The sequence below is a fragment of the Phenylobacterium montanum genome, assembly GCF_018135625.1.
GTDB lineage: Bacteria > Pseudomonadota > Alphaproteobacteria > Caulobacterales > Caulobacteraceae > Poindextera > Poindextera montana.
The window spans coordinates 5,275,264-5,498,910 of sequence record NZ_CP073078.1; the positions used below are offsets into that span (position 1 = coordinate 5,275,264).

At 68.1% G+C, this 223,647-nt stretch carries 205 protein-coding genes (1 of these 205 only partly in view); 113 read left to right on the plus strand and 92 right to left on the minus strand.

All coding sequences use genetic code 11. The features are described 5' to 3' along the window. The first annotated feature begins 153 nt into the window (after window positions 1-153). From KCG34_RS24130 to KCG34_RS24155, 6 genes are all read left to right on the plus strand, one after another. Entirely contained in the window at window positions 154-789 is a 636-nt protein-coding gene (locus KCG34_RS24130) for a fasciclin domain-containing protein (RefSeq protein WP_211938134.1), read from the plus strand. Window positions 790-874: 85 nt separating this feature from the next. Further along, a complete protein-coding gene (locus KCG34_RS24135; protein ID WP_211938135.1) occupies window positions 875-1,777 on the plus strand; it encodes a glycine--tRNA ligase subunit alpha in 903 nt (300 codons plus the stop codon). A gap of 23 nt (window positions 1,778-1,800) precedes the next feature. Next, window positions 1,801-2,040 (plus strand): CDGSH iron-sulfur domain-containing protein, encoded by a 240-nt coding sequence (locus KCG34_RS24140; RefSeq protein ID WP_211940955.1) that lies wholly within the window; start codon window positions 1,801-1,803, stop codon window positions 2,038-2,040. 5 nt (window positions 2,041-2,045) lie between these two features. Continuing rightward, entirely contained in the window at window positions 2,046-4,241 is a 2,196-nt protein-coding gene (gene glyS / locus KCG34_RS24145; protein WP_211938136.1) for a glycine--tRNA ligase subunit beta, read from the plus strand. Between the two features lie 12 nt (window positions 4,242-4,253). Next, window positions 4,254-6,941, plus strand: a complete 2,688-nt coding sequence (gene ppdK, locus KCG34_RS24150) for a pyruvate, phosphate dikinase (RefSeq protein ID WP_211938137.1) — start codon at window positions 4,254-4,256, stop codon at window positions 6,939-6,941. Between the two features lie 64 nt (window positions 6,942-7,005). Then, window positions 7,006-7,569 carry a DUF4337 family protein gene (locus tag KCG34_RS24155; protein ID WP_211938138.1) on the plus strand — a complete coding sequence of 188 codons (564 nt, stop codon included), beginning with the start codon at window positions 7,006-7,008 and terminating at the stop codon, window positions 7,567-7,569. Window positions 7,570-7,578: 9 nt separating this feature from the next. Here KCG34_RS24155 and KCG34_RS24160 read toward each other — a convergent pair whose 3' ends face one another. Continuing rightward, window positions 7,579-8,694, minus strand: coding sequence for a beta-ketoacyl-ACP synthase III (locus KCG34_RS24160; RefSeq protein WP_211938139.1), 1,116 nt, complete (start codon window positions 8,692-8,694; stop codon window positions 7,579-7,581). Between the two features lie 291 nt (window positions 8,695-8,985). On the opposite strand from KCG34_RS24160, the gene KCG34_RS24165 reads away from it, so the two are divergent. The 3 genes from KCG34_RS24165 to KCG34_RS24175 all read left to right on the plus strand — a co-directional run bounded on the left by KCG34_RS24165 (window position 8,986) and on the right by KCG34_RS24175 (window position 10,962). After that, window positions 8,986-9,540, plus strand: a complete 555-nt coding sequence (locus KCG34_RS24165) for an outer membrane beta-barrel protein (protein ID WP_211938140.1) — start codon at window positions 8,986-8,988, stop codon at window positions 9,538-9,540. 109 nt (window positions 9,541-9,649) lie between these two features. Continuing rightward, window positions 9,650-10,051: a hypothetical protein gene (locus KCG34_RS24170; protein WP_211938141.1), complete on the plus strand. Its 402-nt coding sequence runs from the start codon at window positions 9,650-9,652 to the stop codon at window positions 10,049-10,051. Next, entirely contained in the window at window positions 10,048-10,962 is a 915-nt protein-coding gene (locus KCG34_RS24175) for a sterol desaturase family protein (protein WP_211938142.1), read from the plus strand. The genes KCG34_RS24170 and KCG34_RS24175 overlap by 4 nt, the downstream gene beginning before the upstream one ends. Window positions 10,963-10,965: 3 nt before the next feature. Here the strand turns inward: KCG34_RS24175 and KCG34_RS24180 are convergent, their stop codons facing one another. Continuing rightward, window positions 10,966-11,943 (minus strand): NUDIX hydrolase, encoded by a 978-nt coding sequence (locus tag KCG34_RS24180; protein WP_211938143.1) that lies wholly within the window; start codon window positions 11,941-11,943, stop codon window positions 10,966-10,968. A 3-nt stretch (window positions 11,944-11,946) separates the two neighbouring features. After that, window positions 11,947-12,564, minus strand: a complete 618-nt coding sequence (locus KCG34_RS24185) for an HD domain-containing protein (RefSeq protein WP_249138367.1) — start codon at window positions 12,562-12,564, stop codon at window positions 11,947-11,949. A gap of 157 nt (window positions 12,565-12,721) precedes the next feature. Between KCG34_RS24185 and KCG34_RS24190 the strand changes: the two genes are divergently transcribed. Next, window positions 12,722-13,519 carry a universal stress protein gene (locus KCG34_RS24190; protein ID WP_249138143.1) on the plus strand — a complete coding sequence of 266 codons (798 nt, stop codon included), beginning with the start codon at window positions 12,722-12,724 and terminating at the stop codon, window positions 13,517-13,519. A gap of 24 nt (window positions 13,520-13,543) precedes the next feature. Further along, the gene (locus KCG34_RS24195; protein WP_211938144.1) at window positions 13,544-13,912 is read left to right on the plus strand and encodes a hypothetical protein; all 369 of its coding nucleotides are present in this window, start codon (window positions 13,544-13,546) and stop codon (window positions 13,910-13,912) included. A gap of 9 nt (window positions 13,913-13,921) precedes the next feature. Here KCG34_RS24195 and KCG34_RS24200 read toward each other — a convergent pair whose 3' ends face one another. Next, window positions 13,922-14,944, minus strand: coding sequence for an AraC family transcriptional regulator (locus KCG34_RS24200; protein ID WP_211938145.1), 1,023 nt, complete (start codon window positions 14,942-14,944; stop codon window positions 13,922-13,924). A 150-nt stretch (window positions 14,945-15,094) separates the two neighbouring features. On the opposite strand from KCG34_RS24200, the gene KCG34_RS24205 reads away from it, so the two are divergent. After that, complete coding sequence (locus KCG34_RS24205) at window positions 15,095-15,934, plus strand: DUF2306 domain-containing protein (protein ID WP_211938146.1); 840 nt, start codon at window positions 15,095-15,097, stop codon at window positions 15,932-15,934. Here the strand turns inward: KCG34_RS24205 and KCG34_RS24210 are convergent. The 3 genes from KCG34_RS24210 to KCG34_RS24220 all read right to left on the minus strand — a co-directional run bounded on the left by KCG34_RS24210 (window position 15,931) and on the right by KCG34_RS24220 (window position 19,761). Next, window positions 15,931-16,854, minus strand: a complete 924-nt coding sequence (locus tag KCG34_RS24210) for a methyltransferase type 11 (protein WP_211938147.1) — start codon at window positions 16,852-16,854, stop codon at window positions 15,931-15,933. The genes KCG34_RS24205 and KCG34_RS24210 overlap by 4 nt on opposite strands. Before the next feature lie 92 nt (window positions 16,855-16,946). Further along, window positions 16,947-17,819, minus strand: a complete 873-nt coding sequence (locus KCG34_RS24215; protein WP_211938148.1) for an AAA family ATPase — start codon at window positions 17,817-17,819, stop codon at window positions 16,947-16,949. 133 nt (window positions 17,820-17,952) lie between these two features. Further along, complete coding sequence (locus KCG34_RS24220; protein ID WP_211938149.1) at window positions 17,953-19,761, minus strand: tetratricopeptide repeat protein; 1,809 nt, start codon at window positions 19,759-19,761, stop codon at window positions 17,953-17,955. A gap of 402 nt (window positions 19,762-20,163) precedes the next feature. On the opposite strand from KCG34_RS24220, the gene flbT reads away from it, so the two are divergent. From flbT to KCG34_RS24290, 14 genes are all read left to right on the plus strand, one after another. Further along, the gene (gene flbT, locus KCG34_RS24225; RefSeq protein WP_211938150.1) at window positions 20,164-20,577 is read left to right on the plus strand and encodes a flagellar biosynthesis repressor FlbT; all 414 of its coding nucleotides are present in this window, start codon (window positions 20,164-20,166) and stop codon (window positions 20,575-20,577) included. Continuing rightward, complete coding sequence (gene flaF, locus KCG34_RS24230) at window positions 20,549-20,911, plus strand: flagellar biosynthesis regulator FlaF (protein WP_211938151.1); 363 nt, start codon at window positions 20,549-20,551, stop codon at window positions 20,909-20,911. The genes flbT and flaF overlap by 29 nt, the downstream gene beginning before the upstream one ends. A gap of 235 nt (window positions 20,912-21,146) precedes the next feature. Continuing rightward, window positions 21,147-21,974, plus strand: coding sequence for a flagellin (locus tag KCG34_RS24235; RefSeq protein ID WP_211938152.1), 828 nt, complete (start codon window positions 21,147-21,149; stop codon window positions 21,972-21,974). A 249-nt stretch (window positions 21,975-22,223) separates the two neighbouring features. Continuing rightward, a complete protein-coding gene (locus KCG34_RS24240) occupies window positions 22,224-23,102 on the plus strand; it encodes a flagellin (protein WP_305825978.1) in 879 nt (292 codons plus the stop codon). A gap of 80 nt (window positions 23,103-23,182) precedes the next feature. Further along, window positions 23,183-23,533 (plus strand): flagellar protein FlaG, encoded by a 351-nt coding sequence (locus KCG34_RS24245; RefSeq protein WP_211938153.1) that lies wholly within the window; start codon window positions 23,183-23,185, stop codon window positions 23,531-23,533. A 196-nt stretch (window positions 23,534-23,729) separates the two neighbouring features. Further along, window positions 23,730-24,560: a flagellin gene (locus KCG34_RS24250; RefSeq protein WP_211938154.1), complete on the plus strand. Its 831-nt coding sequence runs from the start codon at window positions 23,730-23,732 to the stop codon at window positions 24,558-24,560. Window positions 24,561-24,637: 77 nt separating this feature from the next. Continuing rightward, a complete protein-coding gene (gene pseH, locus KCG34_RS24255; RefSeq protein WP_211938155.1) occupies window positions 24,638-25,192 on the plus strand; it encodes a UDP-4-amino-4,6-dideoxy-N-acetyl-beta-L-altrosamine N-acetyltransferase in 555 nt (184 codons plus the stop codon). Window positions 25,193-25,263: 71 nt separating this feature from the next. Next, complete coding sequence (locus tag KCG34_RS24260) at window positions 25,264-28,200, plus strand: beta strand repeat-containing protein (protein ID WP_211938156.1); 2,937 nt, start codon at window positions 25,264-25,266, stop codon at window positions 28,198-28,200. Window positions 28,201-28,236: 36 nt separating this feature from the next. Further along, window positions 28,237-28,908: a hypothetical protein gene (locus KCG34_RS24265; protein WP_211938157.1), complete on the plus strand. Its 672-nt coding sequence runs from the start codon at window positions 28,237-28,239 to the stop codon at window positions 28,906-28,908. 1 nt (window position 28,909) lies between these two features. Next, on the plus strand, window positions 28,910-29,335 hold the full coding sequence (locus KCG34_RS24270; protein WP_211938158.1) for a GFA family protein: 426 nt from the start codon (window positions 28,910-28,912) through the stop codon (window positions 29,333-29,335). Window positions 29,336-29,395: 60 nt separating this feature from the next. Then, window positions 29,396-29,788, plus strand: coding sequence for a hypothetical protein (locus KCG34_RS24275; RefSeq protein ID WP_211938159.1), 393 nt, complete (start codon window positions 29,396-29,398; stop codon window positions 29,786-29,788). Between the two features lie 98 nt (window positions 29,789-29,886). Then, window positions 29,887-30,384 carry a single-stranded DNA-binding protein gene (gene ssb / locus KCG34_RS24280; protein ID WP_211938160.1) on the plus strand — a complete coding sequence of 166 codons (498 nt, stop codon included), beginning with the start codon at window positions 29,887-29,889 and terminating at the stop codon, window positions 30,382-30,384. Window positions 30,385-30,417: 33 nt separating this feature from the next. After that, on the plus strand, window positions 30,418-31,062 hold the full coding sequence (locus KCG34_RS24285) for a 2-hydroxychromene-2-carboxylate isomerase (protein WP_211938161.1): 645 nt from the start codon (window positions 30,418-30,420) through the stop codon (window positions 31,060-31,062). Between the two features lie 8 nt (window positions 31,063-31,070). Next, a complete protein-coding gene (locus tag KCG34_RS24290; RefSeq protein ID WP_211938162.1) occupies window positions 31,071-31,586 on the plus strand; it encodes a hypothetical protein in 516 nt (171 codons plus the stop codon). A gap of 29 nt (window positions 31,587-31,615) precedes the next feature. Here the strand turns inward: KCG34_RS24290 and mhpA are convergent, their stop codons facing one another. Genes mhpA through KCG34_RS24305 form a run of 3 tightly spaced genes read right to left on the minus strand, consistent with a single transcriptional unit; the run spans window position 31,616 to window position 34,884 of the window. Continuing rightward, window positions 31,616-33,109, minus strand: a complete 1,494-nt coding sequence (gene mhpA / locus KCG34_RS24295) for a bifunctional 3-(3-hydroxy-phenyl)propionate/3-hydroxycinnamic acid hydroxylase MhpA (RefSeq protein ID WP_211938163.1) — start codon at window positions 33,107-33,109, stop codon at window positions 31,616-31,618. Window positions 33,110-33,112: 3 nt separating this feature from the next. Then, window positions 33,113-33,952 carry a fumarylacetoacetate hydrolase family protein gene (locus tag KCG34_RS24300; RefSeq protein ID WP_211938164.1) on the minus strand — a complete coding sequence of 280 codons (840 nt, stop codon included), beginning with the start codon at window positions 33,950-33,952 and terminating at the stop codon, window positions 33,113-33,115. Then, window positions 33,949-34,884 carry a VOC family protein gene (locus tag KCG34_RS24305; RefSeq protein ID WP_211938165.1) on the minus strand — a complete coding sequence of 312 codons (936 nt, stop codon included), beginning with the start codon at window positions 34,882-34,884 and terminating at the stop codon, window positions 33,949-33,951. Before KCG34_RS24305 ends, KCG34_RS24300 begins: the two co-directional genes overlap by 4 nt. Before the next feature lie 94 nt (window positions 34,885-34,978). Here KCG34_RS24305 and KCG34_RS24310 point away from each other — a divergent pair, with 94 nt between their 5' ends. Further along, window positions 34,979-35,620, plus strand: a complete 642-nt coding sequence (locus KCG34_RS24310) for a TetR/AcrR family transcriptional regulator (RefSeq protein ID WP_211938166.1) — start codon at window positions 34,979-34,981, stop codon at window positions 35,618-35,620. Here the strand turns inward: KCG34_RS24310 and KCG34_RS24315 are convergent. Then, complete coding sequence (locus KCG34_RS24315; RefSeq protein WP_211938167.1) at window positions 35,617-36,264, minus strand: GNAT family N-acetyltransferase; 648 nt, start codon at window positions 36,262-36,264, stop codon at window positions 35,617-35,619. The genes KCG34_RS24310 and KCG34_RS24315 overlap by 4 nt on opposite strands. Before the next feature lie 3 nt (window positions 36,265-36,267). Further along, window positions 36,268-36,810, minus strand: a complete 543-nt coding sequence (locus KCG34_RS24320; RefSeq protein ID WP_211938168.1) for a superoxide dismutase family protein — start codon at window positions 36,808-36,810, stop codon at window positions 36,268-36,270. Between the two features lie 289 nt (window positions 36,811-37,099). Here KCG34_RS24320 and gyrA point away from each other — a divergent pair, with 289 nt between their 5' ends. From gyrA to aspS, 4 genes are all read left to right on the plus strand, one after another. Next, window positions 37,100-39,754 (plus strand): DNA gyrase subunit A, encoded by a 2,655-nt coding sequence (gene gyrA / locus KCG34_RS24325; protein ID WP_249138369.1) that lies wholly within the window; start codon window positions 37,100-37,102, stop codon window positions 39,752-39,754. Window positions 39,755-39,824: 70 nt separating this feature from the next. Further along, window positions 39,825-40,319 (plus strand): pantetheine-phosphate adenylyltransferase, encoded by a 495-nt coding sequence (gene coaD, locus KCG34_RS24330; protein ID WP_211938170.1) that lies wholly within the window; start codon window positions 39,825-39,827, stop codon window positions 40,317-40,319. 177 nt (window positions 40,320-40,496) lie between these two features. Continuing rightward, window positions 40,497-41,348 carry a peptidylprolyl isomerase gene (locus tag KCG34_RS24335; protein ID WP_249138144.1) on the plus strand — a complete coding sequence of 284 codons (852 nt, stop codon included), beginning with the start codon at window positions 40,497-40,499 and terminating at the stop codon, window positions 41,346-41,348. Between the two features lie 95 nt (window positions 41,349-41,443). Continuing rightward, entirely contained in the window at window positions 41,444-43,225 is a 1,782-nt protein-coding gene (gene aspS, locus KCG34_RS24340; RefSeq protein WP_211938171.1) for an aspartate--tRNA ligase, read from the plus strand. Between the two features lie 122 nt (window positions 43,226-43,347). Here the strand turns inward: aspS and KCG34_RS24345 are convergent, their stop codons facing one another. Beyond that, window positions 43,348-43,716 (minus strand): YccF domain-containing protein, encoded by a 369-nt coding sequence (locus tag KCG34_RS24345; protein ID WP_211938172.1) that lies wholly within the window; start codon window positions 43,714-43,716, stop codon window positions 43,348-43,350. A 220-nt stretch (window positions 43,717-43,936) separates the two neighbouring features. On the opposite strand from KCG34_RS24345, the gene KCG34_RS24350 reads away from it, so the two are divergent. Further along, on the plus strand, window positions 43,937-44,956 hold the full coding sequence (locus tag KCG34_RS24350; RefSeq protein WP_211938173.1) for a retroviral-like aspartic protease family protein: 1,020 nt from the start codon (window positions 43,937-43,939) through the stop codon (window positions 44,954-44,956). A gap of 36 nt (window positions 44,957-44,992) precedes the next feature. Here KCG34_RS24350 and KCG34_RS24355 read toward each other — a convergent pair whose 3' ends face one another. Beyond that, the gene (locus tag KCG34_RS24355) at window positions 44,993-45,478 is read right to left on the minus strand and encodes a pentapeptide repeat-containing protein (protein ID WP_211938174.1); all 486 of its coding nucleotides are present in this window, start codon (window positions 45,476-45,478) and stop codon (window positions 44,993-44,995) included. Between the two features lie 149 nt (window positions 45,479-45,627). Here KCG34_RS24355 and KCG34_RS24360 point away from each other — a divergent pair, with 149 nt between their 5' ends. Genes KCG34_RS24360 through KCG34_RS24370 form a run of 3 tightly spaced genes read left to right on the plus strand, consistent with a single transcriptional unit; the run spans window position 45,628 to window position 48,141 of the window. Then, entirely contained in the window at window positions 45,628-47,025 is a 1,398-nt protein-coding gene (locus tag KCG34_RS24360; protein ID WP_211938175.1) for a cytochrome ubiquinol oxidase subunit I, read from the plus strand. Then, the gene (cydB, locus tag KCG34_RS24365) at window positions 47,015-48,022 is read left to right on the plus strand and encodes a cytochrome d ubiquinol oxidase subunit II (protein ID WP_211938176.1); all 1,008 of its coding nucleotides are present in this window, start codon (window positions 47,015-47,017) and stop codon (window positions 48,020-48,022) included. The genes KCG34_RS24360 and cydB overlap by 11 nt, the downstream gene beginning before the upstream one ends. Further along, the gene (locus KCG34_RS24370; RefSeq protein ID WP_211938177.1) at window positions 48,022-48,141 is read left to right on the plus strand and encodes a DUF2474 family protein; all 120 of its coding nucleotides are present in this window, start codon (window positions 48,022-48,024) and stop codon (window positions 48,139-48,141) included. The genes cydB and KCG34_RS24370 overlap by 1 nt, the downstream gene beginning before the upstream one ends. A gap of 577 nt (window positions 48,142-48,718) precedes the next feature. On the opposite strand, the gene KCG34_RS24375 is transcribed toward KCG34_RS24370, so the two are convergent. Then, entirely contained in the window at window positions 48,719-51,502 is a 2,784-nt protein-coding gene (locus tag KCG34_RS24375; RefSeq protein ID WP_211938178.1) for a TSCPD domain-containing protein, read from the minus strand. A 209-nt stretch (window positions 51,503-51,711) separates the two neighbouring features. Between KCG34_RS24375 and KCG34_RS24380 the strand changes: the two genes are divergently transcribed. From KCG34_RS24380 to KCG34_RS24390, 3 genes are read left to right on the plus strand one after another with little or no spacing between them, the layout of a single operon-like run. Continuing rightward, window positions 51,712-52,107 carry an NADH:ubiquinone oxidoreductase subunit NDUFA12 gene (locus KCG34_RS24380; protein ID WP_211938179.1) on the plus strand — a complete coding sequence of 132 codons (396 nt, stop codon included), beginning with the start codon at window positions 51,712-51,714 and terminating at the stop codon, window positions 52,105-52,107. Between the two features lie 4 nt (window positions 52,108-52,111). Next, on the plus strand, window positions 52,112-52,651 hold the full coding sequence (mlaD, locus tag KCG34_RS24385) for an outer membrane lipid asymmetry maintenance protein MlaD (protein ID WP_211938180.1): 540 nt from the start codon (window positions 52,112-52,114) through the stop codon (window positions 52,649-52,651). 1 nt (window position 52,652) lies between these two features. Next, complete coding sequence (locus KCG34_RS24390; RefSeq protein WP_211938181.1) at window positions 52,653-53,273, plus strand: DUF2155 domain-containing protein; 621 nt, start codon at window positions 52,653-52,655, stop codon at window positions 53,271-53,273. On the opposite strand, the gene aat is transcribed toward KCG34_RS24390, so the two are convergent. From aat to KCG34_RS24410, 4 genes are read right to left on the minus strand one after another with little or no spacing between them, the layout of a single operon-like run. Beyond that, the gene (gene aat, locus KCG34_RS24395; protein ID WP_512699754.1) at window positions 53,225-53,893 is read right to left on the minus strand and encodes a leucyl/phenylalanyl-tRNA--protein transferase; all 669 of its coding nucleotides are present in this window, start codon (window positions 53,891-53,893) and stop codon (window positions 53,225-53,227) included. The two genes, KCG34_RS24390 and aat, sit on opposite strands and share 49 nt — an antisense overlap. Window positions 53,894-53,897: 4 nt before the next feature. After that, window positions 53,898-55,241, minus strand: coding sequence for an acetyl-CoA carboxylase biotin carboxylase subunit (gene accC, locus KCG34_RS24400; protein ID WP_211938182.1), 1,344 nt, complete (start codon window positions 55,239-55,241; stop codon window positions 53,898-53,900). A 3-nt stretch (window positions 55,242-55,244) separates the two neighbouring features. Then, entirely contained in the window at window positions 55,245-55,745 is a 501-nt protein-coding gene (gene accB, locus KCG34_RS24405; RefSeq protein WP_211938183.1) for an acetyl-CoA carboxylase biotin carboxyl carrier protein, read from the minus strand. Between the two features lie 23 nt (window positions 55,746-55,768). Beyond that, a complete protein-coding gene (locus KCG34_RS24410; RefSeq protein WP_211938184.1) occupies window positions 55,769-56,215 on the minus strand; it encodes a type II 3-dehydroquinate dehydratase in 447 nt (148 codons plus the stop codon). Window positions 56,216-56,311: 96 nt separating this feature from the next. Here KCG34_RS24410 and thiS point away from each other — a divergent pair, with 96 nt between their 5' ends. Together thiS and KCG34_RS24420 are read left to right on the plus strand one after the other, a co-directional pair. Continuing rightward, window positions 56,312-56,512: a sulfur carrier protein ThiS gene (gene thiS / locus KCG34_RS24415; RefSeq protein WP_211938185.1), complete on the plus strand. Its 201-nt coding sequence runs from the start codon at window positions 56,312-56,314 to the stop codon at window positions 56,510-56,512. 3 nt (window positions 56,513-56,515) lie between these two features. Continuing rightward, the gene (locus tag KCG34_RS24420) at window positions 56,516-57,319 is read left to right on the plus strand and encodes a thiazole synthase (protein ID WP_211938186.1); all 804 of its coding nucleotides are present in this window, start codon (window positions 56,516-56,518) and stop codon (window positions 57,317-57,319) included. Window positions 57,320-57,738: 419 nt separating this feature from the next. On the opposite strand, the gene KCG34_RS24425 is transcribed toward KCG34_RS24420, so the two are convergent. Then, complete coding sequence (locus KCG34_RS24425) at window positions 57,739-58,263, minus strand: hypothetical protein (protein WP_211938187.1); 525 nt, start codon at window positions 58,261-58,263, stop codon at window positions 57,739-57,741. 202 nt (window positions 58,264-58,465) lie between these two features. Here KCG34_RS24425 and KCG34_RS24430 point away from each other — a divergent pair, with 202 nt between their 5' ends. Then, the gene (locus KCG34_RS24430; RefSeq protein WP_211938188.1) at window positions 58,466-59,251 is read left to right on the plus strand and encodes a hypothetical protein; all 786 of its coding nucleotides are present in this window, start codon (window positions 58,466-58,468) and stop codon (window positions 59,249-59,251) included. A gap of 158 nt (window positions 59,252-59,409) precedes the next feature. On the opposite strand, the gene KCG34_RS24435 is transcribed toward KCG34_RS24430, so the two are convergent. Both KCG34_RS24435 and KCG34_RS24440 read right to left on the minus strand, forming a co-directional pair. Further along, window positions 59,410-60,021: a hypothetical protein gene (locus KCG34_RS24435; RefSeq protein ID WP_211938189.1), complete on the minus strand. Its 612-nt coding sequence runs from the start codon at window positions 60,019-60,021 to the stop codon at window positions 59,410-59,412. Window positions 60,022-60,422: 401 nt separating this feature from the next. After that, window positions 60,423-61,571, minus strand: coding sequence for a hypothetical protein (locus KCG34_RS24440; protein ID WP_211938190.1), 1,149 nt, complete (start codon window positions 61,569-61,571; stop codon window positions 60,423-60,425). A gap of 383 nt (window positions 61,572-61,954) precedes the next feature. On the opposite strand from KCG34_RS24440, the gene KCG34_RS24445 reads away from it, so the two are divergent. Continuing rightward, window positions 61,955-62,263 (plus strand): hypothetical protein, encoded by a 309-nt coding sequence (locus KCG34_RS24445; protein WP_211938191.1) that lies wholly within the window; start codon window positions 61,955-61,957, stop codon window positions 62,261-62,263. Window positions 62,264-62,371: 108 nt separating this feature from the next. Here the strand turns inward: KCG34_RS24445 and KCG34_RS24450 are convergent, their stop codons facing one another. The 7 genes from KCG34_RS24450 to KCG34_RS24480 all read right to left on the minus strand — a co-directional run bounded on the left by KCG34_RS24450 (window position 62,372) and on the right by KCG34_RS24480 (window position 71,785). Next, window positions 62,372-62,611 carry a hypothetical protein gene (locus KCG34_RS24450; RefSeq protein ID WP_211938192.1) on the minus strand — a complete coding sequence of 80 codons (240 nt, stop codon included), beginning with the start codon at window positions 62,609-62,611 and terminating at the stop codon, window positions 62,372-62,374. Continuing rightward, entirely contained in the window at window positions 62,608-63,396 is a 789-nt protein-coding gene (locus tag KCG34_RS24455; protein ID WP_211938193.1) for a DUF899 domain-containing protein, read from the minus strand. The genes KCG34_RS24450 and KCG34_RS24455 overlap by 4 nt, the downstream gene beginning before the upstream one ends. A gap of 127 nt (window positions 63,397-63,523) precedes the next feature. Next, on the minus strand, window positions 63,524-64,246 hold the full coding sequence (locus KCG34_RS24460; RefSeq protein WP_211938194.1) for a DUF4386 domain-containing protein: 723 nt from the start codon (window positions 64,244-64,246) through the stop codon (window positions 63,524-63,526). Between the two features lie 134 nt (window positions 64,247-64,380). Beyond that, entirely contained in the window at window positions 64,381-66,888 is a 2,508-nt protein-coding gene (gene mgtA / locus KCG34_RS24465) for a magnesium-translocating P-type ATPase (protein ID WP_211938195.1), read from the minus strand. Between the two features lie 85 nt (window positions 66,889-66,973). Next, window positions 66,974-67,687: a DsbA family protein gene (locus KCG34_RS24470; protein ID WP_211938196.1), complete on the minus strand. Its 714-nt coding sequence runs from the start codon at window positions 67,685-67,687 to the stop codon at window positions 66,974-66,976. A 56-nt stretch (window positions 67,688-67,743) separates the two neighbouring features. Further along, window positions 67,744-69,168: a M48 family metalloprotease gene (locus KCG34_RS24475; RefSeq protein ID WP_211938197.1), complete on the minus strand. Its 1,425-nt coding sequence runs from the start codon at window positions 69,166-69,168 to the stop codon at window positions 67,744-67,746. A 76-nt stretch (window positions 69,169-69,244) separates the two neighbouring features. After that, a complete protein-coding gene (locus KCG34_RS24480) occupies window positions 69,245-71,785 on the minus strand; it encodes an Rne/Rng family ribonuclease (RefSeq protein ID WP_211938198.1) in 2,541 nt (846 codons plus the stop codon). Between the two features lie 437 nt (window positions 71,786-72,222). Between KCG34_RS24480 and KCG34_RS24485 the strand changes: the two genes are divergently transcribed. The 3 genes from KCG34_RS24485 (at window position 72,223) to prfB (ending at window position 77,339) form a co-directional block, all read left to right on the plus strand. Next, window positions 72,223-73,467 carry an N-acetylmuramoyl-L-alanine amidase family protein gene (locus KCG34_RS24485; RefSeq protein ID WP_211938199.1) on the plus strand — a complete coding sequence of 415 codons (1,245 nt, stop codon included), beginning with the start codon at window positions 72,223-72,225 and terminating at the stop codon, window positions 73,465-73,467. Window positions 73,468-73,767: 300 nt separating this feature from the next. Then, window positions 73,768-76,164, plus strand: a complete 2,397-nt coding sequence (locus KCG34_RS24490) for a penicillin-binding protein 1A (protein ID WP_249138146.1) — start codon at window positions 73,768-73,770, stop codon at window positions 76,162-76,164. Between the two features lie 49 nt (window positions 76,165-76,213). Beyond that, window positions 76,214-77,339, plus strand: a protein-coding gene (prfB, locus tag KCG34_RS24495; protein WP_211938200.1) for a peptide chain release factor 2 whose coding sequence is annotated in 2 segments (ribosomal slippage) — window positions 76,214-76,282 and window positions 76,284-77,339 — 1,125 coding nt in all. Because the reading frame shifts where the segments join, the coding sequence is not laid out codon by codon here. Window positions 77,340-77,434: 95 nt separating this feature from the next. Here prfB and KCG34_RS24500 read toward each other — a convergent pair. Then, complete coding sequence (locus KCG34_RS24500; protein ID WP_211938201.1) at window positions 77,435-77,902, minus strand: peroxiredoxin; 468 nt, start codon at window positions 77,900-77,902, stop codon at window positions 77,435-77,437. 19 nt (window positions 77,903-77,921) lie between these two features. Further along, the gene (gene tyrS / locus KCG34_RS24505) at window positions 77,922-79,175 is read right to left on the minus strand and encodes a tyrosine--tRNA ligase (RefSeq protein ID WP_211940962.1); all 1,254 of its coding nucleotides are present in this window, start codon (window positions 79,173-79,175) and stop codon (window positions 77,922-77,924) included. A gap of 279 nt (window positions 79,176-79,454) precedes the next feature. Here tyrS and KCG34_RS24510 point away from each other — a divergent pair, with 279 nt between their 5' ends. Further along, entirely contained in the window at window positions 79,455-80,567 is a 1,113-nt protein-coding gene (locus KCG34_RS24510) for an anhydro-N-acetylmuramic acid kinase (RefSeq protein WP_211938202.1), read from the plus strand. Window positions 80,568-80,596: 29 nt separating this feature from the next. Here the strand turns inward: KCG34_RS24510 and KCG34_RS24515 are convergent, their stop codons facing one another. Next, a complete protein-coding gene (locus KCG34_RS24515) occupies window positions 80,597-81,247 on the minus strand; it encodes an alpha/beta hydrolase (RefSeq protein WP_211938203.1) in 651 nt (216 codons plus the stop codon). Window positions 81,248-81,416: 169 nt separating this feature from the next. Between KCG34_RS24515 and KCG34_RS24520 the strand changes: the two genes are divergently transcribed. The 9 genes from KCG34_RS24520 (at window position 81,417) to KCG34_RS24560 (ending at window position 89,083) form a co-directional block, all read left to right on the plus strand. Continuing rightward, window positions 81,417-81,860 (plus strand): Rrf2 family transcriptional regulator, encoded by a 444-nt coding sequence (locus tag KCG34_RS24520; RefSeq protein WP_211938204.1) that lies wholly within the window; start codon window positions 81,417-81,419, stop codon window positions 81,858-81,860. Beyond that, window positions 81,857-83,011, plus strand: a complete 1,155-nt coding sequence (locus tag KCG34_RS24525) for a cysteine desulfurase family protein (RefSeq protein ID WP_211938205.1) — start codon at window positions 81,857-81,859, stop codon at window positions 83,009-83,011. The genes KCG34_RS24520 and KCG34_RS24525 overlap by 4 nt, the downstream gene beginning before the upstream one ends. Before the next feature lie 12 nt (window positions 83,012-83,023). Next, window positions 83,024-84,490: a Fe-S cluster assembly protein SufB gene (sufB, locus tag KCG34_RS24530; RefSeq protein ID WP_211938206.1), complete on the plus strand. Its 1,467-nt coding sequence runs from the start codon at window positions 83,024-83,026 to the stop codon at window positions 84,488-84,490. Next, window positions 84,487-84,861: a VOC family protein gene (locus tag KCG34_RS24535; RefSeq protein ID WP_211938207.1), complete on the plus strand. Its 375-nt coding sequence runs from the start codon at window positions 84,487-84,489 to the stop codon at window positions 84,859-84,861. Before sufB ends, KCG34_RS24535 begins: the two co-directional genes overlap by 4 nt. A 207-nt stretch (window positions 84,862-85,068) precedes the next feature. After that, window positions 85,069-85,818 (plus strand): Fe-S cluster assembly ATPase SufC, encoded by a 750-nt coding sequence (sufC, locus tag KCG34_RS24540; protein ID WP_211938208.1) that lies wholly within the window; start codon window positions 85,069-85,071, stop codon window positions 85,816-85,818. Then, the gene (sufD, locus tag KCG34_RS24545; RefSeq protein WP_211938209.1) at window positions 85,815-86,864 is read left to right on the plus strand and encodes a Fe-S cluster assembly protein SufD; all 1,050 of its coding nucleotides are present in this window, start codon (window positions 85,815-85,817) and stop codon (window positions 86,862-86,864) included. Before sufC ends, sufD begins: the two co-directional genes overlap by 4 nt. A 231-nt stretch (window positions 86,865-87,095) precedes the next feature. After that, on the plus strand, window positions 87,096-88,313 hold the full coding sequence (locus tag KCG34_RS24550) for a cysteine desulfurase (RefSeq protein ID WP_211938210.1): 1,218 nt from the start codon (window positions 87,096-87,098) through the stop codon (window positions 88,311-88,313). Between the two features lie 12 nt (window positions 88,314-88,325). Beyond that, window positions 88,326-88,688, plus strand: a complete 363-nt coding sequence (locus KCG34_RS24555) for an SUF system Fe-S cluster assembly protein (protein ID WP_211938211.1) — start codon at window positions 88,326-88,328, stop codon at window positions 88,686-88,688. Beyond that, on the plus strand, window positions 88,688-89,083 hold the full coding sequence (locus tag KCG34_RS24560; protein ID WP_376788206.1) for a HesB/IscA family protein: 396 nt from the start codon (window positions 88,688-88,690) through the stop codon (window positions 89,081-89,083). Before KCG34_RS24555 ends, KCG34_RS24560 begins: the two co-directional genes overlap by 1 nt. A 128-nt stretch (window positions 89,084-89,211) precedes the next feature. Here KCG34_RS24560 and KCG34_RS24565 read toward each other — a convergent pair whose 3' ends face one another. Beyond that, window positions 89,212-90,267, minus strand: coding sequence for a GGDEF domain-containing protein (locus tag KCG34_RS24565; protein ID WP_211938212.1), 1,056 nt, complete (start codon window positions 90,265-90,267; stop codon window positions 89,212-89,214). A 221-nt stretch (window positions 90,268-90,488) separates the two neighbouring features. Between KCG34_RS24565 and KCG34_RS24570 the strand changes: the two genes are divergently transcribed. After that, complete coding sequence (locus KCG34_RS24570) at window positions 90,489-91,934, plus strand: coniferyl aldehyde dehydrogenase (protein WP_211938213.1); 1,446 nt, start codon at window positions 90,489-90,491, stop codon at window positions 91,932-91,934. A 131-nt stretch (window positions 91,935-92,065) separates the two neighbouring features. Here KCG34_RS24570 and KCG34_RS24575 read toward each other — a convergent pair whose 3' ends face one another. Beyond that, on the minus strand, window positions 92,066-93,586 hold the full coding sequence (locus KCG34_RS24575; RefSeq protein WP_211938214.1) for a DEAD/DEAH box helicase: 1,521 nt from the start codon (window positions 93,584-93,586) through the stop codon (window positions 92,066-92,068). Between the two features lie 171 nt (window positions 93,587-93,757). Further along, entirely contained in the window at window positions 93,758-95,812 is a 2,055-nt protein-coding gene (gene parE / locus KCG34_RS24580; protein ID WP_211938215.1) for a DNA topoisomerase IV subunit B, read from the minus strand. A gap of 291 nt (window positions 95,813-96,103) precedes the next feature. On the opposite strand from parE, the gene KCG34_RS24585 reads away from it, so the two are divergent. Beyond that, window positions 96,104-96,751: an outer membrane protein gene (locus tag KCG34_RS24585; protein WP_211938216.1), complete on the plus strand. Its 648-nt coding sequence runs from the start codon at window positions 96,104-96,106 to the stop codon at window positions 96,749-96,751. Window positions 96,752-96,811: 60 nt separating this feature from the next. Here KCG34_RS24585 and KCG34_RS24590 read toward each other — a convergent pair whose 3' ends face one another. Together KCG34_RS24590 and KCG34_RS24595 are read right to left on the minus strand one after the other, a co-directional pair. After that, a complete protein-coding gene (locus KCG34_RS24590; RefSeq protein ID WP_211938217.1) occupies window positions 96,812-97,288 on the minus strand; it encodes an SRPBCC family protein in 477 nt (158 codons plus the stop codon). Next, a complete protein-coding gene (locus KCG34_RS24595) occupies window positions 97,278-97,646 on the minus strand; it encodes an ArsR/SmtB family transcription factor (protein ID WP_211938218.1) in 369 nt (122 codons plus the stop codon). The genes KCG34_RS24590 and KCG34_RS24595 overlap by 11 nt, the downstream gene beginning before the upstream one ends. 125 nt (window positions 97,647-97,771) lie before the next feature. On the opposite strand from KCG34_RS24595, the gene KCG34_RS24600 reads away from it, so the two are divergent. After that, window positions 97,772-98,047 (plus strand): hypothetical protein, encoded by a 276-nt coding sequence (locus KCG34_RS24600; RefSeq protein ID WP_211938219.1) that lies wholly within the window; start codon window positions 97,772-97,774, stop codon window positions 98,045-98,047. Window positions 98,048-98,101: 54 nt separating this feature from the next. Here KCG34_RS24600 and KCG34_RS24605 read toward each other — a convergent pair whose 3' ends face one another. The 4 genes from KCG34_RS24605 to KCG34_RS24620 form a co-directional block, all read right to left on the minus strand. Beyond that, the gene (locus KCG34_RS24605; RefSeq protein ID WP_211938220.1) at window positions 98,102-98,581 is read right to left on the minus strand and encodes a hypothetical protein; all 480 of its coding nucleotides are present in this window, start codon (window positions 98,579-98,581) and stop codon (window positions 98,102-98,104) included. 103 nt (window positions 98,582-98,684) lie between these two features. After that, a complete protein-coding gene (locus tag KCG34_RS24610) occupies window positions 98,685-99,509 on the minus strand; it encodes a TIGR04222 domain-containing membrane protein (protein ID WP_211938221.1) in 825 nt (274 codons plus the stop codon). A gap of 8 nt (window positions 99,510-99,517) precedes the next feature. Next, window positions 99,518-100,081, minus strand: a complete 564-nt coding sequence (locus tag KCG34_RS24615) for a glycine-rich domain-containing protein (RefSeq protein ID WP_211938222.1) — start codon at window positions 100,079-100,081, stop codon at window positions 99,518-99,520. 65 nt (window positions 100,082-100,146) lie between these two features. After that, entirely contained in the window at window positions 100,147-101,025 is an 879-nt protein-coding gene (locus KCG34_RS24620; protein WP_211938223.1) for a sigma-70 family RNA polymerase sigma factor, read from the minus strand. Between the two features lie 181 nt (window positions 101,026-101,206). On the opposite strand from KCG34_RS24620, the gene KCG34_RS24625 reads away from it, so the two are divergent. Continuing rightward, entirely contained in the window at window positions 101,207-101,530 is a 324-nt protein-coding gene (locus tag KCG34_RS24625; protein ID WP_211938224.1) for a hypothetical protein, read from the plus strand. Window positions 101,531-101,680: 150 nt separating this feature from the next. On the opposite strand, the gene KCG34_RS24630 is transcribed toward KCG34_RS24625, so the two are convergent. The 3 genes from KCG34_RS24630 to KCG34_RS24640 form a co-directional block, all read right to left on the minus strand. After that, a complete protein-coding gene (locus KCG34_RS24630; RefSeq protein ID WP_211938225.1) occupies window positions 101,681-101,956 on the minus strand; it encodes a hypothetical protein in 276 nt (91 codons plus the stop codon). 213 nt (window positions 101,957-102,169) lie between these two features. Beyond that, window positions 102,170-103,579: a type I glutamate--ammonia ligase gene (gene glnA, locus KCG34_RS24635; RefSeq protein WP_211938226.1), complete on the minus strand. Its 1,410-nt coding sequence runs from the start codon at window positions 103,577-103,579 to the stop codon at window positions 102,170-102,172. A gap of 37 nt (window positions 103,580-103,616) precedes the next feature. Continuing rightward, a complete protein-coding gene (locus KCG34_RS24640; RefSeq protein ID WP_211938227.1) occupies window positions 103,617-103,955 on the minus strand; it encodes a P-II family nitrogen regulator in 339 nt (112 codons plus the stop codon). Between the two features lie 382 nt (window positions 103,956-104,337). Between KCG34_RS24640 and KCG34_RS24645 the strand changes: the two genes are divergently transcribed. Continuing rightward, entirely contained in the window at window positions 104,338-104,910 is a 573-nt protein-coding gene (locus KCG34_RS24645) for a histidine phosphatase family protein (protein ID WP_211938228.1), read from the plus strand. Between the two features lie 57 nt (window positions 104,911-104,967). Here KCG34_RS24645 and KCG34_RS24650 read toward each other — a convergent pair whose 3' ends face one another. The 4 genes from KCG34_RS24650 to KCG34_RS24665 form a co-directional block, all read right to left on the minus strand. After that, window positions 104,968-105,369 (minus strand): DUF4279 domain-containing protein, encoded by a 402-nt coding sequence (locus KCG34_RS24650; protein ID WP_211938229.1) that lies wholly within the window; start codon window positions 105,367-105,369, stop codon window positions 104,968-104,970. Between the two features lie 100 nt (window positions 105,370-105,469). Then, the gene (locus KCG34_RS24655) at window positions 105,470-106,723 is read right to left on the minus strand and encodes a DNA polymerase IV (RefSeq protein ID WP_211938230.1); all 1,254 of its coding nucleotides are present in this window, start codon (window positions 106,721-106,723) and stop codon (window positions 105,470-105,472) included. Further along, a complete protein-coding gene (locus tag KCG34_RS24660; protein WP_211938231.1) occupies window positions 106,720-107,631 on the minus strand; it encodes an ROK family protein in 912 nt (303 codons plus the stop codon). Before KCG34_RS24660 ends, KCG34_RS24655 begins: the two co-directional genes overlap by 4 nt. Next, entirely contained in the window at window positions 107,628-108,281 is a 654-nt protein-coding gene (locus tag KCG34_RS24665) for an HAD family hydrolase (RefSeq protein WP_211938232.1), read from the minus strand. The genes KCG34_RS24660 and KCG34_RS24665 overlap by 4 nt, the downstream gene beginning before the upstream one ends. Before the next feature lie 104 nt (window positions 108,282-108,385). Here KCG34_RS24665 and KCG34_RS24670 point away from each other — a divergent pair, with 104 nt between their 5' ends. The 4 genes from KCG34_RS24670 (at window position 108,386) to KCG34_RS24685 (ending at window position 111,763) form a co-directional block, all read left to right on the plus strand. Next, a complete protein-coding gene (locus KCG34_RS24670) occupies window positions 108,386-108,751 on the plus strand; it encodes a response regulator (RefSeq protein WP_211938233.1) in 366 nt (121 codons plus the stop codon). 7 nt (window positions 108,752-108,758) lie between these two features. Further along, window positions 108,759-110,123: a PleD family two-component system response regulator gene (locus KCG34_RS24675; RefSeq protein ID WP_211938234.1), complete on the plus strand. Its 1,365-nt coding sequence runs from the start codon at window positions 108,759-108,761 to the stop codon at window positions 110,121-110,123. A 317-nt stretch (window positions 110,124-110,440) separates the two neighbouring features. Then, complete coding sequence (locus KCG34_RS24680; protein ID WP_211938235.1) at window positions 110,441-111,295, plus strand: sulfotransferase domain-containing protein; 855 nt, start codon at window positions 110,441-110,443, stop codon at window positions 111,293-111,295. A gap of 12 nt (window positions 111,296-111,307) precedes the next feature. Further along, window positions 111,308-111,763 carry a hypothetical protein gene (locus tag KCG34_RS24685; protein ID WP_211938236.1) on the plus strand — a complete coding sequence of 152 codons (456 nt, stop codon included), beginning with the start codon at window positions 111,308-111,310 and terminating at the stop codon, window positions 111,761-111,763. Window positions 111,764-111,775: 12 nt separating this feature from the next. On the opposite strand, the gene KCG34_RS24690 is transcribed toward KCG34_RS24685, so the two are convergent. From KCG34_RS24690 to KCG34_RS24715, 6 genes are all read right to left on the minus strand, one after another. Then, window positions 111,776-114,535 carry a M16 family metallopeptidase gene (locus KCG34_RS24690; RefSeq protein WP_211938237.1) on the minus strand — a complete coding sequence of 920 codons (2,760 nt, stop codon included), beginning with the start codon at window positions 114,533-114,535 and terminating at the stop codon, window positions 111,776-111,778. 120 nt (window positions 114,536-114,655) lie between these two features. Next, entirely contained in the window at window positions 114,656-114,823 is a 168-nt protein-coding gene (gene rpmG, locus KCG34_RS24695; RefSeq protein ID WP_211938238.1) for a 50S ribosomal protein L33, read from the minus strand. A gap of 98 nt (window positions 114,824-114,921) precedes the next feature. Beyond that, window positions 114,922-115,512, minus strand: a complete 591-nt coding sequence (locus tag KCG34_RS24700; protein WP_211938239.1) for an NUDIX domain-containing protein — start codon at window positions 115,510-115,512, stop codon at window positions 114,922-114,924. Next, window positions 115,509-116,228, minus strand: coding sequence for an NUDIX hydrolase (locus KCG34_RS24705; RefSeq protein ID WP_211938240.1), 720 nt, complete (start codon window positions 116,226-116,228; stop codon window positions 115,509-115,511). Before KCG34_RS24705 ends, KCG34_RS24700 begins: the two co-directional genes overlap by 4 nt. A 188-nt stretch (window positions 116,229-116,416) precedes the next feature. Beyond that, window positions 116,417-118,690 carry a ribonuclease R gene (gene rnr / locus KCG34_RS24710; protein ID WP_211938241.1) on the minus strand — a complete coding sequence of 758 codons (2,274 nt, stop codon included), beginning with the start codon at window positions 118,688-118,690 and terminating at the stop codon, window positions 116,417-116,419. A 41-nt stretch (window positions 118,691-118,731) separates the two neighbouring features. Further along, window positions 118,732-119,646, minus strand: coding sequence for an EamA family transporter (locus KCG34_RS24715; protein WP_211938242.1), 915 nt, complete (start codon window positions 119,644-119,646; stop codon window positions 118,732-118,734). A gap of 167 nt (window positions 119,647-119,813) precedes the next feature. On the opposite strand from KCG34_RS24715, the gene KCG34_RS24720 reads away from it, so the two are divergent. After that, on the plus strand, window positions 119,814-120,491 hold the full coding sequence (locus tag KCG34_RS24720; protein WP_211938243.1) for a glutathione S-transferase family protein: 678 nt from the start codon (window positions 119,814-119,816) through the stop codon (window positions 120,489-120,491). Between the two features lie 44 nt (window positions 120,492-120,535). Here the strand turns inward: KCG34_RS24720 and topA are convergent, their stop codons facing one another. The 3 genes from topA to plsY all read right to left on the minus strand — a co-directional run bounded on the left by topA (window position 120,536) and on the right by plsY (window position 125,047). Beyond that, complete coding sequence (gene topA, locus KCG34_RS24725) at window positions 120,536-123,172, minus strand: type I DNA topoisomerase (protein WP_211938244.1); 2,637 nt, start codon at window positions 123,170-123,172, stop codon at window positions 120,536-120,538. A 115-nt stretch (window positions 123,173-123,287) separates the two neighbouring features. After that, a complete protein-coding gene (gene dprA / locus KCG34_RS24730; protein ID WP_211938245.1) occupies window positions 123,288-124,394 on the minus strand; it encodes a DNA-processing protein DprA in 1,107 nt (368 codons plus the stop codon). Then, window positions 124,391-125,047, minus strand: coding sequence for a glycerol-3-phosphate 1-O-acyltransferase PlsY (gene plsY, locus KCG34_RS24735; RefSeq protein ID WP_211938246.1), 657 nt, complete (start codon window positions 125,045-125,047; stop codon window positions 124,391-124,393). The genes dprA and plsY overlap by 4 nt, the downstream gene beginning before the upstream one ends. A gap of 119 nt (window positions 125,048-125,166) precedes the next feature. On the opposite strand from plsY, the gene KCG34_RS24740 reads away from it, so the two are divergent. Together KCG34_RS24740 and KCG34_RS24745 are read left to right on the plus strand one after the other, a co-directional pair. After that, window positions 125,167-126,093 carry a c-type cytochrome gene (locus tag KCG34_RS24740; RefSeq protein WP_211938247.1) on the plus strand — a complete coding sequence of 309 codons (927 nt, stop codon included), beginning with the start codon at window positions 125,167-125,169 and terminating at the stop codon, window positions 126,091-126,093. A 187-nt stretch (window positions 126,094-126,280) separates the two neighbouring features. After that, window positions 126,281-126,535, plus strand: coding sequence for a hypothetical protein (locus KCG34_RS24745; RefSeq protein WP_211938248.1), 255 nt, complete (start codon window positions 126,281-126,283; stop codon window positions 126,533-126,535). A 9-nt stretch (window positions 126,536-126,544) separates the two neighbouring features. Here the strand turns inward: KCG34_RS24745 and KCG34_RS24750 are convergent, their stop codons facing one another. From KCG34_RS24750 to KCG34_RS24800, 11 genes are all read right to left on the minus strand, one after another. After that, window positions 126,545-128,050, minus strand: a complete 1,506-nt coding sequence (locus KCG34_RS24750) for an NAD-dependent succinate-semialdehyde dehydrogenase (RefSeq protein ID WP_211938249.1) — start codon at window positions 128,048-128,050, stop codon at window positions 126,545-126,547. A gap of 55 nt (window positions 128,051-128,105) precedes the next feature. Continuing rightward, window positions 128,106-129,437 (minus strand): NAD(P)/FAD-dependent oxidoreductase, encoded by a 1,332-nt coding sequence (locus tag KCG34_RS24755; protein WP_211938250.1) that lies wholly within the window; start codon window positions 129,435-129,437, stop codon window positions 128,106-128,108. A gap of 4 nt (window positions 129,438-129,441) precedes the next feature. Then, window positions 129,442-129,978, minus strand: a complete 537-nt coding sequence (locus tag KCG34_RS24760; protein ID WP_211938251.1) for a GNAT family N-acetyltransferase — start codon at window positions 129,976-129,978, stop codon at window positions 129,442-129,444. Window positions 129,979-130,037: 59 nt separating this feature from the next. Beyond that, a complete protein-coding gene (locus tag KCG34_RS24765; RefSeq protein WP_211938252.1) occupies window positions 130,038-131,429 on the minus strand; it encodes an aspartate aminotransferase family protein in 1,392 nt (463 codons plus the stop codon). Further along, entirely contained in the window at window positions 131,426-132,199 is a 774-nt protein-coding gene (locus KCG34_RS24770) for a gamma-glutamyl-gamma-aminobutyrate hydrolase family protein (protein WP_211938253.1), read from the minus strand. Before KCG34_RS24770 ends, KCG34_RS24765 begins: the two co-directional genes overlap by 4 nt. Continuing rightward, entirely contained in the window at window positions 132,196-133,323 is a 1,128-nt protein-coding gene (locus KCG34_RS24775; protein WP_211938254.1) for an ABC transporter ATP-binding protein, read from the minus strand. Before KCG34_RS24775 ends, KCG34_RS24770 begins: the two co-directional genes overlap by 4 nt. An 11-nt stretch (window positions 133,324-133,334) precedes the next feature. Further along, a complete protein-coding gene (locus KCG34_RS24780; protein WP_211938255.1) occupies window positions 133,335-134,180 on the minus strand; it encodes an ABC transporter permease in 846 nt (281 codons plus the stop codon). Further along, window positions 134,180-135,088, minus strand: a complete 909-nt coding sequence (locus KCG34_RS24785; protein WP_211938256.1) for an ABC transporter permease — start codon at window positions 135,086-135,088, stop codon at window positions 134,180-134,182. The genes KCG34_RS24780 and KCG34_RS24785 overlap by 1 nt, the downstream gene beginning before the upstream one ends. A 63-nt stretch (window positions 135,089-135,151) precedes the next feature. Next, the gene (locus KCG34_RS24790; RefSeq protein ID WP_211938257.1) at window positions 135,152-136,249 is read right to left on the minus strand and encodes a polyamine ABC transporter substrate-binding protein; all 1,098 of its coding nucleotides are present in this window, start codon (window positions 136,247-136,249) and stop codon (window positions 135,152-135,154) included. Window positions 136,250-136,259: 10 nt separating this feature from the next. Continuing rightward, the gene (locus tag KCG34_RS24795) at window positions 136,260-137,651 is read right to left on the minus strand and encodes a glutamine synthetase family protein (protein ID WP_211938258.1); all 1,392 of its coding nucleotides are present in this window, start codon (window positions 137,649-137,651) and stop codon (window positions 136,260-136,262) included. 6 nt (window positions 137,652-137,657) lie between these two features. Then, window positions 137,658-139,157: an aldehyde dehydrogenase gene (locus KCG34_RS24800; protein ID WP_211938259.1), complete on the minus strand. Its 1,500-nt coding sequence runs from the start codon at window positions 139,155-139,157 to the stop codon at window positions 137,658-137,660. Between the two features lie 333 nt (window positions 139,158-139,490). Between KCG34_RS24800 and KCG34_RS24805 the strand changes: the two genes are divergently transcribed. The 3 genes from KCG34_RS24805 to KCG34_RS24815 all read left to right on the plus strand — a co-directional run bounded on the left by KCG34_RS24805 (window position 139,491) and on the right by KCG34_RS24815 (window position 142,001). Next, window positions 139,491-139,904 carry a rubrerythrin family protein gene (locus KCG34_RS24805; protein ID WP_211938260.1) on the plus strand — a complete coding sequence of 138 codons (414 nt, stop codon included), beginning with the start codon at window positions 139,491-139,493 and terminating at the stop codon, window positions 139,902-139,904. A 140-nt stretch (window positions 139,905-140,044) separates the two neighbouring features. Then, window positions 140,045-141,403, plus strand: coding sequence for a (Fe-S)-binding protein (locus KCG34_RS24810; protein WP_211938261.1), 1,359 nt, complete (start codon window positions 140,045-140,047; stop codon window positions 141,401-141,403). Window positions 141,404-141,407: 4 nt separating this feature from the next. Beyond that, complete coding sequence (locus KCG34_RS24815; RefSeq protein WP_211938262.1) at window positions 141,408-142,001, plus strand: DUF3501 family protein; 594 nt, start codon at window positions 141,408-141,410, stop codon at window positions 141,999-142,001. Here KCG34_RS24815 and KCG34_RS24820 read toward each other — a convergent pair. The 4 genes from KCG34_RS24820 to KCG34_RS24835 form a co-directional block, all read right to left on the minus strand. Beyond that, window positions 141,998-144,394 carry an ATP-binding protein gene (locus tag KCG34_RS24820; protein WP_211938263.1) on the minus strand — a complete coding sequence of 799 codons (2,397 nt, stop codon included), beginning with the start codon at window positions 144,392-144,394 and terminating at the stop codon, window positions 141,998-142,000. The two genes, KCG34_RS24815 and KCG34_RS24820, sit on opposite strands and share 4 nt — an antisense overlap. A gap of 134 nt (window positions 144,395-144,528) precedes the next feature. Then, on the minus strand, window positions 144,529-144,954 hold the full coding sequence (locus tag KCG34_RS24825) for a PaaI family thioesterase (RefSeq protein ID WP_249138147.1): 426 nt from the start codon (window positions 144,952-144,954) through the stop codon (window positions 144,529-144,531). Window positions 144,955-145,049: 95 nt separating this feature from the next. Beyond that, on the minus strand, window positions 145,050-146,057 hold the full coding sequence (metA, locus tag KCG34_RS24830) for a homoserine O-succinyltransferase MetA (protein ID WP_211938265.1): 1,008 nt from the start codon (window positions 146,055-146,057) through the stop codon (window positions 145,050-145,052). Between the two features lie 18 nt (window positions 146,058-146,075). Next, window positions 146,076-147,392 carry an O-acetylhomoserine aminocarboxypropyltransferase/cysteine synthase family protein gene (locus KCG34_RS24835; protein WP_211938266.1) on the minus strand — a complete coding sequence of 439 codons (1,317 nt, stop codon included), beginning with the start codon at window positions 147,390-147,392 and terminating at the stop codon, window positions 146,076-146,078. Window positions 147,393-147,605: 213 nt separating this feature from the next. On the opposite strand from KCG34_RS24835, the gene KCG34_RS24840 reads away from it, so the two are divergent. Further along, window positions 147,606-149,387 (plus strand): long-chain-acyl-CoA synthetase, encoded by a 1,782-nt coding sequence (locus tag KCG34_RS24840; RefSeq protein ID WP_211938267.1) that lies wholly within the window; start codon window positions 147,606-147,608, stop codon window positions 149,385-149,387. Window positions 149,388-149,414: 27 nt separating this feature from the next. Here the strand turns inward: KCG34_RS24840 and KCG34_RS24845 are convergent, their stop codons facing one another. Further along, on the minus strand, window positions 149,415-151,283 hold the full coding sequence (locus KCG34_RS24845) for a TonB-dependent receptor plug domain-containing protein (RefSeq protein ID WP_211938268.1): 1,869 nt from the start codon (window positions 151,281-151,283) through the stop codon (window positions 149,415-149,417). Window positions 151,284-151,723: 440 nt separating this feature from the next. Here KCG34_RS24845 and chrA point away from each other — a divergent pair, with 440 nt between their 5' ends. From chrA to KCG34_RS24865, 4 genes are read left to right on the plus strand one after another with little or no spacing between them, the layout of a single operon-like run. Continuing rightward, complete coding sequence (gene chrA, locus KCG34_RS24850) at window positions 151,724-152,920, plus strand: chromate efflux transporter (RefSeq protein ID WP_211938269.1); 1,197 nt, start codon at window positions 151,724-151,726, stop codon at window positions 152,918-152,920. Window positions 152,921-152,957: 37 nt separating this feature from the next. Continuing rightward, window positions 152,958-153,836 carry a DUF1259 domain-containing protein gene (locus KCG34_RS24855; protein ID WP_211938270.1) on the plus strand — a complete coding sequence of 293 codons (879 nt, stop codon included), beginning with the start codon at window positions 152,958-152,960 and terminating at the stop codon, window positions 153,834-153,836. An 8-nt stretch (window positions 153,837-153,844) separates the two neighbouring features. Next, window positions 153,845-154,921 carry a Cj0069 family protein gene (locus tag KCG34_RS24860; RefSeq protein ID WP_211938271.1) on the plus strand — a complete coding sequence of 359 codons (1,077 nt, stop codon included), beginning with the start codon at window positions 153,845-153,847 and terminating at the stop codon, window positions 154,919-154,921. Between the two features lie 2 nt (window positions 154,922-154,923). Then, window positions 154,924-155,910, plus strand: a complete 987-nt coding sequence (locus tag KCG34_RS24865) for a YncE family protein (protein ID WP_211938272.1) — start codon at window positions 154,924-154,926, stop codon at window positions 155,908-155,910. Here the strand turns inward: KCG34_RS24865 and KCG34_RS24870 are convergent. The 3 genes from KCG34_RS24870 to KCG34_RS24880 are packed head-to-tail and all read right to left on the minus strand — an operon-like array spanning window position 155,905 to window position 157,636. After that, window positions 155,905-156,366, minus strand: coding sequence for a GNAT family N-acetyltransferase (locus KCG34_RS24870; protein ID WP_211938273.1), 462 nt, complete (start codon window positions 156,364-156,366; stop codon window positions 155,905-155,907). The two genes, KCG34_RS24865 and KCG34_RS24870, sit on opposite strands and share 6 nt — an antisense overlap. A 50-nt stretch (window positions 156,367-156,416) precedes the next feature. Further along, the gene (locus KCG34_RS24875) at window positions 156,417-157,349 is read right to left on the minus strand and encodes an alpha/beta hydrolase (protein WP_211938274.1); all 933 of its coding nucleotides are present in this window, start codon (window positions 157,347-157,349) and stop codon (window positions 156,417-156,419) included. Between the two features lie 20 nt (window positions 157,350-157,369). Next, window positions 157,370-157,636: a phosphopantetheine-binding protein gene (locus tag KCG34_RS24880; protein ID WP_211938275.1), complete on the minus strand. Its 267-nt coding sequence runs from the start codon at window positions 157,634-157,636 to the stop codon at window positions 157,370-157,372. A 343-nt stretch (window positions 157,637-157,979) separates the two neighbouring features. On the opposite strand from KCG34_RS24880, the gene KCG34_RS24885 reads away from it, so the two are divergent. Beyond that, entirely contained in the window at window positions 157,980-159,221 is a 1,242-nt protein-coding gene (locus KCG34_RS24885) for an acyl-CoA dehydrogenase family protein (RefSeq protein ID WP_211938276.1), read from the plus strand. Window positions 159,222-159,242: 21 nt separating this feature from the next. Continuing rightward, a complete protein-coding gene (locus KCG34_RS24890) occupies window positions 159,243-160,163 on the plus strand; it encodes an amino acid--[acyl-carrier-protein] ligase (protein WP_211938277.1) in 921 nt (306 codons plus the stop codon). Here the strand turns inward: KCG34_RS24890 and KCG34_RS24895 are convergent. Together KCG34_RS24895 and KCG34_RS24900 are read right to left on the minus strand one after the other, a co-directional pair. Then, window positions 160,160-160,471 carry an NIPSNAP family protein gene (locus KCG34_RS24895; RefSeq protein WP_211938278.1) on the minus strand — a complete coding sequence of 104 codons (312 nt, stop codon included), beginning with the start codon at window positions 160,469-160,471 and terminating at the stop codon, window positions 160,160-160,162. The two genes, KCG34_RS24890 and KCG34_RS24895, sit on opposite strands and share 4 nt — an antisense overlap. Before the next feature lie 72 nt (window positions 160,472-160,543). Continuing rightward, a complete protein-coding gene (locus KCG34_RS24900; RefSeq protein ID WP_211938279.1) occupies window positions 160,544-161,254 on the minus strand; it encodes an ArsR/SmtB family transcription factor in 711 nt (236 codons plus the stop codon). 168 nt (window positions 161,255-161,422) lie between these two features. Here KCG34_RS24900 and KCG34_RS24905 point away from each other — a divergent pair, with 168 nt between their 5' ends. The 5 genes from KCG34_RS24905 (at window position 161,423) to KCG34_RS24925 (ending at window position 166,621) form a co-directional block, all read left to right on the plus strand. Continuing rightward, window positions 161,423-162,667, plus strand: a complete 1,245-nt coding sequence (locus tag KCG34_RS24905) for an LLM class flavin-dependent oxidoreductase (RefSeq protein WP_211938280.1) — start codon at window positions 161,423-161,425, stop codon at window positions 162,665-162,667. A 1-nt stretch (window position 162,668) separates the two neighbouring features. After that, window positions 162,669-163,520, plus strand: a complete 852-nt coding sequence (locus tag KCG34_RS24910) for an alpha/beta fold hydrolase (protein ID WP_211938281.1) — start codon at window positions 162,669-162,671, stop codon at window positions 163,518-163,520. A gap of 120 nt (window positions 163,521-163,640) precedes the next feature. Continuing rightward, window positions 163,641-165,038: a pyridoxal-phosphate dependent enzyme gene (locus KCG34_RS24915; protein WP_211938282.1), complete on the plus strand. Its 1,398-nt coding sequence runs from the start codon at window positions 163,641-163,643 to the stop codon at window positions 165,036-165,038. 40 nt (window positions 165,039-165,078) lie between these two features. After that, the gene (locus KCG34_RS24920) at window positions 165,079-166,251 is read left to right on the plus strand and encodes a cystathionine gamma-synthase (RefSeq protein ID WP_211938283.1); all 1,173 of its coding nucleotides are present in this window, start codon (window positions 165,079-165,081) and stop codon (window positions 166,249-166,251) included. A 4-nt stretch (window positions 166,252-166,255) separates the two neighbouring features. Continuing rightward, window positions 166,256-166,621 (plus strand): VOC family protein, encoded by a 366-nt coding sequence (locus KCG34_RS24925; protein ID WP_211938284.1) that lies wholly within the window; start codon window positions 166,256-166,258, stop codon window positions 166,619-166,621. 40 nt (window positions 166,622-166,661) lie between these two features. Here KCG34_RS24925 and KCG34_RS24930 read toward each other — a convergent pair whose 3' ends face one another. The 3 genes from KCG34_RS24930 to KCG34_RS24940 are packed head-to-tail and all read right to left on the minus strand — an operon-like array spanning window position 166,662 to window position 169,103. Next, entirely contained in the window at window positions 166,662-167,399 is a 738-nt protein-coding gene (locus tag KCG34_RS24930) for an SDR family NAD(P)-dependent oxidoreductase (RefSeq protein ID WP_211938285.1), read from the minus strand. After that, window positions 167,392-168,765 carry an ANL family adenylate-forming protein gene (locus tag KCG34_RS24935; RefSeq protein ID WP_211938286.1) on the minus strand — a complete coding sequence of 458 codons (1,374 nt, stop codon included), beginning with the start codon at window positions 168,763-168,765 and terminating at the stop codon, window positions 167,392-167,394. The genes KCG34_RS24930 and KCG34_RS24935 overlap by 8 nt, the downstream gene beginning before the upstream one ends. A gap of 2 nt (window positions 168,766-168,767) precedes the next feature. Then, window positions 168,768-169,103, minus strand: coding sequence for a hypothetical protein (locus tag KCG34_RS24940; protein WP_211938287.1), 336 nt, complete (start codon window positions 169,101-169,103; stop codon window positions 168,768-168,770). Window positions 169,104-169,115: 12 nt separating this feature from the next. Here KCG34_RS24940 and KCG34_RS24945 point away from each other — a divergent pair, with 12 nt between their 5' ends. Further along, window positions 169,116-169,994, plus strand: coding sequence for a hypothetical protein (locus tag KCG34_RS24945; protein WP_211938288.1), 879 nt, complete (start codon window positions 169,116-169,118; stop codon window positions 169,992-169,994). Between the two features lie 4 nt (window positions 169,995-169,998). Here KCG34_RS24945 and KCG34_RS24950 read toward each other — a convergent pair whose 3' ends face one another. Beyond that, window positions 169,999-170,874, minus strand: coding sequence for a branched-chain amino acid aminotransferase (locus KCG34_RS24950; RefSeq protein ID WP_211938289.1), 876 nt, complete (start codon window positions 170,872-170,874; stop codon window positions 169,999-170,001). An 87-nt stretch (window positions 170,875-170,961) separates the two neighbouring features. Next, on the minus strand, window positions 170,962-171,354 hold the full coding sequence (locus KCG34_RS24955; protein ID WP_211938290.1) for an MAPEG family protein: 393 nt from the start codon (window positions 171,352-171,354) through the stop codon (window positions 170,962-170,964). A gap of 111 nt (window positions 171,355-171,465) precedes the next feature. On the opposite strand from KCG34_RS24955, the gene KCG34_RS24960 reads away from it, so the two are divergent. The 7 genes from KCG34_RS24960 to KCG34_RS24990 all read left to right on the plus strand — a co-directional run bounded on the left by KCG34_RS24960 (window position 171,466) and on the right by KCG34_RS24990 (window position 179,274). Beyond that, a complete protein-coding gene (locus KCG34_RS24960; RefSeq protein ID WP_211938291.1) occupies window positions 171,466-172,863 on the plus strand; it encodes a TadE/TadG family type IV pilus assembly protein in 1,398 nt (465 codons plus the stop codon). A 67-nt stretch (window positions 172,864-172,930) separates the two neighbouring features. After that, window positions 172,931-173,575, plus strand: coding sequence for a DsbA family protein (locus tag KCG34_RS24965; RefSeq protein ID WP_211938292.1), 645 nt, complete (start codon window positions 172,931-172,933; stop codon window positions 173,573-173,575). A gap of 86 nt (window positions 173,576-173,661) precedes the next feature. Further along, window positions 173,662-174,456 carry an SDR family oxidoreductase gene (locus KCG34_RS24970; protein ID WP_211938293.1) on the plus strand — a complete coding sequence of 265 codons (795 nt, stop codon included), beginning with the start codon at window positions 173,662-173,664 and terminating at the stop codon, window positions 174,454-174,456. A gap of 89 nt (window positions 174,457-174,545) precedes the next feature. Then, on the plus strand, window positions 174,546-175,706 hold the full coding sequence (locus tag KCG34_RS24975; protein ID WP_211938294.1) for a pyridoxal phosphate-dependent aminotransferase: 1,161 nt from the start codon (window positions 174,546-174,548) through the stop codon (window positions 175,704-175,706). A 10-nt stretch (window positions 175,707-175,716) separates the two neighbouring features. Beyond that, entirely contained in the window at window positions 175,717-176,325 is a 609-nt protein-coding gene (locus KCG34_RS24980) for a flavin reductase family protein (protein ID WP_249138148.1), read from the plus strand. Window positions 176,326-176,353: 28 nt separating this feature from the next. Beyond that, on the plus strand, window positions 176,354-177,154 hold the full coding sequence (locus KCG34_RS24985; RefSeq protein WP_211938296.1) for an acyl-CoA thioesterase: 801 nt from the start codon (window positions 176,354-176,356) through the stop codon (window positions 177,152-177,154). 71 nt (window positions 177,155-177,225) lie between these two features. Then, window positions 177,226-179,274, plus strand: a complete 2,049-nt coding sequence (locus KCG34_RS24990) for an NAD(+) synthase (protein WP_211938297.1) — start codon at window positions 177,226-177,228, stop codon at window positions 179,272-179,274. Window positions 179,275-179,466: 192 nt separating this feature from the next. Here the strand turns inward: KCG34_RS24990 and KCG34_RS24995 are convergent, their stop codons facing one another. Then, window positions 179,467-179,685 carry a hypothetical protein gene (locus KCG34_RS24995; RefSeq protein ID WP_211938298.1) on the minus strand — a complete coding sequence of 73 codons (219 nt, stop codon included), beginning with the start codon at window positions 179,683-179,685 and terminating at the stop codon, window positions 179,467-179,469. Between the two features lie 207 nt (window positions 179,686-179,892). Then, a complete protein-coding gene (locus KCG34_RS25000; RefSeq protein ID WP_211938299.1) occupies window positions 179,893-181,320 on the minus strand; it encodes a helix-turn-helix domain-containing protein in 1,428 nt (475 codons plus the stop codon). A 165-nt stretch (window positions 181,321-181,485) separates the two neighbouring features. Between KCG34_RS25000 and KCG34_RS25005 the strand changes: the two genes are divergently transcribed. Continuing rightward, window positions 181,486-183,018, plus strand: coding sequence for an acyl-CoA carboxylase subunit beta (locus KCG34_RS25005; RefSeq protein ID WP_211938300.1), 1,533 nt, complete (start codon window positions 181,486-181,488; stop codon window positions 183,016-183,018). Between the two features lie 19 nt (window positions 183,019-183,037). After that, window positions 183,038-183,433, plus strand: a complete 396-nt coding sequence (locus tag KCG34_RS25010) for a MerR family transcriptional regulator (RefSeq protein ID WP_211938301.1) — start codon at window positions 183,038-183,040, stop codon at window positions 183,431-183,433. Window positions 183,434-183,532: 99 nt separating this feature from the next. Here KCG34_RS25010 and KCG34_RS25015 read toward each other — a convergent pair whose 3' ends face one another. Beyond that, window positions 183,533-184,348 carry a Cof-type HAD-IIB family hydrolase gene (locus KCG34_RS25015; protein WP_211938302.1) on the minus strand — a complete coding sequence of 272 codons (816 nt, stop codon included), beginning with the start codon at window positions 184,346-184,348 and terminating at the stop codon, window positions 183,533-183,535. Window positions 184,349-184,480: 132 nt separating this feature from the next. Between KCG34_RS25015 and KCG34_RS25020 the strand changes: the two genes are divergently transcribed. Beyond that, the gene (locus tag KCG34_RS25020; RefSeq protein ID WP_211938303.1) at window positions 184,481-185,341 is read left to right on the plus strand and encodes an SDR family oxidoreductase; all 861 of its coding nucleotides are present in this window, start codon (window positions 184,481-184,483) and stop codon (window positions 185,339-185,341) included. An 18-nt stretch (window positions 185,342-185,359) separates the two neighbouring features. Here the strand turns inward: KCG34_RS25020 and KCG34_RS25025 are convergent, their stop codons facing one another. Continuing rightward, the gene (locus tag KCG34_RS25025) at window positions 185,360-185,572 is read right to left on the minus strand and encodes a hypothetical protein (RefSeq protein ID WP_211938304.1); all 213 of its coding nucleotides are present in this window, start codon (window positions 185,570-185,572) and stop codon (window positions 185,360-185,362) included. A 188-nt stretch (window positions 185,573-185,760) separates the two neighbouring features. Here KCG34_RS25025 and KCG34_RS25030 point away from each other — a divergent pair, with 188 nt between their 5' ends. Further along, window positions 185,761-186,594, plus strand: coding sequence for a CE1 family esterase (locus KCG34_RS25030; RefSeq protein WP_211938305.1), 834 nt, complete (start codon window positions 185,761-185,763; stop codon window positions 186,592-186,594). Window positions 186,595-186,714: 120 nt separating this feature from the next. Then, window positions 186,715-187,404, plus strand: a complete 690-nt coding sequence (locus KCG34_RS25035) for an imm11 family protein (protein WP_211938306.1) — start codon at window positions 186,715-186,717, stop codon at window positions 187,402-187,404. 130 nt (window positions 187,405-187,534) lie between these two features. Here the strand turns inward: KCG34_RS25035 and KCG34_RS25040 are convergent, their stop codons facing one another. Further along, the gene (locus KCG34_RS25040) at window positions 187,535-189,166 is read right to left on the minus strand and encodes an isocitrate lyase (protein ID WP_211938307.1); all 1,632 of its coding nucleotides are present in this window, start codon (window positions 189,164-189,166) and stop codon (window positions 187,535-187,537) included. A 153-nt stretch (window positions 189,167-189,319) separates the two neighbouring features. Here KCG34_RS25040 and KCG34_RS25045 point away from each other — a divergent pair, with 153 nt between their 5' ends. After that, window positions 189,320-190,738: a helix-turn-helix domain-containing protein gene (locus KCG34_RS25045; protein WP_211938308.1), complete on the plus strand. Its 1,419-nt coding sequence runs from the start codon at window positions 189,320-189,322 to the stop codon at window positions 190,736-190,738. Window positions 190,739-190,743: 5 nt separating this feature from the next. On the opposite strand, the gene KCG34_RS25050 is transcribed toward KCG34_RS25045, so the two are convergent. Together KCG34_RS25050 and KCG34_RS25055 are read right to left on the minus strand one after the other, a co-directional pair. Further along, window positions 190,744-193,533 (minus strand): PAS domain S-box protein, encoded by a 2,790-nt coding sequence (locus KCG34_RS25050; protein WP_211938309.1) that lies wholly within the window; start codon window positions 193,531-193,533, stop codon window positions 190,744-190,746. Window positions 193,534-193,778: 245 nt separating this feature from the next. Further along, window positions 193,779-194,414, minus strand: a complete 636-nt coding sequence (locus tag KCG34_RS25055) for a TetR/AcrR family transcriptional regulator (protein ID WP_211938310.1) — start codon at window positions 194,412-194,414, stop codon at window positions 193,779-193,781. Window positions 194,415-194,623: 209 nt separating this feature from the next. Between KCG34_RS25055 and KCG34_RS25060 the strand changes: the two genes are divergently transcribed. The 6 genes from KCG34_RS25060 (at window position 194,624) to xylD (ending at window position 201,790) form a co-directional block, all read left to right on the plus strand. Next, complete coding sequence (locus KCG34_RS25060; RefSeq protein ID WP_249138149.1) at window positions 194,624-195,673, plus strand: LacI family DNA-binding transcriptional regulator; 1,050 nt, start codon at window positions 194,624-194,626, stop codon at window positions 195,671-195,673. 149 nt (window positions 195,674-195,822) lie between these two features. Further along, on the plus strand, window positions 195,823-196,953 hold the full coding sequence (locus KCG34_RS25065; protein ID WP_211938312.1) for a fumarylacetoacetate hydrolase family protein: 1,131 nt from the start codon (window positions 195,823-195,825) through the stop codon (window positions 196,951-196,953). Beyond that, the gene (locus tag KCG34_RS25070) at window positions 196,953-198,389 is read left to right on the plus strand and encodes an aldehyde dehydrogenase family protein (RefSeq protein ID WP_211938313.1); all 1,437 of its coding nucleotides are present in this window, start codon (window positions 196,953-196,955) and stop codon (window positions 198,387-198,389) included. The genes KCG34_RS25065 and KCG34_RS25070 overlap by 1 nt, the downstream gene beginning before the upstream one ends. Before the next feature lie 8 nt (window positions 198,390-198,397). Further along, the gene (xylB, locus tag KCG34_RS25075; RefSeq protein ID WP_211938314.1) at window positions 198,398-199,144 is read left to right on the plus strand and encodes a D-xylose 1-dehydrogenase; all 747 of its coding nucleotides are present in this window, start codon (window positions 198,398-198,400) and stop codon (window positions 199,142-199,144) included. Then, window positions 199,141-200,034 (plus strand): SMP-30/gluconolactonase/LRE family protein, encoded by an 894-nt coding sequence (locus tag KCG34_RS25080; RefSeq protein WP_211938315.1) that lies wholly within the window; start codon window positions 199,141-199,143, stop codon window positions 200,032-200,034. The genes xylB and KCG34_RS25080 overlap by 4 nt, the downstream gene beginning before the upstream one ends. After that, on the plus strand, window positions 200,012-201,790 hold the full coding sequence (xylD, locus tag KCG34_RS25085) for a xylonate dehydratase XylD (protein ID WP_211938316.1): 1,779 nt from the start codon (window positions 200,012-200,014) through the stop codon (window positions 201,788-201,790). The genes KCG34_RS25080 and xylD overlap by 23 nt, the downstream gene beginning before the upstream one ends. A 37-nt stretch (window positions 201,791-201,827) precedes the next feature. On the opposite strand, the gene KCG34_RS25090 is transcribed toward xylD, so the two are convergent. After that, window positions 201,828-202,289 (minus strand): cupin domain-containing protein, encoded by a 462-nt coding sequence (locus KCG34_RS25090; RefSeq protein ID WP_211938317.1) that lies wholly within the window; start codon window positions 202,287-202,289, stop codon window positions 201,828-201,830. Window positions 202,290-202,616: 327 nt separating this feature from the next. On the opposite strand from KCG34_RS25090, the gene xylE reads away from it, so the two are divergent. The 10 genes from xylE to KCG34_RS25140 all read left to right on the plus strand — a co-directional run bounded on the left by xylE (window position 202,617) and on the right by KCG34_RS25140 (window position 220,740). Continuing rightward, window positions 202,617-204,086 (plus strand): D-xylose transporter XylE, encoded by a 1,470-nt coding sequence (gene xylE, locus KCG34_RS25095; RefSeq protein ID WP_249138150.1) that lies wholly within the window; start codon window positions 202,617-202,619, stop codon window positions 204,084-204,086. A gap of 104 nt (window positions 204,087-204,190) precedes the next feature. Continuing rightward, window positions 204,191-204,958, plus strand: coding sequence for an aldose 1-epimerase (locus KCG34_RS25100; RefSeq protein ID WP_249138151.1), 768 nt, complete (start codon window positions 204,191-204,193; stop codon window positions 204,956-204,958). A 115-nt stretch (window positions 204,959-205,073) separates the two neighbouring features. Continuing rightward, window positions 205,074-208,097, plus strand: a complete 3,024-nt coding sequence (locus KCG34_RS25105) for a TonB-dependent receptor (RefSeq protein WP_211938319.1) — start codon at window positions 205,074-205,076, stop codon at window positions 208,095-208,097. 93 nt (window positions 208,098-208,190) lie between these two features. Next, the gene (locus tag KCG34_RS25110; RefSeq protein WP_211938320.1) at window positions 208,191-209,708 is read left to right on the plus strand and encodes a tryptophan halogenase family protein; all 1,518 of its coding nucleotides are present in this window, start codon (window positions 208,191-208,193) and stop codon (window positions 209,706-209,708) included. A gap of 4 nt (window positions 209,709-209,712) precedes the next feature. Next, the gene (locus KCG34_RS25115) at window positions 209,713-210,939 is read left to right on the plus strand and encodes a tetratricopeptide repeat-containing sulfotransferase family protein (RefSeq protein ID WP_211938321.1); all 1,227 of its coding nucleotides are present in this window, start codon (window positions 209,713-209,715) and stop codon (window positions 210,937-210,939) included. Between the two features lie 65 nt (window positions 210,940-211,004). Next, window positions 211,005-212,612, plus strand: coding sequence for a DUF5597 domain-containing protein (locus KCG34_RS25120; RefSeq protein WP_211938322.1), 1,608 nt, complete (start codon window positions 211,005-211,007; stop codon window positions 212,610-212,612). A gap of 149 nt (window positions 212,613-212,761) precedes the next feature. Beyond that, window positions 212,762-215,605, plus strand: a complete 2,844-nt coding sequence (locus tag KCG34_RS25125; protein ID WP_211938323.1) for a TIM-barrel domain-containing protein — start codon at window positions 212,762-212,764, stop codon at window positions 215,603-215,605. Window positions 215,606-215,614: 9 nt separating this feature from the next. Further along, entirely contained in the window at window positions 215,615-218,131 is a 2,517-nt protein-coding gene (locus KCG34_RS25130) for a glycoside hydrolase family 3 protein (RefSeq protein ID WP_211938324.1), read from the plus strand. 14 nt (window positions 218,132-218,145) lie between these two features. Beyond that, a complete protein-coding gene (locus tag KCG34_RS25135) occupies window positions 218,146-220,101 on the plus strand; it encodes a sialate O-acetylesterase (RefSeq protein WP_249138152.1) in 1,956 nt (651 codons plus the stop codon). 120 nt (window positions 220,102-220,221) lie between these two features. Continuing rightward, window positions 220,222-220,740, plus strand: coding sequence for a WapI family immunity protein (locus KCG34_RS25140; RefSeq protein WP_211938325.1), 519 nt, complete (start codon window positions 220,222-220,224; stop codon window positions 220,738-220,740). A 275-nt stretch (window positions 220,741-221,015) separates the two neighbouring features. Here KCG34_RS25140 and KCG34_RS25145 read toward each other — a convergent pair whose 3' ends face one another. Then, a complete protein-coding gene (locus KCG34_RS25145) occupies window positions 221,016-222,617 on the minus strand; it encodes an alpha-L-fucosidase (protein WP_211938326.1) in 1,602 nt (533 codons plus the stop codon). Between the two features lie 38 nt (window positions 222,618-222,655). On the opposite strand from KCG34_RS25145, the gene KCG34_RS25150 reads away from it, so the two are divergent. Next, a protein-coding gene (locus KCG34_RS25150; RefSeq protein ID WP_249138153.1) for a glycoside hydrolase family 27 protein crosses the window boundary here: on the plus strand, window positions 222,656-223,647 show its 5' portion. The gene runs 199 nt beyond the window's last position; the window shows 992 of its 1,191 coding nt (coding positions 1-992); it begins with the start codon at window positions 222,656-222,658; the stop codon falls past the right edge of the window.

The window sequence follows — 223,647 nt, forward strand, 5'->3', positions numbered from 1 at the left end:
CAGCGGCGATTGGCCTCGGCTGTGTGTTTGAGAATTGACAAATCAGCCCCGCCCGTGACTAACGGCTGGCCTCGCAACCTGCGAGGCTCTGGCGCGTATTCGTTGGTCGAGGGGGCGAAACGGACGCGCGAGCCGATCCATGAGGAAACATAGATGCTGATCAAATCGCTGATGACGACGGCCGCCGCCATGGCGCTGCTGGCGGGACCTGTCGCCGCTCAGACCCCTGCGGCTCCCGCGCCAGCCGCGCCCCCCGCCGCTGCGCCGGCCGCCCCCGCCGCGCCGGCGCCCATTCCGGCCGCCTCGCTGCAGCCCGCCGGCGATATTGTCGCCACCCTGAAGGCCTCGCCGGACTTCAGCATCCTGTCCAAGGCCATCGAGGGCTCGGGCCTCTCCGCCGTGCTGACCCGCCCCGGCCCGTTCACCCTGATCGCGCCGAACGACGCCGCCTTCAAGGCGCTGCCGGCCGCCCAGCTGGCCGATCTGCAGAACCCCGACAAGGCCGCCCAACTGCAGCAGCTCCTGATCTACCACCTGATCAACGCCGCCGTGCCGCCGTCCAAGATCGAAGGCTCCAAGGGCCCGATCCCGACCGTGGCGCGCAAGGACGTTCAGGTCGACGGCAGCGGCGCCCCCGCCAAGTTCAACGACGCCAACATCCTCGGCCAGGTCGCCGTGTCCAACGGCGTCATCTATGTGGTCGACAAGGTGCTGGACCCGAACGCTCCGGCGCCGGTGGCCGAGGCCGCGCCGGCCCCCGCCGCCCCTGCCGCGGCGCCGCCGAAGTAGGCGCCCGCTCCACAGACTTGAAGCAACAGCCGGCGGCCCCTATGGTCCGCCGGCCTTTTTTGCCCGCTATGTCAGGCCGCCTTTGATGTCCAAGCCCGCGCCCCTGTCTTTCCAGGGTCTGATCCTCGCGCTCCATGACTACTGGAGCCGCCAGGGCTGCGTGATTCTGCAGTCCTATGACGTCGAGGTCGGCGCCGGCACCCTCAGCCCCTTCACTGTGCTGCGCGCGCTGGGCCCCAAGCCCTGGCGGGTGGCCTATGTGCAGCCTTCGCGCCGCCCGGCGGACGGCCGCTTCGGCGAGAACCCCAACCGCCTGCACCAGCATCACCAGTACCAGGTGATCCTGAAGCCCAATCCGCCGAACATGCAGGAGCTGTATCTCGGCTCGCTGGAAGCGGTGGGGATCGATCCGACCCTGCATGACATCCGCTTCGTCGAGGACGACTGGGAAAACCCCACCGTGGGCGCCTGGGGCCTGGGCTGGGAGGTGTGGTGCGACGGGATGGAAGTGACGCAATACACCTATTTCCAGCAGGTGGGCGGCCTGGACGTCGCGCCGACCGCGGGGGAGTTGACCTACGGCCTGGAGCGGCTGGCGCTCTACGTCCAGGGGGTGGAGAGCGTCTACGACCTGGCGTTCAACGACCCGCAAAGCCCCGACTTCAAGACCTATGGCGATGTCTTCCTGGAGAACGAGCAGCAGTTCTCGGCCTTCGAACAGGACGTGGGCGACGTGGACGTGTTCAAGCGCCAGTTCGAGGAGATGGAGCGTGAGGTGCCCCGGATCCTGAACAGCATCGGCCGCCAGGGCCAGGCGCTGGTGCTGCCGGCCTATGACCACGTCTTGAAGGCCAGTCACCTGTTCAACCTGATGGATGCGCGCGGGGCCATCGCCGTGGCCGAGCGGCAGAGCTATATCGGCCGCATCCGCGACCTCTGCAAAGCCTGCGCCCAGGAGTGGGTGCGCCAGCAGAACCAGGCCGCTTGAGGCTGTCCGAAGGGAACAAGGCCATGGACGAGGCGATCCGAGGCGGCTCAGAGCCGATCGTGGTGGAGGTCACCGCCGGCGAGACCTATTGGTGGTGCCGCTGCGGCCGCTCCAAGGAGCAGCCGTTCTGCGACGGCTCGCACGAGGTGACCTCGCTCGAACCCCTGGAATGGGTCGCGCCCAAGACCCGCAAGGTCATGTTCTGCACCTGCAAACAGACCAAGACCCCGCCGCTCTGCGACGGCACGCATAATACCCTCTAGGTCTCATGCCCCAGCTTCTGCTTGAACTCCTGTCCGAGGAAATCCCTGCGCGCATGCAGGCCCAGGCCGCGCGCGACCTGGAGCGCATGGCGCGCGACAGGCTGGCCGAGGCCGGCTTCATTCCCGAGGCCTTGACCGCCTTCGCCGGGCCGCGGCGCCTGACCCTAGTCGCCCAGGGCCTACCGACCGCGCAGGCCGACCGCAGCGAGGAGCGCAAGGGCCCGCGGGTCGGGGCGCCGGACGCGGCGGTCGACGGCTTCCTGCGCTCGACCGGCCTGACCCGCGAGCAGCTGGTCGAGCGGGACGGGGTCTGGTTCGCGACCCTCTCACGCCAGGGCCGGCCGACGGCCGACATCATCGCCGAGATGGTCGAGGCCATCGTGCGCAACTTCCCCTGGCCCAAGTCGATGAAGTGGGGGACCTCGGCCCTGCGCTGGGTGCGCCCGCTGCGCCGGATCCTCTGCGTGTTCGACGGCGAGGTGGTGCCGTTCGCCATCGAGGGGATCGAGAGCGGCGACCTGACCGAGGGCCACCGCTTCATGGGCGACGGCAAGCCGTTCCGCGCCCGCCATTTCGACGACTACGCCGCGGGGCTGGCGGCCCATTTCGTGGTGCTGGACCCGGCCGAGCGCAAGGCGCGGATCACCCAGGGCGCCAAGACCCTGTGCTTCGCCAGGGGCCTGGAGCTGGTCGAGGACGAGGGCCTCTTGGACGAGGTCTGCGGCCTGGCCGAATGGCCGACCCCGATCCTGGGCGACATGGACCCGGCGTTCCTGGACCTGCCGCCCGAGGTGATCCGCACCTCGATGCGCACCCACCAGAAGTATTTCGCCGTGCGCCGGCCGGGCGAGGCGGGCTTGGCTCCGCACTTCCTGGCGGTGGCCAATATCGAGGCGACCGACGGCGGCGCAGCCATCGCCAAGGGCAACGCCCGGGTGCTGTCCGCCCGCCTGAACGACGCCCGCTTCTTCTGGGACGAGGACCGCAAGGTTCCGCTGGAGAGCCGGCTGGAGAAGCTCAAAGGCGTCACCTTCCACGCCAAGCTCGGGACCATGTACGAGCGGGTGGAGCGGGTCGAGGCCCTGGCGCGCGAGATCGCGCCCCTGGTCGGCGCCGATCCGGCGGTCGCCGCCAAGGCGGCGCGCCTGGCCAAGGCGGACCTGGGCACCGGCATGGTCGGGGAGTTCCCCGAACTGCAAGGGGTGATCGGGCGCTACTATGCGGCGGGCGAGGGCATGGACCCGGTGATCGCTGACGCCATTCGGGATCACTACAAGCCCCAGGGGCCGGGCGATGCCGTGCCGAGCGATGCGGTTGGCGCGACGGTCGCTCTGGCAGATAAGCTCGACACGCTTATCGCTTTTTTTGCAATCGGAGAGAAGCCAACGGGGTCGAGAGATCCGTTTGCTCTTAGACGCGCCGCGCTTGGCGTGATCCGAGTCGCGCTGGAAAAGGACGTGCGCATCGACCTATCCCGAATGGTCGCGCTCACACTCGCAAGTTTGTTCGCTGACCAAAAGCTCGGCTCGCTTGAACGAGTCGAGAATTTAGCCTCTCAGATTGGTGAGGCCGGCTACGAGAAGGCTGCAGAATTGGCCTTCTTCAGCATCATTAGTGCCTATTCGCCGGAAGGCGTTCAGCAAATGGGCGCTGAGCGGTGGCCTGAGGTTGAGAAGGCTAGGGCCGATCTTCACGCTTTCTTCGCCGACCGCCTGAAGGTTTCCCTCCGCGACCAAGGCAAGCGCCACGACCTCGTCGACGCTGTCTTCGCCCTTGGCGACGACGACATCGTGCGCATCGTCGCGCGCGTCGAGGCCCTCGACGGCTTCCTGACCACCGAAGACGGCAAGAACCTCCTGGCTGGCTACAAGCGCGCCACCAATATCCTCAAGGCCGAGGAGAAGAAGGAACCGCTGCCGACCGGCGCGGCCGAGCGCCTCGCTGGCGCGCCGGCGGAAGAGGCGGCGCTGATCGACGCCCTGGCCGCGGCCGAGCCCGAGGTTGGCGCCGCACTTGCGAAGGAAGATTTCGCCGGGGCCATGCGCGCCTTGGCGGGACTGAGGGCGCCGGTTGACGCCTTCTTTGAAAAGGTCTTGGTGAACGACCCTGATGTTGCAACGCGGCATAACCGGCTGCGTTTGTTGACGCAGGTGCGAGATGCGATGGGTCGGGTCGCCGACTTCTCGCTGGTTTCCGGGTGAGGGGGATTTCGTATGTCGGCTGAGCAGAGCACGATGAACCGCTGGGTCTATTCGTTCGGTGGCGGCGGCGCGGACGGCGACGCCTCGATGAAGAACCTCTTGGGCGGCAAGGGCGCCAACCTGGCCGAGATGAGCGCGCTGGGCCTGCCTGTGCCTCCGGGCTTCACCATCACCACCGAGGCCTGCGTCCACTACTATGCCAATGGCAAGGCCTATCCGGCCGATCTGGCCGGCCAGGTGGCTGACGGCCTGGCCAAGGTCGAGCAGATCACCGGCAAGAAATTTGGCGATCCGGCCAGCCCGCTCCTGGTCTCGGTGCGCTCGGGCGCCCGCGCCTCCATGCCCGGCATGATGGACACGGTGCTGAACCTCGGCCTCAACGACGCCACCGTCGAGGGCCTGGCCAAGCTGTCCGGCGACCGGCGCTTCGCCTTCGACAGCTACCGCCGCTTCATCCAGATGTACTCGAACGTGGTCCTGGACCTCGACCACCACATGTTCGAGGAGATCCTGGACGACCATAAGGACCGGCTGAACGTCTCCATCGACACCGCGCTCAGCGCCTCGGACTGGGAGGCGGTCGTCGCCGACTACAAGGACCTGGTGCAGCGCGAGTGGGGCAAGCCGTTCCCGCAGGACCCCCAGGACCAGCTGTGGGGCGCGGTGGGCGCCGTCTTCGCCAGCTGGATGAACGACCGGGCCAAGTTCTATCGCCGCATGCACGACATCCCGGAAAGCTGGGGCACGGCGGTCAACGTCCAGTCGATGGTGTTCGGCAACATGGGCGAGACCTCGGCCACCGGCGTCGCCTTCACCCGCAACCCCTCGACCGGCGAGGCCAAGCTCTATGGCGAGTTCCTGATCAACGCCCAGGGCGAGGACGTGGTCGCGGGCATCCGCACGCCCCAGGCCCTGACCAAGGCCGCCCGCGAGGAGATGGGCGAGATCATGCCCTCGATGGAAGAGGCGATGCCGCAGGTGTTCGCCCAGTTCCGCGACGTGGTCGGCCGGCTGGAAAAGCACTACCGCGACATGCAGGACATCGAGTTCACGGTGGAGCAGGGCAAGCTCTACATGCTGCAGACCCGCAACGGAAAGCGCACCGCCAAGGCGGCGCTGAAGGTCGCGGTGGAAATGGCCAACGACGGGCTGATCACCCGCGAAGAGGCCATCGCCCGGGTCGAGCCGGCCTCGCTGGACCAGTTGCTGCACCCGACCATCGCCGCCGACGCCCAGCGCGACGTGATCTGCATGGGCCTGCCGGCTTCGCCCGGCGCGGCCACCGGCAAGATCGTGTTCGACAGCGAAGAAGCCGAGCGCCTGGGCCTGGCCGGCGAGGCGGTGATCCTGGTGCGCGACGAGACCAGCCCCGAGGACATTCACGGCATGCACGCCGCCCGCGGCATCGTCACCGCCCGCGGCGGCATGACCAGCCACGCGGCGGTGGTCGCCCGCGGCATGGGCCGCCCTTGCGTCTCCGGCGCCGGCGATCTGCGCATCGACGGCAAGGCCGGGTTCTTCACCGTGCGCGGCCGCAAGTTCGCCGCCGGCGAGGTGATCACCATCGACGGCTCCAAGGGCGAGATCCTGGCCGGGGCGGTGAAGATGGTCGAGCCGGAGCTGACCGGCGACTTCGCCACCCTGATGGGCTGGGCCGACAGCGTGCGCCGCCTGAAGGTGCGCTCCAATGCCGAGACCCCCCTGGACGCCCGCACCGCCCGCCAGTTCGGGGCCGAGGGCATCGGCCTTTGCCGCACCGAGCACATGTTCTTCGACGCCGACCGCATCGTGGCCGTGCGCGAGATGATCCTGGCCGACGACGAGGCCGGCCGCCGGGCCGCCCTGGCCAAGATCCTGCCCATGCAGCGCGCCGACTTCGTCGAGCTGTTCAACATCATGGAAGGCCTGCCGGTCACCATCCGCCTTCTGGACCCGCCGCTGCACGAGTTCCTTCCCCATACGGACGAGGACGTGCAGGCGGTGGCCGACGCGACCGGCCTCGACGCGGCCAAGCTGAAGTTCCGCGCCCGGGACCTGCAGGAAACCAACCCCATGCTGGGCCACCGCGGGTGCCGCCTGGGCGTCTCCTATCCCGAGATCTACGAGATGCAGGTGCGGGCGATCATGGAGGCGGCCTGCGAAATCGCCGCCTCGGGCAAGGCCGCGCCGCATCCCGAGATCATGCACCCGCTGGTGGCCAAGGGCGAGGAGATGAAATATCTCCGTGTCCTGACCGATCGGGTGGCCAAGCAGGTGCTGGCCGAGAAGGGCATGCAAATCGCCTACAGCGTCGGCACCATGATCGAGCTGCCGCGCGCGGCCCTGCGCGCCGCCGACCTGGCCGAGAACGCGGAGTTCTTCTCCTTCGGCACTAACGACCTGACCCAGACCACGTTCGGCATCAGCCGCGACGATTCCGGCCGCTTCCTGGGCGCCTATATCGAGAAGGGCATTTTCGAGAAGGACCCCTTCGTCACCCTGGACACCGAGGGCGTGGGCGACCTGATCCGCATCGCCGCCGAGCGCGGCCGGGCGGCGCGGCCGGACGTCAAGCTGGGCATCTGCGGCGAGCATGGGGGCGATCCGGCCTCGATCGCCTTCTGCGAGCAGGTGGGCCTGGACTACGTCTCCTGCTCGCCCTACCGGACGCCGATCGCCCGGCTGGCGGCGGCCCAGGCGGCGTTGAGCCGCAAGGCCTGACGCAAGACCCAGGGTTCCAGATGCGCTAAATCCCCGGCCATCAACTGGTCGGGGACGATTCGCCATGTCTGATGTGCCCTTGGACGCACACGAACACGCCGAGCATGCGGAGCACGCCGCGCATTCCGGCGACAGCTTCACTCAACGGGTGTCGATCACCATCGCCGTGCTGGCGGTGCTGGCGGCCGTCTCAGGCAGCCTGGAGGCCTATGAAAGCGGCAGCGCCATCATCTCGGCCAACGAGTCGGTCCTGCACCAGGACAAGGCCACCGACCAGTGGAACCTCTACGAGGCCAAGAGCCTGAAGAAGAACCTCTATGTCCTGGCGGCCGACAATGGCGGGCCCAAGGCCGACGCCTACAAGGCCAAGGCCAAGGATGAGGGCAAGGGACAGGACGAGGCCCAGGCCAAGGCCAAGGAGCTGGAGGCCGAGAGCGACGGCGACCGCGCCAGGTCAGGCCAGCATGAGCACCATCACCACTGGCTGAGCGTCGCCGCAACGCTGCTGGAAATGGGCATCGCCATCTCGACCATCGCCATCATCACCAAGAAGCGCTGGCCCTGGATGGCGGCCGTGGGCCTGGGCCTCGCCGGCTCGGTGGTGGCGGCGGCGGGGTACCTGCTTTGAGGCAGGCCCTTACCGTTTTCTGACGAACACCGTCCCGGCCGAATAGCCGGCGCCGAAGCTGCAGATCAGGCCGAGGTCGCCCGCCGCCAGGTCCTCTGAGCGGGTGTGGAAGGCGATGATCGAGCCGGCCGAGGAGGTGTTGGCGTAGTCGTCGAGGATGATCACGTTCTCCTCCGGCGTCGGGTCGCGGCCTAGCACCTTGCGGCCGATCATCTCGTTCATGTTGATATTGGCCTGGTGCAGCCACAGCCGCTTCAGGTCCGGCGTGGCGAGGCCCAGATCGGCGGCGTGCTCGACGATCATCTCCGAGACCATCGGCACCACCTCGCGGAACACCTTGCGGCCCTCCTGCACGAACAGCTTGTCGGCCTTGCCGACCCCTTCCGGCGCGCAGCGATTGAGGAAGCCGAAGTTGTTGCGGATATTGTTGGAGAACTGGGTCTTGAGCCGCGCGCCCAGGATGTCCCAGCCGCCGGCCGCGTCCTCGGCGCGCTCGACGATCACGGCTGTGGCCACGTCGCCGAAGATGAAGTGGCTGTCGCGGTCGCGGAAATTCAGGTGGCCCGAGCAGATCTCCGGATTGACCATCAGGACCGCCCGCGCCGAGCCGGAGGCAATGAAGTCGGCGGCGGTCTTGATGCCGAAAGTGGCCGACGAGCAGGCGACGTTCATGTCGAAGCCGAAGCCGCCGATGCCGAGCGCGTTCTGGATCTCGACCGCCATGGCCGGATAGGCGCGCTGCATGTTGGAGGCGGCGCACAGCACCGCGTCGATCTGGTCCACCGGCTTGCCCCAGCGCTCGATCGCCTGGCGGGCGGCGGCCACGGCCATCTCGGCCAGGATCGACAGCTCCTCATTGGAGCGCTCGGGGATGTCGGGGCGCATCACCTCGGGATCGAGGATGCCGTCCTTGTTCATCACGAAGCGTGAGCGGATGCCGGAGGCCTTGGTGATGAACTCCGGCGAGGAGGGCTGCAGGGCGGTCGCTTCGCCGGCGGCGATCGCCTCGGCGTTGGCGGCGTTGAACCGCTCGACATAGGTGTTGAAGGCTTCGACCAGCTCTTCGTTGGAAATGGCGTTCGGCGGGGTGAAGAGCCCCGTCGCCGCGATCACGGCTTGATGCACGAGTCTTGTGTCTCCGACGGCCGCCGCGTCGCGGTCCGGCCCAATGATCCGATCTCAGCCCAGAATCCGGCTTCGGGTCAAACCTTTAGCGCAGTCTGGGGCGCAGCGACCGCGCTGTCTCTTCGGCATCACGCGTCTGTGACGCAACCGCAACGCTGCCCGCATTGCCGACACACTCCGCCTTGAACAGGCCCCCTCGTGACCCTGATGCGGCCTCCTCAGCAGTGGAGGTTGGCGGGGCTGGTAGGGGCGAAAGCTGTCTCTCGTCATGTTTTTGAGTGGAGTACCCCAATGAAGACCCTTTTTCTCGCCACTGTCGGCGCCGCCGCCGCGTTGGTCTCAGCCCCCGCCCTGGCCCAGGAGGCCGTTTCGTTCGCGCCTGTCACCACCTATGGCACGCTCGGCTACAGCAATCTTTCAGACAACGGCGTCAATCTCGACGCCCTGCAGGCCAGGCTCGGCGCCCGCTTCGGCCACTATCTCGGGGTCGAGGGCGAGGCCAGCGGCGGCTTTGACGGCGACCATGTGAACCTGGCCGGCGACGCGGGCAGCGCGCGCCTGCGCAACCAGTTCGCCGGCTATGCGGTGGGCTATATTCCGCTCTCTCCCAACGCCGACCTCTTCGCCCGGGTGGGCTACGGACAGGCGAGCTTCAAGCTCAGCGACTACACCCTCGGCCAGAGCTTCAACGCCAACCGCGACAGCGTGAACTACGGCGCCGGCGGGCAGTATTTCTTCGGCGGCGGCCCGAACGGCGTTCGCCTGGACTATACCCGCTACGACTATACCCAGCACGACGCGGGCGCGAACAACGTCTGGTCGGTCGCCTACGTGCGGAAATTCTAAAACCCCACCAAGCAGGTAGAACTGCGACAAGGCGCGCTCCTGAGGGGCGCGCCTTTTTTGTTGACGGGTGCGTCAGCCTTGGCCGAGAACCTGGGGCTCGGGAGCGAAAATGTCCTCAGGGTTTCTGGTGCAATCCGCGGCCTCGCTGGTCGCGGTGATGATGCTGATAGGGCTGGCGGCCTGGGCCAAGATCGGGCGGCCGTGCCCACCGCTGGACGAGAGCCGGGCCCGCTCGCTGATGGCGGAGGAGTTCCCTGACGACAGGCCAGCGTCGATCTGGATATCCGCCGATGGGCGGGGGGCGATCGGCCGGGCCGGGGACAAGGCCTTGGTCCTGTTTCGCGTCGGCGATGCCTATGTGGCCCGGACGGCGCCCTGGAGCGGTCTCGGGGCCGCCTTGCGCCAGGGCGATGGGGTGCGGCTGAAGTTCGGCGAAATCGGCGCGCCGGCGGCGCGGTTCAAGCTCGAGGCTAGCGCGGCGTGGCCCCCGGCTCTCGGAGAGGCGGCATGAAATTCGATCCGGTCACCCTGGCCACCCCGTTCTTCATCCTGACCATCATCCTCGAGATCGTGCTTGCCCGACTCGGAAAGGCCAAGGCCGAGTACGAAGCCCGCGACACCGCCGTCTCCCTGGCCATGGGCTTCGGCAGCACCATCGCCGGGGTGCTCCTGGGGGGCGGGGCGGCGGCTTCGACGGTCTGGGCCTATCAGCACCGGCTTTTCACCATCCCGACGACCGCGATCTGGGCTTGGGTGGCGATCTTCTTCCTGGAAGACCTGACCTACTACTGGTTCCACCGGCTGAGCCACGAGCGGCGGATCTGGTGGGCGGCGCACGTCAACCATCACTCCTCGCAGCACTACAATCTCTCGACAGCGCTCAGACAAACCTGGACGGGCCAGATCGCTGGGACCTGGGTGCTATGGCTGGGACTGGCCTTTCTGGGTTTTCCGCCGGCCATGATCGCCGTGGAGAAGGGGATCAGCCTGGTCTATCAATACTGGATCCACACCGAGGCGATCCGCAGGCTGCCGGCGCCCTTCGAGGCGGTGCTCAACACCCCCTCGCACCACCGGGTGCATCACGCGCGCAACCCGCGCTACCTCGACAAGAACTATGCCGGCATCCTGATCATCTGGGACCGGCTGTTCGGCACCTTCGAGCCGGAGCGCGACGAGGAGCCGTGCCGCTATGGCATCGTCAAGAATCTCGGCGACTTCAACCTGTTGCGCGTCGCCTTCCACGAGTGGGTCGGCATCGGCCAGGATCTTTTGCGAGCCCGCTCGCTGAAGGACGCCGCCGGCTATGTGTTCGGCCCGCCGGGCTGGACCCCAGACGGCTCGCGCGAGACCTCGGCCGAGATCAAGAGCAGGTGGCGGGCGCGCATCGAAGCCGCCCCGGTCCAGTCTCCGGCGGAATAGGCCTCAGCCCTCGCGCAGCAAAGGCAGGGCCAGGCCCGGGGCGCGGCCGGCTCGCGCCAGCTCGCGGCGGAAGCGGAACAGCTCGGCAGGGCGGCCGCCGGTCTCGGTATGCTGGCGGCCGAGGCCCTCCACCAGGTCCGCGCGCTCCAGCACGCGGCGGAAGTTCTGCTTGTGCAGGGCGACGCCGGCTATGGCTTCGACGGTCCGCTGCAGCTGCGACAGGGTGAATTCCGGCGGGGTCAGCTCGAACGCCACCGGCCGGTATTTCAGCTTGCCGCGCAGGCGGCCGAGGCCGGTGGCCAGGATGCGGCGGTGGTCGGACAGCATGGGCTGTCCCAGGCTGGCGGCGAACTCGGCCGGTTCGGCGCCCGGGCCGCCGCGCTCGCGCTCGCGGTCGCGGGCGGCTTCGGGGGCCAGACCTGCCTCGTAGAGCAGCTCATAGCGTTCCAGTACCCGCTCCTCGTTCCAGGGCGCGCCGTCGAGGGCGAACAACAGGCGTGCGCGGGCCAGGCGTTGCTCATCGACGGCCCAGCGGCGCAATGCAGGGGCGATCGCCTCGTCGATCAGCTCGGGCCGGCCCGCGCGCCAGTCCTCCCAGGGGAAAAACCGGCTCATCGGCGCCCAGACCGTGTCCGGCCCCAAGGCCTGGTCCGATTGCGGTGTCAGGGCCAGGTAGCCGACCGAGATCACCCGCGCGCCGCCAGCCCCGACCTCCGCGCGCGGCGCGTCGCGACCCTTGTCGCCGAAGGTGTAGAGCTGCTCGACATAGCCGAGCTCGAAGCGCGTCTGCTCGGTCACAAAGGCGCGCAGGGCCAGCTCGAAGGTGCGATGGCCGTCGGGGTCGAACGGGCCGAAGGGCAGGCCGGCGAGGGCGGAGGTCTCCCGGGTGCGCGAATCGTGCGGGCGCACGGTCAGCACCACCGCTTCGTTCCTGCGGATGGCCACCACCACCGCCGACAGCCCGATGACGATCGCCGTCATCGGCTATTCCGTATCGAAGGCGGCCGGGGTCGCCTCGTAGCCCGACGCTTCGGACAGGATGTGGAAGCGGCGCACATAGTGCTCCTGGGCCTGGAACGGCGATTGCGGATCGAGGGTTATCAGATAGCCCTTTGGCGGGCGCCCGAAGAAATTCAGGGCCTCGTCATGGGTGAAGCCGGCGAGCTGCGTCGCTTCGAAAAAGGCGCACGCGCGGTCGGCCTGCTTGATCAGGGCCTTGATCTCTGTCGGGATCTTGGGCGGCAGGCCGAAGCGGATGTGGATCGCCGACTCCAAACGATCTTCGAAGGCGCGATAGTTGAGGCCAAGCGCTGCTTTGAACGGCGAGATCATGTCCCCGATCACATATTCCGCCGCATCGTGCAGCAGGGCCGCCAGCCGCCAGCGCGGTTCCAGGCCCGGCTGGATGTGGGCGGCGATCTCCTCCACCACCAGCGAATGCTGGGCGACGGAAAAGCCGTGCTCGCCCGTGGTCTGGCCGTTCCAGCGCGCGACCCGGGCGAGGCCGTGGGCTATGTCCTCGATCTCGATGTCCAGCGGCGAGGGGTCGAGCAGGTCCAGCCGCCGGCCAGACAGCATCCGCTGCCAGGCTCTGGGCGCCATCTTGGCCTTGGATTGGCTTTGGCCTCTCGCCACGGACGAATTCCTTTGCTGTAAATCAATTATGGGATGCCGCTAAGGAGCGTAAGAACCAATAGCGCCGTCGGCGCGACAAGGGAGCACCAGAATGACCCATCAAGGCGTGAGTTGGGCTAGAATCATGGCGCCGGTCGCGGGCGGAGACGCCGACGCGGCGGTGCTGGCGGCGGCGGCCGCGATAGCGGCGCCGTTCGAAGCCGAATTGGCGGCGGTCTATGCGCCGGCCGATGTGGCCGACCTGATGCCCTGGATGGGCGAGGGCTTCATGGGTGGGGTGCAGGTCGCCGCCGTGCAGAGCCTGAAGGACGCCGCCGCCGAGGGCGAGCGCGCGGCGCGGGCTACGCTTGAGGCGTGCAGCTACAAGCGCAAGAGTTTCGTCGCCCTGACCTCGCCTGTGTGGTCGGCCCTGTCGATGGAGGGGCGGCTGTCGGACCTGGTGGTGTTCGACGACAACGCCGCCCGCGGCAAGGGACCCCTGGCCGAGAGCTTCCAGCAGATCGTGGCCGACGAGCAGCGGCCGACCCTGGTGGCGCGGCCCGGCCTGAAGGCCGATGGGGTGATCGCCATCGCGTGGGACGGCGGCAAGGAGGCCAGCCGCGCTGCCCGCACGGCCCTGCCGCTGCTGCAGAAGGCTTCGCGGGTGGTGATCATCTCCGCGCCTGGGTCCTCCTCGCGCTATTTCGAGCCCAAGCGGCTGCAGACCTTCTACGCCGAACGCGGGGTGACGGCGGACATCCACGGAGTCAGCGATACGGGCGATGCGGCCAGCCTGCTTTTGGCGGCGGCGAAGGCGGTTTCGGCCGACCTGCTGGTCTCGGGCGCCTTCGGCCACCCCCGATTGCAGGAATTCATCTTTGGCGGGACCACGCGCTCCTTCCTAAATACGCCCGGGGCGCCATCTCTATTCCTGTCTCACTGAACTAGCCCGACAAGGAGAAAAATCATGGGGCTTAGCCGCATCGTCATGCGCCTTGCGCGCAATCCAGGCACCGAGTTCGCCGATGGCGATGACCACCGGGGGTACGCCCTGGTGGCTCCCCTGACTCCGGACGGCAGGCTGGATGAACTGGCCTTCCGTGAGCATCGCAACGACTGCATCGCCCGCCGCTTTGCGCCGGACGAAGACCCTGTGGAAGGACGGCTGGCCCGACGCGGCGAGCGCTGGTTCTTCGACTATGACGACAGCAGGGAGGTTGATGAGCCGGTCTATCGGCTGGGCGAGCACCGTTTTGCGGTCGGCGAATATGTCAGCATCACCGACGAGGACGGGCGGCTCCTGACCTACAAGGTCACCGAGGTGCAGCCAGTGTGATAGGGGCGCTCAGCCGCCTGAGCCGGCCGATCTGGCGGCGCGCGGGCTGGCGCCGGTCCAGCGCTTGAAGGCGCGGGAGAAGGCGGCCGGGTCGGAGAAGCCCACCAGATAGGCCACTTCATTCACCGAGGCCCTGCGCCCGTTCAGATAGTGCAGGGCGAGGCGGCGGCGCAGATCGTCCAGCAGCTTCTCGAAGGTGACGCCTTCGGCTTTCAGCCGGCGGAACAAGGTCTGGCGGCTCATGCCGAGGTCGCGGGCGATCAGCTCCATGCTGACCTCGCCGGTGTGCAGGATCGGCATCAGCCGGCTCTCGACCCGGGCGCGGACCGAGTTTGAGCTTTCCAGGCTTTCCAGCAGAGCCTCGGCGTGCCGGCTGAGAACGCCGAAGGCGTAGCGCGGCTGCAGCTGGATGCGATAGCCGATCCAGGCCGGATCGATCCTGAGCGCGTTCCTGTCCGCCTCGAACACCACGGGGGCGCGGAAGATGCGGTCGTACTCCGCCCGGTAGGCCGGCTCCGGGTGCGTGACATGGACCTCGAGCACGAACGGCGTGTCGCCAAAGCGGCGGGTGTGGGTGGCCATGCGGGCGAAGGTGGATTCGGTCAGTTCCGGAAAGTCGTTCGGGTTCTTTCGGGTATCGGTCATCCAGAGTTGACCGGCGATCATCTGGTGCTGGAAGCGGTCGGCTTCGCCGACGCCGTCGACCTCGACCACCAGCCGGCCATAGCGGTTCAGCTGTGTCAGCGCGTGCTGCATGGTCTCGGACGCGTTGGCGATCAGGCCGACGATGGAGAAGTCCGACAGGTCGATGGTCTCGCCAAAGCGCAGAGCCAGGGCCGGGTCGCCGGTCAGGGCCTTGGCGACGCGCATCAGGGCTGCGAAGCGGGCAAAGGGCAGGCGGCTGTCCTGGTCCTCGAGCAGGCGGGAATCGATCCCTGCGCGCTCCAGAAGGACGGCGCGGTCCGCGCCCCGGTTGGTGGCGAGATCCAGCAGGGCTCGCGCATAGCCTGCGCCGACGGTGGGCTCAGCCATGGCTGAGCCCGCCTTTGAAACCAAGGGTCAGGTTTTTGGCGCCTGCCGTCATGTCCATCCCTGCGCCGGCCGATAGGCTGGCCGTGATCGAGACATAGCCGAGGCCGCACGCCGTGCAAGCGGCCGTCGACGCCTGACAGGAGAAGCGACATGGCCGAAGCGGCAACCGCCGAGGGGCTGGGACATACGACGACGCGCATGACGGCGGGTGGCGCGCTGAAGATGGCTGCAGGGCTATGGCTTTTGACCACGCTCGCGGGCCAGTGGGTGTTCCTCTACTACATCGCGGCCTTCTATGGGGGATCGACCCTCAGCGGCAATTTCCAGGCCTGGAGTCGCAACGACGCCCTGTTCAAGGGCTATGTGGCGGGCGATGCAGCCGGCAACCTGTTCTTCGCCGCTCATGTGCTGCTGGCGGCGGCGGTGGCGTTCGGCGGGACCCTGCAGATGGTTCCGCAGATCCGCAAGCGGGCCCTGTGGTTTCATCGCTGGAACGGGCGGGTGTTCCTGGCCACAGCAGGCGCGGCGGCCTTGGCCGGGCTCTACATGGTGTGGGTGCGGGGCGCCTCGGCCAACCTTCTGGGAGCGCTGGCCATCAGCCTGGACGCCGTGCTGATCCTGGGCTTTGCGACCCTGGCTTGGCGGTCGGCCCTGGGGCGGCAAATCGCGGACCATCGGCGCTGGGCGATGCGCGCCTTCCTGGCCGCGAACGGCGTCTGGTTCTATCGCGTCGGCTTCATGGCCTGGATCGCGATCAATCACGGGCCGGTGGGGTCGACCCGCCACCTGGACGGACCGTTCGACATCTTCTGGGAATTCGGCTGCTACCTCTTGCCGCTCGCGATGCTGGAGCTGCATCTGCGGGCCGAGCGGTCCGGCGGCGGGGCTGCTCGCCTGGCCATGGCCGGCGGGCTGGCGGTATCGAGCGTTGTAATCGCGATCGGCGTCGCCGCCGCCTACGCCATCATGTGGCGGCCGCTGCTGGGCTAGGTCTTCAGGTTCAGCTGCACCAGCTGGTCGACGTCGTGATCGTGGAAGTCCTGGTGGTGGTTGACCTTGCTCTTGAAGGTCGCGACCACCAGCGGCCCGCCGGAGGGACCGCGGGCGATGTAGCCGACGCTGTGATAGCCTGACGGGCCCGCGTGGTCGCCGGCCAGGATGAACAGCATGTCGGCGGCGCCGTGGCGGGTGTCGGCGGCCCTGATCTCGGCGCCCTGCGGCCCCGCCTTGATCACCGCTGACTTCGAACCCCAGTTGGTGTGGACGTTGGCGTTGTCGTTGTCGGCGTCGATGGTCACGCCGAACACCTTGACGTGGGCCTTGTCGTCGTCGGCGTCGACATGGACGAAGGGCACATCGACCTTGGCCCGGTCGTGACCGTCATGGTCGTCGGCGTCCACATGCACGAAGGGCAGGTCGACCTTGGTGTGATCGTGGCTGTGGCCGGTGTCGTGATCCCGGCCGCCCGCCGTGGTGTCGGCCTCCGCCCGAGCCTTGTCGGCCTCAGCTCGCGCTTTATCCGCCTCACCCCGAGCCTTGTCCGCTTCAGCTTCGGCCTTGTCCTGGTCGGCGTCCGACCAGCCGCCGTCCTGGCTATCGCCGCGCGGAGCGATAGCGCGTAGTTCGGTCTCGACCGGGGTCAGAGCGGCCTGGGGCGAGCGGCCGTCGAGCGGCAGCAGGGACAGGGTGACGTCCTCGCCCTCGTCGCTGCGGTAGACGCAGGAGCGGCCGTCAGGGGCCGCGGAGACGCGGGTCAGATTACCCTGGGTCTCGGGGCAGTTCAGCTGCGAGACCACGCCCACGGGGCGGCCGGAGTCGATGTGCAGCGCACGGCGGACCGGATGGCATGCGCTGGTCCCGACGATGATCGCCGTCAGAGCCGCGCCCCCGATGATCGCCCTTGTCCGCATTCACCTCATTCCTGCGCTGTTGAACGCGCTCAAACTCGCCCTGGCTCCGCCCGGCGTCCAGTGAAATCGCGGTAATCGCAGCCGGCTATGGGTCAGGACTGGCCAGGGCGGCCGCCCGCGCCCTCGCGCCGGGCGAGAAAAGCCAGGCGTTCGAAGAGGTGCACGTCCTGCTCGTTCTTGAGCAGGGCGCCGTGAAGGGGCGGGATCAACTTGGTCGGGTCGCGCTCGCGCAGCGCCTCTTCGCCGATATCCTCAACCAGGAGCAGCTTCAGCCAGTCCAGCAGCTCGGAGGTCGAGGGCTTTTTCTTTAGGCCCGGCACCTTGCGCATATCGTAGAAGATGCGCAGCGCCTCGCCGACCAGCTTCTTCTTGATGCCGGGGAAGTGCACGTCGACGATCTCGTTCATGGTGTCGACGTCGGGGAAGCGGATGTAGTGGAAGAAGCAGCGGCGCAGGAACGCGTCCGGCAGCTCCTTTTCGTTGTTCGAGGTGATGATCACCACCGGGCGGACGGCCGCCTTGATGGTCTCATTGGTCTCATAGACATAGAATTCCATCCGATCGAGCTCTTGCAGCAGGTCGTTGGGGAATTCGATGTCGGCCTTGTCGATCTCGTCGATCAGCAGGACGGGCCGAGCCGGGGCCGAGAAGGCTTCCCAGAGCTTGCCCTGCTTGATGTAGTTCTTGACGTCCTTGACCCGCTCGTCGCCCAGCTGGCTGTCGCGCAGGCGGGTCACGGCGTCGTATTCGTAGAGGCCCTGCTGGGCCTTGGTGGTCGACTTGATGTGCCAGGTGAGCAGCGGGGCGTTCAGCGCCTTGGCCACCTCGTAGGCCAGCACGGTCTTGCCGGTGCCCGGCTCGCCCTTGATCAGCAGGGGCCTTTCCAGGGCGATCGCGGCGTTGACCGCGACCTTCAAATCCTCGGTGGCGACGTAATCGCTGGTGCCTTCAAACCGCTGGCTCATCGAAATCCCCTCGGGCGCGCAGGGCGCCGCGTCTCCAACAACTGTTCGAACTATGGGCCTAGACTACGGACGGCGCGGCCGGTGACAAGCGGATTCGAACAAACGTTCAATCTGGGCGCGGAAGGGTAGGGGCTCAGCCTCGGGCTGCGACCAGGCTGGGTATCTCGGCCATCAGGGCTTCGGCGATCTCCGGCATCAGCTTGTCCCAGCTGAGAAAACCCCGGGCGAAGAAGATGCGGGCCTTTGGATACCAGGGATGGAAATCGGTCCCGAGAAGGGGCCAGGCCGAGGGTGGGGCGATCAGCCAGGTCAAGGCGCCGCAGGCGCCGCCGATGTTCGAGGTAGCGTTGGACGGGCCGAGGACCAGGTCCAGAGCGCAGCAGAGGGCCGCCACCTCGTCCAGGTCCTGCTTCAGGTCGACGCCCGGCGGCTGCCAGATCTCCACGCCCAGTTCTTCGCGCGCCTGCAGGAGTTCGGCCTGGCACTCGCCATACTGCAGGTTCACGAAGCTGACCCCCGGTGTGGTCAGGATCGGGCGCCACTGTTCGAAGGGCGAAAAGCCGCGCTGGCGCGCCCCGTCCAGCTTTAGGCTCTTCCACAGGACGCCGACCCGGGCGCCGGGCAGGTCGTCCAGCACGCGCCGCCAGTGCTCCACCCGGGCGGGGTCGGCCTGCATGTAGCGGTCCCGCTTCGGAAAGGCGTCGACCGAGGCGCGGACCTGCCTCAGCGGCGCGGCCATCGGCGCCCAGTAGTCGATGCTCGATGGGTCGATGAACGGCGCTGCGCGGAAGCCGTGGCCCTCGAAGCGGCCGGTCACGTGGGGGCCCACGGTTGCGGCGGGGAAGGCGCGACGGAACAGCGGGATCAGGCGAGGCTCGACGGCGAGGGTCAGTCGCCCCTCGGGGCCCAGCGCTTCCAGCACGTCCGGTACGATGTTTGCGAACATCACTTCGTCGCCCAGCCCCTGCTCGCCGATCAGCAGCAGCGACTTGCCGTGCAGGTCGTCGCCCGGATTCCAGGCCGGGCGGTCGATGACGTATTTGACGGCCCCGGCGATCGAGGGATCGAGCCGGGCCTCGTAGGCCTCCCAGCCCTCGGCCACGCGCCCCTGGCAGAGCAGGATGGTCGAACGGGCCAGGCGCATCATGGCCCGGTCCGAAGGCAGGGTCGCCGCCGTGAGGGCCAGATCACAGTCGACCAGGGCGCCCTGCGCGTCGCCCTGCTCCATCTTGGCGTTGGCCAGGTTGTAGCGGGCCTTGGCGAAATTCGGCTCGAACCTCAGCGCCTCGGCGTAGAAGGTCGCCGCTTCGGCGGAGCGGCCCTGCTGGCTGAGGATGGTGCCGAGGGTGTTCCACAGGATGCCGGATTCGGGATTGGCCAGGATGGCCGGCCGGATGACGCCGATGGCGCCGTCATAGTCCTGCAGGTCGCGCAGGGCGCAGGCCAGGTTGTTGGCCCCCTGGGCGCAGGTGGGGTTGGCCGCATGATAGATGCTGAAAAGCTGGGCCGCCGTCTCGGTCCGGCCCAGGCGCAGGGCCAGACGGCCGAGGTCGTTGGCCACGTCGGCGTGATTGGGCAGCAGGGCGAGCGCGGACTCGTAGCAGGTGATGGCGGTCTTGAAGTCGCCGATCTTCTCCCGCGCAAGGGCCAAGAGGTACCAGCCGTAGCCGCTGCGCTCGTCGCGGGCGAGGGCCTTGAGCGCCCATTCCGCCGCCCCTTGCCAGTCGTCGATGCGGAAGGCCACGACCGCCTTTTCCAGTAGCGGCTGGATAGCGATCGCCCGCAGGTTCGCCACCGCTTCGTCGATCCGCTGCATGGCTTCGGCCGAGGCGGCTTCGCCCAGGCCGCTCTCGATGAAGCCGGGAGCGACGACGGCCGGGGTCTCGTCCGTCAACGGCTCGGCCGCCGGCTGGGGCGCCATGTTTTGCCGGGACGAGGACATCGGCGGGACTCGGTTCGCGAAAATGAAGTCCACAGGCTGGCGGCGTGCGATTAAGACATCGCTAACCAAGATCGCCCGGCCCAGGACGGGAGGCGGCGAACAACGGGCCGCGACCTTCTGTCGCGCAAACCTGGCCTGAGCGGCTCGCATCTTGCGTCCCTGGGTAGTTTTTCCGGTGTTCTTGTTTGCTGCGGCTTGCTCAAGAATCGCCGCAGGATGAGTTTCGCCTGTTCGAACGTCCCTTTCCGGGCGAGGGCGCCGGTCCACGGTCGGGTCGCCGCAACGCCGCGTTAACCCCCGTCGCTGATATGCTCGGCGCGAAACGAGCGGCATGGGGGGTGTGCTCAAAGGGACGGTCGAGAGCAGCTATGATCTCCAACCGATCCACGGAGGGCGGTTCCAATGCCACTGAAACTTTCTCTAAAGCCCGGCGAAAAGTTCGTTCTGAACGGCGCCGTGGTCCAGAACGGTGACCGGCGCAGTGTGCTGTTGCTGCAAAACAAGGCCTCGGTCCTGCGCGAGCGGGACATCATGCAGGAGGATGAGGTCACTTCGCCGGCGCGGCATATCTATTTTCCGGTGATGATGATGTATCTCGACGAGCCGGGGGCCGCCCGTTACCACGACGAATTCGTCCGCCGCCTTTCGGAATTCATGGGCGTGATCTCGAATCCGGAAATCATGGCGGACTGTGTAACCATATCCAAGCACCTGCTGGCGCGCGAATACTACAAGGCGCTGATGCTGTGCCGGAAGTTGATCGAATGGGAAGACGAAAGGTTGCGGGATGTCTCTGCAAGCCTACCAGCAGGCTAGATCGCGCAGCGAAGCGCCACGGGACCTGGAGTATCGCCTGTTCGGCCAGGTGACACGGGCCCTGATGGACGCCGCAGAGTCGCCCAAGGACGATCTGCAAACCCGCATCGACGCCATCGACTGGAACCGGCGCATGTGGTCGGCCCTGGCCGCCGACTGCGCCCAGCCCGCCAACACCCTGCCGCCGCCGGTGCGCGCCCAGATCATCTCCCTCAGCATGTGGGTGCGCCGCTATTCGAGCGAGGTGATGCGCGGCAACGAGAGCTTCGACGCGCTGATCGAGGTGAACCGGATCATGATGCAGGGCCTGGCCCAGAAGCCGGCCGCCGCCTGACTGTAGACCTGACCGCCCGGTCATGATTGCCGGGCTTGCGGCAAGACCTGCCCAGCGATAGGGCCGCGAGGATCGACCGATCTTCGCGGCCTTTGATTTTTCCGAACGTTTTCAATCGCAAAACTGTAGCGTCAGACAGCCGTCTCTGGCGTGAACCTTGCCATTCAACGGGCGGGCCAGAAGCCCACCGGCAAAAGCCGTCACTCATCCCCGCCCAGAATGGAAGGACCGCCGAATGAGCTTTTCGGTGAACACCAACGCGGGCGCCATGATTGCGCTCGAAGACCTCAGTGCGACGCAGCAGCAGATGAGCCGGACTCAGAACCGTGTCAGCACGGGCCTGTCGGTGGCGACGGCGAAGGATAACGGGGCGGTATGGGCGATCGCGCAAAACGAGCGCGCCCAAATCTCCGCCCTCGACTCCGTCAAGAGCTCGCTCAACCGCGGCTCCAGCATCGTCGATGTCGCTCTGTCCGCCGGACAGAGCGTGTCGGATCTGCTGAACCAGATGAAGGCCCAGGCCCTGTCGGCTTCGGACACGTCTTTGGACGCGACCAGCCGCCAGGCTTTGAGCACGAACTTCGCCCAGCTGCGCGACCAGATCGCCAAGGCGGTGCAAAGCGCCAGTTTCGACGGCGCCAACCTCCTGAACGCCGGCGCGCAGAACCTGGCCTTCCTGGCCAATGCGGACGGAACCTCGGCCCTGACGGTCCAGGCTCAGTCCATGGCCCTGGGCGGCTCGATCGTCACGGTGACGGCCACGGCTTCACTCGCCACGGCCACCATCGCCTCGGCGATGATCAGTGTGGTGCAGGCGTCCATCATCAACGTCAATGCGGCGCTGGGGAGCCTTGGATCTTCGTCCAACCAGCTCACCGCCCAGACGACGTCGGTGCTGGATCTGCAGGACACCCTGACCACCGGCGTGGGCAATCTGGTCGACGCCAACATGGCCAAGGAGAGCGCTGCGCTCCAGGCGCTGCAGACCAAGCAGCAGCTGGGGATCCAGGCTCTCTCCATCGCCAACCAGGCGCCGCAGATTCTGCTGTCGCTGTTCAAGTAAGCCTAAAGGAGCCGGGGGCGAAAGCGCCCGGCTCCGAGGCACGCCGGGGGCGCCCGGCAAAAATGACCTGGCGATCGGCAAAAATTGCCCAGGCCCCCTCACGGGTCGGCAAAATCGGCCGGGCGAAAACAGCCTTAACAGGCATATAACTCAAGGATTCCAGAGTGATATGGGGCACCGACGGGGGCGGCGAAACTGGCCCGTGCGTTGCAGTCCCTCAGGTCAGGCAAAACGCCTCCGGCCAGCAAAATGCGGGTCGGTTACCTGAGAAAAGGACTACCCATCATGTCGTTCTCCGTGAACACGAACGGCGGCGCCCTCATTGCGCTGCAAAACCTGACCACCACCGAAGGCGCCCTGGCCAAGGCTCAAAGCCAAGTGAGCACCGGCCTGGCCGTGGCCACCGCCGCCGACAACGGCGCCGTCTGGGCCATCGCGCAAAACCAGCGCGGCAACTCCAGCGCCCTGGACTCGGTGAAGCAGTCCCTGCAGCGCGTGCAATCGACCGTCGACGTGGCCACCTCGGCCGGCTCCTCGGTTTCCGACCTGCTGAACCAACTGCGTTCGACCACCCTGTCGGCGACCGACACCTCGCTCGACGCCACCAGCCGTTCGGCCCTGAACACCCAGTTCCAGCAACTGGTGAAGCAGATCCAGAACGTGGTGACGAACGCCAGCTTCAACGGCACCAACCTGCTGAACAACAGCGTGACCAACCTGCAGGCCCTGGCCAGCTCGGATGGCACCCAGCACCTGACGGTCGGCGCCCAGAACCTGTCGATCAGCACCGGCGCGGCCCCGTCGGGCCAGATCACCTTCACCGGTGGCACCACGATCAGCACGGCCACCGCGGCCACCAACGCTCTGGCGCTGATCAACACCTCGATCACCAACGTCAACAACTCGTTGGCGTCCTTGGGTTCCGCGTCGAACAGCCTGACCTCTCAGCTGAGCTTCGTCGGCAACCTGCAGGACACGCTCGATCAGGGTGTCGGCAACCTCGTCGATGCGAACCTCGCGAAGGAAAGCGCCCAACTCCAGGCCCTGCAGACCAAGCAGTCCCTGGGCATCCAAGCGCTGTCGATCGCGAACTCTTCGACGTCGTCGCTGCTGTCGCTCTTCCGTTAATCCACGCGAAGGAGGCGGGCGTTCGCGCCCGCCTCCATTAGCGGTGGGAGGCGCTGGTTAAGTCCCGGCGTAAGGGAGACATGGCCACCAACTCGATACAACCGATCACCAAGGCGCCCGATGTCGGGCAGACCGTATCCGCCCAGGCTTCCTCGGGCGGCGTTGTTGCGTCCAAGGCCAGCGCGAGCGTCAAGCCCGCCGCCAAGCCGGCCGACGCGAACGCCTCCGACAGCGCCTCGTCCAACAACCCGACCCACAGCGCAGACCTGCGCCTGGAGATCGAGGACGACAAGGCGGCGGGCTGCTTCGTCTACAAGATCATCAATCGCACGACCGGCGAGGTCGTCGAGCAGATCCCTCAGGAGCAGATCGTCAAGCTCCGGGAATCGGATGGCTACCTGGCGGGCGACCTGATCAAGGCCCAGGCCTAGAGCCGGGCGAACATCGGCGGGCGACAAGCCCCAACGCACTCTTCGACCGTCGCCGGGACCCCGGCCGGCGGGCGTTTGGCGTTGGACGTTAACGATCTGCTCACGATGTTAACCATACCCTTCGTCTGGAGAAAGCGATTCCCCGGCGGCGTCGGAAAGCTGGCGCGAGGCTCGGGATCGGCCGACGGAGGCAGTCATGACGCTGAGCGTCAACTCGAACAACGCCGCGCTCATTGCGCTGGAAAACCTGAATGCGACCCAGTCTCAGCTCGGTCAGACCCAGAGCGAGATCAGCACTGGCCTGAAGGTCGGGTCGGCCAAGGACAACGCCTCGGTCTGGGCCATCGCCCAGGGGCAGAGGGCCGATATCAGCGCGCTCGACTCCGTGCAGATGAGCCTCAACCGGGCCACCTCGATCGCCGACGTGGCCTCGACGGCCGGCGCCTCGGTGTCGGACCTTTTGTCGCAGCTCAAGGCCCAGGTCGTCGCGGCCATGGACCCGTCGAACAATCAGACCTCCCGCAACCTGATCAACGACGACTTCCGCTCGCTGCTGTCGCAGATCACCAACGTCGTCAACAACGCGTCCTTCGACGGCGCCAACGTCCTGAACGGGTCGCTGGGCGCCGCCGTCAACTTCCTGGCCAATACCGACGGCACCTCGTTCATCACCCTGGCCACCCAGAACCTTTCGCTGGGCGGCGGCATCATCTCGGTGACGGCGAACGCCACCATCAGCACGGTAACGGCGGCGACGGCGCTTTTGACCTTCGTCAACCAGTCGCTGACGGCGGTGGACAGCGCGCTCGGCCAGCTGGGCTCACAGTCCAGCGAGATCTCGGCGCACAACACCTTCGTCGGCAAGCTGCAGGACACCCTGACCACCGGGGTGGGCAACCTGGTGGACGCCAACATGGCGGCGGAGAGCGCCAAACTGCAGGCCCTTCAGGTCCAGCAGCAGCTCGGCGCCCAGGCGTTGTCGATCGCCAACCAGGCGCCGCAGGTGATCCTGTCGCTGTTCAAGTAGTTTTTCACGCGAGAACGCTCGCGGCTTCATGAATCAGCGATATCCTGCAGCCGGTTCTCATCGGATGGGGTGTTCGCATGATCGACCTGCGCAGTTTGGCCGACGAGGACTGCGCCCGGCTGTTCCGCTGGCGGCGGGAGCCCGAGGTCGACCGCTGGATGAGCGACCTGCCGGCCCAGACCGAGGCCGAGCACGCGCAATGGTTCGTCGAGATGCGCGCCGACCCGGACCAGCGCGGGTGGATCATCACCTATAACGGCGACCCGGCCGGCTATCTGACCCTGAGCGGTCTGACCAGCCGGCATCGCAGAGCCTCGTGGGGCTGGTATATCGGCGAGCCCTGGGCGCGGGGGCGCGGGGTGGGGCGGGCCGCCCAGGCCCTGGGCCTGGACCTGGCGTTCCACGAGTTCGGCCTGGAGAAGGTCTGCGCCGAGGTTTTGGCCGACAATGACACGGCGCTGAGGGCTCAGGCCGCGGCCGGTTTCCGGCGCGAGGGCTATCTGAGGCGGCACGTCTGCAAGGACGGCCAGTTCCGCGACGTGGTTCTGTTGGCGATCCTGGCGGACGAATGGGCGGCACGGCGCGACAATGTGCGCCGAGACCTTGCCATCTCCAATCTCATCGCCGCCTGAACTCGCGCTCCGGTGGCGCACCCCTTAAGGGGTGGTAAGGGTTTGGCTGGCTAAAGTGACGCCGCCGGAACGTGTCCGGTTCAGGTGGCGCCGTGATCTCCTTCGATCCCAGCATCCTGGTCAGCTATTACGACTCCAAGGCGGGAATTCTCGATTCCTCGACCTCGGGGTCGAGCGGGACCGGCTCGAGCTCGACGACGGCTGCGCCGCCTGCGCCGTGGAACGCCGCCAAGGCCTCGACCCAGCCCAGCGCCCTGGCCCAGCTGGCGCTGGCGGGGCAAAACGTCATCAACCCCAACACCGCGCTGACCAACGTGAAGGGGGCGAGCCAGCAGTACAACAGCCTGTTCACCCTCTATCAGGGGCTGAGCGCGCTCAGCGGCCTGACCTCGCAGATGCTGTCGTCGACCGCGACCGCCCAGAGCACCAAACAGGCGACGACCGCGTTCGAGACCGGACTCGGCCAGGTGATGAGCTACGTCAACGGCCTGAACCTGCCCAATATCCGCATCACCAACGGCTCGGTTTCCAACAGCGTATCCACCACCAACGCGCCGGCGACCGAGAACGACACCTACACCACCGGCGTGGTCTTCCAGGGTGCGATGAACGACGAGGTGCCGTCCTTCCAGGGCACGGTGCAGTTCAACATCAACATCACCGGGTTCCAGAACCAGGTGACGTCGATCCCGATCGACCTGTCCCAGATGGGCTCGACGCCGCGGACCATGCCCAACGTGGTCAGCTTCATAAACAGCCAGCTCGAGGCGGCGGGCGTGACCACCCGCTTCGCCACCAACATGGTCCAGCCCAAGCCCGAGACCATGAAGATCAACGGCAAGACCGTGACCTTGCCGGCCGGACCCGACCAGTGGTCGTTCAAGATCACCGGCGATTCCGTCGAGCATGTCAGCTTTTCGGCGCCCGCCACGGCCGCGGCGGTCTATGTGGCGCAGACCTCCGGCAATCCGACGGCGACCTCGACCAGCACGACGTCGTCCTCGTCGAGCAGCAGTTCGACCACCGACTCCCCGCCGATCCAGCAACTGGTCAAGCTGCAGGCCGACAATTCGACCACCAGCAGCGCGCCGCCGGCGGCCGTGTCCCTGCCGGGGCTGATCGGGGCGTCCTCGGACGAGGCGCTGGCCAGCACGCTGCAGGTCGCATCCGTCGGCGCCACAACCACCGGTCCCGACGGCTCGGTCTATGTGGTCGCCAACGTCACCGGCGCCATCGACGGGATGCAGCTGCAGGGGACGCAGAACGTCGCCCTGCTGAAGTACGATTCCGCCGGCCATCTGCTCTCGGCGGCCACCCTGGGCGCCACCGGCTCCGCCAGCGGCTATTCGCTCGCGGTCTCGGCCACCGGCCAGGTCGCGGTCGCCGGCTCGGTCAACGGCTCGCTCACGGTCGGCTCGTCCAGCAGCAGCAACAGCGCCAGTACGACGCAGAGCTTCGTCAGCCTGTTCGATTCCACCGGCGCCTTGCAGTGGACGCAGCAGACCAACGGGGTGGGGAACAACCAGGCCAACGCCGTCGCCTTCGGCTCCGACGGCTCGGTCTATGTGGCCGGCCAGACCCAGGGCGCCATGCCCGGCGGAACACCCTCCGGCGGCCAGGACGGCTATTTGCAGGGCTTTTCCTCCACCGGGACCAAGCTCTTCACCACCGAGTTCGGGTCCAGCGGCACGGATGCGGCGACGTCGATCGCAGTGGACGGCTCCACCGTCGTGGTCGGCGGGACCGAGAACGGCGACGGGGTGCTGCGCAGCTTCACCCTGAACAGCTCAGGGCCGCCGACGGCGGGCGCCGTGCGCGATCTGGGCTCGCTTGGCGGCGGGTCGATCGCCGGCGTCGCCATCAGCAACGGCCAGGTGATCGTGGCTGGCACCACCGGCAACGGCTCGCTGTCGGCCGGCAATGTCACGGCCAGCTATGGTGGCGGCAAGTCGGCCTTCGCCGCCCAGCTGGACGAGAGCCTGTCGCCGAACTCGAACGACGCCATCGCCTACTATGGCGGCGGCTCTGGGACTTCGACCACCGGAACGGCGCTCTCGGTGGTCAATGGCCAGGTCTATATCGCCGGGACCTCGACCGGCGGCTTGCCGGGCCTCGCCGGACCGACCGACACCGCCGGCTCCTCGACCGGGACCAACGAGGGCTATGTCGCCAATATCGACATCGCCACCGGCCAGGTGCAGTGGTCCCAGGCCCTGCAGGGGCAGGACGGCTACGACCATCCCGAATCCATCGCCGTCGATGCGACAGGCGCCAGCGTGCTGGACCGCCTGGGCCTGCCGGACGGAACCCTGCAGTACACCAGCTCGCAGAACCTGACCCAGGCCACCTCGGTCCGGGCCGGGGACCAGTTCCAGATCCGCACCTCGCCCAACGGCCCCCTGGCCACGGTGACCATCTCGGCCAACGAGACCCCGCAATCCCTGGCGCTGAAGATCCGCCAGGCGGCCGGCTTCCAGGCCAATGTCACGGTGGTTCCGACCGGCGGCAAGGAAGAGGTGAAGATCACGCCGGAGACCAAGCAGGGGGTGATCGAGTTTGTGCCCGGGCCTTCGGGCAAGGACGCTCTGGGTCCGCTGGGCATCAAGCCCGGCATCGTCATGAGCGGATCGGCCCTGCCGACCCAGACGCAGAAAGCCACCACCACCGGCGTCAACCCGTCGGCCAAGCCCAAGATTCCGACGGACTACTATGGGCTGGGCCTGGATCAGAATTTCGATTTCACCACCAAGGCCGGCATCAAGGCCGCTCAGGCGGCGATCAGCGCAGCCATGGCCAAGGTCCAGAACGCCTATTACAACCTCAAGAACGCCGGCCAGACCAAGCTGCCGACCTCCAACCCCTCGGGCAAGGTGCCGACCTACCTGACCAACCAGATCGCCAGCTATCAGAACGCCCTGAACCGCCTGACCGGCGGGAGCTCGAGCAGTTCGTCCAGTTCAAGCACCGGCTATTCCTCGGGCAGTGCGGCGTCGCAGCTCCTGGCGTGACTTGAACCTGCGCTCGGCTCGTCGTAGCCAAGCACCATGGATTCCGCACAGAATCGCAGGCTGTGGCTGACGCTTGGCGGGGGCGTCGCGGTCCTTGTGATCTCCCTCGCCCTGGCCTTCGTGATCCTGGGGCGCGAGCATGCGTCCAAGGCGCCGCCGCCGGCCTCCACCGGCGGCCTCGTTGTGCAGATGGGCCACCCGGACGACACCAAGCCGGACCCGAAGGCGCCACTGCGCTGCTTCGTCGGCGGCCTGTTCGTGGGCATGTCGACCCTGGCCGACTGCGCCAAGCGCAACGGCGTGGCCACCGACGCCCTGGACGTGGGCGTGGACTCCTCCGGCGCCCTGGCTGCGGCCAGCCAGGCCGGAACCAACCTGACGCCGCTGCCGCCGAGCGGCGCACCGGCGGAGCAGTCGCAGGCGGCGGCCGACGCGGCCAATTTCGCGACCCTCAAGACCGCGTCCGGGGACTGCCTGCGCTACGCCAGCGGCGAATGGCGGCGGGTGGGCGATGCGCTCAGCCTGGGCGCCTGCGTCCAGACCCTGTTCGCCGGCCACTGCGAAAAGCTGGGTGGGGCGAGCTATGGCCGCTGGATGGGCCAGACCCTGAGGCTGTCGCCGCACCACGTCGAAATCTCCAGCGACAACAAAACCTTCCGCCCCCTGGCGGACCAGTCTGACACCACCTGCGCCATCGGCGAGTTCTGAGATGCGCGGGCGCCTGACGGGCGGCTGTCACTGTGGCGGCGTTCGTTTCGCCTATGCGGGCGAACTCGGCGGGGCGCAGGGCGCCGTGACCCTGTGTTGGTGCGCCGACTGTCGTCGGGCGCAAGGCTTCGCCGCGGCGGTGGCGCCGGCCGAGGCGACGGGTTTCGAGGTGACGCAAGGCGCGGACCTGATCTGCGAATACGAGTCCTCGCCGGGCAAGCGCCGCGCCTTCTGCCGCGCCTGCGGCTCGCCGCTCTATTCCCGAAGAGACGACCGGCCCGAGGGCTTGAGGCTGCGCCTGGGGGCGCTGGACCAGACGCCGGAGAGCCTGGCGATCGAAGCGCAGATCCATACTGCCGCCCGCCCGGCCTGGGCCGCGGAAGCCTGCGAAGCGCCGGCCTACCCAGGGACCGAACCTGGCCGATAAACTGTGCAAGCCTGGCTGCAGCCTATTGCGCACGGCCGGCGCCGGTGTAGCGTCCGGATCATGACTCGCACCGTTCTTCTTGCCGCCGTGGTCGCCGCAGGGCTCGCGCTCTCGGCCTGCGAGAAGCAGATCGAGGCCCCGATGGACCGGGGCCTGTGCACCCAGCTGGTGTTCAAGAACGGCAAGGCGCAGTTCAACACCGTCTCCAAGAACGAGCCGACGCTTGAAGCCTGCGCCGCCTCGCTGGAGGGCATGCGGCTGCGCTTCCTGCGCTTAGGCGGCAGCATGGAGACCATATCCGGCGCCTATCAGGGCCAGTTTCTGTTCCTGCAACCGGAGGGGGTGTTCACCTCGCAGAGCTTCACCGGCGCGCGGTTCCTGCTCCTAGTGCGCACGGGCGATGGGCGGCTGGCCAAGCTGGGCGCCGGGCCGATGGGGAACACCGCGCCGTAAGGCGTCGAACGAAACGAGAACATTTTCATTGATCGTGCGGCCGCATTTGGATAGGGTCGCCTGATCACGGGCTCTACGGACACCAAGGTGAGGATTACATGGCGGGCAGCGTCAACAAGGTCATTCTGGTCGGCAATCTGGGTAAGGATCCCGAAATCCGCAGCCTCGGCTCAGGCGACCGCGTCGCCAACCTGACCCTGGCCACGTCGGAAACCTGGCGCGATCGCCAGAGCGGCGAGCGCAAGGAAAAGACCGAGTGGCACCGGGTGGTGATCTTCAACGAGAACCTGGTGAAGGTGGCCGAGAGCTATCTGAAGAAGGGCTCCAAGGTCTATGTCGAGGGCTCGCTGCAGACCCGTAAGTGGACCGACCAGTCGGGCCAGGAGAAGTATTCCACCGAGGTGGTGCTGCAGAAATTCCGCGGCGAGCTGACCATGCTGGACGGCAAGGGCGGCGGCTCTGAGGACCGCGACGAGGGCGGCTATGGCGGCGGCTACAGCCAGGGCGGCGGTGGCTTCCAGCCGGCCCAGCGCGCCCAGCCGTCCGGCCCGCGCGAGAGCTTCTCGGCTGATTTGGATGATGAGATCCCGTTCTAGGGATCATCAAAGGGGCGGGCAGGGGGACCGGGCATGACCGCTGTCGTCGATCTGTTCTGGTCCTTCCGCAGCCCCTATTCGTACCTCGCGGCGCCGGGCGCGCTGCAGCTGGGGGCGGACTACGACGTCAAGGTCCGTTTTCGGCCGGTGCTGCCGCTGGCGGTGCGCCAGCCCTCGTTCTTCGATCCCGAGAACCTGAAGCGCGCCCGCTACATCATGATCGACTGGGGGCGGCGGGCCGAGATGCTGGGCATGCCCCACGCCTGGCCCCAGCCGGACCCGATCGCGCTGGAACCGGGCACGGTGAAGGCGGCCGAGCACCAGCCCTACATCTATCGCCTGACCTATCTGGGCGCCGAGGCCGAGCGGCGCGGTCATGGCGTGGCCTTCGCCAAGGAGGTCTCGGCCCTGACCTTCGGCGGCGTGGTGGACTGGCACCTGGGCGACCACCTGGCCCGGGCGGCGGAGCGAGCCGGCCTGAACCTGGCGGAGATGGACGCCGCCATCGCCGATGAGGCGACCTATCGCGCCATCATCGAAGAAAACCAAGTGTCCCTGACCGCCTCCGGCCACTGGGGCGTGCCGACCTTCGTCCTCGACGGCGAACCCTTCTTCGGCCAGGACCGCCTCGACACCCTGCGCTGGCGGCTGGATCAGCGGGGACTGCGGCGGGAGTAGGAGACGTGTTGGCGAGTTGGTCCGACAAATATGCTTACCTGATTGGTCGGCGAATTGAGGCTGTGATCTGGATGCCTATGACATCAGACACACCTCAACTCGTGACCGAATTCAAACTCGCTTCGTTCAGCTTCACTGGCGCCGCATTTGTGGCTTTTGCGGAAGACCACAAGCTATTTCTGACTTGGCGACAATCCGGTCAAAACATGGTGCTCAGCGAAGGACTCGACCAAGTTTGGGTCGAATATTCCCTTGACCGGGTTCGCGCAGACACAGGCGAGCTCTGGGGTGGCCTTGAAGATGGGACACTAAAGTCTGCAGAATTCTTTACAGCGCCCTCAATCGAGAGCGGTGAGGTCGTCGGCATTCGTCACGTCGTGGAATCGGGTGGTCATCCGCTTCATTTTTGGATTGGCACCGGTGGTTCTGACTTCATCGGCGACATGGATGATTTATGGGTTGGCGTGGGCATCGAGCCTCCCAACTTCACCGAACTCACCTCAGTGGGGCGTGTTGGCGATTGAGCCTTTCATGGGCTGGGGTCTGCTGCCGGTTATGAGCCGATCAGTGCCGCCCAGCCCGCGGCTAACCCAGCTGCCGATCCCGCGCCAAAGACGTAGCGGTCGGGGCGAATGAGTACCGCTTCCATTTCTCGCTTCGCCAGCCAGGCTCTGATCGCTTCGGCGTAGGGCTGTAAGGCCGGATTGCTCAGCCTCCAGGCCGCGAGGCCGTCGGTGAGAATTGGATCGACCGCGTCGATCGAGATCAGCCACGCCCCATCGCCAAGCACATCATCCAGCTTTGCCTGCCCCCCTGCACCCTCCGCCCACGGCTGCGGGAAATATTCCCCAGCACCAGGTGTTCCTTCTACGATGCAGCCGGCGCTGAGCGGTGGAAAGGCCATGGGGCCGGGTGGCGCGTCGCCGGCGGCGCGCTGGGCCAGCATGGCGGCGTCGCGGGCGGCGGCGGCGGCCGGGTCGGTGATGCAGACGGTGCGGCCCATCATCAGGGCGAGGTCGATGATCGCGCGGACGTGCGGCTCGCGCTCGGCCTGATAGGTGTCCAAGAGCGCTTCGGGGGCGCGGCCGCGCAACACTTCCGCCAGCTTCCAGGCGAGGTTGGCGGCGTCGCGCACGCCCGAGCACAGGCCCTGGCCGGCGAAGGGCGGCATCTGGTGGGCGGCGTCGCCGGCCAGCAGCACGCGGCCCTTGCGCCACTCGCGGGCGACCAGGGCGTGGAAGCGATAGACCGCCTTGCGCTCCAGGCTGACGGCGCCTTCGACGTTCCAGGGCTTCAGCAGCGCGGCGATGAAGCCGTCGTCCAGCACGTCTTCGGCGGTCTCGCCCGGCTTCAGCATGAACTCCCAGCGATGCCGACCCGAGCCCATCTGCACGCAGGTGGTCGGCCGGGCGGGATCGCAGATCTGCAGGTTGAGGGCGGGCAGGCGCGAGGGGGCGTGGACGATGGTGTCGATCACCAGCCAGGGCTCGTCGAAGGCGAGGTCGTCCAGGTCGATGCCCGAAAGCTCGCGCACCGTGCTGCGGGCGCCGTCGCAGCCGACGACATAGGCGGCGCGGAGGACTTGCGGCCCTTCGGGCGTCTCGAAACTGGCCTGCACGCCCTGTTCGTCCTGGTCGAGGCAGGTGAGGGTCCATTCGGTCCGCAGCCGGGCCGTGGGGAAGTCCGCCAGGCGCTCGCGCAGGGTGGCCTCCAGCGAGGGCTGGTGGATCATGTTCGCCGCCGGCCAGCCGGAGGGCGAGCCGCCTTCGCCGGTGTTGAAGCGCAGCAGAACCTCACCGCCCGCGGTCAGGAAGTCGTAGCGCGCGGCGGGCTTCGAGCTGGCCATGATGGCGTCGGCCACGCCCAGGGACTGGAACACCCGCACGATCTCATGGTCGATGTGCGCGGCGCGGGGCAGGGGATAGATGTCCGCCGCTCGGTCGGCGGCCAGGACGCTGAGGCCCTGTTTCGCCAGCAGCAGGGCCAAGGTCACGCCCACCGGCCCGGCGCCGACGATCAGCACGTCGCAGTCGAGATTGTCGGTCAAGCTTCAGCCCTCCGCTTCGCAGCGGTTTTCGATATGGCCCAGGCCCTCGATCTCGCAGCAGACCATGTCGCCGGCTTTCAGGAACTGGCGCGGGTCCATGGCCGCGCCGACCCCGCCGGGGGTGCCGGTGAAGATCACATCGCCCGGCTCCAGGGTCATGGCTTGGGACAGGTGCGCGATCTGGTCGAAGACGTCGAACACCAGGTGGCGGGTGTTGGAGGTCTGCCGCGCCTCGCCGTTGACGCTGCAGCGGATCGCCAGCGCGTGAGGATCGGGGATCTCGTCGGCGGTGGTGATCCAGGGGCCGAATGGGGCGTGGGTGTCGAACGACTTGCCCAGACTCCATTGCGGGGTGCGGTGCTGCCACATGCGCTCGGTGACGTCGTCGCCGACGCACCAGCCGAAGATGTGCGCCGGCGCCTGCTCCCGGGTGATGTGCCGGCCGCGGCGGCCGATCACCGCCACCAGCTCGACCTCGTAGTCGACGAACGGCGAGGCCCTGGGGATCTGGATCGGGTCGAAGGGGCCGTTGACCGAGGTCTGGGCCTTGGTGAACCAGACCTGGTGCTGCGGCCGCTCCATTTTGCTCTCTTCGATGTGGTCGGCGTAGTTGAGGCCGATGGCGAAGATCTTGCCGGGACGCAGGACCGGCGCACGGAGCCGGACGCTGGAGAGGGGAACGCCGCCGCCGGCCGCGGCGATCTCTTCGACCTCCGGCCGCAGCCGGTCCCAGTCGACGATCAGCGGCAGGAGGTCGCCCTCACGCCCGAGATCGACGATCGTCTCACCCAGCACCACGCCGCACCGGGGGCCGGAGCCGCGGTCATAGGTTGCGAGCTTCATTGCGCGGCTCCGCTCATCATCGGGTGCAGGGGTCCCCAGTGGACGCCCAGCAAGGTCTGCATGTCGGCGATGTTCGACCCGTCCGCGGCGGTGAACAGGTCGCCGTCGGTCCAGTGCTCCAGCTCGTGGCCCCAGGGGTCTTTCCAATAGTCGAACACCTGGCTGCCCAGGATATGGCGGCCGACGCCCCAGGCGGGCGTTCGGCCGGCCAGCTTCAGGTGGTCGTGGCCGCGCATCAGGTCGTCCTGGTCGGCGACCTCGAAGGCGGCGTGATTGAAGGCCGGGGCGCGCGGCGACTGCAGCAGGAACAGGGTGTGGTGGTCGGTGGGCGTCTCGCCGCGGTCGCAGCGTAGGAAGGCGCCGATAGCCATGCCTGGGGCGGGCTGGATCTCGTCACTGGTGATGAAGCCGAAGCGGGACTTGTACCAGGCTTCGGAGGTGCGGAAATCGCGGACCTCGAGCACGCAGTGGCCGAGCCGCACCACGGTCGACGGGCCGCGCGGCAGGCGCAGAGGCGCGCGCTGGCGGGGGTGGGCGGCGGCCGAATTGTGCGGCTGGGGCGGCGCCAGCGGGAGTGGGGCGGCCTGGGCCTGGCCCGCCACCACCTCGACCATGCGGCCGTCCGGGTCGCGCAACCGCACCACCTTGCCGCCGCCCGGGGCGTCCAGGTCCTCCATCGCGACGCCCTCGGCCTGGGCCAGGCGCTCCAGGTCGGTCAGGCTGTCGGCGCGCAAACCCAGGGCGGCGAAGCCAGGCTCGCCTTCGGCCGTGGCGTGGAGGAAGGGCTGGGGACCGGCGCCGCGGGCGTAGAGCACGCCATCGGTCGCCCGCTCGGCCTTGAGGCCGAACTCACCGAGAAAGGCCGCCATCTGCTCCAGATCGGGCGCCGTGAAGCGCACGTGGGCGATGTCGGCGATCTTGATCAGGCTCACTCGCGCCTCCCTGGTCTATAAGTTGACTATTTGGTCAAGTTTGTGCGAACCTGTATCTGAAGTCAAGCCCCAACGCCGCCCGATGAGTTCGCCCGTGACCGACAGAGCGCCCAGCCGCCAGGAACCGCGCCGCCTGAAGACCCGCGCCGCCCTGATGGCCGCGGGCGCCGAGCTGATGGCCCAGCGCCCGATCGACGCCATTCCGGTCAACGACATCGTCGACGCCGCTGGTGTGGCGAAGGGCAGTTTTTTCAATCACTTCGCCGACAAGGACGACTTCGCCGCGGCGGTGGCGGGCGAGATCCGTGCAGCGATGGAGGCCCAGGTCACGGCGGCCAACCGGGGCGTCGAGGACCCGGGCCTGAGGGTCGCACGCGGCCTCGCCAGCTTCGTCGCTTTCGCCCTGGCCGATCCAAGGGCGGCGCGGATCATGCTGCGCAGCCATGACCGGGCGCTGGGGGCTGGCCACCCCCTGAACGCCGGCGTGCGCGCAGACCTGGAGTTGGGCCAGAGGCGGGGCCGCTTCCGCGCCGCAGGCGTCGAGGCTGGGGTGCTCTATGTCGTTGGGGTCGGCCAGGGCCTGCTGGCGGCAGTGATGGCCGGGCCTATGACGCCGCCCGCCGCGCGCGCCCTCAGCGCCGAGGTGCTGGCTCTGCTGCTCGCGGGATTGGGAATGCCGGCGGGTGAGGCTGACGTGGTCGCGGGCGAGGCGGCCCAGCTGATCGGGGAGGCCTAAAAAGTCTCCAACGCACGCACTTGCCGGCCATCGGCGTCGAAGTTGCCGGGCTGGAGCCAGGCCGCCATACGGCCGCCGGCCTTGGCCCACTCCCTCTCCAGCATGGCGTAGATCGCCGTGTCCCAGGGCGCGCCTTCGACCCAGAGGTTTTCGCGCAGGGTTCCCTCATAGGTGAAGCCGAACCGTTCGGCGGCGCGGCGCGAGGCCAGGTTGTCCGGCGAGCAGCGCCATTCCAGGCGGCGGTAGCCGCAGGTCTCGAACACATGGCGCATGAGGAGAAAGACCGCCTCGGTGCCCGCCGTGCGGCGGGTGATCGCCTGGCCGAAGACGAGGCCGATCTCTGTGCGGCCGGCCTCGGGATCGGTGCGCAGGAGGAACAGCAGGCCGGCGGGCGAGGGGGCCGCGCCGGTCTTGTCCAGAATGGTGAAGAGGGCCATGGCCGGGCTTTCGGCCCTGAGCGCGAGCCAGTCGGCGAAGGCCGCGCGGTCCTGGAACGGACCCGAGGGAATGGCGTCCCACAAGGATGCGTGGGCGCCGACCGCGCTCCACAGGCCTTCGCCATGGCGCCCCACGTCGCAACGTTCCAGGTCGACCGTGCGGCCGGGCAGCCGCTCGGTCCCCAGGGCCGGCCAGCCTTCCCCCACCGCCTATTGCCGGATCACGGCGCAGGCGACGCGCGGGCCGGCTCCGCCGATGGGCTGGGTGGTCTGGTCGTCGGCGCTCGAGTGGATCATCAGGGCCGAGCCGGTGGGGCCCAGGAGCATGGTGCGCCCCTCGGCGCCCTTCAGCGTCACGCGGGTGGAGAAGGCCTCGGCCTTGGCCGCGCCGTCCGGCTGCACGAACAGGTTGGGCAGGTCGCCGTCGTCCGGGCCGCCGGCGGCCAGGAGGCCGTGCGGCATCTTCATGCCCGACATCTGCAGGTGGCCGCCGGCGTTCATGAACTTGGCGTCCGAGCAGTCGCCCTTCTCGTGCAGGTGCATGCCGTGCCAGCCGGGCGTCAGGCCCTTGACCTCGACCCGGATCAGGACGCCGGTCGGGGCCTCGGTCAGCACCGCCGTGCCGACGTTGGCGCCGTCCGGGGTCTTGATGGTGGCGGTGAAGCTGCCCGCAGGCTGGGCGGCGGCCGCGCCGCAGACCGCGGCGGCGAGGAGGGCTGGGAGGGCGAGCCGGGATGGGCGAAGGCGGGCCATGCGGTATCTCCTGCTTGGGGCGGGCCAAGGTGCGCGATCAAGCGGCGTTTGCAAGTCCCGGGCGGCGCCGCGACGCCTGACGCGCGAAATAGGAACGCGCAAATCGCCCAATCGGCCTAAGCCTTTTGCGCCGTCACACCGGGGATGCTAACAGAACGCCATGACCTTTCCGCTCGATTCCCGCGGCTGATTTCCCTTGAGCGATACTCCCACTGACGGCGCTCATCGCGGCGGCATTGCCCCGATCGCGATCGAGGACGAACTCAAGCGCTCCTATCTCGACTACGCCATGAGCGTGATCGTCAGCCGCGCCCTGCCGGACGCGCGCGATGGTCTCAAGCCTGTGCACCGCCGCATCCTGTTCTCGATGAGCGAACAGGGGCATACCCCCGACCGCGGCTATGTGAAGTCGGCCCGCATCGTCGGCGACGTGATGGGTAAGTATCACCCGCACGGGGACCTGGCGATCTATGACAGCCTGGTGCGGATGGCGCAGCCGTTCTCCATGGGGCTGATGCTGATCGACGGCCAGGGCAATTTCGGCTCGATCGACAACGACCCGCCGGCGGCGATGCGCTACACCGAATCGCGCCTGGCCAAGCCGGCCATGTCGATCCTGGCCGACCTGGACAAGGGTACGGTCGACTTCAAGGACAACTACGACGGCTCGGAGAGCGAGCCGGTGGTGTTGCCCTCGCGCATTCCCAATCTCCTGGTCAACGGCGCCGGCGGCATCGCGGTCGGCATGGCCACCAACATCCCGCCGCACAATCTGGGCGAGGTGATCGACGCCTGCCTGGCCAGGATCGACAACCCCGAGATCGGCCTGGACGAGCTTCTGGACATCGTGCCGGGGCCGGACTTCCCGACCGGGGGCGAGATCATCGGCCGCTCGGGCGCGCGCCAGGCGCTGATGACCGGGCGCGGCTCGGTGATCATGCGCGGCTCGGCGACCATCGAGGAGATCCGCAAGGACCGCTGGGCGATCGTCATCTCCTCGATCCCCTACCAGGTGAACAAGGCCGCCATGGTCGAGCGGATCGCCGAGCTGGTGCGCGAAAAGCGCATCGAGGGCGTCGGCGACCTGCGCGACGAGAGCGACCGCCAGGGAATACGGGTGGTGGTGGAGCTGAAGCGCGACGCCTCGGCCGACGTGGTCCTGAACCAGCTCTATCGTTTCACTCCGCTGCAGTCCTCGTTCGGGGTGAACATGCTGGCCCTGAACAAGGGACGGCCGGAGCAGATGGGGCTGAAGCCCCTGATCGAAAGCTTCGTCGAGTTCCGCGAAGAGGTGGTGGTCCGGCGGACCAAGTTCGAGCTGACCAAGGCCCGCGACCGCGGCCACGTCCTGGTCGGCCTCGCCATCGCGGTGGTGAACATCGACGAGGTGATCCACATCATCCGCTCGTCGAAGGACCCGGCCGAGGCGCGCGAACGCCTCACCGACCGCGACTGGCCGGCGGGCGACATGATCGCCCTGATCGACCTGATCGCCGACCCGCGCACGGTGGTGGTCGAGGGCTCGCGCGTGCGGCTGACCGACGAGCAGGCCCGCGCCATCCTGGCCCTGACCCTGTCGCGCCTGACCGGCCTGGGCCGCGACGAGATCATGGGCGAAGCGCGCGAACTGGCCGCCGCGATCCGCGGCTATCTCGACATCCTGTCCTCGCGCGAGCGGATCATGGCCATCGTGCGCGAGGAACTGGTCGAGGTGCGCGCCGCCTTCGCCATCCCGCGCCGCAGCCAGATCGTCGACGGCGACGCCGACGTCGAGGACGAGGACCTGATCGCACGCGAGGACATGGTGATCACCGTGACCCACGGCGGCTATGTCAAGCGCACGCCGCTGGCGACCTATCGGACGCAGAAGCGCGGCGGCAAGGGCCGCTCGGGCATGGCGACCAAGGACGAGGATGCGGTGACCCGCGTCTTCTCCGCCTCGACCCATGCGCCGGTGCTGTTCTTCTCCTCCGGCGGCAAGGTCTACAAGCTGAAGGTCTGGCGCTTGCCGGTGGGCCTGCCCAACTCCCGCGGCAAGGCGTTCGTGAACCTGTTGCCGATCGAGATGGGCGAGAGCATCACCTCGATCCTGCCGCTGCCCGAGGACGAGGCGACCTGGGACAAGCTGGACGTGATGTTCGCGACGCGCAGCGGCAATGTCCGGCGCAACAAGCTGTCCGACTTCGTGCAGATCAACCGCAACGGCAAGATCGCCATGAAGCTGGACGAGGGCGACTCGATCATCGGCGTGGCCCTCTGCACCACCGCCAACGACATCCTTTTGACCACCGCGCTCAGCCGCTGCATCCGCTTCCCGGCGGACGAGGTCAGGGTGTTCGCCAGCCGCGATTCCACCGGCGTGCGCGGCATCCGCCTGGCCGACGGCGACCAGGTGATCTCCATGGCCGTGCTGCACGGCATCGACTTCAGCCCCGACGAGCGCAGCGCCTATCTCAAGCACGCCAGCGCGATGCGCGCGGCCGCCAGCGACGAGGAGGGCGAGACCGCCGCTCCGGTCGAAGAGGAGGAAGAGGCGATCGTGGGCGAGGCCGCCCTGTCGGTGGAGCGCATCGCCGAACTGGGCGCCGGCGAGGAGTTCGTGCTGACCGTGTCCTCGGAGGGCTTCGGCAAGCGTACCTCGGCCTACGAATACCGGCGCACCGGCCGCGGCGGCCAGGGCCTCTTGGCCCACGACCTCAGCAAGAAGGGCGGGCGGCTCGTGGCCTCGTTCCCGGTCGAACAGACCGACGAGATTCTCCTGGTCACCGACCAGGGCCAGCTGATCCGCTGCCCGGTGGGACAGATCCGCATCGCCGGCCGCAACACCTCGGGCGTCACCATCTTCCGCACCGCGGAAGAGGAGCATGTGGTCTCGGTCGAACGGCTGGAGGGCGACGGGTCGGACGGCGAGGCCGCAGCCGAGGACGAGGGTGACGAGGCGTAATCGGATTGACATGCGCCCGTTTTCCTCGTCTAGGGCGAAGGCTGCCTGAAGCAGGAAAACGGGGAACGGCATGGCGCGCGTCGGACTCTATCCGGGCACCTTCGATCCGGTGACCAACGGCCACCTCGACATCATTGGCCGAGCGGTGAAACTGGTCGACAAGCTGGTGATCGGCGTCGCCATCAACCGCGACAAGGGGCCACTGTTCACCCTGGAGGAGCGGGTCGCGATCCTTCAGGACGAGACTGCGCACCTGAACAAGATCGCCGAGGTGGTGGTCGAGCCTTTCGAGAGCCTGACCATGCAGTTCGCCGAACAGGTCGGCGCCGGGATCATCATCCGCGGCCTGCGCGCCGTCGCCGATTTCGAGTACGAATTCCAGATGACGGCGATGAACCAGCAGCTCAATCGCAATATCGAGACCGCCTTCCTGATGGCCGATCCGCGCCACCAGGCGATCGCTTCGCGTCTCGTCAAGGAAATCGCCCGGCTGGGCGGCGACATCACCCCGTTCGTGCCCAAGGGCGTGGGCCAGAGGCTGCTGGCCAAGCTGGGCGTGGCGTAGGACTTCAAAAAGCCGCTCTTCCCGGCGAAGGCCGGGACCCAGATCGTAAAGCGCAGTCGGTGGGGTTCTGGCTGAGCAGCGACCTCGGCATGGCGCCCTATGATCTGGACCCCGGCCTTCGCCGGGAAGAGCGGAATTGAGCGTGATTCAAAGGGCGGGAAAGACGTGGAGACCCTGATGCGGCGTGCGACGATGGCTTTCGTGGGGCTCATGAGCCTGGCGGTCGCGGGCTTCGGCGCGCGCGCCACTGCGGCCGGCTTCACAGCGCCTGGGCCCGGCGACTGGCGGCCCGCCGACGCCGAGAACACCCTGGTGATCGACACCAACCAGGGGCGGATCATCGTCGAGCTGGTTCCCGCGTCCGCCCCCAAGACCGTGGCCCAGATCAAGGCCCTGGCGCGGCAGCACTTCTACGACGGCCTGACCTTCTTCCGGGTCATCGACGATTTCATGGACCAGACCGGCGACCCGAAGAACACCGGCGAGGGCGGCTCCAGCCTGCCCAACGTCCCGGCCGAGTTCAGCTTCCGCCGTGGCCCGGCCGACGGCATGACCGTGGTCGAGCGGCCGCCGGGGCTGGAGTTCGGCTTCATCGGCGCCCTGCCGGTGGCCAGCCAGCCGATCGCCCAGTCGATGATGACCGCGGACGGCAAGGTCACCGCCGGCGGCCTGTTCTGCCCCGGTGTGATCGGCATGGCCCGGGCCAACGACCCGGATTCCGGCAACAGCCAGTTCTTCCTGATGCGCGCCAGCCACGACGCGCTCAATGGCCGATACACCGCCTTCGGCCGGGTCCTCGTGGGCCAGGACGTGGTCAAGAAGATCAAGACCGGCGAACCCGTGCCCGCGCCCCAGGACAAGATGCTGAAGGTGCAGGTCCTGGCCGACATGCCGGCCGGCCAGCGGCCGAACGTGCGCGTCATCGACACGAAAAGCGCCTATTTCGCGGCCCTGGCCGCTCAGGCCAAGGCGGCGGCCGGAGACACCTACTCCATTTGCGACGTCGAGGTGGCCGGCGAGGCTAAGTGACGGCGCTTCGCCGCGCCCCCCAACCTTGACAACCCCCCTTGGCCATGCGCCCTTCCGCGCCTTTCGGCTCAACGACCAGCGACTCCGTTAAACCCATGCACGCCTATCGATCCCACACCTGCGGCGCCCTTCGAGCCGGAGACGCCGGACAGAACGTGCGCCTGTCGGGCTGGATTCACCGCAAGCGCGACCACGGCGGGCTGATGTTCGTCGACCTGCGCGATCACTACGGCTTGACCCAGATCGTACTCTCGCCCGAGACGCCCGGTTTCGACCTGGTCGAGCGCCTGCGCGCCGAGAGCGTGATCAAGATCGACGGCGAGGTGGTGCTGCGCACGGCCGAGACCGTGAACCCCAACCTGCCGACCGGCGAGGTCGAGATTCGGGCGCGCTCGGTGGAGCTGTTGTCGGAAGCGGCCGAGCTGCCGGTGCCGGTGTTCGGCGAGCCGGACTATCCGGAAGATCTGCGGCTGAAATATCGCTATCTCGACCTGCGCCGCGAGACCCTGCACAAGAACATCGTGCTGCGCTCCAAGGTGATCTCCTCGCTGCGCCGGCGGATGATCGACCAGGGCTTCACCGAGTTCCAGACCCCGATTCTGACCGCCTCGTCGCCGGAGGGCGCGCGCGACTTTTTGGTGCCCTCGCGCCTGCATCCCGGCCAGTTCTACGCGCTGCCCCAGGCGCCGCAGCAGTTCAAGCAGCTGTTGATGGTCTCGGGCTTCGACCGCTATTTCCAGATCGCGCCCTGCTTCCGCGACGAGGCCGCCCGCGCCGACCGCTCGCCGGGCGAGTTCTACCAGCTCGACATGGAAATGAGCTTCGTCACCCAGGACGACGTGTTCGCCGCCATCGAGCCGGTGATGCAGGGGGTGTTCGAGGAGTTCGCCGACGGCAAGGCGGTGACCCCGGCGCCGTTCCCGCGCATTCCCTATCGCGAGGCCATCGCCAAGTACGGCTCGGACAAGCCGGACCTGAGAAACCCCCTGGTCATGGGCGACGTCTCCGAACACTTCCGCGGCTCGGGCTTCAAGGTGTTCGCCGGCATCCTCGAGAACCCCAAGGCGGCGATCTGGGCCATTCCGGCGCCGGGCGGCGGCAGCCGCGCGTTCTGCGACCGCATGAACGACTGGGCCAAGGGCGAGGGCCAGCCGGGCCTGGCCTATATCTTCTGGCGCGAAGGCGAGGAGGGCGGCGCCGGCCCGGTGGCCAAGAACATCGGCCCCGAGCGCGCCGAGGCAATCCGCCAGCAGATGGGCCTGAAGGTGGGCGACGCGGTGTTCTTCGCCGCCGGCGAGCCGGACGCCTTCTACAAGTTCGCGGGCCTGGCGCGCACCAAGGTCGGGACCGACCTGGGCCTCGTCGAAGAGGGCCAGTTCAAGTTCTGCTGGATCGTCGACTTCCCGATGTACGAGTGGAACGAGGACGACAAGAAGATCGACTTCTCGCACAACCCGTTCTCGATGCCGCAAGGCGGCCTGGAGGCGCTGAACACCAAGGACCCCTTGGATATCCTGGCCTATCAGTACGACATCGTCTGCAACGGGATCGAACTGTCCAGCGGCGCCGTCCGCAATCACTTGCCCGAAATCATGATGCGCGCGTTCGAAATCGCGGGCTACAGCGCCGAGACGGTCGAGACCGACTTCGCCGGCATGCTGAACGCCTTCCGCTTCGGCGCGCCGCCGCACGGGGGCATCGCGCCGGGGGTGGATCGCATCGTCATGCTGCTGGCCGGCACCACGGCGATCCGCGACGTCATCGCCTTCCCGTTCAACCAGCAGGCCCAGGACCTGATGATGAACGCGCCCTCGGAGGTGCTGGAGAAGCAGCTGAAAGAGCTGCACATCCGGGTGGTCAAGCCGATCAAGGTGTAGCTGTGCGTGGTTCGAGACGCGGCGCTGGGCGCCGCTCCTCACCATGACGACTATTGTGAAATCACAACACACTCAGTCATCCTGAGGAGGCCGCGTAGCGGCCGTCTCGAAGGACGCGCTCCTTACCGCTCCACCACCATCTTCCCCACCGGCGTCAGGGACAGCATCGCCAGCTTCAGGTGCTGCAGGGCGAAGGGGATGCCGATGATGGTCACCGCCAGGCCGACGGCCAGGATGATGTGGTGCAGGGCCAGCCACCAGCCGGCGCAGAGGAACCACAGAACGTTCAGGCAGCCTGAGACCGCCCCGTTGTCCTGGTCGATCACCTGCCGGCCGAACGGCCAATAGCTGAAGCCGGCGATGCGGAAGGCCGCGGGGGTCCAGGGCAGGCCGATCACCGTCACCGCCAGGATCAGGCCGGCGATGAGCCATGCCGTACCGGAAATGAAGCCGCCGAAGACGAACCAGAGCAGGTTGAGGATCAGGCGCATGGGCGGCGGGTCTCGCGGGCTGGAGCGGCCCGCCGATCTGGCCCGACCGGCCGTTCGTGCGCAAGCCCGATACGCATTCACGCCCCCCTGCGAAAGACGTTTCGGGTTTCGCCGAAGTGATCAGGAACCTCTTCCCAAAGACGGAAAATAAGCGCCAACTGAACTGCAAAAGCAGGGTGTCGCCATGAGAAACGGGCCCGCATTGGGAGCAATGTTCGGCATGATCGCAGGTCTTGCGGTCGGCCTTCCGGGACATAGTTTTGCTTTCGCCAGTTCGGGCGCGACCGGCGCCCTGCAGACGGGTTCGGCGCCGATGGTCGCCAGCCCCAACGGGCCGGTGATCGCAACCCCGGCGCCGTTGGCCAGTCCGGTGGCCGCGACAAGCACAACGCCGGACGCAGCGGTGGCGACGCCCGACGTGGCGGGCGGCCCTGAAAGCCTGAAGATGGCGCCGGACCCCACCCAGCGCCTCAGGTTGTCGGTGATGGTCAACGGCCAGGGGCCCTACGACTTCCTGATCGACACCGGTTCGGATCGCACGGTGATCTCCCGGGAGTTGGCTGACGCCCTGAATCTCAAGCTGGGGCCGCACGTGATCATGCACGAGAGCGCGGGGGTGGATAACATCCAGACCGCGATCATCGACAAGCTCGAGATCGGCAATCGTCGCATCAGTCATATCGAGGCGCCCGAGGTGCCCGCAGCCTCGCTGGGCGCGGCCGGGATGCTGGGCGTGGACGCCTTGCGCAACCTGCACATCGTGATGGACTTCAAGGCCATGCGCCTGTCGAGCTCGGAGAGCCGGCGCGAGCCCACCGAAGCTGGCACCATCGTGGTTCACGGGCGCAGCCGATTTGGCCAACTGGTGCTGGTGGACGCGGAGGTGCGCGGCGTGCCGGTGTTCGTGGTGCTGGATTCCGGATCGCAGCTGTCGGTCGGCAATCCGGCCCTGCTGCGCCTCCTGACCGGCCATGTGCTGAAACCCGAGAGCCGGCACGAGGCTGAGATCATCAGCGTGACCGGGCGCAAGATGACCGTCGAGCTCGACGACATCACTGAGGCCCACATCGGTGGACTGGAGATCCGCAACATGCCGCTGGCCTTCGCCCAGCTGCACACCTTCGACCGCTTCGGCCTGGTGGATCAGCCGGCCCTGCTCCTAGGCATGGACGTGCTGCGCCAGTGCCAGCGGGTCTCGGTGGACCTGCGCCGCAAGGAGGCGACCTTTACGCTGAACTAGGCCCCATCCTTCCCCCCAATGCGGGAGAGGGGATTCTTACTTGCACGCCGGGATGTGCAGCCTCCGGGGCAGGGTGGTGGTTTCGTCGCCGCACGCCTTGTTGAGCTGGCCCTGGGTAAGGCCGACGGCTCGGTCCATCTGCGCGCCGGAGAAGTTGGCCCCCGAAAGCCTGGCGCCCGACAGGTTCGCGCCTTCCAGATAGGCTCCGACGAAGGTGGCGTTGGTCAGGTCGGCATTGCGCATATTGGCCCCGCCGAACAAGGCCCCATAGGCGTTGACGTCCCTGAGGTCGGCGCCGGCGAAATTGGACTTGTTGAACACCGACAGGCTGAAATCGCCCTGACGCATGCGGGCGCCGGCGAAGTCGCGGGCGCGGACCTGCTTGTTGTAGAGGTCGATCTGGAACAGGTTGCAGTGCGGGCAGCCCGCGCCGGCCTCGACCTTGGCGATCTCGGCAGCGTTCTGGGCCAGGGCCGGCAGAGCCGCCAGGCTGAGGGCCAGGGCGATGGCGATGGATTTCATCTCAGTGCGTCCGGCGGGCTGCATATCCAGGTCACCATACGGCCCGCAAGTTCGAGGCCAAGCGCCTGTTTGCCCCGAAAGGCGTTTAGGTTGAGTTGATCGGTTCGAAGGCCGCGGGCGGCGGCTCGCGGGGTTGCGGAGGCGAAGGCATGACGGGCGCGGTCATCCTGGCGCGGGCGCAGTTCGCCTTCACCATGGCCTTTCATATCGTCTTTCCGGCCTTTTCCATCGGCCTGGCCAGCTATCTGGCGGTGCTGGAGGGGCTGTGGCTGAGGACAGGGCGCAGCGTTTTTCTGGACCTGTTCCACTACTGGCTGAAGATCTTCGCGGTGGCCTTCGGGGCCGGCGTGGTTTCGGGGCTGGTGATGTCCTACCAGTTTGGGGCCAACTGGTCGGTGTTCGCCGACAAGGCCGGGCCCGTGGTCGGGCCCCTGATGGCCTATGAAGTGATGACCGCCTTCTTCCTCGAGGCTGGCTTCCTGGGCGTGATGCTGTTCGGCCTGCAGCGGGTGGGCAAGGCTCTGCATTTCACCGCCACCCTGGCGGTGGCGATCGGCACCTTCATCTCGGCCTTCTGGATCCTGTCGACCAACAGTTGGATGCAGACCCCGGCGGGATACGCGATCAACGCCCAGGGCCAGTTCGTGCCGGTCGACTGGCTGAAGGTGATCTTCAACCCCTCCTTCCCCTATCGCCTGGTCCATATGGTGCTGGCGGCCTATCTGACCACGGCGCTGGTGGTCGGGGCGGTGGGCGGTTTCCACCTGCTGCGGGACAAGGCCAACCTGGCGACCCGGACCATGTTTTCCATGGCCATGTGGATGGCGGCCCTGGTGGCGCCGATCCAGATCCTGGCCGGCGACCAGCACGGCCTGAACACGCTGCAGAACCAGCCTGTGAAGATCATGGCCATGGAGGGCCATTTCCAGAGCCACCCCCATGGCGCCCCCCTGATCCTGTTCGGCCTGCCGGACCAGAAAGCGGGGGTGATGCGGGGCGCGGTGGAGATCCCCAAGCTGGGCTCGCTGGTGCTGAAGCACGACCCGAACGCGCCGATGAAGGGGCTGGACAGCGTGCCGCGCAGCGACTGGCCGGTCGTGGCGATCCTGTTCTGGTCGTTCCGCATCATGGTCGGATCGGGCCTGGCCATGTTCGGGCTGGGGCTCTTGTCCCTGTTCGCGCGCTGGCGGGGGCGGCTCTATGACTGGGCCTGGCTGCACCGGCTGGCGATCGCCGCCGGGCCGCTGGGCTTCGTGGCCGTGATCGCCGGCTGGGTGACCACGGAGGCGGGGCGGCAGCCCTACACGGTCTATGGCGTGCTGCGGACGGCGCAGTCCGCCTCGCCCCTGGCCTCGCCGGCGGTGGCTGCCTCGCTGGCGGCGTTTGCGGTGGTCTATTTCACCGTGTTCGGGGCGGGGCTGTTCTACCTCTTGAGGCTGATGAGCCATGCGCCGCTGCCGCGCGAACGGGGGCCAGGGCCGGTCGATGTGGCTGGCATCGCGCTCGGAGCGGCGGCGGTTCGGGTGGGAGGCGGCCATGAGCGGTGAGACCTGGCTGGTCGGCGTCTGGGCTGGGCTGATCGCATTCGCCGTGTTCGCCTATGTGGTGATGGACGGCTTCGACCTCGGCATCGGGGTGCTGTTTCCCTTCCTGGGCGCCCACAGCCAGCGCGGCCGGGCGATGAACGCGATCGCGCCGGTGTGGGACGGCAACGAGACCTGGCTGGTCCTGGGCGGCGGCGGCCTGTTCGCCGCCTTTCCGCTGGCCTATGCGATCCTGATGCCGGCGGTCTATGCGCCCTTGATCGCCATGCTGCTGGGATTGGTGTTCCGCGGCGTGGCCTTCGAGTTCCGCTGGCGCACCCTGCGCGGCCGCTGGGCCTGGGACGTGGCCTTCTCGGCCGGCTCGACCCTGGCCGCAGTCTCCCAAGGGATGATCCTGGGGGCGATCCTGCAAGGGGTGAAGGTCTCCGGCCGCGCCTATGCCGGCGGCTGGTGGGATTGGCTGACCCCGTTCAGCGTGTTGACCGGCCTCTCGGTCGCGGCGGGCTATGCGCTCCTGGGCGCCTGCTGGCTGATCCTGAAGAGCGAGGGCGAGCTGCAGGACCGCGCCTGGCGCCTGGCCTGGCGCTGCGCGGCCGCCACGATGGCCGCCATCGCCGCCGTCAGCGCCGCCACGCCACTCTTGAAGGGGGACTATTGGCGCCGCTGGTTCGCCTTTCCCAATGTGCTGGCCACGGCCCAGGTCCCGCTGCTGGTGCTGATCGTAGCTGTTGGTCTATTCGTCAGTTTGCGTCGCAAGGCCGAGCTCTGGCCCTTTCCCCTGGCGCTGGCCCTTTTCGCCCTCGGCTATGCGGGCCTGGCGATCAGCCTTTATCCCTATCTCGTACCCGGCGAGGTCACCCTGTGGCAGGCGGCGGCCCCGACCGCCAGCCTCGGCTTCATGCTGGCCGGCGCGGCGGTGCTGATCCCGGTGATCCTGGCCTATACCAGCTACGCCTACTGGGTGTTCCGCGGCAAGACCGGCGCGGAGGGCTACCACTGATGCGCGCGCCGGCGGGACGGCAATGGGCCTGGTTCGTCGGCCTGTGGGCCGCGAGCGTGCTGGCCGTGGGGCTGACGGCGGGGGTGATGAAGGCGGTGTTTGGGCTGATCTTGCGGTGAGGGGGCTCGCCGGGAAGCGGACTATCCACCCGGCAGACTTGGGTGAATTGCCGCCTTCGGACTATGTAGCGTGCGAGGGTGCATTCAGTCCGGGTTCCCGCCTCCATAGCAGTTCAGGTGAAGCTGACGCCGTCATGATCCGTCGAGATGGAAGATCGCTCCGGGCCCTCCATTTAGCATCCAGCTTGGGAGGTAGGCTGGGCCTGCTGCTGCCGCTCGTCGCGCTTGGTCTCGTGCTCGCGTACGGTTTTGGGCATGTGCAAGGCACACTCCGTATTTTTCTCGCCTACCTGACCCTTACGGTCTTTGCGCTCGCTATTCCGCGAGCGATCCGGCTCGGTCAGACGTTGCGCGTCGGCGAGCTGAAGGTCAGCGGTGTGGTAGTCGAGAGATCGGACGCACCGGTGCGCTTTTGGACCTGGGTCACATACGAAGGTCTATACTTCGCCGTGAATGTGGCTGCGGCCGCGTTCTTAGCTTCCATGACCCTCAGCTCATAGGCATAACGCCCCGGCCTCCGTCCGCTGAGGGTCGATTTCGACCGCTTTGCCCTTCCCCAATACCCGCCGTTCGCCGCCTACCCCATCCGCTCCGGCGCGGCCCCGCAGGTTTCGCAGACCAGCTTGCCTCCATGGCGCGTCAGGGCCAGGTCGCCGCAGGCGGGGCAGACGTCGTGTTCCGGGCTGGCGCCTGAGGCGCCGGGCTTGGCGCGGCCGCCCATGGGCAGGAACACCAGGTTGTCGGGGGCGGCGCCGCGGGAGAAGCCCTTGGAGATGAACTTCGAGGCGGGCAGGGGCTCCGGCTCCTCGCCCTCCAGCTTTTCCTGCTTGCCGTGGCCGAGGCCGTCGGCGTTGAACTCGTCGGGGTCGGCGTTGGCCAGGTCCTGGCGGTCCAGGTAGCTGACCGCAAGCTCGCGAAAGATGTAGTCCAGGATCGAGGTCGCCGAGCGGATGGTGTCGTTGCCGGTGACCCGGCCGGCCGGCTCGAAGCGGGTGAAGACGAAGGCGTCGACGAACTCGTCCAGCGGCACGCCGTATTGCAGGCCGATGGAGACGGCGATGGCGAAGTTGTTCATCAGCGAGCGGAAGGCGGCGCCCTCCTTGTGCATGTCGATGAACACCTCGCCGAGTTCGCCGTCCTCGTACTCGCCGGTGTGCAGATAGACCTTGTGGCCGCCGACGGCCGCCTTCTGGATGTAGCCCTTGCGGCGGTCGGGCAGGCGGCGGCGGGTGCGTTCGCGCTCAACGATCTTCTCCACGACGCGTTCGGCGACGATGGGGGCGGGCGCGGGGCGGCGCGGCGGTTCCTCGGTCAGGGCGGGCAAGTCGAGGGCCTGGGTGGCGGGCGCCGGGTCGCGTTGCAGCCGCACGGCGCGCAGGCCCGCGCGGGCCGCCGCCGCTTGGAGACGCGCGGCGGCAGGCGGCTCGTCGGCCCAGCCGAGGCGCAGAGGCGAAAGGTCGGGCGCGCAGGTATAGGCCTCGGCGGCCGCGGACATGGCAAGGCGCGCCGAGAGGCCGATCTGGTCCGCGCCGGCGAGCAGCGTGCGGGCCTCCAGCGTCAGGTCGCCCTCGCTCAGAGGGCCGCCCAGGACGAAGGCTTCGGCCTCCGCGATCTCGGCGGCGGAGAAGCCGGCCAGGGCCAGGACGTCGAAGCTCGGGTCCGCCAGGTCCTCAGCCGAGGCACCGAGAACGTCTTGGACGAAACCTTCGCCGACGACGGCCGGGGCGAAGGCCTGGCGCAGGCTGGAGACCGAGAACAGGCGCGCCTGCACCGCGGCGATCTCGTGGTCGGTGAAGCCGCGCTCGTGCAAGGCCCTGGCGCCGAGGCCGGGGGCTGCGGCGAGGTCGCGGGCGCCGAACAGGCGGGTTATGGCCGCATCGATGTCCACGCCGAGGCGGGCGAGGCCGCGGGCGGCGGCGGGGCTGAGGGTGCGGACGGCTAGCCCGTCGGCGGTCTCGGCGAGTGTGGCCGGGCCGGTCCAGGGCGCGGCGCCCAGGCTGGCGCCGCCGAGGCGCAGGGAGAGCTCGGCGTCGGCGAACAGGGCGGTGACTTCGGCGTTGCGAAGGCCGGTGCGGCGGGCGGACTTCAGGGTCGCGGTCAGGAGGTCGGCCGCGCCGGCGCCCACCGGCGTCGATCGATCGCAGCGTTTGGCCCGGGCGGCGATGGCGGCGATGCGGGCGTCACGGTCTTGCTCGAAGGCCGGATAGGGGCCGAGGGCGAAGGCGATTTCGGCCGAGGCGGCCAGGCCCGCAGCGGCGGTCAGGGCGAACAGCTCGCCGGCGAAGCGGCGGGCCTCGTCGCTGTCGAAGGCGAGGCCGCGGGCGACCAGCACTTCGGCGAGGCCGCCGAGGGTCAGGCCCAGGGGGCGCCAGACGGTGTCGCCGCGCCGATCGGCGGTCTCCAGGTCGAGGGCCAGGGTCCAGAGGCGCACCTCGGCGGTGAAGGCCTCCAGGTCGAAGATCTCGCCGTTGTCGAAGGCTCGAAGGTCGATGGCCGCGCGGCAGGCGCCTTGCGAACGCGCGGCGGCCTCGGCGTCGGCGGGATCGAAGGCCAGGAACACCCGGCCGGTCTCCCAGCCGGCGGCGGCGGCCTTCAGCGCAGCGGGTTCGGCGGCCTCGACCCCGTCGCGGCGGGCGGCGAGCAGCAGGGCGGGAGCGGGAGCGGCCTCGATCTCCGCCGAAGTCCAGGCGGTGGCGCCGGCGCGGGCCAGGCTGATGGCGCGGCGGATCAGCGCGTCGCCGACCCCGGCCTCGCGGGCGCGGCGGGCGGCGCGGCCGAGGGCAGCGTTGAGGCTGGGGTCCGCGCAGGCGGCGCGCTCGCCCTCGCAGCGGCTGACCGCGTCCATCACCGCCTGCAGGCGCTCGTCATGCGCGGCGGCGGCGTCGGCCACCAGGGCCTCGCGGCGGGCCTCGGCCAGGTGACGCTCGACGGCGCGGGCGAACTCGAAGCCGGTGAGGTCGACCACCTCGGGCTCGGCCGCGGCGCCGGCGGCGGGCAGGGCGGGGGCGGCGCGGCCTTCGATCAGGCTCTCCAGCAGGGCGTCGCGAAAGCGGACGGCGTCGCCGGTCGCAGCGAACACGCCAAGCGCCGCGCCGCGGCCGGCGAGGCGGCTGGCGTAGCGGTCGAAGGCGCCGTCCAGGGCCTCGGCCAGGGCCGGCTCCGCCGGGGGCAAGGGCTCGGATTCGCCCTCGGCGACGATGCCGCCCTGCGCATCGGCCCAGTCCAGCCATGCGTCGATTCGCGCCGAGGTCCAGTCCACGGGGGCCAGGACCTCGGCCACGCCGGCGCCGCGCTCGACCTCGCGCAGGTCGAGGGTCGCTTGTTCGGCGCCGATCGGCGGACGTTGAGACTGAAATCGCATGGCGATCCTCCCCCGTTCTGAGCCAGCCTAGGAGGGCTGACGGCCGGCTTCAATAGATATTGCGGGAGATGGGTGCGCCATCCACAACATCTTGTGTCGGGGGTGCGGCGAAGGTTTCTTCCGGTTCGCTGGACGCGGGCAGGCCCGGCGCCTATATTCACCCCGCGCCGCTTCGGCGCTTTTCCTGTTCGCGGCGGAGCTTAGGCGGCGTGCTCAAAGAGATTTTCACCTGGTGGCAGGGCGCGACCTTCGGCCTGCGCCTGACCATCGCCAAGAACGGCCAGTTCGTCGGCGAGGACGAGTACGGCAACCGCTACTATGAGGCCCGCAACGCCGCCGACAGCTATGACGGGCGCAAGCGTCGCTGGGTGATGTACAAGGGCTATGCCGAGGCCTCCAAGGTGCCGGCCGAATGGCACGGCTGGCTGCGCTACACCTTCGACGAGCCGCCGACCGTGGCCCCGCTGCTGCGCAGGTCCTGGGAGAAGGACCATCTGCCGAACCTGACCGGCACCGCTCACGCCTGGCGGCCGCCCGGTTCGCTGGCGGTGACCGGCGAGCGCCCGGCGGCGACGGGCGACTACCAGGCCTGGCGGCCGGAGTAATCCCATGCGTGGTCAGTGGGTCGAGACGGGGCTTGGCGCGGTGGTGCTGGCCGCGGCGGCCAGCTTTCTGATCTATGCCCTGAGCGCCGGGGCCATCCACACCAAGGCGCACGGCTATGACCTGACCGCGCGGTTCGGCCAGGTCGGGGCCCTGGCCCCGGGCGCGGACGTGCGCGTGGCGGGGGTGAAGGTCGGCACGGTCTCGGCCGTGACGCTGGATTCCAAGACCTTCATGGCCATCACCAGGATGACCATGGACCCCACGGTCAAGCTGCCGGCCGATTCCACCGCCAAGGTGACCAGCGACGGCCTCCTGGGCGGCTCGCACATCGCCATCGAACCCGGCGGCGCCCAGGGCGACATGAAGCCGGGCGACGAGTTTCAGAACACGCAAGGGGCGGTGGACCTGTTCGGCCTGATCGGCCAGTTCATCCGCCCGCAGAGCCCGGCGGCTTCGTCCGCCCCGGCTGCTGCGGCGCCCGCCGCCTCGCCCGCTCCGGCCGCCGATCCCTACGGCGTCCCGGCCAGCAACGGAGGCCACTGAGATGGCGGCGCGCCCGCTGCTGCTCGCCGGCGCCGGGGCCGCCATCGTCCTGGCGCTGGGCGTGGGCGGCCTGGTGCGCGCCCAGCAGGAGCCCGCCGCGCCCGCCGCCCCCAAGCCGGCGGCGGCGCTGAAGCCCGCACAACCGGCGGCCGCCCCGCCCGCAGCCGAGCCCGAGGCGCCAAGCCCCTCGCCGCCGATGGAGGCGGCTTCGAACGACGACGAGGACCAGGGCGAGCCGGCCTCATCCAATCCCGCGCCTTCCAAGCCGGTCGAGCCCTTGAAGCGGCCGCGCTATGCGGTGGCGGTGCTGCAGGCCCTGGACAAGGTCTCGGCCGAGACCCTGCGCTTCGAGGCCCCGATCAACCAGCCGATCCGCTACAAGTCGCTGATCTTCATCGTCCGCGCCTGCGAGACCACCGCGCCCGACGAGACCATCACCGACGCGGTCGCCCACGTGGAGATCATCTCCCAGCCCAAGGGGCCGGACGACCAGCCGCCCCCGCCCGGCAAGCAGGTGTTTCGCGGCTGGATTTACGCCAATTCACCCGGACTGAACCTGTTCCAGCATCCGGTCTATGACGCCTGGCTGATCGCCTGCAAGACGGCCGCGCCGTCCACATAGGCCGGCAGGCGGTAGAAGTCGGCGTCGCGCGCCAGGGCCTCGTCCAACTTCCTGCGATAGAGGGCGCGGGGGATCTCCACCGCGCCGAACTGGGCCAGGTGCTCGGTCATGAACTGGGTGTCCAGCAGGCGGAACTGGCCGGCGCTCAGCCGGGCGACCAGGTGCGCCAGGGCGACCTTGCTGGCGTCGCGAGCTCTGGAGAACATGCTCTCGCCGAAGAAGGCACCGCCCAGGCTGACGCCATAGAGGCCGCCGACCAGCACCCCTTCAAGCCAGCACTCGACGCTGTGGGCCAGGCCCAGGCGGTAGAGCTGGCCGTAGAGGGCCTGGATCGGCGCGTTGATCCAGGTCTCCTCGCGCCCCGGCTTGGCGGCGGCGCAGGCGGCGACCACGGCGTCGAAGGCAGTGTCGATGCGCACCTGGAACACCTCGGCCCGGATGGTGCGGGCCAGGCGGCGGGGGATGTGCACCGTGTGCAGCGGGATCACCCCCCGGTGCTCGGGATCGACCAGGAAGATGCGATCGTCTTCGCGCGCGTCCGCCATCGGGAACACGCCCCGGCGATAGCACTCGATCAGGTCTTCGACCGTGAAGCCCCCTGTCCCTGAAGATCGGGGCACGCGCTCATCCGCCCTGTCGGATCCACTGCTCCAGCCAGTGGATGTTGTACGACCCTTCGATGATGTCCGGCTGGACCAGCAGGTCCTGGAACAGCGGAATGGTGGTCTCGATCCCGTCCACCACCATCTCGCCCAGGCAGCGGCGGGTTCTGGCGATGCACTCGGCCCGGTCGCGGCCGTGCACGATCAGCTTGCCGGCCAGGCTGTCGTAATAGGGCGGGATCGAGTAGCCGGCATAGAGCGCCGAATCCAGCCGCACGCCCAGGCCGCCCGGCGCATGGAAATCGGTCACCAGCCCCGGCGAGGGGGTGAAGGTGCGCGGGTTCTCGGCGTTGATGCGGCACTCGATGGCGTGGCCCTCGAACAGCACCTCGTCTTGGGTGAACGACAGCGGCAGGCCGGCGGCGATGCGGATCTGTTCGCGCACCAGGTCGATGCCGGTGATGGCCTCGGTGACCGGGTGCTCGACCTGCAGGCGGGTGTTCATCTCGATGAAGAAGAACTCGCCGTCCTCGTACAGGAACTCGATGGTGCCGACGCCCAGATAGCCGATGGCCTTGATCGCATCGACCACCACCTTGCCGATTTTCGCCCGGGTGGCGGCGTCGATGGCGGGGGAGGGGGCCTCCTCCATCACCTTCTGGTGGCGGCGCTGCAGCGAGCAGTCGCGTTCGCCCAGATGCACCACATTGCCGAAGCTGTCGGCCACCACCTGCAGCTCGATGTGCCGCGGCCGGCCCAGGTAGCGCTCCATATAGACTGTGTCGTCGCCGAACGCCGCCCGGGCCTCGGACCGGGCGGTGGAGACCGCCTCGGCCAGGCCCTCGCGGTCCTGGGCCACCTTCATGCCGCGCCCGCCGCCGCCGGCGGCGGCCTTGATCAGCACCGGAAAGCCGATCGCCTCGGCCGCGGCGAAGGCCTCCTCCTCGGTCGAGACCCCGCCGTCAGAGCCCGGCACCACCGGAATCCCGGCGGTCTTCACCGCCTGCTTGGCGGTGATCTTGTCGCCCATCATGCGGATGTGCTCGGGCTTGGGCCCGATGAAGGTATAGCCGTGCGCGCCGACGATCTCGGCGAAGCGGGCGTTCTCCGACAGGAACCCGTACCCAGGATGCACCGCCTGGGCCCCGGTGATCTCGCAGGCGGCGATGATCGAGGGGATGTTCAGATAGCTCTTGGCCGCCGCCGCCGGGCCGATGCAGACGCTCTCGTCGGCCAGGCGCACGTGCATGGCGCTGGCGTCGGCCTCGGAGTGCACCGCCACGGTGGCGATGCCCATCTCCTTGCAGGCGCGGATGACGCGGAGCGCGATCTCGCCGCGGTTGGCGATCAGGATCTTGTCGAACATCGCCTACTCGATCACCACCAGGGCTTCGCCGAATTCCACCGGTTGGGCGTCTTCGACCAGGATCTTCAGCACCGTCCCGGCGCGCGGGGCGGGGATCGGGTTCATGGTCTTCATGGCCTCGATGATCAGCAGCGTCTGCCCGGCCGAGACCTGGTCGCCCACCTTGATGAACGAGGCGGCGCCCGGCTGGGGCTGCAGATAGACGGTGCCGACCATGGGCGACTTGACCTGCTCGCCGCGCTCGGGCTCGGCGGCGGGCGCAGCCGCGGGGGCGGCGGCCACAGGCGCAGCGGCCGGCGCGGCCATGGGCGCGGGCGCGGCGACATAGTGCGCCGGCGCGGCGGCCACCGAGATCTCGCGGGCGACGCGGATCTTCAGGCCCCCCTGTTCGACCTCGATCTCGGTCAGGCCGGTGTCGGTCAGGATGTCGGCCAGCTTGCGCACCAGCCTGGGGTCGATCGAGCCGCCGGAGTCCTTAGACACGGGTCCCTTGGAATCGTTCATGGATTGAAAAACCTTGTTCTTATTCAGGCCGAGGCCTTGGCCGCTTGCGCCGCCGCCTCGATAGCGAGTTCATAGCTCCTGGCGCCGAAGCCGCTGACCAGCCCCGTCGCCGCCAGGGAGACGAAAGTGTGCCTGCGAAACTCCTCGCGCGCCGCAGGGTTCGACAGGTGGCACTCGACGATCGGTATGCTCAGGGCCTTCAGCGCGTCCAGAAGGGCGATCGAGGTGTGGCCATAGCCGGCCGGATTGATCACCAGGGCGCAGGCGCCCTCGCGCGCCTCCTGCACCCAGTCGATCAGCTGCCCCTCGTGGTTCGACTGGCGGAACACCACCTGGCGGCCGAAAACAGCCGCCCGCGCCTCGCAAAGGCCGCGAACGTCCTCGAGGGTGGTGGTCCCATAGATGTGCGGCTCTCGGACCCCCAACAGGTTGAGGTTGGGGCCGTTCAGCACATAGATCGGTTTGGTCATGCCGCTCCGCGGTCGGCGATCCGCATGTCGAATCCGCCGCTCTTGTATCGTCGCGCGCCCGGGCTCACAAGCAGGGCTCGTTTTGGAGACTACGGAATGCGTCTGGTGATCAACGGCGAGGAGCGGGGCTTCGAGGCGCTCGGCAGCATCGCCGCCCTGGTGACGGCGCTGGGCCTTGATCCGCGTAAGGTCGCCGTCGAGCGCAATCTTGAGATCGTGCCGCGTTCGATCTACGCCGAGACCGCGCTCGCCGACGGCGACCGCATCGAGATCGTGCACTTCATCGGAGGCGGCTGACGCATGAACGCCCACACCCCACCGGCTGACACCTGGCCAAAAGATACTTGGAGCGTCGCCGGCCGCACCTTCACCTCGCGCCTGATCGTCGGCACCGGCAAGTACAAGGACTATGCCACCAACGCCGCCGCCGCCGAGGCCGCGGGGGCCGAGATCGTCACCGTGGCCCTGCGCCGGGTGAACCTGTCCGACCCCAGCCAGCCCATGCTGGTCGACTACGTAAAGCCCGACCGCTTCACCTTCCTGCCCAACACCGCCGGCTGCTTCACCGGCGAGGACGCGGTGCGCACCCTGCGTCTGGCCCGCGAGGCCGGCGGCTGGGACCTGGTCAAGCTGGAGGTGCTGTCCAACACCCGCCACCTGCTGCCCGACATGGAGGAGACCCTGCGGGCGCTCAAGCTGCTGGTGGCCGACGGCTTTTCGGTGATGGTCTATTGCACCGACGATCCGGTCTATTGCCTGAAGCTGGAGGAGGCCGGCGCCGCGGCGATCATGCCGGCCGCGGCCCCGATCGGCTCGGGCCTTGGCCTGCAGAACAGGGTCAATGTCCGCCTGATCGTCGAGCAGTCCAAGGTCCCGGTCCTGATCGACGCCGGCGTCGGCACCCCCAGCGACGCGGTCCTGGCCATGGAGCTCGGCTGCGACGCGGTGCTGATGAACACCGCCATCGCCGAGGCCAAAGACCCCGTCCGCATGGCCCGCGCCATGAAACACGCCGTCATCGCCGGCCGCGAAGGCTACCTCGCCGGCCGCATGCCCAAGCGCATGTACGCCGACCCCAGCTCGCCGCTGGCGGGGCTGATCTAGCCAGCCCTGACCGCAATACAGATCCGCTCATCCCGGCGAATGCCCTATGGGATTCACACATCAAAAAAATTCCCGTCATCCCGGCCGTAGCGCTCGCGAGAGCGCGGAGAGCCGGGACCCAGCAAGCTCGATCTCGAAGCTGCGCGGCAATGCAGCGTCGAGGCCGGGTCGGCTGGGTCCCGGATCTCCGGTCGCTTTGCGACCTGCGTCCGGGATGACGGTCCTTATTGAGACGTGTGAATCCCATAGGGTGTTCGCCGGGATGCGCGGTTTACGGGCGACGGAATTCACCCGGCGCGCAGCGCCCGAAGATTATTGAACCACAAAGCTCACAAAGAACACGAAGGGCTCCGGAGCCTCACGCCCCGCCAGCACACCCTGAACTTCGTGTGCTTCGTGAGCTTCGTGGTTCAATATCTTTACGGCGGCCCCCGCGCGCCCCGGGCTCGGGAAGCTGGAACCGGCGGCCATTCAGGCGGCGCCACGGCCCGGCGCTCGCCAGGCCCCGAAACCGCCCCAGCCATCGGCGAAAACTTCTTCAGAATGGCCTGGGTCTTGGCCTGCTGCCGCCGGACCGCGGCGGTCAGGGCCTCGACCCCCGCCTCCAGGTCCAGGCCCTCAAAGCCGTCGTCCTCGTCCGGATCGCCCAGCCACTCGCGCTCTTCGCGCAGATCCTCGTCGTCCGCCTCGTCATCGCCGGCCCGCGCCGCACCCCCCGTCCGAGGCGCTGGCCCCTGACGCCAGCCCCCGCGCGGCGGCGCCCCTTCGGCCAGCCTGGCTTCCAGCGCCAGGGTCTGGCGCACCGAGCGCGCCACCCGCGCGAAGCCCGAGGCCGCCTGAGCCGCCTCGGCCGGCGAGACCTCGGCGTCCTCGGCCGCCACCGCCGCCCGCTCGCCCATGGCCCGCGCCACCCGCATCCCGATTTCGCTGAGCTCCCTCAGCATAGCCCCATGCCGCAGCGCCCGATCGCTGGCGCTTTCGGGAGGCTGGGGTGTCGGGATGGGTGGTTCGCCTGACATAGAACAAAATAAGAACATTTTTCAAGCGGCCTGTCAAGGCGAAGCTCACCTGGCGGCCCCCTCTGGCGCCGTCGATTGACCTCCCCGGCGCAACCGCTATCCAGTGAAGAACGAGCGGAGCTGCGGCATGTCCGACGGGGCGACCACTGAACAGGGTGAGGGCGCCCGCGCCGTTGAGACCGGGGGCGAGATGCACATACACAAGCCGAAGGCGCCGCACGGCCTGCGCGAGTTCCTGTCCGAGATCAGCGTCGTTGTCGTCGGGATCGTGATCGCCCTCTCGTTCGAGGGGCTGCTGGAAGCCTACCGAAACCACGAGATGTCGTCCGCCGCGCGCGAGAGCGTAAGGGAGGAGATCGGCAAGAACCTCTACATGCTCAAGCTGCGCATGGACAGCCAGCCGTGCCTGGACCGCAAGCTGCAGGATCTGGGAGAGCTTCTCGGCCGCTCAGGCGAGGGGCCGCTTCAGCCGCAACCGACCTGGGTCAGCCGCCCGCAGTTCTGGTCGATGGCGTCCGGCGCCTGGCAGGCCGCGACCTCGGGCGGCAGGACCGTCCTGCTGGGCCAGACCGAACAGATCCGACTCGGCTATGTCTACGCGCGCTTTGACCTCGCCAATCGTGAGCAGGAGCGCGAGCAGGAGGCCTGGGCCGAATTGCGCGGACTGGAAACCTGGAAGGGGCCGCTGGGGCCGGCGGCCCGGTTCGGCTTCGCCCAGTCGCTGCAGCGCGCCCGCTACGCCTCCTATCGCGTCCGGTCGATCTCGCTGTCGCTGCTCGAAATCGGCAAGGCCGAGGGCATCAAACCTATCGAGCGTCCGCTGGAGCACAGCAACGGCATCTGCCTGCCCTTGACCGAAACCCGAGCCAATGCGCTCCGGACCGACCGCGCGCCTACGGGCGATCCTGAGTAGGGGCGTTCTGTGGCCGGCGGTATTCCGGTGACGGTCTACTAGGTTCCTGACGAATTTCTGAATGGCGAAACGATTGAGCTGTTTAGTAAACTGTCACCGTAATACCCACGCAAGTCCACCTCTTGCCAGTTGTCGGACGAGCTGTTCGCCCATAGGGTTCATCGACCCCGTTGTTTTGACCGAACTATCATCTCGCCGATCAAGACACCAAGTGCACCAAACGCATACGTCCATGTTGACGTGGCTGGCCTCTTGATGCGGCTTTTCACGGTTTGATCAATCGCCACACCCTTATATTCAACAAAATCAATGAATTCAAATATATTTCTACAGGTCCGCTCTATCGACAATACGCCATATGAAGCGGTTTTTAATTTGAGACGATAGGCGGGATAACTCAATCCATTGACATCGGCCCACGGCACGAATTTGCTTGATCCAAAAACAGGAGTAACCAATATCCCATCGTCAGAGAATTTGACACTGTATCGTAAGAACGCAAGCACCATTAGAGATCCCGATATTAATCCGAATAGAATCATTATATATACCGCTATAGTGTCTGATATGCTCGTGAATGCCTGCACATATGCCTGGGAGAGGATCGTAACGCCGAATGCAATGCTGAATGCACCCGCAGAGAGAACTGAAATGGGCTGACGAATTTCTTTTTTAAACTCCGACTTGGAATGATCAAACAACCATCCAGCGGCGTAAATGGCTATGAATGCGACGATCCCATGTCCAAATGGCATCCAAATGCCCCGCATGGGAACCGCTCCACCTCGCCCGTGACAACGCATTGTGGTAGTTGTGAGTTAAGCGCGACTTAAAGCGGTATTGTTCACATGGGGCTTCGCGCACCATCGGCCGGCCGGTTGGGGGGGTAGACTGGCTCAACGCCCGCGAGGGGCAATCGCGCACCGACCCAACTGCGAACCATCTCAATCGCAACCGCATAGCTGAGTCACGGTCCAGCTACGTGCTCGCAGCGACGCCAACTTTCCACCCCGAACTGCCGCTGATCACGTCCGCTCTGGTCGCCAGAACCCGCGCAGCTGTCACCGTAATTCCCCGGCTATCTCGCTTGCATCGTACTGACGGACTCAAGGTGCGACCGCTTCACACCCGCTGGGCTGACCACCGACGGCTAGGATGGCGCCTTATCCTGTCATCCTATCTCCGGGCTGGGAGCGTTGGTCACCACGGGACCCAATTCTGCCGGCCCCGGGCGACCCAAAGCTGCTCTCACAAGATCAAACAAGGCCGGCGGAGCAAATGCGAGGCCGAGCGGCAGCAGGGGCGCATAGAGGATGCCCCAGTAGTAAGTCGCCTGCCGCCCCGCCACAGCAAAGATGAGGGCAAAGGTCATGACAGTGGCGGCCACGCGCGCCATCCAGGGATGGTGAACCCCTGCCATACCCAAAAAACAAAGACTGACACCCAGCGAGACGCCCCAAAGCGGCAGGTGCGTGAACAGGAGATTGCGCAAGGCCATGGTGATCACGAACGGCCAGCCACCGAACCGCAACCAGCCCGGACTGATACCGTCTCCGGGCAGATGTTGGCGGCTGGCCAGCACGAGGTGAACCGCCATCACTGCCACAAACAACGCGGCGGCGATGAACCAGGCCGCGCACTCGCGCCAATTACGTTCGACCGCGGCGGCCAGAAACATGACGAGCAAATAGGGAGCCGCGATCTCGCGAAATAGGCACGCGCAGAAGCCCAGCGCCACACTGGCTATCCAGGCGTCGCGCCTATAGGCCGCGAGGGAAAGGGTGAGCAGCATTCCACCCCAGATCTCGTGGACATAGGGCGCAGAGGGAGTCGCCAGGTTGGCGAAGCCGGTCGCCGCCATGACCATGACCAGAAGCCTGGTCCCCAGGGAAAGGTCCAATTGGTCAAGTGCCTTGCGGAGCAACAAGAAGGCCGCCGCACCCAACCCCAACAGGAGTCCCCAACGCAAACCGTCCGTGCGCAACGAGGCGAGCAGAAGGGCTTCAAACGGCTCGCGGAACACTACCGCAGGAGCGGTCGGATACCCGTGCGTCCGTTGCAGCGCGGCTGCCGCTGAGTAGTAGTCTCGTCCCGCCTGAACACTCGATGTGATATCCCGATAAAGCTGTTGGTCGGAATACCCGCCTTTGACCGAGGTGATCACCTGGTATCGCGCAGCGTCGTGGGGCATAGCGGTGATCGCCGTCAGCCCGCAAATCAACGCCAGGACAAGCCGCGCGAACCAGCGGTTGGAGTCTCGGAATCGACTGGCAGGCCATCCAGCCACGAGCTTCTTCATACCGAAACAGGCTTTTTCCATGACTCCCCCCGGAGGAGGGAGAAAGGTTGCACGCGAAGCGGGGAGCGGCAACACTACAACGCATGAGGGATTTCGGCCGTTTTTGACTCTGGCCAAACGCCGCCATGCAATCACGGGATGAAGTTGTGCTGTGCAGGCCTGCCGCTAAACGTGCTCTGCGATCGCCTGCAAAGGTAGCTGCCCAGCGGGCAGGGGGCGGTTTTCGAATTGGCGCGGTTCGTGCAAATTACGATGAAGCGGGCTTAGGTCGCCGGTCCACTCCGAACAGTCGGTCCCGACTGCAGCTCACGGCTTCGACGCTGCCGGCGGCGCCAACGGCAACTTGCTTACCCGAAGGCAGTCAGCGCTCACGATCCTTGCCGACCTTTCCACAAGCGAGCATGATGCTCCAGATGCACCATATAATTGCTTTCCTGGCAAGCCGATGGTTCCTCGCCCTTGTATTTGGCATCCAGGTGGTGCTGGGATGGCTTAATCTCAGAGCCGGTGCAGTATCAAGACCTCTAGCTAAGGCCAGTGCCTTGGCGGCACTGTCGACGCTTATACTATCGTGCTTGCCATTTTTTGGTGCCGACAAAAAAATATTCCGCCTTATGGTTGCTGCTTCTTGGTTTGTTTTGCTGTTTACTATTGTGGGATCAAACCGGCGTGTGAGAGATCGATGGCGTGAGCGTTCGATTTCCCGCAAGTGACGAACTGCGAATGACCTAAGCCTAAGCGGAGAGGGTGTCGCCCCGTGGCAAATTTCCACGAATTACGGTGACAGCTTACTAAATTCGGCCGCCACCGCCGCCCCACCGTCACCGCCCAAACGCCAACCGCAACCAAGCCGGCGAATGAAACGCGCTCATCAAGAGGTACATCGGGACCATCCCGCTCAGCGGCGACCCGGCCCCGGGCGAGCACATCATCTCCATCCCGCCCCCGCCGGAGACGGCCGTCAGCACGGCCATCACCGCGAAGGTCGGGGCGGCGGCGAGGCTTAGCCAACCGGCCAGGCCTCGCGCGGCGCCTTCGACGCCCGTGGGGGCGCCGCTCATGCCTCGGCGCTCTGGTTCACCGTGCGCAGGGCGGCCTCGCCGGCCTCGGACACCTCGACCCAGCGGGCGTTAGGCGCGGCCTCGGCGGCGTAGTTGTCGTGCCAGTTCCACCACTTGTAGGGCGGGGTCTGGGGATAGCCGGCGGGTGAGTCCTCCCAGGCCTCCTGGCGGCCCAGCGGGGCCAGGTCGAGATAGCTCCAGGTGGTGCCGATCGCCTCGTCGCCGCGGCTGTTGATCAGATAGGTGCGGAACACCTGCTCGCCCTCGCGGATGAACACGTTGTGGCCGTGCCACTGGTCCACGCCGAAATCGGCGTCGAAGCGATCGGTGATGGTGTACCAGGGCATGGTCCAGCCCTTGTTCGCCTTCAGCCGGGCGATGTCGGCTTGCGGCGCGCGCGAGACATAGGCCAGGGTGACGTCGCGGGCGTTCAGGTGGGCCAGGTGGGCGACCTGGTCGGCGACCATGGAGCAGCCGCGGCAGGCGTTGTCCGGCCAGCCGAACACGCCGGGCTCGTAGAAGGCGCGATAGACGATCAGCTGGCTGCGGCCCTCGAACAGGTCGACCAGGCTGGCCTTGCCGTGGGGGCCTTCGAACTCATAGGCGGCGTCGACCGCCATCCACGGCATCCGCCGCCGGTCGGCGGCCAGGGCGTCGCGGGCGCGGGTCAGGGCCTTCTCCTTGACCAGCATCGCCTGGCGCGCGGCCTCCCAGGCCTCGGGCGAAACGATCGGCGGCTTCTCAAACGGGGCTGGTCCGCCGGTGGGCTCGACAGCGTGGGTCATGGGGCGATCTCCGAACTTCATCCAGGCGCCATGCTGGCGCGGGATCGCCGGGCTGCGGGAGTGACAAGTTTGGCGCGATTGTCCTGGCTCTCCCTCGCGCCCTCCGGCCAAGCGCCTGACCCGTTGGCTAGCCGGCGCCGGCGGCGGCGCTGGCCTCGCGCCACCGCTGGTCATTGATCCCGGCGATCAGGAGCCAAAGCGTCAGGCCCCCCTCGGCCAGGAAGCCGGGCAGCAGGATCCAGGGGAACAATCCCTTGCCGAAGCTGGGCGCGACGAGGCCGATGAAGCTGTTGGCGAAGTAGCAGGCGCCCGCGACGGCCAGGCCTGCGCCGAGCAGCCGGGGAAGGAAGGTCGAGCGCGCAACCAGGACGCCGACGAGCACGAGATGAACCCCGAACAAGGTGAGGGCGATCTCGAAGGCCGCGCCGTGCAGGTGGAGCGAATAGGCGACCAGGGCCGTCATCGGCTGCGATCCGCCCGCCGCGTCCCGGAGCAGAAACAGCGGCGCGACCAGCAGGGCGGCGCTGGCCGCCATCGCCGCGGAATAGGCCAGACGGAAGGCGGCGGCGCTGAGCGCCATCGCCCTGCTCACCGGCGCGAGGAGGACGAACAGCAGCACGGCGACGGCGACGTCGCAAAGGGTCGTCGATACGTCGGCCGCCACGCCCCAGCGCCAGAGCGCTTCGGACGAGGCGATGTTGTGAACGGTGGCGGCGGCGTCGTTCGATACGATCAGCCTGTCCCGAACGAAAGCTTCGGCGAACAGGCCCCCGATCATGATGTAGAGGTAAAGCCCGCCCGTCAGCCGCGCGAGGGCGCGCGGCGACCCCTTCCTTGCAACGCTTGTCATGCCCCACCCCGTCCAACAGCGCGCGCTCTGGCTGCGCCACCCGCGGCAGCCTAGGACAGCGACGCAGCCGACTCGCATGAAATTATGGTAACCCGGCGCCGCGTGATGCGCGGGCTAAGGTTTGGCGAACCCCGTCACCGCACCCGCGCAGTCCGCGCCATGGCCAGCGGCTTCACCGCCTCTGCGCAGACGAGGTAGACCGCGACGATCCCCGCCATGGCCAGGACGATCATCGGCGGCAGGCTGGCGAACGAGAACCAGTGGCCAAGCGGCGTGAACGGGATCGTCAGGGCCAGCGTGAGGGCCGCCAGGGTGGGGATGACCAGGGCCCGGGCCGGGGCGTCGCGCCAGGCTCGCCTGGGCGTGCGGATCAGAAACACTACCAGGGTCTGGGTGGCGATCGACTCGATGAACCAGCCGGTGCGGAACGCGGCGTGGTCGGCGTGCAGGGCGAAGTAGAGCAGGGCGAAGGTGGCCAGGTCGAACACCGACGACAGCGGCCCCATCACGGCCGCGAACCGGACCACGTCGCGGGTGCGCCAGCGCTGGGGCGCCGCGATATCGGCCGCGCTGACCCGGTCCAGCGGTATGCCGATCTCGGAGACGTCATAGAGCAGGTTGTTCAAGAGGATCTGGATCGCCAGCATCGGCAGGAAGGGCAGCACCAGCGAGGCGGCGGCCATGGACAGCATGTTGCCGAAGTTCGAGCTCGAGGCCATGCGGATGTATTTCAGGATGTTGGCGAAGGTGCGCCGGCCCTCCTCGACCCCGTCGGCGACGACGCCCAGGTCGGTGTCCAAGAGGATCATGTCGGCGGCGGCCCGGGCCACCGCGGTCGCCCCGTCGGCGGAGAGGCCGATATGGGCGCTCTTGATCGCCGGGGCGTCGTTGACCCCGTCGCCCAGGAACCCCACCACCTCGCCGGCCGCCTGCAGGGCGCGGACGACGCGAACCTTCTGGGTCGGCGAGAGGCGGCCGAAGGCGTCGGTGCTCAGCACCAGGCTGCGCAGGGCCTCGGTGCTCAGCTGCTCCAGGTCCGCGCCCTTGATCACCCGCTCGGCGCGCAGGCCCACGGTCCGGGCCAGCCGCGCCACCACCAGGGGCTCGTCGCCGGACAGCACCACCACCCGCACCCCGGCCTGGGCCAGGCGGGCCACCGCCGCCGGCGCCGTCTCCTTGGGCGGGTCGGCGAACAGGCACAGGCCCTCGAACGCCAGATCCGCCTCGTCGTCGGGGGTGAGTGGGCGCACCGCGCCGCTCCAGGGGCGCGAGGCGATGGCGATGGCCCTCAGCCCCTGGCCGGCCAGCTCCTGCACCTTGGCCAGCACCGCCTGGCGATCCTCAGGCCCCAGCCGCGCGCCGCCGGCGCCCACGCAGGCGGCCAGCACCGCCTCGGGCGCCCCCTTGACCACCAGCAGCAGCCCGCCCGGCCCCTCGACCAGGGCCGCGCCCATGCGCCGCTGGTAGTCGAACGGCGACTGCGCCCGGCAGCTGTAGCCCTCGCCGGCATCCGGTTTGGCCGCGACCAGGGCCTGGTCCAGCGATCCCTTGTCGCCCCCCAGGCGGGCGGCGATGGCCGCCAGCACCGCGGGGCGCTCGTCCGGCTCGCCGGCCGGTGACAGCGAGCCGGCCAGCTCGATCCTGGCCGAGGTCAGGGTGCCGGTCTTGTCGGTGCACAGGACGGTCATGGCGCCCAGGTCGTGGATCGCCGCCAGCCGCTTGACGATCACCTTCTTGCGCGCCATCAGCACCGCCCCGCGCGACAGGGTGACGGTGGTGATCATGGGCAAGAGCTCGGGCGTCAGCCCCACCGCCAGGGCCACCGAGAACATCAGCGACTCGACCAGGGGCCGGCCGAAGGCGACGTTGACCGTCAGGACCCCCATCACCAGCACCGCCGCCGCCCGCGCGATCAAAAGGCCCAGCTGGCGCAGGTCGCGCTCGAATGGCGAGGTCTCGGCCGGGGCGTCGAGCGCGCTGGCCGCCGCGCCGAACAGGGTATTGGCCCCGGTGCCGACCGCCAGGGCCGTGGCCGAGCCGGCCTGGACCACCGCCCCGCGGAACAGGGCGTTGGTGGCCTCGGCGGGGCTCTCGGCCTGGGTCACGCCGGGCGCCTTGGCCACGCCATAGGGCTCGCCGGTCAGCGCCGCCTCGTTGAGGGTGCAGAGCTGGCACTCGAGGATCAGGCCGTCGGCGGGCACGATGTCGCCCACATCGACCCGGAATACGTCGCCGGGGACGATCAGGGTCGGGTCCAGGGGGACAAAGGCGCCGTCGCGCCTGACCTCGGCCTTCACCGCCACCGACTTCTCCAGCGCCTCGGCGGTGCGGGTCGCGCCGCGCTCCTGCACGGTGTCCAGGGTCACCGAGGCGGCGAGGATGAACAGGATGATCACCGCGCTCGGATTGTCCCCGGTGGCGGCGGATATCCCCGCGGCGGCCAGCAGCAAGAGGCACATGGGGTCCAGCAGCCGGCGGGCGATGGTCAGGACCAGCCCGGCGCGTCGCCGCCTGGCGTCGCTGTTGGGACCCCACCTGGCCAGCCGCGCGGCGGCCTCGGCCGAGCCCAGGCCCGTGACGCCACAGCCCAGCGCCTGCGCCGCCGCCTCGGGCGTCTGGGTCCAGAACGGCGCGGCGGCCATCAGCTCTCCCCTGCTGCGCGTGCGGGCAACCTAGCCGGCGACGGCGGCGCCGGGTTTGATGCGCGTCAAATCTGCAGGCGAGGGTTCACCCCTTCGCCCGCGCCTTGGCGATCGCGGCCTTGACCGCGTCCAGGTCCTCGCCGGGGATCAGCGTGTCGCCGATGATGAAGGCCGGGGTGCCGTCGATGTCGAGCGAGATGGCCAGGTTGCGCACGTCGGCCAGCTGGCGGTCGGCGGCGGCGCGGACCAGGGCGTCGTCCAGGCGGGCCGGGTCGGTCCCGTGGGCCTTCAGGATCCGGTCGACGGCCGCCTCGTCCAGCGGGCGGGTGGTCATGAAGTCGTGATAGACGCCCAGATAGTCGCCGCCCGACTGCTTGACCAGCACGGCCCCGGCCGCGGCGCGCTCGGAGGCCGCGCCGAAGATCGGGAACTCTTTGAACACGACCCGCAGGTCCGGGTTGGCCTTGATCAGGTTCAGTACGCCCGGCGCGATGTTGACGCAGTGCGGGCAGCGATAGTCGTAGAACTCGGTCAGGGTGACCTTGCCGTTCGGATTGGCGACGAAGTCGCGCGGGTCCTGCTCGATGGCCTTGCGGTTCGCGGCGATGGCCACCTTGGCCTTGGCCACGGCCTGGGCCTCCTGCTTCTCCTGCAGCTTCTGCATCGCCTCCTGGATCACCTCGGGGTGGGCCAGAAGATAGGCGTGGACCTTGGCGTCGAAGGCGTCGTCGGCGCGGCTGCAGCCGCTGAGCGCGGCCGCAAAGACGGCGACGGCGAGCGGAAGGCGCAGGAATTTCATGTAAATCGGTCTCCGGGCGGCCGGTGTGGCCCGGCCTCGATGTCAGAATCTAAAAGCTACCCGCCGACGCCGCCTTCGCGGGCCAGGGCCTGCAGGTCGGCCTTGCTGGGCTTGGACACCAGCACGATGTCGGTGGCCCGGCGCCATTCGGGGCTGTTCTTGGGCAGCTGCATGCGCGCGCGCATGGCGAAGCCCTTGGCCTCGGAGGCCTGGCCCAGGGAGAACTCCTCCTCCGCCGCCGCCAGCCGCGCCATGCCGGGCTCGCCCTTGCGGTCATAGGCCTGGGACAAGAGGAGCCAGCCAAAGGGGTTGTCGGATTCGACGAACAGCGACTTGCGGATCTCGCCGATCGCCTCGTCCAGCTTCTTGGGATCGTCCTCGGCCAGGAGCGTTTGGCCCAGGTTCATGTGCAGCAGCGGCGCGTCGGGCTTCAGCTCCACCGACTTGCGGTGGGCGGGCTCGGCCTGCTTGGCCCGGCCGGCCTCGAACAGGGTCTGGCCCTTCAGCTCCCACAGGTAGGGGTTCTCCGGCTGCTCGGCCAGCAGCGCGTCGGTCAGCTTGACCGCCTTGTCGGTCTGCAGGTCGCGATAATAGGCGATCGCGCGGGCGTAGCGGGCGGGATAGCTGGTGTCGCTCTCAGGATAGTCGATGAAGGTCTGCTGCGGCAGGTTGGTGAAGGCCTTCAGCTTGGCGACCATGATGGCGTGCTGGGCCAGGGCCTCAGGCGCGTCGGTCACGCCATAGTGCGCCTGCTGCTGGGCGCGCACGCGCAGGGCCTCGATACGCTCCGAGCTGATCGGGTGGCTCTGGAAGAAGGGGTAGCGCTTGGCGCCCGAAAACACTTCCTCGTAGCGGAAGTTGTCGAAGAAATCGACGAGGCCCTTGGGGGATTCCCCGGCCCTCTCCAGATAGGTGATCGCCGCCTGGTCGGCCCGGGCCTCCTGCTCGCGGGTGTAGCTGAGGATGGTCAGGGTGGCGAAATAGTCCGAGCTGTAGATCAGCGCGCCCGCCGCATCCGGCGCGCCGCCCGCCGCCGCGGCCACGGCCAGGCCCATGGTCAAAAGGAAGGTGGCCAGGGCCTGCTTGCCGGCGATGTCGGAATTGGCCAGGTGCCCGCCGGCCATGTGGCCGGTCTCGTGCGCCATGACTCCGATCAGCTCGTTGGGGTTCTTGGCCCGCACGATCAGGCCGGTGTTTATGAACATGTTCTGGCCGCCGGCGACGAAGGCGTTCAGGTCCTTGTCGCCGACGATGTGGATCTGCACCACCTTGGGGTCCAGGCCCGCGGCCACGAACAGGGGATCGGCGTCCTGGTGCAGGATCGCCTCGATCTCGGTGTCGCGGATCAGGGACAGGGGACCGTCCTGGGCGAAGGCCGGCGCGACCGGAGCCGCCAGGCCCGCGGCCAGCGCCAGGACGCTGGCCGCCGCGCCGATGGGCGAACGCCGGCGGCGGGGGAGACGAGGGGCGCGGCTCTTCATGCCAGAGGCTCCGAAACTCCGATGCGCCCCCGCGCCATGCTCCGTCCTGATCTCATGCCAGCTAACGCGCCGGGGCTCAACCTCGACGCCACCAGCCCCGCTTGGGCTTGGCCGGCGGGCTCGAGATCTCCGCCGCGTCCGCCACGGCCGCCAGCACCGGTTCGGGCGCCGGCGCCGGGGTCACGACGACGGGCTCAGGGACCGGCTCGGGCTCGATCGCGACGGCCGGCTGCACCGGAACCGGTTCGATCGCCTCCGGCTCGACGTGCGGTGCGGCGGCCTCCAGCACCGGAATCTCGCCGGGGCCGTCCAGGCTGGCCGCGACCTCGGCGACCGGCTCGGCCGCCTTCTTGGCGCGCGAGCGGCGGGCCTTGGGCTTCTTGGCCGGCGCCTCTTCGGGGGCAGGCAGCTCGACCCAGATGTCCTCCGGCGGCGCTTCGATCACCGGCTGGGCCGCCACAGCAGCGACGACCGGCTCGGGCGCCGGGGCAGGGGCGCGAGCGGGCGCTTCGGCGACGGGAGCCGGACGCGGGGCCGGCGGCTGGCCGGGATCCATCCAGATGTAGGGATCGCCGTCGGGCACGCGCGGGCGCGACCAGGCGTAGGGATCGTCGCGCCGCACCTCTTCGCGCATGCGCCGCCCGCCGCGCCGTCCGCGGCGACGGCGGCCGCGCCCGCGGCCTTCGCCATCACCCTCGTCGTCCGCTTCGCCTACGGCCTCTTCCTCGACAGCCTCGGCCGCACGAGCCGGGCGATCCGTCTCGTCGCGGCGTCCGCCACGGCGGCGGCGGCGGCGGCTGCGGCCGCGCGAACCGCCTTCGCCCTCGGCCTCGGCGCGGACCGGGCGACGTTCTTCGCGCTCGCCGTCGGCCTCGACCTCTTCGTCCTCTTCCTCTTCCTCGTCCTCGTCTTCCTCGACGATGAAGTCGTCCGCCTCGGCCTCAGTGGGCTCGGGCGAGAAGGCCGGGCGGCGCGAGGGCGCCTCGGGCGCCTCGAACTCGCGGCTCTCGGTGCGCTCGATGGCGTGCTCGGCGTGGGCCAGGTTGTCCTCGACCACCACGGTCACATTCAGGCCTTTGGTCTGGCGCAGGCGCTCGAGGAAGGCGCGCTTCTCATTGAGGATGTAGAGCCCGACCGCGCGCGAGGTGCGCAGGGTGACGGCGCCAGCCCCGCCGCGCACCGCCTCCAGCTCCACCGCGCGCAGGGCGGCCAGGGCGCTGGACTCGGTCGAGCGGATGCGGCCGACCCCGGCGCAGTGTTCGCAGACGTGGGTGGTGCCTTCCAGGATGCCGGTGCGGCGGCGCTGGCGGCTGATCTCCATCAGGCCGAAGCCGGAGATCTTGCCCATCTGCACCCGCGCCCGGTCGTCCTTCAGCGCGTCCTTCAGCACCTTCTCGACGGTGCGGTTGTTCTTGGCCTCATCCATGTCGATGAAGTCGATCACGATCAGGCCGGCCAGGTCGCGCAGGCGCAGTTGCCGGGCGGCTTCCTCGGCCGCCTCGACATTGGTCTTCAGCGCCGTGGCCTCGATGTTGCGCTCGCGGGTCGAGCGGCCCGAGTTGACGTCGATCGCCACCAGGGCTTCTGTCTGGTTGATCACCAGATAGCCGCCGGACTTCAGCGGCACCACCGGGGTGTAGATCTGGGCCAGGTGGTCCTCGATCTTGGCCTGGACGAACAGCGGAGTCGGATCGCGATAGGCGATGATCTTCTTGGCCTGCGAGGGCATGATCATGCGCATGAAGTCGCGCGCCTCGCGGTAGCCTTCCTCGCCCTCGACCCAGATCCCCTCCAGGTCCTTGTCGAACATGTCGCGGATGGCCCGCTTCACGAGGTCTTCTTCCTCGTAGATCAGGGCCGGGGCGATCGAGTGCAGGGTGCGCTCGCGGATATTCTCCCACAGGCGCATCAGGTATTCGTAGTCGCGCTTCAGCTCGGCCTTGGTGCGCTTGGCCCCGGCGGTGCGCACGATCAGGCCCATGCCCTGCGGCACGTCCAGGCTCTGCACCACGCTCTTCAGCCGCTTGCGGTCTGTGGCGGTGGTGATCTTGCGGCTGATGCCGCCGCCGCGGGCGGTGTTGGGCATCAGAACGCCGTAGCGGCCGGCCAGCGACAGATAGGTGGTCAGCGCCGCGCCCTTGTTGCCGCGCTCTTCCTTGACCACCTGCACCAGCATGATCTGGCGGCGCTTGATCACTTCCTGGATCTTGTAGCGGCGCATCAGGCGGCGATTGCGGCGCGCGAGCTCGTCGCTCATCACGTCGTCGTCGTCATCGTCCTCGCCATGGTCCTCGTCACCGTTGTGCGAGCGCGGCGGCGGCTCGTCGTCCGCCTCGGCCTCTTCGCGCATCAGCGCTTCGCGGTCGGCCAGGGGGATCTGGTAGTAGTCCGGATGGATCTCGTTGAAGGCGAGGAAGCCGTGGCGGTTGCCACCATATTCGATGAAGGCGGCCTGCAGGCTCGGTTCGACCCGCGTCACCTTCGCCAGATAGATGTTTCCCCGAAGCTGCTTCTTGGCCTGGCTTTCGAAATCGAAATCTTCAACCCGCGAACCGTCCACCACCGCCACGCGAGTTTCCTCGGCATGGACGGCGTCGATCAACATTCTCTTCGACATTCAAATAATCTCCACGGCGCGCGCCGGCGAAGAACGCCGGGGGCCGGATGTGCATGAGGGCGCGCGCAAGCGGGCCCGTCGCGTCAAAAAAGACGCGTCGAACCATCAGCTTTGAGCGGTCGTGAGCGACGCTGCCCATGAGGTTTAATCCTTGACGCGCCGGGTGGCGCGGAGCGGGGTCGGCGCCTCGGTCCCGCCAAAAACGGCGCGGCCGATGCGGCCTTGCGCGGATCTCGCCCGATGTGGGGCGTCCCAAGCGCAAGACAAGTTTGCAACAAGCGGGAGAAAAAAGAAAGCGGCGCGCGAAGGCGCTACGGCGGCGGCCGATGCGAAGCTGGGCTGGATCGTCGCGCCCGGTTCGTGCTTAACCATTTGTGCACTCTGGTTAATGGATAGTGGGGCCTTAGTAGCGAGGCCTTGCAGTGTTCGGAGTTGGGATGCGCGCTCAGGCGAAAGCCTTGGTCGGGTCGGCGCGAGGGACGGGCGTCTGCGCGCTCGCCCTGGGCGCGTGCGCGCTTCTGGCCGGCTCTTCCCACGGCGAGACCGCCTCCAAGGGCGTGCTGCAGGTTCGCCTCGGCGGCAATCAGCAGGAGACCCGCATCGTCATCGAGCTCGACGCCCCGACCAAGGGCCAGGTGATCGATGACGGCGCCGCCGATCACATGGTCGTGGTCAATCTCGCCAAGGTCGGCGCCGATTCCCAGCCTCAGGGCCATGGCCTGGGCCTCATAGGGGCCTGGTCGGCCGAGAACGCCGCCGGCGGGACCAGGCTCAGCCTGCAACTCAGCCACCCGGCCCAGATCAAGCGCCGCTTCCTTCTGCCGCCCTCCGATGGCGTGACCGTCTATCGCTATGTGATCGACCTGGCCGCCGCCGATGCGCCGGCCTCGGCGACTGCGCCGGCCAAGCTCACCGCGGCGGTGGCGACCACCGTTCAGCCCCAGGCTGAGGTCAAGCCGGCCGTGTTCACCCAGGTGACCGAGGCGCGGCCGCTGCACCTGAAGAAGATCGTCGTCATCGACGCCGGTCATGGCGGTAAGGATCCCGGCGCGGAAGGCGCCGACAGCCAGGAAAAGGACGTCAACCTGGCCGCGGCCAAGGCGCTGAAGGCGCGGCTGGAGAAGGGCGGCCACTACAAGGTGGTGATGACCCGCGACAGCGACGTGTTCGTGCCGCTGGAGAACCGGGTTCAGATCGCCCGCCGGGCCGACGCGGACCTGTTCATCTCGCTGCACTCCGATTCCGGCTCCAACGCCGACATGCGCGGCGCCACCGTCTACACCCTGTCGGACAAGGGCTCGGACCGGGTGGTCAAGAATGTCATCGGCCGCAACGACTGGTTCATCAACGTCAACCTGCCGGGCCACGACCGGGCGGTGAACCAGATCCTCCTGGACCTGACGCAGCGCTCGACCCGCAACCGCTCGGCCGCCTTCGCCGAGAACCTGCTCAGCCATGTCAGCGACCGGGTGCCGCTCTTGGAGCACAGCCACCGAGACGCCGGCTTCATGGTGCTGCTGGCCCCCGACGTGCCGGCGGTGCTGCTCGAGATGGGCTTCATCACAAATCCCGACGACGAGACGCGCCTGAAGAGCCAGGGCCAGCGGCAGAAGTTCATGAACGCCGTCGGCGACGCCATCGACGACTATTTCGAGCGCCAGACCAAGGTCGCGTCGCGGTAGGGCTCTGCCTCCTTAGACTGAACCGCAAGCTGAGCAGCCGGCTCGCCCCCTCCACCGCTTCGCGGTCCCCCTCCCCCGCTGCGCTTCGCTACGCAGGGGAGGAGAGGGCGTCTCAACCCCGCTTCTCCCCCCTTGTTTCGCGAAGCGACACGGGGGAGGGGGACCGCCGCGCGACAGCGCGGTGGTGGAGGGGGCGCGCTGCGGCCTGCAACCTCACGAAGCCAACCGGGCTTTGCGATCGCCTCGACACGCGCTAGAGCGTGATCGAAGGCGGGCGGGCAGTCCGTGGAGGCTTCGGCGTTGAATCTTGGTCAGCGATGGATCGCGACGGTCGGCGTGGTCGTCCTCAGCGTGATCGCCTTGGCCGGGTTCTCGCTGGCCATCTATGCCGCCTGGCTGTTCCACGACATGCCCGATGCGGCGGACCTCGCCGACTATCGCCCGCCCACGGCGACGCGGGTCTATGCCTGGGACGGCACCCTGATCGGAGAATACTCCAAAGAGCGGCGGATCTTCGTCTCCTACGACCAGATCCCGACCCAGGTGGTGAACGCCTTCCTGGCCGCCGAGGACCACAACTTCTTCAAGCACGGCGGCGTCGACCCGATGGGCCTCTTGCGCGCCATGACCAAGGACGTGGTCAACGCCAGCCACGGCAAGCGGCTGGAGGGCGGCTCGACCATCACCCAGCAGGTGGCCAAGAACGTGCTCTTGGGCAACGAGGCCACCATCGGCCGCAAGATGAAGGAGGCGATCCTCGCCAACCGCATCGAGGAGTCGATGAGCAAGCAGCACATCCTCGAGCTCTATCTGAACGAGATCTGGCTGGGCTATCACTCCTACGGGGTGGTCGCGGCGGCCTACAACTATTTCGGCAAGCCGCTGTCGGAGCTGGACCTGGCCCAGTGCGCCTACCTGGCCGCCCTGCCCAAGGGGCCGGACAATTACCATCCGGTGCGCAACAAGGCCAAGGCGATCGCCCGGCGCAACTTCATCCTCGGCGAAATGGCCGACCTAGGCTTCGTCACCCGCGCCCAGGCTGAGGCGGCGATGAAGGAGGACCTGGTGGTCCAGTCGGCGCCGATCCGCGCCAAGTACCACGACGCCGACTACTTCGTCGAAGAGGTCCGCGAACGGGGTGTGGCCACCTTCGGCAAGAAGCTGGACGAGGGCGGCTACTACATGCGCACCACCCTCGATCCCAAGCTGCAGACCGCCGCCCGCGTGGCGCTGATGAAGGGGCTGGAAAACTACGATCGCCGGCACGGTTGGCGCGGGGCCTGGGGCCATGCGGAGGTCGAGGATGGCTGGCAGAAGCAGGCCCTGGCCTCCACCCCGCCGTCCGAGCGTCGCGCCTGGCGCGCGGCCCGAGTGGAATCCGCCGAGGGCGCCGTCAGGGTCGAGCAGGCCGACGGCGGCGGGCGCGGGGTGCTGGAGAGCGCTGACGTCGTCTGGGAGCGCGCCAGCGCCAAGCCGCTGAAGAAGGGCGACCTGGTCTTCGTCGAGCCCTCGGCGACCTCGCCCGGCCTCTACAACCTGCGTCAGGTGCCGCTGGTGAACGGGGCGCTGGTGGCGATAGATCCCTGGTCGGGCCGGACCCTGGCCATGGTCGGCGGCTACAGCTTCTCGCTCTCCAACTTCAACCGCGCCACCCAGGCCAACCGCCAGCCGGGCTCCTCGTTCAAGCCCTTCGTCTACGCGACCGCGCTTGAGAACGGCTACACGCCCGCAAGCCAGGTGCTGGACGGGCCGATTTCGCTGCCCGGCGCCAAGGCGGGCGAGGTCTGGTCGCCGGAGAATTTCGAAAAGGGCTATCGCGGCATGCTGCCGCTGCGGCGAGGCCTGGAGCTGTCGCTGAACACCATGACCGTGCGCCTGGCCATGGGCGTCGGCATGCCCAAGATCGTCGACATGGCCAAGCGGGCCGGGGTGGTCAACCAGATGGACCCGGTGCTGGCCATGGCCCTGGGCGCCGGCGAGACTACCCCCTTTAAGATGACCGCCGCCTATTCCGCCTTCGTCAACGGCGGGCGCAGGATTAACCCGCACCTGATCGAGGTGGTCGAGGACGCGCAAGGCAAGCCCGTGCTGAACGCCGACCAGCGCGAGTGCCCAAGGTGCCAGGCCGCCTTCAACGGCGACGAATCGCCCCGCGTGCCCCCGGCCGGCGACCAGATCATGGACCCGGTCACCGCCTATCAGATCACCACCATGCTGCAGGGCGTGGTCCAGCGGGGCACGGCCTACCAGGCCTCCAGCCTCGGCCGGCCGATCGGCGGCAAGACCGGCACCACCAACGACTTCCGCAGCGCCTGGTTCGTCGGCTTCTCGCCCGACATCGTGGTCGGCGTGTTCGTCGGCTTCGACGACAACCGCTCGTTGGGCAATAACGAAACCGGGGCGGTGGACGCGGTGCCGATCTTCATCGACTTCATGCAGACGGCGCTGAAGGACACCCCGGTGCACGACTTCCGCCCGCCGCCGAACGTGAAGTTCTCCTACGCCACCGGCATCCGCGAGGCCTATCGCCCAGGCACCGAGCCCAAGCCCAGACCCGTGGACGCGCTGGAAGGCGTCCTGCCCGGTGCGCCCCTGCCGCCGAACGGCCAACCCGTCGGCGCCGCCCCCGCCGGCGCCCCGCCGCCACAGAAGCCGCCACAGAAGAAGCCGCCGGCGGACCTGACTGGGCTCTATTGAACCCGAGGGGCGGAGGGGCTATCAGGCGCGCCCTGCTTAGGAGAAGCACATGAGAGCGGATGTCGAGGCCTCTGCGGCCGACATCGAGCAGTCCGTCGGACTGCTCAGGAGGCGTCTTTGACTGGGAACCTGCGCTAAGAAAGCTCGATGAGCTGAACGCCCGGGTCGAGGACCCGACCCTTTGGGACCGCCCCAGCGAGGCCCAGGCCTTGATGCGCGAGCGCACCCGCCTGGCGACCCAGGTGGATGCGGTCAAGAGCCTGGAAAAGGGCCTGGCCGAGGCCCTGGAATATGCCGAACTGGCCGACGCCGAGGGCGACGAGGAGCTCTTGAACGACGCCCGCGCCCAGTTGGCGGCGCTGAAGGAGCGGGGCGCCCGGGCCGAACTCGAGGCCCTGCTCTCCGGCGAGGCCGACGCCAACGACGCCTATCTGGAAATCAATTCCGGCGCCGGCGGCACCGAGTCCTGCGACTGGGCCGGCATGCTGCTGCGCATGTACACCCGCTGGGCCAACGCTCATGGCATGAGCGTGGAGCTGATCGAAGAGACCCCGGGCGAGCAGGCCGGCATCAAGTCGGCGACCCTGCAGATCAAGGGCCCGAACGCCTATGGCTGGCTGAAGACCGAGGCCGGGGTGCACCGGCTGGTGCGCATCTCGCCCTATGACTCCAGCGCCCGGCGGCACACCAGCTTCGCCTCGGCCTGGGTCTATCCGGTGGTGGACGACACCATCGTCATCGACATCAACCCGGCAGACGTGCGCACCGACACCTATCGCGCCTCCGGCGCCGGCGGCCAGCATATCAACAAGACCGACTCTGCCGTGCGCCTGACCCACATCCCGACCGGGGTGGTGGTGGCCTGCCAGGCCGGCCGCTCGCAGCACCAGAACCGCGACGAGGCCTGGAAGATGCTGCGCGCCCGCCTCTACGAGCTCGAGTTGCAGAAGCAGGAAGCCGCGGCCCAGGCCCTGGAAGACCAGAAGACCGACATCGGCTGGGGCCACCAGATCCGCTCCTACGTCCTGCAGCCCTACCAGATGGTCAAGGACCTGCGAACCGACGTCGAGACCTCGGACACGCAAGGGGTGCTGGACGGCGACTTGGACGCCTTCATGGCCGCGTCCCTGGCCCAACGGGTCGGGGCGACGCGGACGGAAGGCGGGAACGCCTGAGTCGCCCGAGTTCAGGCCAATTTGAATTTCAACCGCTCATCCCCGCCTTCGCGAGGATGAGCGATCTATGAGATCGGGCGGATCCAGGCTCGCTCTCAGAGCCCCTTGACCGCCGCCAGCACCTCGGCGACGTGACCCGCCACCTTGACCTTGCGCCAGATGCGCTTGATGCGGCCGTCGGCGCCGATCAGGAAGGTCGAGCGGTCGATGCCCATGTATTGGCGGCCATAGAGGCTTTTTTCGACCCACGAGCCGTAGGCCTCGATTACGCCGCTTTCGGCGTCCGAGCCCAGCACCAGGTCCAGGCCGTACTTGGCCTTGAACTTGTCGTGCCGCGCGACGCTGTCCTTGGAGGCGCCGATAACCACCGCGCCGGCGGCCGTGAACTCGGCCGCCGCCTCGCTGAAGCCCTTGGCCTCGTTGGTGCAGCCGGGGGTGTCGTCCTTGGGGTAGAAATAGAGCACGACCGGTTTGCCCTTCAGCGCGCTCAGCGAGACGCGGCCGCCGCCGTCGGTCGGAAGGTCGAAATCGGGGGCGACGTCGCCGACGGCGGGACCGGTCATGCTCTAGGCTCCTAAAGGGTCAAACAGGACGAACGAGGACGATCTTCTTCTTGCCGGCGGCCAGCTTGATCACCCCGTCGGCGTTGAGATCGGCCGGGGTCAGGGCGCGCTGGGCGTCGGCCTCGGCCTTGTCGTTGACGCGAAGGCCGCCGCCCTGGGCCAGCCGCCGGGCCTCCGAGCGCGAGCCTGTCAGGCCGGCGTCGGCCACCAGATTGGCGATCGGGATTCCGGCCTCCAACTCGGCGCGCGAGATCTCGATCGAGGGCAGGTCGGCCGACACCTGCCCCTCCTCGAACGCCTTGCGCGCCGCTTCAGCCGCGGCCTCGGCCGCTTCCCGGCCGTGCAGCATGGTGGTGGTCTCGTTGGCCAGCACCTTCTTGGCCTCGTTGATCCCGGCGCCTTCGAGCGCCTCCAGTCGGGCGATCTCGTCCAGCGGCAGGTCGGTGTAGAGGCGCAGGAAGCGGCCGACGTCGGCGTCCTCGGTGTTGCGCCAGAACTGCCAGTAGTCGTAGGGGCTGCGCATGTCGGCGTTCAGCCACACCGCCCCCGCCGCCGTCTTGCCCATCTTGGCGCCGGACGCGGTGGCCAGCAGCGGCGAGGTCAGGCCGAAGGCCTGCTTGCCGTCCATGCGCCGGATCAGCTCGACCCCGTTGACGATGTTGCCCCACTGGTCCGATCCGCCCATCTGCAGCACGCAGCCATGGCGGCGGTTCAGTTCCAGGAAATCCACCGCCTGCATCAGCATGTAGTTGAACTCGAGGAAGGTCAGCGGCTGCTCACGCTCAAGCCGCAGCTTGACCGAGTCGAAGGTCAGCATGCGGTTGATGGTGAAGTGCGGGCCGTATTCGCGCAGGAAATCGACATAGCCGAGCTTGGACAGCCAGGCGTCGTTGTCGACCATGATCGCGTCGGTGGGCCCGTCCCCGAACGTCAGGAACTTCTCGAACACCGTCCGGATGCTGGCGATGTTGGCGGCGATGTCGGCCTCGGTCAGCAGCTTGCGGCTCTCGTCCTTGCCCGAGGGGTCGCCGACCTTGGTGGTGCCGCCACCCATGACCACGATCGGCTTGCCGCCGGCCTGCTGCAGGCGGCGCAGCATCATGATCTGGATCAGGCTGCCGGCGTGCAGGCTGGAGGCGGTGGCGTCGAAACCGATGTAGCCCGCGACGATCCCGCCCTTGGCCGCGGCGTCAAGCTCGGCCGGGTGGGTGACCTGGTGGATGTAGCCGCGCTCTTGCAGGCTGCGCAGGAAGCTGGATTGGAAATCGGACATCGGCTCGGGGTTTTCTGCAGGCGAGGCGCCCTGTAGCACGGCGGCTTGCGGGGTGAGAACAGTCATGACGATACGGCTCCTTCTGATGGGGAGGGCCGGAGACGTCGTCTTCGAGTGGATGCGCGCCGCCAACCTTTAGGGCGGCGCGAAAATCGATAAGATCAGCAAGCCGGCCCGCTATGGAAGCGAGCGGCGGTACGAGGTTCGCAAGGTGCGGGCGCTGATCATGCTCCAGCGCTAGCCTTTCGAGCCTCGACGGTCAAGTTTGAGGGCGGATCGATGCGGGTTCTGGGGTTCATGAGCGGCACCTCGCTCGACGCCATCGACATGGCGATCCTTGAGACCGACGGCGAGGTCATCCACGCCTTTGGCCCCGCCGGCGAACGCAAGCTTTCGGTCGAGATCCGGGCGGTGATCCAGGCCGCGACCGACCAGGCCCGCGCCTGGCCCCGCGGCGAGCCGGAGCCGGCGGTCTTCGCCGAGGCCGCCCGCGCCGTGGCCGAGGCGCACCTGGCCGCCGCGCGCGAATTCCTGGCCGAGCACGGCTTTCGCCCGGACCAGATCGACATGGTCGGCTTCCACGGCCAGACCGTGCTGCATGAACGTCCCATGGCCGAGCGGATCGGACGCACCGTGCAGCTCGGCGAAGCCGAGATCCTGGCACGGGGCCTCGGGGTCCCGGTGGCCTACGCCTTCCGCCTCGACGACGTGGCCGCGGGCGGGGAGGGCGCGCCGCTCGCGCCCATCTATCACGCCGCCTTGGCCCGCTACGCCCGCCTGCCGGCGCCGGTGGCGGTTCTGAACCTGGGCGGGGTGGCCAACATCACCCTGATGGGCGAGGGCGACCTGTTCCACGGCTTCGACACCGGCCCCGCCAACGGCATGATCGACCTCCTGGTCCAGGCCCGCGGCCTCGGCCGCTATGACGAGGGCGGCCAACTCGCCCGGTCCGGCCAGGTCGACGCCGCCGTGCTGGAGGGCCTCCTGGCCCATCCCTATTTCGCCGCCCCGCCGCCCAAGTCGCTGGACCGCTACGATTTTCCGATGGCGAGCGTGGAGGGGCTGTCCGACGCGGACGCCGCCGCGACCCTCGTCGCCTTCACCGCGGCGGCCGTGGCGCGGGGCCTGGACTGGTTCGATGCGGACCAGCAGCCTAGGACCGTGATCGCCGCCGGCGGCGGCCGGCGCAACCCGGCGATCATGCAGGCTCTGCGTGAGGCCCTGCCGGCCCAGGTGATCTCGGCCGAGGACGCCGGCTGGCGCGGCGATTCCATCGAGGCCGAGGCCTTCGCCTACCTCGCCGCCCGCACCGCCCACGGCCTGCCGATCTCGTTTCCCGGCACGACCGGGGTCAAGGCGCCTATGACGGGTGGGAAGATCGTGCGGCCTTAGTGCCCTTCCCCCCTTGTGGGAGAAGGGTTTTAGGCCGGGTTCGCCGCCAGCCGCTTATCCAGATAACCTCCGACCTGCTTCTCCACGTCCTTCAGGTTATGCGCCCAGAAGTGGTCGGCGGTGTCGATCACGTCGTAGTCGATGACGATGCCCTTCTGGGTGCGCAGCTTGGTCACCACCCGCTCCACCTCGGTCGGCGGCACCACCGAATCGTTGGCCCCGTGCAGGAACAGGCCCGAGGCCGGGCAGGGGGCCAGGAAGCTGAAGTCGTACATGTTGGTCGGCGGCGAGACCGAGATGAAGCCGTCGGTCTCCGGCCGGCGCATCAGAAGCTGCATGCCGATATAGGCGCCGAAATCGAAGCCGGCGACCCAGGTCTGCGAGGCGGTCGGGTTGGTGGCCTGCAGCCAGTCCAGCGCCGTAGCCGCATCGGCCAGCTCGCCGATGCCGCCGTCGAATTCGCCCTGGCTCCTGCCCACGCCGCGGAAATTGAAGCGCAGCACCGAAAAGCCGCGCTGCATGAACAGCAGGAACAGCTGGGCCGAGACCGGGTGGTTCATGTTGCCGCCGGCCTTGGGGTGAGGGTGCAGGATCAGCGCGATCGGCGCGCCCTCCTTCTTCCCCGGCGAATAACGTCCCTCGATCCGTCCGGCGGCGCCGGTCAGAACCACCTCAGCCATGAAACCTCCTGGCGTGAGCGGCGGTCATAATACTTGACCACAGCGCTCGGTCTTCTTAAATCCAGTCCCTCGCTGGGACATGCCCGCCGCGAGGCGGCGGTTCATAGCACAGGCCGCGCCGGATGCGCGGGAATTCTGACACGTCTCGGCAAGACCAGGATGTAAGGCCATGCAGCTGAGCACGAAAGGCCGCTATGCGGTGATGGCGATGACCGACCTGGCCGGGCACGGCGAGGCGCGGCCCGTCTCCCTGGCCGAGATCGCCGAGCGCCAGCAGCTGTCCCTGGCCTATCTGGAGCAGCTGTTCGCCCGCCTGCGCCGGCGCGGCCTGGTGGTCTCGCACCGCGGCCCCGGCGGCGGCTATCGTCTGGCCCGCCCCGCCGCCGAGACCAATGTCGCCGAGGTGGTGATGGCGGTGGACGAACCCATCAAGGCTACCCGCTGCGGCGGCCACGGGGCCAAGGGCGGCTGCATGAAGGGCGGGGCCAAGTGCCTGACCCACGACCTCTGGGAAGAGACCGGCCGCCAGCTGCACGCCTATCTGGCGAGCGTGTCCCTGGCCGACGTGCTGGCGGGGCGGCTCAGGCCCAGTTCACCGGCGGTGGCCGCATGACGGCTCCGAACAGGATCTACCTCGACTACAACGCCACCGCCCCGATCCGGCCCGAGGCGGCGGAGGCTGTCGCCTGCGCCCTGGCCATCGGCGGCAATCCCTCGTCGGTCCACGCCGCCGGCCGCACTGCCCGCGCCGCCGTCGAGCGCGCCCGGGGCGAGGTCGCGCGCCTCGTGGCCTGCAAGGAAGGCTCGGTCACCTTCACCAGCGGCGGGACCGAAGCCAACGCCCTGGCCATCGACAGCGCCATCGCTGCGGGTTTCCGCCGCCCGATTGTGGGCCTGGCCGAGCATGCCTCGACGCTCGCCACCTGCATGGCCAATGGCGACATGGCCGAGGGCTGGGGCGTGCGCGCCAGCGGGATCATGGACCTGGACTGGCTGGAACAGCGGCTGAAGACCTGGCCCAAGGAGGCCGGCCGCCCGTTCGTCGCCCTCTCCCTGGCCAACAACGAGACCGGGGTGATCCAGCCCGTGGCCGAGATCGCCGCCCTGGTCCGCGCCGCCGACGGCTGGCTGCATGTGGATGCGGTGCAGGCGGCGGGCAAGATCGCGCTCGATTTCGCCGCGACCGGCGCCGACACCCTGTCGCTGTCGGCGCACAAGCTGGGCGGGCCGCAAGGCGTCGGCGCCCTCATCGCCGGCCCGCGGGCTGTGCTGTCGCGCCGGCTGCACGGCGGCGGGCAGGAGCGTGGTCGGCGCGCCGGCACCGAGAACGTCTCCGGCATCGCCGGCTTCGGCGCCGCGGCCCGCGCCGCCCTGCGCGACCTGCCGGATTTCGCCGCCCAGGCCGCCTGGCGCGACGCCGCGCAAGACAGCCTCGCCGAGGCCGACGGGGTGCAGGTGTTCGGGACCGAGGCGCCCCGGCTCCCCAGCGTGCTGAGCTTCGCCGCCGAGAGTTTCGAGTCCGAGCGCCAGGTGATCGCCATGGACCTGGAAGGGATCATGGTCAGCGCCGGCGCCGCCTGCTCGTCGGGCAAGGTCACCGCCAGCCCGGTGCTGCAGGCCATGGGCTTCGGCTCGCTCGCCTCCACCGCCCTGCGCGTCAGCGGCGGCTGGGCCACTACCGAACAGGACTGGACCCGCTTCGCCGAGGTCTGGCTCACCGTCTACGACCGGTTTCGGGCGCGCCGCCGCGCCTCGGCCGCTTAAGGAAGTGTACTGATGGCCGCCGTCCAGCAAACCGTCGAACAGGTCGAGGCCCTCGAGGCCTACAAGCACGGCTTCGTCACCGACATCGACCAGGAGTTCGCGCCCAAGGGCCTGAACGCCGACACCGTCCGCTTCATCTCGGCCAAGAAGGACGAGCCGGACTGGATGCTGGCCTGGCGTCTGGAGGCGTTCGAGCGCTGGCTGGTGCTGGATGAGCCCGACTGGGCCAAGCTGAACTTCCCCAGGATCGACTACCAGGACGCCTATTACTTCGCCGCGCCCCGGGCCAAGGAAGGCCCCAAGTCGCTGGACGAGGTCGATCCGGAACTGCTGGCCACCTACGCCAAGCTCGGCATCCCGCTGAAGGAGCAGGAGGTCCTGGCGGGCGTCCAGGGCGCGCCGCGCTATGCCGTGGACGCGGTGTTCGACAGCGTCTCGGTGGTGACGACCTTCAAGAAGGAGCTGGCCGCCGCCGGCGTCATCTTCTGCCCGATGAGCGAGGCGATCCGCGAGCATCCCGAGCTGGTGAAGAAATACCTGGGCTCGGTGGTGCCGGTCTCGGACAACTATTTCGCCTGCCTGAACAGCGCGGTCTTCTCCGACGGCAGCTTCGTCTATGTGCCGCCGGGCGTGCGCTGCCCGATGGAGCTGTCGACCTATTTCCGCATCAACGCCAAGGAAAGCGGCCAGTTCGAGCGGACCCTGATCATCGCCGACAAGGGCGCCTACGTCTCGTACCTGGAGGGCTGCACCGCCCCCATGCGCGACGAGAACCAGCTGCACGCCGCCGTGGTCGAGCTGGTGGCCCTGGACGACGCTGAGATCAAATATTCCACCGTCCAGAACTGGTATCCCGGCGACGCGCAAGGCAAGGGCGGCATCTACAACTTCGTCACCAAGCGGGCCGACTGCCGCGGCGCGCGGTCGAAAGTCAGCTGGACCCAGGTCGAGACCGGCTCGGCCATCACCTGGAAATACCCCTCCTGCGTCCTGCGCGGCGACGGCTCGTCGGGCGAATTCTACTCGATCGCCGTGACCAACAACCGCCAGCAGGCCGACACCGGCACCAAGATGATCCACCTGGGCCGCGACACCCGCTCGCGGATCATCTCCAAGGGCATCTCGGCCGGGCATTCCTCGAACACCTATCGCGGCCTGGTCTCGGCCAACGCCAAGGCGGCGAACGCGCGCAACTTCACCCAGTGCGACAGCCTTCTGATCGGCAAGTCCTGCGCCGCCCACACGGTCCCTTACGTCGAGGCCCGCAACGCCTCGGCCAAGTTCGAGCACGAGGCCACCACCACGCGCCTCTCCGAAGACCAGCTGTTCTACGCCATGCAGCGCGGCCTGACCCAGGAAGAGGCGGTGGCCCTGCTGGTTAACGGCTTCGTGCGTGAAGTGCTGCAGGAACTGCCCATGGAGTTCGCTGTCGAGGCCCAGAAGCTGGTGGCGATCTCGCTGGAGGGCAGCGTGGGATGACGCTCCAGGCCATCGAACACGTGCAGCTGGCCATGCCGGCGGGCGAGGAGGAGAGGGCGCGCGGCTTTTATCGTGACCTTCTCGGCCTGCCCGAACAGCCCAAACCGCCGGAACTGGCCAGGCGCGGCGGGGCCTGGTTCGAGAGCGACCGGGTCAAGGTGCACCTGGGCGTCGAAAGCCCCTTCACGCCCGCTCGCAAGGCCCACGTCGCCTTCCTGGTCGACCGCGTCGCCGACCTTGCCGAGCGCGCCCGCGCCGCCGGCTACGAGGTCAAGGCCGACGAGGACCTCCCCGGCTTCGAGCGCTTCTACATCTACGACCCCTTCGGCAACCGCCTGGAATTCATGACGGCGGTGGAGGGAGGGCGATGACGGGCCTCGCTGCCCGCATGAACCCTTCCCCCTCGATGGGGGAAGGGCAGGGATGGGGGTGCGCCCCAGTCGCCGCCTGGAATCCTCTGATGGGCTCCGGCGCCCAACACCGTCTTTCGCCTCAACACCTGAGCGAACACCCCCAACCCTTCCCTTCCCCCATCGAGGGGGAAGGGTTTTCAAGATATTCGAACGAGCCGATTTGAAATGCTGACCATCACCAACCTCCACGTCCGCATCGCCGAGACCGAGATCATCAAGGGCCTGACGCTCAGCGTTCCCGCGGGCGAGGTGCACGCGATCATGGGACCGAACGGGGCCGGCAAGTCGACCCTGTCCTATTCCCTGGCCGGCCGGCCGGGCTATGAGGTGACGGGCGGCTCGGCGGTGCTGGACGGCGACAACCTGTTCGAACTGACGCCCAACGAGCGCGCCGCCAAGGGCGTGTTCCTCTCCTTCCAGTACCCGATCGAGATCCCCGGCGTGCCCGGCCTGACCTTCATCCGCACGGCGCTGAACGCCCAGCGCAAGGCCCGCGGCGAGGACGAGATCACCGCGCCCGCCTTCCTCAAGCTCGCCCGCGAAAAGGCCCAGGCCCTCAAGATCGACTTCGAGATGCTCAAGCGCCCGCTGAACGTCGGCTTCTCGGGCGGTGAGAAGAAGCGGATGGAAATCTTTCAAATGGCGATGCTTTCGCCGCGGCTCTTGATCCTCGACGAGACCGATTCCGGCCTCGACATCGACGCCCTGCGCATCGTCGCCGAGGGGGTCAACGCCATGCGGGGGCCGGACCGCTCGATGCTGGTGATCACCCACTACCAGCGCCTTTTGGACTACATCAAACCCGACCGGGTGCACGTGCTCTCGGCCGGTCGCATCGTCGCCTCCGGCGGGCCCGAGCTGGCCCACGAGCTGGAGCGCGAAGGCTACGACAAGTATGTGCGGGAAGCGGCATGACCCTTGCGCGCGCCATAGCCTCGGGCGACGTCGCCCAGCTGCCCAGCCGCCGCGAGGAGGACTGGCGCTGGACCGACCTGCGCGGCCTGATCCGCACCATCCCCGCGGCCTCGCCGGCGGCGGACGGGATCAAGCTGAAGCGCGGCCCGTTCCGCAACCTGGCCGACGAGGAGATCGTGTTCGTCAACGGCCGCCAGCTGGAAGGCCCCAGCGCCCTGATCATCGAGCCGGGACATCCGGGGCCGCTCGCCCTGCGCTTCGTCTCCGCGGCCCACGGCACGGCGCACCACGCGGCCTTCTCCCTGGTGCTGCGGCCCGGCGCCGAACTGGTGCTCTTGGAAAGCTACGAAAGCCTGGGCGAGGCCTATCTGGCCGATATCAGCCTCGACATCCACCTGGGCGAAGGCGCCCGCCTGGAGCGGGTGGCAGTCGTGGCCGAGGCGGCCGACGCCGTCTCCATCAGCCAGACGCGGGTCGAGCTCGCGCCCCATGCCCGCTTCGTCCAGACCGTGCTGACCAGCGGCGCCAAGCGCCAGCGGCACGAGACGCGCCTGCGTCACCCCGGCGGCGGGGCCGAGGTGCGGCTGGACGGCGTCTATCTCCTGGACGGTGCGGCCCATGCCGACCTGACCACGGCCGTGACCCATGCCGGCGTCGACGGGGTGACCCAGCAGCTGACCAAGGGCGCCGTGCGCGGCCAGGCCCGGGCGGTGTTCCAGGGCCGCATCGTGGTCGCCGAGGGCGCCGACCGCACCGACGCGCGCATGGGCCACCACGCCCTGATCCTCTCCGACAAGGCAGAGGTCGACGCCAAGCCCGAGTTGGAGATCTATGCCGACGACGTCTCCTGCGCCCACGGCAACACGGTGGGCGCCATCGACGAACAGGCCCTGTTCTACGCCATGCAGCGCGGCATCCCCGAGGCGGAAGCCCGCGCTATGCTGACCGAAGCCTTCGTGGCCGAGGTGATCGACCGCATCGAACACCCCGGCGCCCGCGAAGCCGCCCACGCCTGGGCGGCGCAACTGGCGGGGAGGGCGGGATGAATCGGCCCGTCCTCGATACGGCCGCGTCCTTCTTCCCTTCCCCCCTTGTGGGGGAAGGAGGGGCCCGCCCGCGCAGCGGGTGGGAGGATGAGGGGTCGCGCCGGCGGATCGAATGTTTGCGAGGTTTGCAGTCGCGCGCCTCTGCGCGCGTCCCCTCATCCTCCCACGCCTTCGGCGCGGGCCCCTCCTTCTCCCGCAAGGGGGAGAAGGGATTTTCTCGGAGGCGCGCCCATGAGCTTTGACGTCGCATCCGCCCGCGAGCAGTTCCCGATCCTCAAGCGCGAGGTCAATGGCCGCCCCCTGATCTATCTCGACAGCGCCGCCTCGGCCCAGAAGCCGCGGGCGGTGATCGAGGCCATGACCCGGGCGATGGAGCACTCCTACGCCAACGTCCATCGCGGCCTGCACACCCTGGCCAACGAGACCACCGAGGCCTACGAGAAGGCCCGCGAGAGCGTGCGCGGCCTGGTGAACGCGGCCAGCGTCGACGAGATCGTCTTCACCAAGAGCGCCACCGAGGCCATCAACCTGGTGGCCTCCGCTTTCGGCCAGTCGCTCGAGGCCGGCGATGAGATCGTGCTCTCGGTGATGGAGCACCACGCCAATATCGTGCCCTGGCACTTCCTGCGCGAGCGCAAGGGCCTGGTCCTCAAGTTCGTTCCGGTGACCGAGGACGGCCAGCTCGATCTCGATGCTTACCGCAACCTGATCGGGCCGAAGACCAGGATGGTGGCCCTCAGCCACATGTCGAACGTGCTGGGCACGATCAATCCAGCGAAAGAGCTGGTCGAGATCGCCCACGCCGCCGGGGTTCCGGTGCTGCTGGACGGTTGCCAGGCCATCGTCCACGCCCGGGTCGACGTGCAGGCCCTGGACGTCGATTTCTACGCCTTCTCCGGCCACAAGCTCTACGGTCCCACCGGCATCGGCGTGCTGTACGGCAAGGCCGAGCGCCTGGCCGCCCTGCCGCCCTACCAGGGCGGGGGCGAGATGATCGGCACGGTGACCACCGAGACCGTCACCTATGCCGACCCGCCGCACCGCTTTGAGGCCGGCACCCCGGCGATCCTGGAGGCCATCGGCCTGGGCGCCGCCATCGACTGGCTGCAGGGCTTCGATCGCGAGGCCATCGCCGCGCATGAGCGGGCGCTCTACGACCGCCTGAAGCAGCGCCTGAATGGGGCCAACTGGCTGCGCGAGATCGGCACGGCGCCGGGCAAGGGCGGCATTTTCGCCTTCACCGTCGAGGGGGCGCACGCCCACGACGTGGCCCAGCTTCTCGACCGCTATGGCATAGCCGTGCGCGCCGGGACCCACTGCGCCGAGCCCCTGATGCGGCGCTTTGGCCTGACCTCGAGCGCCCGCGCTTCGTTCGCCCTATATAACACCCTGGAAGAGGCCGACGCTTTCGCCGAAGCCCTGGCCAAGGTGCAGACCTTTTTCGCCTGAGTGACACCGACCATGGATGACGCCAGCCTCAACCCCACGACCGAAACCTCGGCGCTGAGCCAGTCGGAGCTCGACGCCCTGACCGACCGGCTGATCGAGAAGCTGAAGACGGTCTATGATCCGGAGATCCCGGTGGACATCTACGAACTCGGCCTGATCTACAAGGTCGACGTTTCCGACGACAAGGACGTGGCCATCGACATGACCCTGACCGCCCCGGCCTGTCCCGTGGCCGGCGAGATGCCCGACTGGGTGAAGGAGGCGGTGATGTCGATCGAGGAGGTCAAGTCCTGCGACGTCAACCTGGTGTTCGATCCGCCGTGGGACCCGTCCCGTATGTCGGACGAAGCCAAGCTGCAACTGAACATGTTCTGATGACCATGGACCCCGTCGTACAGCCCCGAGCCCGCCGCCCCCGCCCCAAGGTGGTCACCCTGACCGACCGCGCCGCTGAGCGCGTGCGCGAGATCATGGACCGCGCCGAAAAGCCCTATGCGGGCTTGCGGGTCGGGGTGAAGAACGGCGGCTGCGCCGGCCAGGAATACGTCCTGGAATACGCGGAAGCCGCCAACCCGCTGGACGAGGTGGTCGAAGACAAGGGTGTCAAGATCCTGATCGAGCCCAAGGCGATCCTGTTTCTGATCGGCTCGGAGATCGACTACGAGACCTCGCGCCTCGCCTCCAAGTTCGTGTTCCACAACCCCAACGAAACCGACGCCTGCGGGTGCGGCGAGAGCGTGACCATCGTGCCGGCGAGCGCGGGGGACTAGGATCTGTGCGTGGTTCGAGACGCCCGCTCGCGCGGGCTCCTCACCATGACGAACTTGGGTGACGCCTAAAAAACATAGTCATGGTGAGGAGCGGCCCCGATGGGGCCGCGTCTCGAACCACGCAATGGCTAAGCCGCCGCCGCCACGCCGCTGTCCGTCGTAACCTGGTTGCGGCCGTTGCGCTTGGAGGCGTAGAGCGCCTGGTCGGCGCGCTCGATCAGAACGTCGACCTTCTCGCCGTGCTTCAGCTCGGCCACACCGGCGGAGACGGTGATGGTGCCCAGGTCCTCGTTGGTCGAGCGGCGCTTGAGCGCGCGGGAGGAAACCTCCTCGCGGATCTCCTCCAGGGTGCGCACCACCTCGGCGGCGCGCTCGGAGGGGAAGATCATGGCGAATTCCTCGCCGCCATAGCGGGCGGCGAAGCGCGGCGGCGGGGCCATGCGGCCGATCACACTGGAGACGTAGCGGATCACCTGGTCGCCGGTCTGGTGGCCCCAGGTGTCGTTGAACCGCTTGAAGTGGTCGATATCGATCACCGCCAGGGCCAGGGGCTCGCGCTTTTCGACAGCCTCGGCGCAGGCCCGGGCCAGCTCGTCGTCGAAGGCCTTGCGGTTGGCCAGGTTGGTCAGGGCGTCGGTGGTGGCGTCGCGGCGGACCTGCTCCAGGTGCTCGCGCAGGCGGCTGACCTCGGCGGTGGATTCGTCGAGCCGCTTGGCCAGGGAGCGGTTCTCGCGCTGCACCCGCTTGGTGGCGGTGGTCAGGGTGTCCACAAGGCGGCGGATGTCCTCGGGGCCGACGTCCTCGTCCAGCGACTTGCCGGCGCTGGTCAGGGTCGCGCCATACTGCTCGCTGGAGCGCTGGGCCTGCTTGATCGCGGCCGCGACCGCGGTCAGCTCCCGGGTCAGCTGATCCCCGGCGTCGCGGATCTGCTCGTTGAGGCGCGCCTTGGGCAGGTAGGCGGCGGCCAACTGCTCGCTGACGCCTTCGGTGATCGCTTCGCCGATGCTGAGCAGGCGCTCGATCTCCTGCGCCAGGGCGCCGTCGGGATTGGCGACGTAGTGCGTCCAGAGTTCGTAGTTGAGGGCGGTCGGCCAGATATGGCGGCGCTCCATGTCCTCCAGGACCTTGCGCGCCAGATCATAGGCGTTTGGACCACGCAGCGTGCTTTCGACGCCAACCGACATTCAGTCTTCCCCAATTCAGAGGCCGAACCCGCATTCAGCGAGCCAACACGGTGACGCTAGGAGAGAGTTCGAAACACGGGGTTAAAAATCGGCCGTTTACCAATAATTAGCCTGCCGGACGCGGCCGCTTCCCCTAGGTGATCTTGCCGGGCGCGGAAAGCCACGACATGGTGCTAAGAATGACGCCAGCGTCAGAATGGCGATGGGAGGGTTGAAGACCGATGAGCGCAGCAGCCGTGCACGACGAAGCCAGCATGAAAGCCCTGCTGGCCAAGCAGAAAGCCGCGCACCTGCGCGACGGCGAACCCTCGGCGGACAAGCGGATCGAGCGGCTGAACCGCTGCATCGGCCTCCTGGTCGAGAACCAGAAGGCGATCGAGGAGGCGCTCAACGCCGACTTCGGATCGCGCTCGAAAGAGGCCACCGCCTTCACCGACATCGCCGCCTCGATCGGCCCGCTGAAGCATGCCCGCGACAATCTGCGCAAGTGGATGCGGCCGTCGAAGCGCAAGACCAGCCCGCCGATCCTCGGCCTGTTCGGGGCCAAGGCCGAGGTGCGCTACCAGCCCAAGGGGGTGGTGGGGGTGATCAGCCCCTGGAACTTCCCGGTCAATCTGACCTTTGCGCCCCTGGCGGGGATACTGGCCGCCGGCAACCGGGCCATGATCAAGCCCTCGGAATACACGCCCGCGACCTCGGCCCTGATGGCCCAGATGTTCGGCGGGGCCTTCTCCGACGAGGAGATCGCGGTGATCACCGGCGGCCCGGAGGTCGGCCAGGCGTTCGCGGGCCTGGCCTTCGACCACCTGATCTTCACCGGCGCCACCGGCATCGCCCGCCACGTGATGAAGGCGGCGGCCGAGAACCTCGTGCCCCTGACCCTGGAGCTGGGCGGCAAGAGCCCGGTGATCATCGGCAAGTCCGCCGACATGGGTGTGGCCGCGGCGCGAATCATGAACGGCAAGACCCTGAACGCCGGCCAGATCTGCCTGGCGCCCGACTACGTGCTGACCCCCTCCGACAAGCTGGAGGGCTTCATCGCCGAGGCGCAGGGGGCGGTGAAACAGATGTTCCCGACCATCAAGGACAATCCCGACTACACCTCGATCGTCGCCCAGCGGCACTATGACCGCATCCAGGGCTATATCGATGACGCCCGGGCCAAGGGCGCGCGGGTTATCGAGATCAAGCCGGACGGCGAGGACCTGACCCAGCAGGAGCATCGCAAGATCGCGCCCACCCTGATCATCGAGCCTACCGACGACATGAAGGTGATGCAGGAGGAGATCTTCGGACCGGTGCTGCCGGTGAAGACCTACAAGGCCGTCGGGGATGCGATCGACTACATCAACGGACGCGACCGGCCGCTGGGCCTCTACTACTTCGGCGACGACGAGGCCGAGCGCGAGCAGGTCCTGGCCCGCACCACCTCAGGCGGGGTGACGGTCAACGACGTGGTGTTCCATGTGGCCCAGGAGGAACTGCCCTTCGGCGGCGTCGGCCCCGCCGGCATGGGCAGCTATCACGGCCACGACGGCTTTCTGGAGTTCAGCCACAAGAAGGCGATCTACAGCCAGATCAAGAAGGACATCGGACCGCTAAAACAGATGCGGCCGCCATATGGGCCGGCGATCAGGAAGTTCCTGGAGGGGCAGATCAGAAGGTGAGGTCAGGGTGCGTGGTTCGAGACGCGTCCCTGGTGGCGCTCCTCACCCTGACTGAGCCGGTTGCTGCTCAATAAACTTCGTCATGGTGAGGAGCCCGCGCAAGCGGGCGTCTGGAAAGACGCACGAAGGTTTCACCCCTTCGCCGCCGCCATCTTCGGGATCGGGATCATGAGGAAGGCGGGGGTGTCGTCGCCGAAGCCGCGGACGCCCGTCTGCTCGCGCTCTTCACGCTCCTCGCGCGGCGGACGCGCTTCGGGCGCGCGGCGGGCGGGGCGATCTTCCGACCTGGCTCTGCTGCGCGGCGCGCGCTCCTCACGGGCGGGGCGGTCTTCAAGCGGCGCGCGTTCCTCACGCGGCGCCCGCACTTCGCGAGGCGCTTGTTCCTCGCGCGGAGCGGCGGCCTCGGCTTCGGGCTGAGCCTCGACCGGGCGCCGGTTGCGGCTGCGGCTCTCGCCGCGGGCCGGGCGTTCGCGGCCCGAACGGCCCTCGCGCTGGCGATCGCCGCCGGCGGCCTGGCTCCAGTCCAGGTCCAGCACCGTCTCGGCCGGGGTCTTGCCCGTCAGCTTCAACACCTTGTCCAGGTTGCGGCTGTCGGCGGGGGTGACGATCATGAAGGTGTCGCCGCTGCGCCCCGCGCGGCCGGTGCGGCCGATGCGGTGCACATAGTCGTCGGCGTGGTGAGGCACGTCGAAATTGAACACGTGGCTGACGTCGGGAATGTCGAGGCCGCGCGCGGCCACGTCCGAGGCGACCAACAGCTTCAGCTCGCCCTTGCGGAACGCCTCCAGGGTCTTCATCCGCACGCTCTGCTCAAGGTCGCCGTGGATGGCGGCGGCGTCGTGGCCGTGGGCTTTCAGCGACTTGGCCACTACGTCGACTTCGCTCTTCCTGTTGCAGAAGACGATACCGTTCTTGATCTCCGCCCCGTCGATCAGGGCCCGCAGCGCCATCCGCTTGGCCTTGGGATCGGCCAGCGGGATGCGCACCAGATGCTGGGCGATGTTCTCGCCGGTGGTGGCCGGCCGGGAGGCCTCGATGCGCACCGGATCGTTGAGGAACTGCTTGGTCAGCCGGGTGATTTCCGGCGGCATGGTGGCCGAGAAGAACAGCGTCTGTTTCTTCGGCGGGGTCAGCTTGAAGATGCGCTCGATGTCGGGGATGAAGCCCATGTCCAGCATGCGGTCGGCCTCGTCGACCACCATGATCTGCACGCCGGTCAAGAGCAGCTTGCCGCGCTCGAAGTGGTCCAGCAGGCGCCCGGGCGTGGCGATCAGCACGTCGACGCCGCGGTCGAGCTTCTTCTCCTGATCGCCGAACGAGACGCCGCCGATCAACAGCGCCCAGGACAGCTTGGTGCCCTTGGCGTAGCGCTCGAACGAGGCGGCGACCTGGTCGGCCAACTCGCGGGTGGGGGCGATGACCAGGCTGCGCGGCATGCGCGCCTTGGAGCGGCCCGAGGCCAGGCGCTCGATCATCGGCAGGGTGAAGGCGGCGGTCTTGCCGGTGCCGGTCTGGGCGATGCCCAGGACGTCCTGGCCGGTCAGGGCGACGGGAATCGCCTCGGCCTGGATCGGAGTCGCGGTCGTGTAACCGCTGTCAGCGATCGCTTGCAGAGTGTGGGGGCTGAGCCCCAGTTCAGAAAATTCAGTCATGCTCGATTGAAAACAGCCATCGCCGCCGGCGAACATCGCTCGGCGGATCCTGGCAGGAATGGCCCGGAACATAGGCGGGAAGCCTGAAAAGTCAATCAAACAAAGGGATTTGCCGTGGGGCGGGGCCGTTGGCCGCATCAGAGAGAGCCCCTCCCACCTGCAGGGGAGGGGTTACACGTCCAGGTCTTCCGTAGCGAACACCGCGTTTTCCTGGATGAAGCGGAAGCGCAGCTCGGGCTTGCGGCCCATCAGGGTCTCGACCAGGTCCTCCACCGGCTCCTCGGCGCGGGGCAGGGTCACCCGGGCCAGAGTGCGCTTGGACGGGTCCATGGTGGTCTCTTTGAGCTGGGCCGGCATCATTTCGCCCAGGCCCTTGAAGCGGCCGATCTCGGGCTTCTTGCCCTTGAACATCGTCGCCATCAGCTCGTCCTTGTGCGCGTCGTCGCGGGCGTAGGCGGTCTTGCCGCCGTGGCTGATGCGATAGAGCGGCGGCAGGGCGAGGAACAGCCGCCCGGCGCGGATCAGCCCCGGCATGGTGCGGTAGAAGAAGGTGATCAGGAGAGAAGCGATGTGCGCCCCGTCCACGTCGGCGTCGGTCATGATGATGATCCGCTCGTAGCGCAGGTCATCCTCCTTGAACCGGTTCCCGCCCTGGACGCCCAGCGCCAGCAGCAGATCCGCCAGCTCCTTGTTGCCGCCGGTCTTGTCGTTGCTGGCCGAGGCCACGTTCAGGATCTTGCCGCGCAGGGGCAGGATGGCCTGGGAGCGGCGGTCGCGCGCCTGCTTGGCCGAGCCGCCGGCCGAATCGCCTTCGACGATGAAGAGTTCAGTGCCATCCGCCGCCTGGCCGGAGCAGTCGGCCAGCTTGCCGGGCAGGCGCAGCTTGCGCGTGGCCGAGGCCCGGGCGACCTCCTTGTCCTTGCGCCGCTTCAGCCGCTCCTCGGCCCGCTCGATGACGAATTGCAGCAGCAGGTTGGCCGCCTTGGGCGAGGCGGTCAGCCAGTGGTCGAAGGGGTCGCGCAGGGCGGCCTCGACCAGACGCTGGGCGTCGCTGGAGGACAGCCGCTCCTTGGTCTGGCCCTGGAACTCCGGATTGCGGATGAACACGCTGATCAAGGCGCCGGCCTGGGCGATCACGTCGTCGGCGGTGATGATCCCGGCGCGCTTCTCGCCGGTCAGCTCGGCATAGGCCTTCAGGCCCCGAGTCAGGGCGGCGCGGAAGCCGGACTCGTGCGTCCCGCCCTCGGGCGTCGGCACGGTGTTGCAGTAGGACGAGATGAAGCCGTCGGCCTCGCCGAACCCGGCCGGCGACCAGGTCACCGCCCATTCCACCGCCCCCGCCTCGCCGGTGCGCTCGATGCGGCCCGAGAAGGTCTCGGTGACGGTCTCGACCCCGGCGGTGCGCTCGGCCAGGAAGTCGGCCAGGCCGTTGGGGAAGTGGAAGGTGGCTTCGGCCGGGGTCTGGTCGTGGATGCGCTCGGGCGAGCACTTCCAGCGGATCTCGACCCCGCGGAACAGATAGGCCTTGGAGCGGGCCATGCGGTAGAGTCGCGCGGGCTTGAAGGCGCAGCCCTCGCCGAAGATCTGCGGATCGGGCAGGAAGCGCACGGCCGTGCCCTTCTTGCGCGAGGGCGCGACCTGCTCCAGCACCCCCACCGGCTTGCCGCGCGAAAAGCTCTGGCGCCATTCGAACCCGTCGCGCCACACGCCCACGGTCAGCTGTTCGGACAGGGCGTTGACCACCGACACGCCCACCCCGTGCAGGCCGCCCGAGGTCTCATAGGCCTTGCCGCTGAACTTCCCGCCCGAGTGCAGCATGGTCATGATGACCTCGAGCGCCGACTTGCCGGGATATTTCGGGTGTTGGTCCACCGGCATGCCGCGGCCGTCGTCCTTCACCGTCAGCGCGCCATCGGCCTCGAGCGTGACCTCGATCAGCTTGGCGTGGCCGGCCACGGCCTCGTCCATGGCGTTGTCCAGCACCTCGGCGAACAGGTGGTGCAGGGCGCGCTCGTCGGTGCCGCCGATGTACATGCCCGGCCGCATGCGCACCGGCTCCAGGCCTTCCAGGACCTCGATGTCCTTGGCCGAATAGCCGGACGAGGCCGACACCGCGGCCGGCGGCGGCTGGGGCCGCGGCTCGTGCGCCGGCGAGGCGAGGGGCGGGGCGGGCGCGGGGTTCAGCGCGTCGTCGAACAGGGAGGCTTGCGGCGTGGCCTTGGACATGCGGCTAGATTCAGGCGATTCGGGGCCGCCGGGTATGCGGCGGACGCCGACTTAGCGCGCGGGGCGGGGGATAGGCCAGGGGCTAAGCGATTTGTCCCCGGAATACCGCGCGCTGCGGGCTTGGTGGTTCGATTCGCTTTCCGGCGCCTCACAGCCGGCTGGCGAGCGTTGCGGAATGGCCGGACCCCTGTCACCCCGCCCCGGCCGGCGGGCATTCGATGTGAACTCCAACATAGGTTGACCATAGCTTTGCTGTAGCGTAGCCAAGTCCTCTCAATCGGAGGGGATATTATGAAGTATTATAAATCTATAGCTGTAGTACTGGGCCTTCTGGCGGCCTCCAGCGCCGGTGCGCTACAGGCCCAGACGGTGAATCAAAACCCGGGCGCCTATGTGCAGGCGAGTGTCGGCTCCGGCGTCGCAGGCAACACTCACATCGACGCCAGCGCTTCCGGGATCGGCTCCGCCTCCGGCGACTTAGATCCGAAAGCGGGCGTCTTCGCCAGTGGGGCCTGGGGCTACGCCTTCAAGAACGGTTTCGCCCTGGAAGCTGAAGGCGTCTACGTCCGCAATGATATCAGCACCGGCAGCCTCAATCAGGCCCTGGGAACCCCGGCCAAGGCGTCGGTCGAGACCTATGGCGGACTGGTCGACGTCATGTACGCGATCGGCAAGCTCGGTCCGGTCGTGCCCTACGCGGGCCTGGGCGTCGGCTATGGCCAGGCCCGTTACTCGCTCTTGGGTGGGTCCAGCAGCAGCGACGGCGTGATGTGGCAGGCGCGGGCGGGCGTGTCCTACCCCGTCAACCCCAAGACCAGCCTAGACTTCGGCTATCGGTATCTCGGCACGCCGCAGTTCAAGATCACCGGCTCCGGTCTGGCCTTGAAGGCTCAGACTGACCTGCACATCCTCTCGGTCGGCCTACGCTACCGGTACTGAGGCGCGGGCGTCGATGTGGGGGGCGGCCTCCGCAGTCGCCCACATCGAACGCGCCACCGATCAACCCTCGGCGAGATGCCGGGCGAGCTTGTCGAGGGTCTGGTAGCCGAATTCCACCGCGCCGAAGCCGATGGCGCCCTCGCGCTGCTCCTTGGTCGGGTGCAGCTGGCGCAGGGTCAGCACGCATTTGCCGTCGCTCTGTTCGTCGAAGGTGATGGTCATATGGAACCGCCCGGGATCGTCGTCCACGTCCGCGCCGTGCTCCATCTCCAACAACCTTGGCGCGTCTATGCGCCGGTAGACCATGCGGTTCTCCCAGCGGGTTCCGTCCGGGCCGGTGTAGATAAACCGCCAGCAGCCGCCCTCGCGGATGTCGATCTCCAGGGTCTCGACCGTGAAGCCCTCCGGCCCGAACCAGCGGGTGATCTGGTCCGGATCGGTGAAGGCCTGGAACACGCGCTCGCGCGGCGCGGCGATCACGCGGGACAGCACGATTTCGCGATCGAGCGCCCAGGTCGCGCGGGGGTCATGGCTCATGGTCTTCACCTTTCGATACGGTCGGTTGCGGGGATTGCGGTTGTGCGAGGAAGTCCTCCAGCCGGTCGAACCGGGCTTCCCAGGCCGCGCGGGTGTGATCGAACCAGCGCGCCGTCTCGGCCAGGCGCTCGGCGTTCAGGCGGCAGGGGCGCTTTTGCCCGTCGCGCCCGCGCGCGATCAGCCCGGCGCGCTCCAAGACCTTAAGGTGCTGCGACACCGCCGGCAGGCTCATGGCGAAGGGCCGGGCGATCTCCTGCACGGTCATGTCGCCCTCGCTGGCCAGCCGGCTGACGATCGCCAGCCGCGTCGCATCGCCAAGGGCGGCGAAACTGTCGCTAAGCGATTGATAGGGCTGCACGTTTTTGGCCTATGAGAGATTTAAGTGTTTACTTAAATACAAGGGCGAACGGCGCCCGTCAAGTTTCGGTCCTTGCCCCATGGGGGTCAGGGCCTATCTTCGCATGAGCGTATTGGATGGAAGCCATGAGCGACGCTGTCGGCCCCGGCGATCTGGTTCTCTGCGTCAACGCCGCCCCGAACCACGTCACCGGCAGGCCGGTGCCCCTGGTGGCTGGGGAGACCTACCGCGTCGCCGCGGTCATGGAATTCGCCTGCCCCTGCGGACGGTCCGACGCCCTCTTGGATGTCGGGGTCGATTTCGCCTGGTGCCAGACCCGCTTCCGCCTACTGCCCAAACCCAAGGCCGAAACCAGGACCCGCCGCGTTTCGGCGCCTAGGGAGAAGGAGACGGTTCGGTAGGCCGTTGTCGGCGCCGGCCAAAAGGGTAGGAATCGGACTCCCGCCCTAATTCCACTATCGGACTTCTTGCCGACCCACCTGTTGCAATGAGGCCGTCATCCGCTTCACCACGGCGTCCCAGAACCTACTCTCCGCCACCGGATACTCCACGTAGAGCCGGGCGCTTCCCGACGGCGCATATCGGGCCAAGTAGTAGGTGACCTTGCTATTTCTGATGCAGGAATATGCGGCAAGTCGATCCTTCAGCGCGTAGTAGGAAGGCGGCCATGCAGTGCAGTCGGATCGCTTGAGGTTCATGTCACCCTTCGGGTCATTGCCGGGAAACCCCGGTCTATGCTCGGTCAGAGTAAGGAGCCTGATCCGAACCGCCCCTTTTTCGGCATCGAAAGCCAACCCATCCGGATCGGCTCTTGGCGTCAGAACGGAAACCGGGACTTCAATCGACGTCTCGTGTTGGTCGGTTACGCGGTTCCAAGTCACTGATGGAGATTGAGCCGCGCTGGAAGTCGCGAAAAACGCGGTCGCGTAGATCAAGCCATGGTTTCGTCGCATCATGCCCCCAATAGTTTGAAGTGACGGTAGCCGACGGATCGCGCAACCAAAAGCAGCCACAGACGTAGGCTGACGCGGGCCGGCCCTAACTGCCACACCCCCCGCATCCCCCGCCGCATCCTCCACCGCCGCCACATCCTCCGCCGTCACCGCCCACCGCCTGACGCATCTTGGCGAAGGCGGCATAGGGCGTGCCGAAGAGGGCGCCGCCGCCGACCAGGGCCATGGCCAGCATCAACTCGTCCGCTTCAGGCGCGCGGACGAGACGGCTGCTGGCGTCCTTGTGCCTGGCCACCGCCTCTCGTCCCGCGCGCCGAGCCAAGGGCGGTTTCAAAGCCAGGCTGACCGCCGCTATGAGCGTGAGCAGGGTGAACCCGACAATGAACCCCACCGGCCGCTCCCTCGCCATGCCTAACAGGATGCGGATCGCTCCAAGGACCGTCAGCACCAGCAGCGGCGCCGCCGACGCCCAACCCCGCCTCAGGCGCGTCGGCGGATCGAAGGCGAGCCCTCGGACGACCAAGTCCGCGGCCACCGCTTCGAACGCAGAGGCCAGCCGTGCGCTGAGGTCAGCCACGCTGACGGGATCCTTCAGGCGCCGCGCATAGGCGGCCAGAGATGCAGGCGGCGGATCCGCCAGGGGCACGGGAAGCAACATGTTGCGCTTTTTGTCCAGCTTCAGCTGGCCGCTCTGCAGCAGCCCGACCGCCGCAGTGTCCGCGGCTCGCACCGCCCCGCCCGCCAGGTACGCCCAGCCGACGGGGTCCAGCCCCTGGGTGCGGGCTGGCGGAGGCGGAAAGACGCTCGGCGGCTCGCGCTGTCGCCACCAAAGCCCGAACCCAAGACACGCGGCGAAGGCCAGTGCGTAGATCGCCAGAAACGGCCCAGCGGTCAGGTCATAGGGGTTCATCGATAAGCTTACCTCCTGTGGATGTTTCGCCAAAAGCGCAGGCTCCAGAACCGGGGCAGGGTGAAGGCGCGATCCGCGTCCAGCCCCCGGTAGCGGGGCCGGCGTCGAAACCGTTCGCGCGCGCCGGGCCAATAGGTCTCTGGCGGCGGCCCGAACCAGCGCTCATAGGCGGCCAGGGTCGCGGCATAGCGGGCCAGGAAATAGGCGGCTTGCTGCGCCCCGCCGCGACTGGGGTCGTGATGCAGGGGCGCGCCCAGCGCCTCGGCGCACCAGACGCCCCAATAGTCGCGGGTGAACAGCAGGTGCAGGTGCCAAACCTCGTCGACCTCGGCGCTGGGGGTCATGGGTGCGTCGGCGATTCCGCACAGGAAGGCGAAGCGGCGGTATTCTTCCACCGCGCCCCGCGCGAACTCCAGCGACCAGTCTTTTTCGCGCGCCAGCCGTCGTGTCAGGTCGTCGGCTTGCTCGGGCGCCTCGAAGGAATGGGTCTTAATCCGCCGCCACAGATCCGTCTGATCCGGCGTCCAGGCCCGGTGGTCGGCGGCGTGGGGCAGGGGCGTGTCGAGCGGCATCCGGTCTCGTCGAAAGCGTTAGCTCGATTATATCACACTCATTTTCGTCGCCACGCCGCCACCCCTCACGCGCCCACGACCTCCAGGCTGTCCATCACATAGGGCGCGTAGTGGAAGTCGCGGATGGCGGCGATCTCGCCTTGCCGCCAGTCGAGTTGCACGACGAACACCGGGCGGGCCGCCGGGTCGGCCAGGCGGCTGGCCATGAGCACTAGGCGGCCCTCGGCGAGACCCACCGCAAGGCGCCAAGGCTCGGCCTCGGCGTAGCGGGTGAAATAGACCGAGACGTTGTTGCGGCTGGCGAGCCGGGTCCGCGCCACCAGGTCCAGCCGCACGTCCTCGGCCAGGAGGGCCCGCAGGGCGTCGAAGTCGCGGGCGTTGAAGCGGTCGGCATAGGCGCGCAGGCGCTCGCGCTCGGCGGCGGGGATCGGGGCTGTGGGCTGCGGATCGTCCGCCCTGGCCTGCAAGGCGGTCCGGCCACGGTGCAGGGCGGCCTTCACCGCCGCGACCGAAAGCTCGAGAATCTCGGCCGTTTCCGCCAGCGAGTGGCCGAGCACGTCCATCAGCACCACGCAGGAGCGCTGCGCCGGCGCCAGCCGCATCAGCGCGGCCAGGCTGGCCGTGGCCGCCACCCGGGCGTCGGCCAGGGCGGTGGCGTCGGCGATCTCGGCCATTTCCTCGCCCGGCCAGACCACCGCCTGGCGCTTTCGCTTGCGCAGGGCGTCCAGCGCGGCGTTGTGGGCGATGCGGAACAGCCAGCTTTCCGGCCGGGCGATCGGGCCGGCGGAGGGCAGGGCCTCGGCCGCCTTGGCCAGGGCGTCCTGCACCACGTCCTCGCCGTCGAAGGCCGAACCCACCATGCGCGCGCAATAGCGGTGCAGGCGCGGCCGAAGTTCGGTCATCAGGCGCTCGACAGCTTCCGGCCCCAGGCTCCCGTCCGCCATGCGCGCGTTCCTTCGTTGCAGGGCCCGCGACGTGCGGGCGTCCCGCTCAACTGACGTCCGGCGCCGGCCGAAGGATTCGCCCGTGCGAAAAATTTCTTCGGCCGAATCCTTCGCCGTCTCGCCCGCGTCCTTGTGATCGCCGGCGCAGTTTCGCGCCCGCTGGCATCCGAGGAGCCGACCCATGCAGAGAGTGACACTGGTGCGCTATCGCACCAAGCCGGAGCGAACCGCCGAGAACGAGGCCCTGTCACGGGCGGTGTTCAAGGAACTACGCCAGCGGGCGCCGGGCCACGTGGCCTACGCCCTTTTCCGCAGCGGCGACGAGTTCGTCCACCTATTCGTCAATGCCCGCGAGCCCGATTCCGAGGTGCTGACCGGGCTCGCCAGCTTCAAGGCCTTTTCCGAGGGCGGGCCGGCGCGCTGGGAGACCCAGCCGGAGGTCATCCGGATGGATGTGGAGATGGTCGAGGCCTATGGCCTGGAGGCTCAGCCTCAGCCTGCCTGAGGTCTCCACGCGTTCGTGGGTGGTTCGAGACGCGCCGCTTCGCAACGCTCCTCACCATGACTAGCTTTTCTGCAGTCCCCCAACCCAGTCATGGTGAGGGCTCGCGCAAGCGAGCGTCTCGAACCACGCAAAGGCGGCCCCGCGTCGCCCCTACAGCCGCCGCGAGATCAGCCAGAAGATGGCGAACACCACCGCGGCCGGGGCCGCATAGGCGGCCATGAACAGCCAGGGGGAGTTCTCCGGGACCTGGGCGGCCAGCAGCGAGCCCGAACCCACGGCGATCAGGATGCCGAAGGCCGTGCCGACCATGGCGATCACTTCGCGGGGAATGGCCCGCAAGGCCGGGCCGGGCTTGGGCTTCTGCGGCGCGGCCGAGGAGCTGCGCGGAAACGAGACGTGGGTGTGATGTGAACTGACTGCAGCCAACTTGACGTGCTCCCTGGATACTCGCCGGCTCTTCGCCGATCGCGGCCCCGGTTCCCGGTGGTCCGCAGTACTCGCCGCCTGCAATGAGGCCGCAGCCCTGTCGTTTTGGCAAGCGCAAACAGCTCTCAATTCGGGTGGAGGTCACACCAGAAAATCAAAAGGCCGCGGATTGCTCCGCGGCCCCTGACTAGTGTCGGCTGAAGTGCGCCGATCTCAGCACTTGTAGTACATGTCGAACTCGACCGGGTGCGGGTGCAGTTGCAGCCGGGCGACTTCTTCCATCTTCAGCTCGATATAGGCGTCGATGAATTCGTCGTCGAACACGCCGCCGGCCTTCAGGAACCCACGGTCCTTGTCCAGGGCGTCCAGGGCTTCGCGCAGGGAGCCGCAGACTTCCGGGATCTTCTTCTGCTCGCGGGGCGGCAGGTCGTAGAGGTTCTTGTCGGCCGGGCCGCCCGGATCGATCTTGTTGGCGATCCCGTCCAGGCCCGCCATCAGAAGCGCGGTGAAGGTCAGGTAGGGGTTGCCCATCGGGTCCGGGAAACGGACCTCGATGCGCTTGCCCTTGGGGCTGTCGGTGTGCGGGATGCGGATCGAGGCCGAGCGGTTGCGGGCCGAATAGGCCAGCTTCACCGGGGCTTCGTAGCCGGGCACCAGGCGCTTGTAGCTGTTGGTGGTCGAGTTGGAGAAGGCGTTGATCGCCTTGGCGTGCTTGATGATGCCGCCGATGTACCACAGGCACTGTTGCGACAGGCCCGCGTACTTGTCGCCGGCGAACAGCGGCTTGCCTTCGTTCCAGATCGACTGGTGCACGTGCATGCCCGAGCCGTTGTCGGCGAACATCGGCTTGGCCATGAAGGTGGCGGTCTTGCCGTAGGCGGCGGCCACGTTGTGCACCACGTACTTATAGAGCTGCAGGCGGTCGGCCATGGTGATCAGGTCGGAGAACTTCAGGCCCAGCTCGTGCTGCGCCGGCGCCACTTCGTGGTGGTGCTTTTCCGGCTCCATGCCCAGCTCGCCCATCACCGACAGCATTTCGCCGCGCAGGTCCTGGGCGGAGTCGACCGGGTTGACCGGGAAATAGCCGCCCTTCGGCCCCGGGCGATGGCCCATGTTGCCTTCGGGATAGGCCTTGTTGGTGTTGGCCGGCAGTTCGGTGGAGTCGAAGGAATAGCCGGTGTCGTGCGGGGCGGTGGACCAGCGCACGTCGTCGAAGATGAAGAACTCGGCTTCCGGGCCGAAGAACACGGTGTCGCCCACGCCGGCCGACTTCACGTAGTTCAGCGCCGCCTTGGCGATGGAGCGCGGGTCGCGGTTGTAGGGGGTGTTGGTGTCCGGGTTCAGCACGTCGCAGAACAGGAACAGGGTCTTCTGCTGGTAGAAGGGGTCGATATTGGCCGAGTTCAGGTCCGGACGTAGCTTCATGTCCGACTCGTTGATCGCCTTCCAGCCGGCGATCGAGGAGCCGTCGAACATGGTGCCGTCGGTCAGGAACTCTTCATCGACCAGGGCGGGATCGAAGGTGACGTGCTGCAGCTTGCCGCGCATGTCGGTGAAGCGGACATCGACGTATTCGATCTCCTCTTCCTTGATCTTGGCCAGGATTTCTTTTGCAGTCGCCATGCTCGTGGTTCCCCTTAGGTAGCAGGTGTATCGGTGGTCAGATCGCGGCCGCGCCGCTTTCGCCCGTGCGGATCCGCACGACGTCGGTGATTTCGGAGACGAAGATCTTGCCGTCGCCGATGCGCCCCGTGCGGGCCGCGTTCTGAATGGCCTCGAGGGCGGCGCCCAGCTGGCCGTCGGACACGACCACCTCGATCTTGATCTTGGGCAGGAAGTCGACGACGTACTCGGCGCCGCGATAGAGCTCGGTGTGGCCCTTCTGGCGGCCATAGCCCTTGGCTTCCAGCACCGTCATGCCCTGGACGCCCAGCTCCTGCAGGGCCTCCTTCACTTCGTCCAGCTTGAACGGCTTGATGATGGCTTCGATCTTTTTCATCGGGTCGTTGCGGCCATGTGATTTGAGGGCGCCGCCGAGGCGCTCCAGGTTAGGTGTCGGCAAGCAGCACGGGCGGCCCACGAGTCACAAGGGGCCTTTTTGGCGGGCGCGCCCACACGGGCCTCGGTCTTGCCTCCCGCACAGTTTTTAGTCAATCGCCGCTCAATTCGTAATCGTTTCCGGGATTGCCCGCCCTGGGCGCCGCCGATGGGCTGTTGTGTGCGGATGCGGATCGCTGGCGAGCCTGCGGGCGCCGTTGCGGCGCCGGCAAAGCGCCGAGGGCGACGATTTTCGTGAGGGCCGATATCTCGGCTGTCGCCATTCTGTCGTCGGTCTGATCAAGATTGCGGCGAAAACCGACAAATTCGCGAGCGCCCCCGCCATGTCCCGCCTCTACATGATCCGCCACGGAAAGCCTTCCTCGACCTGGGGCGACGAGGCCGCCGCAGATCCGGGCCTCGACGAGGCCGGCCGCGCCCAGGCGGAGGCCGCCGCCGACGCCCTGATGGCCTTGCCGGAAGGCGAGCGCCCAACCCGCGTCCTGTCCTCGCCCCTGCGCCGCTGCCGCGAAACCGCCCAGCCCTTCGCCGACCGCCTGGGCGTCGCGGTCGAGATCGACCCGAGGTTCGGCGAAATCCCCACCCCCGCAGCCCTCACCGAAGCCGAACGCGGCCCCTGGCTGCGCCAGGTGTTCACCGGCCGCTGGACCGAAGCCAAAGGCGACCTAGACTACGACGCCTGGCGGAGGGGGATCGCTTCAGCGCTAGCCGATTTCGGCGGCTGGGCCGTGTTCAGCCATTTCGTGGCGATCAACGCGGCGGTGACCACGCTGATGGGCAAGGAGGAGGTCCTGGCCTTCCGCCCGGACCACTGCGCAATCACGGTGTTCGAGGTCGGGGCGGAGGGGCTGCGGCTGGTGGAGCTGGGGCCGGAGGCGCAGACGCAGGTGCTTTGAGCGAGAGTCCGGTTACTGACCTGGGCTCAGAGGTGGAGAGCGACCCTGAGCGGAAGTTCAGCTCAGCATTGTCGCTTCGAATAGATCCAGGCCCCACCCAATGCCGCACGCCGCGAGGATAGCCATTTGGTCAGGGTCCAGCCAAACACCCTGCTGTTCGTCTGAGACATAGAAACCGCCGTAGATCGAAACACTTGCGGGCCTGACCGTCTTGGCTAGCTCCGCGAAGAGGTGTTCGCGCCCTTTGAGCTGACCGATCAACGTGGTGATTGCATTTGCATGCTCACGGCCATCGACGAGCGGATCTGCATGCAGCTCCAGATGCCACATGTTGCAATCGTGCAGTCGCCCGCTTGGCCGGGGCTCTCCACGCCTTGCAACTGATGTTGGAGCCAGACCGAGGATGTCTGTGACCGCGTCTGGGTCAACATCGAAGCGGGCAATTGTTAGAGTGAGCATGGCCGCGAGCTTGGCATTTCACGCCGCAACATCAAAGTCCGCTCCCCACCCATCTGACTCGTTCGCAGCGTCCGCTTTCCGAACCGGTTCTGCGCGGCTCCTACTCCCCCTTCAGCACCCGCCCCGTCACCACCGCCCCGGCGCCGAACTTGCCGCGCAGGGCGTCGATGGCGGTTTCGCTCTTGCGGGCGCGGCGTTCGGTGTCGGCGAACAGGTCCAGACCCTCGGCGGCGTCCACGAAGTCGGACAGGCCTGCGCCGATCAGGCGGAAGGGGCCGGCGCCCACCTCGGCGGCCAGCATCTCGCGGGCCGTGGCGAACAGCACCTTGGCGGTCTGGGTGGGGGCGGGCAGGGTCCTTCGGCGCGAGATGATCTGGAAGCCGGCGGTCTTCAGCTTCAGGCTGGCCACCCGGCCCGCCACGCCCTCGCGCCGGGCGGTGCGGGCGACCCGCTCGCACAGGGGCAGCAGCCGGTCTTCCAGCCGCTCCAGGCCCGACAGGTCCTCCATGAAGGTGGTCTCGGCGCTGATCGACTTGCGGGCCTGTTCGGGATCGACGATGCGGCTGTCCTCGCCGGCGGCCAGTTGCGACAGCCTCAGGCCATGCGAGCCCCAGCGGGCGGCGAGCGCCTTCGGCTCGGCCCGGGCGAGGTCGCCGACGGTGCGAAACCCCTGCTTCTCCAGCGAGGCGGCCAGGGCCGGGCCGACGCCGGGAAGGATGCGCACCGGCTTTGTCGCCAGAAAGCTCTTGGCCTCCGCCGCGCCGATCACCGAAAAGCCGCGCGGCTTGTCCAGATCCGAGGCGATCTTGGCCAGGAACTTGTTCGGGGCGAGGCCCACCGAGACGGTGATGCCCACTTCGCGTTCGATCTCGGCCTGCAAGCGCGCCAGCACCCAGGCCGCCGGCCCGCCATGTAGCCGCTCGCAGCCGGACAGGTCCAGCCAGGCCTCGTCGAGCGACAACGGCTGAACCAGGGGCGTCAGGGCCTCCAGCTTCTCCATGATCCGGCGGCTGTCGGCCTTGTACTTAGCGAAGTCGGGCTTCAGCACCACCGCCTGGGGGCACAGGCGCAGGGCCTGGAACATCGGCATGGCCGAGCGCACCCCATAGATGCGGGCGATGTAGCAGCAGGTCGAGACCACCCCCCGCTTGCCGCCGCCGACGATCACCGGCTGGTCGCGCAGCTCGGGCCGGTCGCGCTTCTCCACCGAGGCGTAGAAGGCGTCGCAGTCCATGTGGGCGATAGCGAGCCGGTCCAGCTCGTCGTGGACCACCCGGCGGTGCGAGCCGCAACGGGCGCAGCGGCCGGCCGGGCTCTGGTCCCGGGTCAGGCAGTCGCGGCAGAGCCCGCTCACGCCCCGCGCTCGGGCGGCGGCCACAGCCAGGCCGCGCCGCGCACGCCGGAGGAATCGCCATGCGCCGCCTTGCGCACAGGCGTGTCGAAACAGTCGCTGAACACATGCGGGGCGATGGCTGCCGGCAGCAGGGGATAGAGCTCGTCGACATTGGACATGCCGCCGCCCAGGACGATCACGTCCGGGTCGACTACGTCGCAGACCGCCGCCGGGGCCCGGCCCAGCCGGTCGACATAGCGCTCGAACACCGCCCTGGCGCGCGGCTCGCCCTCGCGCAGGGCGGCGACGATGGCCGGTCCGGCGAGGGGCTGGCCCCCGGCGCGGAGATAGCTCGCCTCGAAACCCGAGCCGGAGACATAGAGCTCGTTGCAGCCCTGCCGGCCGCACCAGCAGGCAGGCGCCGGCAACTCGTCGCCCGCAGGCCAGGGCAGGGCCATGTGCCCGATCTCGGCGGCCACGCCATTCCTGCCTTCGACCAGCCGGCCGTCCACCACCAGCCCCGCGCCGCAGCCGGTGCCGATGATCACCGCGAACACCACCCGCTCGCCTGCCCCGGCGCCGTCCACGGCTTCAGACAGAGCCAGGCAGTTGGCGTCGTTGGCCAGACGCACCAGGCGGCCCAGCACGCGGGGCAGATCCTCGGCGAAGGGGCGGTCGTTCAGCCAGGTGCTGTTGGCGTTGCGGATGCGGCCAGTGCGCGGAGAAATCGAGCCCGGCATGCCGACGCCGACCGTACCCGTGGCGCCCGCCTGCCGCTCGGCCTCGGCCACCAGGTCGCGCACCAGCTCCATCGCGGCCTGATATTCCCTGGGATTGGGCGCGCGCACCCGGGCCTGGAAGCGGCCTTCGACGTCCAGGGCCGCCGCCTCTATCTTGGTGCCGCCGAAGTCGACGCCGATGCGGATCATCGGACTTTGACCCCCAGGGCCTCGGCCAAGGCCAGGCGCAGGGTCGGCCAGTCGTCGATTCGCGGATGCCGCTCGGGCGCCGAGGGGGCCAGAGGCGCCAGGCGCGGGTCGGCCACCAGCTGGAAGCGGCTGACCGCCGGCGCCGCCTCGGCCGCCGAATCGAGGTTGGGGATCAGGTCGTCGACAAAAGCGCTAGGGCCGGCGGTCAGGGCCGCCAAGGCGGCGACCATAGACCCCTTGGGCCCGGAATTGATCAGCAGCGGATAGTCCATGCCGTGCCGCGCCAGCCAGCGGGCGCGGGGCTCGCGCGCATGGTCAGGGGCGTTGGTCAGGATGACGATGCTGGCGTGGGGCGAGAGCGCGGTTAGCGAATCGACCGCGTCCGGCGTCGGCAACATCTCCTCGGACCCGTGGCGAAAGAACTCATTGAACAGTTCGCGGCCGGTGTCCAAGTCTAGGTGCTCGAGGGCGCCCGGGCGATAGAGGTTCTGGAACAGGGCGAATCGCTCCAGCCGCAGTTCGTACCCCCTCTGGGCGACAAAGGCGCCGAAGCCATGCATGAACAGGCCCAGCACTTCGTCCACATCCACGATCAGCAAGGGCTTTTCGCGGTCTATGCGGGGCAGGTCGAAGGGGGCGGCGGGGGGCAACGATGGCTCCGGGTCAATACGCGCTTAAGGATATCGTGTGATTAGCAATAGCCTAGAAAGAGGTTGAGGCCCTTGTCCGACGCGCCTCGGAGCCCAGGTTCGGTATGAGCAAGAAAGTCCTGATCGTCGAGGACAACGAGCTGAACATGAAGCTGTTTCATGATCTGCTCGACGCCCAGGGCTATGAGACCTTGCAGACGCGCGAGGGCCTGCAGGCCCTGGCCCTGGCCCGGCAGCACCGCCCCGACCTGATTCTGATGGACATCCAGCTGCCCGAAATCTCCGGCCTCGAAGTCACCAAGTGGCTGAAGGAGGACGACGACCTCTCGCACATTCCGGTGGTGGCGGTGACCGCCTTCGCCATGAAGGGCGACGAGGAGCGCATTCGCGAAGGCGGATGTCAGGCCTATATCTCCAAGCCGATATCGGTGGCGCACTTCCTGGACACCATCCGCCGGTATCTGGGGTGATACGGCCATGACCGCGCGTATCCTGGTGGTCGACGACATCGAGGCCAACCTTCGCGTCCTCGAGGCCAAGCTGACGGCGGAGTATTATGAGGTGCTGCTGGCCGAGGACGGCCCTACGGCCCTGGCCATCGCCCAGTCGCAGCATCCCGACATCATCATCCTGGACGTGATGATGCCCGGCATGGACGGCTTCGAGGTCTGCCGTCGGCTGAAGGACGATCCGGCCACGCGGCACATTCCCGTGGTGCTGGTGACAGCGCTGGACGGGCGCAGCGACCGCATCACCGGGCTGGAGGCGGGGGCCGACGAGTTCCTCTCCAAGCCGATCGACGACGTCATGCTGTTCTCACGCGTGCGCAGCCTGACGCGGTTGAAGACGGTGATCGACGAATTGAGGGCGCGCGAGGCCAGCGGCCGCCGAATCGGCGTGATCGCCGGCGCCGCCGCGCGACTGGCCGGCACCGGCGGGCGCATCGTCATCTGCGACGACAACGAGCGCCAGGCCCGCAAGATCGCCGACGAGCTGTCGGCCGAGCATCGCCCGATCATCGAGAGCGACGCCGACCAGGCCCACCTGACCGCCCGCGGGCCGGTCGACCTTCTTATCGTCAACGCCAACGCCCGCCGGTTCGATGGCCTCAGGCTGGCCGCTCAGATCCGCTCGGACGAAGCCACCCGCCACCTGCCGATCCTGGCGGTGATCGATCCCGGCGAGCGGCCGCGCATGGTCAAGGCGCTGGAGATCGGCATCAATGACGTGCTGCCGCGCCCGATCGACGCCCAGGAACTGTCCGCGCGGGTGCGCACCCAGATCAAGCGCAAGCGCTACACCGACTTCCTGCGCAAGAACCTGGACCACTCGCTGGAGCTGGCGGTGACCGACCAGCTGACCGGTCTGCACAATCGCCGCTACATGACCGGCCAGCTTACCGCCCTGGTGGCCCGCGCCGCCCGCGGCGGCGATCCGGTGGGCGTGCTTCTGATCGACGTCGACCACTTCAAGAAGATCAACGACAGCTTCGGCCACGATGTCGGCGACGAAGTGCTGCGCGAGTTCGCCGTGCGTGTGGCGACCAATGTGCGGGCGGTCGATCTGCCGTGCCGATTCGGTGGCGAGGAATTCGTGGTGGTGATGCCCGGCACCCCCCTGGCGGCGGCCGAGCGCATAGCCGAGCGCATCCGCCTCCACGTCGGCGGCTCCCCCTTCCGGGTCGCCGGGGGCAAAGAACTGCTGACCGCGACCATCTCCATCGGGGTCGCCGCGACCATAGGCGAGGGCGACACGCCAGACGCCGTGCTCAAGCGCGCCGACGAGGCGCTGTACGAGGCCAAGGCCGCGGGCCGTAACAAGGTCGTCGCCCGCGCGGCCTAAAGTCTGGGCGGCGGCGCCCCAGGGTCGGGCAGCCCGCGAACGTATTGCTCTCCAGCAACATCACGTATCTGTACAGAAATACAGCCGACCATGTGCGGGTGCTATTCAACCTTACAGGGCTGTTCGGCGCGGCCTTCGGCTGCGCCAAGACTAAGCTTGATCGTCGGTCAGGAACCTGAGCGATGGCGGGCCGTTTTCGGTCGACTTGCCTTCGGCGCTGGCGTCGTTAGGGGGTTGGAATTGGCTGGGCGATTGCGGATGATGCTTGTCGCCAGGCCGCTCTCTGTTGGATGTTATTACAATTCATGAGCGTTACTGTGGACGAAGTCACCGCCAGGGAACGTATCGCGCTGCTGGCGCGCGACACGGCTGCGGACTTCAGCAATTTCCACCTGCTGCACTATCGCCATATCGACGGCTTCATGGTCACGGCCAAGAATTCCGGAACCCATTGGCTGAAATATCTGATCAGCAACGCGCTTGCGACCGAGCTCAACCTGCCGCGCCCGCGCTTCGCCAGCGGCAAGACGGCCAACGATTTCGTCGGCAATCCAAAGTGGCCGCACAAATACCCCCAGGCCCCGCGGATCGGCAGCTCGCACAACCTGCCGTCCTCGTTCCTCGGCCTGTGGCCGATCTTCCGTATGCTGAGATTGCCGCCGGTCGTGGTCCTGGTCCGCGACATTGAACAGGCCATGCTGTCCCACTATGTGAAATGGCGCGAAGAGTCCGGCCTCACCCTCAGCGACTACGTCCGGGTGCGGGCGCCGGGCCGAAAGGGCGTGGCGGATATCTGGTGGTACGTAGATTTCTTCAATCGCTGGGGCCGCTTCGCCAGCCGCTATCCCGACAGGATCCTGGTGATCCGCTACGAGGATGTCAGGGCCGACCCGACCCAGTGGCTGACGGCGGTGCTGAACCACTACAAGGTCAAGGTGGCGCCCAGTTCGATCGAAGCCGCCGTCCAGGCCTCGCAGCGCGAATCGATGCGGCGCGAACTCGATCCCAATGCCGGAGAGTTGATCATCCCGGCGGACCGCGATCGGGGCAGTGCGCGCTTTTCGGAGGAAGACCGGGCGGTGCTTCACGCCCTCCTGGCCAAGCACCTGAAATATTCGTTCGGCTATGACTATGCTGCGGAACAGTGGGTGGCGAGCCAGGCCCTCGCCTGACGGGGCGTTACTTTGACCCTGTCCCTGCGTCTTGGCCTGTGCGTGCTATGCCTCGCGCAGGCGGCGGCCCCAAGCAGCGCCGTCGCGGCGAGCGATGACCATCTGATCGCCATCAGCGAGACGGTGGTGGTCGACAGCCTGGAGCTGAAGCCGGACGCCCGCTTCAGCGATGTCTATGTAGTCACGGCGCCCAGCTATCGGCCAGATCGCTACGCCGCCGACCTGCCGCGGGCCGCCGCGGCGGTGTGCGGGCGGGTGGAGGTCGCGAAGTCGCCGCCGGGCGAGGCCAGGGTGCGCCGCTTCTTCGCCACCTTCGCCGGCAAGCCGGGCCAGCTCGACGACAGCCAGGTCGACACCGCGGTCGAGGACAACAATCCCGCCGACCTGTCGCAGGATGCCATGGAGCGCAGCGCCCGGTTCATGCGCGGCTGGCGGCAATATTGCGTGGACGCCGGCCACCCGGGCTGACCCGGCTTTCCATCAGGGGATCGGCTTGCCGTCCGCGTCCAGCACCTGAACCTTCAGCCCCAGCGCCTTCAGCCCCGGCTCGATCGCCTTGCGGTCGCCGGCGATGATCCAGGTCATGCGGTCGGGCTGCACCACCCGCTTGGCGGCCTTTTCCGCGTCCGCAGGCGTGATCGCCTCGATGCGGGCGGGCAGGGTGTCGAAATAGTCGTCGGCCAGGCCGTATGTGGCGATGGCGTCCAGGCTGCCAGCGACGGCCGCATTGGTCTCCCACTCGCCGGCCAGGGCGTTGACCATGCTGGCGTGGGCGAAGTCGGTCTCGGCCTGGGTGACGGGGCGCTCGCCGACGATCCCGGCCAATTCGCGCCGCACCTCGGCGAAGCTCTCGGCGGTCTTGTCGGTCTCGACCGGCGCATAGGCGATGAACAGGCCCGGGCCGCGGGCGTCGACGTCGAAGCTGCCGGCGCCATAGGCCCAGTGCTTGTCTTCGCGCAGGTTCATGTTCAGGCGCGAGTTGAAGGCGCCGCCCAGAGCTGTGTTCATCACCTTGATCGCCTGGTGGTCCGGATCGTTGCGCGGCGGGGCCGGGATCGCGGCCAGGATCACCGACTGCAGGGCGCCAGGCTTGTCCATCAGGAATACGCGCGGTTCCGCCGGCGGGCTGACCGGGGCGATGTTCTTGGCCGGGACCGGCGCGGGCTTCCAGGCGGCCAGGCGCGCCTCCAGCTTGGGCCTGATCTCGGCCAGGGTCGTGTCGCCGACCACGATCAGGGTGGCGGCGTTGGGCCTGAGCCAGGTCTGGTAGTCGCGGACCAGGTCCTCGCGGGTCAGGGCCGTGACCGAGGCCTCGTCGCCCAGGCCGTCCAGCGGCGCGGCATAGGCGTGGCCGGGGCCATAGACCAGCGGCGGCAGCACCCGCAGGGTCATCTGCACCGGATCGTCCTTGTCCTGCTGGATCTGGGCGATCTGCAGCGCCTTTTCCCGCTCGATATCGGCCTCGCGGAAGGCCGGGCGCAGTAGCACGTCAGCGAACAGGTCGAGGGCGGGATCCAGCCGCGCGGACAGGGCCGAGAGGTCGATCTCGCTGGTGTCGCGCCCGGCGCTGGCGCTCAAGGACGCGCCGAGTTCCGATAGCCTCGCGCTGATCTGCAGGGCGTCCAGCCTGTCGGTTCCGTCGGGCATCAGCCGCATGGTCAGGCCCGCCGCCCCGGCCTTGCCGCCCTGGTCCGAGGCGTAGCCGGCGTCCGCCACCAGATGCAGGCTGATGCTGGGATTGTCGTGCCGCTCGGCGACGATCAGCTTCAGGCCGTTGCTCAGCGTCGCCCGCTCGAACTTGACGAATTTCGGCGCCTTGATCGCCGCTGGCGCCGGCAGGGCCGAGCGGTCGGCGGGCTTGTCCGAGGCCTGGTAGTCGGGGAAGGGCGTCACCTGCAGGGTGAAGTCGCCGTCGCTCAGCCAGCGCTGGCCGGCGGCCTTCAGGTCGGCTGGCGTCGCCGCCTCGATCCGCGCCAGCCGGGTCTTGAAGGCGTCCGGCGAGCCTTCCAGGGTGTAGCCCGAGGCCAGAAGGTCGGACTTGCCGCCGAACCCGCCGACCCGCTGCAGGCCCTGGATGATCCCGGAAACCCGCGCGGTCTTGACGCGCTCGACCTCCTCCGCCGTCGGCCCGTCGCGCAGCAGGCGCGCCAGCTCCTCCCTGAACGCCTTGTCGAGCGTCTCCAGCGACACCCCCGGCTTTGCGGTCATCTCCACATCGAACAGGCTGGCGATCTCGCGCTCGTCGACCGTGGCCGAGACGTCGGTCGCGGTCTGGTCGGCATAGACCATGCGCTTGTAGAGCCGGGAGGTCTTGTCCCCCACCAGCACGTCGGACAGCAGCACCAAGTAGTCGTCGTCCGCCGATCCGACCTCGGGCGTGTTCCAGATCTTGTAGAGCCGGGCCAGGGGCACGCGGTCGCGCACGCTCGCCACCTGCGATCCGGTGCGCTTGGCGATCCAGACCTTCTGGTGGACCACCGGCGGGCCGGGCGGGATCTCGCCGAAATATTTCTCGACCTTGGCCTTGGCTTCCTCGGGCGTGATGTCGCCCGCCAGCACGATTACGGCGTTGGTCGGGCCATAGTATTTCGAGAACCAGTCCTTGACGTCCTTCACCGCCGCGGCGTCCAGGTCCTGCATCTCGCCGATCACGGTGTGGCTGTAGGGATGGCCGGCGGGCCAGACGCTCCGGGTGATGACGTCGTCCGAGATGGCGTAGGGCTGGTTCTCGTCCTGGCGCTTTTCGTTCTCGACTACGCCGCGCTGGGTGGTCAGGACCTTCTCGTCGAACTTGTCCAACAGGTGACCCATGCGGTCCGACTCCAGCCACAAGGTCATGTCCAGGGCCGCGGTCGGCACGGTCTCGAAGAAATTGGTGCGGTCGTAATAGGTGGTGCCGTTGATGTCGGTCCCGCCGACCCGCTCCATGGCTTTGAACCAGACCTGCGGATAGTTGGCGCTGCCGCCGAACATCAGGTGCTCGAACAGGTGGGCGAAGCCGGTGCGCCCCGGCGGCTCGTTCTTCGAGCCCGTGTGGTACCAGATGTTGACCGCGACGATCGGGGCCTTGTGGTCCTCGTGCACGATCAGGGTCAGGCCGTTGGCCAGGACGAACTTGCTGTAGGCGATGTCGGCGGAGGGCAGGGGCGCCAGGGCCGGCGGCGGGGCTGCGCTGGCAAGGCCCAGGCTCGCCAGGGAAAGGGCCGCTGCGCAACCCGCTGTCGCCAAGAACCGCTTCATCCCGTCACCTCCGCATCGCCGCTCTGACGGCGAGAGCACAGATTGCGACTCGGGATCAAGAATCAAAAAACGCCCGGCCTTGCGGACCGGGCGTCGAACGCGATCTGAAAGGCGATCAGCCTATTTGATCTTGCCTTCCTTGAATTCGACGTGCTTGCGCACGACCGGGTCGTACTTCTTGACCGTCATCTTTTCGGTCATGGTGCGGGCGTTCTTCTTGGTGACGTAGAAGTAGCCGGTGTCCGCGGTCGAGTTCAGGCGGATCTTGATCGAGGCGGGCTTAGCCATGACGTAACCTTTGCGGGGCGCGCGCCGTCGGGCCTGCGCCGGGAAATCCGAGAGGCGCGGAAAATACGCATTGCGCCCCGATTGTCAACGCTGGCTCGCTAGTCCAGCGCACGAATATGCGCCCGTCCCCGGCGATAGGTGAACAGGAACGGCTCCAGCCGCCCCTGCTCCAGCTTGGCCAGGCCCGCCAGCACCGCCTCGGTCACGTCCATCAGCGGCAATTGGGCCACCTCGTCCAGCGGTCGAAAGGCGAGGTCGGTCAGTTCGTGGCTGTCGGCGTGGCGGCCGTGGGCTTCGTCCCAGTCGGCCAGGAAAAAGCGGGCGTGAAAGCGGATCGGGCTGTTGGTCGGGGTGATCGCCCGGGCCATCAGGGTCAGGGCGGCGTGATCGGCCGGCAGGATCAGCCCGGTCTCCTCGGCCGTCTCGCGCAGAGCGGCGGCGGCCAGGGCCTCGGCCATGGCCGGAGGCGCGGCGCTGCGGCGCACGCTCGCCGGGTCCAATGGACGCGCCGCCGCCGTGGCCCAGTCTGCGCGGTCCAGCCGCCCGCCCGGAAAGACATAGACGTCGGGGGCGAAGCGCGACTTGACCGGCCGTCGTCCCATCAGCACCTCGAGCCGCCGTGCAGACCGGCGCACCAGCACAAGGCTGGCGGCGTGGCGGGGGCGGACCGGCCGGTCGGAGGCCGTCACAGGTGAGTCAGCCGGCGCGCGCCGCGCTGGAAGCGCATGAACGGCGCCGGGCGGCCCGGCTCGTCCAGCCGCTGGACCAGCTCCTGCAGCACGAAGCGGGTGATGTTGGGCAGGTCCAAGGCGCCGGTCTCCTCCAGCTCGACCCAGGCGATCTCGTCCAACTCGCCGCAGTCGGCCCGCCGCTCCAGGCTGACCAGCCGCTCGGCGTCGGCGACGAAGAAGCGGGCGTCGAAGCGCTTGGGCCGATAGGGCGGGGTGATGGCCCGGGCGATGAAGTCCAGCGCCTCCAGGTCGGCCGCCGCGCCGGCCTCCAGGAACTCGCGCCAGGGGCCGGCGCCGGGCCGCGGCGGGGCTGGCCGCGCCAGCAGGAGCCCGGTCTCTTCGAAGGTCTCGCGGATCGCGGTCAGGCCCAGGGCCCGCGCCCGGCGAGGCGGGGCGGTCTTCTCCAGCCGCGCCGCCACCTCGGGCTTCAGTTCGCTGGCGGCCGGCGCCGAAAAGTCGCTGCGGTCGATGCGCCCGCCTGGGAACACCCACTTGCCGGGCATGAAGTCGTGCCCGCCGTGTCGCCGGCCCATCAGCACCCGGGGCTTGGCGCCATCGCGCCGCACCACGATCAGCGTCGCCGCATCGCGCGGCCGCACGAGCTTGGCCCCGGCTTCGCGCATGGCCCCGTCGGAGCGGGGGTCGTAGTTCGGTTCGAGGATCGGATCGGCCATGAGGGGGAGTTTACGAGCGCTGGCGGGGGAGGAAAGATTGTCGTTGGGGAAGGGGGCGCGCCAATGCGGGGTTCGAGACGGCCGCTCGCGCGGCCTCCTCACCATGACGACTCTATTTCGGAGCCCAACAAACCCAGTCATGGTGAGGAGCGGCCCGCCAGGGCCGCGTCTCGAACCACGCAAAGGCGCTACCGTCGCCGCCCCGGCGGTCGCCTCGCCCCTCGCGCCCGCACCCCCAGCCTCGGCCGCGGGGCCTTCGGGTCCGGCGGTTCCGGCTCCGAAACCATTTCGAAGATCAGGCCGCCGGTGATCGGGGCGGCTTCGGTCAGGCGTATGGTCACCGGCGCGCCCAGCCGCCAGCGACGTCCGGAGCGCTCCCCGACCAGGGCATGGGCCTTGTCGTCGTGGATGAAGTATTCGTCGCCCAGGGTGGAGACGGGCGCCAGGCCGTCGGCCCCTGTCTCGGCCAGGCGCACGAACAGGCCGAAGCGGGTCACCCCGGTGATGCGGCCCTCGAACTCGGCCCCCACATGCCGTTCCATATAGGCGGCGATGTAGCGGTCGGTGGCGTCGCGCTCGGCGGCCATGGCCCGGCGCTCGGCCAGGGTGATGTGCTCGGCGGTCTCGCGCAGGCGGGCGATGTCGTAGTCTGAAAGGCCTTCCTCCCCCAGGCCCAGCGCCCGGATCAGGCCGCGGTGCACCACCAAGTCGGCATAGCGCCGGATCGGCGAGGTGAAATGGGCGTAGCGGTCCAGGTTCAGGCCGAAGTGGCCGATATTGTCGGGGCTGTAGTGGGCCTGCATCTGGGTGCGCAGCACCACCTCGTTGACGATTTCGGCGTGCGGCCCCGCGCGGGTCAGCTCCAAGAGCTTGTTGAAGCGGGTCGTGCGCGCCGCCTCGCCCTTGTTCCAGGCCATGCCGATGGTGGCCAGAAAGTCGCCCAGGTTCTGCAGCTTCTCCAGGCTGGGCGCGTCGTGGACACGGTAGATCAGCGGCGTGCGCTTCTGCTCCAGGGTCTCGGCGGCGCAGACATTGGCCTGCACCATCATCTCCTCGATCAGCTTGTGCGCCTCCAGGCTGGCGCGGGGCGTGATCGAGACCACCTCGCCCTCGGGGCTGATGACTATGCGCCGCTCGGTGCTTTCGATGTCCAGGGGCGAGCGCTTGTCGCGCCCCCGCTTCATCGTGCGGTACGCGGTCCAGAGCGGGGTGAGGACCCCGTCCATCAAGGGGCCGGTGGCGTCGTCGGGCCGCCCGTCGATCGCAGCCTGAGCCTGCTCGTAGGACAGTTTGGCCGCCGAGCGCATCAGGCCGCGCGCGAACCTGTGGCTCAGCTTGCGGCCGTCCTTGTCGAACACCATGCGTACGGCCAGGCACGCGCGGTTCTCGCCCTGGCGCAGGCTGCACAGGCCGTTTGACAGCCGCTCGGGCAGCATGGGCTCGACCCGGTCGGGGAAATAGACGCTATTGGCCTTCTCCCGCGCCTCGCGGTCCAGGGGCGAGCCGGGGCGGACGTAGGACGCCACGTCGGCGATCGCCACCCACACCACATGGCCGCCGGCATTGCCCGGTGCATCGTCGGCATGGGCGAAGACCGCGTCGTCATGGTCGCGGGCGTCGGCGGGGTCGATGGTGATCAGCGGCAGGTCGCGCAGATCCGTGCGCCCGCCCAGCTCGGGCGCCTGGCCGGCCTCGGCCTCCGCCTCGGCGGCGGCGGAAAAGCCGGTGGGGATGCCGTGGGCGTGGATGGCGATCAGCGAGGCGGCCCGGGGCTGGTCCTCGCGCCCCACCACCTCCAGCACCTTACCGCGCTTGGGGCCATAGCGCGTGTGGGCCGCGGCCGAGAAGCCTGAGATTTGGGCCAGCACCAGGTCGCCGTCCCTCAGTTCGCCCGCCTCGGCCTCGAACAGCACCAGGGTCTCGCGGCTCTTGCGGTCCACCGGCTCGACGCGGATCTCGCGGCGGGATTTGCGCACCACGCCCAGCACCTTGTGCGCGCTCTGGCCCAGGCGCTTGATCACCTTGGCTTCGAAGAGGCCGTCCGCCAGCCGCTCGAAGCGGACCAGCAGGCGGTCGCCCAGGCCCGGCGCCCCGGCCATGGCCTCGTGCGCGCCCGGCGCCAGCCTGACCGCTGGCGCGTCCTCGCCGCCCTTGGCCAGGCGGACATAGAGGTCGCCGTCGGCGTCGCGCTCGACCACGTCGACCACCCCCACCGGCGGCAGGGCGCCGGCCTCGGCGAAGCCCTTGCGGCCGCGCTTGCCCAAGACCCCCTCGGCTTCCAGCTGCTTGACCATCTGGCGCAGGGCGCGCCGGCCCTCGCCCTTCAGGCCGAAGGCCTTGGCCAGGTCGTTCTTGTCCGCCTCGCCCGCCTCGCGCAGGAAGCGCAGCAGGGTGTCGCGGTCGGGCAGCCCCTGGGGCGGGCGGCTGGTCGAGGTGGGGCGCGGTGCGCGCGGCTTGGCCATAGGCTCTCAATAGGCGCGTTCGAGGCGCGCGAAAATGGGCTCTATGCCGGCTCGGCGGCGGCGATCACCGGCGCGCGGCGGCCGGGCCAGAAGATGTTGACCGCCAGGCCGCTCATGATCAGGCCGGCTGCGGCCAGCTTCCAGGCGGGCAGGGGCTCGCCCAGCACCACGGCCGAGGCCGCCATGCCGAATACGGGGACCAAGAGGGCCATGGGCGTGACCGTCGCCGCCGGGTGCCGCGCCAGCAGCCATCCCCAGCAGGCATAGCCGAACAGGCTGTTGCCCACCGCCTGCCAGACCACGGCCGCCCAGGTCGCCGCGTCGGCATGGGCGAAGCCCTCGCGGATCGCCGGCCAGCCGTCGAAGGCCAGGGTCAGGGCGATCAGCGGCGGAAAGGCGAACAGGCTCGACCAGACCACATAGGCCAGCATGTTCACCCGCCCGCTGGCCCGCGAGACGATGTTCCCCCCGGCCCAACTCAGCGCCGCCAGCAGCGACAGGCCAAGGCCAACGGGCGTCGCCGCCCCGCCGCCGGCGTGGCTGAGGATCACGCCCAGCCCGCCGATGGCCAGGATCAGGGCCAGACCCTGGTGCGGCCGCACCTTCTCGCCGGTCAGGGCCATGGAGAGGCCGATGGTGAAGAACACCTGGGCCTGCATCACCAGCGAGGCCAGGCCCGGGGAGATCTGGCCCTTCATGGCGATGAACAACAGGCCGAACTGCCCGGCGCCGATCAGAAGCCCATAGCCGATCAGATGCCACCAGGGGACCTTCGGCCGCTTGATGAAAAAGATCGCCGGGGCAGTCACCAGCATGAAGCGCAGCGCGGCCAGGGTCAGCGGCGGCAGGTGCTGCAGGGCGATGCGGATGACCACGAAATTGGTCCCCCACACCGCCATCACCGCCAGCGCCAGCAGGAAGTGGCTGAGCGGCAGGGCGGCGGATCGATGGGTCATGGCGCAATAGGCGCCTTCGCCAAACGCTGCGACGCCGTCTCCTGAAGCTTGTTGATCGGTTCGGAAATAGGAACCCAGCCTGCAAGTCTCAACCGGCGCCGACTTGATCCAGGACAACGCATCCGTTGGGCGGTTCGGCAGCATCGCCCCGACAGTGGAGAGCCGCCATGGCGCAGATCGCCTTCCATTCCCTGGCCGAGAGCGCCTACCTCTGGACGGCGATGATGGTCGCCGACGAAAAGGGCGTCAGCCATGACCTCTCGCTCATCGAGGTCGGTTCGCCCGAGCACCTGAGGCTGCATCCGTTCGGCAAGATGCCGGTGATGCAGCATGGCGAGCTCTTCCTCTACGAGACCGCCGCCATCGCCCACTATGTCGACCGCGCCTTCGATGGCCCGCCGCTGCAGCCCGCCGACGCAGCGGGCCAGGCGCAGGTGATCCGCTGGATCAGCATCGTCAACGCCTACGTTTTCCCGGTGATGAACCGCTTCATGAAGGAGCGGCTGGTGCGGCCCGCCTGGGGCGCCGAGCCCGACCAGGCCTTCATCGCCTCGGCGCGCGAGCCCCTGGCGCTGCAGATGCGGCTGATCGGCGAGGCCGCCGGCGCCTTGGGCTATCTGGTCGGCGATCGCCTGACCCTGGCCGACTGCTTCCTGTTCCCGCACCTGCTGTTCTTCGGCCGCACGCCCGAGGGCGCGGCGATGCTGGAGCGCTCGCCCCAGGCCGCCGCCTGGCTGGCCCGCATGACCGCCCGGCCCAGCTATGTCGGCGGGGCGATGAGCCGGATGTACGAAGCCTTCGGCAGCCTGCCTCGGCCCAAGGGCCTGGCCTGGGCGGCGGATTGAACGCGGTGGACCTGCGGCGCTGAGGCTACGGTCCGCGCGCCAACCTATTCCGCCGCGGTCTTCTTCGCCGTCGGCTTCTTGGCCGCGGCCTTTTTCGGGGCAGCCTTTTTCGCCGGAGCCTTCTTCGCCGCCCCCGGCTTTTCCGCCTTGGGCTTGGCAGCCTTGCCCTTGGCCGGCTTCTTGCCGCCGCCCTTGGCTTCGCGTTCGGCCAGCAGGGCCACGGCTTCTTCCAGGGTCAGTTCCTGCGGGTCCTTGCCCCTGGGCACGTTGGCGTTGGTGCCGCCGTGCTTGATGTAGGGGCCGAAGCGACCGGCCAGGATCTTCACCGGCTCGCCGTCGGCCGGGTGGGCGCCCAGCTCCTTCAGCGCCGCAGCCCCGGCGCCGCGTGCGCCGCGGCCGCCGCCGGCGCGCTTTTCCGCCAGCACCGTCACCGCGCGGTTCAGCCCGACCTCGAACACCTCGTCGGCGGTCGGCAGGTTGGCGTAGGTGCCGTTGTGCTGCACGTAGGGGCCATAGCGGCCGATGCCGGCCAGGATCATGCCGCCGTCGTCCGGGTGGGCGCCCACCTCGCGCGGCAGGGACAGGAGGCGCAGGGCCTTTTCCAGGTCCATGCCCGCTGGCGGCCAGTCCTTGGGCAGGCTGGCGCGCTTGGGCTTCTCGCCGCCGGTCTCTTCGACGTAGGGGCCAAAGCGGCCGATGCGCAGCCACACGGCCTGGCCGGTGGCCGGGTTCTGGCCGAGTTCCCGGTCGCCGCTTTCAGCGGCCTCTTCCCCATCCGGCGCGGCGATCGGGCGTGTATAGCGGCATTCCGGATAGTTGGAGCAGCCGATGAAGGCGCCGAACTTGCCGGTCTTCAAGGACAGCCGCCCGGTGCCGCAGGTCGGGCACACGCGCGGGTCGGACCCATCGCCCTTGTCGGGGAAGATGTGCGGGCCGAGGGATTCGTTCAGCGCATCGAGGATGTTGGTGGTGCGAAGCTCGCCGATCTCGCCCACCTGGGCGGCGAAATCCTTCCAGAACTCGCGCAGCAGCGCCTTCCAGTCCAGCTCGCCGGCCGAGACCAGGTCCAGCTTCTCCTCCAGCGCCGCGGTGAAGTCGTATTCCACGTAGCGGCGGAAGAACTGCTCCAGGAAGGCGGTGACCAGCCGGCCCTTGTCCTCGGGGATGAACCGGTTCTTGTCCATCCGCACATAGGCGCGGTCTCTGAGCACGGTCAGGATCGAGGCGTAGGTGGAGGGGCGGCCGATGCCCAACTCCTCCATCTTCTTGACCAGTGAGGCTTCCGAATAGCGCGGCGGCGGCTCGGTGAAGTGCTGGTCGGCGCGGGCGGCCAGGACCTTGGCGTCGGCGCCTTCGCGGATCGCCGGCAGGCGCCCGCCGTCCTCGTCCGCCTCGTCGTCGCGGCCTTCCTCGTAGACGGCGAGGTAGCCGTCGAACAGCACCACCTGGCCAGTGGCGCGCAGGCCGGTCTTGCCGTCGGCGCTCTCCAGCTCGACCGTGGTCCGCTCGATCCTGGCGGATTCCATCTGCGAAGCGATCATCCGCTTCCAGATCAGCTCGTAGAGCCGGCCCAACTCGGGCTCCAGCCGCAGCGAGCCCGGGTTGCGCGACAGGCTGGTCGGGCGGATGGCCTCGTGGGCCTCCTGGGCGTTCTTGGCCTTGGTCTTGTAGATGCGCCCGCTCTCGGGGACGTATTCCTTGCCCCAGCGGCCGGCGATGACCTGGCGGGCCTCGTCGATGGCCTCGGGCGAGGACTGCACCCCGTCGGTCCGCATATAGGTGATCAGGCCGACGGTCTCGCCGCCGATGTCGACGCCTTCATACAGCCTCTGCGCCGCCTGCATGGTGCGCTGGGCCGAGAAGCCCAGCTTGCGCGCGGCCTCCTGCTGCAGGGTCGAGGTGGTGAAGGGCGGCGGCGGCGAGCGCCGGCCCGGCTTCTTCTCCACCGAGGCGACCTTGAAGCTGGCCGCCTCGACCGCAGCCTTGGCGGCCGTCGCGTCCACTTCGTTCGAAAGGTCGAACTTGGAGAGCTTCTTGCCTTGGTGCTTGACCAGGCGGGCCAGGAACGGGTCGGTCCCGGCGGTCACGTCGGCGTCGACGGTCCAGTATTCCTGGGTCTTGAAGCGCTCGATCTCGATCTCGCGATCGACGACCAGGCGCAGGGCCACCGACTGGACCCGGCCCGCCGAGCGCGCGCCCGGCAGCTTGCGCCACAGGACCGGCGACAGGGTGAAGCCCACCAGATAGTCCAGGGCCCGGCGCGCCAGATAGGCGTCGACCAGCTCCATGTCGATGTCGCGCGGGTGCTTCATCGCCTCGGTGACGGCCGACTTGGTGATGGCGTTGAACACCACCCGCTCGACCGTGGCGCCCTTGACCGCCTTCTTGCGGTTCAGGACTTCCAAGACGTGCCAGCTGATCGCCTCGCCCTCGCGATCCGGGTCGGTGGCCAGGATCAGGCGGTCGGCGCCCTTCAGCGCGTCGGCGATGTCGGAAAGCCGCTTGGCCGCCTTGGCCTCGACCTCCCAGGTCATGGCGAAGTCGTCGTCGGGCTGCACCGACCCGTCCTTGGACGGCAGGTCGCGGACGTGGCCATAGCTGGCCAGGACCGTGTAGCCGGAGCCCAGGTACTTGTTGATGGTCTTGGCCTTGGCCGGACTCTCGACGACGACGACGTTCATGCGTTCGATCTATAGGGGAGGAAAGAATTACGCCGCAACAGCCGAAGGTTCGCGCGGCGGGGGAAATTGGGGAGGCGGGGCGGCCCTGTCAACCGAAGAAGGCTGCGGCAGTGGCTCAGGACAGGTCGCCCGAGGCCACCAGGCCCCCGGCCAACAGCTCCGCCCGGCCGGCCAGGGCCAGCTCCATCAGGGCGGCATAGACCCGCGGCGCAGGGGCGCCCGTGCTGCGCACCAGCTCGTCGCGCGGGGTCGGCGTGGGCGAGAGCAGGGCGGCGATACGCTCGACAAGGGCCGCGTCCGGCTCCTCGAAGCCGGCCGGGTCGTAGGGCGAAGGGCCAGGCTCGCGCAGACGCGGCGCGTGCTCGATGGCCCGCAGCACGTCCTCGATCCCCTCGCACAGGGCCGCGCCCTGGCGGATCAGGTCGTTGGTCCCCTTGGCGCGCGGGTCCAGGGGCGAGCCGGGCACGGCCAGGACGTCGCGGCCCTGCTCCGCGGCCAGGCGGGCGGTGATCAGGCTGCCGGACCTCAGTTCGGCCTCGACCACCACCACCGCCAGGGACAGGCCGGAGATCAGCCGGTTGCGGCGGGGGAAGTCCTTGGCCTGGGCCCGCTGGCCCGGCGCGCTCTCGCTGACGATGGCGCCGCGCTCGGCCAGGCGCTGGTAGAGGCCGGCGTGCTCGGGGGGATAGATGTCGTCGATCCCGCCGCCCAGCACGGCGACGGTTCCGGTCTCCAGCGCCCCCTCGTGGGCCGCGCCATCGACCCCACGGGCCATGCCCGACACCACCACCAACCCCTCGGCCCCGGCCGCCCGGGCGAGGTCGCGGGCGAAGCGCTGGCCGGCCGCCGAGGCGATCCGCGCGCCGACGACCGCGATGGCGCGGCGCTGCAGAAGGGCCGGATCGCCCATCACCCAGATCACCGGCGGCGGCGGGTCCAGCGCCGCCAGCATGGGCGGGAAGGCGGGCTCGGCGCCGATCAAAAGCCGCGCGCCCAGCCGCTCGCCGGCCTCGATCTCGCGCTCGGCCTCGGCGGGCGAGGGGATGCGGGGCGGCGTCATCCGCCCGCCGCGCCGCGCCAGTTCCGGCAGGGCGTCTAGCGCCCGGGCCGGCGAGCCGAACCGGCGCAGCAGCTGCGTGAAGGTGACCGGCCCCACGGTCTCGGTGCGGGCCAGCCTCAGCCAGTCGCGACGCTCGGCGGCGGAGACCTCGGACGCGCTCATTCCGCCTGGGCGGCCTCGGCGGCCTTCTTGGCCCCGATCTTCGGCTCCTGGCCCTTGAGCAGGCGGGCGATGTTCTCGTGGTGGCGGATATAGATCAGCACCGCCAGGAACACCGCCATCACCACCACCGGATAGCCGGAATGCAGGGCCAGGGCGAACAGCGGGGCCAGGGCCGCCGCGGCAAGGGCGCCCAGGGACGAGATGCGGAAGATCACCGCCACGGCGATCCAGGTGGCGCCGGCCAACAGGCCCACCGGCCAGGCTACGGCGAACAGGGTGCCGAAGAAGGTCGCCACCCCTTTGCCGCCCTTGAAGCCCAGCCAGACCGGGAAGCAGTGGCCCAGGAACGCCGCCGCGCCGGCCATGGACGCCGCCGCCAGGGGATCGGCGCCGGGAGCGATCCGGTCGATGAAGAACCGCGCCAGAAGCGCCGCCACCGCCGCCTTGCCGCCGTCGCCCAGAAGGGTGATCAGGGCCAGGTCGCGCCGGCCGGTCCTCAGCACGTTGGTCGCGCCGATATTGCCCGAGCCCACCTTGCGGATGTCGCCAGCGCCGCCCAGGCGGGTGGCGATCAGGCCGAACGGGATCGAACCCAGGAGATAGCCGCCCAGCAATACGACTGCGATCGCGACCGGTGTCAGTCCAGCCGGCATGGAATCCCCCTTCAAAGCCCTTGACCGGTTTCATCTCATGCGTTCGACGGGCGTGGAAGGGGCGACTTGCGTAGTGCGCCGGCTGCGGCCAAGCTCGGGCGGGGTTGGGGGATGCTCGCATGAAACCGATCTGGCCGGCGGCCGTAGGGCTCGCGGCGATGGCGCTGGCGGCGTTTGCGGCGGCCGAGACGGCATCGGGCGACTGGCTGTACCCGGCTGGCGTTCGGGGCGCGGCCGCCAAGGCCGACGCCAAGGCGCTGCGTCGTCTGCCGGGCTCCAAGGCCGGCTTCACCGACGCCCAGCTGGGCGACCTTGGCCACGCAGTCGACTGGCGGCCCGCCGAGCACCCACCCATGCCGCCTGCGGTGGCCGAGGGGCAGGGGCCAGCCGGCGCCTGCGGCTATTGCCACCTGCCGGACGGCGCCGGGCGGCCGGAGAACGCCTCCCTGGCGGGCCTCCCGGCCGACTACATCCGCCGCCAGGTCGCCGACTTCGCTTCGGGCGCACGCGCCAAGGGCTCCGCCTTCCGCCCGATCCAGCTGATGACCGACACGGCCCAGGGCGTCGATCCCAAGGCGGCGGCCCAGGCCGCCGACTATTACAGCCGCCTGAAGTTCACCGCCCATGTCCGGGTGGTCGAGGCCGACAGGATCCCGCCCTTCGTCGCCGAACACTTCGTCTATGGCTTCGGCAAGGGGACGCGGGTCCCGCTGGGCCAGCGCATCCTCGAAGGGCCGGACTCGATGCAGCGGTTCGAGTTGCGCGACAGCCATGTCGGCTTCGTCGCCTATGTGCCCAAGGGCGCGATCGCCCGCGGCGCGGCCCTGGCGGCCCCTTGCTCCGCCTGCCACGGCGTGGGCCTCAAGGGCGGCCTGGGACCGCCCCTGGCCGGCCGCTCGCCGACCTACATCGCCCGCCAGCTGTTCGCCTTCCGCACCGGGACGCGCAGCAACCCTGAAGCCGCGCCGATGCGCGCTACGGCTGGCGGATTGAACGACACCCAGATCATCGACCTGGCCGCCTATGCGGGGAGCCTCAGACCTTAGGCGTCGCCCCTTTCCGATCGGATATTCGGCGTCCGCTCGATTCGATCGGTATCAATTTACCGATTTGGGCGGACTCTCCATGGCCATGAGCATACAATGCGTTGCATCACCGGCAGCGGCCTTTCGGGCGCCGGTGGCTGAGAGAGACCCCAGTCCGCTCCCGCCTCAATGTGCGAAGGAGCCGACTATGCGGGTGTTCAGCCTGTACGCTCACCGAGTCTATTCGATCGTTCCGGATCTGGTCCTCGATGTCGTCGACGATTTCGATCAGGCCCGCCATCTGGCGCATCAGATATTGCGGCAGCCACCCGTTCCATTGGCGGTTGAGGTGCGGGAGGACGCGCGATTGCTGTTCAGCTTGGATCGGAACGGGGTCTCATGGCCGGCCCGAGGAGAAACCGTCCAATCCCCAGCGGGATTGGAGCCCGACCAGCTGCTGTAGCGCCAAGCCTCACCCCAGCCCGCCCAGGCACACATATTTCAGCGACTGGTAGTCGGCCAGGCCATGGGCCGAGCCCTCGCGGCCGTAGCCGCTCTCCTTGACCCCGCCGAAGGGAGCGTATTCGCTGGAGATGGCGCCTTCGTTGACCCCCACCAAGCCGCTCTGCAGCCGGCCGGCCACGCGCCAGATGCGCTTCTGGTCGCGGGTGCAGAAGTAGGACGCCAGGCCGAACGGGGTGTCGTTGGCCAGGGCCACCGCCTCGTCCTCGGTGGAAAACCGCGCCAGCGGCAGGACCGGGCCGAAGATCTCTTCGCAACTGCCGCGCATGTCCGCCGGCATGTCGGCTAGGACCGTAGGCTGGAAGAAGCTCGGTCCCGCCGCATGGCGCGCGCCGCCGACCAGCACCTTGGCGCCCTGGGCCTTGGCTTCGCCCACCAGGCGCTCGACCTTCTCGATGGCGCGCGCGTTGATCAGCGGGCCGATGTCGAAGGCGCCGTCCTGGGCTGCGCCCACGGTCAGCTTGCCGACGGCGGCGGCCATGCGCTCGGCCAGGGCGTCATATATGCCGTCCTGCACCAGCACCCGGTTGGCGGCGATGCAGGCCTGGCCGGCGTTCCTGAACTTGGCCTTCATCAGGGCGTCGACGGCGATGTCCAGGTCGGCGTCGTCGAACACGATGAAGGGGGCGTCGCCGCCCAGCTCCATCGACAGGCGCTTGAGGGTGTCGGCCGACCCCTTGGCCAGCAGTTTGCCCACCGGAGTCGAGCCGGTGAAGGAGACCTTGCGCACGCGGCTGTCGGCCAGCCAGACGCTGGAGATCGCCGGCGTGCGCTCGCGGCTGGCGGGGATGATGTTGATCACGCCTTTCGGGATGCCGGCCTCCTCGGCCAGGGCCACCAGGGCTAGGGCCGACAGCGGGGTGTCCTCGGCCGGCTTGGCCACGACCGTGCAGCCCGCGGCCAGGGCCGGGCCGAACTTCCTGGCGATCATGGCCATGGGGAAGTTCCAGGGGGTGATCACCGCCGCCACGCCCACCGGCTCGCGCACCGCCAGCATCTTGCGGCCGGCGATCGGCTCGGGGATCACGTCGCCGTTCTCGTGCTTGATGGCCTCGGCGAACCACTCGATGTAGCCGGCGCCATAGGCGATCTCGCCCCTGGCCTCGGCCACCGGCTTGCCCATCTCCCAGGCCATCAGCCGGGCCAGGTCGTCGGCGTTTTTGTTGATCAGGTCGAACCAGGCGCGCAGCAGCGTCGAGCGCTGTTTGGCGGTGGTCTCGCGCCAGGAGGCGAAGGCGGCGTGGGCCGCGTCCACCGCCTGGGCCGCCAGCTCCGGCCCGCCATCGACGCAGGCGGTGATCAGGGCGCCGTCAGCCGGATTGACCACGTCGAAGCGCTGGCCGGATGGGTCGTCGATCCAGCGGCCGTCGATGAAGGCGCCGGTCCTGATCAGGTCCAGGCGGCTGATGCCCAGGGGGTTGGCCGCCGGGCGCTCCAGGGTCGCGGTCGTGGTCATGCGGGCGCTCCGATGATGGGGGATTGGGTCTTTGATATAGGAACCGAACGCGTCATCAGCCGAACCGGTCCTTCAGTTCGAAGCCGGCCAGGGCGCCGGCGAGGTAGAGCTTGCGCAGGCCCGGCAGGGGAAACCGCGGCGGCGGCCGGCGCATGAAGCCGGGCAGGGCGGGCGTGTCCAGCCCCGCCGCGAGCCGAGCCAGCTGGGTGCCGGTCTCGCTGCCCATGGAGACACCCGAGCCGTGATAGGCGCAGCCCATCAGGATGGTCTGGTCCTCCTCCAGCGCGCCGCAATGGGGCGCGAGGTCCGCCGAAAGATCGACTAGGCCGCGCCAGAAATGAGTGATCTCGACGTGGCGCCAGGCCGGGAACATGGTGTGGAACTCCGCCGTCAGCCGCGCGCGGAAGGATCGCGCCGAGGCGTCGCTTCCGCCCAGGCCGCCGCGCCCGCCGAACAGGAAGCGGCCGTCGGGCAACAGGCGGAAATAGTGCAAGAGGGCGCGGCTGTCGTCGACCGCCTGGGTCGAGGTCCAGCCCTGGGCGGCCTGCTCCTGAGCCGTCAGGGGGCGCGTTGCGATGATGTTCGACAGGACCGGCAGCACCCGTCCGCCGATCTGGGGATTGATCTGCTCGGGCGGATAGCCGCCGGTGGCGACGATCACCTTCCTGGCCACGACCGAGCCCGTCGCCGTCTCCAGCCGGTGGGCCTGGCCCTCGCGCCGCCAGCTAGTGACGGCGCTGTGCTCGAACAGCCTGGCGCCGTGGCGGGCGGCCGAGGCGGCGAGGCCGCGCACATAGTTCAGGGGATGCAGGCCGAAGCCCACCGGCTCGCGCAGGCCGCCGACGAAGCCGGCGGAAAGGCCGCGCTCGACCAGGGCCTCAGCGCTGAGGAGTTCGCGCTCGTGGCCGGTCAGCGCCAGGATCTCCTCGCGCTCGACCTTCTGCTCGGCGAAGGCCCTGGGGCTGTGGGCCATGGTCAGCTCGCCCCCGGGCTGCGGCTCCGCCTCGATCGCCTCGTCGCGCAGGACGCCGGCGACCCGCTCGACCGCGGCCAGGGTCAAGGCGTGATAGCGCCTCGCCTCGTCCGCGCCCCAGCGCTTGGCCATGGCGGCCAGCCCCAGCTTGTCGCCGCCCGGCACGCAGAAGCCGCCGTTGCGGCCCGAGGCGCCCCAGCCGATCGGCCCGGCCTCCAGCGCCACGGCCCCGATCCCATGCTCGCGGGCCAGGTGCAGGGCGGCGGAAAGGCCGGTGAAACCGGCGCCGATGATGGCGACCTCGGCTTGGATATCGCCCTCCAGGCGGGGGAAATCCCGCCCCGGCCGGGCGGTCGTCCGCCACAGGCTGTCGACCTCCGTCAGGTCATAGGTGTCGCCGTCATAGAGGGCCATGGGCTCAGAGCGCCTTGTCCAGCACCACGAACTCCAGGCCCGCCACCCTTGGCGTACCGAAGCGGGCGTCGTCGTACGGGAACGGCTTGCGCGCCCCAGTCAGCCGATAGCCGCGCCGTTCGTACCAGGCGATCAGGGTGTCGCGCAGGTGCACGACGGTCATCTCGGTCCGCCTGGCCCCGAGCGCCGCGGCGTGCGCCTCGGCCGCCTCCAGCATGGCCCGCCCGACGCCGCCGGCCTGCAGGCCGGGCTTGACCGTGATCATGCCCAGATAGGCGTAGCCCTCGTCGATGTGCGGCTCGACCATGGCGCAGGCCAGGATGTCGCCGCCGGCCTCCCGGCGCAGCAGGAGCAGGCTCGGCGTAGGCGTCGCCGCAAGCTCCTCGGCCAGCAGGGCGAGGCTGGTCCGCTGCCCGTCGATATAGCTGGCCTCGGTGGTCCAGCCGGCTTCAGCGCCCTCGCCGCGATAGGCGGAGTTGACCAGCTCGACCACGGCCGGCAGGTCGGCGTCAGTGGCGGGTGCGATGACGAAGTCGGGCATGTTTCAGTTCACCGAAAGCAAGCCCTTCCCCCAGCGAGGGGGAAGGGTGCTTCTTGGCCTCAAGCCGCCGCCTTGATCTCCTTCAGGGCCGGCAGGGCCTCGTCCAGCGCCTTCCTGATGGTGCCGACCAGCTGGTCGATCTCGGCGTGGGTGATCACCAGCGGCGGGCTGAACACGATCGAGTCGCGCACGGCGCGGACCATCAGGCCGTGCTTGATGCAGAGGTCGCGCACGATCAGGCCGGCCGGGCCCTCCTTGCCGCCGAAGCGCTTGTTGGTGCCCTTCTCGGCGACGATCTCCACCGCCCCGATCAGGCCGACCGAGCGGGCCTCGCCGACCAGGGGATGCTTGGCCAGTTCGGCCAGGCCCTTGGCCAGGTAGGGGCCGGTGTCGGTGCGGGTGCGCTCGACCAGGCCCTCGCGCTCGATGATCTCGATGTTCTTCAGCGCCACGGCCGCAGCGGTCGGATGGCCGGAATAGGTGAAGCCGTGCACGAAGTCGTCGCTGACGCTGCGCAGGGCCTCGACGATGAAGTCCGCCACGCCCACGGCCGAGATCGGCAGGTAGCCGGAGGACAGGCCCTTGGCCATGGAGACCAGGTCCGGCTTGATCCCGTAGTGGTGGAAGCCGAACCATTGGCCCAGCCGCCCGTAGCCGCAGATCACCTCGTCGACGGCCAGCAGGCAGCCGTACTTGCGGCACAGGGCCTCGACCTTGGGCCAGTAGCCCTCGGGCGGGATGATGACGCCGCCGGCGCCCTGGATCGGCTCGCCGATCACCGCGGCGACCTTCTCCGGCCCGACTTCGAGGATCTTGCTCTCGATGGCGTCGACGGCGCGCTGGCAGAAGGCCTCGGGGTCTTCGCCGAAGCCCTCGTTGAACTGGTAGGGCTGCATCACATGCTCGATGCCCGGCACGAACGGCCCGCCCTGGGCGTGCATGTGGCTCATGCCGCCGAGGCTGGCGCCGGCGATGGTCGAGCCGTGATAGGCGTTGTTCCGCGCGATCAGCACGTTGCGCTCGGGCTGGCCCTTGAGCTGCCAGTAGTAGCGGGCGAGGCGGATGATGGTGTCGACCGCCTCCGAGCCGGAATTGTTGAAGAACACGTGGCTCAGATTGCCGCCCATCAGCTGGGAGATCTTGGTCGCCAAGAGCACGGTCGGCGGCGAGGCGGTCTTGAAGAAGGTGTTGTAGTAGGCCAGCTCCAGCATCTGGTCGTAGGCGACCTTGGCCAGCTCCTCGCGGCCATAGCCGACCTGAACGCACCAGAGGCCCGCCATGCCGTCCAGGAGCGGCGTTCCCTCGCCGTCGAAAATGGTCGAGCCCTGCGCCCGGGTGATGATCCGGGCGCCGCCCAGATCCTGCATCAGCTTGTGGTCCTGGTGGCAGGGCAGGTGGTGGGCCACGTCCAGGCGGCGCAGCTCGGCGATGTCGTAGTTCTTCAGGGTCATGACGCAGTCCTCAGATCGGAAGCGGCCAGCTCGCCGCGCAGGGCGCGGCCGAGCAGGCGGAAAAAGCCTTGGCTGTCGGGATTGGCCTCGACCTGCCATTCGGGATGCCACTGCACGGCGACGACCGGAGCCCCGTTGATCTCGGTCGAGATCGCCTCGACCACGCCGTCCGGAGCGACGGCCTCAACTTTCAGGCCCGAGCCCAGCCGGCCGATCCCCTGGAAGTGGACGGAATTGACTGTCAGCTCGGTGCGGCCCAGGCTTCGCGCCAGGACGCCGCCCGGGGTCAGAGCCACCGGATGGAAGTGGTCGAACATCGCGTCAAAGCTGACGTCCAGCGGGGCATGATGAGCGATCAGGTCGGGATTCTCGCTGGTGTCCCGGCGCAGCGCGCCGCCAAAGGCCACATTGAGCTCCTGCAGGCCGCGGCAAACCCCGAACACGGGCTTGCCGAGGTCCATCATCGCCTTGGCCAGGCTGAGGGTTATTTCGTCCCGCCCAGGGTCGAAGGGGCCGGGTGCGTCGTCGATCGCCTCGCCATAGCGGTGCGGTTGAAGGTTCGAGGGGCTGCCGGTCAAGAGCAGGCCATCTAGCCGCGGGGCCACCTCCTGCGCGCTCATCAGGTCGGGCATGGCGGGAACCAGCAGGGCCGCGCAATCGGCGAACTTCATCGCCGCCCGCACATAGCGGTTCATGACCGCCTGGGCCGGCTCGGGCTCGACGATGCGCGTGCAGCAGGCAATGCCAAGGACGGGGCGGGCGGCGGTCATGACAACAGCACCGCGGGCGAGCAGGCGTGCCAGGCGAGCCATACCGGCTCGTCCCAGGTGAAGTCCTCCTGGTCCTGACGGGTGAGGTTGGTTCTGAGGGCCTTCACCCGCCGGCCATTGTCCAGCTCGACTTCGTAGACCGACTCCGAGCCCAGATAGGAGATCTGGCGGATGATACCGGCGGCGACGTTGGTCCCGGGGCGAGCGTCTTCCAGGAGCGGGGCTTCGGCCCCGTTGACGCGTTTGTGCAGCTCGATCTTCTCGGGCCTGAGGGCGACCCAGAGGTTGGTCTGGTGCGCTCCGGTGACGCCGTGGTCCAGGAAGATCGGGGCCGGCAGCTCGGGGCTGTCGATCACCGCATGGTCCGGCTCGTCGACGCTGAGCTTGCCCTCGAACAGGTTCACCGAGCCGATGAAGTCGGCGACGAAGCGCGAGTTCGGATATTCGTAGAGGTCGGACGGCGTCGCCACCTGTTGCAGGAGGCCCCGGTTCATCACCGCGCAGCGCGTGGCCATGGCCAGGGCTTCGTCCTGGTCGTGGGTGACGATCAGGAAGGTGATGCCGACCTTTTCCTGCAGGATGGCCAGTTCGGTGCGCATGGCCTCGCGCAGCTTGGCGTCGAGGGCCGAGAGCGGCTCGTCGAGCAGCAGCACCCGCGGCCGCTTGACCAGGGCGCGGGCCAGGGCCACGCGCTGGCGCTGGCCGCCGGACATCTGGTCGGGCTTGCGCGCGCCGAAGCCGTCCAGCTTGACCAGGGCCAGGGCCTCTTCCACCCGCTGGGCGCGCTCGGCGGCGCCCACCCCGTCGACCTTGAGGCCATAGCCGACGTTGTCGGCCACGGTCATGTGCGGGAACACGGCGTAGGACTGGAACACCATGTTCACCGGCCGCTTGTTGGGCGGGATCTTGCTGATGTCCTGGCCGTCGATCAGGATTCGCCCCTCGGTCGGGGTCTCGAAGCCGGCGAGCATGCGTAAGAGAGTGGTCTTGCCGCAGCCGGAGGGGCCCAGCAGGGCGAAGAACTCGCCCTCGTCGATCGACAGGGAGACATTGTCCACCGCCACCATCTTGCCGAAGCGTTTGGTGACGTTCTCGAAGCGGATGATGGTCTTTTTCTCGCTCATTCGTGTCCGTTTCAGCCGCCGGCGACGTCGCTGGCCATCTCGGTCCCCTGCAGGCGCAGGGCGATGGCGGTGAGGGCGACGGTGATGATGATGAGAACGGTCGAGACCGCGTTGATCTCGGGCGTCGGTGAGAAACGGGCCATGGAATAGACTTTGACCGGGAAGGTCGTGGTGTCCGGCCCGGACGTGAAGAAGGTGATCACGAAGTCGTCCAGGCTGAGGGTGAAGGCCAGCAGGCCTCCCGCCACTAGGCCCGGCCGGATGTGCGGGATCAGGATGTCGTTGAAGATGCGCCACTCGCTGGCGCCCAGGTCCTTGGCCGCCTCTTCCAGTTCTCGGTTGAACGAGGCCAGACGGGCGCGGATGACGATGGCGACAAAGCTGAACGAGAAGGAGATGTGCGAGATGATGATGGCCCCGAGGTTGAGGGGCCAGGGCATCTCGGTCGGCCAGGGCATGACCTGGGTGAAGAACACCAGCATGGCCACGCCCATGCAGATCTCCGGCACCACGATCGGCAGGGCCAGGGCGCCTTCCAGCGCCGGCTTGGCCGGGAAGCGGAACCGCCAGAGCAGGATCGCCGTCATCGCCCCCAGGATCACGCTCATCAGGGTCGAGACGGCGGCGATGGTCAGGCTGTTGCCGAAGGCCACCATCAGGTCGGTGTCGTGCAGCACCTGGACGTAGTAGTCGAGGGTGAAGCCGCGCCAGACGACGTTGCGCTTGGAGTTGTTGAAGCTGAACGCCATCAGGGTGATCAGCGGCGTGTAGAGGAAGATGCAGGTCCCGATCAGCCAGGCGCGAATGGCGGGTCGGCGCAGGTATTCGAGGGGGCCGGGGGGAGACTTGTCGCGCATCACGCGGCCTCCGCCTTTTTGCGGCCGCGCGAGACGATCGCCTGCACGGCGATGGCGACGAAGGTCATGTACATCAGCATGAACGAGAGGGCCGAGCCGAACGGCCAGTTGTTGGCGGTCTTGAACTGCCGCTCGATGACGTTGGCGATCATCATGCTCTCCGGGCCGCCCAGCAGGTCCGGGGTCAGGTAGGCGCCGATCGAGGGGATCAGGGTGACGATGATCCCGGAGATGATCCCTGGCGTCGCCAACGGGATGACCACGCGGCGGAAGGTGGTGAACTGGCCGGCGCCGAGGTCGAGGCTGGCTTCCAAGAGCGAGCGGTCCAGCCGGTCCAGCGCCGCATAGAGCGGCAGCACCATGAAGGGCAGCTGCACATAGACGAGGCCGAACACCACGGCGAAATTGTTGTGCAGCAGCTCCAGCGGGTGGAACGGCGCCAGCGGATGGCCGGCCAGCGCGGTCAACTGGCTGAGGTGGTTCCAGAAGAAGGCCAGGGTGAAGTTGATGTAACCCTCAGTCCGCAGGACCGCCATCAGCGCATAGGTGCGGATCAGAAGGTTGGTCCAGAACGGCAGCATGATCAGAAGCAGCAGCCAGGCCTTGGTCTTCTCAGAGGCGAAGGTGATGGCGATCGCCACCGGAAAGCCGATCACCAGGCACAGAAGGGTGGTGAGGGCCGCGAACCAGAACGACTTGACGATGATGCCCAGATAGAGCGGGTTCAGCGCGTGGCCGTAGTTGGAGAAGGTCCCGTTGATGGCGATGTGCACCAGGTCGGTGTTCTCGCCGAAGCTGTAGGTCCAGATGATCGCCAGCGGGATCAGGAAGAAGGCCAGCAGCCAGAAGGTCGGCGGCCCGCCCACCGCGGCGAACACGCCCTTGGCGCGTTTCCAGTGCTCATCCATGGGCGGCGCTCCCTTCTCCGAGAGAAGAGGGGGCCTGCGCCAGTGGCGGGATGCAGCGCGCCCTCATGCCGCAAAGATCCGCGTCAAAGTCTCGTCGAACAGGCGTGAGCGCTGCAGGCCCTCGAATTCGGTGTATTCGCAGTGCGCCATCACTTCGGGCGGCGGGTAGATCGCTTTGTTCTCGCGATAGCTTGCCGGCATCAGGGCCAGGGCCGCGGCGTTCGGCGTGGGATACTTGATGGTGTTGTAGATCGCGGCGCCGTTCTTGGCGTCGAGGATGAAGTTGATGAACTGGTGGGCGTTGTCGGGGCGCGGCGCGCCTTTGGGAATGCACAGGCAGTCCGAGTTCAGGATCGAGCCTTCCTTCGGCACCACGAAGTCCAGGTCCGGGTCTTCCTGCATCACCTGGGCGATGTCGCCGTTGTACTCCATGACGATGTCGATCTCGCCCGAGAGCAAGAGGTCCTGGCCCTCATCGTTGTGGAAGATTTTGATGTTCGGCTTCTGCTTGATGTACATGCGCGCGATCTGGTCGAGCACCTCGGGCGAAATGTTGTGGATCGAGTGGCCCAGATATTTGGCGCCCAGGCCCATCAGGTCGTCGGCTTCCGAGAACAGGCCGATCCGGCCCTTGTACTGGTCGCTGTCCATCAACCACTTCCAGCTGTCGGGCACGCCGCCGGTCATCTTGGACTTTCGGTAGCCGACGCCCAGCACCAGCCAGGTATAGGGCATCGACCACCGGCGGCCGGGATCGAAGGCGGGATTCTGGAATTGCGGCAGAAGGTTCTTGTGGTTGGGGATCTTGTCCAGATCCAGCGGCATCAGCATGTCCGAGATCTTCAGCCGCGTAACGAACTGGTCCGACGGCACGATCACGTCGAAGCCCGGATTGCCGGCGCGCAGCTTTGAGAACAGTTCGTCGTTGGTGGCGAACAGGCTCATATGCACGTCGATCCCCGTGGCCCGCTTGAAGTCCGACAGGGTCGTCTTTGGGGTATAGGTGTCCCAGTTGTAGAGGTTGAGCCGTTGCTCCTCGCCGTTCTTGCCGATCGGATAGGTGTCGGCGCAGCCTTCCATGGCGCCGAAGCTGATCCCGGCCGCGGCTGCGCCCAGGCCCGCCAGCAGCGAGCGGCGCGTAGATGAGAAGCGTCTGGCCATCAGCGCCCCCTCAGACGTTCTTCAAGTACCAGTCGTAGTCCAGCGCCGGCACCTCGGCGAAGAAGCGGTCCTGCTCGGTGCGCTTGACCTTGCAGAACATCTCCACGAACCGGTCGCCGAGGTAGTCGCGCAGCACGGCCGAGCGGTCGAAGGCCTCGACCGCGGCGAACCAGTTGGCCGGCAGGCGCAGGTCCATCTTGGCCGCCGCCTCGTAGCCGTCGCCGACCACCGGCGGGCCGGGGTCGATCTGGTTCTTCAGGCCGTGGTGCACGCCGGCCAGAAGGGCCGCCAGCGCCAGATAGGGGTTGGCGTCGGCGCCCGCGACCCGGTGCTCGATATGCCGGCCCTTGGGCGGACCCGCCGGCACCCGCAGCGAGACGGTGCGGTTGTTCACCCCCCAGGTCGGCGCCACCGGCGCATAGGAGTTGGCGCGGAAGCGGCGGAACGAGTTGGCGTTGGGGGCGAAGATCGCCATGGCCTCGCCGAGCGTCGCCTTCATCCCGCCGACGGCGTGGCGCAGGGGCGGCTCGCCCTCGGGCTTCTCGCTGGCGAAGATGTTGTTGCCCTTGGCGTCGTTGACGCTGACGTGCAGGTGCAGGCCGCTGCCGGCGCGTTCGGCGAAGGGCTTGGCCATGAAGGTGGCCTCGCAGCCGTTGCGCACCGCCACACCCTTGGCGATGCGCTTGTACATCAGGGCCTCGTCGGCGGCTCTGAGGGCGTCGGGGCCGTGCTTCAGGGTCAGCTCGACCTGGCCGGGGGCGTATTCCGAGATGGCCCCCTCCAGCGGCACGCCCTGGATGTCGGCGCAGGTCCACAGGTCACGGAAAAAGTTGGCGAAATCCTCGATCTCGCGCAGGCCATAGACCCCGTGCAGCGACGGGCGCTCGCCGGTGACCGGCGAGGCCGCCAGCTCGATGCCGCCGGCCTCGGTGCGCATGGGATCGACTAGGTAATATTCGATCTCGCAGGCCACCACAGGGGTCAGGCCATCGTCGGCGAAGCGCTGCAGCACCCGGCGCAGCACGTGGCGCGGGTCGATGTCGTTGGGCGTGCCGTCCAGCTCGTAGAGCGAGGTCAGGACCTGGGCGGTGTCGTCGCCCAGCCAGGGCGCGCGCACCAGGGTGCCGGGCGCCGGCTTGGCCAGGCGGTCGGCGTCGCCATCGGCCCAGACCAGGCCCGTGTCCTCGCAGTCCTGGCCGGTGACGTCGCAGACCAGGATCGAGCCCGGCAGGAAGCGGCCATATTCATAGACCGCCATGATCTCGTGCCGGCGCAGGCGCTTGCCGCGGGGCACGCCGGAGAGGGCGGTGAAGATCACCTCGAAGAACTGCACATCCGGATTGGCGTCCAGGAAGGCCTTGCATTCGGCGGGATCGGCGATGGGGTGCGAAAGGGCGGTCAAGATGGCTTACCTGAGAGTGATCGAGATGGCCTTGAGGTCGGCGTATTTGTGCAGGGCGTGCAGGCTGCGGTCACGTCCAAATCCGGACTGCTTGAAGCCGCCGAAGGGCATGGTGATGTCGCAGGCGTCCCAGCCGTTGACCCAGACCAGGCCTGCGCGGAGCTTCTTGGCCGCCTTGTGCCCGAGGCTGAGGTCCGAGGTCCACAGGCCCGCGGCCAGGCCAAAGACCGTGTCGTTGGCGAGCGCGATGGCCTGGTCGGGCGTGTCGAACGAGAGCACGCCCAGGACCGGGCCGAACACCTCTTCCCGCGCCAGGGTCGAGCCGGGATTGAGCCCGTCGAAGATGGTCGGCTGGACATAGTAGCCGCCGGTCTCGAGGCGGGTGCGGCCGCCGCCGATCTTCAGTTCGCCGCCCTCGGCCTCCGCGGTCGCGATGTAGCGCAGGGCGGTGGCCATCTGACGCTCGCTGATCATGGCCCCGAAGCGGGTTTCGGGATCCAAGGGGTCGCCCACGGCTATGCCGGCGGCGATCTCGACCACGCGGGCCACGAAGGCGTCCTTGACGTCCTTCTGCACCAGGAGGCGCGAGGCGGCGGTGCAGACCTCTCCCTGGTTATAGAACACGCCCCAGGCGGCGGCCTGGGCGGCGGCTTCGAAGTCGGGGCAGTCGGCGAACACGATCTGGGGCGACTTCCCGCCCAGCTCCAGGCTGACCCGTTTCAGGTTGCTCTCGCCGGCATAGACCATCAGCTGGCGCCCGACCGGGCCCGAGCCGGTGAAGGCGACCATGTCGACATCCATGTGCCGGCCGATCGCCTGGCCGGCGACAGCGCCCAGGCCAGGGACCACGTTCAGCACGCCCGCCGGCAGGCCGGCCTCCAGGGCCAGTTCGCCGAGGCGAATGGCGGTCATCGGCGACTGTTCGGCCGGCTTCAGCACCACCGAATTGCCCATGGCCAGGGCCGGGGCGACCTTCCACATGGCCATGTGCAGCGGGAAGTTCCACGGCACGATGGCCCCGATCACGCCCAGGGGCTCGTGCACGGCCATGGAGATGCGATCGGCGGGCGAGGGGCCGACCTCGCCATAGACCTTGTCCAGGGCCTCGGCGTAGTAGCGGGTGGTGCCGATGGCCAACGGGATGTCGACATTGGCCGCGTCGTGCAGCGGCTTGCCGGTGTCGAGGCTTTCCAAGAGTGCCAGTTCGTCTGCGTGGGCCGCCATCAGGTCGGCCAGGCGGTGCAGCACCGCCTTCTTCGCCCTGGGTCCCTGGCCGCGCCAACGCTCGTCCTCGAAGGCGCGGCGGGCGGCGGCGACCGCGCGGTCCACGTCGGCGCCGTCGCAGGCCGCGACCTGGTTCAGAAGCTTGCCGTCGCGGGGGCCGGGATTGTCGAAGGTGGCGCCCGACAGGGCGTCCACGCAGGCGCCGTCGATCACCGCCTGATTCGGCAGGGACAGCGCGGCGGCGCGTCGCTCCAGGTCGCGAAGGGTGGTGTTCAGCAGCATTCCCGTCCCCAAACTGTGATCACTTGTTGGCGGAAAGGGCGGCGGAGTCAAGACGGCGGCCCGCCTCAGTAGCTTGGCAGCCCGCAGAATGGGCTGTGCGCCGGGCGCAGCGCCTCAACCTCTAATCTGTGATCACTAAAATAGCGCCGTATTTTCAGCGGGCGTGCAGTCTCGGCTCGCGCCTGCGACGCATTCGCAGCACATAGAAACCCTCTATCCAAAGGCAAAATTCTATCAATTGGACCGCTGTTCGGCGGCGGGCCTAAAACCGATTCCGCCAGTTCCGACGGCGGCTTTCGCCTGTCCGGCGGCCGCATCATTTGGGAGACGACCATGAGCCTCGCCACCAGCAAGACCCTCGATAATCTGAAGGCCGCCTTCGCCGGCGAAAGCCAGGCCAACCGCCGCTACCTCTACTTCGCGCAAAAGGCCGACATCGAAGGCTACAACGACGTCGCCGCCGTGTTCCGCTCGACCGCGGAAGGCGAGACCGGCCACGCCCACGGCCACCTGGAATTCATGGAAGCCGTCGGCGACCCCGCCACCGGCCTGCCGATCGGCGCCACCGACGCCAACCTCAAGGCCGCCATCGCCGGCGAGACCCACGAATATACCGACATGTACCCCGGCATGGCCCGCACCGCCCGCGAGGAAGGCTTCGACGAGATCGCCGACTGGTTCGAGACCCTGGCCAAGGCCGAAAAGTCCCACGCCGGCCGCTTCCAGCGGGCGCTGGACGCGCTTTGATCGCCGAAACCCCCTCCCCCTTGCGGGGAGGGGGCAGGGGGCGGGGGTGAGGCGCCGAACCTGCCGGTCCGAACCCAGACTCCTGAACTGACACCCCCACCCCAACCCCTCCCCGCAAGGGGGAGGGGCTCGAGGTTCAAATGCCCGAAACTCCGCCCGCCGCCCGCGAAGGCAGCCTGGACGCCCCGTTCCGCCATCCGCTGAACTGGCGCGACGAGAGCTTCTATGACCTCGCCGCCATCGAGCACGAGATGGAGCGGGTGTTCGACATCTGTCACGGCTGCCGGCGCTGCTTCAATCTGTGCGACAGCTTCCCCAAGCTGTTCGACATGGTCGACGAGAGTCCGACCGGCGAGCTCGATGGGGTGGCCAAGAGCGAATACGGCAAGGTCGCCGACGCCTGCACGCTCTGCGACATGTGCTTCATGACCAAGTGCCCCTATGTCCCGCCGCACAGCTTCGACGTGGACTTCCCGCACCTGATCCTTCGCCACCGGGCGGCGCAGCGGCGCGCCAAGGGCGGCGACTTCGTGCGCGAGCAGCTGGGCGAGACCGATCGCAACGGCAAGCTGGCCAAGCCGGTGGCGGGCCTCGCCAACTGGGCGACGGACGTCAAGAACAAGCCGGTCCGCGGCCTGATGCAGGCGGTGGCGCATATCGACGCTGAAGCCGAGCTGCCCAAGTACCATTCCAAGACTGCGACCGACCGGCTGAAGACCCCGCCGAAGGCCGATCCCGCCGGCCCCGCTGCCGGGCGCAAGGTGGCGCTCTATGCGACCTGCTTCGTCGACTACAACGCTCCCGACACTGCGACCGCCGCCGCCGAGGTGCTGGCGCGCCAGGGCGTCGAGGTCAGGGCGGTCTATCCCGAATGCTGCGGCATGCCCCAGCTGGAGGCCGGCGACCTGAAGGACGTGGCCGGTCGGGCCGAACGGGTCGCCGCCGTCTTTGGTCCCCTGATCGACCAGGGCTACGAGGTTGTGGCCCTGACCGCCAGCTGCGGCCTGATGATGAAGTTCGAATGGCCGCTGCTGCTGCCGGAGAGCGAGCCGGTGAAGAAGCTGGCGGCCGCCACCCGCGACATCAGCCAGTACGTGGTCGAGCTCTCAAAGTCGGTGGGCCTGGCTCCTGGCCTCAAGCCGATCGAGGGCGGGGTGACCGTGCATCACGCCTGCCACGCCCGGGCCCAGAACATGGGCGCCAAGTCGGCCGAGATGCTGAAGCTGATCCCCGACACCCGCGTCGAACTGGTCGAGCGCTGCTCCGGCCACGGCGGCACCTTCGGGGTGATGCAGGAGACCCGCCCGATGGCGGTCAAGGTCGGCAAGCCGGCCGCCCGCCAGGTGGCGCAGAAGAAGACCGAGACCCTATGCTCGGACTGCCCTTTGGCCTGCAAGCATCTCGGCCAGCTTTTGGTCGCCGAACTGCCGGCCGGCGCCGCCCAGCCGGTCCAAGCGCATCCGATCGAGATCCTCGCCCGTTCCTATGCCGGAGCCTGACCTCATGCCCGCCGCCCAGCGCCAGATCACCCGCGCCGACATCCTGCCCGACGCCGACTTCGCCAAGGTGCGCAAGGAGCGCCGCGCGTCGCTGCTGCCCGTCAAGCGGCTGCGCCGCGTGGAGCTTGGCCCCGTCTGCACCTTCTATTTCGAGACCTTCGAGACCATGCTGTTCCAGGTCCAGGAGATGCTGCTGGTCGAAAAGGGCGGCGAGGCCCAGATCGCTGACGAGCTTTCGGCCTACAACCCCTTGATCCCGCAGGGGGACGAGCTGGTGGCCACGGTGATGTTCGAAATCGAGGACGAGCGACGCCGCGCCGCCCTGCTGGCCCGGCTCGGCGGGGCCGAGGACAGCTTCTTCATCCAGATCGGCGCTGACAAGGTCATGGGCGTTCCCGAAGGCGACATCGAGCGCACGCGCGAGGACGGCAAGACCTCCTCGGTCCACTTCCTGCATTTTTCGCTGACCGAAGCCCAGAAGGCCAAGTTCCGCGACCCGACGACCGCCATCCTGGTCGGCTGCGACCACGAGCACTACGCGCACATGGCTGCCCTCAGCCCGGCCGCCCGCGCCGAGCTGAGCAAGGATTTCGCTTAAGCGACCTCCGCCGTGGCCGGTTCGCCGCCTGGGGCCCAGCGGTCGATCTTGCTCAAAAGCTCGCCCGGATTGATCGGCTTGGCGATATGATCGTTCATGCCCGCGGCGCGGCAGGCCTCGACCTGGGCGGCCATGACATTGGCGCTGAGAGCCAGGATCGGGGTCGCCGCGTTCAGGGGCGCCTCGCGGCGGATGGCGCGGGCGGCGGCCAGGCCGTCCATCACCGGCATCTGCAGGTCCATCAGGATCAGGTCGAACACGTCGCGCTGGGCCGCCTCCACCGCTTCGACCCCGTTTGCGGCCTCACAGACCTCGAGGTCGAATGGGGCGAGAAGGGCCGAAACCAGCTCGCGGTTCACCGCCACGTCGTCGACCACCAGGATGCGCAGCGGATTGGGCTCGACCCGCGCCTCTGCCTCCTGGGCCGCCGGTTCGGCGGCGGCGGCGACGGGAGCGGGAATATCGAACCAGAAGGTCGAGCCGACGCCTTCCACCGTATCCAGGCCAATCTCGCCGCCCATCAGTTCGATCAGCCCCTTGGAGATCGCAAGCCCCAGGCCTGCGCCCCCGTGCCGTCGGGTATTGGAGGCGTCGATCTGCGAGAAGCGGCGGAACAGGCGGGCGCGGTCCGCATCCGAAATGCCGTGGCCGGTGTCGCGCACCTTCACCAGCAGCCGCCCGCCGAGGTCGACGCGATAGCTGGCCTCTACCGTCACCGAACCGTGATTGGTGAACTTGACCGCATTGCCCACCAGGTTCAGCAGCACCTGCCGCGTGCGGGCTGCGTCGGCCACGACTTCCTTGGGCAGGGATGAGAGGGCCTGCAGGCTCAGCGTCAGGTCCTTCTTGTCCGCCTCCGGCCGAACCAGCTCGACCGCATCCGCCAGGAGGCGCTCCAGCGCGACCGGCTGAAGGTTCAACTCGACCTGGCCGGCCTCTATCCGCGAGACGTCCAGGATGTCGTTGACCAGGGCCAGAAGCGCCTGGCCGCCGGTTAGGATGCGCTGGGTATAGGCCTCGGCCTGGGCGGGCAGGCCGCCCATCTTGGCCACCAGGCCCGCAAAGCCGATCACGGCGGTCAGGGGCGTCCTGATCTCGTGGCTCATATTGGCCAGGAACTCGGCCTTGGCCCGCGCCGAGGCTTCGGCGGTCTCCCGGGCGACGCGGCTGGCCAGCAGCTCCTCGTCCAGCTTGCGCTTGGCCTCGGCATAGGTGCGGAACACGCCGAGCGCCCGGGCCAGGTCGCCAACTTCGTCCGGCCGCTCCATGTCGGGGATCGGGTGGTCCAGGTCGCCCTCGGCCACGGCGCGCATGGCGGTGGTGATGCGCCCGATCGGCTTCAGCACCTGGGCGCTGGCGAACACGGCGACCATCACGCCCAGGCCCACGGAGACGGCCATCAGGACCAGGGCGACGGAGAGGTCGCGCTCGGCGTCCGTGGCCTCGGCCGCGGCGTGCTCCGCCACCGCGCCGAAGGCGGTGTTGGCCACGTTCATCAGGCTGTCCAGCCCGGCGTTGTTGATCTGACGGCTCTGCTCGTTGGGCAGGATCGATGTGCGCCCGGCCGCAAGCGCGTCCAGGATCTCGCCGCGCATCCGCCGGTCGATCTGGTAGTAGAGCCGGTCCGAAGCGGCGATCGCGGCCAACAAGGCCGGCGGCGCTTCGTCGTGGGCGGCGTCGTCCTTCAGGATCGCCCAGGGAGCGTCGATGCGCTCCTTGAGCGCCTTGAACTCGTCGACCTGATCGTGGGTCAACTTGCGGCCAACGATGGCGGCGGTCCACCAGCGCAGGCTGTCGTTGCCCGCGGCGGCGCGCACGGTCCAGGCCAGTCGGCCGATATTGGTCATGCGGGCGATGAAGGGGTCGTCTCGGCCAATCTCGGCGCCCAACCGCTCGGTGGCGTCGGTCATGGCGTCGGTCAGGGCTGTGAGCCCCGCCAGATAGCGGTCGTGCAGGTCCGGCGGCCGCCGATCGAGCGGCTGGCGGATGGCGGCGTCGGACTCGGCGCGCAGGGCCTGGACCTTGTCGAAAAGGCGGCCGATCCCGGCTTCACCGAAGGCGTCGGCATGGGGCGACAGTGACCTGAGCGCAGCCAGGGTCGAGTGCATCCTGGACGTGGATTGCGACCTCAGCTCGGCCTGGTAGGCGACCTCCTTCGGGTCCGGATCGCCCGGCGAGGCGATCAGGCCCGCAGTCGTGCCCCGCTCGAGGCGCAGCAGGTTCATTTCGGTGAACAGGGCCCGCGAGGCCTCGCTGATCGCCACCACACGGCGGGCCTGTTGCAGCCGCTCGAAGGCCTGGTTGGCCGAAATCGCGCTCACGGCCGCCAGCACCGCGACCAGAAGGCCCACGATCAGCTGAATGCGAAGCCGGATCGAACGAAATGGCTTCATGGCCCCGCCGCAGTCGAGGCCGTTCTCCGACTGCCGGAAAACGGCCGCTCGCCAGAAGATTTGAGCTTAGCGGCGAACGCTTGAGCAACCGTGAAGATCTGGGCGCGTCGATTTCTCGCAGTGCAACCGGGTAGTCAGGCCGCGCCCCGTGCGAGCGCTACGCGGAAGCTCGCCCGCGCCCGGGCCACCGTCTCGCCGTCGGCGGTGATGTCCATCTCGGCGTGGCTCGAGCGGCCGCCGCCGTGGACGAACAGGGTGTGAAATTCCAGCCACTGGCCGGGCCTGGCCGCGCCCAGATAGTCGATGCCGAGCGAGGTGGTCCACAGCCCCTCGACCTGCGCGCCCTCGGCCCGCAGCCGCGCGCCGCAGGAAAGTCCCATCGCCTGGTCGGCCAGGGCGGCGTAGAGGCCGCCATGCACGGTCCCGCGGGAATTGGTGTGCGCTTCGCGCGCCTCCAGACCCAGCACGACCTGGCCCGGTTCGTTGCGCATGAAGATGGGGCGCCAGGGGGCGAGCAAAGGGCTTTCGCGGTCGAACGGTTCGAAGCCGGGCGGGGGCATGGGGCCTCCATCACTCATTTTCAAACGAATGTTTGAATCGACCGTTTAGATCGTCAAGCCGTTTCGCGCGCCGAGGCGGTCACGAAACCGGGAGCCTACCGCACCCCTTCCCGGGCGCCGGCAAAAGCGTAGGCCGGCAGGGCGCGAACGGCCTTCATCAGGGCGATCTGCTGCAGCCAGTTGGCGAACAGCACCTCGGCGTGGTGGCGCCAGGGATGCGGCGGGTGGAATTCGGCGGCGATCTCGGCGCAGCGTTCGATCAGCGCCGGCGAGCGGGCCCGCCTGGCTTCCTCGGCCAGGGCGCGGAAGGCCGCCTCGGTGCGGGCGTCGAAATAGCCCACCGGCAATGGCGGCGGATCATCCATCTCGCCGCGCAGGTGGCGGCCGACGTCGCGGCAGTATTCCTTGAGCAGGCCGTCGGCGTCGTATTCCGGATGCCCCTGGAAGAAGACGAACAGGCTCTCGCCCCGCCGCACGAACAGGTCCGCCCCGGCTTCGCGCGAATGGGTCAAGAGGTGATAGCCCTTGGCGGCGAGGTCGCCGACCGAAAGGCCGTTCCTGCGCGAGTGCGGCATGCGGATCATCGAGGCCATGCCGGCCATCAGGGGGTCGTCGGCCACCTGCTCGCACAGGAACACCCCGGCGCATTTCTGGGGCAGGGGGCGCCGCTCGACCCCGTCCAGGTGCAGCACCGCTGCGTGGGCCGCCAGGCAGGACCACAAGGTCGAAAGGGTGCTGTGCTCGGCCCAGTCGATCAGCCGGGCCAGGTGCGGGAAATAGGGCTCGCTGCGGATGTCGGCGGTCTTGGGCTCGTTGCCGGTGACGATCAGGGCGTCGACCTTCAGCGCTGTGGGGTCATCGATCTCGACATAGCGGTCTCTCATGGCGAGCCGCGCCGCGTCGCTGCGCGGAACCCCCGGCAGGCTGTAGAGCTTTAGCCGCACGTCCAGGCCGCCGCCCGCGGCCGCGATCAGTTCGGCGAATTGCCGCTCGGTCGCGGCGAGGGCCGCATCCGGCATGTTGTTCACCAGGCCGATCTCGATCCGCATGGGCGGACAGGAAGCGGGAAGGTCGCCGCTCTGAGGGACTTCGCCGTCGGCCATGGCCTCTTGTCCTCTGCTCTAGGGGCTTTCCGCCCGCGCAGGGGCGCGAGCCGCTTGGGAGGTGGACGGGGCGCCCAGCGCCTGGTCCAGGTCTTCGATGATGTCGTCGATGTGCTCGATGCCGATCGAGAGGCGGATCATTTCGGGCCGCACCCCGGCTTTCAGCTGCTCTTCCGGGTCCATCTGGCGGTGGGTGGTCGAAGCGGGGTGGCAGGCCAGCGACTTGGCGTCGCCGATATTGACCAGCCGCTTGATCAGGCCGAGGCGGTTATAGAACTGCCGGCCGGCCTCGAGCCCGCCCTTGATGCCGAAGGTCAGCAGCGAGGAGGCCTGGCCGCGCAGGTACTTCTGCGACAGGCCGTAATAGGGGCTGTCCTCGAAGGCGGCGTAGGAAACCCAGTCCACCCGCGGGTCGGCGCGCAGGAATTCGGCGACCTTGCGGCCGTTCTCGATGTGCCGCTCCATGCGCAGGGCCACGGTCTCGATGCCCTGCAGCAAAAGGAAGGCGCTCAGCGGCGCCAGCACCGCGCCCATGTTGCGCTGATAGACGCTGCGGGCGCGGGCGATGAAGGCCTCGGGGCCGAAGCGGTCGACATAGACCAGGCCGTGATAGGAGTGGTCCGGCTGGGTGAACATCGGGAAGCGGTCGGCGTACTTCGCCCACGGGAAGCGGCCGCTGTCGACGATGGCGCCGCCCAGGGTGGTGCCGTGGCCGCCCAGGAACTTGGTCAGGGAGTGGACGACGATGTCCGCGCCATAGTCGATCGGGCGCAGCATGATCGGGGTCGCCACCGTGTTGTCGACGATCAAGGGAACGCCGGCGGCATGGGCGACCTTGGCCAGCTCCTCGATGTCGCAGACATTGCCGGCCGGGTTGCCGATGCTCTCGCACAGCACCGCCTTGGTGTCCTTGTCGATCAGGCGGGCGATGTCGTCCGGCTGGTCGCTGGCGGCGAAGCGGCCCTGGATCCCCTGGCGTGGCAGGATGTGATGCAGCAGGGCGTGGGTCGCGCCATAGAGCTGGGGCACCGAGACGATGTTGCCGCCGTGGTCGGCGACATTGGCCAGGGCGAAGTGCATCGCCGCCTGGCCCGAGGCGGTGGTCAGGGCGCCGACGCCGCCTTCCAGGGCCGCCATCCGCTTTTCCAGGATGGCCGTGGTCGGGTTGCCGATGCGGCTGTAGCGGAAGCCCTCGACCTCAAGGTCGAACAGGGCGGCGCCGTGCTCGGCGCTGTCGAACGCATAGGAGGCGGTCTGATAGATCGGCACGGCCACGGCCTTGGTGACCGGGTCGGCGTCAAAGCCGGCGTGGATGGCGATGGTTTCCGGGCGCATGGCCAAGACCTCTCCTGTCGGGCCCGAACGAAAAGCGGTTCCAAATTGGCCCATGGGCGCCGACAAGACGAGCCAATGCAGGGAGCGTGCCGCAATATAAGAGAAGCTTCGCCTGCAATCCTACGTAAGCTGTTGGCGTAGAGATTGCAGCCCCGCTTGGCCCCTGCTCAGCAGGGGCTGACGATTATTCGGTCAATTTCGTGAGATCGGTGCATGAGCCTCCCCGCGAACAGCGCAGATGCGAGCGCCAGGCCGGCCGCCAAGGGCGGCGGCGCCAACCGCGCCTGGCTGCGGGCGCTGGAGATGACCTCGCGCCTGGACCAGGCGCCCGAGCGGCTGTTGTCCAGCGTCGTGGGAGAGATCGCCGCTGAGCGGCCCGATGCGCCGGCCCTGCTGTCCGATCATGAGACCCTGACCTATGCCGAACTGGCGGAGCGCTCGCGCCGCTGGGCGCGATGGGCCCTGGCCCAGGGGGTGGCCAAGGGCGAGGTGGTGGCCCTGATGGCGCCCAACAGCCCCTCCTACATGGCCTTCTGGCTGGGGGTGACCAGCGTGGGCGTGGTGGCGGCGCTGCTGAACACCAATCTTCGAGGGGCGGCGCTCGCCCATTGCCTCGCCGTCGCCGAGCCGAAGCATGTGGTCCTCGCCGAAGCCTTCGCCAATTGCGCCGAGGCGGCGCCGGACGGCGCGCGGGTCTGGCCGATGGAACAGGTCGATCTGGCAGCTGTTTCCGGAGAGCCGCTGACCGACGCCGAGCGACAGGGGACGCGCCTATCCGATCCGGCGCTGCTGATCTACACCTCGGGCACCACGGGCCTGCCCAAGGCCGCCCGGGTCAGCCATCACCGGATCATGAGCTGGAGCGGCTGGTTCGCCGGGCTGATGGACGCTTCGCCGGACGACAGGCTCTACGACTGCCTGCCCATGTACCACAGCGTCGGCGGGGTGGTGGCCACCGGCGCGCTGCTGATCCGCGGCGGCTCGGTGGTGCTGCGCGAGAAGTTCTCGGCCAGCCAGTTCTGGGACGATATCGTCCGCTGGGACTGCACCCTGTTCCAGTACATCGGCGAGCTCTGCCGCTACCTCCTGGCCGCCCCGCCGTCGGACCAGGAGCGGGCCCATCGCCTCAGGATGATCTGCGGCAATGGCCTTCGCCCTGACGTCTGGGCCCCGTTCCAGGAACGCTTCGCCATTCCGAAAATCCTGGAGTTCTACGCCGCCACCGAGGGCAATTTCTCGCTCTACAACGTCGAGGGCGAGGTCGGCGCCATCGGCCGCATCCCGGGCTTCATGGCCCATCGCTTCCCCGCCGCCCTGGTCCGTCACGACGTCGCCACCGGCCTGCCGGCGCGCGGCGAGGACGGCCTGTGCCAGCGCTGCGCTGTGGGCGAGCCCGGCGAGGCGATCGGGCGGCTGGCGGCGGGCGGCGACCCCGCACACCGCTTCGAGGGCTACACCAGCGCCGCCGAGAGCGAGAAGAAGATCCTGCGCGACGTGTTCGAACCCGGCGACGCCTGGCTGCGCACGGGCGACCTGATGCGGCAGGACGCCCGCGGCTTCTGGTATTTCGTCGATCGCATCGGCGACACCTTCCGCTGGAAGGGCGAGAACGTGGCCACTACCGAGGTCGCCGAAGCCCTGTCCGAAATCCCCGGCGTGATCGAGGCCACCGTCTACGGCGTGGCCGTCCCGGGCGCCGACGGCAAGGCCGGCATGGCCGCCCTGGTCACCGGCGAGGGCTTCGACCTCTCCGGCCTGCGCGCGCGCCTGGCCGGCCGCCTGCCGGCCTACGCCCAGCCGGTGTTTCTGCGCCTTTCGCCGGCCTTGGCGGTCACCGAGACCTTCAAGCAGAAGAAGGCTGATCTGGCCAAGGAGGGGTTCGACCCGGCCGTTGTCGCCGAGCCGCTGTTCGTCGCCCTGCCGGGGGGGGATGGCTATGCGCCGCTGGACGCCCCGCTGTTCGACCAGATTGCAGGGGGACGGATCAGGCTCTGACGCCTATCAGCCGTCCCCTTCCGGCGCTCACCAGGTCCGGCGGATGCGAATGTGCCAATAGGCGGGCCAGCGCACGCCGAACTGCTCTGAAACCAGTATCGGCGCCGCGCCCCGCAGGCCGGCATAGGCGGTGCTGGACCTGTAGCGTCCCCGGCCGGTGATGTCGCCGATCTCGAACAGGATCGCGAGCCGGTCGCTTGGCTTGTACTCCCAGCGGACATCAGCCGCCGTCTCCACGCGATAACCGAGCACCTCGTCGATGCGGTACTCGTGCGAGCGCGAGCCGTTGGTCACGTTGATGGTCCAGGTGGACTTGAGGGCCGGCGCCTCGCCGGTCAGGCTTATCGTTCCGCTGAACGGCAGGTCGGCGGTGATCGTCCGGGCCTGGCGGGTCGTGGGATCGGTCACCCGTGACTCCAGCCAGGTCCCGTCGAACTTGACCTGGCCGCCGGCCAGGCCGATCCGGTCGAGCGGCGCGGTGACGGCCAGCTCGGCGGTGTTGCGCCAGCCATCGCCGATATTGCCCGGGGCGTTCAGCCCCTGGATCGGGACAAGATCCACGACATCCTGCAGCTCGATGTGGCTCAGGGTCACGACCACCGCGCCATCGCCCGGAAAGCGCTGCTCCAGCGCCGCTTCGCTCACCCATCGCCGCTCCGGCTGCAAGGTTCCGTTGCCCGCGTCCACCGCGCCGGTGGTGAAGTCGGTGCTGGCGACGAAATTGGCGAAGTCGAGCTGGCCGACCTCGCGTTCGAAGCGCAGGCGCAGCTGCGAAGCCTTGCCCGGCGACCAGGTGAGCACGACACGCGGTTTGGGGAACAGGAACGATTGCGTCTGACGCACATCGCCCGTGTGGGCGAAGCTCGAGGCTTCGATCCTCGCGCCGGCTTCCAGGTCCAGGTCGCGGCGGAGGCGCCACGTCGCCGTGGCGAATACTTCCCCGCGCCGCTCCTGCACCGTCGCGTTGTCGTTGGGCAGGCGCGTCGGCACGCCGAACAGCACATAGGTCGAGCGACCGTCGAGGAAGTTGAAGGCGCCCTCGGCGCCAGTCTCCACGCTCAGCGAGGGCGAGATTGTGCGGGTCACGGTGGCGCGCAGGATGCTTTCGCCCGAGAAGCGACGCTGGGCGAAATTGGCCAAGGTCTGGTCAGCCTCTTCAGAGGCGTAGTGGCGCCATTTCAGCGTCTGCAGGAAGACCAGCTTCAATTCGGTGGCCTGGCCGATGCGGCGGTCGTAGTCGGCGCCCAACTCGCCGAGCGAGGTGCGGTAATGGTCGCTGATCGAGGCCGCGCCCGCGCCGTCGGCCGAGAATACCGGCCGGTCCTGTTCGTTCTTGCCGGTCCAGGCGTATTCGAAGCTGCCGTTCAGGTGAAAAAGGCCGCCCCAGGCGGGGGATTGGGCGGCGCCCTCCACCTTCAGCGACTTGTCGATATCGACCGAACGGACCCTCGAGCGAAACTCGGGCGCACCGCTGGGGAAAAAGTCCGCCACCCGGCCGCGGCCGGCGTCATCGCCCTCCTCATAGGCGTAGAGGATCGAGCCGGATAGGGCGCGCTCGCCATTGCGCCGTTCGACGTCCAGCTTCAGCACCGGCGGCGCGCGGCCATCGCCATAGAGCTTGAAATTGGCCTCGGCGGCGATGTCCGTCCGCGCTTCCTCGCGCAGGACAACATCGGCGAGGACGGTGCGCCCCTCCATGTCCAGGCCGGGAACGCCGCCGCGGATCAGCGCGATGCGGGCGACGCTGGCGGCGGGAATGCGCTTCAGAATGTCCTCCAGGCTGTCGGACTTGCTGGACGGGCGCTGGCCGTTGATCAGGACGTTTCCCGCCGCCCCGGCGAAACCGCGCACATTCTGGCCGGCGTCGAAGGTGAAGCCGGGTAGGCGCTGGACCATGTCGAAGGCGGTATTGGGGCGCGCGGCCGCGAAGAACTCCGGGCCGAACGAGGCCTGACCGCTTTCGGCTTGAGGAGGTGATGCGTGAGCGGGGGAGAGCGCGCCAATCACAAAAAGACCCGCGACCGCCAACAAGCCATTTGGCGGGCCCGATCTGCGGCGCCATGCACGGCCCCATTCCCCCAAGCGGGACCTCCATTTTCGTGCGGCGAGGTTGCCTGCGCAGGTCGCACGCCCTCGCTTCGCCCCTGGTTTCGCGCATGAAACTTACGCCAGCCTGACAGCGTTCAGTAGTCGCATCTGGTCACGGCGCTGAGCCTTGCGTTCCACGGGCGGCTGGCCGTATGAGATGTGCATCGGGCAAAGCGGGCGCCCGATCAGACGGTCACCCCGTCCAAGACCTGCTCCATTTCCCGTGCTCGCGGGTCTGGAGTATTGGCATGGACAAGGCCGATCCCAACAACGCCTCACTGTCTCCGTCCAGTGCCTCGAGTCTGAATCTCGTTGAGATCGGGGTCTATTTCCTGCGCCTTGGCGCGTTGGGGTTCGGCGGGCCGGTGGCCCTGTGCGGCCAGATGGAGCGGGAGCTGGTGCATGAGAAGCGCTGGCTGAGCCAGGACGAGATGCGCGACGCCATCGCTGTCTCGCAATCCCTGCCCGGGCCGCTGGCGATCCAGGTCGGCATTTTCATCGCCCATATGCGTGGCGGCTTCTGGGGGGCCTGGATCGGCGGCGCGGCCTTCATCCTGCCCAACTTCCTGATCGTCTCGATCCTGGCGGCGCTCTACGTCCACTTCGGCGGGCTCGGCTGGATGACGGCCGTGTTCTATGGCGTCAGCCCGGCGGTAATCGCCCTGATCCTGCATTCCTGCTGGCGGCTGGCCAAGCTTGGCATGAAGGACTGGCTGCAGGCCGCCATAGCCGTGATCTGCTTCGTCATGACCGTGATCCTCCAGGCCGAGGTTGCGCTGCTGTTCATCGGCGCTGGCCTGGTCGGCATCGCCTATTACGGCTCGCTGTTCCGCAAGGCCGGCGGGGCTGCGGCGGCCGGCGCGGCGGTTCCGGCCGGCGTGGGCGCAGCGAAAGCGCCGATCCTCGTCCAGCTGTTCGCGTTCTTCCTCAAGGCCGGCTCGCTGACCTTCGGTAGCGGCCTGGTGATCGTTCCGTTCCTTGAAAAGGGCGTGGTTCAACAAGCCGGCTGGCTGAACGGGCGCGAGTTCCTGGTGGCGGTCGCGGTCGGCATGCTCAGCCCCGGCCCGGTCGTGATCACCGCCACATTCGTCGGCTTCCTGGTCGCGGGCGTCTGGGGCGCCGCGGCCGCGACCGTCGGAATCTTCCTGCCCTCGTTCCTGTTCGTGCTGGTGGTCGCCCCGCTCCTGGCCCGCCACCGCCAGAACCCGAACGTCCAGGGCTTCATCAAGGGCGCCTATGCCGCGGCCATAGGGACGATCCTGGGGGCTTGCGTGCTCCTGGGGAAGATCGCCATCGGCGACTGGCTGACGGCGCTGATCGCGCTTGCGGCCCTGATCGTCCTGTTCCGCACCAAGGTCAGCAATCCGCTGCTCGTCGCCATGGCGGCGACCATCGGCCTGATCGCGTTCCCGCTGCTTCACCCCAGCTGGGTCTATGTGAAGTGACCCGGCCAGTTCCCGTCCGAAACCAGGAGACCTGCTCATGAACCGTTTTCTGTTCGCATGGATCGCCGCCGCGGCGCTGTTGGCCGGGTCGGTCGAGGCGGCGGAGCCCGATTGGGACGCCGTCGGCAAGGCGCTCGGCAAGACTGGCGCGGTCCAGCCTGGTGGGATCTACAAGGTCCCCCTGCCGCGCACGGACTTGAAGGTGACGCTCGACGGCGTGCCGCTGAAGGCCGGCTTCGCACTGGGCTCTTGGGTGGCCTTCGAGCCCATGGGAGACCAGGCCATGGCGATGGGCGACCTGGTCCTGACCCACGACGAGGTCAATCCGGTGATGTCAAAGCTGGAGGCCGAGGGCTTCGAGGTCACCGCTCTGCACAACCACCTGCTGCGATCCACGCCCGCGACGATGTATATGCACGTCGAAGGCCATGGCGATCCTGTCAAGCTCGCCGCGTCTCTGCATGAAGCCCTGTCCCTCAGCCAGACGCCCTTCGCGCCGCCGTCTGCTCCCGCGGCTCAGGCCGCGCCTGAAATCGACGCCGCCGCCATCGATCAGGCGCTCGGCGCCAAGGGCAAGCTCAATGGCGGCGTCCTGCAGTACAGCGTCGCGCGCAAGGACGAGGTTCGCGACGGCGGCATGGCCCTGGCGCCCGCCATGGGAACCGCCACGGCCATCAATTTCCAGCCGGCCGGCCCGGGGAAGGTCGCAGCCACAGGCGACTTCGTGCTGATCGCCAGCGAGGTCAATCCGGTGATCAAGGCCCTGCGCGGCCATGGAATCGAGGTGACCGCCGTGCACAATCACATGCTGAACGACCAGCCGCGGATTTTCTTCCTGCATTTCTGGGGGCACGGTGAGGCCAAGGCGGTCGCAGAGGGGCTGGCCGCCGCCCTGAAGCAGACCAACGTGCAATAGGGGGAGTCATGGCCTCGGATCGCCCTTTGCGGATCGCCCTGGTCTGGCGGGGCGACCCGCATGCCGTCCCGCTGCAGTTTCCGCGGCTGCAGCCGATCCACGACGCGCTCGAGAGGGTCGACGTGGCCCCCGCGCCCGTCGCCTTCTCCGAGGCGGCGGTCGAGGAGGCGCGCATCCAACTCCTCGCCTGCGACGGCGTCCTGGCCTGGGTCGACCCCCTGACCGAGGGCGTGGACCGGACCCGGTTCGACGCCCTGCTGCGGGAGGTGTCGGAGGCGGGCGTCTGGGTCAGCGCCCATCCGGAGGTGATCCTGAAAATGGGGGTCAAGGAGGTGCTGGCGCGAACCCGGAGCCTGGGCTGGGGGACCGACACCCACGCCTATGCGACTGCCGAGGCCTTTCGCACGGCCTTCCCGGCGCGGCTGGCGGCCGGCCGCATCCGGGTGCTGAAGCAGAACCGCGGCAACGGCAATCAGGGGGTCTTCAAGGTGGAGCTCGAAGACCCGGCGCAACCTGTCGGCCCGGGGTCTCTGGTGACCGTCCTGGAAGCCCGTAGCGACCGGCCGGAACCTGGCGTGCGTCTCGGCGACTTCATGGCCCGGTGCGAGGCGTTCCTGGCCGGCGAGGGCCGCCTGGTCGACCAGGCCTATCAGTCCCGTGTCGGTGAGGGCCTGATCCGCTGCTACATGACCCAGAACCGGGTGATCGGCTTTTCCGAGCAGTTCCCGCGCAACCTGGCGATCGGCGAGCCGGACCTGCCGAGCTTCGGCATGGCGCGCGAGAAGACCATGCACGACGAGGCCGCGCCTCGCTTCCAGGGCCTTCGCCGCAGCATGGAGCAGGATTGGACGCCGGGGCTGCAGGCCCTGCTGGGCATAGAGACCCGCGACCTGCCGGTCCTGTGGGACGCCGACTTCCTCTATGGGCCGAAGACGGCCGCGGGTGACGACAGCTTCGTTCTCTGCGAGATCAACGTCAGTTGCGTCGTCCCCTATCCGCTGACGGCGGTGGACGCGATCGCTGGCGCTGCAAAGGCGCTGGCCGCGGCCCATCGATCGAGGCGAGCAAGCCGAGACGGAGATTGACCATGCTCAAGATGATCCGCCCGGCGCTTGCGCTGTCGGCCCTGCTCCTGCTCGGCGCCGCGAGCCCGCCCCTGCCGCTGAAGCTGGTGAAGGACGTCCCGTTCGGCTCGTCCAGCGGACGCTTCGACTATGCCAGCCTGGACCCGAAGACGGGGTTGCTGTTCGTCGCCGATCTGGCCGGCGGCCACGTGCGGGTGTTCGACGTGCGGCAGGAGCGCCTGGCGGGGTCCATCGACAGCGTCCAGGCGGCGCACGGCGTCCTGGCCGTGCCCGAACTCGGCCGCGTCTACGCCTCGGCGACCAGCGCCGATCAGGTGGTGGCGATCGACGAGGCCGCGATGAAGATCGTCGCCCGCATCCCCGCCGGCCACTATCCGGACGGGATCGCCTGGGAGCCGAAGGGGCGCAAGCTCTATGTCTCCGACGAACATGGCGACAGCGTCACCGTGATCGACGCGGCCGCCAACAGGCGCCTGGCGACGATCCCGCTCGGCGGGGAAGTCGGCAACACCCAATACGATCCCGGCTCCGGCCTGATCTATTCCAACGAGCAGACGCACGACGTGCTGGTGGGCATCGACCCGAAGACCGACCGCGTCATCTCGCGCGAGGCGCTGAAGGGCTGCCGTGGCGCTCATGGCCTGCAGATCGTGCAGAAGCCGCACCTGGCCCTGATCGCCTGCGAGGACAATGCGACCCTGGTGGCCTTCTCGCTCGACCGCCACGTTCAGCTCGCCCAGGCGCCGATCGGGGCCGACCCTGATGTCCTGGCCTATGATGACCAGGCCGGACGCCTCTATGTCTCGGCTGAGAGCGGGGTGGTGTCGGTGTTCCAGGTCGGGGCGGCCGGGGTTACGAAGCTCGGCCAGGCGTTCCTGGCCGACAATGCGCATGTCGTGGCGGTCGACCCGGCCTCCCACCGGGTGTTCTTCCCGCTGCGCAAGGGCGCGGCGATGCGGATCATGACGCCGGGCCAGGGCCCCTCATAGCCGCTTGCGATACACCATGAACCCTGACGCCGTGGCCACCCGGTCATAGAGCCGGCGCGCGGTCGCGTTGGTCTCCTGGGTCTGCCAATAGACCGTGCTGAGCCCGGCCGCTCGCGCCGCGTCGTAGACCGCCTCGATCAGGCCCTCGCCCACGCCCCTACCGCGGGCCTCGGGGGCGGTGAACAGGTCCTGCAGGTAGCAGTTTGGCGTCAGCATGGTGGTGCTGCGGTGGAACAGGTAGTGGACTAGGCCCAGGAGCTTGCCGTCGGCCTCAGCCACCAGGGCCCAGACCGGCTCGTAGGCGTCGAAAAAGCGCGCCCAGGTCGCCTGGGTGACCGCGGCGGGGAGGGCGGTCTCGCCGGTGCGGCCATAGAAGGCGTTGTAGCCGTCCCATAGCGGCAGCCACCGGTCGAAGTCGTCGGGGCGGACGGGACGGACGATCGGGGCGTCGGGCATGGCGGGGCTCCGGGGACGTCAGGCCGAGATGGCGACCCAATCTGGGCGGTTCAAGCCGTGAGCGCGGCCGCCAGTTGGGCGCCGATCGCCCGGGCCGCCTCCAGGGCGTAGGGGATGGCGCGGGGCAGGGCGTAGAAATAGTGGATCATGCCGCCATGGTCGGTGTGCCGTACCGGGACGCCGGCCAGGGCCAGCCGGCTGGCGAAGGCCTCGGCCTCGTCTCGGAAGGGGTCGAACTCGGCGCTGTGCACCAGGGTCGGCGGTAGGGCCGAAAGGTCCGGGGCGAGCAGGGGCGAAAGGCGAGGGTCGGCCGGGTCGGCGCCCGGCGGCAGATAGTCCGCCAGGTCCGCCGCCATGGTCGCGCGGTCGAGGAAATAGCCCTCGGCATAGGCCAGGCGCGAGGCGCTCTCGCGGGCGACGTCGAGGATCGGGCACACGAGCAGCAGCGCCTTGGGCGCGGGGGCGCCGGCGGAGGCCAGCTCCAGGGCCGCCGCCGCCGCGAGCCCGCCGCCGGCGCTGTCGCCGCCGAAGCCCAGGCGGTCGGGGTCCAGCCCAAGCTCATCCGCCTTCGCGACGGCCCAGCGGAACGCCGCGGCGGCGTCCTCCAGCGCGGCCGGAAACGGATGCTCAGGCGCGAGGCGATAGCCGACCGAAAGCACTTTGCACCCCGCGGCCAGGGCCAGCCGGCGGCAGACCCCGTCATGGGTCTCCAGGCTGCCCGCGACCCAGCCGCCGCCGTGCAGGAAGACCAGCCCGGGCGCAGGTTCGTCCAGGTTTTCAGGGGTATAGAGGAAGGCGCGCAGGACGCCGGCGGGGCCGGAGATCTCGACGGACAGCGCAGCGACGCCGGGCTCTGGGTCGAGCTCGCCGATATCCTTCAGGGCGTCCAGGTCGCGTCGACGCTGCGCTGCGCCCGCAGGCGCGGCAGGCCCTGACAGGGCCAACATCTTCAGGAAACGCTGGGCGTGACGGTCGAGCGGCATGGGGCCAGCCTAGCCGTCGCTCAGGCGGCGGTCACCTTCGCCACCAGGGCTTCGATGGCGCGCAGGGTGCGGAAATGCTCGGGCTTCATCAGGGCGGCGGGGATTTCGATATCGAACTCGCCTTCCACGGCCAGCATCAGGTTGACCATGTCGACCGAGGTCAGGCCGGCCTCGTTCAGGTCCTGGTCCAAGTCGGTCACGGCCGGCCGGCCGCGCTTGGCCAGAAGGCCTTGCACGATGCCGTCGATCCGCGGATCGCACGCCGCCCTACGCTGTTCCGCAATCATCGCCTGTCCCCCGGCAGGACCAAACAGGTCCCGAAACCCCGGCTCCGCGTGGCGCCGGTCTTGCAACCGCCTGCTCGTCCACCGGCTGCATCCGCATCTGTGGAACAAGTCAGCCGGGTCAGTGTCAAGGCATAAGGTGAACGCAGGGTGTAACCGTGGTCACTATCGGATGTGAATTTCGCTGAACAAGGATCCAAACCTGGATCAAGCATTCGGAAACGTCATTGCGCAAATTTGGCCGTCCAGTCTCGCCAAGTCACTAGCAACGCGACCGGGCCAGGGATAGCGTGGCTTCGTCGAGGCCACGGCGCAGGGGCAAAGTGTGGGAACCGAGGGCCGTAACATGACCGTTCATGATCTGAGAGGCGCCGGGAGCGCCGCAGCGACCTTGGAAGCGTCGCCGGCGGCGGGGCCCGGCGAGGCGCCGACCGACAGCATGTTCGAACGTGCCCGCCGCGTCGCTGCGGTCGCCGCCAGCTTTGCCGAGGCGGTCGACCGCGAGGCTCGCTTCCCCGCCGAGGCCATTGCGGCGATCAAGGCCGAGCGGCTGTTCGGCGTGCTGGTCCCCAAGGCCCTGTGCGGCGAAGGCGCCAGCCACGGCGACGTGGCCGAGATTTGCTACATCCTGGGCCAGGCCTGCGCCTCCTCGGCGATGATCTATGCGATGCACCAGGTGAAGATCGCCTGCGTGGCCAGGCACGTGGAGCCTGGCGCCTGGCATGAGGGCTTCCTGCGGCGCGTGGTCGAACAGCAATGGCTGGTGGCCTCGTCCACCACCGAGGGCCAGGCCGGCGGCAATGTCCGTTCCAGCGCGGCTCCAGTGGCCCCCGTCGGCGGCCGCATCACCCTCGACCGCGACGCCAGCGTGATCTCCTACGGCGCCGACGCCGACGCCCTGGTCACCACCGCCCGCCGCTCGGCCGACGCGGCCAGCTCCGACCAGGTGCTGCTGGTGCTGGAACGCGCCGACTACAGCCTGGCCCAGACCCAGACCTGGGACACGCTGGGCATGCGCGGCACCTGCAGCATCGGTTTTGCGCTGAAGGCCGACGCGGACCGCGCCCAGATCATGGGGCCGGCCTACGAGGTGATCCACAGCCAATCCATGGTGCCCTCGGCCCACATCTTCTGGTCCTCGGCCTGGGCCGGCGTCGCCGCGGCCGCGGTCGAACGCGCCCGCAAGTTCATCCGCAAGGCCGCTCGCGGCGCCGGCGGCCAGTTGCCGCCCGCCGCCGCCTATCTGAACAAGGCCCAGGCCTCGCTCCGCGCGCTCCGGGCGCTCCTGGCCGCGGCCATCGACCGCTACGAAGCGATCAAGCACGACCCCGCGGCCCTGGCCGAGATCGAGTTCCAGACCACCATCAACCTCTTGAAGGTCGACGTCTCCGAATTGGCGGTGGCCACGGTGATGAGCGCGCTGCGCACCTGCGGCCTGTCCGGCTATCGCAACGACAGCGACGCCAGCATCGGCCGCCATCTGCGCGACGTGCTGTCCTCGCCGATCATGATCAACAACGACCGTATCCTGGCCAATCTCGCGGCTTCGAGCCTGGTCGCCGAAACGCCCCAGGGCCTGCGTGGCTGAGACCCCTTTCAAATGAACCAGATGGCCAAGTTTGTCGAAGATGCGGGCGATGATCGACTGGAGCGCCTGACCCGGGCCCTGTTCCACGAGACCGGCGTCGATGGAGTCTACGCCCGCACCGGCCTCTACGAGGGCGTGGTCGAGGCCCTGGCGGCGCTGATCTCCACCTACCGGCCCAAGGGCGCCGAGATTTTGCGCTTTCCGCCGGTGATGAGCCGCAAGCAGCTCGAGCGGCACGGCTACCTGAAGAGCTTTCCCAACCTTTTGGGCTGCGTCAGCTGCCTGTCGGGCAGCGAGCGCCAGATCCGCGGCGTGGTCGACCGCTTCGAGGCGGGCGAGGCCGAGTGGACCGACGAGCTGGACGCCGCGGACCTCGTCCTGGCGCCGGCCGCCTGCTATCCGGTCTATCCCCTGGTCGCCGAGCGCGGTCCGGTGCCGGCCCACGGCCTCGTTTTCGACGTCGCCTGCGACTGTTTCCGCCGCGAGCCCTCGCGTGACATCGACCGCTTCCAGTCCTTCCGCATGCGCGAATATGTCTGCATCGGCGCGCCGGACCAGATCCGCGCCTTCCGCGAGGACTGGATCGGGCGGGCCAAGGGCCTGGCCGACCGCCTGGGTCTGAGCTACCGCGTGGACGTGGCCAGCGACCCCTTCTTCGGCCGCGTCGGCCAGCTCGCTTCGCAGATGCAGCTGGAAAACGAGCTGAAGTTCGAGCTGCTGGTGCCGGTGAAGTCCGAAGAGGCGCCCACCGCCTGTATGAGCTTCAACTACCACAAGGACCATTTCGGCGAGGTCTGGGGCCTTCACACCGAGAACGGCGACCTGGCCCACACCTGCTGCGTCGCCTTCGGCATGGACCGCCTGACCGTGGCCTTGTTCGCCACCCATGGGACCGATGTCGAGGCCTGGCCGACGCCGGTGCGCGAGGCGCTGAGGGTCTAGGTCCGCTCCACCTGCCGTAGAAACGTCCGCTCCTCGGCCTGGATGAACTTCTGGGCCTGGGCGAACTCGAAATTGGCGCGGCCGGCCGGGTCGGCGCGCAGGCGGGCGCGGTAGGCTTCGTAGGCGGCCATGCTTTCGAACGAAATCAGGCCGAAGGCGATGTTGTTGGTCCCTTCGTGCGGCATCCAATAGCCCAGAAGGTCGCCGCCGCAGGCCGGGATGATCTCCAGCCAGCGCTGGGCGTAGGCCTCGAATTCGCGCTGCTGGAACGGGTCGATCTGGTAGCGGATAAAGACGGTGACGGTCATGGCGGCCTCGGGTTGCGATGCGTGACTATCGCCCCCCGAAGCGCGCGCATGCTTCGGCCGCCGCCGTAGCGGTCAGCCGAGCTGAAGCTGGAACCGGTCGCGGAACACGCTTTGACCCTTGGGGCTGATGGCCAGGGCCCGCGCCCCCTCCAGTCGGCGCACCCAGCCCTGGTCGAGGCAATGGCGGCAGAGAGCCGCGCCCATCACCCCGGCCAGGTGCGGCCGCCGCTCGCTCCAGTCGAGACAGGGGCGGCAGAACAGGCGTCCCGAGCGCTTGCCGCGCCGATCGGCCAGGGCGTCGTCGCTGAGGCCGAGCCCAGCCAGGAACTCAAGGCCCGCCTCGGTGACCTCGCCCGCATCGGCCTCCAGCTCGACGAAGCCGCGCCGGGTCATGGAATCGCAGATCGCCACGCCGAGCTGGCCGGCGATGTGGTCGTAGCAGGTGCGGGCGGCCCGCATGGCCGCATCTCGCGGCCCGGTGCTGAGCCGGCGCGCCGGCGCGGGCGCCTCGCCCGCCACCTGCATGATGCTCTCGATCATCCGCGCCACCGACGCCGAGGCCAGGCGATGATAGCGATGCCGCCCCTGCCGGGTCACGGCCATAAGCCCGGCGGTGGTCATGCGCGCCAGGTGCCCGCTGGCGGTCTGCGGCGTAACGCCGGCGACCCCGGCCAGCTCGGAGGCGGTCAGGGCGCGGCCGTCCATCAGGGCCTGCAGCATGGCCGCGCGAGCCGGGTCTCCGGCAAGGGCGGCGATTTCGGCGAACTGGGCTGTGGTGGTCACGGGCGGATATCCTCCGGGCGTATCCCAGGCTAGGCGAGGGCGCGCCAGCATGCTTCGGCAACGGCCGAAGTGTAACCCCCGGTGTCGTCCGGCCTTTGCCGAAAGGCCGGACATGGGCTCTACTCTTCCGCAAAGACCGCCGCAAAAGGCGCAAGGGAGGAACAAGGCATGCGCTTCGGCGTGTTCTACGAGCATCAGCTGCCCAGGCCCTGGCTGCCGGGCGACGAGGCGCGGCTCTATCACGAGGCCCTGGATCAGGTCGTGCTGGCCGACCGGCTGGGCTACGACTACGCCTGGGAGGTCGAGCACCACTTCCTCGACGAATATTCCCATTCCTCGGCGCCCGAGGTGTTCCTGTCCGCCGCCGCGGCGCTGACGAAGACCATCCGCCTTGGCCACGGCATCCGCCAGGTGATCCCCAACTACAACCACCCCGCCCGCACCGCCGAGGCCCTGGCGACGCTGGACATCATCTCCCGCGGCCGGGTCGATTTCGGCATCGGCGAGGGGGCGACGCGGCTGGAGCTGGGCGGCTTCCACATCCCGGCCAAGGAAAAGCGGGCCATGGCGCTGGAGGCGGCCGAGCAGATCGCCAACATGATGGCGCTGACGCCGTATCCGGGCTTCGAGGGAAAATATTTTTCCATGCCCTGCCGCAACGTGCTGCCCAAGCCGGTGCAGAGCCCGCACCCGCCCATGTGGATGGCCTGCACCAACCGCGACACGATCAAGGTCGCCGCCTCGCTGGGCATGGGCGCCCTGGCCTTCTCCTTCGTTGACCCGGACGAAGCGCGGGCCTGGGCCGATATCTACTACGGGATCATCAAGTCGGACGCCTGCACGCCGCTGGGCCGCACGGTCAACGCCAACATCGCCATGGTCTCGAACTTCTCGGTGCACCACGATCGCGCCGAGGCGATCCGGCGGGGGCACGAGGGCTTCGAATTCTTCGGCTATGCCCTGAACGCCCTGGTGGCGCACGACACGGTTCCCGGCCGCACAAACCTCTGGGGTGAGTATCTGGCCCTGCGAGGCGACCGCACGGAAGAGATCGTCCGCGCGGCGCAAGGGGCCGAGGGCTATGCGTCCGGCATCGGCACGCCGGCCGATATCCAGGATCACATCCAGGCCTTCCAGGACGCCGGCATCGACCAGGTGATCTTCATGCAGCAGGCCGGCCGCAACCGGCACGACCACATCTGCGAATCGCTGGAGTTGTTCGCCGCCGAGGTCATGCCGCGGTTCAAGGCCCAGGTCGCCGCGCGCGAGGCGAAGAAGGCCGAGGACCTGGCGCCCTACATCCAGGCGGCGCTGAACCGCAAAGCCTGGATGCAGCCGCTGGCGGATCAGGATATCCCGGTGGTCAAGGCCTCGGTGGCCAAGGCGCAGATCAACCAGGTGGTGGAGCGGTAGCATGCGGGTTTGGGCGATGGGGTTTCTGGCGGGCCTCGCTGCCCTGGCGATCGCGTGGTCGGCCGCTGCGGCCGAGCTCTGGAACACCCTGCCGCCGATGCCGACCCTGCCGGCCGACGGGGTCCAGGGGCATCTGGCCGAGAACGGGGCGGTGATCTGGTACGAGCGCTTCGGCGCCGGCCCGCCGGTGATCCTGCTGCACGGGGGCCTGGCCAACAGCGCCTATTGGGGCAACCAGGTCCGGTTCCTCGCCAAGGATCACACCGTGATCGTGATCGACAGCCGCGGGCACGGCCGCTCGACCCGGGACGAGCGCCCTTACACCTATGAGCTGATGGCCTCGGACGTGGCGGCGGTGATGGACACGCTGAAGATTCAGAAGGCGCCCGTGGTCGGCTGGAGCGACGGGGCCATCATCGGCCTGGTCATGGCCATGAAATACCCCGAGCGCCTGACCCGGGTGTTCGCCTTCGCCGCCAACATGGACCCCTCAGGCGTCAAGCCGGACATGCTGTCGACCCCTACCTTTGGCGGCTTCGCCAAGCGCGGCGCGGCCGAGTACGACGCCATCTCGCCCACCCCCGGTCACTACGCCGAGTTCGAAAAGGCGATCGAGAAGATGTGGGACACCGAGCCCAACTACAGCGCCGCCGACCTCGGCAAGATCACAGTTCCCGTGGTCATCGCCGACGGCGACCACGACGAAGCGATCAAGCGCGAGCACACCGAATATCTGGCCCGCAGCATCCCGGGGGCCAAGCTGGCGATCCTGCCCGGCCTGTCGCATTTCGCTATGCTGCAGGACCCGGCGGCCTTCGATTCCGCTCTGCAAAGCTTCCTTTCGGCGCAATAATCGGTCCCATGTGCGTTGAATCGTCGTAAGACCGTGCTGAAACGGCGCTGAATGGCGCAAGCATGAGGCGCGCCGCCCGGCCCGTCGCCGGCGGGCTCGAAAGCCAGGGAGAACGGACCCATGTCCCAGCCTGAAGCCGTCGCCCCACCGGTGGTGAAGACCGCCCTGGACCTGATCGGCCACACCCCCCTGGTTGAACTGACCCGGCTGGACACCGGGCCTTGCCGCCTTTTCCTCAAGCTGGAGAACCAGAACCCCGGCGGCTCCATCAAGGACCGCATGGCCATGTCCATGGTCACCGCGGCCGAGCGCGATGGGCTTCTGAAGCCCGGTGGAACCCTGATCGAAGCCACCGCCGGCAATACCGGCCTGGGCTTGGCCCAGGTGGCCACGCTGAAGGGCTACAAGCTGATCCTGGTGGTGCCGGACAAGATGGCGCGAGAAAAGATCCTGCATCTGCGCGCCATGGGCGTGGACGTGCGCCTGACCCGCTCGGACGTCGGCAAGGGCCATCCCGAATACTATCAGGACATGGCCCAGACGATCGCCGACGAGACCGGCGCCTTCTATGTCAACCAGTTCGAGAACCCGGCCAACCCGCTGGCGCACGAGACCAGCACAGCGCCGGAGATTTTCGCCCAGATGGAGGGCGACGTGGACGCGGTGGTGGTGGGCGTCGGCTCGGGCGGCACCATGACCGGCATCGGCCGCTTCATGAAGCGCATGTCTCCCAAGACCGAGATGGTGCTGGCCGACCCGGCAGGCTCGATCCTGGCCGACTATGTGGCCACGGGAAAGATCGGGGAGGCGGGCTCGTGGACTGTCGAGGGCATCGGCGAGGACTTCATCCCCGTCAACGCCCAGATGGACCTGATCAGGAAGGCCTACTCGATCACCGACAAGGAGAGCGTCGAGACCTGCCGTTTGCTGCTGAAGCGCGAAGGGGTTCTGGCCGGCTCGTCCTCCGGGACGCTGCTGGCTGCGGCCCTGCGCTATTGCCGCGAGCAGACCACGCCCAAGCGGGTGGTGACGCTCGCCTGCGACACCGGCGGCAAATACCTGACCAAGGTGTTCAACGACTTCTGGGTCGCCGCCCAGGGCTTCGACGAGCGCGAGATGCACGGCGACCTGCGCGACCTGATCGCCAAGCGCTATTCCGAGGGCGGGGTGATCACCATCGGGCCGGACGACAGCCTGCTCACCGCCTACAACCGCATGCGCAACGCTGACATCAGCCAGTTGCCTGTGGTCGAGGGCGGTCGGCTGGTGGGCATACTCGACGAAAGCGACATCCTGGCCGCGGTCGAGGGCGGCGACGACGGTCGCGCCGAGCGCTTCCGCCGTCCGGTGCGCCAGGCCATGACCAGCAACGTCAAGACCCTTCAGGCCAGCCAACCGGTCGACACCCTGCTGCGCGTGTTCGACCGCGACGAGGTCGCCGTGGTCCTGGAGGGAGAGGCCTTTATGGGCGTGATCACCAGGGTGGACCTGATCAACTACCTCAGGCTCAATGCCTGATGGCCCGACCTCGCTGTGAATTGAACGAGAAAACCCCCGCATGACCGACGCCGGCAAGAACCGTCTCGCCTTCTCGACCCGCACCATCCATGCGGGCCAGGAGCCGGACCCCACCACCGGCGCGGTGATGACGCCGATCTACGCCACCTCGACCTATGCCCAGTCGAGCCCCGGGGTTCACAAGGGTTTCGAATACAGCCGCAGCCAGAACCCGACCCGCTTCGCCTTCGAGCGCTGTGTCGCCGACCTGGAGAGCGGGGCCCAGGGGTTCGCCTTCGCCTCGGGCCTGGCGGCGGCGTCGACGGTCTGCGACCTCCTGGACAGCGGCGACCACGTGATCGCCTCGGACGATCTCTATGGCGGCTCGTTCCGCCTGTTCGACAAGGTCAAGAAACGTTCCGCGGGCCTGAGCTTCAGCTTTGTCGACCTGACCGACCCCGCCGCGCTCGAGCGCGCCCTGACGCCGAAGACCAGAATGGTCTGGATCGAGACCCCGACCAATCCGACGCTGAAGCTGACCGACCTCGCCGCCGTCGCGGCCATCGCCAGGAAGCACGGGGCGATCACCGTCGCCGACAACACCTTCGCCAGCCCCTACATCCAGCGCCCGCTGGAGCACGGCGTCGATATCGTAGTGCATTCGACCACCAAGTACCTGAACGGCCACTCGGACATGGTCGGCGGCGTAGCGGTGGTGGGCGACAATGCCGACCTGATCGAGCAGCTCAAGTTCCTGCAGAACGCGGTCGGCGGCATTTCCGGCCCGTTCGACAGTTTCCTAGCCCTGCGGGGGGTCAAGACCCTGGCTGTGCGCATGGAGCGGCATTGCGACAATGCGCTGAAGATCGCGCGTTGGCTGAGAAACCACCCCGAGACCGGCAAGGTGATCTATCCGGGCCTGGAGGACCATCCGCAACACGACCTCGCCAAACGGCAGATGACCGGCGGCTTCGGCGGCATCGTCACCCTGGTCCTGAACCGCGACATGGCCGGGACCCGGCGAATGCTGGAGCGCACCCAGCTCTTCACCCTCGCTGAGAGCCTCGGCGGCGTCGAAAGCCTGATCGGCCACCCCGCCACCATGACCCACGCCTCGGTCCCGCCTGAGACGCGGGCCCGCCTCGGCATCACCGACAGCCTGGTGCGCCTTTCGGTCGGCATCGAGGACGGCGACGACCTGATCGCGGACCTGGAGCAGGCGCTGAGGGGATAGGGTCGTGGAGCAGGTTCTGGCGGTCAGGCCCTTCGTGCCAGCGAAGGACTTCGAGGTCTCCAAACGGTTCTACCAGGCGCTTGGCTTCAGGATCAGCCTGGAGAACGCCGAGATCGCCGCCATGAAACTCGGCGGCTTCGGCTTCATCCTGCAGAACTACTACGTCGAGGAATGGGCTGGCAATTTCATGATGCAGCTGATGGTCCGCGACCTCGACGCTTGGTGGCGCGACACGGACCCCGACAAGCTCGCCGCCGACTTTGGGACCCGGCCAGCCCGGGCGCCGGCCATGCAGCCCTGGGGCCTGCGCGTAGGCTACATCGTCGACCCGTCGGGCGTCCTCTGGCACGTGGCCGAAGCCGCGTTCTAGGGAGATGGGGGTGCTTGCTCCCCATCTCCTCGGCTGAAATTCAGGCCGTATTCCCCGCATCCACCGTCATCACCGCGCCGGTGATGTTGCGCCCGCCTTCGCCAAGCAGGTACTCCACCATGGCCGCCACGTCCTCGACTTCGGCCAGGCGGCGCAGGGCGCTGCGCCTCATGACCTGGTCGCGGCCTTCGGCGTCCAGACCCTCGGTCATTTCGGTGAGCATGAAGCCGGGGGCGATGGCGTTGACGGTGATCCCGAGGCGCCCGACCTCGCGCGACAGCGACTTGGTGAAGCCGATCAGCGAGGCCTTGGTGGCGCCATAGACCGACAGGCCGCTGTAGCCGGTCGAGCCGATGATCGAGCTCATATTGACGATGCGGCCCTCGCCCTTGGCCATCATCGCCCGCACTACGAACTTGGTCAGGGCGATCGGCGAGAGGGTGTTCAGGCGGATCAGGGCCTCGATCTGGGTCAGGTGCATGTTGGCCAGCAGCCCGTCGGTGCCCAGGCCCGCATTGTTGACCAGGGCCCAGGGCGCGCCGAACTCGGCCCTTAGGCCCCGCACGAACTCGCCGAGGCCTTCGATGTCCGAGAGGTCGAAGGGGCGGAAGACGATCTCGCCTGCGCCGGCCGTCGCCTTCGCTTCGGCCATGGCGACGGCCAGGGGCTCGCTCTCGCGCCGGGCGATGGCCACCACGCGGTAGCCGGCCCCGGCCAGGCGCTGCGCCACGGCCAATCCCACCCCGCGGCTGGCGCCGGTGACGATGGCGCTACGCACGATTGCGGTCCAGCTTGCCGCCGGCCGTGACCGGCAGGCTGGGCACGAACTTCAGGTTCACCGGGACCTTGTAGGCCGGCAGGGCCTCGCGGCAGCCCTCCAGGATCTGGGCCTTGAGGTCAGGGTCGGGGATTTCTGCCAGTTCGCCCGAGCGCACCACCTCGGCCGCCACAACAGAGCCGGTGATCGGGTTCTTGCGCGCCTTGACCAGGGCCATGCGCACGCCGGGCTGGCGATTGATCACCGCCTCGACCTCCTCGGGGTTCACCTTCAGCCCGCCGACATTGATGATGCCGCCGCGCCGGCCCATGAAGTAGTAGCGGTCGCCGCGCAACTCGACCATGTCGCCGGTGTCGACGAAACCGTCGGGGCGAACCAGCGCCAGATCGATGCCGGCATAGCCGCTGGCGGTCCGCTTCGAGCGGATCAAGAGCACGCCGTCCACAACCTGCATTTCCACCTCGGCGCCCGGCGCGCCGACATAGGCGGCGGGAAAGCCCTCCAGCCCGTCATTGACCTCGAACCCCACGCCGGCCTCGGTGGAAGCGTAGGCATGGCCGACCGCGGCCTTGGGGAAGAAGGCGGCCAGGCCGTCCAGAACCGCCTGGTCGGCGATCTCGCCGGAAAGGCGCACATAGGCCGGATCGATCAGCTTCAGCTCCGGGTTCATCAGCGCCCAGCGCCAGTGCGAGGGGGTGCCGGTCTGGTGGGTGACGCCGATCTCGCCCAGGCGCGCCAGGAAGGCCGGCGTCGGCTCGTCCGGGTCCGACAGCACGATCGCCGAAGGGCCGGTCAAGGCGCGCAGCAGGATCTGCAGGCCGCCATAGCGGCGGATGTCGTAGAAGGTGCCCCAGACCACCGGCGGCGCGCCCGCAGGCCGCGGCTTGATCGCCCCGGTCAGGCCGTCCAGCTTGTGGATGACCATTTTCGGCGCCCCGGTCGTGCCGGAAGTGAACAGCAGCCACTCGGTCGGCCGTGTCGGCGAGGGCAGGGGCGCGGCAGGCTCGGCCGGCGCCGCCAGCCGGTGGATGGGCAGGCCGAGGGCCTTCAGCGGCTCATGCTCGCCGTCAACGACGATCGCCTCGGCGCCCGAATGCTCGACCACTGAAGGCAGGTGCTCGTCGGCCAGGTCGGGTGGGCAGACCACGATCCGCTGGGCCAGGCCGTCGAGCTCGACCATGGCCTGGGCGGCGCCGATCTGGCTCCTGGTGTGGATCAGCACCGAGCGGCCGGCGAGGCCGGCGCGCGCGGCGCCGAGGCCCGTCCTGGCCGCCAGATCCTCGAACGCCAGCGAGCGCTCGCGCCCGTGCAGGCTAAGGCCCGCCTTGCCGGGCGCGGCCGCAAGCCCCTCGCGCAGGCTGGTCATGCTCAGTCCGCCGCGTTCTCGTAGAACTTGATGAAATCGCCAAAAGTGACCGGAAAATAGACTTCTTCGGCGCTTGAGAACGGGTCGAGGCCCAGGTCGTCCTCCAGTTCGGCGACGATGATGGCGAAGCACAGGGAGTCGAGGCCGGATTCCAGCAGGATCAGGTCGTCCGTCAGTGGGCGCAGGAGCTTTTCCTGCGCCGCCGCCACCTGCTTGAACTGGGTCACGATCGCCTCGCGGACCTTCGAGGCCGCGCCTGCGCCGGAGCCCGCGCCGCCGTCGTGCATGAATCTTGCTGAGCCATGGCCCAGGCCGCCGGCGATGCTGGTTTGCTTCATGGTAGAACTCCGATGCTTTCGTCCGCCGTCCCGATGGTCCGTTGCCGCCAGATCCAGGACGCAGACCTGGACCGTATCACCGACTTGTTGACCGAGGGGTTTCCGGATCGCCCTCGCAGCTACTGGGCCAGCGGCTTTCACCGCATGGCGAAAAGGACGGCTCCGGAAAGCTTCCCCCGGTTCGGCTATATGCTGGAGAGCGGCGGCGCGCCAGTCGGTGTTCTACTTACCCTGTTCACCGGTTCGGGTGCGCCCGCGGAAGCGGCGCCGAGGATCAATGTCTCGAGCTGGTACGTGCAGCCCGCGTTCCGCTCTCACGCCACGCTGATGGTGGCCATGGCCCTGAAGCACAAGGGGGCGACCTATCTCAACACATCGCCCATGCCGCACACCCTGCCGGTGCTGAACGTCCTGGGGTTCAGGCCCTTGAGCAGAGGCCAATTCCTCGCCGCGCCGGTGCTGTCCGCCGGCGGCAGGGGCCTCACCGTGCACGAGATCGGCCCCTACAGCCGCCAGGGCGCCTATCCCGACGCGGAGGCGTTCGAGCTGTTGCGCAGCCATGCCGCGCACGGGTGCATCAGCCTGGCGGTCTCGGACGGCCGTTCGTGGTCGCCGTTCGTCTTCCTGCGCCGCGAGATCCGATATTCCCCAGTCGGGGTGGCCCAGCTCGCCTATTGCCGTGACACCGCCGATTTCGTCCGCTGCGCCGGCGCCCTTGGCCGACGCCTGGCCCGGCTCGGCTGCTTCCTGACCCTCTGCGACTCGAACGGGCCGGTCGCTGGCCTCGTCGGTCGCTACTTCCCGGGCAAGGCCCCGAAGTACTTCAAGGGACCCGCCGGCCCCCGCCTGAACGACCTGGCCTTCACCGAGGCGGTGGTTTTCGGGCCATAAAACTTCACCCGTGGGCGAAGGCCCAATAGAGGTCCCGCGCGCGCTGGCGGATGGGGCCAGGCTGCAGCTCGCGATCCTCGATGCGGATCATGGCCGTGACCTTGCCGTAGTTGCCGGAGGAAAAGATCTCGTCCGCGTCCAGGAACTCCTTCCAGGTCAGGGTCTTTTCCACCACCTCGATCCCGTCGCCGCGCAGAAGGCCGATCACCCGGCGGCGGGTGATGCCGTCCAGGAACACCCCGTTGGGCGCGGGGGTGAATACGACCCCGTCCTTGACCATGAAGATGTTGGCGTTGGCCAGCTCGGCGACATTGCCCAGCATGTCCAGCAGCACGCAGTTGTCGAAACCGCGGGCGTTGGCCTCGAACAGGGCCCGGGCGTTGTTGGGATAGAGGCAGCTGGCCTTGGCGTCGACCGGGGCGATCTCGATGCTCGGCCGGCGATAGGGCGAGAGGGTCAAGGCGCTGCCGCGGGTCTTGGGCATGGGCGCCTCGTAGATCGAGAGGCACCAGCGCGTGCTCTCCGGGTCGAACTTCACCCCGCCGCCCAGGCCCGCCTCGGCCCAGTACATCGGGCGGATATAGAGTTCGGCGTCCGCAGCGAACTTCTTCAGCCCCTCTCGCGCCAGGCCGACCCAGGTCTCGGTCGGGACCACAGGCTTCAGATGGAACCGCTCGGCCGAGGTGTTGACCCGGGCGCAATGCTGGTCCAGGTCCGGCGTCACGCCTTCGAAGGCGCGGGCGCCGTCGAACACCGACGAGGCCAGCCACGAAGCGTTGGTGCGCACCCCCATGATGGCGACGTTGCCCTCGTGCCAGTCGTCCTCGAAGAAGGTCCAGGTCTTCGAGATGGGACCTAGGGTGGACACGACGCCGGCCATGGACTGCTCCCGCAATGGACTCGCCGGCGCGTCAGCGGGCGCCGGCGAGTTTGTCCTATAGCCGAAGATTTAAGGCTTCGCCTGGCCTCACACCAGGATTTGCGACGCCAGAAGGATCAGGCCCCCGGTGCTGACCAGCCAGACCAGCGAACGGATCTGGCGCACCCCGAAGGCGTAGAGCGGGACATAGGCGACGCGGCCCCAGAAATAGATCTGCGCGCCCAGCGCGGTCATGGCGTTGTCGCGATGGGCGAGATTGCTGATCAGAACCGCAGCGATGAACAACGGCAGGGTCTCGTAGAGATTGTCCTGCGCCCGCCTCAGGCGTTCGGCGACCGCCGACAGCGGCGGCATGGTCTCGTCCCTGGGGCCGGTGTTCCACTTCAGCCCGTATTGGCGGGTCCTCGCCACGTCGAACAGCAGGATCTGCACAAAGGCCAGGACCAGGGTCCAGGCCAGGATCTTCAGCTCGGTCGTCATTAGCCCTCCCGTTCGCGCTCTCTGCTTCGCATAGTTTCTGGAGCGCTAAGCCTGAGCTTAGGGCGAATCTTAAGCACGGCCACCGGATTTTCCGCGCGAGAGACCGGCGCCATGAACCACCTGCGTTTCCAAGATCTGTTCGGCTGCTTCTGGCGCGACCGCAAAGGCGCCACGGCGATGATCTTTGTCCTGGCTCTGCCCGTGATCATGGCCTGCGTGGGTGGGGCGATCGACTATTCCGGCCGTCTGACCGCCCAGGGCCAGTTGCAGGATGCGGTGGACGCGGCCAGCGTCGGGGCCGTGGCGACCAATTCGGCCGCCTTCATCGCCGGCCAGAACATGACCAGCGATGGGCTGATCCCGGTCGGGGTCACCAACGCCACCACCATCTTCAACAGCAACGCCGCCAACATGAAGACGGTGACCAACACCCAGCTGAACGTCAGCGTGGTCAAGTCCAAGGGCTATATCAACGCCACGGTCACGGCGACGGCGACCTATCCGACCACTTTCCTGGGCCTGTTCGGCTTCACCACCCTGCCGATCTCGGCGGCTTCGTCGTCGCAGAACGGCATGCCGCCCTATCTCGACTTCTATCTGCTTCTGGACGTGTCCGGCTCGATGGGCCTGCCCTCGACCAACAGCGAGGAGACGCGGCTGGCGGCGGTCAATCCGGACAACAAGTCGCTCTATCCCGGCGGCTGCACCCTGGCCTGCCATTTCTCAGGCTACCAGGGCTATACGTTGTCGCGGAATGGCGGCAATTCGCACAACCCCCAGGTCACGTCCTGCCCGACGCCCGGAACCAGCACCTGCATTCAGCTGCGCCTGGACGCGGTGGGCTATGCGGTCAACGCGCTGATCCAGACCGCCAACCAGACCCAGAAGTACGCCCAGCAGTTCCGGATCGGGCTCTATCCCTTCATCCGTTACATGTATGCCTACTACCCGGTGACCTATAACATCTCTGGCTCGATCACCGACCCGACCACGGTCAACTACGCCGCCGCCAACCTGGCGACGTTGCTGGACACCGGCGCCAACGCCAGCCTGGGCTCGGGCGGCACTCATTTCGAGAACGCCCTGCCGGCGGTCTCCACCGCGATCCAGAAGAACGGCATCGGCACGGGCGCCTCGGCGAGCAGCCGCCAGCCCTGGGTGTTCTTCGTCACCGACGGCTCGCAGGACAGCCAGTACTACTGGTCGGGCAGCTGGAACGGCAGCAACCACGCCACGACCCTGGACCCGACGCTCTGCACGGCCCTGAAGACCATCGGCATCCGAATCGCCGTGCTCTACATCCCCTATCAGCCGATCCAGAACCCCAATCCCAGCTTCGCGGGCGACGAGGACGACTACGCCAACAACAACATCGCCAACATCCCCGCGCCCCTGCAGTCCTGCGCCTCGCCGGGCTTCTACTGGACGGCCAATTCGCCGGCCGACATCACCACCGCCATGAACGCCATGTTCAACGCGGCCGTGGCCACTGACCACCTGACGCAATAGAGGCTGCGCTTGCGCGGCGGGCCTGAGCGGCCGATGCTGGGTCCGCCCGCCGACCCGAGACCTCGCCATGGACGCCAGCCGCCCGCACCTGATCTATTTCGCCGATCCCATGTGCTCGTGGTGCTGGGGCTTTTCGCCGGTGATCGGGGCGGTGGCGGCGGTGTTCGGCGACGACCTGCCGATCCGGCTGGTCATGGGCGGCCTTCGGCCAGGGACCGACCAGCCGATGACCGACAAGGCCAGGGCCGAGGTGCGCCATCACTGGGAGCATATCGCCGAGCTGACCGGCCAGCCGTTCGACTACGGCTTCTTCGACCGGGCGGGCTTTCTCTACGACACCGACCCGGCGGCCCAGGCGGTGGTGCAGGTGCGCCAGACGGCGCCGGAACTGGCGCTGGCCTATCTCGCCCGGGTCCAGCGGGCCTTCTACGCCGAGAACCAGGACGTGACCTCGAACGTGACGCTGGCCGATCTCGCCGCCGAGCTGGGCCTGGACCGCGCCGAATTCCTCGCCGGCCTGGGGAGCGAGGCGCTGCAGAAGGCGACCTGGACCGACTACGCCATCTCCCAGCGCGCCGGGGTCACCGGCTTTCCGACCCTGATCGCCGGCCCCAATCCCGACGGGACCTATGGCGCGGTGGCCCGCGGCTATCGACCGACTGACGAGGTGCTGGCGGTGCTGGCGGGGTGGCTGGAACGTCAGGCCGCCTGACCCCGCCGTAGCGGCGCCCCGCTGTGCAAGCGCGATTGCGCCGCTAATGTGCCCGCCCAGCAAAGACAACAGCGGAGGAGGCGGCCATGAGCGGCCTGAAGGATGGACTACTCAAAGGCAAGGTGGCGTTCGTCGCCGGGGCCTCCAGCGGCATCAACCTGGGCATCGCCCAGCATTTCGCCCGGCATGGGGCCAAGGTGGCCCTGATCAGCCGCAGCGCCGACAAGATCGCCGCCGCCGCCGAGACCATCACCGCCGAGGGCGGTGAAGCCTTTGGCCAGGCCGCCGACGTGCGCGACTATGCAGCGGTGGACGCGGCCCTGAAGGCGGCGGTCGAGCGCTATGGCAAGATCGACGTGGTGCTGTCGGGCGCGGCCGGCAACTTTGTAGCCCCGGCCCTGGGCATGAGCGCCAACGGCTTCAAGACTGTGGTCGACATCGACCTGATCGGCACCTTCAACGTGCTGAGGGCGAGTTTCGAGCATCTGAACCGCCCCGGCGCCTCGCTGATCTCGATCACCGCCGGCCAGGCCGTGCGGCCGTCGATGTACCAGGCCCATGTCTGCGCGGCCAAGGCGGGCATCAACATGCTGACCAAGTGCCTGGCCATGGAGTGGGGGCCGGAGGGCGTGCGCGTCAACGCCATCTCACCCGGCCCGATCGCCGACACCGAGGGCATGCGCCGCCTGGCCCCCACGCCCGAGGCCGAACACGCCATCAAGTCGCGCATCGCCCTGCGCGACTATGGCAGCAAGCTCGATATCGCCGAGGCCGCGCTCTACCTCTCCACCGACAGCGCCAAGTACATCACCGGGACCATCCTCAATGTCGATGGCGGCTCGGAGCTGGGAGACGCCAGCGGGCGGGCGGGCTTCGGCTGAGGTCGCCGCTGCTGCGACCTTTCCAGCTTTGCGCCCGGCTCCAACCCGTCCTATGTCAGCGGCTCCCGAACTAGAGCCCAGGTCGCCCCATGCCCGTCTCCCGCCGCGGTGAAATCCCTCCCTTCGTGGTGATGGAGGTGGCCAAGGCGGCGGTGGAGCTGGAGCGGGCAGGGCGGCCGGTCTTCCATCTTGAGGTCGGCCAGCCCTCGACCCCGGCGCCCCAGACGGCCCTGGCCGCGGCTCGGCGGGCGCTGGACGAAGACATCCTGGGCTATACCTTGGCCACCGGCGTCCATCGCTTGCGCGCCCGCATCGCCGAGCACTATCGCCGCGTCCACGGGATCGAGATCCCGATCGAGCGCATCGTCGCCACCACCGGCTCGTCGGGCGGGTTCCTGCTGGCCTTCCTGGCCGCCTTCGACGGCAAGGGCCGGGTGGCGATCGCCGCCCCCAGCTATCCCTGCTACCGCAACATCCTGGGCGCGCTCGACGTCGAGGTGGTCGCCGTCCCCTGCGGGCCCGAGACCCGCTACCAGCTGACCCCGGCGCTGATCGAGGAGGCCGCCCGCGTTCACGGCGCCTTCGACGGGGTGATCGTGGCCAGCCCCTCGAACCCCACCGGCTCGATCATCAGCGAGCCGGACATGCGGGCGCTGTCCGGCTATTGCCGCGCTGCGCGCATGACCCTGATCTCGGACGAGATCTACCAAGGCATCCAGTACGACATCCCGGTGGTCACCGCCGCGGCCCTGGACGAGGAGGCCATCGTCCTCAACAGCTTCTCCAAGTACTTCTCCATGACCGGCTGGCGGATCGGCTGGATGATCACCCCGCCCACGCTGCTCCGCTCGGTGGAGAAGCTGGCGCAGAACTTCTTCATCTCGCCGCCGACGATCTCCCAGCTCGCCGCCAGCGCCGCCTTCGACGCCACGGAAGAGCTGGACGGCCACGTGCGCCGCTATCGCGCCAACCACGACATCGTCATGGCCGCCCTGCCGTCGCTGGGGATCAACCAGTACGCCCCGCCGGACGGCGCCTTCTACGTCTATGCTGACGTCAGCCATCTTACGGACGACAGCGTCAAGTTCTGCGCCGACCTTCTGCAGGCCACGGGCGTCGCCATCACCCCCGGCGTCGACTTCGATGTCGAGCGCGGCCACCGAACCATCCGCATCTCGTACTGCACCAGCACCGGGGCGGTCACCGAGGCGATGGAGCGACTGAAGGCCTATTGCGCCGAGCGGGGGTAGGCGAATGGACATGCACTTCTACGAGCCCGCCCAGGGCCATGGCCTGGCGCACGATCCGTTCAATTCGATCGTCGGCCCCCGGCCGATCGGCTGGATCTCGTCGCGCGACGCCGAGGGGCGGCTGAACCTGGCCCCCTACAGCTTCTTCAACGCCTACAATTACCGCCCGCCGCTGATCGGCTTCACCTCGATCGGGCGCAAGGACAGCCTGGCCAACGCCGAAGCCACTGGCGAGTTCTGCTGGAATCTGGCCACAAAGGCCCTGGCGGAGCAGATGAACGCCTCCAGCGCCAGCGTGGCGCACGAGGTCGACGAGTTCGAGCTCTCGGGCCTGACGCCGGCGCCCGCACGCCTGGTCTCCGCCCCGCGGGTGGCCGAGGCGCCTGTCTCGTTCGAGTGCAAGGTCTCGCAGATCGTCCAGCTGCAGGCCGCCGACGGCCGCCAGCTCAAGACCTGGCTGGTGCTGGGCGAGGTGGTCGGCGTGCACATCGACAAGACGCTGATCGTGGACGGCGCCTACGACACCGCCGCCGCGCACCCGATCCTGCGCGCCGGCGGCCTGGACGCCTATGCCGAGATCACCCCCGGCGCCATGTTCAAGATGATGCGGCCCGCCTAGACCTTTCAGCGCAGTTCAGAGTTTCTCGATGTCCGACCTCTTCTTCGACCTCCGTTCGACCCACAACCCGCACCGCTGGTTCATGCCCCTGACGCCCGAGGTCTGCGTCGGGCCGCCGGACAATCAGTTCATGTTCGGCGGAGTGGGCATGGCCGCGGCCATCGAGGCCATGGAGCGCACCTGCGAGCGGCCGGTGGTGTGGGCCACGGCTCAGTACCTGTCCTATGCCCGGCCGGGTACCGTGGTCGACTTGGACGTCTGGGTCCCGGCCAAGGGCAACAACATCAGTCAGGCCCGGGTGATCGGCCATGTGGGCGACAAGGAGATCTTCACCGTCAACGCGGCGCTGGGGACCCGGCCAATGGAGCTGTCTCACGCCTGGGCCCGCGCGCCCGAGGCGCCGCCGCCGGCCGAGTGCCCGGAGACCCCGCACTGGCGGGGGCAGGGCGAGAACCTGCACAGCCGCATCGAGGTCAGGGTGGCCAAGGGCCGCTATGGCCTGTCTCCCGAGGACGAGCTGAGCGAGGACGGGCGGCTGGTGCTGTGGATCCGGCCCAAGGGCGGCATTCCGGTCACCCGCGGCATGCTGGGGGTGATGGCCGACTTCGTGCCGTCGGGCTTCGCCAATGCGCTGGGCCGGGGCGGCGGCGGCAACAGCCTGGACAACACCATCCGCCTCTTGCAGGTGGTCCCGACCGAATGGGTGCTGTGCGAGATCCAGATCCACGCGGTCCATGGCGGCTTCGGCCACGGCTCGATGCACCTGTTTTCCGAGAGCGGGGTGCTGATGGCCACGGCCAGCCAGTCGGTGATTTTACGGCTGCGATAGGGCGGGCGTGCAATCTTCGCCGGTCGGGCCTATGTTAGGCTCGAATTGAGCAAAAGGGGGTCCCGAGCCTCGTGCCCTACGATTTCCACTCCCTCTACAGCCACGATTTCCTGCGGGTGGCGGCGGCGACCCCGCGCGTTGCGGTTGCCGATCCGGCGTTCAATCTCGCCGAGACGCTGAAGCTGGCGCGAGAGGCCGACGCCAAAAAGGCCGGGCTGATCGCCTTCCCCGAACTCGGCATCTCCGCCTACGCCATCGACGACCTCCTGCTGCAGGACGCCCTGCTGGAGGCGGTGGATCGGGCCTTGGTGGACCTGGTCGAAGCCTCGCGCGACCTCTATCCGGTGATCGTGGTCGGGGCGCCGCTCGGGCTGGACGGGCGGCTTTACAACACCGCCGTCGCCATTCACCGCGGTGAAGTCCTGGGCGTGGTCCCCAAGACCTATCTGCCCAACTATCGCGAATTCTACGAGCGGCGTCACTTCACACCGGGCGTCGGCGTGCAGGGGCGCACCATCGCCGTCGCCGGCCAGGAGGCGCCGTTCGGAGTCGATCTGCTGTTCCGCTCGGTGGGCGAGGTCGCCTTCACCTTTCACGTCGAGATCTGCGAGGACGTCTGGGTCCCGATCCCGCCCTCCAGTCATGCGGCCCTTGCCGGGGCCGAGGTGCTGGTCAATCTCTCGGCCAGCAACATCGCCATCGGCAAGGCCGAGACCCGCAAGCTGCTCTGCGCCAGCCAGTCGGCCCGCGCCCAGGCGGCCTATGTCTACACCGCCGCGGGACCGGGCGAATCGACCACCGACCTAGCCTGGGACGGCCAGGCGGGGGTGTACGAGTGCGGTCGGGTGCTTAACGAAACGCCGCGCTTCGTTTCGGGCTCGATCGCCTTCGCCGATGTCGACCTGGGCCGTATCCGCCAGGAGCGCATGCGCATGGGCAGCTTCGGCGACAACGCCCGCAGCGAGGCCGAGCGGGTCGAGGCCTTTTCCTACGCCCTGTTCGAACTCGACGCGCCGGAGGAGGCGGTGGCGCTGGAGCGGCCGATCGAGCGCTTCCCCTTCGTGCCCTCGGACCCGAGCCGCCTCGCGGAGGACTGCTACGAAGCCTACAACATCCAGGTGCAGGGCCTGGCCAAGCGGCTGGAGGCCTCCGGCGCCAAGAAGATCGTGATTGGCGTCTCCGGCGGCCTCGACTCGACCCAGGCCCTGCTGGTCGCCGTCCGGGCCATGGACCGGCTGGGCCGGCCGCGCAGCGACATCCTGGCCTATACCCTGCCGGGCTTCGCCACCTCAGAGGGCACCAAGTCCAACGCCTGGGCCCTGATCAAGGCCATCGGCGCCACGGGCGGCGAGATCGACATCCGCCCGGCGGCCGAGCGCATGCTGGCCGACATCGGCCACCCCTACGCCGCCGGCCAGAAGCAATATGACGTCACCTTCGAGAACGTGCAGGCGGGCCTTCGCACCGACTACCTGTTCCGCCTGGCCAACCACCATGGCGGGATCGTGCTGGGCACCGGCGACCTGTCGGAACTGGCGCTGGGCTGGTGCACCTATGGCGTCGGGGACCAGATGTCTCACTACAACGTCAATTCAGGGGTCTCGAAGACCTTGATCCAGCACCTGATCCGCTTTGTGGCCAATTCCGGTGACGTGGACGCGGCGACGGCCAAGCTGCTGCTGGACATCCTGGCCACCGAGATCTCGCCGGAGCTGGTGCCGGCGGATGCCGACGGGGCGATCCAGTCGACCGAGGCCATGGTCGGCCCCTACGCCCTGCAGGACTTCACCCTGCACTATGTCGCCCGCTACGGCTTCCGCCCGTCGAAGATCGCCTTCCTGGCCCTGAGCGCCTGGGGCGATGTGGAAAAGGGGGCCTGGCCCGAGAACACCCCGGACAGCGCCCGGCGCGCCTATTCCCTGGCCGAGATCCGCCGCTGGATGGAGGTGTTCCTGACCCGCTTCTTCGCCACCAGCCAGTTCAAGCGCTCGGCCGTGCCCAACGGGCCGAAGATCTCATCGGCCGGAGCCCTGTCGCCGCGCGGCGACTGGCGCGCGCCGTCGGATGGGAACGCGAAGCTGTGGCTGGCGGAGCTGAAGGAGAAGGTGCCCGCGGGGTAGGAGCAGAATTCAGATTGCGCTGAATTTTCAACCGCTCATCCCGGCGAATGCCGGGACCCAGATCCTATGGCGCAGGCTTTTGGGCTGTGATGATGAGCAAATATCTCCCGCTCGGAGCTTTATGATCTGGGTCCCGGCATTCGCCCAGACGAGCGGGTTTGGGATTGGGATCCAGGTAGATCCCAATCCGTCCTAGCCGTGATACCGCGACCTGAAGAATGGAATGACCTCGTCCGCCGGCGCCGCCTTGCCGTCGCCGGCGCCGATGGTGATGGCCTTCACGGCGTCGATCGAGATGCGGGCGTTCTCGCCGGGCTTCAGGTCGCGCCGCAGCACCTCCCCGTCGACATCCTCGCTGATCACGATGCTCTGCGGGCTGTCCAGGGTGTTCTCGATCACGATGATGGCCATCCCGATGGTCCTCCCGGCTTCGTTGGGCGGCGCGTCAGGGACGGGCCGCGAGGTGGAAGAAAACGCAAGGAACGCGCGTCAGACTGAACCTTGGCGGTGCGCCGCGACAGGCGCCGCGAGCGTCCGTCCACAACTAATCCGCTCCCCATGTCTTGACGCCGATTCGCCGGGGTCAGGCTTCGCGTCATTTCGCCACGGCGACGCTGGTCAACCGTTCCGGCGCGCATCTTCCAGCACATAGGGCACGATGGCGCGCTCGTTGGCCGGCACCCTCAGCGGCCGGTCGATCGGTGGGAAGGCCCGCTGGGGGCAGTTGTCGCGCTCGCAGATGCGGCACGAGACCCCGATCTGGGCCGCCGGGCCATTCAGGTCCAGGCCGCGGGAATAGACCACTTGGCTGGCGTGGCCCACGTCGCAGCCCAGGCCCACGGCATAGCGCCGCTCGGGCTGGATGTAGGAGCCGGAGCGCTTGATGATCCCCCGGGCCATGCACAGGTATCGCGCGCCGTCCGGCATCTCGGCCAACTGCACCAGGATGCGGCCCGGCTGGCCGAAGGCCTCGTGCACGTTCCACAAGGGGCAGCCGCCGCCGAAGCGGGCGAACTGCAGGCGCGTCGCCGAATGGCGCTTGGTGATGTTGCCGGCCAGGTCCACCCGCACGAAGTAGAACGGCAGGCCCCGGTGGCTCGGCCGCTGCAGGGTCGAGAGCCGGTGGCAGACCTGCTCGAAACTGGTGTGGAACACCGCCTGCAGCCGCTCGACGTCGTGGCTGAGGTCCGCGGCGGCCTGGCGGAAGCGCATATAGGGCAGGACCAGGGCCCCGGCGGCATAGTTGCCGAGGCCGATACGGCAGACATCGAACGCGCCCTGGGTGCGGAAACCCGCCTGGGCCAGCTCGGCCTCGATCAGGTCCTTCAGGTCGTGGCTGGCGATCTGGTAGGCCAGCTGGAACACCCGGGTGGAGGAGGGCTGGGTCGCGTCCAGGGTCAGCACCCGGCTGTCCGGCTCGAACCGGCGCAGCACGCCCGCGCCGCTCTGGACCGTCACCGGGCGGATGTCGCAGGCTTCGCGCAGATAGGCTTCCAGCGCCGGCATGGGCGCCGCGCCCGCGCCCAGGCCCAGCTGCTCGGCCAGGGCCTCGGCCGCCAGGTCCAGGCTGTGGATGTAGTTGTTGCGGTAGTGGAAGTAGTCGCGAACCTCCTCGTAGGGCAGGGCCGCGCTGGCGGCCGTCGCCTCGTCCAGGGCCACCGCCTCCTCGGTGGTCTTCAGCCGCTCGTCCAGGCGGCGATAGGCGCGGTGCAGGCGCAGGTACTGGTGGGCGAAGCCGGGGGCGCTGGCCACCACCTGCTTGATCTCGGCCAGGGAGGGCGGGTCGCCCTGGGCCTGCTCGGCGCTGGCTTCGCGCAGGTCGGCGATCAGCCGCTCGTCGTCCTCGGCGTCGAAGGTCGAGGCGTCGACCTCGAACACCCTGATCAGTGAAATCAGGACCCGCGCCGTGACCGGCCGCTGGTTGGTCTCGATCTGCGACAGGTAGCTGATCGAAAGGCCCAGCTGGGCGGCGCAGGCCTCCAGCGTCCAGCCGCGCGCCTCGCGCAGGTGCCGCACCTTGGGGCCGACAAAAAGTTTGGTCGCCATTTTCGCTATTTTGCAAAAAGCGCCGTTTGTGAAACGCTCGCTTCACAGGAAAGCCGCTTTTTCGGCGCGCCGCAATTGAGTTTTTTGCGAAAAGGCCAGAACACTTGCCGCTACGTCCGCAGGGGTAGTGAAACCTGCGTAGCTTTGCAATTTCGACGAGGCCCCGTGCAGCACATCCTGGAAGAACTGGACCGCCGCAGAGCGCAGGCCCGACTGGGCGGCGGCGAGCGCCGCATCGCCGCCCAGCACAAGAAGGGCAAGCTGACCGCCCGCGAGCGCATCGCGCTGCTGCTCGACGAAGGCAGCTTCGAAGAATTCGACATGTTCGTCGAACACCGCGCCACCGAGTTCGGCATGGCCGAGACCAAGATCCCCGGCGACGGGGTGGTGACCGGCTGGGGCACCATCAACGGTCGCATGGTCTATGTCTTCTCCAAGGACTTCACCGTGTTCGGCGGCTCGCTGTCGGGCGCCCACGCGGCCAAGATCCTGAAGGTCCAGCGCCAGGCGATGAAGGCCGGCGCGCCGATCATCGGCCTGTTCGACGCCGGCGGCGCCCGCATCCAGGAAGGCGTCGAGAGCCTGGCCGGATACGCCGACATCTTCCTGGAAAACACCCTGGCCTCGGGCGTGATCCCGCAGATCAGCGTGATCATGGGCCCCTGTGCCGGCGGCGACGTCTATTCGCCGGCGATCACCGACTTCATCTTCATGGTGAAGGACACCAGCTACATGTACGTGACCGGGCCCGACGTGGTCAAAACGGTCACCAACGAGGAAGTCAGCCACGAGGAGCTGGGCGGCTATCGCGTCCACGCGATCAAGTCCGGCGTGGCCGACGGCGCCTTCGAGAACGATCTGGAGGCCATGACCCAGGTCCGCCGCCTGGTCGACTTCCTGCCCCTGTCCAACCGCGAAAAGCCGCCGGTCCGCGAGAGCTTCGATGAGAAGTATCGCGAGGAGGCCTCGCTCGACAGCCTGGTGCCGGAGAACCCGAACAAGCCCTACGACATGAAGGAGCTGATCCTCAAAGTCGTCGACGAGGCCGACTTCTTCGAGATCAGCCCGGAGTTCGCCAAGAACATCATCACCGGCTTTGCTCGCCTGGACGGTGAGACGGTCGGCGTGGTGGCCAACCAGCCCCAGGTGCTGGCCGGGGTGCTGGACATCGACGCGGCGCGCAAGGGCGCCCGCTTCGTGCGCTTCTGCGACGCCTTCAACATTCCCCTGGTCACCTTCGTCGACGTGCCGGGCTTCATGCCGGGCACGCGCCAGGAGCAGGGCGCCCTGATCAAGCACGGGGCCAAGCTCTTGTTCGCCTATGCCGAGGCCACGGTGCCCAAGCTGACCCTGATCACCCGCAAGGCCTATGGCGGCGCCTATGACGTGATGAGCTCCAAGCACATCCGCGGCGACGTCAACTACGCCTGGCCCACCGCCGAGATCGCGGTGATGGGGGCCAAGGGAGCGGTGGAGATCATCTTCCGCGCCGAGGCGGGCGACCCGCGCGCCCTGGCCCAGCGCGAGGCGGAGTACAAGGACCGCTTCGCCAACCCGTTCGTCGCCGCCTCGCTAGGCTATATCGACGACGTGATCATGCCCCATTCGACGCGCCGGCGCCTGGTCCGCGCGCTGAAGTCGCTCCACGGCAAGGTGCTGACCAACCCGTGGAAAAAACACGACAATATTCCCCTTTAGAACCGGAGACTTTTCAATCATGTCGATCGATTACGCCCCGTCCCACGTGGAGCCCAAGGGCGCCATCCGTTCCTTCGAATATTCCATCAACCAGCTGTCCAAGCTTCTGGGCCTGACCGCCCGGGCGATCCGCTTCTACGAGGAGAAGGGCCTGGTGAAGCCTGGCCGTTCGTGGTCGGGCCGGGTCTACACCCGCCGCGACTTCCAGCGCCTGTCGGTGATCGCCCGCGGCCGCAAGGCGGGGCTGAGCCTGGAGGACCTGGAAGACATCCTGGACGCCTACGACCCCGCCGACCACGGCCACAAGCAGGTCGAACTGGCCCTGGACCGCCTGCAGGAAAAGCTGGTCGAGCTCGACACCCAGCGCGCCGCCATCGTCGCCGAAATGGCGGTGCTGGAGAACGCGCGGGACTGAGTCAAACAGACCCGATATCCGCTCATCCCGGCATTCGCCGGGATGAGCGGTGGTTGTTGCAGTTCAAGCTGATCTCGACATGACCAAAGGGGCCGCCCCTCAGCCCCCCAACAGCCGCTCGATCACCCGCGCCACCCCGTCCTCGTCATTGGACGCCGTAACCTCGTCCGCGGCGGCCAGCACCTGCGGGTGGGCGTTGGCCACCGCGACGCCAAGGCCGGCGAAGGCCAGGAGCGGCAGGTCGTTGGGCATGTCGCCGAAGGCCGCCACCGCCTCGCGGCGCACGCCCAGGGCCTCGCACAGGGCCGCGACCCCGCTGCCCTTCGAGACCCCCGCCGCGCCGATCTCCACATAGGGCCCGCCCGAGTGAGTGACGAAGGCGCGCAGGCCCACCACCGCCTCGGCCAGGGCCGTCAGGCTGTCGCCGTCGTGCTCGGGATGGTGGGCGATCAGCTTGGTCACGTCGGCGTCGCATAGCCGGTGGACCAGGTCGACCCGCGTCGGGTGATGGCGCATGGCGTCGCTGAAGATTTCGGGAAAGCCGGGCTCGTAGCCCAGGGCGTGGCCGTGCTCGGTGGCGAAGACCAGGCCCGGCGCCGCCTGGCGCAGTTCCTCGATCAGGGCGATGGCCAGGTCGGCCTCCAGCTTGTCGTGCCGGCGCACGGCCTCTTCGGCCAGGTCGTAGAGGATCGCCCCGTTGGCGCAGATGGCCAGGCCCGTCAGCCCGGCCTCGGCCGCCACCGCACGCATGGTCCGGGGCGGGCGGCCGGTGACGAAGACGAACGGGACGCCAGCGGCCTCGGCGGCGCGGATCGCAGCGCGGGTGCGCTCGGAAATGGTCCCGTCCGAGCGCAGCAGGGTGCCGTCCAGATCGGTGGCGATCAGCCCTATGCCGTCAGTGCGCGCCTCGGCCATGGAACGGCTCCGCGGGGTTCAGGGGCGGTGTCGGCCGATTTGCGCGTGCGCGCAAGCCGGGCCTTGCGGCGGCGGCGCTTTGGCGCAAGCCTGGGGCGAACAGAAGCGCGAACCGCGCGCAAGGAGACGCCCATGTCCGCCCAGGAAAAGCCGCCCGTCGTCCTGATCACCGGCGCCTCGACCGGGGTCGGCGCGGCCGCGGCGGTCAGCTTCGCCAAGGCCGGTTATCGCACCATCGCCACCCTGCGCAATCCGGACCGGGCGGGCGAGCTGAGGGACCTGGCCGGGACGGCAGGCGTGACGCTGGAGATCGAGCGGCTGGACGTCGAGGACCGGGCCTCGATCGATGAGCGCGCAGCCGCTGCCCTGGCCCAGGGCGGGGTGGACGTGCTGGTCAACAACGCCGGCGCCGGCTTCCTCGGCAGCCTGGAGCAGACCACCGACGAGGACCTCGACCGGGTGATGAACGCCAACTTCTTCGGCGCCTGGCGGCTGACCCGGGCGCTGCTCCCGCACATGCGCGAGCGCGGCTCGGGCCGGATCATCAGCCTCAGCAGCGTCGGGGGCCTGGTGGGCCAGCCGTTCAACGACGCCTATTGCGCCGCCAAGTTCGCCCTGGAGGGGGCCATGGAGTCCCTGGCGCCGGTGGCCCGCGCCTTCGGCGTCCATGTCAGCCTGGTCGAGCCCGGACCGATCAACACCGCCTTCGTCGCCAATGTCCGCGCCACGAGCCAAGAGGTGCTGGGCCGCCTGGTCCCGCCCTACGACCAGCTGGCCGCCGCCTATATGGGCGCCTCGGGCAATGTCTTCGCCACCTACGGCCAGACCGGCGATGACATCGCCGAGATCATCCTGAAAATCGCCCAGGACCCGGCCCCCAAGCTGCGCAACATCACCTCAGACTTCGCCGCCGGCTTCGTCGGCTGCAAGCTGAAGGACATGACGGGGGAGGCCACGCTGGCGGTGACGGGGGCGCGGCTGAAGGCGGGGTAGGGGCGCCGGGCTCCAGGATCAGCCGTCCTTGGGGCCTTTGGCGCTCGACTTCCGGGCGGCTTCAAGCTCGGCGCCTTCCGGGCCATCCAGCGCCTGTTCGGCTTCTCGCGCCTTCTGCTCCACCGGACCCTTCCGGACGAAGTCGGCCTCGTCCTTCTGAAATTTGCGGGCGCCGATATAGTCGCCTTCGCCCTGTAGGGGCATGGGTTTGTTGGGGGTGGGTTCGGCCATCGAAGCCTCCGTTGATCTGAAATCTGTCAGTCAGGGAATTCGCCCAGAGGCCAGCGGTTCCGATCCTGACTCGGCCGATGTAGGCCCGGCCGGCGGCCAGGGCCGCGCGCTTGATCATCTCTGGTTCATCTGAAGGTCTCCACGATCATGGACGCGGCCGGTGAGCTGCATCTTAGGGGCGAGGTGTGATGCAGAGAGCGATCCTTTCAGCCGTGATGACAGCTTTCCTCGCGGCTAGCGCCCCCCAGCCCGCCCACGCCGCCGACCTCACCGAAGCCTACTCCGGCCGGCAGATGATCGTGCATGTGCCGGACCACCTTCCGCCCGCCGGCGCGCGGGCGCTGGTGGTCGTGCTGCATGGCGGGCTCGGCAACGCCCAGCATATCGCGGGCGGGGGCGCCGAGAGCGCGCTGAACATGGACGCGGTCGCCGACAAGGCCGGGTTCGTGGTCGCCTATCTGGACGGGACCCCGGTGACGCGGCGGCTGGGCGGCCAGTTCCTGGGCTGGAACGCCGGGGGCGGGTGCTGCGGCGTCCCGGCCGAGACCGGCGTGGACGACGTGGCCTACATCAAGGGCGCGGTGGACGACCTCGCCGGCCGCTATGGGATCGACCGGGCGCGGGTGTTCGGCATGGGCCATTCCAACGGGGCGATGATGACTCAGCGGCTGGTCTGCGAGACCCGTCTCTACGCCGCCGCTGTGGCCATCTCCGGCCCGCTGAACCTGGACGCCGAGACCTGCCCGGCGGCCAAGGGCGCGCGCATCCTGGCCCTGCACGGCGCCGACGACGAGAACGTGCCGGTGGCGGGCGGGGCAGGACAAAAGGGTCTCTCGCGCGTCGCCTACAAGTCCGAGGCCCGCTCGCGCCAGGTGATGACCGCCTCGGGCGCGGACTATCAGCTGCAGATCGTCCCCGGCGCACCCCACCGCCTGGCCGACATCGAGGCGGCGATGGAGAAGGCCGAGGGCCAGACCATCGCGGAAAAGGCGGCGAGGTTCTTCGGTCTGATGCCGCGTTGATCGGCCGCCCTGCTACCCAGCGGCGAGTTCAAGCTTGACATTAGAACAAATATAGAACAAATGGCTTGTTCCGATCGATGACGGACCGCGCGAACTCAACCCCGCCATAAAGGTCTCCAGATGACCAATATATACCGGATGAAGGCGAAATTTTCGACAGACCTGGCTTTGGCGGTCGGCGGCTCCGATGATCTTCCTTTGATAGAATTGAGCTACAATGTCCGGCGCGGCGAGGGGAAGAATTTTCAGCTGAGCATGTATCAGCGTGTAAAAATGAAACCTCCGAAGTTGGCGGCGGAACTTGTGCTTCGGAAAGAAGATTTCGATTTCGATTATTTTCAGTGGGGGCCGACGGTGCTGGTGTCGGAAAGGATGCGGCAGGTCATGGCGCTCGACGCCGCTACCGCGCGCTATCTTGAAGTCGACTCCAGCAGATCGGCGCCGCTGCCGCGATCGAAGAACTACAAGATCTTGGAGCCTGAGGCGGACGAAGACGTGTCAGACCTGGAAAGGTCGGAATACGAGATGGTCCAATTCATGCCCGGTCTGCCTTCGACGCCCAGTTTGTACGGCCACCTCGTAGTGCGCACCGACACAGAGCCGAGGCATGAGCTGTTCTACGACGCCTTCTTCACCGCGGACATCTTCTGTACGGAAGCGTTCGCCCTGCGGGTCCTCAGGGCCGGTTGCACCGGTGTGGAGTTCGGCGTGCTGAATGAGGGAGAGCATCGACTCTGCCGGACGCTGCGTGGAATCGAAAGAGTCCGGGGCTACGACGAGGCCCGCCAGGAAATCATGGAACTGGTTTGAGCCATCGAACCAGGCGAATCCGCGCTGTAGCCAGCTGGGCGCCTGTCTGCACCGCCTGCATGAAACGCAGAACGGCCCGGGGATGTGCGCCCCGGGCCGTTCACACCACAAACTATCGGGCCGTTGGGTTTTAGCCGAACTGGTTCATGGTGTTGTCCTTGCCGCCGGCCTTCAGGGCCGCCTCCCCGGCAAAGTACTCCTTGTGGTCGTCGCCGATGTCCGAGCCGGACATGTTCTGGTGCTTCACGCAGGCGATGCCCTGGCGGATCTCCTGGCGCTGGACGTTCAGCACGTAGCCCAGCATGCCCTGCTCGCCGAAATACTCCTTGGCCAGGTTGTCGGTGGACAGGGCCGCGGTGTGGTAGGTCGGCAGCGTGATCAGGTGGTGGAAGATGCCCGCCCGCTTGGAGGCGTCGCGCTGGAAGGTGCGGATGCGCTCGTCGGCCTCGGCGGCCAGTTCGGTCGCGTCGTACTCCACGCTCATCAGGCCGGCGCGGTCATAGGCCGAGACGTCCTTGCCCGCCGCCTTCCAGGCGTCATAGACCTGCTGGCGGAAGTTGATGGTCCAGTTGAACGAGGGCGAGTTGTTGTAGACCAGCTTGGCGTTCGGGATCACTTCGCGGATGCGGTCGACCATGCCGGCGATCTGTTCGATGTGCGGCTTTTCGGTCTCGATCCACAAAAGGTCGGCGCCGTTCTGCAGCGAGGTGATGCAGTCCAGGACGCAGCGGTCCTCGCCGGTGCCGGAACGGAACTGGAACAGGTTGGAGGGCAGGCGCTTGGGGCGCATCAGCTTGCCGCCGCGGTTGATGACCACGTCGCCGTTCTTGAAGTCGCCGGGGGCCAGCTCTTCGCAGTCGAGGAAGCTGTTGTACTGGTCGCCGATGTCGCCCGGCTGGCTCGAGAACGCGATCTGCTTGGTTAGGCCCGCGCCCAGGCTGTCGGTGCGGGTGACGATGATCCCGTCCTCGATGCCCAGTTCCAGGAAGGCGTAGCGGCAGGCGCGGACCTTGGCCAGGAAGTCGTCGTGCGGGACGGTGACCTTGCCGTCCTGGTGGCCGCACTGCTTTTCGTCCGAGACCTGGTTTTCGATCTGCAGGGCGCAGGCGCCGGCCTCGATCATCTTCTTGGCCAACAGGTAGGTGGCCTCTGCGTTGCCGAAGCCGGCGTCGATGTCGGCGATGATCGGGACCACGTGGGTCTGATAGTTGTCGATCTTTTCCGCCAGGGCCTTTTCCTTGGCCGCATCGCCGGCCGCGCGGGCGGCGTCGAGGTCGCGGAACATGAGGCCCAGCTCGCGGGCGTCGGCCTGGCGCAGGAAGGTGTACAGCTCTTCGATCAGGGCCGGGACCGAGGTCTTTTCGTGCATCGACTGGTCGGGCAGGGGGCCGAACTCGGAGCGCAGGGCGGCGACCATCCAGCCGGACAGGTAGAGGTAGCGGCCCTTGGTGGTGCCGAAGTGCTTCTTGATCGAGATCATCTTCTGCTGGCCGATAAAGCCGTGCCAGCAGCCCAGCGACTGGGTGTAGTTGGCGGCGTCGGCGTCATAGGCGGCCATGTCGGCGCGCATGATCGCGGCGGTGTAGCGGGCGATGTCCAGGCCCGACTGGAAACGGTTCTGCAGCTGCATGCGGGCCACGCCCTCGGCGCTGATGCCGTCCCAGGTCCCGCCCTTGCTCTCGATGAGCTTCTGGGCCTTGGCCACGAGGCCCGAATAGGGCGTGCGCTGTTCGGTCGGGGTGATCGCGCCTTGGTAGGTCATATGCCGGATCCATCAGTCGGGAGGAGAACTGACCTGGGCGATAGCGCGGGGCTTGCTCCGTGCGGAGAGCGATCGAAGCCAAGCTGTCACACTTTACAAACAATACCTGTAATGATGTAAGAATGTGACAATCTGATCGGAGGGCCGGGCCGGATGTCCAGCCAGAGACCCGTCTTCATGGGGCCGCGCCTGCGTCGGCTGCGGCGCGACCTGGGCCTGACCCAGACGGCCATGGCGGCCGACCTGGAGATCTCGCCGTCCTATGTGGCGCTTCTGGAGCGCAACCAGCGGCCCCTGACCGCCGACATGCTGCTGCGTCTGGCGCGCACCTACAAGATGGACATGGCCGAGATCGCCGGGGACGGCGGGGCCGAATACACCGCGCGGCTGCAAGGGGTGCTGAAGGACCCGATGTTCGCCGACATCGACTTGCCGCCGCTGGAGGCCGCCGACGTGGCCGCCAGCTATCCCGGCGTCGCCGAGGCCCTGCTGCGCGTCTACACCGCCTACAAGGAAGAGCAGCTGGCCCTGGCCGACCGGGGCGCGGAGGCGCGGGCGGGCTCCAGTCCGGACGCGGACTCCACCGATCCCGTCGGCGAGGCGCGGCGCTTCCTGGCCGCCCGCCGCAACTGTTTCCCGGCCCTGGACGAGGCGGCCGAGCGGCTGTCGCAGCAGGCCGGCGGCCAGGCGGGGCTGATCGAGCGGCTGAAGGCCCGGCACGGCTTTCGCGTGCGCCGCCTGCCGCCCGAGGTGATGGTCGGATCGCTGCGACGGCTGGACCGGCACCATGACGAGGTGCTGCTCGACGACAGCCTGGACACCGCCAGCCAGACCTTCCAGCTGGCCCTGCAACTCGCCTATCTGGAGCTGAGGGACGAGATGGACCTGGCGCTGAAGGACGGCAGCTTCGCCAGCGACAGCGGCGAGCGCCTGGCCCGCCGCGCATTGGCCAGCTACGCCGCCGCCGCCATACTGATGCCCTATGCCGCCTTCGCCCGGGCGGCCGAGGCCCGGCGCTACGACGTCGAGGCCCTGGCGCGTCAGTTCAGCGCCAGCTTCGAGCAGACCGCCCACCGCCTGACCACGCTGCAGAAGCCGGGGCAGGAGCGGGTGCCGTTCTTCTTCATCCGGGTCGATCCAGCGGGCAACGTCTCCAAGCGGCTGGACGGCGCCGGCTTTCCCTTCGCCCGGCACGGCGGCGCCTGCCCCCTGTGGTCGTTGCACAACGTCTTCAAGACCCCGCGCGAGATCGTCACCCAGTGGCTGGAGCTGCCGGACGGGCAGCGCTTCTTCTCCATCGCCCGAACGGTCACCGCCGGCGGCGGGGCCTATGGCGCGCCCAGGGTCGAGCGGGCTATCGCCCTCGGCTGTGCGGCCGAGCACGCGGGCCGGCTGATCTATACCCAAGGCCAGGGCGACCTCGCCCAGGTGGAAGCGACGCCGATTGGGGTCACCTGCCGCCTGTGCCAGCGGGCGCGCTGCACGGCCAGGTCCGCCCCGCCGATCGGCCGCCAGGTGCTGCCTGACGACTACAGTCGCGCCATGGCGCCCTTCGGCTTTTCCGACAGTTGACCCTCTCAGGCGCGGGCGGTCGAGCCGTCAGCAGCCGCCGCTGTCCGCTGAGGTTCGCCCCAGTGGGCGATCTTGCCCAAAAGGTCCTCCGGCCGAATCGGCTTGGCGATATGGTCGTTCATGCCGGCCTCGCGACAGGCGGCCAAGTGCGCCGGCAAGATGTTGGCGCTGAGGGCCAGGATCGGCGTCTCGTAGTTGAGGTTGGAATTGGCGCGGATGGCGCGGGAAGCGGCCAGGCCGTCCATGCCGGGCATCTGCAGGTCCATCAGGATCAGGTCGAAGGGCTGCTGCATGGCCGCGCTGACCGCCTCGGCGCCGCCGGCGGCTTCGACCACCTCGACGTCGAACGGCGTCAGCATGGCCACCACCAGCGCGCGGTTCATCTCCACGTCGTCCACGAGGAGGATGCGCAAGGCGCCGACCTCGAAGGCGCCGCTCTCCCGGGCCGGCTCGGCCTCGACCTGGTCGGCCGCAGGGGCGGGGACGGTGAACCAGAAGGTCGAGCCCTGCCCGAGCTGGCTTTCGACCCCGATCTCGCCGCCCATCGCATCCACTAGCCCCTTGCAGATGGCGAGGCCCAGGCCCGTCCCGCCGAACTCGCGCGAGATCGACCCGTCGACCTGGGAGAAGCGCTGGAACAGCCGGTGCGACAGCTCCTCGGGCACGCCGATGCCGGTGTCGATCACCTCGAAGCGCAACGACCCGCCGAGGGCCATCGTATAGTCGGCGATCACGGTCACAGAGCCGCCCTCGGTGAACTTGATCGCGTTGGTCAGCAGGTTCAGCAGGATCTGGCGGATGCGGGCCCAGTCGGCGAAGGCCGCGACCGGCAGGGCGCCTGAGGGCCGGACCTCCAGCGCCAATCCCTTGGCCGCGGCGTGGCTGGAGACCAGGGTGACGGTCTCGGTGATGAAGGCGGCGGGGGCGAAGGCGTGCGGGTCCAGCTCGATCTGGCCGGCGTCGATCTTGGAGAAGTCCAGGATGTCGTTGACCACCGACAACAGGGTCTGGCTGGCGGTGGTGATGCGCGCGATATGGCGGACGGCGGCCGGCGGCAGGCCCTTGACCTCTTCCAGGAGCGCGCCGAAGCCGATGATGCCGGTCAGCGGGGTCCTGATCTCGTGGCTCATATTGGCCAGGAAATCGCTCTTTGCGATGGTCGCCGCCTCGGCCTCGCGCTGCTTGCGCACCAGTTCGGCCTCCAGCGCCTTGCGGGCGCTGACGTCGCGCACGCAATCCTGGATCGCGATCGGCCGCCCGCTTTGAGGGTCCAGCACCAAGGTCGGATCGGCCTCGATCCAGGCGTATTGGCCATCCTTGCGTTTCAGACGGTACTCTAGGCGGATCGAAAGCCCGGTGGCTGGGTGCTCGATCACCGCGCGCACCCGCGCCGACACCCGCGCCCGATCGTCTGGGTGCATGTAGTCGAGGCTGTTGCGGCCGACCAACTCCTCCGGCTTGTAGCCGAACACCGTCTCGCAGGATGGAGACAGATAGGTCAGCACGCCATTCAGGTCGGCCCTGGTGATCACGTCGCTGACGTTTTCGGCCAGCATGCGGAACTTGGCTTCGCTTTCCGCCAGGGCCAGCTCGGCCGCCTTGCGCACGCTGACATCGCGCCAGACCGAAAGGGCGCCGGTGACTTCGCCCTTGTCGTTGGTCAGGGGTGAGGGACTGCCCTGCATCCAGACCCACTTTCCGTCGGCGCATCGCACGCGGAATTCGAGATCGGCCGCATCCAGGTCCCGCGCGCCCCCCGCCAGGGCGCTCCTGGCGCGGCGCGTGGAGGCTCGGTCTTTCGGGTGCATCAGATCGGTCACCTTGGTTCCGATCAGGGCTGCAGGCTCGTATCCGAGGCGCCGCACGGCCGGCGAGACGAATTCGATGATCCAGTCGGGATCGTAGCGCAGGGTGATGTCGACCGCCTTGTCGGTCAGCAGGCGATAGCGCGCCTCGCTTTCGGCCAGGTCAGCCTGCAGGCGGCGGCTGCGAGCCAGGGCCGCGCCCACTGAAAGGTTCAGCACCGCCGACACGCCCAGGAAGATCTGCAGCGAAAGCTCGCTCTCATGCGCGGTCTGGCCGACCAGGGGGGTCGGGCCGAAGCCGAAAACGCTAAGACCCTCGCCGATCAGGGCCGTCAAGACCAGGCCGGCTGCTGCGCCGACTGTCTCAAGCTCGAACACCAGCACCAGCATCGCTGCCGAGACGACGAAGAGCACAGAATAGCGGGTCTGCAGGAAGGCCATGCAGTCGGTGGCGGCGAAGGCCGCGAGCATGGCCGCTGCGCGCCATTTCCCGGCGCCGCCAAGCGCGGCCCGGAGTTTCGGCCCGGTGAAACTGATCAAGGCCGGCGTCACGATCAGCAGCCCGAGCCCGTCGGACAGGGTCCACATCAGGATGTCGCGCAGCGACTCGCGCCCCCGATAACCTTCGAAGAAGCGGGAGGTGGTCAGGGCCGAGGTGATCGCCGCCGCCGAGCAGAGCAGCACGAAGGTCACGAGGTCCCGGCGCTTGGAAAAATCCGGCGGCCCCTTCAGCACGAAGCGCAGGCCGAAGCTGCAGATCGAAACCTCGATCGCATTGGAGGCCGAAAGGATCACGCTCAAGGCCGTCGGGTTGCCGCCGGCGAGGTTGCCCAGGAGGCCGCCCACAAAGCCGAATGCCAGCAGCGGCGCCCACTGGCCCTCGGGCCGCGCCAGCATCGCCGCCAGCACCACGGCGTTGGCCGGCCAGATTGGCACCACCCCCTTGGTATAGGTGCTGATCAGGACGCTGAGCCAAGTGGTGACGAACACCGCCGCTCCCGTCAGGAGCGCGATTTTTAATACTTCGACTAGCCGTTGATTTCTCGCCGGACTGTCCAAGTGTCTCGCCCTTTAACAGGCGCAGCTTAAAGGCGATGCTGCCAAGTCGCTATAGCCAAAATGGAACGACAGAATTTTGGGTTTTGCTTGATTTTCAAGGGTCAGAGTGCACCGGGCGCAGTCTTTTCCTTTGACGATCACCTTTTGCGACGATCCGAGTCTTGCCTAAGCGCCGATCAGTTCGGGGCTTCCGCTTCGCCCAGAATGCGATCGAGCGCCTTGCAGCAGAGGTCGACGGCGCGTTCGGCCGCGAGGGCGCCCGGCGACAGGCAGAATTCCAACCACAGGCCGTCCATCACCGCCGACATCAGCATGGCGCAGTCCTCGGCGGGCAGGCCGGCGGCTGTCGGCGCTCGCCTCTGGAAAGCCGTGGCCAGCAGGCTTTCCTGCCGGCGCTTGTGCTCGTCGTGTACGCGGGCGAAGCGCGGGTCCGAGCCGACCATGGACCAGAAGGCGATCCAGGCTCCGAAGATGTCTGCGCCGCCCCAGTCCTTCGAAAACAGCGCCTGGAATAGGGCCCGCAGGGCGATCCGCGGCTCGCTCGCTGCGCCAAGGGCGCGGGCCAGGTCGTCCAGGAAGCGCGCCGACAGCGCCTCGTAGGCCTCGAGAAACAGGTCCTCCTGGGCGCCGAAATAGTGCTGCAGCAGGCCGTGCGACACGCCCGCGCGCCGGCAGACCTCTCGCCCCGTGGCGCCCCGCGGGCCGTGCTCGGCCAGGCAGGCGACGGCTGCGTCCAGCAGGTCCTGTCGCCGGTCCTCGGGCTTTTTGCGGCGCCGGGTGCGGGGGGCCGCGACGGGAGAGGCTGTATCCACCAAGATTGTCCTTGCGCGAAGCAGGTGCGACCATCGGCCAAGGCTGGCCGAATGTCCAATAGGGCAGGCGCCGGACCGGGCTGGGCTGCGCACGCAATCGGGGCGCCGGGGGCGCAGGCCGCCCGATACTTGAAAAAATCGCTTGCGTGGCGGCAGCTTGTCTTTGAATGCGGGGCTTTGCGAGTCTCCGGCGCATGAGGAACCAGGACGTGAACAAGAGGACCGCGCGCCGCGGCAGCAACGTGGTGACCATCCGCGACGTGGCGCGCCACGCCGGCGTCTCGCCGATGACGGTCTCGCGGGTGGTCAACGGCGAGAGCAACGTGCGCGAGCCGACCCGCGCCAAGGTCGCAGCCTCGATCAAGGCGCTGAACTATTCGCCGAACCTTGCCGCGCGCAGCCTGGCCAGCGCCGACGCCCTGAAGATCGGCCTGCTCTATTCCAATCCCAGCGCCGCCTATCTCAGCGAGTTCCTGGTCGGCTGCCTGGAGCAGAGCAGCCAGAGCGGGTGTCAGCTGCTGATCGAGAAATGTGACGGGCCCAAGAGCGAGCAGGCGGCGATCGAGAAGCTGCTGGCCGCCGGCGCCGATGGGGTGATCCTGCCGCCGCCCCTGTGTGATTCCGAGACCGCGCAGAAAGCCTTGATCGGCTCGGGCGCGCCGGTGGTCGCCGTGGCCACCGGGCGGGAGCGGGAAGACCTGCCGGCGGTGCGGATCGACGACTTCGAGGCCGCACGGGCGATGACCCGGCACCTGTTGTCGCTCGGCCATCGCGACATCGCCTTCATCAAGGGCAACCCGAACCAGACCGCCAGCGCCGAGCGCGAGCGTGGCTTTGACGCCGCCATGGCCGAGGCGGGCGCCCAGGTCGCCAAGGGCCATGTGGTGCAGGGCTATTTCACCTATCGCTCCGGCCTCGACGCCGCCGAGGCCCTGCTCAAGAAGGGCGCCAGGCCCAGCGCCATCTTCGCCAGCAACGACGACATGGCCGCCGCCACCGTCGCTGTCGCCCATCGCATGGGCCTGGACGTGCCCCGCGACCTGACCGTCGCCGGCTTCGACGACACGGCGCTGGCGACAACGGTCTGGCCGAACCTGACCACGGTGCGCCAGCCGATCGGCGAGATGGCGCGGGCGGCGGTGGTGCTGCTGATCGAGCAGATTCGCCGCAAACGAGGCGGCCAGCCGCCCGAGGTGGCGCACAAGCTCTTGAAATACACCCTGGTGAAGCGGGATTCGACCGCGGCCCACACAGGCTGAGCGCCGGCTCGCCTCAGAGCTGTGATGCCTCAAATCCGCAAACCACCCTTGACAGGCGAACCCACCACGTAGATTGGTAGCGCTACCAAACAAGGCGGCGCCAGTTCTGCGCCGGATGGGTAGGGGCGACAACTCCATGGACGGCGTCAGTGCTTGATCTTCTGCCGGTGGACTGGCGCGCGGCGACCCTGGTCGGCCGCGCCGATCTGGGCGAGGGGCCGACGCCGATCCTGGTGCGCCGGGGCGAGGTGTTCGACGTTTCGGCGATCGTACCCACCGTCTCGGCCCTGATGGACGCCTGGCCGCTGGCCGAAGGCGCCGGCCGCTCGCTCGGCCGAATCGACGAACTGGCTTTCGACATCGCCGCGGTGCTCCTGGCCCCCATCGACCTGCAGTGTGTGAAGGCCGCCGGCGTGACCTTCGCCGTCTCGGCGGTCGAGCGGGTGATCGAGGAGCGCGCGCGAGGGGACGCCGGCAGGGCTCTGGCGATCCGCGAGGCGCTGAAGGAGCGGGTGGGCGCCGACATCCGCGCGGTCCAACCGGGCTCGCCCGCAGCGGCGCGGCTGAAGAAGGCCCTGATCGCCGACGGCCTCTGGTCGCAATACCTGGAAGTCGCCATCGGCCCCGACGCCGAGATCTTCACCAAGGCCCCGGTGCTGTCGGCGGTGGGGGCAGGCGCGGAGGTCGGGGTGCGCTCCGACTCCGACTGGAACAATCCCGAGCCCGAGATCGTGCTGGTCTGCGACGGCGCTGGCCGGGCGGTCGGCGCCAGCCTGGGCAACGACGTCAACCTGCGCGACTTCGAGGGCCGCAGCGCGCTGCTCTTGGGCAAGGCCAAGGACAACAACGCCTCCTGCGCCATCGGCCCGTTCGTGCGGCTGTTCGACGAGGGCTTCACCCTGGACGACGTGCGCCAGGCCGAGGTGGCCTTGAGGATCGACGGGCCGGAGGGGTATCGGCTGGAGGGGGTCAGCTCCATGGCCCAGATCAGCCGCGATCCGCTTGAGCTGGTCCGCCAGGCCCTCAGCGAGCACCAGTACCCCGACGGTTTCGCCCTGTTCCTCGGGACCCTGTTCGCGCCGACCCAGGACCGCGACACCCCGGGCCGCGGTTTCACCCATAAGGTCGGCGATGTCGTGCGGGTCTCGACCCCAAAGCTCGGCGCGCTGCAGAACCGGGTCACCACCAGCAAGGCGGCTCCGCCCTGGACCCTTGGCATCGGCCAGTTGATGGGCAATCTCGCGCGCCGCGGCCTTTTGCCGGCGCCGGGAGACCTCTGATGACCGAAACCCTCACCCACCTGATCGGCGGCAAAGCCGTCTCCGCCGTCGCCGAGCGCGAAAGCCTGAATCCCTCAGACACGCGCGAGGTGGTCGCTCTGGCCCCCGACGGCGGCGAAGCCGAGGTGGACGCGGCGGTCGCCGCAGCACGAGCCGCATTCCCGGCCTGGGCCGGCGCATCGCCGGAAGTGCGCTCGGATCTTCTCGACAGGGTGGGAGAGCTGATCCTGGCCCGCCGCGCCGATCTTGGCCGCCTCCTGTCGCGCGAGGAGGGTAAGACCCTGCCCGAAGGCGTGGGCGAAGTGGCCCGGGCCGGACGCATCTTCAAGTATTTCGCCGGCGAGGCCCTGCGCCGCCATGGCCAGTTCCTGGATTCCACGCGCCCCGGCGTCGAGGTGACCACCGCTCGCGAACCGGTCGGGGTGTTCGGCCTGATCACGCCCTGGAACTTCCCCATCGCCATCCCGGCCTGGAAGGCGGCCCCGGCGCTTGCCTTCGGCGACACGGTGGTGATGAAGCCGGCTGAGACCACGCCGGCCATGGCCCGGGCCCTGGCGGCGCTGATCCAGGAGGCCGGCGCGCCGGCAGGCGTGTTCAACCTGGTGCTGGGCGCCGGCGCCGCAGGAGCGGCCATCGCCAATCACCCGGGCATCGACGGCGTCTCCTTCACCGGTTCCCAGGCCACCGGGGCCAAGGTCGGCATGGCCGCCATGGCCCGCCAGGCGCGGGTGCAGATGGAGATGGGCGGCAAGAACCCGCTGGTGGTGCTGGACGACGCCGACCTAGACCGCGCCGTGGCCTGCGCCCTGGACGGCGCCTTCTTCCAGACCGGCCAGCGCTGCACCGCCTCCAGCCGCATCATCGTCACTGAAGGCGTGCACGACCGTTTCGTCGAGGCCCTGGTGGCCAAGGTCGCCGCGCTGAAGGTCGGCGACGCTCTGGACCCTGCGACCCAGATGGGTCCGGCCGCCAGCGAGCGGCAGTTCGAGCAGAACCTTTCCTACGTCGACATTGCGGTGAAGGAGGGCGGGCGCCTGGCCTTCGGCGGCGAGCGGCTCAAGCTCGACAAGCCGGGCTACTACATGAGCCCGGCGGTGATCACCGGGACCGATCCGGCCATGCGCATCAACCGCGAGGAGGTGTTCGGCCCCGTCGCCAGCCTGGTCCGGGTGAAGGACTACGAGGCCGCGCTGGAAGTCGCCAACGCCGGCGGCTTTGGCCTCTCGGCCGGCATCGTCACCACCTCGCTCAAGCACGCCACCCATTTCCGCCGCGCGGTGCGGGCCGGGATGGTGATGGTCAACCTGCCCACCGCTGGCGTGGACTACCACGTCCCCTTCGGTGGCGTGCGCGGCTCCAGCTATGGCGCACGCGAGCAGGGCTTCGCCGCCATCGAATTCTACACCCAGACCAAGACCGCCTACTGCCTGGCTTAAGGAGCCCAATGTCGTCAGCCGTTTATCCAAGCCTGAAGGGCAGGCACGTGGTGGTCACCGGCGGCGCCTCCGGCATCGGCGGCGCCATGGTGGCGGCGTTCGCGGCCCAGGGCGCGCGCGTCGCGTTCCTCGATATTCTCGAGGACGAAAGCGAGGCCTTGGCCGAGGCGCATGCGGGCGCGGCCTATCCGCCGGTGTTCCATCGCTGCGACCTGACCGACCTGGACGCGGTGGCGGCGACTTTCGCCGGCCTGGACCCGGTTGACGTCCTGATCAACAACGCCGCCAACGACGATCGCCACAGCCTGGCCGAGATCACCCCGGAATACTGGGACGATCGCATCGCGGTGAATCTGCGCCACTTCCTGTTCTGCGCCCAGGCGGTCGCGCCGGGCATGAAGGCCGCGGGCGGCGGCGCGATCATCAATTTCGGCTCCATCTCCTGGCATCTCGGCCTCTCGGACCTCGTGCTCTACGAGACCGCCAAGGCGGGGATCGAGGGCATGACCCGCGCGCTGGCGCGCGAGCTGGGTCCCGACGGGATCCGCGTCACCGCCGTGGTGCCGGGCAATGTGAAGACTCCTCGGCAGCTGCGCTGGTACACGCCGGAGGAAGAGGCCGAGATCGTCTCGCAGCAGTGCCTGAAGAACCGGCTGGAACCCGACCACGTGGCCGCGCTGGTGCTGTTCCTGGCCTCGGACGACGGGCGCATGTGCACCGGCCACGAATACTGGGTCGACGCCGGCTGGCGATGAGCGCGCTGTTCGAGCCCCGGTGCGTCTGGCCGCTTCAGGCCGAGCTGGGAGAAGGGCCGGTCTGGTCCGCCGCCGAGAACGCCCTGTGGTTCGTCGACATCAAGCAGCAGCGGCTGCATCGGTTCGATCCCGCTGGCGGCGAGGGGCGAAGCTGGGCCGCGCCGGCGCCGCCCGGGTTTCTGGCGCCCTGCGAGGCCGGCGGCTTCATCGTCGGGCTCAAGACCGGCCTTTGCCGCTTCGACCCGGCCACGGGCGCCTTCTCCGAACCGTCGCCGGTCGAACCTGGCCTGCCGGGCAATCGCCTCAACGACGGCGCAGTCGATCCGGCCGGCCGGCTATGGTTCGGTTCGATGGACGATGGCGAGGAACAGGCGACCGGCGCGCTGTACCGGTTGGACGCCGGGGGCCTCAGCCTCGCCGAGCCCGGCTATGTGATCACCAACGGCCCCGCCGTCAGCCCGGACGGCCGCCGGCTCTATCACACCGACACCCTCGAACAGGTCATCTACGCCTTCGACCTCAGCCCAGGGGGCGAGCTTTCGGGCAAGCGCGTCTTCGCCCGCATCGAGCCCCGCGGCGGCTATCCCGACGGGCCGACGGTCGACGCCGCCGGCAAAGTCTGGACCGGCCTCTTCGGCGGCTGGGGCGTGCGCTGCTACTCGCCGCACGGCGAACTTCTGCGTTCGGTGTGTTTTCCCTGCGCCAACATCACTAAGATCGCCTTCGGCGGCGAGGACCTGCTGACCGCCTACGCCACCACCGCCTGGAAAGGGCTGGACGGCGCGGGACGCGCTGAGCAGCCCCTGGCCGGCGGCCTCTTCACCTTCCGGGTCGATACGCCCGGCCAACCCCAGCATCGCGTCCGCCATGAGTTCACGCATCCCCGCTAAGCCGTTCCGCTCCCGCGACTGGTTCGCCGCGCCCGGGCACATCGACATGGCCGCCCTCTATCTCGAGCGGTTCATGAACTATGGGATCACCCCGGCCGAGCTGCGCTCGGGCCGGCCGATCATCGGCATCGCCCAGTCGGGCAGCGACCTTTCCCCCTGCAACCGCATCCACCTGGACCTCGCCCAGCGGGTGCGCGACGGCATCCGCGACGCCGGCGGCATTCCGATCGAGTTCCCCACCCACCCGATCTTCGAGAACTGCCGCCGCCCGACCGCCGCGATCGACCGCAACCTGTCGTTCATGACCCTGGTCGAGATCCTGCACGGCTACCCGATCGACGCGGTCGTTCTGACCACCGGCTGCGACAAGACCACCCCGGCGGCGATCATGGCCGCCTCCATGGTCGACATCCCGGCCATCGTGCTGTCGGGCGGGCCGATGCTGGACGGCTGGCACGAGGGCGAACTGGTGGGCTCGGGCACGGTGATCTGGCGCAGCCGCCGCAAGCTGGCCGCCGGAGAGATCACCGAGGATGAGTTCCTCGACGCAGCCTGCGCCTCCGCCCCCTCGCCGGGCCATTGCAACACCATGGGCACGGCCTCGACCATGAATGCGGTGGCCGAGGCCCTGGGCATGTCCCTGCCGGGCTGCGCCGCCATTCCAGCCCCCTATCGCGAGCGCGGCCAGATGGCGTTCGAGACCGGCCGGCGGATCGTGGACATGGCCTATGAGGACCTGGCCCCATCCAAGATCCTGACCCGCGCCTCCTTCCTCAACGCCGTCGCCGCGGTGGCCGCCCTGGGCGGCTCGACCAACGCCCAGCCGCACATCGCCGCCATGGCCCGCCATGCCGGGGTCGAGATCGGGCCGGCCGACTGGGCCGCGGCCTACGACATCCCGCTGCTGGTCAACATGCAGCCCGCGGGCAAATACCTGGGCGAGCGCTTCCACCGCGCCGGCGGCGCGCCGGCGGTGCTGTGGGAGTTGCTGCAGGCCGGCCGGCTCGACGGCGCCGCCCTGACCGTCACCGGCAAGCCCATGGCCGCCAATCTCGAAGGCCGTGAGAGCCCCGACCGCGAGATGATCCGCCCCTATGCCGATCCCCTGATGGAGCGGGCCGGGTTTCTGGTCTTGAAGGGCAACCTGTTCGACTTCGCGATCATGAAGACCAGCGTGATCTCGGACGAGTTCCGCGCCCGCTACCTGTCCGAGCCGGGGCGGGAAGGGGTGTTCGAAGCCCGGGCGGTGGTGTTCGACGGCTCGGACGACTACCACGCCCGCATCGACGACCCGTCCCTGGGCATAGACGAGCGCAGCATCCTGGTGATCCGCGGCGCCGGGCCGGTCGGCTGGCCGGGCTCGGCGGAGGTGGTCAACATGCGCCCGCCAGCAGAGCTGCTGAAGCGCGGCGTCACCAGCCTGCCGACCCTGGGCGACGGGCGCCAGTCCGGCACCGCCGACAGCCCCTCGATCCTGAACGCCGCTCCGGAAAGCGCGGTCGGCGGCGGGCTCGCCTGGCTGAAGACCGGCGACATGATCCGCCTTGATATCAATACGGGCCGCTGCGACGCCCTGGTGGACGAGGCCGAGATCGCCCGCCGCAAGGCCGAGCCGCCGCCGCCCGTCCCCACCAGCGCCACCCCCTGGCAGGAAATCTATCGCGCCACCGTCGGCCAGCTGGACACCGGAGCCGTGATGGAGCCGGCGCTCAAATATCAGCGACTGGCGGCCAAGACGCCGCGGCACAACCACTGAAGGCCGCCGTCCGGGGCTGCGACACAATCGGTTCGGCTCAGGTCTCCAGATAAGGCGCGCCGTCCTTATGCACGAAGCGGCCATCGGCGTTGGCGCTCATCATGTCGATGTCGGAACAGGTGGTCAGGTCCAGCGGCCAGCGCGAACCGACTTCGAGATAGACTGCGACCATGTTGGATCGGTTGATCAAGTGGTGCCCGTCGCCGGTCCCCTTGGGGAAGGCCGCGCAGTCACCGCCGCGCAGCAAGGTCTCGCCGCCATCCTCGATCAGGGTCAACTCCCCCTGAAGCACGAACACGAACTCGTCCTCGTGCGAATGCCAGTGGCGCTGGCTCGACCAGCCGCCCGGCGGCAGGCGCATCAAGTTGACGCCGAAATCGACCAGCCCGCCGGCTTGGCCCAGGCGCTGCCGGATGCGGTCGGCGCAAGGTTGGTTGAACGGCGGCGGATAGCCCGAGCCTGGACGCTCCGGTACGGCGGCGAGATCGATCTTGGGCATGGCGGTCGTCCCTCAATTCGATGGTCGAGCCTAGAGCGGGATGAGGAAAAGTGCGAAGCGGTTTTCCGCCCGCATCCCGCTCTAAACTTTTAGAATCGATCACGTTTCATGAATTCGGATCGATACGATCCGAATTCATCGTGATCTTGGCCAGGCGCCGGCCTTGCGGAAGCCAGCGCCGCCCCGCCCAATTTCCTGACTTCCCGCCCTCAGCGACGCCCTGTACCCCTCTATCACATCGCCGCTTGCGGAATGTTACCGCTATCAGTAGGGTCGTCGGCGACAGAAGAGCAAGGCCCCAAGGGCCGCGTAGAAGGGGAGGGGCCGATGGCCGCCGCTGACAACCGATCGCTGGTGCTGGGCCTGACCCTGATCACCACCCTGGGCGGGCTGCTGTTCGGCTACGACACCGCGGTGATCTCGGGCGCGGTCAGTTCGATCGACGTCAACTTCATCGACCCCTTGAACCTGCCGGAGACCCAGCGGTCGACCCTGTCCGGCTTCACCGTAGCCAGCGCCCTGTTCGGCTGCGTGATCGGCGGAGCGAGCGCGGGCTGGCTGGGCGACACGATCGGCCGCAAGCGCGGGCTGATGGTCGCCGCCCTCCTGTTCCTGATCTGCTCCCTGGGCTCTGCGGCGCCCGAGTTCGGCCTGGGCGCCATCGGCCACATGGGCTGGAAGGCGCTGATCCCGTTCAACGTCTATCGGGTGATCGGCGGGGTGGGGGTGGGCCTGGCCTCGCTGCTGGCCCCGCTCTACATCGCCGAGATTTCACCGCCCAAGGAGCGCGGCCGGCTGGTCTCGTTCCAGCAGTTGGCCATCGTCGGCGGCATGAACCTGGTCTATTTCGTCAACTACGCCATCGCCCTGCGAGGCAATGAGACCTACCTGCACACGGTCGGCTGGCGCTGGATGTTCGCCTCCGAGGCCATCCCCTCGGTGCTGTTCTTTGGGCTCCTGCTGCTGGTCCCCGAAACCCCGCGCTGGCTGGTGCTCAAGGGGCGCGATCCCGAGGCGCACAAGGTGCTCTCGCGCCTGACCGACGAGGCCGACGCCCGCCAGGTGCTGGGCGAGATCGAGGCCAGCCTGAAGTTCAAGTCCGAACCCCTGTTCGCCTTCGGCGGCCTGGTGATCCTGGTGGGGGTGATGCTGTCGGTCTTCCAACAGCTCGTCGGCATCAACGCGGTGCTCTACTACGCCCCGATGATGTTCAAGAACATGGGGGCCTCGACCGACAGCGCCATGCTGCAGACGGTGGTCGTGGGCGCCGCCAACGTGCTGTTCACCATCGTCGCCATGGCCACGGTCGACAGTCTGGGGCGCAAGCCGCTGCTGATCGCCGGCGCGGTGCTCATGGCCGTCTCCATGCTGGCGCTGGGCGGGCTGTTCGCCTCGCACCAGATGGGCCTATGGTCCCTGGTCATGGTGATCCTCTACATCGCCGGCTTCGCCTTCTCCTGGGGGCCGATCGTGTGGGTGATGCTGGCCGAGATCTTCCCCAACGCCATCAAGGGCCAGGCCATGGCCATCGCTGTCGCGGTCCAGTGGCTGGCCAACCTGGTGGTCAGCTGGTCGTTCAAGGTGATCGACGGCAATTCGGCGCTGAACGCCGCCTTCAACCACGGTTTCGCCTATTTCTTCTACGGGGCGATGAGCATCCTGGCGGCCCTGTTTGTCTGGCGCTTCGTGCCCGAGACCAAGGGGCGCAGCCTGGAGGCGATGCAGGAGCTCTGGGGGCGGCGCCTGCCCGAGCCGCCGGCTGACCTGGCCGGCGCGCCGGCGGTCGAACTCTCCTGAGCCGCGCCCCGACCCCGATCGTCCTCGAACACGGGCCGCTGCGGCTCGAGATCCTGCCGCATGTCGGCGGCGGGCTTTCGCGCCTGACCTTCGGCGGGCGCGAGGTGCTGAGGGCGGCCGGGGCCGATCCGGGACCGCTGGACCTGGCTTCGTTCCCGCTGGTTCCCTATGCCAATCGCATCGCCCACGGCGTCTTCAGCTTCGGAGGGCGCGACGTGCGGCTGCCGGGCAACCTCGCCGGCCACCAGCACCCGCTGCACGGCCACGGCTGGCTATCGGCGTGGACGGTGGAAGTGGCGGCGGCCGATCGCGCCGTGCTGGCCTTCGACTATCCAGGCGGTGACTGGCCCTGGTCCTATCGCGCGGTCCAGACCATCGCCCTGACCGATGAGGGCCTGGAGCTGACCCTGGCCCTGACCAATCTGGCGGAGGAGCCGGCCCCGGCGGCGCTGGGCTTCCACCCCTATTTCCCCCATCGCAGCCGGGCGACGCTGACGACCGAGGTCTCGGGCGCCTGGGCGATCGACGAGGCCTGCCTGCCGGTCGGCGAGGCGCCGGGGCCGCCCATGGCCGATTGGCGTTCCGGCGCGCCCCTGGCCCAGGCGGGCCTGATCGACCACTGCCATGTCGGCTGGCGCGGCCCTGCGCGAATCGACCTGGGTGAGGGGCTGGTCGTCACCCTGTCGGCCTCGCCGAACCTCGGCTGGCTGCACCTCTATTCTCCGCCGGGCCATGACTTCTTCTGCGTCGAGCCCGTAAGCTGCCGTCCGGACGCGCTGAATGCGGAAAACCCAGCGGCGCAAGGCATCGCCACCCTGCCTCCCGGCGAGGCTCTGGCTGCCTCGATGTCGATCAATGTAGCGGTAACATGATTTGTGTTGCATTTCGGAAAAGTCCGGCCATGATGCGCCAATCGCGATGTGAGCGGTAACATGAATAGTCGGACGGGCGCCAAGACGCCGAGCCGGCGAGGAGCGGGGGGGACGAATGATCGCCAAGTCATTTTCGCGTCGGGCAGGTCTGCTGGTGGGGGCATCCGCGGTTGCGATGACAGCGCTGGCGCTCGGCTTGCCAGCGGCGGCGCAGACTGCGGCTTCCAGCGCGCCGGCGGCCGACGCCAAGAAGATCGACACCGTCGGCGAGGTGGTGGTCACCGGCCAGCGCGCGGCGCTGCGCTCCGCGCAGACGATCAAGATGAAGTCGACCCAGATCGTCGACTCGATCACCGCCACCGACATCGGCGCCTTGCCGGACCGCAGCGTCACCGAGGCGATCCAGCGCATCCCCGGCGTCACCATCACCCGCACGTCCGACCCGCGCGACGCGGACCGTATCTCGGTGGAGGGTAGCGGGGTACAGATCCACGGCCTCAGCTACGTGCGCAGCGAGTTCAACGGCCGCGACAGCTTCTCCGCGGTCAAGGGCCGCTCGCTGAGCTTCGACGATGTGCCGTCCGAGTTGATGGCCGGCGTCGACGTCTACAAGAACCCCTCGGCCGAGCTGATCGAGGGCGGCATCGCCGGCACGGTGAACCTGCGCACGCGCCTGCCGTTCGACCAACCCGGCCATCTGATCGGCTACGCGGTCGACATGAGCTATGGCGACCTTGCCGATTCCTGGAAGCCGACTGGCTCGATCTTGCTCAGCGACCGTTGGGACACCCCGATCGGCCAGATCGGCCTGCTGTTCGATTTCGCCGACTCGAACTTCGAAAGCCGCACCGATACTTTCTCGGTCGATCCGTTCTATGTGCACAACGCCGCGAACGGCAACGAGATCGTCGCCGGCAAGACAGTCTACGTGCCCGGCGGCTTCGGCTACCGGAGCCTGATCTTCGATCGCGAGCGTCAGGGTCTCGATTTCGCTGCTCAATGGCGACCGAAGGACAACATCCTCGTCACGGCTCAGCATATCCGATCGGCCGCCTATTCGAGCGAAAACGAGCACGCGGTCGGCATCGATCCCAGCGGCAGCACCTCGCCGGCGGCCGGGACCAGCTTCACCTTCAATTCGGCCGGCATCTTCCAGTCGGGGACCTTCGCCGGGTCCGCCGGGGGCTCGACAGTTTCACCGGACGTGCTCGACGAGCGCTACAACACGACCCATTCGGTGACGTCGGATTCGTCGATCAACATCAAGTGGGATGTCACCGACAAGCTGTCACTGTCCGCGGATATCCAATACGTCCGGGCGACCACCAAGCAGATCGACTTTACGCTGTTCGACTCGTTGCACGGCAGCCTGGGCGCGCCGACCCTGGACCTGACAGGCAGCCTGCCGCGCGCCAGCATTCCGGCTTCGAACCTGCTTTCCGATCCCGCGAACTACTACTGGGACGCGGCGATGGACTTCCATGATCGCAACGAGGCCGAGGAGTGGGCGGAGCGGATCGACGGATCCTACAATTTCGATGGCGATTGGCTGAAGAGTTTCCGGTTCGGTGTGCGCCACACCGGCAAAACCGCCACCACGCGCGAGACGCCGTTCAACTGGGGTTACGTCACTCAGACCTGGTCGGGCGCCGGCCTCGCCTTGCTGAACGGTCAGGGGCCGACCGCGGCGGGCAACAGCCTGCCTTCGGCGCCCATGCCGCTGTCGAATTTCTTCCGTGGCCAGATCCCGCTTCCGGACGTGTTCTATGCCGGCACGATCGACATCATGAAGAATTTTGCGCACGCCTCATCGCTGATTGAGGCTGCGGAAAACCGCTCGGCGTCCTGCTGCGGCCCGTGGTCGCCCTTCAACGGCAACTACAACTCTTATACCTCCAGCGGCGGTCTATCGGGCGTCAACTACCAGCGGGAACAAACGACCGCGGCCTATGGTTTGGTGAATTTCGGCCATGACATCGACTTTGGCGGCCGCACCTTCCCGCTGGACGGTAATGTGGGTCTGCGCGTGGTCAATACCGAGGCGCGCGGCCAGGGGCTTGGCGCATTCCAGTCTTGCCAACCCGATCCGAATACGCCGACGACCTGTTCGACCTTCTATACGGCTGCCCAGCAGGCCTTCTTGAGTGGCGGAAAATCTGCTGTCAACGGCGGACGCGACTACACCAACGTCTTGCCGAGCTTGAACCTGCGCTTTGTTATCGCGCCCAAGCTCTATCTGCGCTTCGCCGCGGCCAAATCCATCGTGCGCCCGGACTTCTCCCAGATGCTGCCGAGCGTAAACGTCAGTGGCAGCCCAGGCTGGCTCAATGGCACTACGACCTGCAACAAGACGTCCACGGTCGCAAACGCGGCGGCCAACTGCCTCTATGACTTTACGTCCTATACCGGGAACCCGGACCTCAAGCCGATCCGCGCAAATACCTACGATATCTCTCTAGAGTGGTACTTCGCCAATACCGGCAGCCTGTCGGCAGTGGCGTTCCACAAGGATATTTATAATTACATCACTACCGCGACCAGCGACATTAACATCACCAACAATGGGGTCACCGAACCAGTACTGGCCACGCACCCCTACAACGCCGGTCATGGCACGGTCGATGGTTTCGAAGTCGCTTATCAGCAATATTTCGACTTCTTGCCGGGCCCGCTGAAAGGGCTTGGCCTCCAGGCCAACTACACCTACGTCGATAGCGAAGGGGCCAAGAACGCATCTGCCGACCCGTTCGATCCGGGGCAGGTGGCGGCGGCCAATCCCGGCGTGAAGCTGCCGCTCGAAGGGTTGTCGAAGAATTCGTACAACATCAACGGCCTGTACGACTACGGGCCGTTCTCGGCCCGGCTCGCCTACAATTGGCGTGAACGCTATCTGCTGACCACCGACGCGGCCAACATCAATATTCCGGCCTGGACCGATGACTACGGGCAGCTCGACGGGTCGGTGTTCTACACCTTCTCGCAGAAGCTGAAGGTCGGGGTGGAGTTCGCGAACCTCACCAACGCCACAACAAAGATCCTGGTCAGCTATCCCACGACCACCAACAACCCCGGCTTCACCGGACACAACTGGGTCCTGGCCGACCGGCGCTTCACCTTCGTCCTGCGCGGGCAGTTCTAAGCCTTCCCCAACTGTGCGGCCCTCGTCCCCCTCCGGGCGAGGGCTTCCTTTTTTGGGGCTGGACGGGTCTTCTCAAGCGGTTGAACTAGCATCATGAAGAATCCCAAGGACCGCAGGATCGTCATCGTCGGGGGCGGCACGGCCGGCTGGATGGCGGCGGCCTGCCTGGCCCACGCGCTCAAGGGGCGCTGCGGCAAGATCCAACTGATCGAGTCCGAGGAGATCGGCACGGTCGGGGTGGGCGAGGCGACCATCCCGCCGATCCAGTTCTTCAACACCCTGCTGGGAATCGACGAGCGCGAATTCATCAAGAAGACTCAGGCGACCTTCAAGCTGGGCATCGAGTTCCGCGACTGGACCCGGCTTGGCCATCGCTACTTCCACCCCTTCGGCCCGCACGGCGTCGACATGGAGGCCGTGGCCTTCCACAACTACTGGCTCAAGCTGAACCAGATGGGCGAGGGCGGCCCGCTCGACGACTATTCCCTAACCTCGGTCGCAGCGGCGCAGGGCAAGTTCATCCGCCCCTCGCGCAGCCTGCCGCCGGGCACGCCGAGCCTGGCCTATGCCTTCCACTTCGACGCCTCGCTCTATGCCCGCTACCTGCGCGGCTATGCCGAGTCGCGTGGGGTGGAGCGGATCGAAGGCAAGATCGTCGAAGTGCGCCAGAGGCCGCTGGACGGCTTCATCGAGGGCGTGACTCTGCAGGGCGAGCGCCGCGTCGACGGCGATTTCTTCATCGACTGCTCGGGCTTCCGCAGCCTGATCCTGGGCCAGACCCTGGGGGTCGGCTTCGAGGACTGGTCGCACTGGCTGCCCTGCGACCGGGCCCTGGCGGTTCCCTGCGCCAGTGTGGCCGACATCACCCCCTACACCCGCTCCACCGCCCGAAGGGCCGGCTGGCAGTGGCGCATCCCGTTGCAGCACCGCATCGGCAACGGCCATGTCTATTGCAGCGAGTTCATCAGCGACGACGAGGCGGCCTCGATCCTGCTGGCCAATCTCGACGGCGAGGCCCTGGCCGATCCGCGTCCCCTACGCTTCAAGGCGGGCCGCCGCCAGGTGGCCTGGAAGAAGAACTGCGTGGCCATGGGCCTGGCCGGCGGCTTCCTCGAGCCCCTGGAGTCCACCAGCATCCACCTGGTGCAGTCGGCCCTGTTCCGCCTCCTGGCCCTGATGCCGGTCGACGACGCCGACGAGGCGACCATCGAGGAGTTCAACCGCCTCTCGGCCATCGAGTACGAGCAGGTGCGCGACTTCATCGTGCTGCACTACAAGGCGGTCGAGCGCGACGACTCGCCGCTGTGGAACCACTGCCGCAACATGCCCATCCCCGAGGCGCTGCAGCACAAGATCGATCTGTTCCGCAACCGAGCCCGCATCGCCCGCTTCGACGGCCAGCTGTTCATCGAGCCCAGCTGGGTGGCGGTGTTCCTGGGCCAGGGGATTCATCCCCAGCACTACGACCCCCTGGTCGACGCCATGGATATCGGCGAGGTGCGCATGCGCCTGGCCAAGATCCGCGAGACCATGCGCCAGACCGTGGCGGCCATGCCCAGCCACGAGGCCTTCATCGGCGAACACTGCCGGGCCGAGCCGGTCGCGGCCTGACGCCGTGCCCGGCGCCGCCGAGGCTGTCGTACAACTGCGCGCCAGGATCGCGGCGCGGCCAGCGGAGGTGGGCCTTCACCACCAGCTCGGTCGCCTGCTGCAGGCCCTGGGGCGGCTGGACGAGGCCGCAAAGGCGTTCGAAGCGGCCCTGGCCCTGCAGCCGCGGGTCGGCGAACTGCACCGCAACCTGGCCGAGGTGGTCCGCTTCGCTGAAGGCGACCCGCGCCTTGCCGCCATGGCGCGGCTGGCGGCGGAGCCCTTGCGCGACTCTGACCGCATCAGCCTGGGTTTCGCCCTCGGCAAGGCCTACGGCGACCTCGGCCGGCATGAGGCGGCGTTCCGCAGTGTCCAGGACGCCTGCCGCCTGATGCGGGCCAATATCGACTATGACGAGGCCGGGACCCTGGCCATGTTCGAGCGCATGGCGGGCCTGTTCACCGCCGAGGCCCTGGCCGAACGGGCGGGGCAGGGGGAACCGTCCGACGCGCCGATCTTCATCCTAGGCATGCCGCGCTCGGGCTCGACCCTGGTGGAGCAGGTCCTGGCCGCTCACCCGGATGTCGCTGCGGGCGGCGAGCTGACCCTGTTCCGCGACATCGCCGCCGCCATGCTGGGCCAGCCGGAGCGCGCTCTTTCGCTGGACGTCGCCGGCCTTCGAGCTATCGGCGCGCGCTACCTCCAGGCGACGATGGGGCTCACGCAGGGACGGGCACGCTTCACCGACAAGATGCCGGCCAATTTCCTGATGGTCGGGCTGATCCATCTGGTGCTGCCCAATGCGCGCATCATCCACACCGTGCGCGACCCGGTCGACACGTGCCTCTCCTGCTACGCCACACTGTTCGGCGATGGCCAGCTCTACAGCTATGACCTCGGCGAGCTCGGCCGCCACTACCGCGCCTATCGCCGGCTGATGGACCACTGGCGCGCGGTGCTGCCGCCCGGCGTCATGCTTGATATCGTTTATGAGGACGTTGTCGCCGATCTGGAAGGCCAGGCCCGGCGGCTGGTCGATCACTGCGGCCTTCCCTGGGACCCCGCCTGCCGCCAGTTCCAGTCGGCCGAACGCCCGGTCTGGACCGCCAGTGCGGCCCAGGTGCGCCAGCCGCTTTACGCCTCGTCGCGCAGCCGTTGGCGGCCCCCGGCGGAGGATCTGGCGCCGCTCATCGAAGGCCTTGGACCGGCGGCGGGCGAAGTCGACAAAAGCAGGTTGCAATCTGCGCCCGGATAGTGAATATCAAACAGGTAAATGGTAGCGGTAACAATCCGCACTCGGAAACCGGGAAAGAGCAGGGCATGGGGGCGGTTCGCACGGCATGGGCGGCAGGCGTTGCGGCGCTCGCACTTCTGGGCGGCCCGGCCTTCGCCCGCGAGCCGACGCCCGTTCCCCAGATCGTCAGCCAGAACGGCCGTTTCGCCCTGATGGTCGATGGCGCGCCCTATCTGATGCTGGGCGCGCAGATGAACAATTCCAGCGCCTGGCCGGCCGTGCTGCCCAAGGTCTGGCCGACCATCGACAAGCTGCACGCCAATACGCTCGAGGCGCCGATCGCCTGGGAGCAGGTCGAGCCCAGGGAAGGGCAGTTCGACTTCTCCTTCCTCGACACCCTGCTGGCCCAGGCGCGCCAGCATCGCGTCCGCCTGGTGCTGCTGTGGTTCGGGGCCTGGAAGAACAATAGCCCCAGCTACGCGCCCGAATGGGTCAAGCTGGACAACGCCCGCTTCCCCCGCGTGATCACCGCCCGTGGTGAGACCCGCAATTCCCTGTCGCCGCTCTATACCGCGACGATGGAGGCCGACAAGAAGGCCTTCGTCGCCCTGATGAGCCACCTGAAGGCTGCCGATCCCCAGCACGCCGTGATCATGGTCCAGGTGGAGAACGAGACCGGAGTCTACGGCTCGGTCCGCGATTTCTCCCCCGCCGCCCAGGCCGCCTTCAAGGGGCAGGCGCCCGACGCTCTGGTCAAAGCCCTGGGCAAGCCGCCGGGAACCTGGGCCGACGCCTTCGGACCGGACGCGGACGAGTTCTTCTACGCCTGGTCGATGGCCCGCTATGTCGACGCCTTGGCCGAAGCCGGCAAGGCGGCCAACCCGCTGCCGATGTACGTCAACGCCGCCCTGCGCGATCCGGCCGGCTATCAGGACCCGATGTCGTTTTCCAGCGGCGGGCCGACCTGGGACGTGCTCGACATATGGAAGCTGGCCGCGCCGCACATCGATGTGGTGGCCCCGGACATCTATATGCGCGACTACGCCAGCTATGTGCGGACCCTGGAGCAGTACAGCCGCCCCGACAACGCCCTGATGGTGCCGGAAACCGGCAACGGCGAGGCCAACGCCCGGATGGTGTTCGAGGTTTTGGGGCGCCGCGCCCTGGGGTTTGCGCCGTTCGGCATGGACGAGACCGGCTATTCCAACTTCCCCCTCGGCGCGCCCAAACTGGATGAGGCGACGGTCGAGGCCTTCGCCCAGAACTATCGCCTGATCGAGCCCTTCGCCCGCCAGCTGGCCGCCCTGAGCTACCAGGGCAAGGTCTGGGGCGCGGCCGAGCCGACCGACACGCACGTCCAGCGGGTCAGTCTCGGCGACTGGCAGGTCACCGCCAGTTACGGCATGCCCCAGTTCGCCTTCCCCGCGCCCACCGGCAACTCGCCGCCCTCCGGCGGCTTCCTGGTCGCCGAGCTTGGGCCAAACGAATATCTGCTGGCCGGCTACCATGTGCGGCTGAACTTCGATTTGACCAGCCCCGCCGGCCGCAAGGTCCAGTTCGCCCGCGTCGAGGAAGGCCACTACGCCGACGGCCAGTGGGTGTTCGACCGCATCTGGAACGGCGACCAGACCGACTACGGCCTCAATTTCACCTCCGCGCCCCAGCTGCTGCGCGTGCGGCTGGCGACTTACTGATGGATGATCGAGTGATCCGGACCCCTTCTGCCGATGCCGCGGTGGCGGCAGCCCCCTCCACCGCTTCGCGGTCCCCCTCCCCCGATGGGGGAGGAGTGTTGGCGGCGGCTCGCTCCGATCAATTCCTCCCCCATCGGGGGAGGGGGACCATGCGCAGCATGGTGGAGGGGGCCAGCCGCTGTGCGCTGGCCCTCGCTATCTTCTCCGCCACCGCCGCCCATGCCGCCGGGACCTTCGAGAAGACCCCTGACGGCGTCGTCGTCACCCCCGCCGCCGGCCCGGCCAAGCACGTGCGCATCCAGGTGATGGGGCAGGGGACCTTCCACGTCACCGCCGTCCCCACCGACAGCTTCGACTTGCCCAAGAGCTTGATGGTGCTCGCCAGGCCCGAGGGCGCCTTCACCGTGTCCGAAACTGGCGGCGAGGTGGTGATCAGGGCCGACAAGGCGACCGCCGAGGTCTCGCTGGCCACTGGCCAGGTCCGCTTTCGTGACGCCGCCGGCAAGCTGGTGCTGGCGGGCAAGGACGCCGGCGCCTTCACGCCCGAGACCATCGAGGGCCAGGGCTTCTACAAGGTCAGCCAGGAGTTCAATCCGGATACGGACGAAGCCTTCTATGGCCTGGGCCAGCACCAGAACGGCCAGATGAACTACAATGGCCAGGACGTGGAGCTGTCGCAGTACAACAGGGACGTGGCCGTGCCGTTCCTGGTCTCCAGCCGCGGCTACGGCCTTCTATGGGACAATAATTCGATCAGCCGCTTCGGCGATCCGGTCCCTTACGCCCTGGCCTCGCGCGACCTGAAGATCTGGGACGCCGAGGGCAAGCCCGGCGGCTTCACCGCCCGCTATGCCCTGAACGGCGACGTGAAGCTCACCCGCACCGAAGCGGACATCAATTTCCAGCACCTGAAGGACCAGCCCAACTGGCCCAAGGTGGTCGCGGACGCCGCCGGCGCACCAGCGCCCGGCGCCACCGTGGTCTGGGAGGGCGAGGTCGAACCCGCTGTCGGCGGGAACCAGAAGTTCCAGCTCTATTCCAGCGGCTATGTGAAGCTCTATGTCGATGGCAAGCTGGCCCTGGATCGCTGGCGGCAGAACTGGAACCCGTGGTTTCACGACTTCGACGCCCCGATGGTGGCCGGCTCTCGGCACAGGATCCGGCTGGAATGGACGCCGGATTCCACCAGCTACATCGCCCTCTTGCACGACAACCCGCTGCCGGACCCAGACCGGCATTCGCTGTGGCTGACCTCGGAAGTCGGCAAGGCGATCGACTACTATTTCGTGGGCTCCGATAGCATCGATGGGGCCATCGCCGGCTATCGCCGCCTAACCGGCAAGGCGGTGATGCTGCCCAAATGGGCCTACGGCTTCTGGCAGAGCCGCCAGCGCTACGAGGACGTCGCCCAGCTGCTGGACGTGGTCAAGGAGTATCGCAAGCGCGACCTGCCGCTCGACAACATCGTCATGGACTGGCGCTACTGGCGCGATCCGGAGTGGGGCTCGCACAAGTTCGACCCGACGCGCTTCCCCGATCCCAAGGCCATGATCGACCAGATCCATGACCTGAACGCGCACTTCATGATCTCGATCTGGCCCAAGTTCTATCCGACCACGGACAACTACAAGGAGCTGGACGCCAAGGGCCATATCTACCACCGCAACGTCGAGCAGGGCGCGCGCGACTGGGTGGGGCCGGGCTATCTGAACTCCTTCTACGACCCCTATTCCAAGGAGGCGCGGGACATCTATTGGCGCCAGGTGCGCGACAACCTGAAGGTCCTGGGCGTCGACGCCTGGTGGATGGACGCCTCCGAGCCCGACATGCACTCCAACCTGGACATCCCCGAGCGCACCCTGCGCATGGGGCCGACGGCCCTGGGGCCGGGGGCGGAATACTTCAATTCCTACGCCCTGATGCACACGAAGAGCGTGTTCGACGGCGAGCGGGCGGAAAGCCCGGACAAACGCTCGTTCATCCTTACCCGCTCAGGTTTCGGCGGGCTGCAGCGCAATGGCGCGGCGGTGTGGAGCGGCGACGTGGTCGCCCGCTGGCAGGACCTGGCCGACCAGATCTCGGCCGGGGTCAACTTCTCCATGTCGGGCATTCCCAACTGGACCACCGACATCGGCGGCTTTTCGGTGGAGCATCGCTACGAAAAGCCCAACGCCGCCGACCTCGACGAATGGCGCGAGCTGAACCTCAGATGGTTCCAGTTCGGAGCCTTCTCGCCCCTGTTCCGCAGCCACGGGGAGTTTCCCTATCGCGAAATCTACAATCTCGCGCCAGAGGGGAGTGAGGTCTACGACAGCCTCGCCTGGTACGACCGCCTGCGCTACCGGCTGATGCCCTACACCTACACCCTGGCCGCTGACACCTGGCAGGCCGACAGCACCATCATGCGCGGTCTGGTCATGGACTTCCCCGCCGACCTGAAGGCGCGGGACGTCAATGACGAGTACCTCTACGGCCGCGAGCTCTTGGTCGCGCCGGTGCATGAGTACAAGGCCCGCTCGCGCGCGGTCTATCTGCCGGCCGGGACCGCCTGGTACGACCTCTATAGCGGCGCCCGCCACGAGGGCGGCCAGACCATCGACGCCTCAGCGCCGCTGTCGCGCATGCCCCTGTTCGTCCGCGCCGGGGCGATCCTGCCGGTCGGCCCGGTGATGGACTATGTGGGCCAAAAGCCCGAGGCGCCGATCACCCTCTATGTCTATGCCGGGGCGGACGGGGCGTTCTCGCTCTACGAGGACGACGGCCTTTCCAACGACTACGCCAAGGGCGCCTTCGCGCGGATCCCGATCGCCTATGACGACAAGGTCGGGACCCTGACCATTGGCGCCCGCCAGGGCCGCTATCCGGGCATGCTGGAAAGCCGGGTGTTCAACATCCGCTGGATCACGCCCGGAGCGCCCAAGCCCCTCGACTTCGACTCCGCCCCCGACCGTTCCGTCACCTATGCCGGCCAGCCGGTCACCGTCCGCAGATAGGATTTTGTGATGTTGTCTCGTTCCCTGCTGGCGGGCCTCTTGTCTACGGTCGTGGCCGCCGGCCCCGTGCTCGCCCAGCCCGCCGCCGAGCGCGGCGTGGCCCACCCCGAGCTCTGGCCCCAGGCGCACAGCACAGGCCTGGTCGATCCGAGGACTGAGGCTTTCGTCAGCAGCCTGATGGCGCGCATGACCCTGGAGGAAAAGGTCGGCCAGATGATCCAGGCCGATACCGCCAGCATCGTCCCTGCTGACCTGCGCCAATACCCGCTGGGCGGCATCCTGGCCGGCGGCAACTCCCCGCCGCTGGGCGCGCCCGACCGCTCACCGGCGCCGGCCTGGGTAGCGACCGCCCGGGCCTTCCGCGCCGTCTCGCTGGAGGCGCGGCCGGGCCATGTGCCGATCCCGGTGATCTTCGGCATCGATGCGGTGCATGGAAACAACAACGTGGTCGGGGCGGTGCTCTTCCCGCACAATGTCGGTCTGGGCGCCACGCACGACCCGGAACTGATCCGCCAAATCGGCCAGGTCACGGCCGAAGAAACCGCCGCCGCCGGCATCGACTGGGCGTTCGGCCCGACCCTGGCCGCGCCACAGGACGACCGCTGGGGCCGCACCTACGAGGGTTATTCGGAATATCCCGACATCATCAAGGCCTATGCGCCGGCGATGGTCACGGGCCTGCAAGGCGCGCCGGGAACCCCACGCGGGCTGCAGCACGGCCGTGTCGCCGCCTCGATCAAGCACTTCCTCGGCGACGGCGGCACCAAGGGCGGGGTCGACCAGGGCGACGACGACATCAGCGAAGCCGACCTGATCCGCCTGCACGCTCAGGGCTATCCGCCGGCCATCGACGCGGGGGCCATGACCGTGATGGTCTCCTATTCCAGCTGGCAGGGCCGCAAGATGCACGGCAACCAAAGCCTGCTGACCGGCGTCCTCAAGGGCCGCATGGGCTTCGAGGGCTTCGTGATCAGCGACTGGAATGGCCACGGCCAGGTGCCCGGCTGCAGCAATGTCGACTGCCCCGCCGCCTTCAACGCCGGGGTCGACATGATCATGGCCCCGGATGGTTGGAAGGGCCTGTTTGATCACACCGTCGCCGAGGTGCGCTCGGGCGCGATCCCCATGAGCCGGGTGGACGACGCCGTGCGCCGCATCCTGCGGGTGAAGGCCAAGCTCGGTCTGTTCGAGGCGGCTCGTCCGTTTGAGGGCGATGACAGCGCTATCGCTTCGCCGGCGCACCGCGCCGTCGCCCGCCAGGCGGTGCGCGAGTCGCTGGTGCTGCTGAAGAACGACGGCGTCCTGCCGATCAAGGGTTCGGCCCATGTGCTGGTGGCGGGCTCGGGCGCCGACGACATCGGCCGCCAGTCCGGCGGCTGGACCCTGTCCTGGCAGGGGACCGGCAACACCAAGGCCGACTTCCCCAATGGCCAGTCGATCTGGTCTGGCATTGACGAGGCGGTGAAGGCCGCCGGCGGCTCGACCGAGTTGAATGTCGATGGCGATTTCAAGCAGAAGCCGGACATGGCCATCGTCGTGTTCGGCGAGACTCCTTACGCCGAGTTCCAGGGCGACATCCGCACCCTGGAATACCAGCCCGGCGACAAAACCGACCTGGCGCTCTTGAAGAAGCTGCGCGCCCAGGGGATCCCGGTGGTGTCGGTGTTCCTGTCCGGCCGACCGCTTTGGGTCAATCCGGAGATCAACGCCTCGAACGCCTTCGTCGCGGCCTGGCTGCCGGGCTCAGAAGGGGCGGGCGTGGCCGACGTGCTGGTCGGCGACGCCGCCGGCCATCCGCGCAATGACTTCCGCGGCAAGCTCTCGTTTTCCTGGCCCCGGACCGCGGCCCAGACCAGCCTCAACTGGGGCCAGCAGCCCTATGACCCGTTGTTCCCCTACGGCTTCGGCCTCACCTATGCCGACCATGCGACCCTGCCGGTCCTGTCCGAGGTCTCCGGCGTCAATGGTTCGGTGGCCAATACCGACAACTACTTCCAGAGCGGCCACACCACGGCCCCCTGGGGCTTTGTGCTCACCGCCGGCGCGGTGCGCGACTGGGCCGGGGCGGGCGGATCGCCGGCCGACGCCGGCGGGGTGGTATCCCTGCGTCCCGTGGACGCCGCCGGCATCCAGGAGGGAGGCCGCCAGCTGACCTGGAGCGGCAAGGGCGAGGGCGCCGCGGCCCTGACCGGCCCCTCCATCGACCTGACCCGCCAGGCCAACGGCGACGTCTCCCTGCTGCTGGAATATCGCATCGACCGCGCCCCGACGGCCGCGGTGTCCCTGCGCATCGGCCAGGGCGGCCTGGACCTGACCCAGGCCCTGGCGGCCGGCCGGCCCGGCGAATGGCGCCAGGTCAAGGTCAAGCTGGCCTGTTTCCGCGAGGCCGGCGCCGACCTTTCCAGCGTCACCGAGCCCTTCGCCCTGGCCACCCATGGCGGATTCGGCGTTTCCTTGCGCGCGGTCAAGCTTTCGACCGATCCCACCGGCGCCGTCTGCCTGCCCAAGGCCCGCGGCGGAGCCTGATGGAGCCTAGTTCGATGTTGAAGCCCGCCCTCATCGGTCTCGCCGTCTTCTTCGCTTCCGCCGGCGCCGCAGCGGCCCAGACAGCCGCGCCGCCGCCACTGCTGGCCCAGGCCTTCACCGATCATGCGGTCTTGCAGCGCGGCGCGCCGATTCCGGTCTGGGGATGGGCCAAGGCGGGCGAGACGGTCAGTCTCGATTTCGACGGCCAGACGGTCCAGGCCAGGGCCGACGCCTCGGGGCGCTGGAGCGCACGCCTGGCGGCGCATTCCGCCGGCGGGCCGTTCGAGCTGACCGCCCGTGGCGAGGCCGGCGAGACCCAGACCCTGCATGATCTGCTGGTCGGCGACGTCTGGCTGTGCTCCGGCCAGTCGAACATGGAATTCACCCTGCGCCACGCCACCAACGCCGACGTGGAGGTGGGCGCCTCCGCCAACGACCAGATTCGTCTGATCCACATTCCCAAGGTCAGCGCGGCGACGCCCCAGAGCGGCTTCGGGGCCCCGACCGCCTGGAGGCCGGCTGGCCCGGCCAGCGCCGCCGATTTCTCGGCCGCCTGCTTCCTCATGGGCAAGGAGCTGCAGGCCGACCAGCACATCCCCATCGGCCTGATCGACGCCTCCTGGGGCGGCTCGGACGTGCGCGCCTGGATGAGCCCCGAGGCGCTGCACCGCTTCGGCGGCTATGACGACGACCTCGCCATCGTCAGGCGCCACGCCGCCGATCCAGTCGGCGCGGCCACGGCTTGGTCGTTGGTGATGGAGCGCTGGTACAAAGCTCACGATCCGGGCTTCCACTGGAACGACCCCGCGCTCGACGACAGCGCCTGGGCGACGACGCCGGCGGCGGGCTATTGGGAGGGCTGGGGCGTTCCGGCCCTGGCCCGCTTCGACGGCATCGTCTGGTATCGCACCACGGTCACCCTCACCGCCGAGCAGGCCAAGGGCGAGGCGACCATCGCGCTTGGCCCGGCCGACGACATGGACACCAGCTTCGTCAACGGCGTCTTCGTCGGCGGGATCGACAGTTGGAACGCGCCCAGGACCTACCGCGTCCCGGCCGGCGTGCTGCATGCTGGCGTGAATTCCATCGCCGTGCGGGTGTTGGACACCGGCGGCGGCGGCGGCCTCTGGGGCCAGCCCAAGGATCGCTTCCTGCGCCTGGCCGACGGCTCGAGCGTTCCGATAAATGGAACCTGGCGCTGGCGCATCGCCGCGCCGCTGACCCAGACCGGCCCCGCGCCGCATGCGCCCTGGCAGGACGCGGTGGGCATGGTCACCCTCTACAACGGCCTGATTGCGCCCCTGGACGGCTATGGGCTGAAGGGTTTCGCCTGGTACCAGGGCGAGCAGAACATCTCCAACGCACTGGAATATCGCCGCCTGCTGCCGGCCATGATCGCCGACTGGCGCGGCCGCTTCGGCGCGGACCTGCCGTTCCTGATCGTGCAGCTGGCCAATTTCGGCCCGGCGGTCAGCCAGCCCGGCGAGTCCGACTGGGCGGCCGTGCGCGAGGCCCAGCGCCTGACTGTCGAGCATGACCTGCGAACCGGCCTCGCCGTCGCCGTCGATGTCGGCCAGCGCTACGATATCCACCCCACCGACAAGCAGGATGTCGGCCATCGCCTGGCCCTGCTGGCTCGCCACATCGCCTATGGCGAGGCCGTGACCGCCTCCGGTCCGCGCCCGCTCGGCGCCAGCCAAGCCGGCGACCGCATCACCATCCGCTTCGCCGACGTGGCGGCGGGCCTGGTGGTCTATGGCGCCGCCCGGCCGATCGGCTTCGAGGCCTGCGACGGCGCCGGCCACTGCCGCTTCGTCGACGCGACCGTGGGCAAGGACCAGGTGGTGCTCGACGCGGCCGGCCTCGGCCCGGTGGCCAAGGTCCGCTACGCCTGGGCCGACAGCCCGGTGGTCAATCTCTACAATTCCGAAGACCTGCCCGCGACGCCGTTCGAGATCGAGGTGCGGTGAGGGGGGAGATGAACGGCTTTGGCCCAAAGCCGCTGCTTGGCGGGAAAGCGAACCTCAGGTTTATATGGCGGGATGAAGCTTGATCGAAGATCCGTCACGCTTGGGATAGGCCTCGCCACTATGAGCGTTGTGAATGCCAGTGCAGACGAAGGAAACAGCCTTGTTCCAATGGCGCTGGCGAACGGGGACTCATGGTTTCGGTTAACGATCGCCAGCTACCAGTTCCCTCAAATCACTGACGATGAGTGGGACTCCAACTGGCTAGTCATCGATGGGTCGGCCCGGTTGAATGGAAAGGAGTGGCGCTTCAGAGATCCATGTCTGACGACATTTGAGGCCGTGAATTTGGCGACCTGGATGGAGGCTTGCGCGCAAGGAACGGCGAAAGAACCATACTGTGCTTTTACTGAGCCAAATTTGCAGTTCGATCTCGTCGATGCGCAGACAATGCGGGTCAGTTTTGCGTTGGAGTCTGCACCCCCTTGGGCCAAACAAGGGGATGACTGGACCAAGCATGGGTTCAATCTGTCCGTCGGGCCAGCTCTTGTGAGAGCGGCTTCAGAACTTCGCCGTCAGCTCCAGAACTTTCCGGTGCGAGGTGGTCGGACCCGCGGCGAGCCTGCAACAACGCTCGGCTAAGGCAGCTAACCCTTGAAGCCCCGCCGGCGCCGGAACGATTCCGGCGAAACGAGCTTCTACGTGTTTGAGCAAGACCAAGGCTGTACCGGCTTGAAATCAGTTTGAACCAAAACCAACCCCGCTCATCCCGGCGAATGCCGGGACCCAGATCGTATGGCTCAGCGAGCGGATACTATGTTCCTAGTGAAAGCCCAAAAAGGCCGGAGCTTTGTGATCTGGGTCCCGGCATTCGCCGGGATGAGCGGAATATTGAGTCTGCTTGGCCTCAACTCCCTCTAGGCGATTCCCGCCCCCTCGATCTTCAGCGCCGGTGAAAACGCGGGCCGCGTATCAGGCAGGCGCACCTTCAGCCCCTCCGCCGCCGCCTCGAACGCCAACGGGCCGCCGCCCAGGAGGGTGACCCGCTCGACCCGTACCCCCGCGAGCGCCTTCAGCGTCAGCGCGCCCGACGGCCACTCCATCGCCAGGGCGTAGAGCGCGCCTTTGCGGGTGGTGTAGCGGATGTCCTCGGCGGTGAAGGGCTTGACCTGGGCCTCGCTGAACGAGCCAGCCGCCACCGGTGTCGGGCCTTCGCCGAAGGTGCGCCAGGGCCGGGTGGCGAAAATCGCCTCGCCATTCACCGCCATCCAGGCGGCCATGTCGGCCAGGATCCGCTCCTCGTCGCTGTCGATGGTCCCGTCGGCGCGCAGGGGGATGGAGAGCAGCAAGTTGCCGTTCTTGGAGACGATGTCCGCCAGACTCTGGATCACCGCCTTAGCGCTCTTGTATCCGTGGCGCTCGTAGAGGGCGCGGTCGTAGTGCCAATTGCCGATGCAGGTGTCGGTCTGCCAGGGCTCGGGGCGCAGTTCGCCGACCAGGCCGCGCTCGACGTCCTCGACCACGCCGCGGCGTTGGGCCGGGATCAGCTTCTTGGCCGTGACCACCGCCTCCAGCGACCCGCCATGCCAGGCCTGGTTCTGGTTGTAATACCAGGCGGTGGCGTCCAACCCCGCCTGGCCCAGCGGCAGGCGCTCGTCGTCGAGATAGAGGAAGTCGGGGCGGTGCTGGCTGACCAGATCCATGCAGCGTAGCTTCCACTGCAGGGCGTAGGCCGGATCGCCCGGCGGCGGGGTCTCGAGCCACTGGCCGTCATGCGCGCCGTGCCAGTCGTCCATGGCCTTGATGCTGGTCACCCCGTCCGGGACCACCATGTGCGGCCCGGTATAGAGTTCCTGCGGGTCCAGCCCCTCCCACCACTGGCCGGCGCCGTCGGCCTTGGTCAGGCGGAAGGCGTCATAGCGCTGGCCGGCCAGGGGCCCCTCGGCGTCATAGCCATAGGCCGTCTGCCACCAGTGCCAGGCGTGGGCCGAGTGGTTGCTGACCCCGAACCTCAGGCCGTGCTCGCGCGCGACCTTGGCCCAGGTCCCGACGATGTCCTTCTTCGGCCCGACCCGCAGCGTGTTCCAGGCGTGGTGCTTGGACGCCCAGGTGTCCAGATTGTCGTGGTGGTTGGCCAGGGCGACGAAATACTTGGCCCCTGCGGCCTTGTAGAGCCGCATCAGCCGCTCCGGCTCCCAGTTCTCAGCCCGCCACAGGTTCTCGATCTGCATGAAGCCGGTCCTGGACGGATGGCCGTAGGTCCTCAGGTGATGCTCGTAATAGGGGTTTCCTTGCACGTACATCAGCCGGCCGTACCAGTCGCCGAACTCGGGCACGCACTGGGCGCTCCAGTGGGCCCAGATGCCGAGCTTGGCGTCGCGGTACCAGTCCGGGGCGCGGTATTGTGCGATCAGCGAGTCCCAGCTCGGCTGGAACGGGCCGCTCTGCGCCGCCGCCCGGCCAGGGATCGCTCCCAAGACTGCGCTGGCCTGCAACAGGCGTCGACGCGAGAGGCTCATCTGTGGTTCCTTGCGGCCAAACAATGGGGGAGGGCAGCTTGACTCGATTTCTGGCCTGGATGGCGGCATTGATCCTGACCGCGGCCGCTGCGCCGACCTTGGCCCAGGTCCAGGCGCCGCCGACGCCCAATGGCCTTGCCGCCACTCCGCCCATGGGCTGGAACAGCTGGAACAGGTTCGGCTGCGACATCAACGAGGACGTGATCCGCAAGGCCGCCGACGCCATGGTCGCCTCGGGCATGAAGGACGCCGGCTACCAGTATGTGGTGATCGACGACTGCTGGCACGGCGCGCGTGACGCCCATGGCGACATCCAGCCCGATCCGCAGCGCTTCCCTTCGGGGATCAAGGCCCTGGCCGACTATGTCCACGCCAAGGGGCTGAAGTTTGGCATCTATTCCGACGCCGGCAGCCGCACCTGCGCCGGGCGGCCGGGCAGCCGAGGTTATGAATACCAGGACGCCAAGCAGTACGCCGCCTGGGGCGTCGACTATCTGAAATACGACTGGTGCAACACCTCGACCGAGGACGCGCGCGAGGCCTATTCGACCATGGCCGACGCCCTGCATCAGACCGGCCGGCCGATCGTGTTCAGCCTGTGCGAATGGGGCACGGCCAAGCCCTGGCTTTGGGCGGGCCGGGTCGGCAACCTCTGGCGCACCACCCCTGATATCTACGACGCCTGGCAGGGGGTGAAGGGCACCAGCTTCGGCATGCTCAACATCCTGGACGGCCAGGCGGGCATCGACAGCTATGCCGGCCCCGGCCACTGGAACGACCCGGACATGCTGGAGGTCGGCAACGGCGGCATGACCGCCGACGAATACCGCGCCCATTTCAGCCTGTGGGCCATGCTCGCGGCGCCGCTGATCGCGGGCAACGACCTTGCCTCCATGAACGAGGAGACCCGCGCCATCCTGACCAATCGCGAGGTGATCGCGGTCGACCAGGACCCCTTGGGCGTCGAGGGCAAGCGCATCCTGCGCGACGGCTCGGCCGAGGTCTGGGCCAGGCCCCTGAAGGGCGGCGG

Excerpts from the sequence above, each read along its gene's own strand:
- KCG34_RS25090 (WP_211938317.1), bottom strand. The coding sequence starts at position 202,289 with ATGCCCAAGATCGATCTCGCCGCCGTACCGGAGCGTCCAGGCTCGGGC.
- KCG34_RS24550 (WP_211938210.1), top strand. The coding sequence starts at position 87,096 with ATGAGCTTTGACGTCGCATCCGCCCGCGAGCAGTTCCCGATCCTCAAG.
- KCG34_RS24785 (WP_211938256.1), bottom strand. The coding sequence starts at position 135,088 with ATGGATGAGCACTGGAAACGCGCCAAGGGCGTGTTCGCCGCGGTGGGC.
- KCG34_RS24770 (WP_211938253.1), bottom strand. The coding sequence starts at position 132,199 with ATGACCGCCGCCCGCCCCGTCCTTGGCATTGCCTGCTGCACGCGCATC.
- KCG34_RS24515 (WP_211938203.1), bottom strand. The coding sequence starts at position 81,247 with ATGGCTGAGGTGGTTCTGACCGGCGCCGCCGGACGGATCGAGGGACGT.
- KCG34_RS24995 (WP_211938298.1), bottom strand. The coding sequence starts at position 179,685 with ATGGCCATCATCGTGATCGAGAACACCCTGGACAGCCCGCAGAGCATC.
- KCG34_RS25070 (WP_211938313.1), top strand. The coding sequence starts at position 196,953 with ATGACCGAAACCCTCACCCACCTGATCGGCGGCAAAGCCGTCTCCGCC.
- KCG34_RS24965 (WP_211938292.1), top strand. The coding sequence starts at position 172,931 with ATGGACGCCAGCCGCCCGCACCTGATCTATTTCGCCGATCCCATGTGC.
- KCG34_RS25105 (WP_211938319.1), top strand. The coding sequence starts at position 205,074 with ATGATCGCCAAGTCATTTTCGCGTCGGGCAGGTCTGCTGGTGGGGGCA.
- KCG34_RS24805 (WP_211938260.1), top strand. The coding sequence starts at position 139,491 with ATGAGCCTCGCCACCAGCAAGACCCTCGATAATCTGAAGGCCGCCTTC.
- KCG34_RS24970 (WP_211938293.1), top strand. The coding sequence starts at position 173,662 with ATGAGCGGCCTGAAGGATGGACTACTCAAAGGCAAGGTGGCGTTCGTC.
- KCG34_RS24755 (WP_211938250.1), bottom strand. The coding sequence starts at position 129,437 with ATGGCCCTCTATGACGGCGACACCTATGACCTGACGGAGGTCGACAGC.
- flaF (WP_211938151.1), top strand. The coding sequence starts at position 20,549 with ATGTCTCTGCAAGCCTACCAGCAGGCTAGATCGCGCAGCGAAGCGCCA.
- KCG34_RS24275 (WP_211938159.1), top strand. The coding sequence starts at position 29,396 with ATGACTCGCACCGTTCTTCTTGCCGCCGTGGTCGCCGCAGGGCTCGCG.
- KCG34_RS24720 (WP_211938243.1), top strand. The coding sequence starts at position 119,814 with ATGGCGCAGATCGCCTTCCATTCCCTGGCCGAGAGCGCCTACCTCTGG.
- KCG34_RS24135 (WP_211938135.1), top strand. The coding sequence starts at position 875 with ATGTCCAAGCCCGCGCCCCTGTCTTTCCAGGGTCTGATCCTCGCGCTC.
- KCG34_RS24910 (WP_211938281.1), top strand. The coding sequence starts at position 162,669 with ATGCGGGTTTGGGCGATGGGGTTTCTGGCGGGCCTCGCTGCCCTGGCG.
- KCG34_RS24625 (WP_211938224.1), top strand. The coding sequence starts at position 101,207 with ATGCAGAGAGTGACACTGGTGCGCTATCGCACCAAGCCGGAGCGAACC.
- KCG34_RS24940 (WP_211938287.1), bottom strand. The coding sequence starts at position 169,103 with ATGAAGCAAACCAGCATCGCCGGCGGCCTGGGCCATGGCTCAGCAAGA.
- ssb (WP_211938160.1), top strand. The coding sequence starts at position 29,887 with ATGGCGGGCAGCGTCAACAAGGTCATTCTGGTCGGCAATCTGGGTAAG.
- KCG34_RS24555 (WP_211938211.1), top strand. The coding sequence starts at position 88,326 with ATGGATGACGCCAGCCTCAACCCCACGACCGAAACCTCGGCGCTGAGC.
- KCG34_RS24140 (WP_211940955.1), top strand. The coding sequence starts at position 1,801 with ATGGACGAGGCGATCCGAGGCGGCTCAGAGCCGATCGTGGTGGAGGTC.
- aspS (WP_211938171.1), top strand. The coding sequence starts at position 41,444 with ATGCACGCCTATCGATCCCACACCTGCGGCGCCCTTCGAGCCGGAGAC.
- KCG34_RS24740 (WP_211938247.1), top strand. The coding sequence starts at position 125,167 with ATGAAACCGATCTGGCCGGCGGCCGTAGGGCTCGCGGCGATGGCGCTG.
- KCG34_RS25010 (WP_211938301.1), top strand. The coding sequence starts at position 183,038 with ATGTCGATCGATTACGCCCCGTCCCACGTGGAGCCCAAGGGCGCCATC.
- KCG34_RS24600 (WP_211938219.1), top strand. The coding sequence starts at position 97,772 with ATGAGCGACGCTGTCGGCCCCGGCGATCTGGTTCTCTGCGTCAACGCC.
- rpmG (WP_211938238.1), bottom strand. The coding sequence starts at position 114,823 with ATGGCTAAGCCCGCCTCGATCAAGATCCGCCTGAACTCGACCGCGGAC.
- KCG34_RS24525 (WP_211938205.1), top strand. The coding sequence starts at position 81,857 with ATGACGGCTCCGAACAGGATCTACCTCGACTACAACGCCACCGCCCCG.
- KCG34_RS24475 (WP_211938197.1), bottom strand. The coding sequence starts at position 69,168 with ATGAAGAGCCGCGCCCCTCGTCTCCCCCGCCGCCGGCGTTCGCCCATC.
- thiS (WP_211938185.1), top strand. The coding sequence starts at position 56,312 with ATGCGTCTGGTGATCAACGGCGAGGAGCGGGGCTTCGAGGCGCTCGGC.
- KCG34_RS24960 (WP_211938291.1), top strand. The coding sequence starts at position 171,466 with ATGAACCACCTGCGTTTCCAAGATCTGTTCGGCTGCTTCTGGCGCGAC.
- gyrA (WP_249138369.1), top strand. The coding sequence starts at position 37,100 with ATGAGCGTGATCGTCAGCCGCGCCCTGCCGGACGCGCGCGATGGTCTC.
- KCG34_RS25015 (WP_211938302.1), bottom strand. The coding sequence starts at position 184,348 with ATGGCCGAGGCGCGCACTGACGGCATAGGGCTGATCGCCACCGATCTG.
- KCG34_RS24285 (WP_211938161.1), top strand. The coding sequence starts at position 30,418 with ATGACCGCTGTCGTCGATCTGTTCTGGTCCTTCCGCAGCCCCTATTCG.
- KCG34_RS24615 (WP_211938222.1), bottom strand. The coding sequence starts at position 100,081 with ATGCCGCTCGACACGCCCCTGCCCCACGCCGCCGACCACCGGGCCTGG.
- KCG34_RS25020 (WP_211938303.1), top strand. The coding sequence starts at position 184,481 with ATGTCCGCCCAGGAAAAGCCGCCCGTCGTCCTGATCACCGGCGCCTCG.
- KCG34_RS24460 (WP_211938194.1), bottom strand. The coding sequence starts at position 64,246 with ATGACAAGCGTTGCAAGGAAGGGGTCGCCGCGCGCCCTCGCGCGGCTG.
- KCG34_RS25125 (WP_211938323.1), top strand. The coding sequence starts at position 212,762 with ATGCGCAGCATGGTGGAGGGGGCCAGCCGCTGTGCGCTGGCCCTCGCT.
- KCG34_RS24920 (WP_211938283.1), top strand. The coding sequence starts at position 165,079 with ATGACCGACGCCGGCAAGAACCGTCTCGCCTTCTCGACCCGCACCATC.
- KCG34_RS24715 (WP_211938242.1), bottom strand. The coding sequence starts at position 119,646 with ATGACCCATCGATCCGCCGCCCTGCCGCTCAGCCACTTCCTGCTGGCG.
- KCG34_RS24950 (WP_211938289.1), bottom strand. The coding sequence starts at position 170,874 with ATGGCCGGCGTCGTGTCCACCCTAGGTCCCATCTCGAAGACCTGGACC.
- KCG34_RS24690 (WP_211938237.1), bottom strand. The coding sequence starts at position 114,535 with ATGAAGCGGTTCTTGGCGACAGCGGGTTGCGCAGCGGCCCTTTCCCTG.
- mlaD (WP_211938180.1), top strand. The coding sequence starts at position 52,112 with ATGCGTGGTCAGTGGGTCGAGACGGGGCTTGGCGCGGTGGTGCTGGCC.
- KCG34_RS25080 (WP_211938315.1), top strand. The coding sequence starts at position 199,141 with ATGAGCGCGCTGTTCGAGCCCCGGTGCGTCTGGCCGCTTCAGGCCGAG.
- KCG34_RS24660 (WP_211938231.1), bottom strand. The coding sequence starts at position 107,631 with ATGATCCGCATCGGCGTCGACTTCGGCGGCACCAAGATAGAGGCGGCG.
- mgtA (WP_211938195.1), bottom strand. The coding sequence starts at position 66,888 with ATGGCCGCCGCGCCGTTCTGGACCCAGACGCCCGAGGCGGCGGCGCAG.
- KCG34_RS24575 (WP_211938214.1), bottom strand. The coding sequence starts at position 93,586 with ATGACTGAATTTTCTGAACTGGGGCTCAGCCCCCACACTCTGCAAGCG.
- KCG34_RS25135 (WP_249138152.1), top strand. The coding sequence starts at position 218,146 with ATGTTGAAGCCCGCCCTCATCGGTCTCGCCGTCTTCTTCGCTTCCGCC.
- KCG34_RS24455 (WP_211938193.1), bottom strand. The coding sequence starts at position 63,396 with ATGACCCACGCTGTCGAGCCCACCGGCGGACCAGCCCCGTTTGAGAAG.
- KCG34_RS24855 (WP_211938270.1), top strand. The coding sequence starts at position 152,958 with ATGAACCGTTTTCTGTTCGCATGGATCGCCGCCGCGGCGCTGTTGGCC.
- KCG34_RS24520 (WP_211938204.1), top strand. The coding sequence starts at position 81,417 with ATGCAGCTGAGCACGAAAGGCCGCTATGCGGTGATGGCGATGACCGAC.
- KCG34_RS24670 (WP_211938233.1), top strand. The coding sequence starts at position 108,386 with ATGAGCAAGAAAGTCCTGATCGTCGAGGACAACGAGCTGAACATGAAG.
- cydB (WP_211938176.1), top strand. The coding sequence starts at position 47,015 with ATGAGCGGTGAGACCTGGCTGGTCGGCGTCTGGGCTGGGCTGATCGCA.
- KCG34_RS24645 (WP_211938228.1), top strand. The coding sequence starts at position 104,338 with ATGTCCCGCCTCTACATGATCCGCCACGGAAAGCCTTCCTCGACCTGG.
- KCG34_RS24250 (WP_211938154.1), top strand. The coding sequence starts at position 23,730 with ATGACGCTGAGCGTCAACTCGAACAACGCCGCGCTCATTGCGCTGGAA.
- KCG34_RS24165 (WP_211938140.1), top strand. The coding sequence starts at position 8,986 with ATGAAGACCCTTTTTCTCGCCACTGTCGGCGCCGCCGCCGCGTTGGTC.
- KCG34_RS24585 (WP_211938216.1), top strand. The coding sequence starts at position 96,104 with ATGAAGTATTATAAATCTATAGCTGTAGTACTGGGCCTTCTGGCGGCC.
- KCG34_RS24300 (WP_211938164.1), bottom strand. The coding sequence starts at position 33,952 with ATGAAGCTCGCAACCTATGACCGCGGCTCCGGCCCCCGGTGCGGCGTG.
- accB (WP_211938183.1), bottom strand. The coding sequence starts at position 55,745 with ATGAACGATTCCAAGGGACCCGTGTCTAAGGACTCCGGCGGCTCGATC.
- KCG34_RS24335 (WP_249138144.1), top strand. The coding sequence starts at position 40,497 with ATGCGGCGTGCGACGATGGCTTTCGTGGGGCTCATGAGCCTGGCGGTC.
- KCG34_RS24955 (WP_211938290.1), bottom strand. The coding sequence starts at position 171,354 with ATGACGACCGAGCTGAAGATCCTGGCCTGGACCCTGGTCCTGGCCTTT.
- KCG34_RS24820 (WP_211938263.1), bottom strand. The coding sequence starts at position 144,394 with ATGAAGCCATTTCGTTCGATCCGGCTTCGCATTCAGCTGATCGTGGGC.
- KCG34_RS24350 (WP_211938173.1), top strand. The coding sequence starts at position 43,937 with ATGATCGCAGGTCTTGCGGTCGGCCTTCCGGGACATAGTTTTGCTTTC.
- KCG34_RS24880 (WP_211938275.1), bottom strand. The coding sequence starts at position 157,636 with ATGATTGCGGAACAGCGTAGGGCGGCGTGCGATCCGCGGATCGACGGC.
- KCG34_RS24265 (WP_211938157.1), top strand. The coding sequence starts at position 28,237 with ATGGATTCCGCACAGAATCGCAGGCTGTGGCTGACGCTTGGCGGGGGC.
- xylE (WP_249138150.1), top strand. The coding sequence starts at position 202,617 with ATGGCCGCCGCTGACAACCGATCGCTGGTGCTGGGCCTGACCCTGATC.
- KCG34_RS24750 (WP_211938249.1), bottom strand. The coding sequence starts at position 128,050 with ATGACCACGACCGCGACCCTGGAGCGCCCGGCGGCCAACCCCCTGGGC.
- KCG34_RS24610 (WP_211938221.1), bottom strand. The coding sequence starts at position 99,509 with ATGAACCCCTATGACCTGACCGCTGGGCCGTTTCTGGCGATCTACGCA.
- KCG34_RS25145 (WP_211938326.1), bottom strand. The coding sequence starts at position 222,617 with ATGAGCCTCTCGCGTCGACGCCTGTTGCAGGCCAGCGCAGTCTTGGGA.
- KCG34_RS24220 (WP_211938149.1), bottom strand. The coding sequence starts at position 19,761 with ATGTCCTCGTCCCGGCAAAACATGGCGCCCCAGCCGGCGGCCGAGCCG.
- KCG34_RS24470 (WP_211938196.1), bottom strand. The coding sequence starts at position 67,687 with ATGAAATTCCTGCGCCTTCCGCTCGCCGTCGCCGTCTTTGCGGCCGCG.
- KCG34_RS24535 (WP_211938207.1), top strand. The coding sequence starts at position 84,487 with ATGACGCTCCAGGCCATCGAACACGTGCAGCTGGCCATGCCGGCGGGC.
- KCG34_RS24440 (WP_211938190.1), bottom strand. The coding sequence starts at position 61,571 with ATGGAAAAAGCCTGTTTCGGTATGAAGAAGCTCGTGGCTGGATGGCCT.
- KCG34_RS25140 (WP_211938325.1), top strand. The coding sequence starts at position 220,222 with ATGAGCGTTGTGAATGCCAGTGCAGACGAAGGAAACAGCCTTGTTCCA.
- KCG34_RS24825 (WP_249138147.1), bottom strand. The coding sequence starts at position 144,954 with ATGCCCCCGCCCGGCTTCGAACCGTTCGACCGCGAAAGCCCTTTGCTC.
- KCG34_RS24435 (WP_211938189.1), bottom strand. The coding sequence starts at position 60,021 with ATGCGGGGCATTTGGATGCCATTTGGACATGGGATCGTCGCATTCATA.
- KCG34_RS24815 (WP_211938262.1), top strand. The coding sequence starts at position 141,408 with ATGCCCGCCGCCCAGCGCCAGATCACCCGCGCCGACATCCTGCCCGAC.
- KCG34_RS25130 (WP_211938324.1), top strand. The coding sequence starts at position 215,615 with ATGTTGTCTCGTTCCCTGCTGGCGGGCCTCTTGTCTACGGTCGTGGCC.
- KCG34_RS25030 (WP_211938305.1), top strand. The coding sequence starts at position 185,761 with ATGCAGAGAGCGATCCTTTCAGCCGTGATGACAGCTTTCCTCGCGGCT.
- KCG34_RS24215 (WP_211938148.1), bottom strand. The coding sequence starts at position 17,819 with ATGAGCCAGCGGTTTGAAGGCACCAGCGATTACGTCGCCACCGAGGAT.
- KCG34_RS24170 (WP_211938141.1), top strand. The coding sequence starts at position 9,650 with ATGTCCTCAGGGTTTCTGGTGCAATCCGCGGCCTCGCTGGTCGCGGTG.
- KCG34_RS24975 (WP_211938294.1), top strand. The coding sequence starts at position 174,546 with ATGCCCGTCTCCCGCCGCGGTGAAATCCCTCCCTTCGTGGTGATGGAG.
- rnr (WP_211938241.1), bottom strand. The coding sequence starts at position 118,690 with ATGGCCAAGCCGCGCGCACCGCGCCCCACCTCGACCAGCCGCCCGCCC.
- ppdK (WP_211938137.1), top strand. The coding sequence starts at position 4,254 with ATGTCGGCTGAGCAGAGCACGATGAACCGCTGGGTCTATTCGTTCGGT.
- KCG34_RS25045 (WP_211938308.1), top strand. The coding sequence starts at position 189,320 with ATGTCCAGCCAGAGACCCGTCTTCATGGGGCCGCGCCTGCGTCGGCTG.
- KCG34_RS24480 (WP_211938198.1), bottom strand. The coding sequence starts at position 71,785 with ATGTCGAAGAGAATGTTGATCGACGCCGTCCATGCCGAGGAAACTCGC.
- KCG34_RS24590 (WP_211938217.1), bottom strand. The coding sequence starts at position 97,288 with ATGAGCCATGACCCCCGCGCGACCTGGGCGCTCGATCGCGAAATCGTG.
- KCG34_RS24180 (WP_211938143.1), bottom strand. The coding sequence starts at position 11,943 with ATGACGGCGATCGTCATCGGGCTGTCGGCGGTGGTGGTGGCCATCCGC.
- KCG34_RS24840 (WP_211938267.1), top strand. The coding sequence starts at position 147,606 with ATGAGCCTCCCCGCGAACAGCGCAGATGCGAGCGCCAGGCCGGCCGCC.
- flbT (WP_211938150.1), top strand. The coding sequence starts at position 20,164 with ATGCCACTGAAACTTTCTCTAAAGCCCGGCGAAAAGTTCGTTCTGAAC.
- sufB (WP_211938206.1), top strand. The coding sequence starts at position 83,024 with ATGGCCGCCGTCCAGCAAACCGTCGAACAGGTCGAGGCCCTCGAGGCC.
- glyS (WP_211938136.1), top strand. The coding sequence starts at position 2,046 with ATGCCCCAGCTTCTGCTTGAACTCCTGTCCGAGGAAATCCCTGCGCGC.
- KCG34_RS24195 (WP_211938144.1), top strand. The coding sequence starts at position 13,544 with ATGGGGCTTAGCCGCATCGTCATGCGCCTTGCGCGCAATCCAGGCACC.
- KCG34_RS24620 (WP_211938223.1), bottom strand. The coding sequence starts at position 101,025 with ATGGCGGACGGGAGCCTGGGGCCGGAAGCTGTCGAGCGCCTGATGACC.
- KCG34_RS24705 (WP_211938240.1), bottom strand. The coding sequence starts at position 116,228 with ATGGCCGATCCGATCCTCGAACCGAACTACGACCCCCGCTCCGACGGG.
- KCG34_RS24835 (WP_211938266.1), bottom strand. The coding sequence starts at position 147,392 with ATGCGCCCGGAAACCATCGCCATCCACGCCGGCTTTGACGCCGACCCG.
- KCG34_RS24865 (WP_211938272.1), top strand. The coding sequence starts at position 154,924 with ATGCTCAAGATGATCCGCCCGGCGCTTGCGCTGTCGGCCCTGCTCCTG.
- KCG34_RS24640 (WP_211938227.1), bottom strand. The coding sequence starts at position 103,955 with ATGAAAAAGATCGAAGCCATCATCAAGCCGTTCAAGCTGGACGAAGTG.
- KCG34_RS24560 (WP_376788206.1), top strand. The coding sequence starts at position 88,688 with ATGACCATGGACCCCGTCGTACAGCCCCGAGCCCGCCGCCCCCGCCCC.
- KCG34_RS24985 (WP_211938296.1), top strand. The coding sequence starts at position 176,354 with ATGTCCGACCTCTTCTTCGACCTCCGTTCGACCCACAACCCGCACCGC.
- KCG34_RS24390 (WP_211938181.1), top strand. The coding sequence starts at position 52,653 with ATGGCGGCGCGCCCGCTGCTGCTCGCCGGCGCCGGGGCCGCCATCGTC.
- KCG34_RS24200 (WP_211938145.1), bottom strand. The coding sequence starts at position 14,944 with ATGGCTGAGCCCACCGTCGGCGCAGGCTATGCGCGAGCCCTGCTGGAT.
- KCG34_RS24935 (WP_211938286.1), bottom strand. The coding sequence starts at position 168,765 with ATGACCAGCCTGCGCGAGGGGCTTGCGGCCGCGCCCGGCAAGGCGGGC.
- KCG34_RS24800 (WP_211938259.1), bottom strand. The coding sequence starts at position 139,157 with ATGCTGCTGAACACCACCCTTCGCGACCTGGAGCGACGCGCCGCCGCG.
- KCG34_RS25040 (WP_211938307.1), bottom strand. The coding sequence starts at position 189,166 with ATGACCTACCAAGGCGCGATCACCCCGACCGAACAGCGCACGCCCTAT.
- chrA (WP_211938269.1), top strand. The coding sequence starts at position 151,724 with ATGGACAAGGCCGATCCCAACAACGCCTCACTGTCTCCGTCCAGTGCC.
- KCG34_RS24175 (WP_211938142.1), top strand. The coding sequence starts at position 10,048 with ATGAAATTCGATCCGGTCACCCTGGCCACCCCGTTCTTCATCCTGACC.
- KCG34_RS24425 (WP_211938187.1), bottom strand. The coding sequence starts at position 58,263 with ATGCTGAGGGAGCTCAGCGAAATCGGGATGCGGGTGGCGCGGGCCATG.
- KCG34_RS24780 (WP_211938255.1), bottom strand. The coding sequence starts at position 134,180 with ATGCGCGACAAGTCTCCCCCCGGCCCCCTCGAATACCTGCGCCGACCC.
- topA (WP_211938244.1), bottom strand. The coding sequence starts at position 123,172 with ATGAACGTCGTCGTCGTCGAGAGTCCGGCCAAGGCCAAGACCATCAAC.
- KCG34_RS24675 (WP_211938234.1), top strand. The coding sequence starts at position 108,759 with ATGACCGCGCGTATCCTGGTGGTCGACGACATCGAGGCCAACCTTCGC.
- KCG34_RS24945 (WP_211938288.1), top strand. The coding sequence starts at position 169,116 with ATGCTTTCGTCCGCCGTCCCGATGGTCCGTTGCCGCCAGATCCAGGAC.
- KCG34_RS24510 (WP_211938202.1), top strand. The coding sequence starts at position 79,455 with ATGCGGGTTCTGGGGTTCATGAGCGGCACCTCGCTCGACGCCATCGAC.
- xylD (WP_211938316.1), top strand. The coding sequence starts at position 200,012 with ATGAGTTCACGCATCCCCGCTAAGCCGTTCCGCTCCCGCGACTGGTTC.
- KCG34_RS24650 (WP_211938229.1), bottom strand. The coding sequence starts at position 105,369 with ATGCTCACTCTAACAATTGCCCGCTTCGATGTTGACCCAGACGCGGTC.
- KCG34_RS24980 (WP_249138148.1), top strand. The coding sequence starts at position 175,717 with ATGCACTTCTACGAGCCCGCCCAGGGCCATGGCCTGGCGCACGATCCG.
- KCG34_RS24240 (WP_305825978.1), top strand. The coding sequence starts at position 22,224 with ATGCGGGTCGGTTACCTGAGAAAAGGACTACCCATCATGTCGTTCTCC.
- KCG34_RS24450 (WP_211938192.1), bottom strand. The coding sequence starts at position 62,611 with ATGAGCGGCGCCCCCACGGGCGTCGAAGGCGCCGCGCGAGGCCTGGCC.
- KCG34_RS24360 (WP_211938175.1), top strand. The coding sequence starts at position 45,628 with ATGACGGGCGCGGTCATCCTGGCGCGGGCGCAGTTCGCCTTCACCATG.
- pseH (WP_211938155.1), top strand. The coding sequence starts at position 24,638 with ATGATCGACCTGCGCAGTTTGGCCGACGAGGACTGCGCCCGGCTGTTC.
- sufC (WP_211938208.1), top strand. The coding sequence starts at position 85,069 with ATGCTGACCATCACCAACCTCCACGTCCGCATCGCCGAGACCGAGATC.
- plsY (WP_211938246.1), bottom strand. The coding sequence starts at position 125,047 with ATGCCGGCTGGACTGACACCGGTCGCGATCGCAGTCGTATTGCTGGGC.
- KCG34_RS24875 (WP_211938274.1), bottom strand. The coding sequence starts at position 157,349 with ATGCCGCTCGACCGTCACGCCCAGCGTTTCCTGAAGATGTTGGCCCTG.
- KCG34_RS24185 (WP_249138367.1), bottom strand. The coding sequence starts at position 12,564 with ATGGCGCCCAGAGCCTGGCAGCGGATGCTGTCTGGCCGGCGGCTGGAC.
- KCG34_RS24205 (WP_211938146.1), top strand. The coding sequence starts at position 15,095 with ATGGCCGAAGCGGCAACCGCCGAGGGGCTGGGACATACGACGACGCGC.
- KCG34_RS25025 (WP_211938304.1), bottom strand. The coding sequence starts at position 185,572 with ATGGCCGAACCCACCCCCAACAAACCCATGCCCCTACAGGGCGAAGGC.
- KCG34_RS25000 (WP_211938299.1), bottom strand. The coding sequence starts at position 181,320 with ATGGCGACCAAACTTTTTGTCGGCCCCAAGGTGCGGCACCTGCGCGAG.
- KCG34_RS24845 (WP_211938268.1), bottom strand. The coding sequence starts at position 151,283 with ATGGTCCAGCGCCTACCCGGCTTCACCTTCGACGCCGGCCAGAATGTG.
- KCG34_RS24860 (WP_211938271.1), top strand. The coding sequence starts at position 153,845 with ATGGCCTCGGATCGCCCTTTGCGGATCGCCCTGGTCTGGCGGGGCGAC.
- dprA (WP_211938245.1), bottom strand. The coding sequence starts at position 124,394 with ATGAGCGCGTCCGAGGTCTCCGCCGCCGAGCGTCGCGACTGGCTGAGG.
- glnA (WP_211938226.1), bottom strand. The coding sequence starts at position 103,579 with ATGGCGACTGCAAAAGAAATCCTGGCCAAGATCAAGGAAGAGGAGATC.
- KCG34_RS24355 (WP_211938174.1), bottom strand. The coding sequence starts at position 45,478 with ATGAAATCCATCGCCATCGCCCTGGCCCTCAGCCTGGCGGCTCTGCCG.
- KCG34_RS24885 (WP_211938276.1), top strand. The coding sequence starts at position 157,980 with ATGACCGTTCATGATCTGAGAGGCGCCGGGAGCGCCGCAGCGACCTTG.
- KCG34_RS24500 (WP_211938201.1), bottom strand. The coding sequence starts at position 77,902 with ATGACCGGTCCCGCCGTCGGCGACGTCGCCCCCGATTTCGACCTTCCG.
- xylB (WP_211938314.1), top strand. The coding sequence starts at position 198,398 with ATGTCGTCAGCCGTTTATCCAAGCCTGAAGGGCAGGCACGTGGTGGTC.
- KCG34_RS25110 (WP_211938320.1), top strand. The coding sequence starts at position 208,191 with ATGAAGAATCCCAAGGACCGCAGGATCGTCATCGTCGGGGGCGGCACG.
- KCG34_RS24890 (WP_211938277.1), top strand. The coding sequence starts at position 159,243 with ATGGCCAAGTTTGTCGAAGATGCGGGCGATGATCGACTGGAGCGCCTG.
- KCG34_RS25035 (WP_211938306.1), top strand. The coding sequence starts at position 186,715 with ATGACCAATATATACCGGATGAAGGCGAAATTTTCGACAGACCTGGCT.
- KCG34_RS24190 (WP_249138143.1), top strand. The coding sequence starts at position 12,722 with ATGGCGCCGGTCGCGGGCGGAGACGCCGACGCGGCGGTGCTGGCGGCG.
- KCG34_RS24570 (WP_211938213.1), top strand. The coding sequence starts at position 90,489 with ATGAGCGCAGCAGCCGTGCACGACGAAGCCAGCATGAAAGCCCTGCTG.
- KCG34_RS24485 (WP_211938199.1), top strand. The coding sequence starts at position 72,223 with ATGCGCGCTCAGGCGAAAGCCTTGGTCGGGTCGGCGCGAGGGACGGGC.
- KCG34_RS24810 (WP_211938261.1), top strand. The coding sequence starts at position 140,045 with ATGCCCGAAACTCCGCCCGCCGCCCGCGAAGGCAGCCTGGACGCCCCG.
- KCG34_RS24270 (WP_211938158.1), top strand. The coding sequence starts at position 28,910 with ATGCGCGGGCGCCTGACGGGCGGCTGTCACTGTGGCGGCGTTCGTTTC.
- KCG34_RS24895 (WP_211938278.1), bottom strand. The coding sequence starts at position 160,471 with ATGACCGTCACCGTCTTTATCCGCTACCAGATCGACCCGTTCCAGCAG.
- KCG34_RS24565 (WP_211938212.1), bottom strand. The coding sequence starts at position 90,267 with ATGTCGGTTGGCGTCGAAAGCACGCTGCGTGGTCCAAACGCCTATGAT.
- KCG34_RS24370 (WP_211938177.1), top strand. The coding sequence starts at position 48,022 with ATGCGCGCGCCGGCGGGACGGCAATGGGCCTGGTTCGTCGGCCTGTGG.
- KCG34_RS24420 (WP_211938186.1), top strand. The coding sequence starts at position 56,516 with ATGAACGCCCACACCCCACCGGCTGACACCTGGCCAAAAGATACTTGG.
- KCG34_RS24870 (WP_211938273.1), bottom strand. The coding sequence starts at position 156,366 with ATGCCCGACGCCCCGATCGTCCGTCCCGTCCGCCCCGACGACTTCGAC.
- coaD (WP_211938170.1), top strand. The coding sequence starts at position 39,825 with ATGGCGCGCGTCGGACTCTATCCGGGCACCTTCGATCCGGTGACCAAC.
- KCG34_RS24790 (WP_211938257.1), bottom strand. The coding sequence starts at position 136,249 with ATGGCCAGACGCTTCTCATCTACGCGCCGCTCGCTGCTGGCGGGCCTG.
- KCG34_RS24155 (WP_211938138.1), top strand. The coding sequence starts at position 7,006 with ATGTCTGATGTGCCCTTGGACGCACACGAACACGCCGAGCATGCGGAG.
- KCG34_RS24210 (WP_211938147.1), bottom strand. The coding sequence starts at position 16,854 with ATGCGGACAAGGGCGATCATCGGGGGCGCGGCTCTGACGGCGATCATC.
- metA (WP_211938265.1), bottom strand. The coding sequence starts at position 146,057 with ATGGCCGACGGCGAAGTCCCTCAGAGCGGCGACCTTCCCGCTTCCTGT.
- KCG34_RS24765 (WP_211938252.1), bottom strand. The coding sequence starts at position 131,429 with ATGACCCTGAAGAACTACGACATCGCCGAGCTGCGCCGCCTGGACGTG.
- tyrS (WP_211940962.1), bottom strand. The coding sequence starts at position 79,175 with ATGTCCGATTTCCAATCCAGCTTCCTGCGCAGCCTGCAAGAGCGCGGC.
- KCG34_RS24320 (WP_211938168.1), bottom strand. The coding sequence starts at position 36,810 with ATGGCCCGCCTTCGCCCATCCCGGCTCGCCCTCCCAGCCCTCCTCGCC.
- KCG34_RS25120 (WP_211938322.1), top strand. The coding sequence starts at position 211,005 with ATGGGGGCGGTTCGCACGGCATGGGCGGCAGGCGTTGCGGCGCTCGCA.
- KCG34_RS24410 (WP_211938184.1), bottom strand. The coding sequence starts at position 56,215 with ATGACCAAACCGATCTATGTGCTGAACGGCCCCAACCTCAACCTGTTG.
- KCG34_RS24905 (WP_211938280.1), top strand. The coding sequence starts at position 161,423 with ATGCGCTTCGGCGTGTTCTACGAGCATCAGCTGCCCAGGCCCTGGCTG.
- KCG34_RS24745 (WP_211938248.1), top strand. The coding sequence starts at position 126,281 with ATGCGGGTGTTCAGCCTGTACGCTCACCGAGTCTATTCGATCGTTCCG.
- KCG34_RS24445 (WP_211938191.1), top strand. The coding sequence starts at position 61,955 with ATGCTCCAGATGCACCATATAATTGCTTTCCTGGCAAGCCGATGGTTC.
- KCG34_RS24430 (WP_211938188.1), top strand. The coding sequence starts at position 58,466 with ATGTCCGACGGGGCGACCACTGAACAGGGTGAGGGCGCCCGCGCCGTT.
- KCG34_RS24235 (WP_211938152.1), top strand. The coding sequence starts at position 21,147 with ATGAGCTTTTCGGTGAACACCAACGCGGGCGCCATGATTGCGCTCGAA.
- parE (WP_211938215.1), bottom strand. The coding sequence starts at position 95,812 with ATGTCCAAGGCCACGCCGCAAGCCTCCCTGTTCGACGACGCGCTGAAC.
- KCG34_RS24130 (WP_211938134.1), top strand. The coding sequence starts at position 154 with ATGCTGATCAAATCGCTGATGACGACGGCCGCCGCCATGGCGCTGCTG.
- KCG34_RS24915 (WP_211938282.1), top strand. The coding sequence starts at position 163,641 with ATGTCCCAGCCTGAAGCCGTCGCCCCACCGGTGGTGAAGACCGCCCTG.
- KCG34_RS24345 (WP_211938172.1), bottom strand. The coding sequence starts at position 43,716 with ATGCGCCTGATCCTCAACCTGCTCTGGTTCGTCTTCGGCGGCTTCATT.
- KCG34_RS24760 (WP_211938251.1), bottom strand. The coding sequence starts at position 129,978 with ATGCCCGACTTCGTCATCGCACCCGCCACTGACGCCGACCTGCCGGCC.
- KCG34_RS24375 (WP_211938178.1), bottom strand. The coding sequence starts at position 51,502 with ATGCGATTTCAGTCTCAACGTCCGCCGATCGGCGCCGAACAAGCGACC.
- sufD (WP_211938209.1), top strand. The coding sequence starts at position 85,815 with ATGACCCTTGCGCGCGCCATAGCCTCGGGCGACGTCGCCCAGCTGCCC.
- accC (WP_211938182.1), bottom strand. The coding sequence starts at position 55,241 with ATGTTCGACAAGATCCTGATCGCCAACCGCGGCGAGATCGCGCTCCGC.
- KCG34_RS24775 (WP_211938254.1), bottom strand. The coding sequence starts at position 133,323 with ATGAGCGAGAAAAAGACCATCATCCGCTTCGAGAACGTCACCAAACGC.
- KCG34_RS24245 (WP_211938153.1), top strand. The coding sequence starts at position 23,183 with ATGGCCACCAACTCGATACAACCGATCACCAAGGCGCCCGATGTCGGG.